This window comes from Sphingobium fluminis (genome assembly GCF_037723805.1).
Taxonomy (GTDB): domain Bacteria; phylum Pseudomonadota; class Alphaproteobacteria; order Sphingomonadales; family Sphingomonadaceae; genus Sphingobium.
Window position 1 is genome coordinate 224,504 of sequence record NZ_JBBJUK010000003.1, and the last position, 224,088, is coordinate 448,591.

General features: G+C 63.2%; 230 protein-coding genes, 4 tRNA genes and 1 pseudogene (2 of these 235 only partly in view). 133 read left to right on the top strand and 102 right to left on the bottom strand.

All coding sequences use genetic code 11. The annotated features are described in order from the left end of the window. The 4 genes in view from WG907_RS10340 to WG907_RS10355 are tightly spaced (at most 58 nt apart) and all read right to left on the bottom strand, a layout consistent with a single transcriptional unit that may run on beyond the window. Positions 1–356, bottom strand: the 5' portion of a protein-coding gene (locus tag WG907_RS10340) for a Fur family transcriptional regulator (RefSeq protein WP_340232694.1). The gene continues 106 nt to the left of window position 1, outside the view; 356 of the gene's 462 nt are visible here — the first part of the coding sequence; the start codon lies at positions 354–356; the stop codon falls past the left edge of the window. Between the two features lie 58 nt (positions 357–414). Continuing rightward, positions 415–753, bottom strand: a complete 339-nt coding sequence (locus WG907_RS10345) for a DUF423 domain-containing protein (protein ID WP_340232695.1) — start codon at positions 751–753, stop codon at positions 415–417. Continuing rightward, positions 750–2,552 carry a cation:proton antiporter domain-containing protein gene (locus WG907_RS10350; RefSeq protein WP_340232696.1) on the bottom strand — a complete coding sequence of 601 codons (1,803 nt, stop codon included), beginning with the start codon at positions 2,550–2,552 and terminating at the stop codon, positions 750–752. The genes WG907_RS10345 and WG907_RS10350 overlap by 4 nt, the downstream gene beginning before the upstream one ends. Next, positions 2,552–2,974, bottom strand: a complete 423-nt coding sequence (locus WG907_RS10355; protein ID WP_340232697.1) for an iron-sulfur cluster assembly scaffold protein — start codon at positions 2,972–2,974, stop codon at positions 2,552–2,554. Before WG907_RS10355 ends, WG907_RS10350 begins: the two co-directional genes overlap by 1 nt. 141 nt (positions 2,975–3,115) lie before the next feature. Between WG907_RS10355 and WG907_RS10360 the strand changes: the two genes are divergently transcribed. From WG907_RS10360 to WG907_RS10370, 3 genes are all read left to right on the top strand, one after another. After that, on the top strand, positions 3,116–3,565 hold the full coding sequence (locus WG907_RS10360; RefSeq protein ID WP_340232698.1) for a YaiI/YqxD family protein: 450 nt from the start codon (positions 3,116–3,118) through the stop codon (positions 3,563–3,565). After that, on the top strand, positions 3,565–4,743 hold the full coding sequence (locus WG907_RS10365) for a BaiN/RdsA family NAD(P)/FAD-dependent oxidoreductase (RefSeq protein ID WP_340232699.1): 1,179 nt from the start codon (positions 3,565–3,567) through the stop codon (positions 4,741–4,743). Before WG907_RS10360 ends, WG907_RS10365 begins: the two co-directional genes overlap by 1 nt. 88 nt (positions 4,744–4,831) lie before the next feature. Further along, positions 4,832–5,824, top strand: a complete 993-nt coding sequence (locus tag WG907_RS10370) for an aldo/keto reductase (RefSeq protein ID WP_340232700.1) — start codon at positions 4,832–4,834, stop codon at positions 5,822–5,824. A gap of 82 nt (positions 5,825–5,906) precedes the next feature. Here WG907_RS10370 and WG907_RS10375 read toward each other — a convergent pair whose 3' ends face one another. Next, positions 5,907–7,955: a transglycosylase domain-containing protein gene (locus WG907_RS10375; protein ID WP_340232701.1), complete on the bottom strand. Its 2,049-nt coding sequence runs from the start codon at positions 7,953–7,955 to the stop codon at positions 5,907–5,909. Positions 7,956–8,065: 110 nt separating this feature from the next. Between WG907_RS10375 and WG907_RS10380 the strand changes: the two genes are divergently transcribed. Then, positions 8,066–8,266 carry a hypothetical protein gene (locus WG907_RS10380; protein ID WP_340232702.1) on the top strand — a complete coding sequence of 67 codons (201 nt, stop codon included), beginning with the start codon at positions 8,066–8,068 and terminating at the stop codon, positions 8,264–8,266. On the opposite strand, the gene WG907_RS10385 is transcribed toward WG907_RS10380, so the two are convergent. Further along, a complete protein-coding gene (locus WG907_RS10385) occupies positions 8,256–9,569 on the bottom strand; it encodes an MFS transporter (RefSeq protein WP_340232703.1) in 1,314 nt (437 codons plus the stop codon). The two genes, WG907_RS10380 and WG907_RS10385, sit on opposite strands and share 11 nt — an antisense overlap. A gap of 143 nt (positions 9,570–9,712) precedes the next feature. On the opposite strand from WG907_RS10385, the gene pgsA reads away from it, so the two are divergent. From pgsA to WG907_RS10400, 3 genes are read left to right on the top strand one after another with little or no spacing between them, the layout of a single operon-like run. Next, complete coding sequence (gene pgsA / locus WG907_RS10390; RefSeq protein WP_340233035.1) at positions 9,713–10,276, top strand: CDP-diacylglycerol--glycerol-3-phosphate 3-phosphatidyltransferase; 564 nt, start codon at positions 9,713–9,715, stop codon at positions 10,274–10,276. A gap of 3 nt (positions 10,277–10,279) precedes the next feature. Beyond that, complete coding sequence (gene moaD / locus WG907_RS10395; protein ID WP_340232704.1) at positions 10,280–10,540, top strand: molybdopterin converting factor subunit 1; 261 nt, start codon at positions 10,280–10,282, stop codon at positions 10,538–10,540. Continuing rightward, entirely contained in the window at positions 10,537–10,980 is a 444-nt protein-coding gene (locus WG907_RS10400; RefSeq protein WP_340232705.1) for a molybdenum cofactor biosynthesis protein MoaE, read from the top strand. Before moaD ends, WG907_RS10400 begins: the two co-directional genes overlap by 4 nt. 3 nt (positions 10,981–10,983) lie before the next feature. Here WG907_RS10400 and WG907_RS10405 read toward each other — a convergent pair whose 3' ends face one another. Both WG907_RS10405 and WG907_RS10410 read right to left on the bottom strand, forming a co-directional pair. Next, complete coding sequence (locus WG907_RS10405) at positions 10,984–11,913, bottom strand: hydrogen peroxide-inducible genes activator (RefSeq protein WP_340232706.1); 930 nt, start codon at positions 11,911–11,913, stop codon at positions 10,984–10,986. A 50-nt stretch (positions 11,914–11,963) separates the two neighbouring features. Further along, the gene (locus WG907_RS10410; protein ID WP_340232707.1) at positions 11,964–12,725 is read right to left on the bottom strand and encodes a sulfite exporter TauE/SafE family protein; all 762 of its coding nucleotides are present in this window, start codon (positions 12,723–12,725) and stop codon (positions 11,964–11,966) included. Positions 12,726–12,887: 162 nt separating this feature from the next. Here WG907_RS10410 and epsC point away from each other — a divergent pair, with 162 nt between their 5' ends. Both epsC and WG907_RS10420 read left to right on the top strand, forming a co-directional pair. Continuing rightward, a complete protein-coding gene (gene epsC / locus WG907_RS10415; RefSeq protein ID WP_340232708.1) occupies positions 12,888–13,604 on the top strand; it encodes a serine O-acetyltransferase EpsC in 717 nt (238 codons plus the stop codon). Beyond that, positions 13,604–13,948 (top strand): DUF2794 domain-containing protein, encoded by a 345-nt coding sequence (locus WG907_RS10420; protein ID WP_340232709.1) that lies wholly within the window; start codon positions 13,604–13,606, stop codon positions 13,946–13,948. The genes epsC and WG907_RS10420 overlap by 1 nt, the downstream gene beginning before the upstream one ends. A gap of 3 nt (positions 13,949–13,951) precedes the next feature. On the opposite strand, the gene WG907_RS10425 is transcribed toward WG907_RS10420, so the two are convergent. Then, positions 13,952–15,010 (bottom strand): hypothetical protein, encoded by a 1,059-nt coding sequence (locus WG907_RS10425; protein ID WP_340232710.1) that lies wholly within the window; start codon positions 15,008–15,010, stop codon positions 13,952–13,954. 122 nt (positions 15,011–15,132) lie between these two features. Between WG907_RS10425 and WG907_RS10430 the strand changes: the two genes are divergently transcribed. Continuing rightward, a complete protein-coding gene (locus WG907_RS10430; RefSeq protein ID WP_340232711.1) occupies positions 15,133–16,086 on the top strand; it encodes an NAD(P)H-dependent flavin oxidoreductase in 954 nt (317 codons plus the stop codon). Here WG907_RS10430 and WG907_RS10435 read toward each other — a convergent pair. From WG907_RS10435 to cyoA, 10 genes are all read right to left on the bottom strand, one after another. After that, a complete protein-coding gene (locus tag WG907_RS10435; protein ID WP_340232712.1) occupies positions 16,069–16,941 on the bottom strand; it encodes an alpha/beta fold hydrolase in 873 nt (290 codons plus the stop codon). The two genes, WG907_RS10430 and WG907_RS10435, sit on opposite strands and share 18 nt — an antisense overlap. 95 nt (positions 16,942–17,036) lie before the next feature. Next, the gene (locus WG907_RS10440) at positions 17,037–18,998 is read right to left on the bottom strand and encodes a hybrid sensor histidine kinase/response regulator (protein WP_445326801.1); all 1,962 of its coding nucleotides are present in this window, start codon (positions 18,996–18,998) and stop codon (positions 17,037–17,039) included. A gap of 76 nt (positions 18,999–19,074) precedes the next feature. Then, a tRNA-Gly gene (locus WG907_RS10445) sits at positions 19,075–19,148 on the bottom strand. Between the two features lie 34 nt (positions 19,149–19,182). Next, on the bottom strand, positions 19,183–19,716 hold the full coding sequence (locus tag WG907_RS10450; RefSeq protein ID WP_340232714.1) for a response regulator transcription factor: 534 nt from the start codon (positions 19,714–19,716) through the stop codon (positions 19,183–19,185). After that, complete coding sequence (locus tag WG907_RS10455; RefSeq protein ID WP_340232715.1) at positions 19,706–21,019, bottom strand: ATP-binding protein; 1,314 nt, start codon at positions 21,017–21,019, stop codon at positions 19,706–19,708. Before WG907_RS10455 ends, WG907_RS10450 begins: the two co-directional genes overlap by 11 nt. Continuing rightward, positions 21,016–21,717 carry an SURF1 family protein gene (locus WG907_RS10460; RefSeq protein WP_340232716.1) on the bottom strand — a complete coding sequence of 234 codons (702 nt, stop codon included), beginning with the start codon at positions 21,715–21,717 and terminating at the stop codon, positions 21,016–21,018. The genes WG907_RS10455 and WG907_RS10460 overlap by 4 nt, the downstream gene beginning before the upstream one ends. Before the next feature lie 5 nt (positions 21,718–21,722). Beyond that, on the bottom strand, positions 21,723–22,112 hold the full coding sequence (gene cyoD / locus WG907_RS10465; protein ID WP_340232717.1) for a cytochrome o ubiquinol oxidase subunit IV: 390 nt from the start codon (positions 22,110–22,112) through the stop codon (positions 21,723–21,725). Continuing rightward, positions 22,109–22,753, bottom strand: coding sequence for a cytochrome o ubiquinol oxidase subunit III (gene cyoC / locus WG907_RS10470; protein ID WP_340232718.1), 645 nt, complete (start codon positions 22,751–22,753; stop codon positions 22,109–22,111). The genes cyoD and cyoC overlap by 4 nt, the downstream gene beginning before the upstream one ends. Before the next feature lie 6 nt (positions 22,754–22,759). Beyond that, positions 22,760–24,778 carry a cytochrome o ubiquinol oxidase subunit I gene (gene cyoB, locus WG907_RS10475; RefSeq protein ID WP_340232719.1) on the bottom strand — a complete coding sequence of 673 codons (2,019 nt, stop codon included), beginning with the start codon at positions 24,776–24,778 and terminating at the stop codon, positions 22,760–22,762. A 147-nt stretch (positions 24,779–24,925) separates the two neighbouring features. Then, entirely contained in the window at positions 24,926–26,065 is a 1,140-nt protein-coding gene (gene cyoA, locus WG907_RS10480; RefSeq protein ID WP_340232720.1) for a ubiquinol oxidase subunit II, read from the bottom strand. A 178-nt stretch (positions 26,066–26,243) separates the two neighbouring features. On the opposite strand from cyoA, the gene WG907_RS10485 reads away from it, so the two are divergent. Then, entirely contained in the window at positions 26,244–27,587 is a 1,344-nt protein-coding gene (locus WG907_RS10485; RefSeq protein WP_340232721.1) for an MFS transporter, read from the top strand. Here the strand turns inward: WG907_RS10485 and WG907_RS10490 are convergent, their stop codons facing one another. The 3 genes from WG907_RS10490 to WG907_RS10500 form a co-directional block, all read right to left on the bottom strand. Next, positions 27,588–28,439, bottom strand: coding sequence for a glycosyltransferase family 2 protein (locus WG907_RS10490; protein ID WP_340232722.1), 852 nt, complete (start codon positions 28,437–28,439; stop codon positions 27,588–27,590). A 6-nt stretch (positions 28,440–28,445) separates the two neighbouring features. Next, positions 28,446–29,720 (bottom strand): ammonium transporter, encoded by a 1,275-nt coding sequence (locus WG907_RS10495; RefSeq protein WP_340232723.1) that lies wholly within the window; start codon positions 29,718–29,720, stop codon positions 28,446–28,448. Positions 29,721–29,797: 77 nt separating this feature from the next. Continuing rightward, entirely contained in the window at positions 29,798–30,535 is a 738-nt protein-coding gene (locus WG907_RS10500; protein WP_445326805.1) for a GIN domain-containing protein, read from the bottom strand. A gap of 128 nt (positions 30,536–30,663) precedes the next feature. Between WG907_RS10500 and hemB the strand changes: the two genes are divergently transcribed. Together hemB and WG907_RS10510 are read left to right on the top strand one after the other, a co-directional pair. Further along, a complete protein-coding gene (gene hemB / locus WG907_RS10505; protein WP_340232724.1) occupies positions 30,664–31,659 on the top strand; it encodes a porphobilinogen synthase in 996 nt (331 codons plus the stop codon). Between the two features lie 5 nt (positions 31,660–31,664). After that, positions 31,665–32,243 (top strand): gamma carbonic anhydrase family protein, encoded by a 579-nt coding sequence (locus tag WG907_RS10510; RefSeq protein ID WP_340232725.1) that lies wholly within the window; start codon positions 31,665–31,667, stop codon positions 32,241–32,243. Between the two features lie 10 nt (positions 32,244–32,253). On the opposite strand, the gene WG907_RS10515 is transcribed toward WG907_RS10510, so the two are convergent. The 5 genes from WG907_RS10515 to zwf are packed head-to-tail and all read right to left on the bottom strand — an operon-like array spanning position 32,254 to position 37,670. Further along, positions 32,254–32,766 (bottom strand): hypothetical protein, encoded by a 513-nt coding sequence (locus WG907_RS10515; RefSeq protein WP_340232726.1) that lies wholly within the window; start codon positions 32,764–32,766, stop codon positions 32,254–32,256. Between the two features lie 43 nt (positions 32,767–32,809). Beyond that, complete coding sequence (gene eda, locus WG907_RS10520; RefSeq protein WP_340232727.1) at positions 32,810–33,427, bottom strand: bifunctional 4-hydroxy-2-oxoglutarate aldolase/2-dehydro-3-deoxy-phosphogluconate aldolase; 618 nt, start codon at positions 33,425–33,427, stop codon at positions 32,810–32,812. After that, on the bottom strand, positions 33,427–34,392 hold the full coding sequence (gene glk, locus WG907_RS10525; protein WP_340232728.1) for a glucokinase: 966 nt from the start codon (positions 34,390–34,392) through the stop codon (positions 33,427–33,429). The genes eda and glk overlap by 1 nt, the downstream gene beginning before the upstream one ends. Positions 34,393–34,396: 4 nt before the next feature. Beyond that, positions 34,397–36,223, bottom strand: a complete 1,827-nt coding sequence (gene edd / locus WG907_RS10530; RefSeq protein WP_340232729.1) for a phosphogluconate dehydratase — start codon at positions 36,221–36,223, stop codon at positions 34,397–34,399. Next, positions 36,216–37,670 (bottom strand): glucose-6-phosphate dehydrogenase, encoded by a 1,455-nt coding sequence (zwf, locus tag WG907_RS10535; protein WP_340232730.1) that lies wholly within the window; start codon positions 37,668–37,670, stop codon positions 36,216–36,218. Before zwf ends, edd begins: the two co-directional genes overlap by 8 nt. Positions 37,671–37,970: 300 nt before the next feature. Between zwf and WG907_RS10540 the strand changes: the two genes are divergently transcribed. From WG907_RS10540 to WG907_RS10550, 3 genes are all read left to right on the top strand, one after another. Beyond that, a complete protein-coding gene (locus tag WG907_RS10540; protein WP_340232731.1) occupies positions 37,971–38,792 on the top strand; it encodes an alpha/beta fold hydrolase in 822 nt (273 codons plus the stop codon). A 94-nt stretch (positions 38,793–38,886) separates the two neighbouring features. Beyond that, positions 38,887–38,971: transfer RNA gene (locus WG907_RS10545), tRNA-Leu, on the top strand. A gap of 337 nt (positions 38,972–39,308) precedes the next feature. Next, the gene (locus tag WG907_RS10550) at positions 39,309–39,512 is read left to right on the top strand and encodes a hypothetical protein (protein WP_340232732.1); all 204 of its coding nucleotides are present in this window, start codon (positions 39,309–39,311) and stop codon (positions 39,510–39,512) included. Between the two features lie 6 nt (positions 39,513–39,518). Here the strand turns inward: WG907_RS10550 and WG907_RS18215 are convergent. The 6 genes and pseudogenes from WG907_RS18215 to mobC form a co-directional block, all read right to left on the bottom strand. Then, positions 39,519–40,484, bottom strand: a pseudogene (locus tag WG907_RS18215) (recombinase family protein); the annotation flags it as partial. Further along, the gene (locus WG907_RS10560; RefSeq protein WP_340232734.1) at positions 40,481–40,750 is read right to left on the bottom strand and encodes a hypothetical protein; all 270 of its coding nucleotides are present in this window, start codon (positions 40,748–40,750) and stop codon (positions 40,481–40,483) included. The pseudogene WG907_RS18215 and the gene WG907_RS10560, both read right to left, overlap by 4 nt. A gap of 231 nt (positions 40,751–40,981) precedes the next feature. Next, a complete protein-coding gene (locus WG907_RS10565) occupies positions 40,982–41,242 on the bottom strand; it encodes a BrnA antitoxin family protein (protein ID WP_340232735.1) in 261 nt (86 codons plus the stop codon). Continuing rightward, on the bottom strand, positions 41,226–41,498 hold the full coding sequence (locus tag WG907_RS10570) for a BrnT family toxin (protein WP_340232736.1): 273 nt from the start codon (positions 41,496–41,498) through the stop codon (positions 41,226–41,228). The genes WG907_RS10565 and WG907_RS10570 overlap by 17 nt, the downstream gene beginning before the upstream one ends. 209 nt (positions 41,499–41,707) lie before the next feature. After that, on the bottom strand, positions 41,708–42,823 hold the full coding sequence (locus WG907_RS10575) for a relaxase/mobilization nuclease domain-containing protein (RefSeq protein ID WP_340232737.1): 1,116 nt from the start codon (positions 42,821–42,823) through the stop codon (positions 41,708–41,710). After that, positions 42,820–43,191 carry a plasmid mobilization relaxosome protein MobC gene (mobC, locus tag WG907_RS10580; RefSeq protein WP_340232738.1) on the bottom strand — a complete coding sequence of 124 codons (372 nt, stop codon included), beginning with the start codon at positions 43,189–43,191 and terminating at the stop codon, positions 42,820–42,822. Before mobC ends, WG907_RS10575 begins: the two co-directional genes overlap by 4 nt. 616 nt (positions 43,192–43,807) lie before the next feature. Between mobC and WG907_RS10585 the strand changes: the two genes are divergently transcribed. The 5 genes from WG907_RS10585 to WG907_RS10605 all read left to right on the top strand — a co-directional run bounded on the left by WG907_RS10585 (position 43,808) and on the right by WG907_RS10605 (position 46,837). Further along, complete coding sequence (locus WG907_RS10585; RefSeq protein WP_340232739.1) at positions 43,808–44,110, top strand: hypothetical protein; 303 nt, start codon at positions 43,808–43,810, stop codon at positions 44,108–44,110. Between the two features lie 84 nt (positions 44,111–44,194). Continuing rightward, positions 44,195–44,890, top strand: a complete 696-nt coding sequence (locus WG907_RS10590; RefSeq protein WP_445326802.1) for a hypothetical protein — start codon at positions 44,195–44,197, stop codon at positions 44,888–44,890. A gap of 30 nt (positions 44,891–44,920) precedes the next feature. Further along, on the top strand, positions 44,921–45,295 hold the full coding sequence (locus tag WG907_RS10595) for a Rap1a/Tai family immunity protein (RefSeq protein ID WP_340232740.1): 375 nt from the start codon (positions 44,921–44,923) through the stop codon (positions 45,293–45,295). An 82-nt stretch (positions 45,296–45,377) separates the two neighbouring features. Then, on the top strand, positions 45,378–46,130 hold the full coding sequence (locus WG907_RS10600; protein ID WP_340232741.1) for a YaaA family protein: 753 nt from the start codon (positions 45,378–45,380) through the stop codon (positions 46,128–46,130). Next, a complete protein-coding gene (locus WG907_RS10605; protein ID WP_340232742.1) occupies positions 46,127–46,837 on the top strand; it encodes an SDR family NAD(P)-dependent oxidoreductase in 711 nt (236 codons plus the stop codon). Before WG907_RS10600 ends, WG907_RS10605 begins: the two co-directional genes overlap by 4 nt. 170 nt (positions 46,838–47,007) lie before the next feature. Here WG907_RS10605 and WG907_RS10610 read toward each other — a convergent pair. Then, positions 47,008–47,082, bottom strand: a tRNA-Gln gene (locus WG907_RS10610). 130 nt (positions 47,083–47,212) lie between these two features. On the opposite strand from WG907_RS10610, the gene WG907_RS10615 reads away from it, so the two are divergent. The 3 genes from WG907_RS10615 to WG907_RS10625 all read left to right on the top strand — a co-directional run bounded on the left by WG907_RS10615 (position 47,213) and on the right by WG907_RS10625 (position 49,161). Beyond that, entirely contained in the window at positions 47,213–47,728 is a 516-nt protein-coding gene (locus WG907_RS10615) for a MarR family winged helix-turn-helix transcriptional regulator (protein ID WP_340232743.1), read from the top strand. Between the two features lie 71 nt (positions 47,729–47,799). After that, positions 47,800–48,114 carry a hypothetical protein gene (locus WG907_RS10620; protein ID WP_340232744.1) on the top strand — a complete coding sequence of 105 codons (315 nt, stop codon included), beginning with the start codon at positions 47,800–47,802 and terminating at the stop codon, positions 48,112–48,114. Positions 48,115–48,252: 138 nt separating this feature from the next. Continuing rightward, complete coding sequence (locus WG907_RS10625) at positions 48,253–49,161, top strand: DMT family transporter (protein ID WP_340232745.1); 909 nt, start codon at positions 48,253–48,255, stop codon at positions 49,159–49,161. Here WG907_RS10625 and WG907_RS10630 read toward each other — a convergent pair. Next, positions 49,148–49,921, bottom strand: coding sequence for an enoyl-CoA hydratase-related protein (locus WG907_RS10630; protein ID WP_445326806.1), 774 nt, complete (start codon positions 49,919–49,921; stop codon positions 49,148–49,150). The genes WG907_RS10625 and WG907_RS10630 overlap by 14 nt on opposite strands. A gap of 75 nt (positions 49,922–49,996) precedes the next feature. Between WG907_RS10630 and WG907_RS10635 the strand changes: the two genes are divergently transcribed. The 3 genes from WG907_RS10635 (at position 49,997) to WG907_RS10645 (ending at position 52,338) form a co-directional block, all read left to right on the top strand. Then, positions 49,997–50,986, top strand: coding sequence for a bile acid:sodium symporter family protein (locus WG907_RS10635; RefSeq protein ID WP_340232747.1), 990 nt, complete (start codon positions 49,997–49,999; stop codon positions 50,984–50,986). A 4-nt stretch (positions 50,987–50,990) separates the two neighbouring features. Beyond that, on the top strand, positions 50,991–51,458 hold the full coding sequence (locus WG907_RS10640) for a phosphoribosyltransferase (RefSeq protein ID WP_340232748.1): 468 nt from the start codon (positions 50,991–50,993) through the stop codon (positions 51,456–51,458). 199 nt (positions 51,459–51,657) lie between these two features. After that, positions 51,658–52,338, top strand: a complete 681-nt coding sequence (locus tag WG907_RS10645; RefSeq protein WP_340232749.1) for a winged helix-turn-helix domain-containing protein — start codon at positions 51,658–51,660, stop codon at positions 52,336–52,338. A 242-nt stretch (positions 52,339–52,580) separates the two neighbouring features. Here WG907_RS10645 and WG907_RS10650 read toward each other — a convergent pair whose 3' ends face one another. From WG907_RS10650 to WG907_RS10665, 4 genes are read right to left on the bottom strand one after another with little or no spacing between them, the layout of a single operon-like run. After that, complete coding sequence (locus tag WG907_RS10650; RefSeq protein WP_445326807.1) at positions 52,581–53,327, bottom strand: TIGR02186 family protein; 747 nt, start codon at positions 53,325–53,327, stop codon at positions 52,581–52,583. Between the two features lie 17 nt (positions 53,328–53,344). Continuing rightward, on the bottom strand, positions 53,345–54,259 hold the full coding sequence (locus WG907_RS10655; RefSeq protein ID WP_340232750.1) for a sulfite exporter TauE/SafE family protein: 915 nt from the start codon (positions 54,257–54,259) through the stop codon (positions 53,345–53,347). A 58-nt stretch (positions 54,260–54,317) separates the two neighbouring features. Then, positions 54,318–55,406, bottom strand: a complete 1,089-nt coding sequence (locus WG907_RS10660) for a hypothetical protein (protein WP_340232751.1) — start codon at positions 55,404–55,406, stop codon at positions 54,318–54,320. Further along, positions 55,403–56,800 carry a glycosyl transferase family protein gene (locus tag WG907_RS10665; protein ID WP_340232752.1) on the bottom strand — a complete coding sequence of 466 codons (1,398 nt, stop codon included), beginning with the start codon at positions 56,798–56,800 and terminating at the stop codon, positions 55,403–55,405. The genes WG907_RS10660 and WG907_RS10665 overlap by 4 nt, the downstream gene beginning before the upstream one ends. 270 nt (positions 56,801–57,070) lie before the next feature. On the opposite strand from WG907_RS10665, the gene WG907_RS10670 reads away from it, so the two are divergent. Continuing rightward, the gene (locus tag WG907_RS10670) at positions 57,071–57,244 is read left to right on the top strand and encodes a hypothetical protein (protein WP_340232753.1); all 174 of its coding nucleotides are present in this window, start codon (positions 57,071–57,073) and stop codon (positions 57,242–57,244) included. A gap of 10 nt (positions 57,245–57,254) precedes the next feature. Here WG907_RS10670 and WG907_RS10675 read toward each other — a convergent pair whose 3' ends face one another. Next, the gene (locus WG907_RS10675; protein WP_340232754.1) at positions 57,255–57,653 is read right to left on the bottom strand and encodes a low affinity iron permease family protein; all 399 of its coding nucleotides are present in this window, start codon (positions 57,651–57,653) and stop codon (positions 57,255–57,257) included. Between the two features lie 72 nt (positions 57,654–57,725). Between WG907_RS10675 and WG907_RS10680 the strand changes: the two genes are divergently transcribed. The 4 genes from WG907_RS10680 to WG907_RS10695 all read left to right on the top strand — a co-directional run bounded on the left by WG907_RS10680 (position 57,726) and on the right by WG907_RS10695 (position 61,175). Continuing rightward, on the top strand, positions 57,726–58,049 hold the full coding sequence (locus tag WG907_RS10680) for a hypothetical protein (RefSeq protein WP_340232755.1): 324 nt from the start codon (positions 57,726–57,728) through the stop codon (positions 58,047–58,049). A 143-nt stretch (positions 58,050–58,192) separates the two neighbouring features. Then, positions 58,193–59,392: an ADP-forming succinate--CoA ligase subunit beta gene (gene sucC, locus WG907_RS10685; RefSeq protein ID WP_340232756.1), complete on the top strand. Its 1,200-nt coding sequence runs from the start codon at positions 58,193–58,195 to the stop codon at positions 59,390–59,392. Between the two features lie 107 nt (positions 59,393–59,499). Further along, on the top strand, positions 59,500–60,249 hold the full coding sequence (locus WG907_RS10690; RefSeq protein WP_340232757.1) for an electron transfer flavoprotein subunit beta/FixA family protein: 750 nt from the start codon (positions 59,500–59,502) through the stop codon (positions 60,247–60,249). Beyond that, the gene (locus tag WG907_RS10695; RefSeq protein ID WP_340232758.1) at positions 60,246–61,175 is read left to right on the top strand and encodes an electron transfer flavoprotein subunit alpha/FixB family protein; all 930 of its coding nucleotides are present in this window, start codon (positions 60,246–60,248) and stop codon (positions 61,173–61,175) included. Before WG907_RS10690 ends, WG907_RS10695 begins: the two co-directional genes overlap by 4 nt. A gap of 137 nt (positions 61,176–61,312) precedes the next feature. Here WG907_RS10695 and WG907_RS10700 read toward each other — a convergent pair whose 3' ends face one another. From WG907_RS10700 to relB, 6 genes are all read right to left on the bottom strand, one after another. Then, complete coding sequence (locus tag WG907_RS10700; RefSeq protein ID WP_340232759.1) at positions 61,313–61,546, bottom strand: hypothetical protein; 234 nt, start codon at positions 61,544–61,546, stop codon at positions 61,313–61,315. Between the two features lie 82 nt (positions 61,547–61,628). Then, complete coding sequence (locus tag WG907_RS10705) at positions 61,629–61,844, bottom strand: hypothetical protein (protein WP_340232760.1); 216 nt, start codon at positions 61,842–61,844, stop codon at positions 61,629–61,631. Between the two features lie 79 nt (positions 61,845–61,923). After that, entirely contained in the window at positions 61,924–62,139 is a 216-nt protein-coding gene (locus tag WG907_RS10710) for a cold-shock protein (protein WP_340232761.1), read from the bottom strand. A 179-nt stretch (positions 62,140–62,318) separates the two neighbouring features. Then, complete coding sequence (locus tag WG907_RS10715; RefSeq protein WP_340232762.1) at positions 62,319–63,344, bottom strand: hypothetical protein; 1,026 nt, start codon at positions 63,342–63,344, stop codon at positions 62,319–62,321. 89 nt (positions 63,345–63,433) lie between these two features. Then, complete coding sequence (locus WG907_RS10720) at positions 63,434–63,715, bottom strand: type II toxin-antitoxin system RelE/ParE family toxin (RefSeq protein WP_340232763.1); 282 nt, start codon at positions 63,713–63,715, stop codon at positions 63,434–63,436. Next, entirely contained in the window at positions 63,708–63,902 is a 195-nt protein-coding gene (relB, locus tag WG907_RS10725) for a type II toxin-antitoxin system RelB family antitoxin (RefSeq protein ID WP_340232764.1), read from the bottom strand. Before relB ends, WG907_RS10720 begins: the two co-directional genes overlap by 8 nt. A gap of 143 nt (positions 63,903–64,045) precedes the next feature. Here relB and WG907_RS10730 point away from each other — a divergent pair, with 143 nt between their 5' ends. The 3 genes from WG907_RS10730 to WG907_RS10740 all read left to right on the top strand — a co-directional run bounded on the left by WG907_RS10730 (position 64,046) and on the right by WG907_RS10740 (position 65,449). After that, positions 64,046–64,336, top strand: coding sequence for a type II toxin-antitoxin system Phd/YefM family antitoxin (locus tag WG907_RS10730; RefSeq protein ID WP_340232765.1), 291 nt, complete (start codon positions 64,046–64,048; stop codon positions 64,334–64,336). Continuing rightward, positions 64,245–64,736, top strand: coding sequence for a hypothetical protein (locus tag WG907_RS10735; RefSeq protein ID WP_340232766.1), 492 nt, complete (start codon positions 64,245–64,247; stop codon positions 64,734–64,736). Before WG907_RS10730 ends, WG907_RS10735 begins: the two co-directional genes overlap by 92 nt. 119 nt (positions 64,737–64,855) lie before the next feature. Further along, positions 64,856–65,449: a hypothetical protein gene (locus WG907_RS10740; protein ID WP_340232767.1), complete on the top strand. Its 594-nt coding sequence runs from the start codon at positions 64,856–64,858 to the stop codon at positions 65,447–65,449. A 448-nt stretch (positions 65,450–65,897) separates the two neighbouring features. Here WG907_RS10740 and uvrA read toward each other — a convergent pair whose 3' ends face one another. Then, positions 65,898–68,819 (bottom strand): excinuclease ABC subunit UvrA, encoded by a 2,922-nt coding sequence (uvrA, locus tag WG907_RS10745; RefSeq protein WP_340232768.1) that lies wholly within the window; start codon positions 68,817–68,819, stop codon positions 65,898–65,900. A 194-nt stretch (positions 68,820–69,013) separates the two neighbouring features. Here uvrA and WG907_RS10750 point away from each other — a divergent pair, with 194 nt between their 5' ends. Beyond that, on the top strand, positions 69,014–69,856 hold the full coding sequence (locus tag WG907_RS10750; RefSeq protein ID WP_340232769.1) for a phosphotransferase family protein: 843 nt from the start codon (positions 69,014–69,016) through the stop codon (positions 69,854–69,856). A 569-nt stretch (positions 69,857–70,425) separates the two neighbouring features. Next, positions 70,426–70,788, top strand: a complete 363-nt coding sequence (locus tag WG907_RS10755; protein ID WP_340232770.1) for a UrcA family protein — start codon at positions 70,426–70,428, stop codon at positions 70,786–70,788. 236 nt (positions 70,789–71,024) lie between these two features. Here the strand turns inward: WG907_RS10755 and WG907_RS10760 are convergent, their stop codons facing one another. Together WG907_RS10760 and WG907_RS10765 are read right to left on the bottom strand one after the other, a co-directional pair. Beyond that, positions 71,025–71,759: a LytR/AlgR family response regulator transcription factor gene (locus WG907_RS10760; protein WP_340232771.1), complete on the bottom strand. Its 735-nt coding sequence runs from the start codon at positions 71,757–71,759 to the stop codon at positions 71,025–71,027. Positions 71,760–71,761: 2 nt separating this feature from the next. Further along, positions 71,762–72,877 (bottom strand): sensor histidine kinase, encoded by a 1,116-nt coding sequence (locus tag WG907_RS10765; RefSeq protein WP_340232772.1) that lies wholly within the window; start codon positions 72,875–72,877, stop codon positions 71,762–71,764. Positions 72,878–72,994: 117 nt separating this feature from the next. On the opposite strand from WG907_RS10765, the gene WG907_RS10770 reads away from it, so the two are divergent. The 5 genes from WG907_RS10770 (at position 72,995) to WG907_RS10790 (ending at position 77,346) form a co-directional block, all read left to right on the top strand. Then, on the top strand, positions 72,995–73,267 hold the full coding sequence (locus tag WG907_RS10770) for a hypothetical protein (RefSeq protein ID WP_340232773.1): 273 nt from the start codon (positions 72,995–72,997) through the stop codon (positions 73,265–73,267). 84 nt (positions 73,268–73,351) lie between these two features. Continuing rightward, positions 73,352–73,603, top strand: a complete 252-nt coding sequence (locus WG907_RS10775; protein ID WP_340232774.1) for a hypothetical protein — start codon at positions 73,352–73,354, stop codon at positions 73,601–73,603. 61 nt (positions 73,604–73,664) lie between these two features. Beyond that, positions 73,665–74,042, top strand: coding sequence for a winged helix-turn-helix domain-containing protein (locus tag WG907_RS10780; RefSeq protein ID WP_340232775.1), 378 nt, complete (start codon positions 73,665–73,667; stop codon positions 74,040–74,042). 119 nt (positions 74,043–74,161) lie between these two features. Next, positions 74,162–76,540 carry a TonB-dependent receptor gene (locus WG907_RS10785; protein WP_340232776.1) on the top strand — a complete coding sequence of 793 codons (2,379 nt, stop codon included), beginning with the start codon at positions 74,162–74,164 and terminating at the stop codon, positions 76,538–76,540. 257 nt (positions 76,541–76,797) lie between these two features. Further along, the gene (locus tag WG907_RS10790) at positions 76,798–77,346 is read left to right on the top strand and encodes a hypothetical protein (RefSeq protein ID WP_340232777.1); all 549 of its coding nucleotides are present in this window, start codon (positions 76,798–76,800) and stop codon (positions 77,344–77,346) included. 97 nt (positions 77,347–77,443) lie between these two features. Here WG907_RS10790 and WG907_RS10795 read toward each other — a convergent pair whose 3' ends face one another. After that, complete coding sequence (locus WG907_RS10795; protein WP_340232778.1) at positions 77,444–78,298, bottom strand: SDR family oxidoreductase; 855 nt, start codon at positions 78,296–78,298, stop codon at positions 77,444–77,446. 214 nt (positions 78,299–78,512) lie between these two features. Here WG907_RS10795 and WG907_RS10800 point away from each other — a divergent pair, with 214 nt between their 5' ends. From WG907_RS10800 to rnhB, 10 genes are all read left to right on the top strand, one after another. Next, positions 78,513–80,045, top strand: a complete 1,533-nt coding sequence (locus WG907_RS10800) for a right-handed parallel beta-helix repeat-containing protein (RefSeq protein ID WP_340232779.1) — start codon at positions 78,513–78,515, stop codon at positions 80,043–80,045. 17 nt (positions 80,046–80,062) lie between these two features. Then, entirely contained in the window at positions 80,063–80,833 is a 771-nt protein-coding gene (locus WG907_RS10805) for an NUDIX hydrolase (protein WP_340232780.1), read from the top strand. A 147-nt stretch (positions 80,834–80,980) separates the two neighbouring features. Further along, positions 80,981–82,027, top strand: a complete 1,047-nt coding sequence (locus WG907_RS10810) for a COX15/CtaA family protein (protein WP_340233042.1) — start codon at positions 80,981–80,983, stop codon at positions 82,025–82,027. A 131-nt stretch (positions 82,028–82,158) separates the two neighbouring features. Beyond that, positions 82,159–82,638 carry a 50S ribosomal protein L13 gene (gene rplM, locus WG907_RS10815; RefSeq protein ID WP_340232781.1) on the top strand — a complete coding sequence of 160 codons (480 nt, stop codon included), beginning with the start codon at positions 82,159–82,161 and terminating at the stop codon, positions 82,636–82,638. After that, positions 82,638–83,183 carry a 30S ribosomal protein S9 gene (gene rpsI, locus WG907_RS10820; RefSeq protein ID WP_340232782.1) on the top strand — a complete coding sequence of 182 codons (546 nt, stop codon included), beginning with the start codon at positions 82,638–82,640 and terminating at the stop codon, positions 83,181–83,183. Before rplM ends, rpsI begins: the two co-directional genes overlap by 1 nt. Before the next feature lie 164 nt (positions 83,184–83,347). Further along, positions 83,348–83,530, top strand: coding sequence for a CsbD family protein (locus tag WG907_RS10825; protein ID WP_340232783.1), 183 nt, complete (start codon positions 83,348–83,350; stop codon positions 83,528–83,530). Between the two features lie 194 nt (positions 83,531–83,724). Beyond that, positions 83,725–85,065: a phosphoglucosamine mutase gene (gene glmM, locus WG907_RS10830; protein ID WP_340232784.1), complete on the top strand. Its 1,341-nt coding sequence runs from the start codon at positions 83,725–83,727 to the stop codon at positions 85,063–85,065. After that, positions 85,065–85,289, top strand: a complete 225-nt coding sequence (locus WG907_RS10835; RefSeq protein ID WP_340232785.1) for a DUF1272 domain-containing protein — start codon at positions 85,065–85,067, stop codon at positions 85,287–85,289. Before glmM ends, WG907_RS10835 begins: the two co-directional genes overlap by 1 nt. Next, positions 85,286–86,068 carry a bifunctional hydroxymethylpyrimidine kinase/phosphomethylpyrimidine kinase gene (gene thiD, locus WG907_RS10840; protein ID WP_340232786.1) on the top strand — a complete coding sequence of 261 codons (783 nt, stop codon included), beginning with the start codon at positions 85,286–85,288 and terminating at the stop codon, positions 86,066–86,068. Before WG907_RS10835 ends, thiD begins: the two co-directional genes overlap by 4 nt. After that, positions 86,061–86,660, top strand: coding sequence for a ribonuclease HII (gene rnhB, locus WG907_RS10845; RefSeq protein WP_340232787.1), 600 nt, complete (start codon positions 86,061–86,063; stop codon positions 86,658–86,660). Before thiD ends, rnhB begins: the two co-directional genes overlap by 8 nt. 206 nt (positions 86,661–86,866) lie before the next feature. Here rnhB and WG907_RS10850 read toward each other — a convergent pair whose 3' ends face one another. Beyond that, the gene (locus tag WG907_RS10850) at positions 86,867–87,211 is read right to left on the bottom strand and encodes an ArsR/SmtB family transcription factor (RefSeq protein ID WP_340232788.1); all 345 of its coding nucleotides are present in this window, start codon (positions 87,209–87,211) and stop codon (positions 86,867–86,869) included. A 287-nt stretch (positions 87,212–87,498) separates the two neighbouring features. Between WG907_RS10850 and WG907_RS10855 the strand changes: the two genes are divergently transcribed. Both WG907_RS10855 and folP read left to right on the top strand, forming a co-directional pair. Continuing rightward, on the top strand, positions 87,499–88,647 hold the full coding sequence (locus WG907_RS10855) for a site-specific DNA-methyltransferase (RefSeq protein ID WP_340232789.1): 1,149 nt from the start codon (positions 87,499–87,501) through the stop codon (positions 88,645–88,647). A gap of 129 nt (positions 88,648–88,776) precedes the next feature. After that, on the top strand, positions 88,777–89,898 hold the full coding sequence (gene folP / locus WG907_RS10860; RefSeq protein ID WP_340232790.1) for a dihydropteroate synthase: 1,122 nt from the start codon (positions 88,777–88,779) through the stop codon (positions 89,896–89,898). A gap of 11 nt (positions 89,899–89,909) precedes the next feature. On the opposite strand, the gene WG907_RS10865 is transcribed toward folP, so the two are convergent. From WG907_RS10865 to WG907_RS10880, 4 genes are all read right to left on the bottom strand, one after another. Continuing rightward, positions 89,910–90,311 carry a GFA family protein gene (locus tag WG907_RS10865; RefSeq protein ID WP_340232791.1) on the bottom strand — a complete coding sequence of 134 codons (402 nt, stop codon included), beginning with the start codon at positions 90,309–90,311 and terminating at the stop codon, positions 89,910–89,912. A 296-nt stretch (positions 90,312–90,607) separates the two neighbouring features. After that, positions 90,608–91,282 (bottom strand): phosphoribosylformylglycinamidine synthase subunit PurQ, encoded by a 675-nt coding sequence (gene purQ / locus WG907_RS10870; protein ID WP_340232792.1) that lies wholly within the window; start codon positions 91,280–91,282, stop codon positions 90,608–90,610. A gap of 11 nt (positions 91,283–91,293) precedes the next feature. Continuing rightward, positions 91,294–91,527, bottom strand: a complete 234-nt coding sequence (purS, locus tag WG907_RS10875; protein WP_340232793.1) for a phosphoribosylformylglycinamidine synthase subunit PurS — start codon at positions 91,525–91,527, stop codon at positions 91,294–91,296. Positions 91,528–91,622: 95 nt separating this feature from the next. After that, the gene (locus WG907_RS10880) at positions 91,623–93,182 is read right to left on the bottom strand and encodes a hypothetical protein (RefSeq protein ID WP_340232794.1); all 1,560 of its coding nucleotides are present in this window, start codon (positions 93,180–93,182) and stop codon (positions 91,623–91,625) included. Between the two features lie 126 nt (positions 93,183–93,308). Here WG907_RS10880 and WG907_RS10885 point away from each other — a divergent pair, with 126 nt between their 5' ends. Then, positions 93,309–94,061: a sulfite exporter TauE/SafE family protein gene (locus WG907_RS10885; RefSeq protein ID WP_340232795.1), complete on the top strand. Its 753-nt coding sequence runs from the start codon at positions 93,309–93,311 to the stop codon at positions 94,059–94,061. Positions 94,062–94,079: 18 nt separating this feature from the next. Here the strand turns inward: WG907_RS10885 and purC are convergent, their stop codons facing one another. From purC to otsB, 6 genes are all read right to left on the bottom strand, one after another. Next, positions 94,080–94,862 (bottom strand): phosphoribosylaminoimidazolesuccinocarboxamide synthase, encoded by a 783-nt coding sequence (gene purC / locus WG907_RS10890; RefSeq protein WP_340232796.1) that lies wholly within the window; start codon positions 94,860–94,862, stop codon positions 94,080–94,082. 135 nt (positions 94,863–94,997) lie between these two features. Next, positions 94,998–96,287: an aminotransferase class V-fold PLP-dependent enzyme gene (locus WG907_RS10895; protein WP_340232797.1), complete on the bottom strand. Its 1,290-nt coding sequence runs from the start codon at positions 96,285–96,287 to the stop codon at positions 94,998–95,000. Between the two features lie 242 nt (positions 96,288–96,529). Further along, positions 96,530–96,664 (bottom strand): hypothetical protein, encoded by a 135-nt coding sequence (locus WG907_RS10900; protein ID WP_340232798.1) that lies wholly within the window; start codon positions 96,662–96,664, stop codon positions 96,530–96,532. 9 nt (positions 96,665–96,673) lie between these two features. Next, positions 96,674–98,080: an alpha,alpha-trehalose-phosphate synthase (UDP-forming) gene (gene otsA / locus WG907_RS10905; RefSeq protein WP_340232799.1), complete on the bottom strand. Its 1,407-nt coding sequence runs from the start codon at positions 98,078–98,080 to the stop codon at positions 96,674–96,676. Continuing rightward, entirely contained in the window at positions 98,077–99,840 is a 1,764-nt protein-coding gene (locus tag WG907_RS10910; protein ID WP_340233044.1) for a glycoside hydrolase family 15 protein, read from the bottom strand. The genes otsA and WG907_RS10910 overlap by 4 nt, the downstream gene beginning before the upstream one ends. Before the next feature lie 108 nt (positions 99,841–99,948). Then, positions 99,949–100,713, bottom strand: a complete 765-nt coding sequence (gene otsB, locus WG907_RS10915) for a trehalose-phosphatase (protein WP_340232800.1) — start codon at positions 100,711–100,713, stop codon at positions 99,949–99,951. Between the two features lie 277 nt (positions 100,714–100,990). Between otsB and WG907_RS10920 the strand changes: the two genes are divergently transcribed. The 3 genes from WG907_RS10920 to WG907_RS10930 are packed head-to-tail and all read left to right on the top strand — an operon-like array spanning position 100,991 to position 106,061. Continuing rightward, complete coding sequence (locus WG907_RS10920) at positions 100,991–101,914, top strand: LysR substrate-binding domain-containing protein (RefSeq protein WP_340232801.1); 924 nt, start codon at positions 100,991–100,993, stop codon at positions 101,912–101,914. Between the two features lie 51 nt (positions 101,915–101,965). After that, positions 101,966–104,254, top strand: a complete 2,289-nt coding sequence (gene parC, locus WG907_RS10925) for a DNA topoisomerase IV subunit A (protein ID WP_340232802.1) — start codon at positions 101,966–101,968, stop codon at positions 104,252–104,254. A gap of 52 nt (positions 104,255–104,306) precedes the next feature. After that, positions 104,307–106,061: a putative bifunctional diguanylate cyclase/phosphodiesterase gene (locus tag WG907_RS10930; RefSeq protein WP_340232803.1), complete on the top strand. Its 1,755-nt coding sequence runs from the start codon at positions 104,307–104,309 to the stop codon at positions 106,059–106,061. Here the strand turns inward: WG907_RS10930 and WG907_RS10935 are convergent. Genes WG907_RS10935 through WG907_RS10950 form a run of 4 tightly spaced genes read right to left on the bottom strand, consistent with a single transcriptional unit; the run spans position 106,025 to position 108,950 of the window. After that, the gene (locus WG907_RS10935) at positions 106,025–107,233 is read right to left on the bottom strand and encodes a CCA tRNA nucleotidyltransferase (RefSeq protein ID WP_340232804.1); all 1,209 of its coding nucleotides are present in this window, start codon (positions 107,231–107,233) and stop codon (positions 106,025–106,027) included. The genes WG907_RS10930 and WG907_RS10935 overlap by 37 nt on opposite strands. Further along, the gene (locus tag WG907_RS10940) at positions 107,214–107,825 is read right to left on the bottom strand and encodes a CoA pyrophosphatase (protein WP_340232805.1); all 612 of its coding nucleotides are present in this window, start codon (positions 107,823–107,825) and stop codon (positions 107,214–107,216) included. Before WG907_RS10940 ends, WG907_RS10935 begins: the two co-directional genes overlap by 20 nt. Further along, positions 107,822–108,388, bottom strand: a complete 567-nt coding sequence (locus WG907_RS10945) for a DUF1285 domain-containing protein (protein WP_340232806.1) — start codon at positions 108,386–108,388, stop codon at positions 107,822–107,824. The genes WG907_RS10940 and WG907_RS10945 overlap by 4 nt, the downstream gene beginning before the upstream one ends. Positions 108,389–108,431: 43 nt before the next feature. Continuing rightward, a complete protein-coding gene (locus WG907_RS10950) occupies positions 108,432–108,950 on the bottom strand; it encodes a GNAT family N-acetyltransferase (RefSeq protein ID WP_340232807.1) in 519 nt (172 codons plus the stop codon). 130 nt (positions 108,951–109,080) lie between these two features. Between WG907_RS10950 and WG907_RS10955 the strand changes: the two genes are divergently transcribed. After that, positions 109,081–109,464: a dihydroneopterin aldolase gene (locus WG907_RS10955; protein WP_340232808.1), complete on the top strand. Its 384-nt coding sequence runs from the start codon at positions 109,081–109,083 to the stop codon at positions 109,462–109,464. 7 nt (positions 109,465–109,471) lie between these two features. Here the strand turns inward: WG907_RS10955 and WG907_RS10960 are convergent, their stop codons facing one another. Further along, positions 109,472–110,419 (bottom strand): isopenicillin N synthase family dioxygenase, encoded by a 948-nt coding sequence (locus WG907_RS10960; protein ID WP_340232809.1) that lies wholly within the window; start codon positions 110,417–110,419, stop codon positions 109,472–109,474. Positions 110,420–110,494: 75 nt separating this feature from the next. Here WG907_RS10960 and WG907_RS10965 point away from each other — a divergent pair, with 75 nt between their 5' ends. Continuing rightward, on the top strand, positions 110,495–110,902 hold the full coding sequence (locus WG907_RS10965) for an EVE domain-containing protein (protein WP_340233046.1): 408 nt from the start codon (positions 110,495–110,497) through the stop codon (positions 110,900–110,902). A gap of 151 nt (positions 110,903–111,053) precedes the next feature. After that, entirely contained in the window at positions 111,054–111,329 is a 276-nt protein-coding gene (locus WG907_RS10970) for a hypothetical protein (RefSeq protein WP_340233047.1), read from the top strand. Between the two features lie 69 nt (positions 111,330–111,398). Here WG907_RS10970 and WG907_RS10975 read toward each other — a convergent pair whose 3' ends face one another. After that, entirely contained in the window at positions 111,399–111,707 is a 309-nt protein-coding gene (locus WG907_RS10975) for a glycine zipper 2TM domain-containing protein (protein ID WP_340232810.1), read from the bottom strand. A 128-nt stretch (positions 111,708–111,835) separates the two neighbouring features. Here WG907_RS10975 and WG907_RS10980 point away from each other — a divergent pair, with 128 nt between their 5' ends. Next, complete coding sequence (locus WG907_RS10980; RefSeq protein WP_340233049.1) at positions 111,836–112,267, top strand: cupin domain-containing protein; 432 nt, start codon at positions 111,836–111,838, stop codon at positions 112,265–112,267. A 560-nt stretch (positions 112,268–112,827) separates the two neighbouring features. On the opposite strand, the gene WG907_RS10985 is transcribed toward WG907_RS10980, so the two are convergent. Further along, complete coding sequence (locus WG907_RS10985) at positions 112,828–113,295, bottom strand: hypothetical protein (protein ID WP_340232811.1); 468 nt, start codon at positions 113,293–113,295, stop codon at positions 112,828–112,830. A gap of 134 nt (positions 113,296–113,429) precedes the next feature. Here WG907_RS10985 and betI point away from each other — a divergent pair, with 134 nt between their 5' ends. The 3 genes from betI to ahpF all read left to right on the top strand — a co-directional run bounded on the left by betI (position 113,430) and on the right by ahpF (position 116,436). Continuing rightward, positions 113,430–114,056: a transcriptional regulator BetI gene (gene betI, locus WG907_RS10990; protein WP_340233051.1), complete on the top strand. Its 627-nt coding sequence runs from the start codon at positions 113,430–113,432 to the stop codon at positions 114,054–114,056. A 111-nt stretch (positions 114,057–114,167) separates the two neighbouring features. Then, a complete protein-coding gene (gene ahpC / locus WG907_RS10995) occupies positions 114,168–114,731 on the top strand; it encodes an alkyl hydroperoxide reductase subunit C (RefSeq protein ID WP_340232812.1) in 564 nt (187 codons plus the stop codon). 124 nt (positions 114,732–114,855) lie between these two features. After that, entirely contained in the window at positions 114,856–116,436 is a 1,581-nt protein-coding gene (ahpF, locus tag WG907_RS11000) for an alkyl hydroperoxide reductase subunit F (RefSeq protein ID WP_340232813.1), read from the top strand. 214 nt (positions 116,437–116,650) lie between these two features. Here ahpF and WG907_RS11005 read toward each other — a convergent pair whose 3' ends face one another. After that, positions 116,651–117,874 carry a glycosyltransferase family 87 protein gene (locus WG907_RS11005; protein ID WP_340232814.1) on the bottom strand — a complete coding sequence of 408 codons (1,224 nt, stop codon included), beginning with the start codon at positions 117,872–117,874 and terminating at the stop codon, positions 116,651–116,653. Between the two features lie 189 nt (positions 117,875–118,063). On the opposite strand from WG907_RS11005, the gene WG907_RS11010 reads away from it, so the two are divergent. The 3 genes from WG907_RS11010 to mltG all read left to right on the top strand — a co-directional run bounded on the left by WG907_RS11010 (position 118,064) and on the right by mltG (position 120,763). Further along, positions 118,064–118,297 (top strand): acyl carrier protein, encoded by a 234-nt coding sequence (locus WG907_RS11010; protein WP_007689016.1) that lies wholly within the window; start codon positions 118,064–118,066, stop codon positions 118,295–118,297. Positions 118,298–118,491: 194 nt separating this feature from the next. Next, entirely contained in the window at positions 118,492–119,751 is a 1,260-nt protein-coding gene (gene fabF / locus WG907_RS11015) for a beta-ketoacyl-ACP synthase II (protein ID WP_340232815.1), read from the top strand. Positions 119,752–119,791: 40 nt separating this feature from the next. Continuing rightward, a complete protein-coding gene (gene mltG, locus WG907_RS11020; protein WP_340232816.1) occupies positions 119,792–120,763 on the top strand; it encodes an endolytic transglycosylase MltG in 972 nt (323 codons plus the stop codon). Positions 120,764–120,766: 3 nt separating this feature from the next. Here the strand turns inward: mltG and WG907_RS11025 are convergent, their stop codons facing one another. Then, positions 120,767–121,186: a sugar transporter gene (locus WG907_RS11025; protein ID WP_340232817.1), complete on the bottom strand. Its 420-nt coding sequence runs from the start codon at positions 121,184–121,186 to the stop codon at positions 120,767–120,769. Between the two features lie 108 nt (positions 121,187–121,294). Between WG907_RS11025 and WG907_RS11030 the strand changes: the two genes are divergently transcribed. Further along, on the top strand, positions 121,295–121,834 hold the full coding sequence (locus tag WG907_RS11030; protein ID WP_340232818.1) for a peroxiredoxin: 540 nt from the start codon (positions 121,295–121,297) through the stop codon (positions 121,832–121,834). 37 nt (positions 121,835–121,871) lie between these two features. After that, entirely contained in the window at positions 121,872–122,345 is a 474-nt protein-coding gene (locus WG907_RS11035) for a 2'-5' RNA ligase family protein (protein ID WP_340233053.1), read from the top strand. 117 nt (positions 122,346–122,462) lie between these two features. Here WG907_RS11035 and WG907_RS11040 read toward each other — a convergent pair whose 3' ends face one another. The 3 genes from WG907_RS11040 to WG907_RS11050 all read right to left on the bottom strand — a co-directional run bounded on the left by WG907_RS11040 (position 122,463) and on the right by WG907_RS11050 (position 125,183). Beyond that, complete coding sequence (locus WG907_RS11040; protein WP_340232819.1) at positions 122,463–123,689, bottom strand: NAD(P)/FAD-dependent oxidoreductase; 1,227 nt, start codon at positions 123,687–123,689, stop codon at positions 122,463–122,465. Between the two features lie 99 nt (positions 123,690–123,788). Further along, complete coding sequence (locus WG907_RS11045) at positions 123,789–124,937, bottom strand: epoxide hydrolase family protein (RefSeq protein WP_340232820.1); 1,149 nt, start codon at positions 124,935–124,937, stop codon at positions 123,789–123,791. A 169-nt stretch (positions 124,938–125,106) separates the two neighbouring features. Further along, positions 125,107–125,183: transfer RNA gene (locus WG907_RS11050), tRNA-Met, on the bottom strand. Between the two features lie 251 nt (positions 125,184–125,434). Here WG907_RS11050 and WG907_RS11055 point away from each other — a divergent pair. The 4 genes from WG907_RS11055 (at position 125,435) to WG907_RS11070 (ending at position 129,586) form a co-directional block, all read left to right on the top strand. Further along, positions 125,435–126,844, top strand: coding sequence for a circularly permuted type 2 ATP-grasp protein (locus WG907_RS11055; RefSeq protein ID WP_340232821.1), 1,410 nt, complete (start codon positions 125,435–125,437; stop codon positions 126,842–126,844). A 148-nt stretch (positions 126,845–126,992) separates the two neighbouring features. Next, entirely contained in the window at positions 126,993–127,925 is a 933-nt protein-coding gene (locus WG907_RS11060; RefSeq protein WP_340232822.1) for an alpha-E domain-containing protein, read from the top strand. A 21-nt stretch (positions 127,926–127,946) separates the two neighbouring features. Beyond that, on the top strand, positions 127,947–128,819 hold the full coding sequence (locus WG907_RS11065) for a transglutaminase family protein (RefSeq protein WP_340232823.1): 873 nt from the start codon (positions 127,947–127,949) through the stop codon (positions 128,817–128,819). Positions 128,820–128,848: 29 nt separating this feature from the next. Beyond that, a complete protein-coding gene (locus WG907_RS11070) occupies positions 128,849–129,586 on the top strand; it encodes a proteasome-type protease (RefSeq protein ID WP_340232824.1) in 738 nt (245 codons plus the stop codon). Between the two features lie 427 nt (positions 129,587–130,013). Here the strand turns inward: WG907_RS11070 and WG907_RS11075 are convergent, their stop codons facing one another. Beyond that, entirely contained in the window at positions 130,014–130,736 is a 723-nt protein-coding gene (locus WG907_RS11075; RefSeq protein ID WP_340232825.1) for a Crp/Fnr family transcriptional regulator, read from the bottom strand. 168 nt (positions 130,737–130,904) lie between these two features. Here WG907_RS11075 and WG907_RS11080 point away from each other — a divergent pair, with 168 nt between their 5' ends. From WG907_RS11080 to trxB, 3 genes are all read left to right on the top strand, one after another. Then, a complete protein-coding gene (locus tag WG907_RS11080) occupies positions 130,905–131,210 on the top strand; it encodes a hypothetical protein (RefSeq protein WP_340232826.1) in 306 nt (101 codons plus the stop codon). 102 nt (positions 131,211–131,312) lie between these two features. Next, entirely contained in the window at positions 131,313–131,516 is a 204-nt protein-coding gene (locus WG907_RS11085; RefSeq protein WP_340232827.1) for a hypothetical protein, read from the top strand. A gap of 329 nt (positions 131,517–131,845) precedes the next feature. Beyond that, positions 131,846–132,808: a thioredoxin-disulfide reductase gene (trxB, locus tag WG907_RS11090; protein WP_340232828.1), complete on the top strand. Its 963-nt coding sequence runs from the start codon at positions 131,846–131,848 to the stop codon at positions 132,806–132,808. A 19-nt stretch (positions 132,809–132,827) separates the two neighbouring features. Here trxB and WG907_RS11095 read toward each other — a convergent pair whose 3' ends face one another. Further along, positions 132,828–133,118, bottom strand: a complete 291-nt coding sequence (locus WG907_RS11095; RefSeq protein ID WP_340232829.1) for an acyl carrier protein — start codon at positions 133,116–133,118, stop codon at positions 132,828–132,830. 26 nt (positions 133,119–133,144) lie between these two features. Beyond that, positions 133,145–134,149 (bottom strand): GNAT family N-acetyltransferase, encoded by a 1,005-nt coding sequence (locus WG907_RS11100; protein ID WP_340232830.1) that lies wholly within the window; start codon positions 134,147–134,149, stop codon positions 133,145–133,147. Positions 134,150–134,199: 50 nt separating this feature from the next. On the opposite strand from WG907_RS11100, the gene WG907_RS11105 reads away from it, so the two are divergent. From WG907_RS11105 to WG907_RS11205, 21 genes are all read left to right on the top strand, one after another. Then, a complete protein-coding gene (locus tag WG907_RS11105; RefSeq protein ID WP_340232831.1) occupies positions 134,200–135,747 on the top strand; it encodes an acyl-CoA ligase (AMP-forming), exosortase A system-associated in 1,548 nt (515 codons plus the stop codon). Beyond that, positions 135,744–136,976 carry a pyridoxal-dependent decarboxylase, exosortase A system-associated gene (locus WG907_RS11110; protein ID WP_340232832.1) on the top strand — a complete coding sequence of 411 codons (1,233 nt, stop codon included), beginning with the start codon at positions 135,744–135,746 and terminating at the stop codon, positions 136,974–136,976. The genes WG907_RS11105 and WG907_RS11110 overlap by 4 nt, the downstream gene beginning before the upstream one ends. A gap of 132 nt (positions 136,977–137,108) precedes the next feature. Continuing rightward, positions 137,109–137,756: an XrtA/PEP-CTERM system exopolysaccharide export protein gene (locus WG907_RS11115; RefSeq protein WP_340232833.1), complete on the top strand. Its 648-nt coding sequence runs from the start codon at positions 137,109–137,111 to the stop codon at positions 137,754–137,756. Between the two features lie 2 nt (positions 137,757–137,758). Continuing rightward, positions 137,759–139,279, top strand: a complete 1,521-nt coding sequence (locus WG907_RS11120; protein ID WP_340232834.1) for an XrtA system polysaccharide chain length determinant — start codon at positions 137,759–137,761, stop codon at positions 139,277–139,279. 13 nt (positions 139,280–139,292) lie between these two features. After that, positions 139,293–140,228 (top strand): AAA family ATPase, encoded by a 936-nt coding sequence (locus WG907_RS11125; protein WP_340232835.1) that lies wholly within the window; start codon positions 139,293–139,295, stop codon positions 140,226–140,228. A 32-nt stretch (positions 140,229–140,260) separates the two neighbouring features. Beyond that, the gene (locus WG907_RS11130; protein WP_340232836.1) at positions 140,261–141,838 is read left to right on the top strand and encodes a hypothetical protein; all 1,578 of its coding nucleotides are present in this window, start codon (positions 140,261–140,263) and stop codon (positions 141,836–141,838) included. 59 nt (positions 141,839–141,897) lie between these two features. After that, positions 141,898–143,211: an XrtA/PEP-CTERM system-associated ATPase gene (locus tag WG907_RS11135; RefSeq protein WP_340232837.1), complete on the top strand. Its 1,314-nt coding sequence runs from the start codon at positions 141,898–141,900 to the stop codon at positions 143,209–143,211. A gap of 41 nt (positions 143,212–143,252) precedes the next feature. Next, the gene (locus WG907_RS11140) at positions 143,253–144,101 is read left to right on the top strand and encodes an XrtA system polysaccharide deacetylase (RefSeq protein ID WP_340232838.1); all 849 of its coding nucleotides are present in this window, start codon (positions 143,253–143,255) and stop codon (positions 144,099–144,101) included. Next, the gene (locus WG907_RS11145; protein WP_340232839.1) at positions 144,098–145,168 is read left to right on the top strand and encodes a FemAB family XrtA/PEP-CTERM system-associated protein; all 1,071 of its coding nucleotides are present in this window, start codon (positions 144,098–144,100) and stop codon (positions 145,166–145,168) included. The genes WG907_RS11140 and WG907_RS11145 overlap by 4 nt, the downstream gene beginning before the upstream one ends. A gap of 62 nt (positions 145,169–145,230) precedes the next feature. Next, complete coding sequence (locus tag WG907_RS11150; RefSeq protein WP_340232840.1) at positions 145,231–146,304, top strand: FemAB family XrtA/PEP-CTERM system-associated protein; 1,074 nt, start codon at positions 145,231–145,233, stop codon at positions 146,302–146,304. After that, positions 146,301–147,524: a TIGR03087 family PEP-CTERM/XrtA system glycosyltransferase gene (locus tag WG907_RS11155; RefSeq protein WP_340232841.1), complete on the top strand. Its 1,224-nt coding sequence runs from the start codon at positions 146,301–146,303 to the stop codon at positions 147,522–147,524. The genes WG907_RS11150 and WG907_RS11155 overlap by 4 nt, the downstream gene beginning before the upstream one ends. After that, positions 147,521–149,059, top strand: a complete 1,539-nt coding sequence (gene xrtA / locus WG907_RS11160; protein ID WP_340232842.1) for an exosortase A — start codon at positions 147,521–147,523, stop codon at positions 149,057–149,059. Before WG907_RS11155 ends, xrtA begins: the two co-directional genes overlap by 4 nt. A gap of 11 nt (positions 149,060–149,070) precedes the next feature. After that, positions 149,071–150,966 carry an XrtA/PEP-CTERM system amidotransferase gene (locus WG907_RS11165; RefSeq protein WP_340232843.1) on the top strand — a complete coding sequence of 632 codons (1,896 nt, stop codon included), beginning with the start codon at positions 149,071–149,073 and terminating at the stop codon, positions 150,964–150,966. A 409-nt stretch (positions 150,967–151,375) separates the two neighbouring features. Then, positions 151,376–151,498 (top strand): type II toxin-antitoxin system CcdA family antitoxin, encoded by a 123-nt coding sequence (locus tag WG907_RS11170; RefSeq protein ID WP_445326803.1) that lies wholly within the window; start codon positions 151,376–151,378, stop codon positions 151,496–151,498. Between the two features lie 108 nt (positions 151,499–151,606). Further along, positions 151,607–152,956 (top strand): sugar transferase, encoded by a 1,350-nt coding sequence (locus tag WG907_RS11175; RefSeq protein ID WP_340232845.1) that lies wholly within the window; start codon positions 151,607–151,609, stop codon positions 152,954–152,956. Next, positions 152,956–154,086: a glycosyltransferase gene (locus WG907_RS11180; RefSeq protein WP_340232846.1), complete on the top strand. Its 1,131-nt coding sequence runs from the start codon at positions 152,956–152,958 to the stop codon at positions 154,084–154,086. Before WG907_RS11175 ends, WG907_RS11180 begins: the two co-directional genes overlap by 1 nt. 64 nt (positions 154,087–154,150) lie before the next feature. Then, complete coding sequence (locus WG907_RS11185; protein WP_340232847.1) at positions 154,151–154,903, top strand: methyltransferase domain-containing protein; 753 nt, start codon at positions 154,151–154,153, stop codon at positions 154,901–154,903. Positions 154,904–154,935: 32 nt separating this feature from the next. After that, a complete protein-coding gene (locus WG907_RS11190; RefSeq protein ID WP_340233054.1) occupies positions 154,936–156,231 on the top strand; it encodes a hypothetical protein in 1,296 nt (431 codons plus the stop codon). Next, positions 156,228–157,373 (top strand): glycosyltransferase family 4 protein, encoded by a 1,146-nt coding sequence (locus WG907_RS11195; protein WP_340232848.1) that lies wholly within the window; start codon positions 156,228–156,230, stop codon positions 157,371–157,373. Before WG907_RS11190 ends, WG907_RS11195 begins: the two co-directional genes overlap by 4 nt. Beyond that, positions 157,370–158,122, top strand: coding sequence for an FkbM family methyltransferase (locus WG907_RS11200; protein WP_340232849.1), 753 nt, complete (start codon positions 157,370–157,372; stop codon positions 158,120–158,122). The genes WG907_RS11195 and WG907_RS11200 overlap by 4 nt, the downstream gene beginning before the upstream one ends. Further along, a complete protein-coding gene (locus WG907_RS11205) occupies positions 158,122–159,861 on the top strand; it encodes an MFS transporter (RefSeq protein WP_340232850.1) in 1,740 nt (579 codons plus the stop codon). Before WG907_RS11200 ends, WG907_RS11205 begins: the two co-directional genes overlap by 1 nt. Here the strand turns inward: WG907_RS11205 and WG907_RS11210 are convergent. From WG907_RS11210 to WG907_RS11220, 3 genes are all read right to left on the bottom strand, one after another. Then, positions 159,858–161,093: a dicarboxylate/amino acid:cation symporter gene (locus WG907_RS11210; protein ID WP_340232851.1), complete on the bottom strand. Its 1,236-nt coding sequence runs from the start codon at positions 161,091–161,093 to the stop codon at positions 159,858–159,860. The genes WG907_RS11205 and WG907_RS11210 overlap by 4 nt on opposite strands. A 100-nt stretch (positions 161,094–161,193) precedes the next feature. Continuing rightward, a complete protein-coding gene (locus WG907_RS11215; protein WP_340232852.1) occupies positions 161,194–162,243 on the bottom strand; it encodes an NADP(H)-dependent aldo-keto reductase in 1,050 nt (349 codons plus the stop codon). A 151-nt stretch (positions 162,244–162,394) separates the two neighbouring features. Next, on the bottom strand, positions 162,395–163,033 hold the full coding sequence (locus WG907_RS11220; RefSeq protein ID WP_340232853.1) for a Crp/Fnr family transcriptional regulator: 639 nt from the start codon (positions 163,031–163,033) through the stop codon (positions 162,395–162,397). A gap of 216 nt (positions 163,034–163,249) precedes the next feature. Between WG907_RS11220 and WG907_RS11225 the strand changes: the two genes are divergently transcribed. The 9 genes from WG907_RS11225 to WG907_RS11265 all read left to right on the top strand — a co-directional run bounded on the left by WG907_RS11225 (position 163,250) and on the right by WG907_RS11265 (position 169,543). Further along, positions 163,250–163,555 carry a hypothetical protein gene (locus WG907_RS11225; protein ID WP_340232854.1) on the top strand — a complete coding sequence of 102 codons (306 nt, stop codon included), beginning with the start codon at positions 163,250–163,252 and terminating at the stop codon, positions 163,553–163,555. Between the two features lie 69 nt (positions 163,556–163,624). Continuing rightward, on the top strand, positions 163,625–163,879 hold the full coding sequence (locus WG907_RS11230) for a DUF6894 family protein (RefSeq protein WP_340232855.1): 255 nt from the start codon (positions 163,625–163,627) through the stop codon (positions 163,877–163,879). Then, positions 163,876–164,595, top strand: a complete 720-nt coding sequence (locus WG907_RS11235) for a Crp/Fnr family transcriptional regulator (RefSeq protein WP_340232856.1) — start codon at positions 163,876–163,878, stop codon at positions 164,593–164,595. Before WG907_RS11230 ends, WG907_RS11235 begins: the two co-directional genes overlap by 4 nt. Before the next feature lie 257 nt (positions 164,596–164,852). Next, the gene (locus WG907_RS11240) at positions 164,853–165,809 is read left to right on the top strand and encodes a manganese catalase family protein (protein WP_340232857.1); all 957 of its coding nucleotides are present in this window, start codon (positions 164,853–164,855) and stop codon (positions 165,807–165,809) included. Between the two features lie 115 nt (positions 165,810–165,924). Then, the gene (locus tag WG907_RS11245; RefSeq protein WP_340232858.1) at positions 165,925–166,698 is read left to right on the top strand and encodes a ZIP family metal transporter; all 774 of its coding nucleotides are present in this window, start codon (positions 165,925–165,927) and stop codon (positions 166,696–166,698) included. Positions 166,699–166,824: 126 nt separating this feature from the next. Then, entirely contained in the window at positions 166,825–166,992 is a 168-nt protein-coding gene (locus WG907_RS11250; protein ID WP_340232859.1) for a hypothetical protein, read from the top strand. 193 nt (positions 166,993–167,185) lie between these two features. Beyond that, entirely contained in the window at positions 167,186–168,646 is a 1,461-nt protein-coding gene (locus tag WG907_RS11255) for a protein adenylyltransferase SelO (protein WP_340232860.1), read from the top strand. A 107-nt stretch (positions 168,647–168,753) separates the two neighbouring features. Then, positions 168,754–169,251 carry a hypothetical protein gene (locus WG907_RS11260; protein ID WP_340232861.1) on the top strand — a complete coding sequence of 166 codons (498 nt, stop codon included), beginning with the start codon at positions 168,754–168,756 and terminating at the stop codon, positions 169,249–169,251. Positions 169,252–169,258: 7 nt separating this feature from the next. Beyond that, the gene (locus WG907_RS11265) at positions 169,259–169,543 is read left to right on the top strand and encodes a hypothetical protein (RefSeq protein WP_340232862.1); all 285 of its coding nucleotides are present in this window, start codon (positions 169,259–169,261) and stop codon (positions 169,541–169,543) included. 14 nt (positions 169,544–169,557) lie between these two features. Here the strand turns inward: WG907_RS11265 and WG907_RS11270 are convergent, their stop codons facing one another. The 6 genes from WG907_RS11270 to glf all read right to left on the bottom strand — a co-directional run bounded on the left by WG907_RS11270 (position 169,558) and on the right by glf (position 178,429). Further along, the gene (locus WG907_RS11270) at positions 169,558–170,460 is read right to left on the bottom strand and encodes an iron-containing redox enzyme family protein (RefSeq protein WP_340232863.1); all 903 of its coding nucleotides are present in this window, start codon (positions 170,458–170,460) and stop codon (positions 169,558–169,560) included. A gap of 99 nt (positions 170,461–170,559) precedes the next feature. Further along, positions 170,560–171,549: a methyltransferase gene (locus WG907_RS11275; protein WP_340232864.1), complete on the bottom strand. Its 990-nt coding sequence runs from the start codon at positions 171,547–171,549 to the stop codon at positions 170,560–170,562. Then, positions 171,546–172,370, bottom strand: coding sequence for a cyanophycinase (locus WG907_RS11280; protein WP_340232865.1), 825 nt, complete (start codon positions 172,368–172,370; stop codon positions 171,546–171,548). Before WG907_RS11280 ends, WG907_RS11275 begins: the two co-directional genes overlap by 4 nt. Next, a complete protein-coding gene (locus tag WG907_RS11285; protein ID WP_340232866.1) occupies positions 172,367–173,248 on the bottom strand; it encodes an isoaspartyl peptidase/L-asparaginase in 882 nt (293 codons plus the stop codon). Before WG907_RS11285 ends, WG907_RS11280 begins: the two co-directional genes overlap by 4 nt. Then, complete coding sequence (gene cphA, locus WG907_RS11290; RefSeq protein WP_340232867.1) at positions 173,235–175,985, bottom strand: cyanophycin synthetase; 2,751 nt, start codon at positions 175,983–175,985, stop codon at positions 173,235–173,237. Before cphA ends, WG907_RS11285 begins: the two co-directional genes overlap by 14 nt. 206 nt (positions 175,986–176,191) lie before the next feature. Further along, complete coding sequence (glf, locus tag WG907_RS11295) at positions 176,192–178,429, bottom strand: UDP-galactopyranose mutase (RefSeq protein WP_340233056.1); 2,238 nt, start codon at positions 178,427–178,429, stop codon at positions 176,192–176,194. 293 nt (positions 178,430–178,722) lie between these two features. Between glf and WG907_RS11300 the strand changes: the two genes are divergently transcribed. Then, positions 178,723–180,918: an SDR family oxidoreductase gene (locus WG907_RS11300; RefSeq protein ID WP_340232868.1), complete on the top strand. Its 2,196-nt coding sequence runs from the start codon at positions 178,723–178,725 to the stop codon at positions 180,916–180,918. Positions 180,919–180,977: 59 nt separating this feature from the next. Then, positions 180,978–182,075: a patatin-like phospholipase family protein gene (locus tag WG907_RS11305; RefSeq protein WP_340233058.1), complete on the top strand. Its 1,098-nt coding sequence runs from the start codon at positions 180,978–180,980 to the stop codon at positions 182,073–182,075. A 50-nt stretch (positions 182,076–182,125) separates the two neighbouring features. Here WG907_RS11305 and WG907_RS11310 read toward each other — a convergent pair whose 3' ends face one another. Continuing rightward, positions 182,126–184,795, bottom strand: coding sequence for a coiled-coil domain-containing protein (locus WG907_RS11310; protein ID WP_340232869.1), 2,670 nt, complete (start codon positions 184,793–184,795; stop codon positions 182,126–182,128). 80 nt (positions 184,796–184,875) lie between these two features. Between WG907_RS11310 and WG907_RS11315 the strand changes: the two genes are divergently transcribed. The 6 genes from WG907_RS11315 to WG907_RS11340 all read left to right on the top strand — a co-directional run bounded on the left by WG907_RS11315 (position 184,876) and on the right by WG907_RS11340 (position 193,245). After that, complete coding sequence (locus tag WG907_RS11315; protein ID WP_340232870.1) at positions 184,876–185,178, top strand: Hpt domain-containing protein; 303 nt, start codon at positions 184,876–184,878, stop codon at positions 185,176–185,178. Between the two features lie 87 nt (positions 185,179–185,265). Further along, on the top strand, positions 185,266–186,432 hold the full coding sequence (locus tag WG907_RS11320) for a hypothetical protein (RefSeq protein WP_340232871.1): 1,167 nt from the start codon (positions 185,266–185,268) through the stop codon (positions 186,430–186,432). A 90-nt stretch (positions 186,433–186,522) separates the two neighbouring features. After that, positions 186,523–187,575 (top strand): DUF2336 domain-containing protein, encoded by a 1,053-nt coding sequence (locus WG907_RS11325; RefSeq protein ID WP_340232872.1) that lies wholly within the window; start codon positions 186,523–186,525, stop codon positions 187,573–187,575. Then, complete coding sequence (locus WG907_RS11330; protein ID WP_340232873.1) at positions 187,572–188,942, top strand: sensor histidine kinase; 1,371 nt, start codon at positions 187,572–187,574, stop codon at positions 188,940–188,942. The genes WG907_RS11325 and WG907_RS11330 overlap by 4 nt, the downstream gene beginning before the upstream one ends. A gap of 260 nt (positions 188,943–189,202) precedes the next feature. Next, entirely contained in the window at positions 189,203–192,334 is a 3,132-nt protein-coding gene (locus WG907_RS11335) for a DEAD/DEAH box helicase (RefSeq protein ID WP_340232874.1), read from the top strand. Positions 192,335–192,516: 182 nt separating this feature from the next. Beyond that, entirely contained in the window at positions 192,517–193,245 is a 729-nt protein-coding gene (locus tag WG907_RS11340; protein ID WP_340232875.1) for an energy transducer TonB, read from the top strand. 60 nt (positions 193,246–193,305) lie between these two features. Here WG907_RS11340 and WG907_RS11345 read toward each other — a convergent pair whose 3' ends face one another. After that, positions 193,306–193,617: a hypothetical protein gene (locus WG907_RS11345; protein ID WP_340232876.1), complete on the bottom strand. Its 312-nt coding sequence runs from the start codon at positions 193,615–193,617 to the stop codon at positions 193,306–193,308. A gap of 196 nt (positions 193,618–193,813) precedes the next feature. Here WG907_RS11345 and WG907_RS11350 point away from each other — a divergent pair, with 196 nt between their 5' ends. The 3 genes from WG907_RS11350 to WG907_RS11360 are packed head-to-tail and all read left to right on the top strand — an operon-like array spanning position 193,814 to position 196,271. Continuing rightward, on the top strand, positions 193,814–195,073 hold the full coding sequence (locus tag WG907_RS11350) for an MFS transporter (protein WP_340232877.1): 1,260 nt from the start codon (positions 193,814–193,816) through the stop codon (positions 195,071–195,073). A gap of 47 nt (positions 195,074–195,120) precedes the next feature. Further along, positions 195,121–195,966: an oxygenase MpaB family protein gene (locus WG907_RS11355; RefSeq protein ID WP_340232878.1), complete on the top strand. Its 846-nt coding sequence runs from the start codon at positions 195,121–195,123 to the stop codon at positions 195,964–195,966. Beyond that, a complete protein-coding gene (locus WG907_RS11360; protein WP_340232879.1) occupies positions 195,963–196,271 on the top strand; it encodes a UvrB/UvrC motif-containing protein in 309 nt (102 codons plus the stop codon). The genes WG907_RS11355 and WG907_RS11360 overlap by 4 nt, the downstream gene beginning before the upstream one ends. 63 nt (positions 196,272–196,334) lie before the next feature. Here the strand turns inward: WG907_RS11360 and WG907_RS11365 are convergent, their stop codons facing one another. Beyond that, positions 196,335–196,580, bottom strand: coding sequence for a hypothetical protein (locus tag WG907_RS11365; RefSeq protein ID WP_340232880.1), 246 nt, complete (start codon positions 196,578–196,580; stop codon positions 196,335–196,337). Between the two features lie 246 nt (positions 196,581–196,826). Between WG907_RS11365 and WG907_RS11370 the strand changes: the two genes are divergently transcribed. Next, the gene (locus WG907_RS11370; protein ID WP_340232881.1) at positions 196,827–197,192 is read left to right on the top strand and encodes a hypothetical protein; all 366 of its coding nucleotides are present in this window, start codon (positions 196,827–196,829) and stop codon (positions 197,190–197,192) included. A 26-nt stretch (positions 197,193–197,218) separates the two neighbouring features. On the opposite strand, the gene WG907_RS11375 is transcribed toward WG907_RS11370, so the two are convergent. Next, complete coding sequence (locus tag WG907_RS11375) at positions 197,219–198,436, bottom strand: cytochrome P450 (protein ID WP_340232882.1); 1,218 nt, start codon at positions 198,434–198,436, stop codon at positions 197,219–197,221. 192 nt (positions 198,437–198,628) lie between these two features. Here WG907_RS11375 and WG907_RS11380 point away from each other — a divergent pair, with 192 nt between their 5' ends. Further along, positions 198,629–199,237 carry a TetR/AcrR family transcriptional regulator gene (locus WG907_RS11380; protein ID WP_340232883.1) on the top strand — a complete coding sequence of 203 codons (609 nt, stop codon included), beginning with the start codon at positions 198,629–198,631 and terminating at the stop codon, positions 199,235–199,237. 76 nt (positions 199,238–199,313) lie between these two features. Here WG907_RS11380 and mtnA read toward each other — a convergent pair whose 3' ends face one another. The 5 genes from mtnA to WG907_RS11405 are packed head-to-tail and all read right to left on the bottom strand — an operon-like array spanning position 199,314 to position 203,470. Beyond that, on the bottom strand, positions 199,314–200,378 hold the full coding sequence (mtnA, locus tag WG907_RS11385; RefSeq protein WP_340232884.1) for an S-methyl-5-thioribose-1-phosphate isomerase: 1,065 nt from the start codon (positions 200,376–200,378) through the stop codon (positions 199,314–199,316). Next, complete coding sequence (gene mtnK, locus WG907_RS11390; RefSeq protein WP_340232885.1) at positions 200,375–201,616, bottom strand: S-methyl-5-thioribose kinase; 1,242 nt, start codon at positions 201,614–201,616, stop codon at positions 200,375–200,377. Before mtnK ends, mtnA begins: the two co-directional genes overlap by 4 nt. Beyond that, a complete protein-coding gene (mtnC, locus tag WG907_RS11395; protein WP_340232886.1) occupies positions 201,613–202,299 on the bottom strand; it encodes an acireductone synthase in 687 nt (228 codons plus the stop codon). Before mtnC ends, mtnK begins: the two co-directional genes overlap by 4 nt. Beyond that, positions 202,296–202,847 carry a 1,2-dihydroxy-3-keto-5-methylthiopentene dioxygenase gene (locus WG907_RS11400; protein WP_340232887.1) on the bottom strand — a complete coding sequence of 184 codons (552 nt, stop codon included), beginning with the start codon at positions 202,845–202,847 and terminating at the stop codon, positions 202,296–202,298. Before WG907_RS11400 ends, mtnC begins: the two co-directional genes overlap by 4 nt. Further along, on the bottom strand, positions 202,844–203,470 hold the full coding sequence (locus WG907_RS11405) for a methylthioribulose 1-phosphate dehydratase (RefSeq protein ID WP_340232888.1): 627 nt from the start codon (positions 203,468–203,470) through the stop codon (positions 202,844–202,846). The genes WG907_RS11400 and WG907_RS11405 overlap by 4 nt, the downstream gene beginning before the upstream one ends. A 261-nt stretch (positions 203,471–203,731) precedes the next feature. Between WG907_RS11405 and WG907_RS11410 the strand changes: the two genes are divergently transcribed. Both WG907_RS11410 and WG907_RS11415 read left to right on the top strand, forming a co-directional pair. Then, the gene (locus WG907_RS11410) at positions 203,732–203,914 is read left to right on the top strand and encodes a hypothetical protein (protein WP_340232889.1); all 183 of its coding nucleotides are present in this window, start codon (positions 203,732–203,734) and stop codon (positions 203,912–203,914) included. A gap of 239 nt (positions 203,915–204,153) precedes the next feature. Next, positions 204,154–204,486, top strand: a complete 333-nt coding sequence (locus tag WG907_RS11415) for a polyhydroxyalkanoic acid system family protein (protein WP_340232890.1) — start codon at positions 204,154–204,156, stop codon at positions 204,484–204,486. 262 nt (positions 204,487–204,748) lie between these two features. Here WG907_RS11415 and WG907_RS11420 read toward each other — a convergent pair whose 3' ends face one another. From WG907_RS11420 to WG907_RS11455, 8 genes are all read right to left on the bottom strand, one after another. Further along, complete coding sequence (locus WG907_RS11420) at positions 204,749–205,900, bottom strand: alpha-hydroxy acid oxidase (RefSeq protein ID WP_340232891.1); 1,152 nt, start codon at positions 205,898–205,900, stop codon at positions 204,749–204,751. Positions 205,901–205,930: 30 nt separating this feature from the next. Then, complete coding sequence (locus tag WG907_RS11425) at positions 205,931–206,140, bottom strand: hypothetical protein (protein ID WP_340232892.1); 210 nt, start codon at positions 206,138–206,140, stop codon at positions 205,931–205,933. 219 nt (positions 206,141–206,359) lie between these two features. Beyond that, positions 206,360–206,896 (bottom strand): LLM class flavin-dependent oxidoreductase, encoded by a 537-nt coding sequence (locus WG907_RS11430; RefSeq protein ID WP_445326804.1) that lies wholly within the window; start codon positions 206,894–206,896, stop codon positions 206,360–206,362. A 99-nt stretch (positions 206,897–206,995) separates the two neighbouring features. Then, positions 206,996–208,753: a fatty acyl-AMP ligase gene (locus WG907_RS11435; protein ID WP_340232894.1), complete on the bottom strand. Its 1,758-nt coding sequence runs from the start codon at positions 208,751–208,753 to the stop codon at positions 206,996–206,998. Positions 208,754–208,780: 27 nt separating this feature from the next. Beyond that, positions 208,781–209,647 carry a class I SAM-dependent methyltransferase gene (locus tag WG907_RS11440; RefSeq protein ID WP_340232895.1) on the bottom strand — a complete coding sequence of 289 codons (867 nt, stop codon included), beginning with the start codon at positions 209,645–209,647 and terminating at the stop codon, positions 208,781–208,783. Further along, positions 209,644–209,946 (bottom strand): acyl carrier protein, encoded by a 303-nt coding sequence (locus tag WG907_RS11445; protein WP_340232896.1) that lies wholly within the window; start codon positions 209,944–209,946, stop codon positions 209,644–209,646. The genes WG907_RS11440 and WG907_RS11445 overlap by 4 nt, the downstream gene beginning before the upstream one ends. Then, positions 209,943–210,734 carry an acyl-homoserine-lactone synthase gene (locus WG907_RS11450; protein WP_340232897.1) on the bottom strand — a complete coding sequence of 264 codons (792 nt, stop codon included), beginning with the start codon at positions 210,732–210,734 and terminating at the stop codon, positions 209,943–209,945. Before WG907_RS11450 ends, WG907_RS11445 begins: the two co-directional genes overlap by 4 nt. A 101-nt stretch (positions 210,735–210,835) precedes the next feature. Continuing rightward, positions 210,836–211,384 carry a helix-turn-helix transcriptional regulator gene (locus tag WG907_RS11455; RefSeq protein WP_340232898.1) on the bottom strand — a complete coding sequence of 183 codons (549 nt, stop codon included), beginning with the start codon at positions 211,382–211,384 and terminating at the stop codon, positions 210,836–210,838. Between the two features lie 201 nt (positions 211,385–211,585). Here WG907_RS11455 and WG907_RS11460 point away from each other — a divergent pair, with 201 nt between their 5' ends. From WG907_RS11460 to WG907_RS11510, 11 genes are all read left to right on the top strand, one after another. Beyond that, complete coding sequence (locus WG907_RS11460; protein WP_340232899.1) at positions 211,586–212,884, top strand: cytochrome P450; 1,299 nt, start codon at positions 211,586–211,588, stop codon at positions 212,882–212,884. Between the two features lie 116 nt (positions 212,885–213,000). Continuing rightward, the gene (locus tag WG907_RS11465; protein WP_340232900.1) at positions 213,001–215,160 is read left to right on the top strand and encodes a TonB-dependent receptor; all 2,160 of its coding nucleotides are present in this window, start codon (positions 213,001–213,003) and stop codon (positions 215,158–215,160) included. A gap of 179 nt (positions 215,161–215,339) precedes the next feature. Continuing rightward, the gene (locus tag WG907_RS11470) at positions 215,340–217,454 is read left to right on the top strand and encodes a putative bifunctional diguanylate cyclase/phosphodiesterase (RefSeq protein ID WP_340232901.1); all 2,115 of its coding nucleotides are present in this window, start codon (positions 215,340–215,342) and stop codon (positions 217,452–217,454) included. Between the two features lie 174 nt (positions 217,455–217,628). Then, a complete protein-coding gene (locus tag WG907_RS11475) occupies positions 217,629–218,213 on the top strand; it encodes a sulfotransferase family protein (RefSeq protein ID WP_340232902.1) in 585 nt (194 codons plus the stop codon). Positions 218,214–218,269: 56 nt separating this feature from the next. Beyond that, complete coding sequence (locus WG907_RS11480) at positions 218,270–218,824, top strand: TrbC/VirB2 family protein (RefSeq protein WP_340232903.1); 555 nt, start codon at positions 218,270–218,272, stop codon at positions 218,822–218,824. A 111-nt stretch (positions 218,825–218,935) separates the two neighbouring features. After that, complete coding sequence (locus WG907_RS11485; protein WP_340232904.1) at positions 218,936–219,256, top strand: TrbC/VirB2 family protein; 321 nt, start codon at positions 218,936–218,938, stop codon at positions 219,254–219,256. Positions 219,257–219,311: 55 nt separating this feature from the next. Beyond that, positions 219,312–219,545 carry a VirB3 family type IV secretion system protein gene (locus tag WG907_RS11490; protein WP_445326808.1) on the top strand — a complete coding sequence of 78 codons (234 nt, stop codon included), beginning with the start codon at positions 219,312–219,314 and terminating at the stop codon, positions 219,543–219,545. Beyond that, positions 219,524–221,926, top strand: coding sequence for a VirB4 family type IV secretion/conjugal transfer ATPase (locus WG907_RS11495; protein ID WP_340232906.1), 2,403 nt, complete (start codon positions 219,524–219,526; stop codon positions 221,924–221,926). The genes WG907_RS11490 and WG907_RS11495 overlap by 22 nt, the downstream gene beginning before the upstream one ends. Beyond that, positions 221,926–223,173, top strand: a complete 1,248-nt coding sequence (locus tag WG907_RS11500; protein ID WP_340233060.1) for a TrbL/VirB6 family protein — start codon at positions 221,926–221,928, stop codon at positions 223,171–223,173. The genes WG907_RS11495 and WG907_RS11500 overlap by 1 nt, the downstream gene beginning before the upstream one ends. Then, positions 223,170–224,054: a VirB8 family type IV secretion system protein gene (locus WG907_RS11505; RefSeq protein ID WP_340232907.1), complete on the top strand. Its 885-nt coding sequence runs from the start codon at positions 223,170–223,172 to the stop codon at positions 224,052–224,054. Before WG907_RS11500 ends, WG907_RS11505 begins: the two co-directional genes overlap by 4 nt. Then, a protein-coding gene (locus WG907_RS11510; protein ID WP_340232908.1) for a TrbG/VirB9 family P-type conjugative transfer protein crosses the window boundary here: on the top strand, positions 224,051–224,088 show its 5' end (the start). Its footprint extends 676 nt past the window's final position; only the first 38 of its 714 coding nucleotides appear in the window; the start codon lies at positions 224,051–224,053; the stop codon falls past the right edge of the window. Before WG907_RS11505 ends, WG907_RS11510 begins: the two co-directional genes overlap by 4 nt.

Consider the following 224,088-nt stretch of genomic DNA (forward strand, 5'->3'; position numbering starts at 1 on the left):
TCGTCGACATGGGTCGCCGCCTTGCAGTTGCGGCAGACGAGAAAAATGCAATCATGCTGGCAGCCCGGATGGGCGTTGGCGATATAGGCGTTGGCGCTTTCGACCCGCATCGCGATATTGTTCGTCACGAACAGGTCGAGGATACGGTAGACGCTGTTCGGCGCGACGCGCTTGCCGCGATTACGCGAGACGGTGTCGGCGATATCGTATGCGGACGCGGGCTTTTCTTCGGCGGAGAGCGCGTCGAAGATGGCGGCGCGCATCGGCGTCCATTGTTCGGCGCGCGCCTCCAGCGTCGCGCGGGCGGCATCGGCGAGCTTCGTGCCGGTCGGCTCCTGATGATGATGGTTGGCCATGGCTTAACTTATGCTTGGGCGAGCCTGAGGGCAAGGGCGGCGAAGCGAAGAGCGCTGTTCAGCCGCGCCGGACGAGCCATGCTACCCAGAGCCAGCCTCCGATCAGCATCAGTCCACCGATGGGCGTGACGGCTCCAAGCCAGCGCGGTGCGCCTAGCGCCATGGCGTAGAGCGTGCCGGCAAAAATCGCCGCACCGATGAGCAGGAGAGCCGCCGGCGTGCGGCCAGCCCCCGCGCCAAGGTTCAGGATCGCGATCGCGGCGACGGCGTGGATGAGCTGATAGGTCCCGCCCGTGCGCAGCCATTCGGCGGCTTGCGGGGTCGATGCGCCGTGCGCGCCGAACGCGCCCGCGCCGATCGCCAATGCGGCCGAGAGCGCGGCCCAGACCATGATCATGTCAATTTCCTGTCCCCTCGGGTCAGCAGTCGCATCCCCCGGCCTGGTCGGAACAGCAGATCCTTGGCTGCCATCAGACTGCCATGTTCGATCTGAAGGTCGAGCCGCTGACGGTCGTTTTCGCGATACTGCCGCTCCACTTCCTCGATTTCCGCCTGCGGCACACCGAGCGCGCTCATCGCCTGAACGCCCATGCAGATGGCTGATTCGAACACTTCACGCACCGTGCCGGCGATGTCGATATGCTCCAGCGCAAGCAATTGCTTGCGATCGAATACGCGCACGAGCAGCGCGGCCTGCGGGAAGGCTTCGGCGATCGGCTGAATGGCGTGCGAATCGAGATCGGGATCGTCGATGCAAAAGGCGATCAGGCTGGCCTCGTCTGCGCCGGCGCGAAAGAGCAGGTCGACACGCGTGCCGTCGCCATAATAGACTTTCGTATCGAAGCGGCTCGAATTTTCGATCTGGGCCGGTTTCTTGTCGATCAGGACTACGTCGAAGCCGTGGCCCATCAGCATCTGCGCGACGGTCTGGCCGAAACGGCCATAACCAACGATGATCGCGGTGCCGCGCGGCGCCTTGTCGGGACCGGGCAAGTCGCGCCCCGATTTGGGTGTCGCAAACTCCAGACGCCTGGCGAACAGCATCAGGAAGGGCGTGGTCGCCATCGAGACGGTGACGATCGCGCTGAACAAGCTAGCGGCCTCGGGAGCGACCAGATAGGCGTTCTGCGCCTGCGCGAAGAGGACGAAGCCGAATTCGCCGCCCTGGCTGAGCAACAGGCCGGCGCCGATCGCCTGTTTCATGTCCACCCCGAACAGTCGGGCGAGGCCTGTGATGATCGCCGCCTTGGTCGCAACCAGCAGCAGCGCCATGCCGATCACGAAAAGAGGGTTGGCCATGACCGCATGAAGATCGAGCACCATACCGACGGCGAGGAAGAACAGGCCGAGCAGGATCGAGCGGAACGGCTCCACGTCGGATTCGATCTCGTGCCGATAAGGGGAGTCCGCCAGCATTACCCCCGCGACGAAAGCGCCGAGCGCGGTCGAGAGGTGAAGGCTGTGCATCAGGGCGGCGGCAGCCAGAACCGTGAACAGCCCAACGGTCACGAACAGTTCGCGCTCGCCGAGGCGGCCGACCATCTGGAGCAAGGGGCGCAGGATGAAGCGCCCTGCCAGCACGAGGCCGGCGATGGCCGCGACCGTATAGGCAGCGAGGTGCCAGCCAGGCGGGCCGGCGGCGTCGGCGGGATTGCGCGACAGTGCTGCGATGATGGTGATGAGCGGGACGATCGAAAGATCCTGGAACAGCAGGATCGAAAAGACTTTTTCACCAAAGGGCGAGTTGATGCGTCCGCTGCTCTTGAGGCTTGGCAGTACCTGCGCGGTCGAAGAGAGCGCCAGCGGCAGGCCGAGCGCGATCGCCGCGCCCCAGGTGAAGCCGGTAAACAGGAAGATGATGCCGGTAAGCGCAAGCCCGCAAAGGACGACCTGCGCCAGTCCGAGCGCGAAGATGTCTCGTTTCAACCGCCACAGGCGCGAAGGATTGAGTTCGAGGCCGACGAGAAACAGCAGCAGGACGATACCGATTTCGGCGATGGCGAGCTTGGATTCGCCACCGCCGACGAGGCCAAGTCCCTGCGGTCCGACGAGCGCGCCGGCGACGAGATAGCCGAGCACCGCACCTAGCCCGAACCGGCGGAAGATGATGACGAACAACACCGCCGCGCCGAGCAGGATGACGCCGTCGGACAGCAGCATGTCGGTGGCGTTCGCCACGGGGGCATGAGCCGGCATCAAGCTTCGGCCGCGCGCGCGGCTTCCGCGATCGCTTCAAAACCAAGCCGGATCGAGGCGTGGCGCGCGGGGTAGCCGCGCGCGGGCGCGAGGACGGCAAGGCCGGGCCAGAAATCGAGGTCGTCCGCCTCGCCGCTCAGATAAGCGGCAAGCCGGTCGCGCGCCTGTCCCAGTTCGTCCGCGCTCAGGCCGATGGCATGGGCGGCCATGAGCGAAGCGGATGCCTGCCCCAGCGCGCAGGCCCGCACTTCAAGTCCCATGTCCGCGAGCCGGCCCTTGTCCATCCGCACGTCGGCCATCACCCGCGACCCACAGGTGGCCGACCGTTTCTCCACGCTCGCCTGCGGATCGGGCAGCCGGCGATGATGGGGGATGCTGGCGGCGAGCCGCAGGATGTCGGTGTTGTAGAGGGGGGCGGTCATGTCGCTTCATGTAGGCCAGGAACGCCGCTGCGAGAAGGCGAGGATCGGGTTAAATTCGGGAAAATGCCGATATGTCGGCCATTGTGCGCCGATGCGGGCGCGCCTATCGCCGCGTGAGCCTTAATCGGAGCCTTTCAACCTATGCGCATTTTCGTCGACGCCGATGCCTGCCCGGTGAAGGATGAGATCTACAAGGTCGCGTTCCGCCATGGCGTGCCGGTGACGATCGTCAGCAACAGCCCGATTCGCGTGCCCGCGCACGACCTGATCGACCGGGTTGTGGTGAGCGACGGGTTCGATGCGGCCGACGACTGGATCGCGGAACGGGCCGATGCGCGAACCGTGTGCATCACCGCCGACATCCTGCTGGCCGACCGGTGCCTGAAAGCCGGGGCGGCGGTGATCGGGTCTAACGGCAAGCCGTTCACCACCAGTTCGATTGGCAGCGCGATCGCGACGCGCGCGATCATGGCCGATCTGCGCGCGGGGGGCGACGCGATCGGCGGGCCGCCGCGTTTTTCGAAGACCGATCGCTCGCGCTTCCTGTCGGCGCTGGACGAGGCGCTGGTGCGCCTCAAGCGGTTGCCCTGATGGCCGGGCAGACTTACGACGCGATCATATTGGGCGCGGGGGCGGCGGGCATGATGTGCGCCGCGATCGCCGGCGCGCGCGGTCGACGCATATTGCTGGTCGATCATGCCGATGAACCGGGGAAGAAAATCCTCATTTCAGGCGGCGGGCGTTGCAATTTCACCAATATATACACCGCCGCCGACAGGTTCCTGTCGGCCAATCCGCATTTCGCCAAGTCGGCGTTGGGGCGGTATTCGCCGGAGGATTTCATCGCGCTGGTCGAGCGTCACGGCATCGCCTGGCATGAAAAGACGCTCGGGCAGCTATTCTGCGACGGGTCGGCCGCGCAGATCGTGGCGATGCTGGAAAAAGAATGTGCGAGCGTCGGCGTGACGATGGCGCTGGGCCGGCCGGTGACGAACGTGGCGCATGGCGACGGGCAATATCGGGTAACGATAACCGGGCAAGACTGTCATGCGCCCGCGCTGGTGCTGGCGACCGGTGGGCCTTCCATTCCCAAGATCGGCGCGAGCGGTTTCGCCTATGATGTCGCGCGGCAGTTCGGCCTGTCGATAGTGCAGCCGCGTCCGGCGCTCGTGCCGCTGACGCTGGGGCCGGATGATGCCCTGTTCGCCTCGCTCTCCGGCGTGTCGGCAGACGTCGAAGTGCGCTGGGGCAAAACGCGCTTTCGCGAGGCGGCCTTATTTACGCATCGGGGGCTCTCCGGCCCGGCGATGTTGCAGATTTCCTCCTATTGGCAGCATCGAACCTCGATCAGCGTCAATTTCTTGCCAGACCGTGATGGTGGATGGCTGGCAGACGAAAAGCAGGAGCGCCCGCGAGCGAGCGTGCGCCGGACGCTGGCCCAAGCATTGCCGGAGCGGCTGGCCGACGCTTTGCTGGAGCGGCTCGCGTTGCAGGGGGACCTGGCGAACCTCGCCGACAAGGCGCTGCGGCAGGCGGGGGCGCGGCTGGGCGACTGGGCGTTTATGCCGGACGGGACCGAGGGCTATGCCAAGGCGGAGGTGACAGCGGGCGGGATCTCGACTGCAGACCTCTCCTCACGCACCATGGAGGCGACTCGCATGCCGGGCCTCTATGCCATCGGCGAGGCGGTGGACGTGACGGGCTGGCTTGGCGGCTATAATTTTCAATGGGCCTGGGCAAGCGGATGGGCCGCCGGGCAGGCCATCTGACCGATTAAAAGACGATAACGGCGTTCATGGTCTAACGCCGGTCTCGCTCCTTCCTATCTATGGCAGCGGATGCGCAGGGAGATCAGTTATGGACAAGCGGCCACTGGGAAAAAGCGGGCTGGAGGTTTCGGCCATCGGTCTTGGCTGCATGGGGCTCAGTTCGGCCTATGGCATTGCGCCCGACAAGTCGGCGGGCGTCGACCTGATCCGCGCAGCAGCGGACCGGGGCGTCACCTTCTTCGACACAGCCGAGATTTACGGGCCTTTCATCAACGAGGAACTGGTCGGCGAGGCGCTGAGGCCGCTGCGCGATCAGGTGGTTATCGCGACGAAATTCGGGTTTCGGATCGGGAATGGCAATCAGGTTCCCGGACTCGACAGCCGGCCGGCGCATATTCGCGAGGTCGCCGAAGCGTCGCTCAGGCGTCTGGGTATCGAGACGATCGACCTGCTGTACCAGCATCGCGTCGACCCGGACGTGCCGATCGAGGACGTCGCAGGCGCGGTGGCGGACCTGATCGCGCAGGGCAAGGTCCGATATTTCGGGCTGTCCGAACCCGGCGCCGTGACAATCCGGCGCGCGCATGCCGTTCAGCCGGTCGCGGCGATCCAGAGCGAATATTCGCTGTGGACACGCGATCCCGAAAACAATGGCATTCTCGACATTTGCGAAGAACTCGGCATCGGCTTCGTGCCTTTCAGTCCGCTGGGTCGGGGCTTCCTGACCGGGGCGATGAGTGGGGCGACGATGTTCGAGGAGGGTGATATGCGCGCAGGCCTGCCACGCTTTACGCCGGATGCGATGGCGAAGAATCAGGCGCTGGTCGATGTGCTCGCCAGCACGGCGCAGGAAAAAGGCGCGACGACGGCGCAGATCGCGATCGCCTGGCTGCTGCACCAGCGTCCTTGGATCGTGCCGATTCCCGGAACGACCAAGCTGCACCGGCTGGAAGAAAATCTCGGCGCTGCCAATATTCCACTGAGCGAGACCGACCTGGCCGGGATAGGCGACGCGGCGGCGGCGATCGAGATTGTAGGCGCGCGCTACACTGAGGCAATGCAGGCGACGGTCGGACGATAGGACATCGGGTTACGGTTCCCTTGGCGGAGACCAGTTTCAGTTTCATCACCGACTGGCACCCGAGCTTTGTCGGCGACTTTGATCAGGGTTCGTCGCGATCCGTCTCTTCCTGCGTTGGCGCGATCCTGGGCGGGGGTGCGCCGGGCGCGGCGGGGATTTGATCGGTCGGCAGGCGAATCTGCGCCGGGCCGATATTGACCGTCATGCCGTCCTGATCGATGCCGAGCGACATATTGCCAATGCCGGTATCAATAGCGACATTGGCGATCGCGTTGACCAGATCGGGGTCCTGCGATTCCACCGGTGCCTGTTCGACCGGCTCGTTGATCGCGCCGGTCATGAAATTGCGCCAGATGCGTGCCGGCACGCCACCACCGGCCGCACCGCCCGGCAAGGGCGTGTTGTCGTCATTGCCGATCCACACCGCCGTCACGAGGCCGCCTGCATAGCCCACGAAAATGGCGTCGCGGCTGTCCTGCGTCGTGCCGGTCTTGCCGAAGGTGCTGGAGCGTAACGCCGCTGCGCTGCCCGTGCCGCGGTTGGCGGCCGAAGACAGGAGATCGCGGATCATGGCCAATTGATCCTGGCTGAAGGGGCGCTGGCGGTCGAGCAGGCGCGCGAACCAGCCCTGTTCTTCGGGCGGCAGGCCATGCGCGACGACCGGATAGGCGCCTGCCGCCACTGCGGCATAGGCTTCGACCAGTTCGACGAGCGGAATCTCCGAGGTACCGAGTGCAAGGCTCAGATCCTGCGTCAGCGGCGCGGTGATGCCCAGGTCACGGGCAACCTTGATAATCGCGTCGACGCCGAGCTTCTGGGTCAGCCGCACCGCCGCGACGTTGCTGGATGCGGCGAATGCCTGGCGCAGGGTGATGAGCCCGCGATATTTGCCACCATGGTTGGTCGGGCGATAACTGCCGATGGTGATCGGGGAGTCCTCGATCATGTCTTCGGGCGTCATGCCAGCGCGGAAGGCGGCGAGATAGACGAACAGCTTGAAGGTGGAGCCCGGCTGACGACGCGCCTGCGCCGCACGGTTGAAGCTGCTCTTGCGGTAGTCCTTGCCGCCCACCATGGCGACCACGCTGCCATCGGGCTTCATCGCGACGAGCGCGGCCTGCGCCTTGCCCAGCGGCGCGCGGCGGATCGCGTTTTCGGCGAGCCGCTGGATGCGGCGGTCGAGCGTGGTTTCGACCTCCTGCGCCCCATAGACAGAGCCGGCGCGGTCGCGCGCCTGCGGCAGCACCCAGTCGGCGAAATAGGTGCCACTGGTCGAATCGGGCGTTTCATGGACGTTGAGGCGAGCGGGGGCGAGCGCGTTGCGCTGCGCCTGCGTGATATAGCCCGCATCCACCATCGCCTGCGTCACGAGCGCCGCGCGCGCGCGCGCGCCGGCGGGGTTGCTGGTGGGGGCAAGCCGGGAGGGTGCCTTGAGCAGACCGGCCAGCATAGCCGCTTGCGGAATGCTAAGCCGTTCAGGCGCGCGATTGAAATAGTGAAGGGCGGCGGCGCGCAGGCCGTAGACATTGTCGCCGAAATAGACGTTCGACAGATAGCGTTCGAGGATCTGGTCCTTGGTCAGCCATGCTTCGAGCCAGAAGGCGATCAGCGCTTCCCGCGCCTTGCGCCCGACGGTGCGGTCGGCGGACAGGAACACACCCTTGGCAAGCTGCTGCGTGATCGTGCTGCCGCCCTGCGACGCGCCGTCCGAGCGGATATTATGCCATAGCGCACGGGCGATGCCGCGCGGGTCGACGCCCCAATGACTGTAGAAGCGGCGGTCCTCGATCGCCATGAACGCCTGGGGCACGTGGGCGGGCAGGTCGGCGATCGCGACCGGCTTGTCGATGATCGCGCCACGCCGGGCGATCAGGTGGCCGTCGCTGGACATCAGGCTGATGCTGGGCGGAGCGATTGGCTTTAGCGAGCGCGAGAGCGGCGCAGTGATAGCGAGCCAGGCGATGGCGACCATCAACAGCGCAAGCCCGGCGGCGACCGCCCATCCGGCAAGATGCAGACCCCGTCTCCATCGGGATGGCGGCGCGAACGCGCTCGGCGGGCCGGCACCGAACACCGCCGAAGGACTGGACAGATCGGCAGGGGAAGAAGGATCGATCATCGGTTCATTCATACTGTATTATGCGGATGATACGGTCAAGCCTGTCCCGCACCGGGACAGCGGCAAATTAACCATGATTCAGGCGTGGCAAAAATGGTAAATAATGCGTTAACCTACACATTATGCGAACTCGTCCTCTTGTCCTCACGACAGAATCCGCCCGTCATCCGTTTCGCCAGCGGCTGCCCCGTCATGTGTTGACCGTCGCTTCAGACGCGATCCCGCCGAAAAAGGGACGCGTTGCCTCGGACGACGACGATTGGAAGCTGTTCATGCTGAGTTTCTGCGCCTTCTTCACCGCTTTTTACAGCTTCATCGGCTGATAGGCGGCCCATCGCAGGCTTTGTGCAGGCGCCAGGCGAGCCATGCACAGGGCAGGCAGAGCGTGGCGACCAGCAGCAGCTGATTGACCACCGAAAGGCCGGCGGCGGTCAGAGCCAGCGCCAGCAGCGACCCCATCACCATAGCACCTGAATTGACGATGTTATTCGCGGCCACGGTGCGTGCTGCTTCGCATTTTTCGACCGTCGTGGTCAGGAACGCGTAGAGCGGCACGACGAACATGCCGCCGAAGGTCGCGACGCCGAGCAGGCAGACCGAAAGGGGGATCGCCAGCGGATGGGCGAGGAAGCCGGCGAAGGTCATGAGCTTACCCTCCGGCGCGGCGGGCCAGATGTCGCAGACGATGTGGAAGGCGACGATGCACAGGCCCATGCCGATCACCGACGCCGGGGCGTAGCGGGCCGACACATGGCCGCATAGCAGCCGGTTGACGGCGATCGAGCCGATGGCAATGCCGATCGAGAAAATGGCAAGGAAGAGGCTCGCGACCGATTTGTCCGCCCCTAGCACATTCTTCACCAGCGGCGGAAACTGGATGAACAGGACCGATCCGACCGCCCAAAAGAAACTGATCGCCATGATGGCCAGAAAAAGCCGCCGGATGTGCATCGTGCCGCGCACCAGGGTGACCGAAGAGCGGATGATGTGGAAATCGATCGGCGTCTTTTCGAGCAACGACGGCGCAGGCGGCACCGCGCGTCCGGCGAGGAAGCCGATGCAGGCGGTGATGACGATGCCGAAAGCCGCTATCTGGACGGGAATGACACCCGCCAGGATCGTGCCTGCGAGGATCGCGATATAGGTGCCGGCTTCCACGAGGCCGGTGCCGCCGAGCACTTCGTCCTCATGGAGATGCTGGGGCAGTATCGCATATTTGATCGGGCCGAAGAAGGTCGAATGGACCCCCATCGCGAACAGCGCGAAGAGCAACAGGGGGATGGCGAAACTATGGATGGCGACCCCGCCCCAGATGAGCGCCAGACCGATAGCGCCGACGGTCATGATCATGATTTCGGCGGCCTTCACCCATCGGATGATAAGCGCTTTGTCGCGCTGATCCGCCATCTGGCCCGATAGAGCCGACAGCAGGAAAAAGGGAATGATGAACACACCAGTCGCGAGCGCGCTGAACCAGGTTTCGGACTTTTCGTCATTATAGACCTGATACACCACGAACAGGACCATCGCGTTCTTGAACAGATTGTCGTTGAACGCGCCGAGGAGCTGGGTGATGAAGAGCGGCAGAAAACGCCGTTTGTTCAGGAGCCTGAGTGAGGCCTGCATGCGCGAATGGGTCTTCTTGCCTGTGGAGCCGGTGCGCGGTCTAGCGGCTGCCGGTCGTTGTGTCCAACCTTCCATTGGCCATCATCTGCGCACATCGTTGCGGCCGGCTTGTGCGCGCTCGCGGACTGTGGCAGTTCGCCGGGATGCTGACGCTGCCCAACCTGCTGACGCTTTCGCGCATCGTCACGGTGCCGTTGCTCGTGGCTTTATTGTGGCCTGCCGAAGTCGGCGCGCGCTGGACGACGGGCTATGCGCTGGCCTTCGCGCTCTATTGCCTGATGGGCATTACCGATTATTTCGACGGCTATCTGGCGCGCGCGCAGGGCGCAGTATCGAAGCTCGGTATATTTCTCGATCCCATCGCCGACAAGATCATGGTGGGCGCAGTCATATTGATGCTCGCCGCGACGCGCGACATTGCGGGCATTAACATCATCGCCGCCATGATCATTTTGCTGCGCGAGATCGCGGTGTCGGGGCTGCGCGAATTTCTCGCCGGGTTGCAAGTGTCTGTTCCGGTATCGCGCCTCGCCAAGTGGAAAACGACGTTTCAGATCGTGGCGCTGGGCGCGCTGATCCTGGCGGGCGCGGTGCCGCATTTCGCGTTCGTGCAGACCGTGGGCATCCTGACTTTGTGGGCAGCAGCGATGCTGACTTTGTTGACCGGGTGGGACTATCTACGCGTCGGCATCAGGCATATGGACTGAGCCATGCCGGACCTTTCCATCGTCTATTTCGCGTGGGTGCGTGAAGCGATCGGCACGGATGGCGAGACGATCGAACGGCCCGCGGAGGACGCGACAGTTGCCGACCTCGTAGCGGCGCTAGCCGCGCGGGGTGGCGGCTACGCGCAAGCGTTCGGCGACATGTCGAGATTGCGCGCGGCACTCGACCAGCGATTCGTGGCGATGAACTGCGTCATCGGCGATGCGCGCGAACTCGCGCTGTTTCCGCCGGTGACAGGCGGATGAGCCGGGTTTCGATCCAGACCGGAGATTTCGACGTCGGCGCTGAACTGGCCGCGCTGGAAGCGCTCGGTGGCGGCGGGGTGGCGAGCTTTACCGGGGTCGTGCGGGGCGAGGGCGGGCTGATCGCACTGGAGCTGGAGCAATATCCGGCGATGACGCGGGGTCAGGTCGAACGCATTGTCGAGCAAGCCATGGCGCGCTGGCCGCTGATCGGCGTGCGGGTCATCCATCGGCATGGCCGGCTCGAGCCGGGCGCGCGGATCGTGTTCGTAGGCACGGCGTCGCGACACCGCACGGCGGCGCTCGAAAGCTGCGCCTTCCTGATCGACTGGCTGAAATCGCATGCGCCCTTCTGGAAGAAGGAGCATTTTGCGGAAGGATCGCCCCGCTGGGTCGACGCGAAGGCGGAGGATGAGGCGAAAGCGGATAGCTGGCGCGACTGACGCTCAGGCCGCGTCCGCTTTCGGCCCCGACCCGTCGGCCGCATCGCGCAAAATGCCGGCAAGCAGATGAAATTCCTTTTCACGCGGGCTGTTCTTGCGCCACACGAGTGCGATCTCGCGGAAGGCGCGGTCCGACCGGAGCGGGCGCGCCGCGATATGCGTATTGTCGAGAATGCCGCCCGCGATCGCCATTTCGGGTAGCATGGTGAGGCCCAGGCCATTGTCGACCATCTGGACGAGCGTATGCAGCGACGTTCCCATCATCGTCGTGCTGGCGCGCAGTTCTGGCCGATTGCAAGCGGCAAGTGCATGATCTTTCAGGCAATGGCCGTCTTCCAGCAGCAGCAGCTTGCTTTCATCGATCATGTCCGGCCCGATCCATTCGGGCGGGTCGCGCGGATCGTCGCGCGGAAAGGCCACGAACAGCCGGTCGCGGAACAATATCTCGCTGTCCAGCTCGCCGGTCGCGAAGGGCAGCGCCAGCAGCACGCAGTCTACATTGCCGTGGCGAAGCGAATCGATTGACGCCTGCGTCGTTTCCTCGCGCAGGTAAAGTTTGAGTTCGGGCCGGTCGGCGCGCAGCCGGGGCAGCAGGCGCGGGAGGAGGAACGGCGCAATGGTCGGGATCACGCCCATGCGCAATTCGCCGGTCAGCGGCTTGCCGGACGCCTGGGCGATGGCGGCCAGCTCTTCAGCCTCACGCAGAACCCGATGCGCCTTTTCCACTATCCGGTCGCCAAGGGCCGTGAACCGCACGACCCGCCGCGTGCGCTCGACAAGCGTCACGCCGATCAGCGATTCCAGCTCTCGAATGCCCGCGGACAGCGTGGATTGCGTTACATAGCAACTGTCCGCCGCCTTGCCGAAATGCCCCTGCTCTTTGAGCGCAACCAGATATTGCATCTGCTTGAGCGTGGGCAGGTAGTTGGACATTGATCGGCTTCCTCGATTAGAAATCCCTATATAAGCGACCTATCCAATAATCAAAACCATTTGGAAATGCCGTAGAAAGAGGTCAGCGTGAGCACGATGCCGACCGATACTAGCAGGACCTTGGGTGCGACGTGACGGGCGAGCATCGCCCCGAACGGTGCCGCGACGACACCGCCGATCAGCAGGCCGACGGTGTAGGTCGTGAACGTCTCCCACCCCAGATGGAGCAGGAAGGTAAGGCTGATCGCGGTCGTCAGGATGAACTCAACGGTGTTGACCGTGCCGATGGTGTGACGCGGGCTCGATCCCTGGAGCAGCAGATTGGAGGTCACCACCGGCCCCCAGCCGCCGCCGCCGGTCGCGTCGAGAAAGCCGCCGAACAGACCGAGCGGCGTTACCCATTTGGGATCGCGCTTGTGCGGCGGGAAATGAAAGCCGCGCCAGATGAGATAGACGCCGATCGTGGCCAGATAGGCCTGGATGAACGGCTTGATGAATGTCCCGTCGATATGGGACAGGACATAAGCGCCCGTGACGCCGCCGATGACGCCGGGGATGATCAGCCTTGCGAACAGTTTCCAGTCGACATTTTTGTGCAGGATATGGCTGATCGCCGAGACGCCCGTCGTGAAGGTTTCGGCGGCGTGGACACTGGCGGACGCCCGGCTGGGCGGTACGCCCAGGGCAAGGAGCAGAGTGCTGGAAATGACGCCATAAGCCATGCCGAGTGCGCCATCGACCATCTGCGCACCGAACCCGATCAGGATGAAGGGCAGGATTTCACTGAAATGAGCGATGAACAGGTCAATCATGCCGTGGCCTTATCCTGATTGTCTATCTCAGCGATAGGTATAGCGGGGGTAGCGCGAAAATTTTCTGTTTCATCCCATAAAGCCGAAATATTCGGCGACTGGAAAATTCGTCGCTTTGCGATTATCTAAAGCGTTCGAGGTGCGGAATTTTTAGGGGCGCTTATGCTGCGCGACGTCATTGCCTATCTGGATTCGGTCAAGTCCCGCGATCCCGCGCCCCGGTCCCGCGCCGAGATATTGCTCTATCCCGGCGTCTGGTCGCTCCTGTTTCACCGCGTGGCGCATCGGCTCTATCGGGCGCGGCTGTATTTCCTGGCGCGGGCGGTCAACCATTTGTCGCGCTTCCTGACCGGGAATGACATCCACCCCGGCGCGCGGATCGGCAAGCGGTTCTTCATCGACCATGGTTTTACCGTGGTCGGCGAAACGGCCGAGATCGGGGACGATGTCACGCTCTATCAGAATGTGACGCTCGGGGGGACCGATCCAGCCAATGGCATTGCCGGCAAGCGGCATCCGACGCTGGGCAATGGCGTGATCGTGGGATCGGGCGCGCAGGTGCTGGGCCCCATCCATGTCGGTGCCAGGGCGCGGGTGGGCGCCAATGCCGTCGTCACCAAGAATGTGCCCGAAGGTGCGACGATGGTCGGTATTCCCGCGCGGCAGATGCTGGTCGACGTCACGGCCTATCAGCGCGAATTCCTGCCTTATGGCACGCCTTGTACCGACTGCTACGATCCCGAGATCCAGAAGCTGCAATCGCTTCAGAGCGAGGTTGAACAGTTACGCAAGCGGCTGATTCAATTGCTGGAGGAGCGCCAGCCGGCGGAGCCAGCCGAAAATAGTGGGCCCCTGATCGAGGAGCGTGGCCGCGCCTGATGTCCAATGTGACGCCGTTTCCTTCCTCGGCACGCCAAAGCGGACAGACCGGGTTCGACCGGCTGGAATTGCAACGGATCATGGATCTTTACGGCCGCATGGTGTCGGCCGGCCACTGGCGCGACTATGCGATCGATCTCGGGCACGAGGCGGCGATCTTTTCCGCGTTTCGCAGATCCGCCGAGCGGCCCGAATATCGGATCGAAAAGCGCCCCGCCTTGCGCCAGCGCCAGGGCATGTGGGCGCTGATCGGCGAGAACGGTGCGATCCTCAAGCGGGGGCAGGAATTGCAGGGCGTGCTCGCCCCGGTCGAGCGCAAATTGTTGCGGATCGTCGATCAGTAGCAGTCACGGCGCGGTGCGGTCGAGATAGGGCAGGCGTTCGGTGAGCGGGGCGGGAAGCAGGCGGAAGACCGCCGAACGCGCCCGGTGCCACAGCGCCGACAGCAGCAACAGCGACGATCCGATCACCAGCGCCGTGAAGGCGGCGGATAGTTCGACGGCCCCGGCTTGCCGGAAGAGGGCGTAGAGCGCGTAAAGCACATAAGCGAGGCTCGAAACGAGCAGCGCCCGTCGATCGATCGCGAGGGCGAGGAGGCCGAACGCGACGTATAGCGCGATCACCATCAGCGCTTTGGCAATGCCGATATCCTTGCCGTCGAATACGCCCAAAAGCTGAAACAGCGCGTGGGCGATCATCGGCGCGGCGGTGAGGTGAAGCCAGAAGGCGACGTCCGACCGGCGGGTCGTGCGGGCGCGATCCGACATGTCCCAGCGCATGGCGAATGCGAAGATCGCGACGCCGGCGGCGAGCAGCAGCAGGAAGGGATCGATGCTGCGATCGGACAAGGCGGCGAGGATTAGGCCGGCGAAGACGCTTGCGGCCGCTGCAGCGCCGGCAGCGACTGTGATCGGCACCATGAATCGCCGCCAATGGAGCAGCGCCGCGATCGCAGTGAGCAGTGCGACGCCCGACAGGATCAGCGATCCGCCGCGCTCTCCCGCATGGGGAAAGATCTGCGAAGACAGAGCGAACAGCGCGAAGGCGATGCCGCCGATAAAGCCGGCGAGCAGCAGGATGGACGGGAGCGCCATGCGGCGGCGGCGGGTAAAATATTCGGCGAGGCCCCAACTTGAGGCGGCGACGAGCAGGCCCGGCGCGATCGGCGGCAGGTTGTCGGACGCGCCGAATCGGATGCCGTTGCCAAGCCAGCCTACCGCCACCAGCAGGATGATCGATGCGATCGTCACGAAAATATCGTTGAAGCCGGTGAGCAGGCGGAAATGTTCTTCATCGACGGCAGGGCTCGTGCGGAGCGTTGCGATATGGTCGCGCAGTGCCTGAGCCGCTTGCGCTGAAATAGCGCCTGCCCTTACGGCATCCTGAAGATCGCCTTCGCTGTACATGATCTTGCTCCTGTCCAGCCCCCTCCGCCGACTGTATCAGCCGATCAATGCAGTCTGGTTTAGGCTTTTTCAAGGCCCCGGGGAATGTTAGCGCGCTTACTTCATTATCGATGGAGTGACCGATGACTTTGCCCGCATTGCTCGAAGGCCGGATGTCGCTGCCGTTGATCGGTTCGCCCATGTTCCTGATTTCTCATCCCGAACTGGTCATCGCCCAGTGCCGGGCAGGGATCGTCGGGGCATTTCCTTCGCTCAATGCGCGTCCGTCCGGCACGTTTGAAACCTGGCTTCAGGAGATTGGCGACGCACTGACATCGGCCGACGCGCCGTTCGCCGTCAATCTGATCGTGCACAAGAGCAATGCGCGGCTGGAGGAGGATCTGGCGCTGTGCGTCCGCCATAAAGTGCCGATCGTGATCACATCACTGGGCGCGCGCGAAGATGTGAATGCGGCCGTGCACAGCTATGGCGGCATCGTGATGCACGATGTCATCAACGATCGCTTCGCGCGCAAGGCGATCGCCAAGGGCGCGGACGGGCTGATCGCGGTAGCGGCCGGGGCCGGTGGTCATGCGGGGATATTGTCTCCTTTCGCCCTCATCCAGGAGATCCGCGCCTGGTTCGATGGTCCGCTGGCGCTATCGGGTGCGATCGCGACGGGACGATCGATTGCGGCCGCCCGAGCGATGGGTGCGGACCTCGCCTATATGGGATCGCCCTTCATCGCGACCGAGGAGGCGAATGCAGAGCCAGGCTATAAGCAGATGATCGTGGACAGTGGCGCCGCTGATATCATCTATTCCGATGCGTTTACGGGCGTTCATGGAAATTATCTACGGCCCAGCATCGTTGCTTCAGGGCTTGACCCAGATACGCTGCCGCGGGCCTCGGCCATGAACTTTACTACGCTCAGCGGCGGCGCGAAGGCCTGGCGCGATGTGTGGGGGGCGGGACAGGGGATCGGCGCGATCGACAAGGTCCAATCCGCCGCCGCCTTCATCGCACAATTGCGATTCGAATATCACGCCGCCATTGCGGCGCTGTGCTCCGACAACCGTTTAGAGAAAGGCGCGTAGCTCGGCGACGAAGCGATCGAACTGATCATGGTGCAGCCAGTGGCCGGCATCGGCGAACTCGACCAGCCTGGCGTCGGGAAAATGCGCCATCCGACCGTCCTTCGCCGGATTAGAGGCCCAGCTGTCGAGGCCAAGGCACAGTAATGTCGGGCAAATGATCCGTCGCCAGAAGTCGGGCAGGTTTTCCTCGACACCGCCGAAGGCGGGCTGGCCGTGAAAATAGGGATCGAATTTCCAGCTATAGCTGCCGTCTTCGTTCCGGTTTACGCCATGTACCGTCAGATGAAGCGCCTGTTCCAGCGAGAGATGGTCGTTGCGTTCGCGCATGCGGGCGACGGCCGCCTCAATCGTCGGATAGCGGCGGGGTAGCCGACGAGCGCTGGAGCGGCGACCCTCCAGCCACTCACGCCACTGGTCGGGCGCGGCGGTTTTTGCGTTTTCTTCCAGCCGCTTGGGCGAAAGGCCCAGCCCTTCGATCGCGGCGACTTTGGCAACTTGTTCGGGAAACAGCGCGGCATATCGCAATGCGACCGCCCCGCCGAACGAATGGCCGACGATCCGGGCGGGCGATCGGTCCATGAGTTCCACAAGCTGCGCCAGATCATAGACGGAATTGTGAACGGAATAGCCGCCATCGGTAGACCAGTCGCTGTCACCATGACCGCGTAGGTCCGGCGCGATTACGTGAAAATCTGCGGCGAAAGCGCGGGCCACCCTGTCCCAGCTATGTGCATGGTCGAATCCGCCATGCGCCAGAATCAGTGTCGGTGCCGAGGGATTGCCCCAGTCGAGATAATGAAGACGGGTCCGCAGGGACGTGAAGAAATGCGAGGTCGGCGTCGGCGCGGTGTCCATGCGGTGCTGCTGCTCGTCACGGGGGAAGTCGCCAACCCATTGGCTATGCGCGCTGTCCTTGCAAGGAAGAATTCCAGGAACTGCGCCAATGTGGCTCAGCCGGCACCGGGACCCGCAGGATTGAAGGGCGGCGACTCCACTTTGGCGGCGTTCATCGCTTTCGATAACATGGCCGACAGATCCGATTGTTTGAAAGGCTTGTCGAGCCGGAGCCGCTTGACGGCCTGGGGCGGTAGTTCGGCAAAGCCCGTAACTATTATGACTGGCATACCCGGCCATTTTTCCTCAATTATGTCGGCCAGCTGCGCGCCGGTCATGCCCGGCATCGCGTGATCGGTCACGACGACATCAAAATCGCCCTGATCGAGCATGCACAGGGCATGACCTGCCGATTCGGCCTGAAACACGGTATGCCCCAAATCCTCCAGCAGGCCGGCGGTATTCGTCAGCACCAGATCATCGTCGTCGACCGCCAGGATGACCAGCGGGCTGTCGCTTGGGTGGGACATCTTCATGAGCGTCGCGGCTTCCTGCGCGGCCGGTGCGGCTCCAACCGGCAGGCGAAGGGACACGGTCGTGCCCTCGCCCGGGGTGCTGGCAATGTGCAGCGCGCCACCGCATTGTTCGGCGAAGCCATGCACCATGGAGAGACCGAGTCCCGTGCCCTTGCCTATGCCCTTGGTGGTGAAAAACGGCTCGCGCGCCCGTGCCAGCGTGTCGGCGTCCATCCCCTCGCCACGGTCGGAGATGGAAAGTTGAACATAACGGCCCACCGGCAATTTCAGGCGAGGGCAGTCGTCGGGCGAGATTTCGACGCCCTCGATCATGATATGCCCGCCGTTCGGCATCGCATCGCGTGCGTTGACGGCGAGATTGAGCACCGCCAGTTCAAGCTGCGCCGGGTCTGCATAGGCGGGGCTGAGCGTCAGGGGAAAGCGCGTTTCGATCGCAACGCCCGCTCCCAGTGTCGCCTGAAGCAGATCGGCCATGTCCCGGACCAATGCGATGCAATCGACGCTCGTCAATTTGAGTTCCTGTTTGCGCGCGAAAGCGAGCATTCGCTGCGTCAGGGTCGCGCCCCGCTCCGCCGCCGCCATGGCATTGTTGAGATAGCGGGTGATGTCGGCGCCGGTCTCAAGCCTTTGCCGGGCGAGGTCGAGGCTGCCGACGATGACCGCGAGCAGATTGTTGAAGTCGTGCGCCACGCCGCCTGTCAGCTTGCCGATCGCATCCATCTTCTGCGCCTGGAAAATGGCCTCGCGCGCTTCTTCCAGCGCCTGCTGCGCCTCACGCCGTTCGCTCAGATCGCGGGTGACCTTTGCGAACCCGATCAGGTTTCCTTGCGGATCGCGAACGGGATCGATGACAACGTTCGCCCAGAAACGCGTCCCGTCCTTGCGGATGCGCCATCCCTCCGCCTCGAAGCGGCCCACGCGCTCGGCGGTTTCCAATGCGCGAGACGGGATGCCGGCAAGCCGGTCTTCCTCGGAATAGAAGCGGGAAAAATTCTGGCCCAGTATCTCTTCGGTCTTATACCCCTTGAACCGTTCCGCGCCGGCATTCCAGCTGGTGATCGTGCCAACCGGATCGAGCATGTAGATGGCATAATCCGTGACGCTCTGCACCAGCAGGCGGAAGCGTTCTTCGCTGCTGCGGAGCGCCTCCTCGGCTTCGCGCCTTTCGCTCAGATCCCGGGTAATCTTGGCAAAGCCGATCAGCGTGCCTTGGGAATCGCGAATGGGATCGATGACGACATTGGCCCAAAAGCGCGTGCCATCCTTGCGGACACGCCACCCTTCGGCCTCGAAGCGATTTTCGGTCTCCGCCGTCCGCAGGGCGATCGCGGGAATGCCCGCGGCGAGATCGTCAGGCGAATAGAAGCGGGAAAAATGCTGGCCGATGATTTCGTCGGCTTCATAGCCCTTGAACCGGCGCGCGCCCGCATTCCAGCTCACGACGATCCCGGTCGGATCGAGCATGTAAATGGCGTAGTCGGTTACGCTTTGCACCAGAAGTTCAAAGCGGTCGCTTGTCCGGCTTGACACCGCTTCTGTCATTAAAATCCCCGACCCTCGACGCATGTTTGCCAAAGGCAAACGCCATTACGCCACTATCGTTCCCGGGAGATCACAATGGAGCGGGTGAAGGGAATCGAACCCTCGTCACTTGCTTGGGAAGCAAAAGCTCTACCATTGAGCTACACCCGCCTGTCGCCGTCCATGGCAGACCGCAAAAGCCCGGTCAACCGACCTGCCGCTTGGCGAGTTTGCGCGCTAGCGTGCGGCGGTGCATGCCGAGCCTGCGGGCGGTTTCGGAAATGTTGAATCCGCTGTCGGCCAGAACCTCGTGAATATGCTCCCACTCGAGGGTCTTGATCGATGTCGGGCGCGGCGCAAGCGGTGTGGACGGGTCGCCGGCCGCGCGCGCGAACGCTGCTTCTATATCGTCGGTGTTGGACGGCTTGGCGAGATAATGCGCCGCGCCGAGTTTGATGGCCTCCACCGCCGTCGCGATGCTGGCAAAGCCAGTGAGTACGACGATCACCATCTCGGGATCATGGGCGTGGAGCGCCTGCACGCAGACCAGTCCCGATCCCGAGCCCAGTTTCAAGTCGACGACGGCGAAGGCCGGATCATGCTCGGCGAGCAATTGCACGAGTGCGTCGCGGCTATCGGCGGTCAGCACGCGGTAGTCGCGCCGTTCGAACGAGCGTTTGAGCGTGCGGGCGAAGGCTTCGTCATCCTCTACGATGACGAGCAGGCGATCAGGCGACATCGGCAGGGTCCTCCAGCGCAAGGATGGCGAGCGGCAGGCGCAGCAGGATCATTGCGCCGCCATCCGCGCCATTGCTGGCACTGACGCTGCCGCCAAGCTTGCGCACCACGTTGACGACCAGGAACAGGCCGAGCCCGCCACCCTGTCGCTCCTTGGTGCTGCGATAGGGCTTGCCGAAATCGGCGAGCATGTCGTCGCTGAAGCCCTGCCCATTGTCGCGGACCGCGACATTGAGCGAGGCGCTGTCGCGTCCGATCAGCAGATCGATGCGGGTCGCACCCGCCTCGCGCGCGTTGTCGAGCAGATTGCCGATCGCCTGACGGATCACCGGATCGGCAACGAGACGGGGATATTCGTGCGGGCCGAAATCGCAATGGAGCGGCGTTGCCGGGTTCGCCGAGCGCCAGTCCCTGACGATGCCGCTGATGAAATCCCCGACGTCCGTCACCTGCGGCGCTTCGCCGCGCGCTTCGCCCGAAGAAAGCAGGATGCCGGTGACGATCGCCTTGCAGCGGCGCACCTCTGCCTCCATCTCGCCAATCTCTTCGACCAGCGCCGGATGCGCCATGACTTCAGGCATACGCCGCCAGTCGCCCAGCACTACCGCCAGCGAGGAGAGGGGCGTGCCAAGCTCATGCGCGGCGCCGGAGGCGAGCAGGCCCATACGCACGATATGCTCCTCCTCCGCCGCTTGCTGCCGCAGGCTGGCGAGATAGGCGTCGCGCGCCTGAAGATTGCGGGTGACACGGGTCATGAACAGGACCAGCAGCACCGCGATCATCGTAAAGCAGATCCAAGCGCCCGCAATGTGAAGCTCGAACAGTCGCCCCTTCAGCGCTTCGCTCAGGCCGAGTGGGCGGTAGAAGCGTGCCAGCAGCCCCGCGCAAAAAGCTGAGACGCCGACGATGCCCCAGACGCTCCAGCGGTCGAGTAGCACCGCGCCGAGCGCGACCTGAAGCAAATAGAGCGAGACGAAGGGATTGGTTGCACCGCCGCTCATGTAAAGCTGCGCCGTTAGGGCGAGCACGTCGAACAGTAGGGCGAGGAAGATTTCGGCATGGGCGATGTCGGTTCGCCGCCGCAGGATGGTGAAGCTGGCAAGGTTTACGGCAATGGCGATGCACGGGACAACGAGCATCGCTAAAAGCGGCAGGCGGATCCCCATTGCGAAATGGACGAAGAAGATCGTCACGACTTGTCCCGCGATCGCGATCCAGCGCAGTTGGACCAGCAACGCCATATTTTTGCGGCCGGCCGCATCGGCGGGCCAGTGGCTGGGCAGCCAGTGGGTTCCGCCGATCATGGGTTGGGAGGGGTGCGGGCAGAGAACATCGCATATATGTAGGCGGCGAGCGTCATCGCGGCCAGCGCGAACCATGTGACCGCATAGACCAGGTGACTGTTGGGGAAAGTGACGATTGTGAGGCCGCCGATGGGCAGGGCGTCCTGCATTGCGTTCGCGTCGATAAAATAGGGGGCGACCGGTTCAGGGAGGTGGCGGGCGGTGGCGATGGCGGCGACATCGCGTGAGTACCAGCGGTTCGCGGCGGGATCGTTGGCGCGCAGAAAACCGCCAACCGGCTCGCTCAGGCGCACCAGGCCGGTGATGTGGACTTGGCCCATGGGTCTTGCATAGCTGCGCCGTGCCTCGGGCGAGACGAAGCCGCGATTGACGAGCAGCGTAAAGCCGGCATCCGTCACGAGCGGCGTCATCACCCAATAGCCGGCCCCGAGCGCGGTCGAGGCCTGCACGAGCGTGGCCTCGTCATGGCGAAAGCGGCCGCTGGCGGCGACGCGGCGATATTCGTCGGACGCGTTGGCGCTGCGAGGAGCGGGGACCGGCGCGGCATGGATGCGTGCGTCCACGCGGGCGATGAGGTCGCGCTTCCAGCTAAGGCGATGGACTTGCCAGACGCCCAGACTGGCGAAGCCCCCGATCAAAAGCGCGGCGATCAGGGTCAGGCCGGCAAGACCGCCCTGCGCCCCGCGCCGGGACTCCATTGAAATCACGGCATCCGGCTCATGTCGTGGATGGCCTGCGTATCGCCATGAGGCATCATATTATGATTGAGATGATACATGACCCACATCGATCCCGACAGGGTGATGACGACCAGTACCACTGTGAAGATCAGCGCCATCATCGTCCAGCCGCCCTGGCTGCGCGTGTTCATGTGCAGGAAGAAGATCATGTGGACAACGATCTGGACGAAGGCGAAGGCGAGGATCGCCATCGCCGTCAGTTCCGGGCTGCCCAACACGCCGCTCATCACCAGCCAGAAGGGAATAGCGGTGAGGAAAACCGACAGGCCAAAGCCGATCATATAGCTGCCCATCGAGCCGTGGCCGTGGGTTTCGCCGGCGTGGCCGTGCGCGCTATGGTCCTCGGCGCTCATCGCAGCATCCCCATGAGATAGACGAAGGTAAAGACGCCGATCCAGATGACGTCGAGGAAATGCCAGAACATGCTCAGGCACATCAGGCGGCGCTGGTTGGCGGGGATCAATCCCTTTTTCGCGACCTGCACCATCAGCGTCACCAGCCAGATCAGGCCGAAGGTGACGTGCAGGCCATGCGTGCCCACCAGCGTGAAGAAGGCCGACAGGAAGCCCGAACGCATCGGCGTCGCGCCCTCGACGATCAGGTGATGAAATTCATACAGTTCGATGCCGAGGAAGGTGAGACCGAACAGCCCGGTGACGGCGAGCCAGCCTTGCGTCGCGGCGTTGCGGTTCTTTTCCATCGCCAGCATGGCGAAGCCGTAGGTGATGGACGAGAAGAGCAGCATTGCGGTGTTGAGCGCGACCAGCGGCAGATCGAACAGATCCTTCGGCCCCGGCCCCGCCGCATAGCTGCTGCCCAGCACGGCGTAGGTCGCGAACAGGCAGGCGAAGATGAGGCAATCGCTCATCAGGTAGAGCCAGAAGCCCAGCATGGTGCTGGAGCCTTCGGGACGATGCGGCTCATGCGGGAGGTGGAAGAGCGGCCTGCCCTCCGCGTCAAGGAAAGCGGTATCGACGATGCTTGCGCTTGCCATGACCGATCAGCCCTGCGTTGCGAGGGCGTGGGTGCGCTCGCCCTCGATGCGCTCCACATCCGCCTTGGGGATGTGGAAGTCGCGCTTGTAATTGAAGGTGTGGCCAATGGCCGTGGCAAGGATTGCGACGAAGCTTAGGCCCGCGAGCCACCACATATACCAGATCATGCCGACCGCGAAGGCCATGGACAGGCCCGCAAGGACGATCCCGGTCCCGGTGTTGCTCGGCATATGGATGGCCGCGTAACCGGACAACGGACGCTGATAGCCGCGCTTCTTCATATCCGCCCAGGCGTCGCCGTCATGGATGACGGGGGTAAAGGCGAAATTATAATCGGGCGGGGGGGAGCTGGTCGCCCATTCGAGCGTGCGGCCGTTCCACGGGTCGCCGGTCACATCGCGCAGCGCTTCGCGGTTGCGGATGCTGACAAAGAACTGGATGAACATGCAGGCGATACCGGCGGCGATCATAAATGCACCCAGCGCCGCGATCTGGAACCAGATCTGCAAGCCCGGATCGTCGAACACGCGCATCCGGCGGGTGACGCCCATCAGGCCCAGCACATAGAGCGGCATGAAGGCGACCCAGAAGCCCACGACCCACAGCCAGAAGCTGCGCTTGCCCCAGACCGGATCGAGCCGGAAGCCGAACGCCTTGGGCCACCAATAGTTGATCGCCGCGAAGATACCGAACAGCACGCCGCCAATGATAACATTGTGGAAATGCGCGATCAGGAACAGCGAATTGTGCAGCACGAAGTCGGCGGGCGGCACCGCGAGCAGCACGCCGGTCATGCCGCCGACGACGAAGGTCAGCATGAAAGCGACCGTCCACATCATCGGCAGTTCAAAGCGGATGCGGCCCCGATACATGGTGAAGAGCCAATTGAAGATCTTTGCGCCGGTGGGGATCGAAATGACCATTGTCGTAATACCGAAGAAGCTGTTGACGCTGGCGCCCGATCCCATGGTGAAGAAATGGTGCAGCCACACGAGATAGGACAGGATCGTGATGACGACCGTCGCATAGACCATCGACGTGTAGCCAAAGAGCCGCTTGCCCGAGAAGGTCGAGGTGACTTCGGAATAGACGCCGAACAGCGGCAGGATGAGGATGTAGACTTCCGGGTGGCCCCAGATCCAGATCAGGTTCACATACATCATGGGGTTGCCGCCCATGTCGTTGGTGAAGAAGGCGGTGCCGACATAGCGATCGAGGCTGAGCAGCGCGAGCACGGCGGTCAGCACCGGAAAGGCCGCCACGATCAGGATGTTGGAGCAGAGCGAGGTCCAAACGAAGATCGGCAGCTTCATCATCGTCATGCCCGGCGCCCGCATCTTGACGATGGTCGCGATCAGGTTGACGCCCGATAGCAGCGTGCCGATGCCCGCTATCTGCAATCCCCAGATATAATAATCGACGCCCACGCCCGGCGAATAGGCGATGCCCGACAGCGGCGGATAGGCGAGCCAGCCGGTGCGCGCATATTCGCCAACGAACAGCGACATCATCGTGATGATCGCCCCCGCTGTCGTCATCCAGAAGCTGAAATTATTGAGAAAGGGAAAGCTAACGTCGCGCGCGCCGATCTGGAGCGGGACCATATAGTTCATCAGGCCCGTGATCATCGGCATAGCGACGAAGAAGATCATGATGACGCCATGCGCCGTGAAAATCTGGTCGTAATGATGGGCGTTGAGATAGCCTTCGGAGCCGTTGAACGCCATCGCCTGCTGCAACCGCATCATGATCGCATCGGCAAAGCCGCGTACGAACATGACGAGGCCAAGGATCATATACATGATGCCGATGCGCTTGTGGTCGACGGTCGTGAACCAGTCGCGCCACAGCCAGCCCCAGAGGCGATATTTGGTGATCGCCCCGAGCAGGATCACGCCGCCGATCGCGACCATGGCGAAGGTGCCGAGCAGGATCGGTTCGTGAAACGGAATGGCGCTCCAGTCGAGGCGACCGAAGATGAATTTCCAGATGCCGCTATTTTCGGAGGCGGGATGGGGAGACATGGGCGTCAGGGCCTCGGACGGTGGGAAGTGATGAAAAGGGGATCGGCCATAAGCCTGTTCTCCTGCGAAAGCAGGAGTCCAAGGTGGGCATGAGTGCCTCTGCACCCTGGCCTCCTGCTTTCGCAGGAGAACGGGATGGCGCCATGCTTACTCACCATTATGTCCTATATGCCCGTCGGCGTCCTTTTGGTGGGGCGCTTCATGGCCCTGCGCCGCTGGCGTGCGCTTTGCAGCCGGGGTCATGCCGGCGGGCTGGGCGATCTCGCCTTTCTTGCTGGGTTCGACCGCGTGAAAACCACCGATGTCGATCGTGCCGTCGTGGCGCAGGCCGCTGGTGTCGCGTGCGGAGTTCTTACCTGCGCCGCCACGCATGTCGGTCATCATGACGTCGTCCATGCAGCGCTTGCCGGGCTGAACACACATGTTGAGCGCAGCGTGGAAAAGGCCGGGTTCCGCCCGGCCAAACAGCATCGGCGGCACTTTTTCGCTCGGCTGTTCCAGCTTCACATAAGTCGCCCGGTCGAGCACGGCCTCGCTCGCGCGCGCCTTCGCTGTCCACCCATCGAATTCGGCCCGGTCCATCGCCTTGAAGCGGAAGCGCATATGCGAAAAGCCTGCGCCCGAATAATTGGCGGACAGGCCCTCGAAATCGCCCGGCTTGTTTGCGACGGCGTGGAGCACGGTCTGCATGCCTGGCATCGCGTAGATTTGCCCCGCGAGCGCAGGCACGAAGAAGCTGTTCATGATCGTGGAGGCGGTGATTTTGAATTCGATCGGCTGGTCGACAGGCGCGGCCAGCTCATTGACCGTCGCGAAACCGAGGTCGGGATAGATAAACAGCCATTTCCAGTCCATCGCGACGACCTCGACCCGCAGCGGCTTCGTCGTCGGGGTCACCTTGCGCTGCGCATCGAGCCGTTCGAGGGGGCGATAGGGATCGAGCAGGTGAGTGCTGCTCCAGGTGATGCCGCCAAGCGCGATAATGATCAGCAACGGAGCGGACCAGATCAGCAGTTCAAGGCTCGTGGAATGGTCCCAGTCCGGATCATAATCCTTCGCCTGCGCCTTTTCGCGGTATTTCCAGGCGAACCAGATCGTCAGCGCCATCACCGGCAGGATGATCAGCAGCATCAGCACGGTGGAGATGATGATGATGTCCCGTTGCTGCATGGCGACATCGCCGGCCGGGCTCATGACCACCCAGTTGCACGCGCCTAGCGGAAGCAGGGCCAGCGGCGCCAGATGGCGGAGGACTCGAAGGAGACGTGCAGGACGAGTGGTAGGCATGACGATTGCATAGTCAGAATGGCCAGATCTCGACATTGGACCTTTTGTCCTATCCCCGGGCATGCGCGTTATGGTGCATGTGGGATCGCCCATGGAAACGAGTCTTGCCCGCGCAACGAAGCGCGGCAATGTTCGTTCCCGCCAGACAGCTCAGCCAGAAAAGGCATCGAGGAAGCCCATGACCGCCGTCACGATAACGCCGAACGAGGGGCCATCCTCCACGTCGATGGAGCGCGACGCGCGCGCCGTCACCGCGCGAGAAAAGCGGATCGCGCCGGGCGAGATCGCGATCGGCGTGATCATCGGGCGCACCTCCGAATTTTTCGATTTCTTCGTTTATGCCATCGCGTCGGTCATCGTCTTTCCCGCGCATGTCTTTCCGACACTTACACCGCTCGCCGGTACGCTCTGGTCGTTTGCTATCTTCGCGCTGGCGTTCGTGGCTCGGCCGATCGGCTCGGTCATTTTTATGGCTGTCGACCGGCAGTTCGGACGCGGGGTCAAACTGACTATTGCCCTGTTCCTGCTGGGCGGATCGACCGCCGCCATCGCCTTTCTGCCCGGCTATGACACGATCGGCCACTGGTCGGCCGCGCTGCTCGTGCTGTTCCGCTGCGGTCAGGGCGTTGCGCTGGGGGGCACATGGGACGGACTGTCCTCGCTGCTGTCGCTGAACGCCCCGCGGCGTAGACGCGGCTGGTATGCGATGATGCCCCAGCTCGGCGCGCCGATCGCGCTGTTGGTGGCGAGCGGGCTTTTCGCCTATTTCCTGTCGATCCTGTCGCGCGCCGATTTCCTCGACTGGGGCTGGCGTTACCCCTTCTTCGTCGCCTTCGCGATCAACGTCGTCGCCCTGTTCGCGCGGCTGCGGATCGTCGTGACCCATGAGTTCGAGCGCCTGTTCGAATCGCGCGAACTGCAACCCTCGCCTGTCCTGCCAACGATTCGCAGCGAGGGGCGCAACATCGTCATCGGGGCGTTCGCGCCGCTCGCGAGCTTCGCGTTGTTCCATATGGTGACCGTGTTCCCGCTTTCGTGGATCGCACTCTATACCAACCAGCCGCTGGAACGATTTCTGGGGATCGAGATGGTGGGGGCGTGCGTGGGTATTCTCGCGATCATCGTGTCGGGCTTCGTCGCCGATCAAGTCGGGCGGCGTGCGCTGCTCGGCTATTCTGCGGCGGGCATCGCCCTGTTCAGCCTTGCCGCGCCGCTGCTGCTCAATGGCGGCGACCTGTCGGAAGTCGCGTTCATGGTGCTGGGTTTCATCCTGCTGGGCATGAGCTTTGGCCAGTCGTCGGGGGTGGTGGCGTCCAACTTCTCCACCGCTACCCGCTATACCGGATCGGCGCTGACGTCGGACCTTGCCTGGCTGGTGGGCGCAGGATTCGCGCCGCTGGTCGCGCTGGCGCTGTCGGCGACGTTCGGGGTGATGGCGTCGGGCGTATATTTGCTTTCGGGCGCGGTGGTGACGGGACTTGCATTATTTATCAATAAGGAACTGGCGGGGCGCGACCGCTGATCAGGGTGCGATTTGCGCCCTCATCCGGGCGAGCGCCTTGCGGTCGAACCATCCGGTGATGCCGGGGCGGGGCTTCCAGCGTGGCAGCCAGTCCGCGTAGAGGCTCGAGAGGCGCGGAGGAAGTCCGCCCGGGCCTTCGCGCGCCATGATATCGGATATGATCCGATTCTGGAAATAGCGGACCGAATAGTTGATCAGCCGCTTATACTGCATGCGCCAGGTCGAGGGGCGCGTGAGGCCGACCGGCTCGCAGGTAAAGCCGGCCATTTCGCAGGCGATGATCCGGTCAAGCCGCCAATGTTGGTCGGACTGAAGATCGGTATGCGCCCAGGCGGCGACCAGCCCATCGTCGCCGATCAGGTCGTCGGGCAGGCGCAGGCCACGCGCCCTGATGGCAGACAGGAATGGGCCTGACAGAGCATAGAGGTCACCGAACAGGCCGCGCTCGCGGCGCAGATTTTCCCTATATGTTTCGACTTCGCGGCCGTTGAGCGGCATGCCCGCAGCGGCGTTGGCGGAAGGGGTGGCGGCGAGATCCGCGACGAGCGCGTCGATGGAGCGGTTCAGGATTTCCGCATCACCATCCATGAAGATGACGGCGTGCTCATTCCCTGTGAGCAAGTGATGGACACAGTGATTCCAGGTCCGCGACTTGCCGCCGGCCGCGATGTCATGGACGGTGATGTTGGAGCGACCGCCCGCTGCGGCGCGGGCGCGTGCCGATGTCGCGTCGGTCGAACCGTTGACCAAAATGTGGAAGACGGTGTCGGGCCGGTCGAGTGGCAGCGATGCAAGGCACGCCTCGATCCGGCGCTCTTCCTGATGGGCGAAAATGGCGACGGCGACCGGCATGGGCGCTCAGCGAAAGTCCCAGCCCTGCTGCCCATGCTGGGCGGCGTCGAGGCCGTCGGCTTCGTCCTGCTCGCTGACACGCATGGGGATGACGACCGCGACGATCAGCGCCGCGATGGCTGTACCGACCATCGACCAGAGCGCGACGACGGCGATGCCGATAATCTGGTTGAGCAGGACCTGATCGAAGCCCACTCCCGCATCGAAGCCGACGCCGCCAAGCAACGTCAGGGTGAAGAGCGGCAGGAGCAGCATGCCGGTGACGCCGCCCAATCCGTGGATGACGACAATGCCGGCGGGATCGTCGATGCGGCCGTCCAGCAGCGCCGCGCCGAGGCGGCAGACGATCGCCGCTATGACGCCGATCAGCATCGCGCCGCCGACCCCGACCAGAGCTGCGGAGGGGGCAATGGCGACGAGGCCTGATAGCGCGCCGGACAGGACACCGATGGCGCTCACGCGGCTAGCGAGCAGGCGATCGAGCAGCGCACGGACCAGCGCGGCGGCACAGGCCGCGAAATGGCAGTTTAGGATTGCGCTTGCCGCATCGTCGCTCGCGCCGAGCGACCAGCCGCCGACCATGCCGAACCAGCCGACCCAGATCAGGCCGCCGCCTGCGAGCGTGAGGACGGGTGCGTGACCGGCCCCAGTGGCTTCACGCCGCCGTCCGATAATCAGCGCCAGCGCCAGCGCGGAAAAGCCGGCGCTGGCATGGATGACAAGGCCGCCTGCGAAATCGAGCACGCCAAGGTCTGCGGGCCAGCCGCCACCCCAGACCCAATGGGTGACCGGTGCATAGACGAGCAGCAGCCAGAGGGGGGCGAAGGCGACGATCCAGCCGAAGCGCGCCCGTTCCGCGACCGCGCCCGCAGACAAGCAGGCGGCGAAGATAGCGAGGCTCATCTGGTATAGGGCGAAAGCGGATTCTGGGACGGTCAGCCCCTCGCGGAGCGCGCCCAGATTGGCTAGCAGCAGATTGGCGCCGCCACCCAGCCAGCTGCCGCCCGGCGCAAAAGCGATACTGTAGCCGGCGATCGCCCAGACGAGCGAAACGATAGCGGCCACGGCGAGACCCTGCGTCGCGACCGACAGGGCATTGCGAACATTGACCAGCCCTGCATGACGCATTGACAGTCCCGGCAGGGCGGCGAGCAATACCAGTAGGGCGCAGACTATCATCCAGCCGGTGTCTCCGCTGTCGGCGACGGCTACCTGCGCTGCGGCAGGCAGCGGCAGAGCCAGGGCGGCGGCCATGAAGGGGGTCGAGAAAAAGCGGCGCATGGCAAAGTCCGTCTGGTTATGGCAGCCGTGCTAGCGTCGTGAAGTAAAGACTTCGATAAGCACGACTGGTCCTCGTGCTAATAGCGCTCGCCGCCGCACTGGATCGTCCCCGTTCCCCGGTTATCGACGGTGCAGGCTGCCTTGCCTGCCAAGGTCACGCTGCCGGAGCCGGACGCCGCGATCTTCGCGGACACATCGGCGGTCAGCGCGATGCTGCCCGGCCCGTCATTGCTGATCGTTGCCTGTCGCGTCCGCAGCGCCTCGCCGGCAAGCGCTCCGGGCCCGGTAACCCGGATCGACGCGGTATTGGCACGACCCGTCAGCGTCACGCGCCCGCTGCCGGTCAGGGCCAGCGTCAACTGATCGAGATCGACTGCGTCCACGCGGACATCGCCATTGCCGCCGAGCATGATTTCGGCGCGCTGACCCTTCATCCGGTTGATCGCCACCGATCCGCCGCCGGTCAGGATCACGCGGCCAAGATCGCCAGTCGACAGACGAAGCGTCGCGGTGCCGCTGCGGCGCTCGCCGCCCTTTTGCGCCGGCAGGGTAACGTTCAGAACGCGGCCCGACGCTTCGATGCGCAATCGGTCGAGCAAGTCCCGGTCGCCTTCCGCGCGACCTGATGCCCCCCCGCCGGTGGTAATGATGACGTTTATCGGCGCATCGACCCGGATCGCGTCGAAACTGGTGATCGCATAGCCCTGTGTCGCTGCCGATGCCGGCACGGCAAGGGTCAGTGAGGCGAGCGTTGTTGCGCCAATTCTGACCTGCGCGATCCAGGGCCGTTCGTCGGGCATTCGCAAGACTTTCATTTTCACGATCGGCAGCTTGATAGCGGGTGCGCCGGGCCGAGGCAAAGGCGATCGAGCGCTGTAAGCCTGGCGGGAGATGCTCGAGGTCCGCGCTTGATACTCTGCCTCCCCCATCCTAAACCCAGCCGATGACCAATGCCGCCTATCCTGCCCTTCGGCTGCGCCGCACTCGCGCTTCCGCCTGGAGCCGGGCGATGCACGCCGAAAACCGGCTGACGCCCAGCGATTTCCTGTGGCCACTGTTCGTGACGGAAGGGCAAGCGGTGGAGGAGCCGATCGCGGCGCTACCCGGCGTGTCGCGATGGTCGGTGGACTTGATCGTGGCGCGGGCTAGGGAAGCGCGCGACGCGGGCATCCCCTGTCTGGCGCTGTTCCCCAACACGCAAAGCGAGCGTCGCAGCGACGATGGCGTAGAGGCGCTTAATCCCGATAATCTGATGTGCCGCGCGATCCGCGCGATCAAGGATGCGGTGCCGCAGATCGGTATCCTGACCGATGTGGCGCTCGATCCCTATACCGCCCATGGGCAGGACGGGCTGCTGGACGAGACCGGCTATGTCCTCAACGATGCGACGATCGATGTGCTGATCGGCCAGTCGCTCAATCAGGCGGCGGCGGGCGCGGACATCATCGCGCCGAGCGACATGATGGACGGCCGTGTCGGCGCGATCCGGCAGGCGTTGGAATGCGAAGGCCATGCCAATGTCCAGATCATGGCCTATGCCGCCAAATATGCGAGCGCCTTTTACGGTCCGTTCCGCGACGCGGTCGGATCGCGCGGGTTGCTGAAGGGCGACAAAAAAAATTATCAGATGGACCCCGCTAATGGCGAGGAGGCGCTGCGCGAGGTCGCGCTGGATCTGGCCGAAGGCGCGGACAGCGTGATGGTAAAGCCCGGCCTGCCCTATCTCGACATTATCGCCCGCGTGAAAGACGCCTTCGCGGTGCCGGTATTCGCTTATCAGGTGTCGGGCGAATATGCGATGATCGAAGCGGCGGCGGCCGTGGGAGCGGGGGATCGCGATGCGCTGGTGCTCGAAACGCTGATGGCGTTCAAGCGGGCAGGCTGCACCGGCGTCCTTAGCTATCATGCGCTGCACGCGGCGCGGCTGCTGGGAGCCTAGAGCCGATGACCGATCATCCCGGCGTCACCATCCTGTCCTTCAACGGCATCCGACCGCGTATCCATCCCAGCGCCTTCGTTGCGCCGGGATGCCGCATCATCGGCGATGTCGAGATAGGGCCGGACGCCAGCATCTGGTATAATTGCGTGATCCGGGCTGACGTGAACCGCATCCGTATCGGTGCGCGCACGAATATCCAGGACGGGTCTGTCATCCATTGCGACAGCCCGGGCGATGGTAACGCCGCACCGATTGAAGGCTGGCCGACGATCATCGGCGACGATGTGCTGATCGGCCATATGGCGATGGTGCATGGCTGCGTGCTTGCCGACCGGTCCTTCGTCGGCCTTGGCGCTATCGTGATGAGCGGTTGTACGGTCGAGCATGACGCGATGCTGGCGGCGGGGGCGCTACTGTCGCCCGGCAAGACGGTGCCCCACCGACAATTATGGGCCGGGCGGCCTGCCAAATATATGCGCGATCTGCCGGACGCGGCGCTGATCGACATGCGCGAGGGCGTCGATCACTATGTCCATAATGCCAAGGCTCATAAGGGCGCTGTGCGGGCGGCGCAGGACGATTAAGAAGCCCAGTCTAAGGCTGCGACAAGCGGCCCTTGAGCGCGTCGACCCGGTCGTTTTGTGAATCGACGGCTGCAAGCGCGGCGGTGCGGGCGGCCTCGATGGCTTCGGTTCCGCCCTTCGCCTTGCCGTCGGCGATCGCATTGTTGCGCTCGACATAGAGAATATCGAGGCTGGCCAGCGCCGAAACGCTATCGTTGCGCGCGGCTTCGAGCGTGCTGATCGCCGCCTGCGCGGCAACCCAGGCGTCGCTCGACACTGCCGAACCGCTCGCTGCGCGGGCGGCTTTTTCGGCAGTGGGATAGGCTTTGTCGAACGCGGCGCGACCGGCGTCCGCCTGAGCGATCAGGCGGGCGAGATCAGCAGCCAGTGCCGGGTCTGCGGGTGCGGGCGGCGCGGGAGCGGCAGGCTTTGCCATCGGTGCGTCCTCGATCGGACGCCGGGCGAGCGAGGGATAGTTTTGCGGCGCGCCGGCGCAACCGGAGATCAGCAGGACGAGGGAGGGCAGTAGCCGGCGCAGGATCATGGGCATGCATCTAGGGCGGCGCGTGCGCGGGCGCAATGGGGGCTCAGCGAGGAAGGGCCGCTGCGCTTCGCGCCAGCGCTTCGATGGCCGCGACGTCGACCGGTCCTTTGGGCACGACCCAGCTGCCGCCGACGCACAGCACGAACGGTTCGGCGAGCCATGTCGTCGCGCTTTGCGCCGTGATTCCGCCGGTGGGGCAGAAGCGCGCAGCGTGGAGCGGCGCCGCGAGCGCCTTGAGCGCGGGCAGACCGCCGGAGGTTTCGGCCGGAAAGAATTTGAAGTGGGACAGGCCCATATCCATGCCGCGCATGATGTCGGCGGCTGTGGCCGTGCCAGGCAGGAAGGGAACACCCGCAGCGATCGCCGCCTTGCCGAGCGGCTCGGTGAGGCCGGGGCTGACGATGAATCGGGCGCCTGCTTCGAGCGCGGCGTCGAGCTGGGCCGGGTTTAGTACCGTGCCCGCGCCTACGATCGCGCCGTCGACCTGCGCCATTTCGCGCATCACCTCCAGCGCGACGGGGGTGCGCATCGTCACCTCCAGCGCGGGCAGGCCGCCCCTTACCAAAGCCTGCGCGATCGGGACGGCATCCTCCACCCGGTCGATGACCAGGACCGGGATCACGGGGGCAAGTTCCATCACCTGTTGCACGCTGAACGACATTATTTCTTCTCCCGGAAGGCAGCGGCGGCGCCGTAAAGTCCGATCTCGTCGTGCAAGGCGAGGCGGATGGGCACCGATTTCATCAGGCTTTCAAAGCGCCCTTTGGCGGTGAAGCGCGCGTGAAAACCGCTGGCGGGCAGAAGATCGCGCATCCGCTGGGTGAGGCCCCCCGCCAGCACCACGGCGTGCGGACCATGTGCGAGCGCCAGATCGCCGACGACCGAACCATAGCAGAGGCAGAAGCGGTCGAAGGCGGCACGGGCGAATGCATCGCTGCCGTCGAGAGCGGCCTGCCACAATGCGGCATCGTCCATCAGCATCACGCGATCATGGCCGATCGTCGCCATCGCCTTGTAGATATTGTTGAGGCCGGGGCCGGATACGACCCGCTCTGTCGATACGCGCAGGAATTTTTCGCGCAGATAGGCGAGGATTTTCTCCTCCAGCGGATCGAGCGGGGCGAAGTCGAGGTGCCCCCCTTCGGTCGCGATCACATGGGGAATGCCCTCGTCAAAGGCGATCATCGCCACGCCAAGGCCTGTGCCCGGCCCGACGACAGTGACGCCGCCATCGGCGGGGAAGGGGCGATCTTCGCCGAACAGCAGCGGCAGATTTTCAGGCGGGAGACGCGATACGGCATGGGCCACCGCCTCGAAATCATTGACCAGCTTCAACTGGGTAAGGCCGAGCTCCTTGTCCAGCGAGCCGGGCCGGATGACCCAACTGCTGTTGGTGAGCTTAACGACCTCCCGCCCGATTGCAGTGGCGAAGGCGATGGAGGCGGCGGTCGGAAGATTACCACCTTCATCCTGTGCGAAGGCCGCCCAGCAGGCTTGCAGGCTTGGATAATTGGCGACCTTATATTTGCGCACCATGCCCAGCGTCGGAACGCCCCTGTCGTCGAGCAAGGCGCGAGCGAAGCGGGCGTTCGTGCCGCCAATGTCGGCGGCGATGATCTCGGTCATAGGGTCAAATCTCGGCTTCCATCGCGGCGAGTATCGGCGACGCGCCGGCTTCGGCGAGGTCGCTATGATGGCGGAAAAGGGCGAATAGTTCGCGCCCCGTATCATAGGGCGGGGACGGGGCTTCGGCCAGGATGCGCGCATCCCAGTCGACTGGCTCGACCAGCGCCTCAATCACGCCTGTTGCGGCGCATACACGCACCCTGTCGCCGTCGCGCAGCCTCGCGATTGGCCCGCCGCCCAGCGCTTCGGGCGAAAGATGGATGGCGGCGGGCACCTTGCCGCTCGCGCCCGACATCCGGCCATCGGTGACCAGCGCCACGCGGAAGCCGCGATCCTGAAGCACGCCGAGCGCGGGGGTAAGCTTGTGCAGTTCGGGCATGCCATTGGCGCGCGGCCCCTGAAAACGGACGACGACGACGACATCGCGCTCCAGTTCGCCCGCCTTGAACGCGCGCAGCACATCGTCCTGGGTATGAAAAACGCGCGCGGGCGCTTCGATCGTCCAGCGGTCGGGGTCGACGGCGCTGACCTTCATGACGCAGCGACCGAGATTGCCCGAAAGCAGGCGCATGCCGCCATCGGCGCTGAACGGATCGGCGACCGGGCGCAGGATCGATGGATCGCGTGAGGCTGGTACATCGCGCCATTGCAGCGCCTCGTTTTCCAGCACCGGCTCCTTGCCATAATCGGTGAGGTCAGCGCGGGCCACCGTCATGATGTCGCGGTGGAGCAGGCCATTGTCGAGCAGCTCGCGGATAATCCACGCCATGCCGCCCGCCGCCTGAAAATTATTCACATCGCCCGATCCATTGGGATAGACGCGGGCGAGCAGGGGGATGACGTCGGAGAGTTCGGCGAAATCGGTCCAGTCGACGCTGATCCCCGCCGCCCGCGCGATGGCGGGGATGTGGATCGCGTGATTGGTCGATCCGCCGGTCGCCATCAGGCCGATGATCGCGTTCACGATCGCCTTTTCATCGACGCAGTGGCCGAGCGGCCGATAATCGTTTCCCGTCCATCCGATTGCCGCGACCCTATGCACCGCCGCGCGGGTCAGTTCGCCGCGCAGCTTCGTGCCCGGATTGATGAAGGCGGCATTGGGCATGTGCAGGCCCATCACCTCCATCATCATCTGGTTGCTGTTCGCGGTGCCGTAAAAGGTGCATGTGCCGGCGCCATGATAGCTCGCGCTTTCGGCTTCCAGCAGTTCAGCGGTGCCGACCTTGCCTTCCGCATAAAGCTGGCGGATGCGGACCTTTTCCTTGTTGGCGAGGCCTGATGGCATGGGGCCGCCGGGCACGAGGATGGCCGGCAGATGGCCGAAACGCAGCGCACCGATCAGCAGCCCCGGTACGATCTTGTCGCAGATACCGAGCAGCAGCGCGCCTTCGAACATGGCATGGGACAGGGCGACGGCGGTGGAAAGCGCGATCGTATCGCGCGAGAAGAGCGACAGATCCATCCCCGCCTGCCCCTGGGTTACACCGTCGCACATGGCGGGGACGCCGCCCGCTACCTGCGCCGTCGCGCCGACTTCTCGCGCCGCGATCTTGATGGCTTCGGGGTAGCGGCCATAGGGCTGATGCGCGGACAGCATGTCGTTATAGGAGGTGACGATGCCGATATTCATGGCATCGCCGGTGCGGATCGCCGGCTTGTCCTCGCCGCTGGCGGCAAAACCGTGGGCGAGGTTGCCGCAGGACAGCTGGTCGCGATTCGTCCCGGCGTCCCGGCCGCGCTCGATCAGATCGAGATACTGGCGGCGGCGGGGCGCGCTGCGCTTGACGATGCGGTCCGTGACCTTAGCAATCACGGGGTGAAGTTCAGTCATTCCAGCTCGCTCCGTCGCGTTCGATGAGGGCAATGGCCGAGGATGGTCCCCAGTTCCCCGACGGGTATGGAGCGGGCTTCACATTCGCCTCTTTCCAGCTGTCGATGATCGAATCGATCCACGCCCATTGCGCCTCCACCTCGTCGCGACGGACGAACAGGGTCGGGTCGCCTTCCAGCAAGTCGAGGATCAGCCGCTCATAAGCGATGCGCCGCCGCTGGCCGGCAAAGGCGGCGGTCAGCGAGACGTCGAGCGTAACCTCGTCCAGATGCACCTCGCGCTCGAGCCCCGGCCGCTTGGTCATGATGAGCAGGCGGATATATTCTTCGGGTTGCAGCCGGATGATGAGCGTGTTGGGATCGAGGTCGCCGTTACGACCAAATATGCTGTGGCGCACCGGCTTGAACTGGATCAGGATTTCCGACTGGCGGGTCGGCAGCCGCTTGCCGGTGCGCAGGTAGAAGGGCACGCCCTGCCACCGCCAATTGTCGATATGCGCCTTTAGCGCGACGAAGGTTTCGGTGTCCGACGGCTTGCCCAGTTCGTCGGCATAGCCGGTGACGATCTGCCCCTGTACCGCACCCGGTCCATATTGGCCGCGCACGCTGTTGGTTTTCGCCATTTCCGCCGTCATCGGGCGGAGCGATCGGAGAACCTTGACCTTCTCGTCGCGCACCGCTGTCGAATCCATGCGCGCGGGTGGTTCCATGGCGATGATCGACAGGATCTGGAGCATGTGGTTTTGCACCATGTCGCGTAGTGCGCCCACGCCGTCATAGTAGGACGAACGGCCTTCAAGCCCGACGGTTTCGCCGACTGTGATCTGCACATGGTCGATCGCACTCGCGTTCCACAGCGGCTCGAACAGCATATTGCCAAAGCGGAGCGCCAGCAAATTCTGCACCGTTTCCTTGCCGAGATAATGATCGACGCGGAAGATGCGGCTTTCATCGACGAGCGCATCGATCGCATCATTGACCTGCTTGGAGGAAGCGAGATCCTTACCAATCGGCTTTTCCATCGCGATCCGGGTGAGCGGCGTGATCAGACCCGCATCCGCGAGGCCCTGCGCTGTCGGCGCGAACAGCGAGGGCGGCGTGGAGAGATATACCGATATGCTGCGGTCCAGGCGCCCGTCCAGTCGCTTGCCCAGATTGACGAACTGCTCCGCGTTCCCCGCCTCGACCGCCTCGTAACAGATCATCGCACCCAGTTGCTGCGCGAAGGCGGGGTCGTACCGATCTGCGGAAAGGAACTTATGCAGCGCGCCGTCCACTTCGGCGCGGAACTCCTCGTCGCTAAAGGCGCTGCGGCCCGACGCGATGATGAGGAAGTCGCGCGGCAGCAGCCCGTCGGCCAGCAAATTGTACAGCGACGGAAAGATCATTCGGTGAGCCAGGTCGCCGGTGGCACCGAACAAAATGAATGTGGCAGACGGTTCGGTCAAAGGATGTCCTTTTCCGTTAAAATTATGTCTGCACGATGCCGCCACTATAGCCGACCGCGCCTGTTAGCAAGTCAGGCTATCGGCCAAGGCCCTCGGCTGCAACCGCAGCCATGCCCGGAAAGCTTGAAAAGACCTTGGAACTTCCCACGCGGCCAGGAGGTTAAGCCGACATGTGATAACCGTCGGTTATAATCTTCCAAAGCTGCAAGTCGTCCCCGGCCCTGGGTCCCGCCCCCTAGCTGCGAAGAGCCGATAACCGTAAAACGCGCCGCCCGGCGCACCACTTTCAGGAGAATGCCCATGGCTTCGATCGCAACACGCGACGGTGCGGCTCTGCATGTCAAGAAGATGGGCGATGGCCCACCTGTGGTCCTGATCCACGGCTGGCCGCTGACCGGGGATATGTGGGAATATCAGGCGCTGGCGCTGATCGAGGCGGGCTACAGCGTGATTACTTATGATCGGCGCGGCTTTGGCCATTCCAGCCATCCTGCAATCGGCTATACTTACGATATATTTGCCGACGATTTGGCGGACATACTGGATCATTATGATATTCACGGCGCAACGCTCGTTGGCTTTTCGATGGGTGGCGGCGAAATCGCCCGCTATCTGGCGCGCCACGGCGCAAGCAGGATCGCCCGCGTTGCGCTGATTTCCTCGGTCGTTCCCTATTTGCTGGAGGATGACAGCAATCCCGATGGCGTGAATATCGGCGTGTTCCAGGACATGAAGGATCAGGTTCGCAAGGATCGTTTCGCCTTTCTCCAGAGCTTCGCCAAGACCTTTTACGGCGTGGGCTGGGTCAGCAGCCCCGTCAGCCAGGGCGTGCTCGACTGGAGTTTCGCGCTCGCCATCATGGCCAGTCCGAAAGCGACGCTCGATTGTATCGACGCTTTCAGCGCGACGGATTTCCGGCCGGACCTCCCTGCCTTTACCGTGCCGACCCTGATCATCCATGGCACCGCGGACAAGACCGTGCCGATCGATTCGAGCGGCCGCGCCGCCGCCACTGGAATTCCTCACGCCACTTTCCTGGAATATGACGGTGAGCCGCACGGCCTTTTTGCGACCGCGCCGGACCGGCTGAACGCCGATCTTCTCGGATTCCTGGCAGGTTGACTGGCCCGGGGCGGCGGCGCGGCGCTAATTATGTCGCCCCAGGTCCATCAAAGCGGTTGGCGAACAGCGATTCGCCCATTAAGGAAGCCGCGCCGCCCCTGTGGTGAAACTGGTAGACGCGCCGCACTCAAAATGCGGTATCTTCGGATGTGTCGGTTCGAGTCCGACCGGGGGCACCATAACCTCACTACCCCCTTTCAAGTCTGACAAAATCTTGAAGGGTGCGGTAGTTAAGGCGGTTCTAAAACCTTCATTTCGCGTATAACTTAAGCGGTCGGCAAAGGTCAGTTTTAGCACCGCTCGCTTGTCGCTCAAGCGATCAGAAAGCCATAGTTTATGCGGGTTTCCGAGAAACTCCATGGCGGTTCTAAAACTCGCGTCGAAGCTCTTGAGGGGCGTGCCGCATTTCGCGATGTTTTCACGGATCGCGACTTTCTCTTCTTCCAAGGATTTGATGCGGGACTCATAAGCTGAAACCAGCGACGGAGAGTCAGCGACCATCACACGGTCGATGAATTGCTCGATGCCGCGCTCAACCTTTTGCAGTTCGAGTTTCAACGTCGCAGCACGAGATTTAGCGGACGCGATGCGTCCGTCCCACAGATCGCGAAACATCTCGTGGGCCATCTCGAACATTTCACGGCTCGGTTGCATCGCCGTGAGCAGCGTTTCAAACTGCGCTTCGATCACATCGCGCCGGATCGACTTGCCGTATTCTGAGCAATCGTCCTTCTTGTTCTGACAAAGATAATAAGGATGGCGGCTGCCATTGCGACTCGTTGACCAGCACCCCGATAGTGGCTTGCCGCATCCGCCGCACAGGATGAACTGACGCAACGGAAAGTCATGGTTCAGGTCTTTCCGAGCAGGCACGCTAGCCGCCGCGCCGATGCGCTCCTGAATCCGTCTATAGGTATCGAAGCTGATGAGCGGCTTGTGCTTGGCAGGGACGAGATTCAAATCCCATTTCGGTATCGTAATATATCCAGCATACAGAAGCTGGTTAAGTACCTCAGTGACCCGCGCGATGGTCAGATTGCGGCGGCGCTTCTCAGGGTATTCCGCCCTGCTGGCGAAATAACGCATGAGTTCGGCTTGCGTCTGGAAGCGACCGCTTGCGAAGCCTTTAAGCCCTTCCTGTATGAGCGACGCCAGTGGCTCGTCGCGCACCATCATGTCATTGCCATCGACCTTCTCGAATTTATAACCGAGGGGCGCACGAAAAAGCCAATAGCCGTCAGACGATCTGGCCTTCATCCGGTTTCGGGTTTGTTCGGCATTCTTCTCGCGTTGGTGCTGATAGGAACTGGCGAGGATATTTTCCTGAAAGCGTCCGTCAGGATCGTCACGGAACTCGTGACTCGGTGACGCCATAATAGCGCCTGTCGCACGGATGGTTTCGCGAAGCTGGTTATAGGCGATCACATCGCGGGCTAGCCGCGACAGGTCATCGATGATGACGAAATGCCGCTCTTTCTGTTTCTTAAGATAAAGCAACATCTGCCGCATCGCGGGCCGCTCCGCCGTCTGCCCCGTGAAGTCGTCGTGGAAAGCTTTTACGACATCATATTGCCGATACATTGCATAGTGACGGCAACGGATTTCCTGTGATTCAAGGCCGTGGCCCTCGGTCTTTTGCTTGGGGTCGGAAACCCGGCAATAGATGACGGCCTTGGGATAGGTTTCGGTCATGGGCGGCTCTTTCTCGCCGCATCCTCTTGAGCGGCGTCATTGAAGGTTGAATGGATGTGAAGGCCGGAGTCTAGCGTATCGGGAATCCCGGTTGTGATCCGATCACCATCTATCCCCAATAAAATCTGCTCGGGGCTTTCCCCAAAATCGCGATCCACGAAGCTTTCCATGATGGCCCACACCTGTTCCATAAAGCGAAGCTTCTCGGCTTCCGAAAGATCGGAAGCTGTCAGATGGCGGCTGTATTTGGCAGGGTCTAGCTGCATGGCGGACACACTTTCCCGACCGCGCAAGATGCCTCTTGCGCGGGTCGCATTGATGATTGAACGGTTTGGATTTCCTAAGCCGGGCGGCCATTCATCGCGGGGGGATAGAAATGGCGAAAGCCCGCCAAGGGGGTCGGCAGGCTTTCATAAAGGCACAATTCTTAGGTATTCGTTCCTATTATGTTCTCATTCCGAAACGAAGTCCAGCAAATCTTGCGGGCGTCATGCCGATTAATGGCGATGGGCTTCGTAAAAACTACGCAAAACAGCGTTCATCCGGGTCTGATAGCCACGGCCCTGAGACTTGAACCACTCCAGCATATCGCTATCGAACCGCACGGTTAGCGGCGTCTTGACGCGATCCGGCATCTGGACCTTGGCATTCTTCCAGAAGGCTTCATCCAGCGCAGGGATATCGCTGAAATCGATATCCTCGTCCGGCAAAGCTGCCAGTTCCTTGACGCTCAGTTCCTTATCATATTGCTTGCTCATACCGCTTCCTTTCCGCCCGGCTTGCCCGACGAGCTGAGATAATTCGTTGTTTTCCGTCCCGGCTTGTGTGGATCACCGCGAGGAACAAGATGCCCTCAACCGCTCCGATGCTATGCTCACGGACTTCGCCATAATCGGTGCGATCATCCGCCCAAGTTACAACAGGCCCATCAAAGATGCGGCTGGCGGTAGCAAAGCCGACGCCGTGCTTGGCAATGTTCGCCGCGTTCTTGGCTTCGTCCCACTCAAATTCCATGACTGATTGTATCTACAATTGTAACTACAGTCAAGATTTCGGCAGCGAACGCTCTGGGGCCGCATCGCGCCCGAACAATAGACGACCCGTATCACGAATGGCAGAAATCCGCCATTTTTACCCGGAATTAACCATAATCTCCGATAATATGGGCATGGATAGGGGCAACGAAGGCGACAGACCTTCTATCGACTTGCAGCGAGACAATATCAACGACACCGAGCGGCAAGTCGATGCGATTGCGAATGCAATCGCGGTTTCGCGTGTCTTTGGTGCCGTGGCACTTCTGTCTCGTTCTGCTTGACGGTAGCGGAGCGCTGCCCTGTGAAGCGATCCCAGAGGCCCGCGACCCCACCCCGTAAGCGTTCTGCGCGAACCTTGGCCTCTGATATGGCGCGAACACGCTGGCCCTCGTCCAGCTTTTGCCGTTCGGTCGTATGGAGTTCCTTCATAACCGTCCGCCGATCCAACAGCGGGGCCAGTTCCTTGGCCCGTGCCTTATCGGCAATGGCGATCAACTCTTTGAGCTTGGGCGCTATGACGTTGGCGATATGCTGTTTGGTATCGGCGACGTTCCGCATGTCGTCAGGCTTGCCGAGTTTGGCGATGATGTCTTTGGCTTTTATGCCGACCATGCGCGGGATGGACATCACTTCGCCCTCTATCGTTAGGGCGACATAGGCACGGGAATCGCCCTTGGCGAGATACAGCCCGCGCCCTTCGAGCGCCTTGGAAAACTCGGCGCGATTGCCCGATGAGACCCAGCATTCCTGTATCGTGGCCTTGATGATCTTGGGATCGTGCCCGGCCCGTTTCGCCTGCTGCCATTCGGCCAGCGTGAAGTTGCGAACGTCGCGCTCTTTGGAATCCATAAGCCCACGCGGCATCTGCCAGCCATGTTCCAGATATAAGCCTTTTGAGATTTCGCGTAGCTTCATCTTGAAGAACGGCAGGGGTTGGGCCGTCATGGTGTCAGCGTCAATGCGCGACCAGACGGCATGAGCATGACGGCGGCCCTCTTTCTCATGGAAGACGATCATGCGCGGCTGGCCTGTCAGGCCGTTCTTTTCCTCGATACGGTCTATGGCCGCTTCAAAGGCTTCGATAGACGGTGAGGCCATGTCGGGTGGATTGAGCGAAACGGAAAAAAGATACTGCTTACAGCGTGTGCCTTGCGCTACGGCTTGGGCCTCTTTCATGGCACCCAGCAAATTATCGGAGGCGAAGCCGCGTATCTCATGGATTTCTAGATGCTCGTTTTCCTCTTTCAGAAGATGAGCGCCCAACTGCATCCCGCCGCCGCGTTGTGAGGCCTTCAGGATCATCGAGACCCATCCGACAGGCCAAGCGCCTCGATCAGCAGATGACGAATGGAGGCGATATGTCTGGCGGCTTCGATCAGTTCGGCCTCAACCTCTGGGCTGACGACGATAACGCCCGTGTGGACGGCCCGGGCAATCTGGTTCAGGTTGTTGGCGATGTTGGATTTGCCCAGCGCGGCGAGCGCAGCCGACATTGCTGCATGATCTTTGACGGGTGCTTTGCCACGATGACGCGGCGGCGGGGTGTCAGGATCGAACAGCCGCCACTGAATATAACTCCCCAGCGACATGCCAACGGCATCCCGCTCCAGCCGCGCACGGTTCTCCGGCGACAGGCGCACGGAGAGCGGCGCAGGTCTGGGAGGTTTCATGGCGGTCATTCTAAAAACGGCGATAAACGACCGATCCCCATATCCGGGGGGATATGGGGAGGCCGTTAGGTTGATAGGAATTGAAATCGGAGGTTCAGGGCTGGGGCGGCTTGATCGACGTTGCCGCTAAAATCTGGTTCCAGTCCTCCAGATCACGAAAGATTTGGTTCGCAGTGTCGCCGGATAGGGGCACCATATCTTATTTCAGCGTTGAGTTCAGGCGCAGGCATTCGCCCGCCCGGCTATCCCTGATCGTCCTCGGAGCCGCTCCGCCGTGCAGACTTCATTTGGGGAACTGCCCAACATCCTCGACAGCCGTGACAAAGATAACGCCCGTCACTTCAGTCCTGCATTCTCGCTTTAGACGGCGCGGGACTACAGGAGTACCGGTTGGGCCGGGTAGTCAAGCAGCCTGTTCGGGGCGTTGACCAATATATATGCTTCGATCATCCGTGCCTATCTTGAAATAATGGTGACTAGGGACAGTGCGCCACTGGATGGAAGAGAAGCTGGCACTCCGTTCGACCGGGCCGATGCACAGTCAAACTGAAAGTCATTGCCTCATTCAAATGCCTGAGCTTGGGAAATCCGGGGGCAAAATGATGAGGAGAATTGAATGTCGCAGCCATTAGTTAAACTTGCCCCGGTGGCGCTTGTTCTGGTGTGTTCCCTGGGGTTGGGCGGCTGCGCCACAAAAGGGTTCGTGCGGGAACAGGTCGCAACCGTGAGCCAGCGCGTCGATGCGCTCGATGCACGCTTGCAGACCACCGATGGAACGGCAAAGCAAGCCCTCGCAGAGGCGCAGTCGGCGTCTGGCCAGGCCCAGAATAATGGACAGCGGCTCGACCAGCTCAACGCCCGGGTCGATGGTGTCGAGCAAAGATTGCAGGACAGCCGGCGCAAGCGCGCACGTAACTGAGATCAGAGCCTGGTCGTTGCCCTCGGGCGACGATTTTGATGCCGGCGCCCCTGTGGGTGCCGGCCTTTGCCGAGTGCACCCCACATGACAAAAGTCTTCATGGCGCTGGCCGGCTTCGCATTATGTTGTGCCGGGCCGGCGATGGCGACGAAGGCCAGAACGCCAAAAAAAGCCGCAGCGCCTGTGCCAGAGAGCGTTCGCGACCCTGGGGAGCCATCGAGGTCGGAAATGGCGGCGCGTGTCGCCGACTGGATCGCCGCCACCGGAGACAATCGATCATTGCCTTATGTCATCGTCGATAAGCGCGCCGCGCGCGCTTTTCTCTTCGACGCCAAACGGACATATCGCGCCGATGTGCCTATATTGATCGGCAGGGCTATCGGCGACGAGGCTTCGCCAGGAATTGGTAAAAAAAGCCTTGCGGAGATTGGTCCGGCTGAAAAGACCACGCCTGCGGGCCGCTTTCTGGCCAGGTTCGGATTCGCGGCCGGCAAACAGAGCGTGCTTTGGGTGGATTATGCGACGTCGGTCGCCCTGCACCCAATTCCGGCCGGCAATCCCAAAGAGCGGCGACGCGCGCGGATGCTTTCGCCTGGAATTGATGACAACCGCATAACATTCGGCTGCATCAACGTGCCGTTGGTATTTTACAACAAAAGCGTTCGACCGCTATTTCGTAAAAAGGGCGGCTATATTTATGTGCTGCCCGATACGAAATCTCCCGAAGAGGTGTTTCCACCGCTGCGCGTTCAACCCTATCTACAGAGTGGCGCGTCCTAGAGTCGCGATTATGACGGGAGGGGTCCGGGAATGAGGCTCAAGACGCTGGCTTATATGAGCGCACTTTGTGCTTCCGGATTTTTGTCCATCCCGGCTGAAGCTGGCTATTATTCCGGCAACGCGCTTATGGATGTCTGTACGACAGAACGGGCCGACCCGACCTATTTCGAAAAATCCTATGAATGCGTCGCCTATATCGGTGGCGCCGTCGACGCCTTCAATACGACGCGCGAGGCCAACAAGCTGAAATCCTGCATCCCCGCGCGCGTGACGCTCAGTCGGCTCAAGGATGTAACTGTTGCCTTTCTGCGCGCCAATCCGGGCAGCCGGGACCGCTCTGCATCCGCGCTCGTCTTTGCTGCGACCCGTGATGCATGGCCGTGCGACAGAAAAAAGCAAAAATGAAGTCATCCTGATAGTCGACCGGGCGTGGGAAACGCGGCGCCGGCGGTTTGACGCAAGCGCCTGCCGTCGCTACGCCGCCGCGATGATTGCCTTGTTGTCTCCAGCCAAAACGCTCGATTTCGAGCGTGCACTGCCGCCGCTCGACGTTTCGGCCCCGCACTTCGCCGAGGAAGCGCGCAGCCTTGCAAAATCGGCGGCGAACCTGACGCAGAAGCGGCTCGCAGACCTGATGCATATCTCGCCGCGTCTCGCCAAGCTGAATGCAGAGCGCTTTCGCGACTTCGCCGATCTGCCGGAACGACCGGCGCTGTTCGCCTTTGCGGGCGATGTCTATACGGGCTTTGAAGCGCTCTCTCTGGACAATGCGGGGATCGCTTTCGCGCAGGATCATGTGCGCATGTTGTCAGGGCTTTACGGCTTGCTCCGCCCCCTCGACGCGATTCGTCCCTATCGGCTAGAAATGGGCGCGCGCTGGGCTCCGCGCCCCAAGCGGCTGACCGACTGGTGGGGCGACCGGATCGCGGCGCTGTTGCTGGCGCAACTGGCGGATGAGGGATCGAACATCGTGCTCAATCTCGCCAGCCAGGAATATTTCGCGGCCGTCGCCGGCAGGCTGGCGGGCGTGCGGGTGATCGATGTCGAATTCCGCGAGCCGGGCCCGGATGGACCACGCTTCGTCAGCTTCAACGCCAAGCGTGCGCGGGGCATGATGGCGCGTTGGTTGTGCGAGCATCATGTCGCGGATGTGGACGCGATGCGCGGCTTCGACAGCGACGGATATCGCTTTGACGCCGACGGGAGCGACGGCGACCGCTGGCGGTTCAGCCGCATATGAGCGGCATCGGCGGGACGTCCGCCGTCATCATCGGCGCTTCCGGCGGGATTGGCGGCGCGTTCGAAGCAGCGCTGACCGAAGAAGGCGCGTTCGACGTCGTTCATGGTTTTGCCCGGTCGCGGGCCGGCGCGCAGTATCTCGATCTGCTGGACGAAGCGAGCATCGCCGCTGCCGCAGCCCATGTCGCCAACGGCCCGTCGCCGACCCTGGTGATCGTCGCAACCGGCCTGCTTCATGGTGATGGCCATGGTCCGGAAAAAGCGCTGCGCGACCTGGATTCGGACTGGCTGGCGAAAGTCTACGCGGTCAACGCGATCGGGCCAGCACTCGTGGCAAAACATTTCCTGCCGGTCATGCCCAAGAGCGGGCGCACGATTTTCGCGGCGCTGTCGGCGCGGGTCGGATCGATCGGCGACAACCGGATGGGCGGATGGCATGGCTATCGCGCGTCGAAGGCGGCGCTCAACATGCTCGTGCGCAATCTCGCCATCGAAGAACGCCGCCGCAACGACCGCGCGGTCGTCGTTTCGCTGCACCCAGGCACGGTCGATACCGCCCTGTCACGCCCGTTTCACGGCAATGTACAGGCCGGGCGGCTGTTCGATCCGGAGCGGGCTGCGCTGCAACTGCTCGACGTCATTGAAGCGCTCAACGTTTCGGACAGTGGCAAGCAGCTCGACTTCGAAGGCAATGAAGTGCCGTTTTGAAGCCCAAGCGTGGCGCTGTTCGTCAACGAGCGCCGCTGACAGTTCCCGACTTATGGCTCGGCAGTCTCATCGATGGTGGCAAACCAAATTGCACGGAGGCTGTTCGACGATCGAGCCGGCGCGGAAGGGGCTGACTGCCGCGTCAGCCACGGAGCTGAATAGGGATAGATTGGCTGGGGCGGCAGGATTCGAACCTGCGCATGGCGGCATCAAAAGCCGCTGCCTTACCGCTTGGCGACGCCCCAGCAGGCGACCGGCTGGACCGGCGCCGACGCCATATAACGCGTCGTACGTGAAAGGAAAGCCTAGTCATGATGGTTTCGGGGCGTCACTATGGCACCTTCCTGATCTTCCTTGCCCGGACCATAATCGGCCATGACCGCCCCCAGTTCGACCACCGCCACCCCAGCACAGATCGCCCCGGCTTCACCGCTGTTCCTGCGCGAAGATGAAATCCGGCGGGGGATCGAGATGCTGTATTTTGGCTATGCGGCGCTGACCCGGTCGATAGACGAGGGCCTCTCTGCCGAAGGTTTGGGCCGCGCGCATCATCGCGCGCTATATTTCATTTCGCGCCAGCCCGACCTGACGGTCAAGGACCTGCTGCGCCTGCTGGCGATCACCAAACAGTCGCTCGGTCGCGTGCTCAACGATCTGGTGGAGCGCGGCTATATCGAGACGCGGCCGGGACCGCAGGACCGGCGACAGAAGCTGCTGCGGCTCAGCCCATCCGGCGTGGCGATGGAAGCTGAATTGTTCCGTGCGTTGCGTGAGAAAATGGCGGCGGCCTATGCGAAGGCAGGGCAGGGCTCGGTCACCGGCTTCTGGCGCGTGCTCGAAGGGCTGATCCCGGACCAGGACAGGCCGATGGTCTCCGGGTTGCGCGGTTGACTCAAGTCCCAACGCAACCTTGCCGCGGTTCCGGCGCTTAACCAAATCCATGTGAAGAAAAAGGATTTATTATGCGCAAATCTCTTGTGGCCGTTCTCTCGCTACTGACCGCCGCAAGCCTGTCGGCCTGTTCCGAAAAGGCGTCCAACAATCTGGAAAATGCCGGGCAGGCGGTGGGCAGCGACGTGGACAATGCGCTCGACCATGCAGGCGATCGGATTGATGCGGGGCTTAATCATGCGGGGCGCGCGATCGACGAAGGTTCCAACCGGATCGGCGCAGCCACGGACAAGGCAGCGAGGGATGCGAGCCGCGAGGCCGACGACGCCAGGCGCGATTTGGGTGACAAAATGGAAAAGGCCGGAAGCGATCTCAAGAACGAGTGAAGTCGGTTGCTGCCCGCCTGTTGTGCCCAGATCCCTGCGCATGACAGGCCGGCGGCGAATGGTCGTGCGCTACGGTGCGGACCGCGTCCTCAACGCCTTGGCCTTGACGATGCGATATTTGCCGATAGCCAGTTTGGCATGTTGTCCAAGATTCCTGCCACGCCGGTTTTTGCCCGTACCATGATCGGGCGCGCCGAACTGGCGCTGATGGCTGTGACGTTTTTATGGGGCGGCACATTTCTGATCGTGCATCTGGCGATGCGGGAAAGCGGCCCGCTATTCTTCGTTGGCCTTCGGTTCGCCACGGCGGCCTTGTTCACCCTGCCGATTGCTTTGCCCGTCCTGCGAGGGCTTACGGCCCGTGAAGTGGTTGCGGGCGGCGCGATTGGCTTGAGCATATTTACAGGCTATTCGCTCCAGACGCTGGGCCTGCAAACAATCCCCAGCAGCATGTCTGCTTTCATCACGGCGGCTTATGTACCGCTGGTGCCGATCCTTCAATGGTTCGTCCTGCGCCGACGGCCCAGACTGGCGAGTTGGGTCGGGGTCGCGCTTGCCTTTGCCGGGCTGTTGCTGATGGCAGCACCGCGCGATGGGCTGTCGTTCGGGCGCGGCGAGGCATTGACGCTGGTCAGCACATTGGCGATCGCGCTGGAGATCATCCTTATCAGTTTTTGGGCGGGTCGGGTCGACGTGCTGCGCGTCACGGTGTTGCAACTTGCGGTGACGTCGGGTCTGGCGTTTGCCTGCATGATCCCGGCGGGCGAACATGTCCCGCCATTTTCATGGCCCGTTATTCTGGCGGCATGCGGGCTTGGCCTGATGACCGCGTTCATCCAACTCGTCATGAACTGGGCGCAACGCACGGTATCGCCCACCCGTGCGACACTGATCTACGCGGGCGAGCCGGTGTGGGCGGGGATTATCGGGAGCATCGCGGGAGAGCGGCTGCCGGCGATCGCCTTGCTGGGCGGCATGCTGGTCGTGGCCGCCGTACTGGTCAGCGAATGGAAATTCAGGCGGGCAGCGGGGGCTAGCTCCGCCTGAACACAGGCGCACGTTTTTCGAAGAAGGCGGCGAAGGCCTCCTGCGCTTCGGGCGACATGAGCCTTTCTTTGAAAAGTCGCGCCTCTTCGTCGATGCGGGCGATCAGAGCCGACTGATCGCCCTTGAACAGCCGACGGGTGGCCGCAAGCGCCTGCGGCGGCTTCGTCATCAGCAGATGCGCCTTGGCACGCGCATGGGCCAGCAGCGCGTCGCCCGCTATGATCGCAGTGACGAGCCCGGCGCTATCCGCCGCCTGCGCATCGAGCGGCTCGCCGAGCAGAAACATCGCGGCCGCCTTGGCGTGGCCCATAGTCGCCGGCGCAAGCAGGCTCGACCCCGCCTCCGGCACGAGGCCAAGATTTACGAATGGCATGATGAAGCGGGCGTCGGGGGCGGCATAAACCAGGTCGCAGTGAAAAAGCATTGTCGTGCCGATACCCACGGCAAGGCCCTGCACGGCGGCGACCAACGGCTTGTCGAAGGCGGCAAGGGCGCGAATGAAGGCGAATGCCGCCTCGCCCCCTTCGGGCCCCGCCATAAAATCCTTGAGGTCGTTGCCGGCGCAGAAGGCGTCGCCCTCGCCAGTGACCATGATCGCGCCGATTTCCGGCCGTCGCGAGGCATCCGCGAGCGTGGCCGTCATGATGCGGTACATGGACGCAGTCAGCGCGTTTTTCTTGCCCGGCCGGTCGAGGCGCATTTCGATGACTCCTTCGTTTTCCGCCAGCGTGATGCCCTCGCTCACTTGCTTCTCCTCCATGACGGCCGTGATATAGGGTTGCCGGGACGATGACGCCACGTCTACCGTCCCCGCTCCCCTGGACCAAGCCGCCTGATGAACCGCCTCCGACTGATCCTCGATCCATTCCTGATGCTGCTTGTGGGCACGGTCATCCTCGCGTCGATCCTGCCCGCGCGAGACGAGGGCGCCTATGTCGCGGATATTGTCACGGACATAGGAATCGTCCTCCTTTTTTTCCTGCATGGCGCGAAGCTGCCGAGGGAGGCAATCCTCAACGGCGCGAAGGCGTGGCGGCTGCACATTGCGACGCTGTGTACGACCTTCATCGCCTTTCCCTTGATCGGGCTCGCTGCGCAGCAAGTGACGACTATTCCGGGCGGAATGCGCGCCGGTCTGCTGTTCCTCACCCTGCTGCCGTCGACGGTGCAGTCCTCGATCGCTTTTACGGCCATCGCGCGCGGCAATGTCGCGGCGGCGGTGGTTGGCGCATCCTTTTCCAACCTGCTGGGCATATTTCTGACGCCGCTGCTGGTCGCGCTGCTGATGCGGAGCGGTGGTACAGGCGGCGCCGTATCGTTGCACGCGATCGAGGGAATCGTCCTGCAACTGCTGCTGCCATTCATCGTCGGGCATCTGCTGCGCCCATGGATCGGCGGCTTGATCGAGCGGCATCGATCGCTGGTCGGGCGCGTGGACCGAAGCACTATCCTGCTGGTCGTCTACGCAGCGTTCAGCGCCGCCGTGGTCGAGGGCCTGTGGCAAAAGGTTTCGCGCGGCGAACTGCTGCTGCTCGCTGGCCTGTGCGGAGCGATGTTGCTGATCATTTTGTCGTTCAGCTGGGCGCTTGGCCGCCTGTTGGGATTTTCGCGCGAGGACGCCATCGTCCTTCAATTTTGCGGGTCGAAGAAGAGCCTTGCGACGGGCGTGCCGATCGCCGGCGTCCTGTTCCCGGCCACCATGGTCGGGCCGGTCATCCTGCCGCTGATGCTGTTCCACCAGATTCAGCTCATCGCCTGTGCGTTGCTGGCGCGGCACTATGCAGCGCGGGCGCCGGATGTTTCGAATCCCGTCATAGCGACCTGATCCGATGGCCGACCCTGTCCTGACCGATATTCCGATGGAGCGGTTCCTCCTCCTCATCGATATGCTCGCCGATGACCTCGCGCAGGACGCGTGGCAGCCCGATTTCATCGTCGGCGTGGGCAGGGGTGGCCTCGCGCCTGCGACATGGCTGAGTCACCGGACCGGTGTCCCCATGCTCTCGGTCGACCTTTCGGCGGGCGTTGCCGCATTCGGCGAGGATTTGCTCGCGCTGCTCGCCGAGCGCACGGCCGGTGGAGAGCGACTGCTGTTCGTCGACGACATTAACGACAGCGGGCGGACTATCGCCGGGCTTCGTCGGGCTCTTCTCAAAGCAGGCGCGGACAATGCCCGTTTCGCCGTGCTCATCGACAACGTCACGTCCACGATGCAAGTCGACTATCGTGGCGAGTGGATCGACCGGACGGTGACGAGAGACTGGTTCGTCTTTCCATGGGAGGCGCGGCCCTTTTGACAGATAGGCAGCATTTCCCCGGTTCGCCCGCCTGACGCGCAGGCAGAACCGCTGCCGGTCGGTCGCGCATGAATATTTTGTCATCCGACGGTAAGCGCCGGAGCGGTCGCGATATGTCACGAGGCTCGGGAACCTTGCTCGCATTGTCATCGACGGCTTCGTCTCGTGACATGCGGTGCAGACCGGCGGCGGAGAAGGCATGAGCGGCAAGATCCTGCTGATCGAGGATGATCGGACCACAGCCGACTATATTCGCAAAGGCCTGGCGGAGCAGGGGCATGTCGTGGATCATTGCGATGACGGCAGGAGCGGTTTGTTCATGGCGACCGATGGTGGATATGATGCCATCATTCTCGACCGCATGTTACCTGGGCTCGATGGTCTGGGGGTTCTTGGCGCACTGCGCGCCGCCAATATCGCCACGCCGGTGCTCCTGCTATCCGCGCTCGGGTCGGTTGATGACCGGGTCACCGGCCTGACAGCGGGATCGGACGATTATCTGGTCAAGCCTTTCGCCTTCGCCGAATTGCTCGCCAGACTCGCCCTGCTGATGCGGCGGGGAAGTGGCGCAGCGGGGATCGACACCGTTCTGACATGCGGACCCTTGCGAATGGACCTGCTCAAGCGGGAAGTCAGGCGGGGCGGACGGGCCATCGATCTGCAACCGCGCGAATTCCGCCTGCTGGAATATCTGCTGCGCCACGCCGGGCAAGTCGTCACGCGGACGATGCTGCTCGAAGGCGTATGGGACTATCATTTCGATCCCGGAACCAACGTCATCGACGTGCATGTGAGCCGCTTGCGGCGCAAGATCGATCCCGAGGGAGAGGCATCCCTCATTCAGACGGTGCGGGGGGCTGGATACCGGCTGGGCGACTGACGGTCGATCCCGAATTTTGCCGTCATGCGGGTAGAGCCGGACCGGCGGGAGGAGGCCGTCGGCCCGGCTTGCGACCCATGCGCAGATCGCTCCTCGCTTATGGCGCCCTCCACCATGCCGCGATCTGGCCGCAAGATGAACTTTTCGACAGGCGTAAGAGCCTGTTTGAAAATGCGCCTAAGTGGACATTTTGAGGGCCGGTGCGGATGCGCCAACGGCGCATTTCAAACAGACGGTAAGGGCTAAAAGCGGCGCGCGATGGCGCCGGCTGCCCAGCCCATTCCGACCGCCAGCGCAATGGCGGCAAGTCCGTACAGGAAAGACCAGCGATCGGCGGCAACAGCCATGAAGCGTTCGAACCCGGACTTGCGGATAGTGATGTCGCGGACCGCCGCCGCGACGACGCGGCCATCCTGAACGAGGAAGGTTTCCGCCGTATAATCGCCGACGATAACGCGCGCCGACAAGGGAAGCCGCGCGCGATATAGGACGCCGTCGGTGATTTCGACGGTCCCTGGCCGCTCGACGAAGAGCGCGGTTTTGCGGCGCAGGTCGACCAGTCCCGCCTGAAACCGTTCCAGTTCGGCATTGTCGTTCAGCGAGGCGGGCGACAGCTGGAGCTTGTCGAGGCCCATTTCATAGATCGCCGCCGTGCGTTCATCGACGATCCTGGCGATCGGGCGCGACGAGGCCATGGCGTAGAAGCTGGGCGCGGAGCGGAATCGCGCGGAATCGGCATTGACCCATATGCCGGCCACCTTCTGCTTCTCGCGCATCATGATCGACTGATCGGGACCTTTCAGAACGACGACGATATCGGCCGCTTTGTCTGGGCGGCGCCCATCGGGATAGACGATCGCGCCGAACAACAGCAGGTCCGCGCCCGTGAAGCTGTACTGGATCTCGACTTCGCGCTGGGAAACATCGGGGACGAGCTTGGGCTCGTCCGCTGCCGTCACCATCAGGAGCAGTATGGGCATGACCGCCATGACGAGGGTGCGGCGGATCACCTGACCTCGACCGAATAGATTTCATCGGGGCGGAAGCCCAGGCCCAGCGCCATGCGAGCCGCGACGAGCAGCACGATCAGGGCCAGCAGGATGCGCAGATATTCCGGCCGTATCTTCATCGACAGGCGCGTGCCGATCTGCGCGCCGGTGACGCTGCCGATCAGCAGCAGCAGCGCCAGGACAAGGTCGACCGCCTTGGTCGTCATGGCGTGCATCATCGTAGTCGCCATCGTCACGAACAGGATCTGGAACAGCGATGTTCCGACCACCGACTGGGTCGTCATTCCCAGCAGATACAGCATGGCCGGCACGAGGATGAAGCCGCCGCCCACGCCGAGCAGCATGGTGAGGATACCCGTCGCCATGCCGAGCAGGAGCGGCGCAAACGGCGAGATATAGAGGCCCGATCGATAGAAGCGCCAGCGCATCGGCAAGGCAGCGACCAGGGGATGATGACGGCGCTTGCGGGCTTGAGCGCGCCGACCGGTCTTGAGCGCGATTACCGCCTGAATCGATTCCTTGGCCATCAGCGATCCGATCGATCCAAGCATCACCACATAGAGGATGCCGATGACCGTATCGATCTGGCCCAGCGTCTGCAGCAGATGGAACAGCAGGGAGCCGACCCCGGCGCCAAGGACGCCGCCGGCGATCAGGACGCCGCCCATGCGGAAATCCACCGTTCCGCGCGCCATATGCGTGACAACGCCCGAGACACTCGCTCCGGTGACCTGCGACGCGGCCGAAGCGGCCGCCACCATCGGGGGGATGCCGTAGAAGATCAGCAGCGGCGTCGTCAAAAAGCCTCCACCGACGCCGAACATGCCAGACAGCAGGCCGACTATGCCGCCCAGCGCGATGATGACTAACGCGTTGACCGACAAATTGGCTATGGGCAGATAGAGGTCCATGCCCTTGAAGGCGTAGAACCAATCGGCTGCGATATAAAGGCGCAGACGGCCCTTTCGCTCAAAAATCGGTGGCCAGGGTGATCGCGGGTCCCGATGGCGGGGCGGCATTGCCGATGACCCGCTCGCGCCATTCGATGCTGAGCCGCGCGCTGGCACTCGGCAGGGACAGGCGAAATTGTATTTCCGGGCCGATGTCGACACGGGAAACGTCCGGCTGAGCGCCACCGGAAATACTGATGCCGACATGGATGGCGGTGTGTCGCAGGGGCGTTAGCAGAGCGACCTTGCCGTCGATGAAACCATCTTTAGCACGGAACCCGACGATGCCCGTCTGTACATAGGCTTCGGCCGCAAGCGAGGGGCCGATCGGTTTGGGCCCGAACCCCCCGGCCGCGAACAGGGCATTGGCATTGCGCCCTCCCGGGCCGAGCGCGATCCGCCTTTCAACTGCGATGGTCAGCGGTATGCGCCGGGCAGGCTGATAGAAAAAGCCGACTGCGGCTTCGGGCGAGGCGGGGCGGCTCATCGCCGCGCTGACGCGTGCATAGCTCGCGACCCGGCCCGGTGCCGCTGGCGTGAAATCGAAATCAAGCCGCGCGCCGATTTGCGATCCGCCAAGGCGGCCATCGGTCGACGCGCGCGCCTGCCCGCCGCCCGCACGCCACAGGGCCCAACTTCCCAGATGCCAGCGGTCGGAGGGGGCATGCCGTCCTTGCTGGTCGAATAATGGCCCTGGTGGCGGGATCAGCGACACCCGCCCTTCGCCCGGCGCACCGCCGCCGTTCCGCGGGCCCGAAAACGCGTCGGCATTGCTGATGAACGCGCTGAGATCGACTGGACTGCCTGTCTCCCGCCTTCCGTCGATCGAAGGGTGGGCCATCGCTAACCGATATTGCGGCGCTGAGGGCGCGTGGCGGGCCCAGGGAACGCTTGCGGCTGGGCGCGGCGCTTGGGCGGCCGATGGTGCAGGTCTGGCCACGGCCGGCGTCGCGATGGGCAGCGCCTTGCGTGGCGGCAGGCCAGCGAGGTCCACCTCTTCCGATGCGGCCGAAGGCCACCCGGTCGTGCTGACAACACGAGTTGCGGTCCAGCCCACCATCAACAAAATGAAAAACCGAACCGGCCTCCCGCTGCCGCGATCCGTCACGGATCAGTCTGCAAGGTGGGAAAGTGATGTTGCGTCTTGTCCCAGGTCAGCGGCTTGCCGAGGAGCGACTTGGCATATTGAAAAACGGCGCGCCGGGCGGCAAGAATGACGATCAGATTGGCGATAAATGTGCGTGGAATGGCACCCAGGCCGTGACGCCAGCCATAGTTGCGGGTGGAAAACAGCGCCCGCATCGCCGTCCGCCAGAGCATCAGAGCGAAATTGATCCACAATAGCGCGCTCATGACGGCGGACACCGGTGCGGAAGGAACGGCGATGAAAAGTCCGGCTATCCGCAACATGCCCCATAGCAGCAGCGCTAGATAAGCTGCGAACAGTATGAAGGCGGCAATGGCGGCGCGGCGGTCGCGGATCCGCATCCACCATTCGGCTGGCCCGCCATGCCATCCCATACGATCCCAGCCAGCGAGGGAAATACCGACCATCCAGCGCGCTTTCTGGCGGACGGCACCGTTCAGGCTGTCGGGAAAATATTCCCGCGTCGCGACCAGTTCGCCGTGGCGATCGCGGATTCGGACGAAGACACCACGCCCGCCCCGGTTGCTGATGCGCAGCCCTGCTTCATAATCTTCCGTCAGCGACCCAGGGTCGAACGGCCCGCCTTTAGCGGGATCGGCCAGGCGGGCAAGCGCGCCGCGCTCGAACGCGCACGCAACGCCGGCCGAAGGGATGGATGCACCAAGGGCCTCACGCACCGTAAGCGCCTTGCCGTGGCTCTCCGCGAACTCGTCGCCATAATGATTGGAGATCGCGCGCGCGAGCCACGATCCTTCGCCGGGCAGAGGGAGCACCGGCAGCTGGACCAGCGCGAAGCGATCTATCATATGATCGAATAGCCGGATTTCGTCGGGATGAACGACATCCTCGGCATCGTGCAGGACGATGGCTTTAAAAGAGATGCCGGAGCGCGCCTCCTCACGCAGCATGGTGCGCCACAGCATGTTGAGGCAGTCTGCCTTGGTCGTAGGGCCGTTGCGCTCGTTGACGGCTGCAATGATCCGGGGCTGCCCGGTAGCCGGGACGCCGATGGCGTCGAGCGTTTCCGGGTCGTTGGGATAGGCACCGACGAAGATCCGATAATCTTCGTCGCCCCAGCAGCGCAACGCATGCGACAGCATGGCGCCGATGACAGTGGATTCCTGCCAAGCAGGAATGAAGATCGCGATCCGCCCGGGACGAGGTGAAGGCGGCAGCGTTGCCGTCGTCATACGCGGGTAGCGGGTGTAAATGGCGACATCGCGCCAGCATCGCCGGCAAAAGTACAACAGGTCGACCATCAGGTCATCGACGCCGCCAATAGTAAGCCCCACTACTGCAAATAGGAGTATTTCATGATGAAGAATCGCCAGTAGCGCGAGAAAATCAGTCCCCAAGGCTTCACCCCCGTTTCAAGCCGGGGCTAGAATGGCAGGACGAGGTGAAGCTTCCAAGTAATATGTTTAAATATTCTATATTATCATTGGCAGATCGGGAGGCGCCCGTTCATGATGGGCGTAACCGGCTTTTCGTCAGAATGGCGTCAACGGACGACAGGTTGATTGGCCTTGAAATGATATTGCTGGTACATTCTTCCTCGTCATACCGCCATGAGCGGTGGGCCGGCTTATCAATTTCCTCGAAAGATCCGAAGGAGGCGAACGAGCATGGAGATGGACATTAATGACCTGCTATATCGTCAGCAGATGTCGCTGATCAGGGCGTGGAACAGCCGCTCGGTGGAAGGCAAGGCTGCTTATGAAGGGCTGGCGCGTGGCTATGCCGATCGCGTCGACGCCTATCGCCAGGAAAATCAGCAACTGGTCAATCCGGTGCATTGAAGCCGGAAACTTAACGACGCTCTATCATGCGTTCGAGCGCCAGCCGGTGGGTTTCGTCGTCCCCACATTCCCTTTCGAGCGCCGCCTTGATCTGTTCAAGCTGGGCTTCGGTTAGATGTTCGATCCCGATAAAATCGTTACGGGCTGCGTCGACCGCGCGGATCAACTCGTCGAGCTTTGCCTGCATGGCCGATCCGTCGCGATTCTGTGCGTTTTGGATCACGAAGACCATAAGGAAGGTAACGATGGTCGTGCCGGTGTTGATAATCAGCTGCCAGGTGTCGGAATAATCGAACAGCGGTCCGGTTACGATCCATATTAGGATGACTGCGACCGCAAGGATGAAGGCCACGGGTTGACCAGCCGCGCTGGACACCCGATGCGAAAATGCCGCGAAAATTTTGTCCATCAGTCTCGATCTTTCGTTGTTCAGCCCCACATTTAGCTCTGGTTCAGCTATCTGTCGCCAAGGAACGCCGCTATGATCGCATTCTCACGCTTTTCGATTACTAGCGTCGCCGTTGTGCTCATCCTTGCAGGTTGCGCCAGTATCTCCCCCGCATCGCGCATACGCGCTGGTTTGATCGATGCCGGCCTATCGCCCCGCATGGCCGGCTGTATGGCGGATCGCATGGTCGATCGACTTAGCGTCGCACAGCTGAGGCGGTTGCAATCTCTGGGATCAATCCGCACGGCTGATCTGGGTGGAATGAGCATCGATGGCGTTCTTCACAAAATCCGTGCGCTGGACGATCCCGAGACATTCCTGGTCACCAGCAAGGCGGCGCTCGCCTGCGCCTTCTAAACTCCACTTCGCAATAAGCATCGCGAAGTCCCCTCCAAATCTTTGCAATTTTGCAAAATCACTTTGCAAAATGCACTGGCCTCGTCCGCCCCTCTGTGCTTAAGCGGCGCCATTGCCGTTATATCGAAAAGGACGGGTGCCCCATGAATATCCACGAATATCAGGCCAAAGAGCTTCTTGCGAAATATGGCGCGCCGATCGCTGCCGGCCATGCCGCTTTTTCCGTCGACGAAGCGGTCGAAGCCGCCAAGAAGCTGCCCGGGCCGCTCTATGTCGTGAAGTCGCAAATTCATGCGGGTGGTCGTGGCAAAGGCAAGTTCAAGGAACTCAGCCCTGAAGCCAAGGGTGGCGTTCGCCTCGCTTTCAACCTCGACGAGGTCAAGGCACACGCTACCGACATGCTGGGCAACACGTTGGTGACGATCCAGACTGGCGATGCGGGCAAGCAGGTCAATCGCCTGTACATCACCGACGGCGCCGACATCGCTAAGGAATTCTACCTGGCATTGCTGGTCGATCGCGCTTCGAGCCAGGTCGCTTTTGTCGTGTCGACCGAAGGCGGCATGGACATTGAGGAAGTGGCGCATTCGACGCCTGAGAAGATCCACAGCTTTTCGGTCGACCCCGCCACCGGGTTCCAGCCGCATCATGGCCGCACCGTCGCTGCCGCGCTGGGCCTGACCGGCGATCTTGCCAAGCAGGCGGCGAAGGTCGCTGAGTCGCTGTACAACGCGTTCCTGGCGACCGACGCCGAGCAGATCGAGATCAACCCGCTGGCGCTGACCGAGCAGGGCAATCTTCTGGTACTCGACGCCAAGGTGGGCTTCGACGGCAACGCGCTGTTCCGCCACAAGGATCTGCTGGCGCTGCGCGACGAGAGCGAGGAAGATCCGGCCGAGCTGGAAGCGTCCAAATATGACCTCGCCTACATTAAGCTGGATGGCGACATCGGCTGCATGGTGAACGGCGCCGGCCTCGCCATGGCGACGATGGACATCATCAAGCTCAACGGCATGTTCCCTGCCAACTTCCTCGACGTCGGTGGCGGCGCGAGCAAGGAGAAGGTGACGGCGGCGTTCAAGATCATTCTGAGCGATCCGGCGGTAAAGGGCATCCTCGTCAATATCTTCGGCGGCATCATGAAGTGCGATATCATCGCCGACGGCATCGTCGCTGCCGCCAAGGAAGTGAATCTGTCGGTTCCCCTCGTCGTTCGTCTCGAAGGCACCAATGTCCAGCAGGGCAAGGATATCCTTGCAGGGTCCGGCCTGGCGATCGTTCCCGCCGATGATTTGGGCGATGCCGCCCGCAAGATCGTAGCCGAGGTGAAGAAGGCGGCCTGACTCACCTCACCATAGATTAATCGCCATGGGACGTGGCGACCCGAGTTGGGTCGCCGCGTCCCTGTCGGCATATCGGCCGATAAACAGTCCAACCGGAGGATGTTGCAATGAAGATCCTTGTACCCGTAAAACGGGTGATCGATTATAATGTGAAGCCGCGCGTCAAGGCAGATGGCACCGGGGTCGACCTGGCCAACGTCAAGATGAGCATGAACCCGTTCGACGAAATCGCCGTCGAGGAAGCCATCCGCCTGAAGGAAAAGGGCGTGGCGACCGAGGTGATCGCGGTTTCGATCGGCGTCGCCAAGGCGCAGGAAACGCTGCGTACCGCTCTTGCCATGGGCGCGGACCGGGCGATTCTGATCCAGACCGACGATGAAGTCGAGCCGCTCGGCGTCGCAAAGCTGCTCGCCAAGGTACAGGAAGAGGAAGGCGCGGGCCTCATCATCCTGGGCAAGCAGGCGATTGACGACGACAGCAACCAGACCGGCCAGATGCTGGCCGCGCTGCTGGGTCTGCCGCAGGGCACCTTCGCCAGCAAGGTGGAGGTCGAGGGCGACAAGGTCAACGTCACCCGCGAGGTCGATGGTGGTCTCGAAACGGTGAAGCTCAACATTCCCGCGATCATCACGACCGATCTTCGTCTGAACGAGCCGCGCTACGCTTCGCTGCCCAACATCATGAAGGCGAAGTCCAAGCCGCTAGCGAACAAGACGCCTGCCGATTATGGCGTGGACATCGCGGCCCGGCTGGAAACGCTCAAGGTCGTTGAGCCCGCCAAGCGCGTTGCCGGCATCAAGGTTGCTGATGTCGATGAACTGGTTGCAAAGCTGAAAGCACTGGGAGTTGCCGCATGAAGACGCTTGTCTGGGTTGAACATGAGGGCGGCGCCGTCAAGGATGCTACCCTTTCCGCCGTCACCGCCGCTTCGAAGCTGGGTGAAGTGCATCTGCTGGTCGCCGGGTCGGGCGTCGATGGCGTGGCCGCCGCCGCTGCGAAGATCGCGGGCGTGGGCAAGGTCCATGTCGCCGACGATGCGGCTTTTGGCCATGCGTTGCCGGAAAACATCGCGCCGCTGATCGTCGAACTGATGGGGAATCATGACGCCTTCGTCGCGCCCGCCACCAGCAACGGCAAGAATATCGCGCCGCGTGTCGCGGCTCTGCTCGACGTGATGCAGATCAGCGATATCCTGTCGGTCGAGAGCCAGGACACGTTCACGCGTCCGATCTATGCCGGCAATGCCATCGCGACGGTCAAGTCAAAGGACGCCAAGAAGGTGATCACCGTGCGCGGCACCGCGTTCGAAAAGGCCGGCAGCGAGGGTGGGTCGGGTACGATCGAGGCCGTCGCTTCGACCGGTGACAAGGGTCTGGCGAGCTTCGTCGGCGCGGAAATCGCCAAGCTGGAGCGGCCCGAACTGACCTCTGCCAAGATCATCGTGTCGGGTGGTCGCGCGCTCAAGGACGGCGCGACGTTCGAGGAAGTGATCTTTCCGTTGGCGGACAAGCTCGGCGCTGCGGTCGGTGCGAGCCGTGCGGCGGTCGATGCGGGCTATGTGCCCAACGATTATCAGGTCGGCCAGACCGGCAAGATCGTCGCGCCCGAAGTCTATGTCGCCGTGGGCATTTCCGGCGCAATCCAGCATCTGGCCGGGATGAAGGACAGCAAGACCATCATCGCCATCAACAAGGACGAGGATGCGCCGATTTTCCAGGTCGCCGATATCGGCCTGGTCGGTGACTTGTTCAAGCTGGTGCCGGAGCTGACGTCGAAGCTCTGATCGTCGAGCACTGACAAATCAGGGCGCGATCCGACGAGGATCGCGCCCTTTTTTGCGCCCGACAGCAAATTTATCAGCCGCCTGCCGATCAGCCGCGAAGGGGGGAACGCGGAGGACCGGGGGGCGGAAACCCGAAGTCAGGCCACAGGAGCGGCGTTGAAGCTGGTCGCAGTCGAGGGAGTCGCGCCGATGTGACCGGAACCGCCAACCGAGGATGTGGACGGGGTGTCGTTTTTCTTGGCGGCGAGATCGGCCTTGGCCTGATCGTAGCGGGACACGATGTCGTCCTTGAACTCGGTCAGCTTGCCCTCGTCATAGAGTTTCTTGCCGACATAGCCGGCGATGGCGCCGAAAATCAGGGTACGGATCATGGGTTGGCTCCTTGGTTGGTCGATCGAAGGTTCGATGGACGTAACGGGTAGCCGGGGGATGGGTTCCGCGTCGCGGAAGGACCTATGCGCCTTCGGGCGGGAGCGGCAGGGCGTCGCGGCGGGTTTCGGCTTCGGCCTCGCGGCGGGCGCGGGCAGTGTCGACGCTGTCCTGGCGATTGGCCATGGCGAGCCAGGCGGATTCGGCGCGCAGGCAGCGGTCGCGGACATTGGTGAGGGTCGCGGCCTCGGCGTCGGCATGGGCCTGGGCGGCGAGGGTGCGGTAATCGGCAACGGCCATGAAAGTCTCCCGGAGAATGGGTGGTGGGCCGGGCGCGCAATCCTTCGTGAAAACGCGCGCCCGATCCGGCCGTGTCGAATTATTCGGCGTGCGAAATGTTCACAGCCGCCATCTTGCCGCGCTTGTCCTGCTCGAGATCATAGGACACGCGGTCCTTCTCGCGCAGGGTGGCGAGGCCCGAACGCTCGACGGCGCTGATGTGAACGAAGGCGTCATTGCCGCCCGTATCCGGCGCAATGAAGCCATAGCCCTTGTCGGCGTTGAAGAATTTGACGACGCCAGTGATGCTGCTCATGTGATATTCCTTCTTTCGTGCGGCGAACCCCGTGTGGACGCGCCGGGTTGCTATCGGGGCAGGGAAAGAAGGAAGTTGGTGCCGCAAAGCCCCGAAAACCGTCGATTTGCGACTGTAGCCACACCCATATAGGCCGATGCGGCGCGAATAGCAAATGCGGGGCCGGGACAGCCATCCGGTCACGGGACCGGCTCGTCACGGGCGGGCGCTTTGGCAAGGGCGTCGAAAAACATGTCCCGCGCGCGGGCGGCGGCGGCGAGATAGGGCGCGTGTTCCGCCTGCTGCCGGGCGAGGACCGCGGCTTCCTCCGCTTCGGTCAAGCCGCGCTCATATTCATCGATGACATAGTCCGGCGCGCTTTCTTCCCCGTCGAAACCCGGCGGCGGGGGATAGTCGGTGCGCCAGCCCTGCTGTTCATCGTCCCACCACAGGCCGCGCAGCCGGTCGGCGGCGTCCTCCGGCGGCAGGGTCATGAGGTCGACAGGGGCCGGAAGTTCACACCGTCCCTGAAGGGGGTGGAGCGGCGGCGGTTCGGCCCGCGCCAGCGCCATCCGCGCGGCGACGAACAGGGCGGCCGACGCGCCGGGCGAGAGGATGGCGGCGGCGCAGTCCGGCTCGGGCGGCGGCAGATCGGGCATCGACCCGTCGAGCAGCCGCGCATCCTCCATCAATCGCGCGGACGGCTCCGCGCCGGGGCAGGGCAGGCCTTCGCGCTCGCCCTCCGCCAGCGCTTCGTCCTGCGGGCAGAACAGGTCGCAATAGGCGGCGAAATCCTGGGCGACGACGCGGGCGAGCGCGGCGTCGCTGCCTTCGGGCGGGCAGTCGGCCATGCGATCGAGCCGCGCGAGCATCGACATGGCGAGCCGGTTGTCGTGGCGGTGGCGGACGATTTCGCGATTGTCGTCATCCTTGCGGATCACCTCTTCGCTGCCGGTGATGGCGCGGGCGAGCAGATCGTCGGCGAGCCGCGCGCGGGCGATGAGGATGGCCGCGTCCCACCCCAGACGAAAGGCCGCGCCGTCGCGGCGGATGCGCAGATTATAGGCGGAGCGCGGCGTGATGCGGCAGGCTTCGCAGGCGAGGCGGACGATGCCGGTGGCGGCGAGCGTTTCGACGAAGCGGCGCTGGCGCGCGGGCGACCAGCCATCGGCGCGGGTCTGTTCGGCGGCGGTAGGGACGTGCGGGGCGGGGGAGTGGAAGGACATGGGCGCGGGCCTCCGGGCAGGGGTTTGCCGGGAGGGTAGGCAGATTGGGGGCGAATAGGACAGAACGAAATGGGAACGGGTTTGGAGTGTCAGGGATATTGCTGGCGGGTGTGGATGAGAGCCAGGATCTGGATCGCGCCAGCGCGAACCCGATAAATGATGACATAGTTGGGATGGACAAGGGCCTCGCGTGTGCCCGCGACCCGGCCGGGCCGATACATGTAGGGGTGGTCGGGCAGGTGATCGGCGGTGTGGCGGATCGCAGCGCCGCTTCGTTTGGCGGCTGCCGGGTTGTGCGCTGTATATTGTCGATGATGGTTTCGAGTTTTCGGAGCGCAGTGGCGCGCCAGACTACGGGCAGCATCAGGCACTCTTGCGTGCGTCAGCGATCTTGCGTCTGTCGATGATGGCCTGCATCCGGGCCATCGCTTCGTCGTGCGGAACGTCAGGCTCGTCCGACGCCATCGCGGCCTCGATCTCGGCGCGGAACCATGCGTCATAGGCGTCAGCCTCCTCGGTCGTCGCGAATTCGGATTCGATGGGGGCTAGCTTGGTCATGTGCAATTTATGCCACGACTTATTGTTTAAGCCAACCTGCCTATCTTGAAATACCTCCAAAATAGATATAATATCGAAAATGGTCAGCCCCGACCACCTCGCCGGTAATTGGTCCGGGAGAAACGGCAAGGAGGCCGGTAAAAATGGGCAAAATGGACCCGAACCTGTTTGAGGTTTCGGCAAAGGAAGTGGCCGGCAGGCTCGGCTTCTACACGGACGAGGCGATGCTGCGTCCGGTGGGTATTCAAAAGCACGGGGTCACGCGGGTCGTGATGCTGTCGCTCAATGAATATGAGCGCCTCCTGCGCCGGGATCGTCAGGCTATGTTGACGAGAGAGCTTGATGACGAAACGCTCGACGCCATCCTCACCGCAGAGCCGGGGGAGCGATCTCAAGAAGCCGGGCGGCGGCTGGCCGATCCCGGCGCCGGGTGATGTCCTATGCTACGCCTATCTCTGGGCGCGTGAAGCGGCGCAGGGGCAGGAAGAAGGGCTGAAGGACAGGCCCGTCGTGGTAGTGCTGGCGGCGACGGATACAGGGTCCGGCATCCGGGTGACCGTCGCGCCGATCACGCATAGCGCGCCGGACGAGCCGGCCGATGCCGTGGAGGTGCCGGCGATCGTGAAGCGCGACTTGGGGCTGGACCGCGAGCGCAGCTGGATTGTCGTGACCGAGGTCAACAGCTTCCTGTGGAAAGGGCCGGACCTGCGGCCGCTGGCGGATGGCAGTCCCTATTATGGGGCGATCCCGGACTGGCTGTTTGTGCGGATGCGCGAGGGGATCGGGGTGCATGCCGGGCGGGGCAGGGTGAGGATTGTTGGGCGGACGGAGTGAGGTTCGGCCATTTAGCAAACTTCCATCTCACCCAAAAAGTGCTCCTAATCTCGAATGTCGAACCTTTTGAGTCACTTAACTGACGTTGACTAACCAACTGATTCTGTTATCTTTTCTTTATGGATCAAACATATAACCTCAACGGCGGGTTTAAGCCGACAGTCAAGCGCTTTGCCGATTTAGAAGGCCCTGATTTCTTTCCTACGCCCGCTTGGGCTACGCATGCACTGGTCGACAATGAGGATTTCCGAGGCGATATTTGGGAAAGTGCTTGCGGCGACGGCGCTATGTCGAAAGTGCTGGAACAGACAGGCAATAAGGTGATTAGTTCCGATCTTTTTGACCGGGGATATGGTGAGTCTGACCACGATTTCTTGGATACATGGAGGCACGCTCCAAATATAGTTACGAACCCTCCTTATAATGCGGCAGAAGGCTTTGTGCGGACCGGCATTGAAAAAGCAGGGAGTAAATTTGCGCTGCTGCTGCGGCTTGCGTTTCTTGAGGGGGCTAATCGACAACGAACCATCTTTACAGACTGCCCGCCTGCCCGCGTATGGGTATTCAGTGAACGTATCACTTTTTATCCTGCGGGCGCGATCCAAAAGGGCACAGGCACAACAGCCTATGCTTGGTTTGTCTGGGACAAAGACGCTTTGGGCGGTACGGAACTCAAGTGGCTTAAGCCGGGATATAAAGCTCTTTACGGCTGAAGATTTCCAGCAAAAACAAGACCTGCGGGAGTCAATGTAAGTCTTCTCGGCGAATGTTGCAGCCTTCCTTCATAGATAAAGTTTCCAGGGCTTCCGCGATGACTTACGATATTTCGAACCTGCTGCTCCCACATTTCCTCATTTGGTCTGGTATCTGAGTGAGTCCTATCCGCGGCAGACAGCTGAATATAATTCGGAAGAGACCGTTTTATTTGATATATTGTTGCTGAGTGTCCGTTGACGCTAGCAAGATATCGGACAACGGCAGTTGCAACTTGAGATTCTGTAACTCTAGGCATTCGACTCTCCTTCGATTGGAAGGTTGTGCCATAATCTACATTAGTCGCAAGAACTGATTGATCCGCTATAAGACGCCTTTCAATGCGGGAGAAAGTTAGGCGATAGCTTAAAGCTGGGCAGTAATCCCCACTGAATTCCCTACCAGTAATCACTCCGCCGCCACACTCTCCAACCCCAACAACGGCGCAAGATAATGCCCGGTGAATGACCGCGGCTCCTTCGCGACCTTCTCGGGCGTGCCTTCGGCCACAACCTCGCCCCCCTTGACCCCGCCCTCCGGCCCCATGTCGATGATCCAGTCCGCCGTCTTGATAACGTCGAGATTATGTTCGATCACGACCACGCTATTGCCCTGGTCGACCAGCGCGTGGAGGACTTCGAGGAGCTTTCGCACATCCTCGAAATGCAGGCCGGTGGTGGGCTCGTCCAATATATAGAGGGTCTGGCCGGTGGCGCGGCGGGCGAGTTCCTTGGCGAGTTTGACGCGCTGGGCTTCGCCGCCGGACAGGGTGGTGGCCTGCTGGCCGACCTTGACGTATCCGAGGCCCACTTCGGCGAGCATCGCCATGCGGTCGCGGATCGGCGGCACGGCCTTGAAGAATTCGACCGCGTCCTCGACCGTCATGTCGAGCACGTCGGCGATGCTCATCCCCTTGAACTTCACATCCAGCGTTTCGCGATTGTAGCGCGCGCCGTGGCACACGTCGCACTGCACGTAGACGTCGGGCAGGAAGTGCATCTCGATCTTGAGCAGGCCGTCGCCGGTGCAGGCTTCGCAGCGGCCGCCCTTGACGTTGAAGCTGAAGCGGCCGGGCTTGTAGCCGCGCGCGAGGCTTTCGGGGAGGCCGGCGAACCAGTCGCGGATGTTGGTGAAGGCGCCGGTATAGGTGGCCGGGTTGGAGCGCGGTGTGCGGCCGATGGGCGACTGGTCGATGTCGATCACCTTGTCGCAATGTTCAAGGCCGGTCACCTTGTCATGCGCGCCGGCGAGGATGCGCGCGCCGTTGAGGGCGCGGGCGGACGCGGCGTAGAGCGTGTCGATGGTGAAGCTCGACTTGCCCGAACCCGAGACGCCGGTGATGCAGGTGAAGGTGCCGAGCGGGATCGACGCGGTGACGCCGTTGAGGTTGTTGGCGCGGGCGTTGTGGACGGTGATCTTCTTGCCATTGCCCTTGCGGCGTTTGGGCGGGACTTCGATGCGGCGGGTGCCGTTCAGATAATCGGCGGTGAGCGAGTTTTTCGCCTTGAGGATCTGTTTGAGCGTGCCCTGCGCCACGATCTCGCCGCCATGGACGCCCGCGCCCGGCCCCATGTCGACGATATAGTCGGCGTGGCGGATCGCATCCTCGTCATGTTCCACGACGATGACGCTGTTGCCGAGGTCGCGCAGGCGCTTGAGGGTGACGAGCAGGCGGTCATTGTCGCGCTGGTGCAGGCCGATGCTGGGTTCGTCGAGGACGTAGAGGACGCCGGACAGGCCGCTGCCGATCTGGCTGGCGAGGCGGATGCGCTGGGACTCGCCGCCCGACAGGGTGCCGCTGGTGCGGTCGAGGTTCAGATAGTCGAGGCCGACATTGTTGAGGAAGCCGAGGCGCTCGACGATTTCCTTGAGGATGGCGCGGGCGATCTGGTTCTGCTGGTCGGTGAGGTGATCGGGCATCGCGGTGAAGAAGGCGAGCGCGTCCACCACCGAGCGGCGGGTGGAGAGGGAAATGTCCTCGCCCGCGATCTTGACGGCGAGCGCTTCGGGCTTGAGGCGGGCGCCGTGGCAGGTCTCGCAGGGCTGGGCGCGCTGATATTTGGACAGTTCCTCGCGCATCCAGGCGGATTCGGTTTGCAGGAGGCGGCGGTTGAGGTTGCCGATGACACCCTCGAACGCTTTCTTCACCTCGTAGGATTTGCGACCGTCCATGAATTTGAGCGTCACCGCCTTGCCGCCGGTGCCGTGGAGGATGATGTGCTGTGCTTCGGGCGGGAGGTCGGCCCAGGGGGTGTCGAGGGAGAAGGCGAACTCCTTCGCGAGGGAGCCGAGGACCTGCATATAATAGGGGCTTGGCGGGTTGGACTTGGCCCAGGGGACGACCGCGCCTTTCTTGAGGGAGAGGGCTTCGTTGGGGACGACCAGTTCGGGGTCGAACAATTGCTTTTCGCCGAGGCCGTCGCAGGCCGGGCAGGCGCCCATCGGGGCATTGAAGGAGAAGAGGCGCGGCTCGATCTCGGCGATGGTGAAGCCGCTGACCGGGCAGGCGAATTTTTCGGAAAAGACGATGCGGTTGGCGGGGATGCCGGCGCCTTTCATCTTCTTGTCGGGAGCGGCGGCCGCCTCGTCCTCGCGGCCGGGGACGACGCCGTCGGCGAGATCTACGAAGGCGAGGCCGTCCGCCAGCTTCAACGCCTGTTCGAAACTGTCGGCGAGGCGCGCGCCCATGTCCGGCGCGACGGCGAGGCGGTCGACCACGACTTCGATGTCATGCTTGTATTTCTTGTCGAGCGCGGGGGCGTCCTCGATATCGTACAATTCCCCGTCGATGCGGACGCGGGTGTAGCCGGCGCGCTGCCATTCGGCGAGTTCCTTGGCGTATGAGCCCTTGCGGCCGCGCACGACCGGGGCGAGCAGGTAGAAGCGCGTGCCTTGCGGCAACAGCAGGACGCGGTCGACCATCTGGCTGACCGTCTGCGCGCTGATCGGGAGACCGGTGGCGGGCGAATAGGGGATGCCGACGCGCGCCCAGAGCAGGCGCATATAGTCGTAGATTTCGGTGACGGTGGCGACGGTCGAGCGCGGATTGCGGCTGGTGGTCTTCTGCTCGATGCTGATTGCGGGGGACAGACCCTCGATATGCTCGACATCGGGCTTCTGCATCATTTCGAGGAACTGGCGCGCATAGGCGGAAAGCGATTCCACATAGCGACGCTGGCCCTCGGCATAGATGGTGTCGAAGGCGAGCGAGGATTTGCCCGAGCCCGACAGGCCGGTGATGACGATGAGGGAGTCGCGCGGCAGGTCGACGTCGACGCCCTTGAGATTATGCTCGCGCGCGCCGCGGACGGAAATGTGGGTGAGGCTCATATTGTCCGTTCTACAAATGTTCCGACTAGGAATCCAGTGGCGAAGATAGGATGTCGGAGCAGTGAATGCGAGGACCAGCTGCGGTCGAACGCATTTTGCGGAAAGTGGATTTTCTGCCGAAGGGTGACCCGTCAAGGCTGTACGTGCGCGAAAGCGCTGGCAAACCGCCGGTCGCTGCGGCACAGGCGCTTGGCATGAGCTTGCCTGATCCATCCACCTTCATTGCGCGGGGCGCGAGTGCGGAGGTGTTTCGGCTTGGCGGCGGGATGGTGCTCAAACTGTTTCATGAGGGCGTCGGCGGGCAGATCGTCGCGCGGGAATATGCGATCGCGCAGGTCGTGCAGGAGATGGACCTGCCGGTCGCGCGCGCGATCGAGTTGCGCCAGGAGGGTGGCCGGCAAGGCATCGTCTATACCGAGATCGAAGGCCCCAACCTGCTCCATTATATGCGCCGCCGGCCGGATCGGCTGGTCTGGGGCCTTGGCGAAATGGCGCGGCTGCATGCGCGCATCCATCGCCAGGCCGCGCCGGCCCTGCGCAGCCGCAAGGATGTGCTGGCCGAGGATATCGAATCGGCGCTGATCGACGACGACCGGCTGCGCGGCGCGGCGCTGGAGCGGCTGGAACAGCTGATCGAGCCGGACCGACTGTCGCATGGCGACCTGCATCCGGCCAACCTGATCGTGACGCCGGCTGGCCTCGCCGTGATCGACTGGTCGCGCGCGGGGCGCGCCGCGCCGGCCGCCGATGTGGTGCGGACGGAGATGGTCATGCGCTTTGGCCCCGGTGCGGGGCAAGGCGGATGGAAAGCCACCGCGCGTGACTGGGCCGCCACTCATTATATCGGGCGCTATCGCCGTCATGGCCGGATGGAACCGGAGTCGCTGGCCGCCTGGCGCGCGCTCGTCGCTCTCGCTTGGCTGCGCCATCGTGCGCCTTCGCGGGACAGCGCGTTCGAAGCCTATCTTGGCGAGGCGCTGGCGCAGGCCGGGCTGCCGCCCCTGACCAGCGAAATGTCGTTCGCCGATCCGCGCTGACGGTTTGTCGATGCCGCTTTACGCCGGACGCCCGGCGAGGGCGGATCGTCGAACATCGGATGGTCCGCGGCGAGGATGCTGGTAATTCCGGAGGGAGGCCAGGAGTGGCGACACGCATGACGGCTGGACCGTCGGCAACGCACCGATCCTGATGTCCCCCCGATCCCGGAGCGCCCGACTGCGTCCTGGATACGCCCCCGGCAGCTCCCTTGCGCCGGGGGCGTTTTTGCGTCGCGCGCCGTTGCCAATCACACCGCATTCCCCTACGGCACCGCCGGTGAGAGGGGGGCTATCGGGGGATGGGAACGTCAATTATCGCGCCGTTCGTCGGCGCCAGTCAGCCATTCATCGCCCCATGTGTCGTTGGCCGATCGATGCCGCCGTCGATCGAAGCGCGCAGGCGCGTCACACCGCCGCACCCTAAAAGGGGCGGGCAGAAGGCGCGGTCGGCATTCCCGTTTCATCCTTCCGCATCCGTCAGGCCGCCCGTTGGTGGGCAGCAGGCCGGTTATTCAAAAATCCCGGTCCGATAGATCCCGGTCATAACAATCGAAGTGAGGAGACCCATCATGTTCAGCCCCGTCAATAGCTTCATCAAGCCCATCGTCATCCTGGGCGCCTGTGCGCTGTTGCCGCTTTCCGCGGCCTCGGCCGCCGGCACGGATGCATTCGAATCCAATGGCAGGACCATGGACGTGCGCTATGGCGACCTCAATCTGGCCAGCAAGGCGGATCAGGCGACGCTGCGCAGCCGGCTCATCAAGGCAAGCTGGAAGGTTTGTTCGGGTGAGACCGCGCACGTCGTCGAGAAGTGCCGCTCCGCTGCCTTGGCCCATGTGCGCGCGCCGGTCGCCGCCGCGATCGCCAGCGCCGAGCGAGGCGACCAGCTTGCCCGCACGGGCGGTGAAACGAAGGTTGCAATCGCGCGCTGACAGGCGAGCGATCGCGACGAAGAGGGGATGGCGATGAGCCGTCCCCTTTTTCGTTCGCGGCCCTGTGATCGGGCATGGATGATGTCAGGTCGATCGTCTTCGTGCTGGGGGCTGGGCCTGGAGTCGCCGGGCGCAGTTCTTTGGGACTCCTGGTCCCCGGCTTGCGCCGGGGACCAACAGGTATGTTGAGGCCAAAGGCTTTGGCGCCGTAGCGAAGCTTTCCATTGAAAATGGCCCTAGCGGCCCGTCATCGCCCGCGCATTGGCGAGGAAGGTGCGGCCGATGCGGATTTCGCCGCCACCTTGGAGGCATGCGAACCATACGCCGCTGCCATCATGGCGCAGCCGGTCGATATGATCGCGCCGGACGATATGCGAACGATGCAGGCGCACGAACAGATGCGGGTCGAGCCGGGTTTCGAGCGCGCTGATCGTCTGGTGCAGCAAATAGCTGTGGCGACCGACATGGAGCCGCATATAATCGCGCTCCGCCTCTATCCGGTCGATCTGGCCGGCGGCGATGCGCACCAGTTCAGACCGGTGCGGCACCCAGAATTCCTCCGCCCACGCGGGTTCGGCCGTCGGCGCGCTCGCATGATCGACGCTGCGCAGGGCGGCTTCGGCCCGGTCGACGGCGCGCGCCAGTCGATCGTGGGAAACAGGCTTGAGCAGATAGTCCACCGCCGCCAGATCGAACGCCTCGACCGCGAAGCCTTCGAAGGCGGTGACGAAGATGATGGCCGGACGGATGCCCATCCGGCCGATCGCGCGGGCGACGCCGATGCCGTCGAGCAGCGGCATCGCGATATCGAGCAGCAGCAGGTCGGGGCGCAGCCCCTCGACCAGCCGCAGCGCGGCCTCGCCATCGCTCGCGGTGCCGGCCAGGGCGATGCGCGGTTCGCGGGCGCACAGCATCTGCAGGCGCTCGACGGCGAGCGGTTCGTCATCGACGATCATGGTGCGGATGGTCATGTTCAGCAGCCCCGGCGAATGATGGGCAGGGTCAGGCGCACGGCATAGCCGCCGCCGGGGCGCGGGCCATGGTCGATCAGGCCGGCCTCGCCAAAGCGCGCATGCAGGCGGTCGCGGACATTGGCGAGGCCGATGCCGCTGCCGCCATCGGCCACGCCGGGAGGCGGCTGGTCGCCATCGTCGGTGACGCTCAGATGCAGCAAACCATCCTCCTCGCGCGCCGCGATGGTGATGCGCACGGCGCTGGAGGTGCGCGAGACGCCATATTTGATCGCGTTTTCGACGAGCGGCTGAAGGATGAGGCCGGGCACGCAGGCGTCGAGCAACGCGTCGGGAATGTCGATGCGGGTGGTCAACCGATCGGGGAAGCGGACGCCTTCGATATCGAGATAGAGGGTCTGGAGATGAACCTCCTCCTCCAGTGGCACATCGTCGAGCGGGTCGCCGGTCAGGCTGGTGCGATAGAAATTGGAGAGCGAGAGGATCATCTGTTCGGCTTCGTCGCGCCGATCCTTCATCACGAGCGAGGACAGGGAGTTGAGCGTGTTGAACAGGAAATGCGGGTTCACCTGATAGCGCAGCGATCGCAGTTCGGCCTGTTGTGCCGCGCGCTCCAGCCTGGCGGCGCGGCGTTCGGTGCGCTGTGCTTCATGGGCGTAGGACAAAGCGAGATACAGGCCGGCCCAGGCGGACAGGAAGAAATAGCGGCCGATGGCGTCTTCGGCGATCTGCATCAGGGCGAACCCCTCTTCGCTCGCAGATTTCTTATAGTCCGCGTCGGGGAAGATGCCTGCCGGGTCGTAGATGTTGAAGATGGTGAAATTGGCGGCCGCCGTCGCGATCGCGAAAGGCGCAGCGAGCGAGAAGGCGGCGATAACCCGCACGATCAGCCGCTGACGATCGAAACGGCGCAGGGCGAGGTAGAATATCCAGGTGACGACGACGCCGATCGCAGTGACGATCGCGCGGCGGACCGCCATCTCCCCCTGTGCCCCAAAGCCCATCACGGCCGCGCGCAGGGTGATGAGGATGGCGTAGAAGAACCAGAAACCGAGGATCGAATAGAGCGCGACGGTGGGCGGGACGCCGCGTTCGTCGTCGGGAGAAAGGCTGGTCATGTCCCGCTTCTACGCGAGGGGGCGACCGGTGTCGCCCCTGTGCGGCAGGCGTCCGTCGAACCGGATCGTCCGTTGGTCGAGAGCGCGCGGGAACCGGCGCACAGGGACAGTCGTTGAATGATCGTCACGCTGCTGCACCAGTCAGTTTCAGCCAGTCAGTTTCAGGAGAGACTAATGACCGACAAAACCGAGATCAAGCCTAACTCCCGCGAGGAAGCCGCCGAGAGCGAACGCCCGACCGATGCGCAGGACCATGCGGTGACGACGGAAGAGAAGCTGGAAGAGGGATTGATGGATTCGATGGATGCGTCGGATCCGCCCTGCGCCACCGCGCCCGGCGACCATGGCGACCCGGTGCCTTCATCCGGTTTCAAAGAAGAGCATGAATAGCGTTGTTCCGGGAATCATGATATTTCAGGATAGGACGGGTGAGTATGGTCAATCCCATGCAGCCGCCAAGAAGGAGCCTGATATATGCCGACATCCGCCACGCCCGCGATCGAACGCATAGCCCGCGTTCTGGCTGGTCGCCAGTTGAGCCTCAATGGCGGCGGCAGTGATCCCCATGCGGCGGGCGCGGTCGACGCGGCCTGGCCTGCCCATGTCGACGACGCCTATGCGATATTGCATACTTTGCGCGAGCCCGATGCGGATATGGCGCAAGCGGGTGACGTGGCCGTGTGGCGCAGCATGATCGGCGCGGTGCTGGAGCGGCGCGCAGTCTGACCAGCCTGTTCTGGCGCGGGTCATGGTTGGCGCGTGCGCGGGACGATGGCATAGGTACGCGATGAGCGGCGGTCCGACGATCAAGATCAAGGTGCAGATATACTGTGGCGATCAGATCGCCATGGGACCGGGCAAAGCCGACCTTCTCGATGCTATCGCGCTGGAAGGGTCGATCTCCGCCGCCGGACGCAAGCTGCATATGAGCTATCGACGCTGCTGGTTGCTGGTCGATGTCATGAACCGCTGCTGGACCGGGCCACTGGTATCGACCAATAGCGCCGGCGCGCGGCTGACCGAGCTTGGGGTCGATATTTTGCGCCATTACAGGGCTTTGCAAGGCAGCGTCGGCGATGCCGCCACTGGTGGGAAAGCCATGCTGACGGCGGTGTTGCGCGAGGCCCCTTTGCCGGTCCAGAGCGAGGCGGCACATTCCATCTGAGAAATAGCCCCCTGTCGGTCAGCGAGAAGAAACATCCATCGCTATATCCGATTGTATATAGCGAATCTGACGGCATATCGCTATCGCGCCCCAAATCGGCTTTGGGGGGATTTATCATGATGAGCGGCGCTGCACTGCGGGCAGGCATGGTTTTCGGTTTCGTCGCGCTGTCCGCCCTTGCCCATGCCGCACCCGACGCGAGCGCGCCTGAGGGCAATGCCGGGCCGATCATCGTGACGGCGCGGTTACGGGCTGAGGATGCGCAAAAGGTGCCGGCGGCGCTGACCGTCATCGGCGCGGAGACGATCGAACGCACCTATACGGTCAATACCAATCAGTTGAGCCAGCTTGCGCCCGCGCTCAATTACTCGTCCGCCAATCCGCGCAACACCGCCTTCACCATAAGGGGGCTGGGATCGAGCGTGGTCGCGGTGAGCCAGGCCAATGACGGGCTTGAGCCGGGCGTGGGTTTTTATGTCGACGGCGTCTATCATGCGCGGCCCGCAACGGCGGCGTTCGACTTCACCGATATCGAGCGGATCGAAGTGCTGCGCGGGCCGCAGGGGACCTTGTTCGGCAAGAATACGACCGCAGGCGCGATCAATATTCTCAGCAAGGCCCCGCGCTTCGACTTCGCGGCGGACGCCGAGCTTTCCTATGGCAGCCGCGATTTGGTGCAGGCCAAGGCGTCGGTGAGCGGACCGATCGCGGGCGACGTGCTGGCGTTCCGGTTGTCTGGATCGGTGACGCGGCAGGATGGCACTATCGACAATATCCGCCGCGACGAGCGCCAGAATGACATCCACAACGACGCCTTGCGAGGACAGCTTCTCTATCAGCCGAGCAGCGATTTTTCACTGCGGCTGATCGGCGACTGGTCGAATTTCAGGAATGACTGTTGCGCGCAGATATTCGTGCGGGTCGCGCCGACGCTCAAGCCCGCCGTCCAGCGCTATGCGGCGCTGGCCGCCAATGCGCCGGGCGGGGCTTATACACCGCCGAGCCGCAATCCCTATGACCGGGTGACGGACAATGACGCGCCGCTCGGTGTGGACACGCAGGAGGGCGGCGCATCGGCGATGGCGCAGTGGCAGACGGGCGGCGTGGTGCTGACGTCCATCTCGGCGTGGCGCTTTTGGAAATGGGATGCGGCGAACGACCGCGACTATGCCGGGCTGCATATCCAGACGACGCAGCATATCCCTTCCCGGCAGGACCAATATAGTCAGGAGTTCCGCATCGCGTCGGCTGAACCTGGCAAGATCGATTATCTCGCGGGCCTTTATTATTTCCAGCAGAAGATCGTCGGCCATCCGATCAGCATCTATGGACCGCTCGCCACCTACTGGTTGCTGCCCGCCGGTCGCCCGGCCGGTCTGCTGGATGGCTATCAGACCAATGGCACGACCGATTTCCGGTCGACCAGCTATGGCATATTCGGCGAGGTGACCTGGCGACCGGCTCCGCGTCTCGCGATCACCGGCGGCATTCGCTACACCTATGAGGAGAAGGACGGGCGGTACGACGTGACCGCGTCCGGCGGACTGACCACGGGGCTGACCCCGTCGCTGATCGCCGACAAGGCCAGCATCCTGCGCAGCCAGTCCTATGCCGCGCATCTGGGCGATGGCAGCGCATCGGGCCGGGTCAATATCGCCTATGAGTCGACCGAGAATATCATGGCCTATGCCAGCGCGGCGAAGGGACAGAAATCGGGCGGCATCAACATGTCGGGCCTGCCGGTCTATCCTGCGGGCGTGCCCGGCCATGCCAATGGCGACCCGATCCTGAACACAGTGACGGTGCGGCCCGAAAAGAACATGACCTATGAGGCGGGTGTCAAGACGAGTTGGCTGGACGGCGCGCTGACGTTCAATGTCGACGCCTATTATACGCGAGTGAAGGATTTTCAGGCGAACGTCGTCGACAGCGCGGCGGTGGTCGCGTTGCGCAGCTATCTCGCCAATATTCCCAAGGTGACGGTCAAGGGCGTCGAGTTCGACGCGGCGGCGCGGGTCGGCGATTTTCTGACGCTGCGGGCGGCGGGCGCCTATGCGCGCGGCACCTATAGCGACTATCCCGCCGGGCCATGCCCGATCGAGCGGACCGGCGCTGGGACGGCAGCGTGCGACCTGACCGGGCAACGCACGCCGGGCCTGCCGCGCTGGGCTGGCTCTGCCGGGGGTGAGGTGCATGCGCCGCTCGCGATGGCCGGGGGTGGCCAGGCGTTCCTGCGCGCGGACGCGGTGACGCGGACGAAGACCGGGGACGCATCGGGATCGGCCTATATGATCATCAGGGGCTATACGCTGGTCAATGGCAGCATCGGCTATCGCACGCCGCGCTGGGAACTGGCGGTGTTCGCGCGCAACCTGTTCGACAAGGATTATATGCAGAACCTGACCGTTCAGGCGGGCAATAGCGGGCTGATCGTGGGCACGCCGAGCGACCCGCGCACGATCGGCGTGACGTTGCGGGCGAAGCTTGGAGTGGAGTGATTCATCATCCCATTGCGCTGGGCGGTGCGACATATCCTTCGATACGCCACTTCGACTTCGCTCAGCGGCTACTCAGGACGAACGGTGGTGGGTTTCCAACCTGCTAAACGCCTCGTCGCATTTCATAAAAGTTTCATGTTGCACTGCACAAAGAAATCTGTTCCCTTGTGAATGGCGGTGGAACAGGCGCTTAAGCTTTCCGTAACCATGTTGAGCGCATGTTGTGTCGATCGACTTACAGTCGGAGGAACCGAGCAATGGGCACGAGTGCAAAACCAGCGGACGGGCAAGTGACCCTGGCTGAGTTACGGGAGTTCGCCAGTTTTCCCGCTGCCACGCAGCGCTATATCCGCCGGTCGCTCGACATCGGCCTGCACCGGCGCGACGCGATGAAATTATGGTCCCGCGACATGGTGGAGGAAGCCAGCATCCGGGCGCAGGCGCGCATCTACGGTCGGCTGGACGACATCAAATTGCATGTGCCCGACGATAGCGGCCTGGAACAGGTGGAACCGTTCATGGTGCCGCTGGTCACGATCTCCGCCTTCGATCTGGGTCAGGACCGGCTGGGCAGTTTTTCGTCCTATCGCTTCCTGTACGAACGGCTGATCGGCGCGGGGGCGCGGCCATGGTTGCCGGGGGCATTCTGCGCGGCGGCGAGCCTGCCCCATCTCCATCCCGACAAGCGCCGGCTGCTGTTGCAGTCGATCAGCGAGGCGGCGGCGACGGCGGCAGGCTGGTCCAACCGCGAGCCGACCTTCTATCCCGAATGGGTGGAGAAGGTGGATCTGAGCAAGGCCAACTGAGCGTTTGAAGGGCGCGCCGTTCGGGGAGACGGGCGCTTTTCAATGTGAAGGGGCGTGGCGTCCCGCAAGACGCGCCACGCCCCTTTTTCTGTAGACCTCACCCGTTGACGATCGTGCCGCCATTGGGGTGGAGCACCTGTCCGGACATATAGCTCGCATCGTCGCAGGCGAGGAAGAGGAAGGCGGGGGCGACTTCATTGGGCTGGCCGGGCCGGCCCATCGGGGTCGATTCGCCGAAATGTTCGAGTTTTTCAGGTGACGCGCCGCCGAAGGGATTCAACGGCGTCCAGATCGGGCCGGGCGCGACGGCGTTGACGCGAATGCCGTCCTTGACGAGATTTTCCGACAGGCTGCGGGTGAAGGCGGTGATCGCGCCCTTCGTGCTCGAATAGTCAAGCAGTTCCGACGCGCCCTGATACATGGTGACCGAGGTGCAGTTGACGATCGCCGCGCCTTTTTTGAGGTGCGGACGCGCGGCCTGCGTCAGGAAAAACATGCCGAAGATATTGGTCTGGAAGGTCCGCCGAAGCTGGTCTTCGGTGATGTCGACAATATCCTTGTCGGGATGCTGCTCGCCTGCATTATTGACGAGGATGTCCAGCCGCCCGAAGCGATCGATGACCTGGGCCACGGCATCGTCGCAGAAGGATTTGACGCCGATGTCGCCGGCGATGGCGAGCGCCTGACGGCCTTCGCCCTCGACGATCTGCGCAGTTTTGCGGGCGTCGTCATGTTCGCACAGATAGAGGATCGCGATATCGGCGCCTTCGCGCGCGTAAAGCGCGGCGACCGCACGGCCGATGCCGCTGTCCGCGCCGGTGATGAGCGCCACCTTGCCGGCGAGCCGTCCCGATCCGGGAAAGCGGGGTTGCCATTCGGGCTTGGGTTCCAGCGCGGATTCATGGCCGGGCAGGGCGTCCTCGTGAATCATGTCCTCGTGACTGGCGGGCATTGATGATCTCCTTCACTCCCCCTAACGCGTCCTGGCGGCAGGGGTTCAGTGGCGAAGGCATATGGCTTCAGCGGTGGTTAACCTGCCTGTCCGCACTATAATGCAGGTTATCGAGCGGCCATTTATTGGTGGAAGAAGCAAGGTCCCCAGCATCAGGGTGTTTATGCAATTTAATTCGCTGTTGTTTTCCTTATTTCGGCTGTCGCGCCAAGTGATGTCGCCCCTGTTACTCGGTCTTGTCATGCTGTCCGCCGGCTTTTCCGCTGCGGCACTGGCGGAGACCTATTATGTCGATGCGAACAAGGGCGACGATGCGGGCAGCGGTACGTCGCCCGACCGGCCATGGCGATCGCTGGCGCGGGTGCGCGATTTTCCGCTGAGGCCCGGCGACCGCGTCCTGCTGACCGCCGGCTCGGTCTGGAAGGAGCCGCTGACGCTGACCCGTTCGGGTCGCGCGAACGCGCCCATCATCGTCGGCGCGACCGGCGCCGGGCCACGCCCCCGGATCGATGCCGGCGGCGTGTCACCCCATGCCGTCGGGCTATTCAACGCCGAATATGTCGCCATCAGCGGGCTGGAGGTGACCAATGACGGCCCGCCGGCGGGGCCGCGTTTCGGCGTGCTGGTTTCGGCGGAAAACAGGGGCGTGACGCGTGGTATAAGGGTGAGCGATTTCTATGTTCACGATGTGCGCGGAACCAATGACCGCAAGGATAATGGCGGGATCTTGTTTCGGGCGACGGGGCCAAAGCTTGCCACGCGCTTCCATGACCTCATCATCGAACGCAACATCATCTGGCGGGTCGACCGGTCGGGTATCGCCGGGATCAGCGACCGGGTTTCGGCCGCCAACTGGTTTCCGAGCGAAAAACTGGTGATCCGCGACAATTTTCTGGAGGATATCGGCGGCGACGGCATCGTGCCGCGCGGCACAGACGGCGCGCTGGTCGAACATAATATCGTGCGGCAGGCGGGCAGCCGCGCGCCCGGCTATAATGCGGGCATCTGGCAGTGGAGCACCGATAGCAGCCTGATCCAGCTCAATGAATCGGCTTTTACCCGGACGCGCTATGACGGGCAGGGGTTCGATTCCGACTTCAACAGCCGACGCACCACGATCATGTATAATTATAGCCATGACAATGCGGGCGGCTTCCTGCTGATCTGTTCGCCCCGCTATAATGAGAAGGACAATCTGGGGAATCGCGGCACGGTGGCGCGGTTCAACGTCAGCCGCAATGACGGTTCGCGCATATTCCAGCTGTCGGGCAATGTGTCGGATGCGCTGGTGGAAAAGAATGTCGTCCATGTCGGCAAGGCCAAGGATGTGCAGATGGTCGTCGCGACGGAGTGGGACGGATGGGCGCGCGACGTGCGGTTCCACGACAATGCGCTCAAGGTGGCCGGGACGGCGCGCTATGGTCATGAGATCGGGCGCAACGGGCCGGATTATCTCATCGCGGCAGGCTTCGCCCCGGCCGCCTATATCCGGTTCAAGGGCAACAGCTATCTTGGCCGTCACATCGATCTGCCCGAGGATAAGGACGGGCTGGTGGTGCCTGATTATAAGGAGGTCGTGACAGACTGGCAGGCGCCGGCTTTCGATCCGGCGCGCCCGGATGGATTTGCGGCGTTTCTGGGCCGGCATCGCGCATGGATGCTGATGATGTTGCAGCGCGAGCTGGGGGAAGTGGTGAAGCTGGCGCAGCCGCGCCGGGTGTCGATGTTCGAAGCGAGGCCGAGATGACGGGAATGGAAACGGACATGGAAACCTCCACGGATCAGGGGCGGCCGGCGGCGACGATCGTGATCGTGCGCGACCGGGCGGAGGGACCGGCCGAAATCCTGATGATGGAGCGCGCGGCGACCATGGTCTTTGCCGCCGGCGCGATCGTCTTTCCCGGCGGGGGCGTCGACGATAGCGACCGCGCGATGGCCGCGGCGTTTGCGGATGCCTATGAACTCGACGAGGCGGCGGCGCGGATCGCGGCCATTCGCGAAACGCTGGAGGAATGTGGGCTGGGCGTGGGGCTGACCGGGCCGGTCGATGCCGACTCGCTGGCGGAGATCCGCGCGGGGCTGGCGGCGGGTGGATCGCTGGGCGATCTGCTGGGCGCGCATGGTCTGGCTCTCGCGCTCGATCAGCTTGTGCCCTTCGCCCGCTGGCATCCGGCGAAGGGGGAGAAGATGATGCGCGTCTACGACGCCCGCTTCTACCTCGCTCGCGCGCCACAGGCGCAGGTGGCGAGCGCGGACACATCCGAGAATGTGGCGCTGTTCTGGTGCAGCGCCGCGGACATGCTGTCGCGCTTCGAGGCGGGGCTGCACCACATCATCTTCCCGACCCGGCGCAATCTGGAAAGGCTGGCGCAGTTCGACCGGTTCGAACAGATCGCCGCCCATGCGCAGGCGATTCCCGTGGAAAAGGTGCGGCCCTGGATCGAGGAGCGCGACGGCGAGCGGTTCCTGTGCATTCCGTCGCATCTGGGCTATCCCGTCATCACGGAGCCGCTGGAGGGGATCGCGCGCTTTTAGGCGGGCATTTCGGGCTCCATCCGACCAAAATCTTCTAAGCGGTCGTTTTTGCGGGTGAACCTCGATTGATCCCCGGTCTTGCGCATGGACGATTTGTCCATGGCTGCGGCTCTTGAATCGCTGGCGCAGGCGGCGCATGAGCCGGGCATGATCGCTGCCCTCCGTCGCCCCGCCAGCCGAGACACCCGGCCCGTCGCCATCGCCCGCTGGCTGCTCGTCGCGGCAGCCATGGTGTTCGCGATGGTCGTGGTAGGCGGCATCACCCGGCTGACAGAATCGGGCCTGTCGATCACGCAGTGGAAGCCGATCGCCGGCGCCATTCCCCCGCTGACCCATGCGCAGTGGATGGAGGCTTTCCAGGACTATCAGCACATTCCCGAATATCAGCAGATCAACCGGGGCATGAGCCTGTCCGATTTCCAGTTCATCTTTTTCTGGGAATGGCTGCACCGGCTGATCGGCCGGCTGATCGGCGTGGTGTTCGCGCTGCCGCTCATATGGTTCGCGTGGAAGCGGGCTATCCCCGTGGGCTATGGCCCGCGTCTTGTGGCGCTGCTCGCGCTCGGCGGATTGCAGGGTGCGATCGGCTGGTGGATGGTGAAATCGGGCCTGTCGATGCGCACCGATGTCAGCCATTACCGGCTGGCCGTGCATCTGCTGACCGCGCTGTTCATCATGGGCGGTCTGATCTGGACCGCGCTCGACCTGTTCGCGCTCGCGCGGGACCGGGGCGCGCGGCCGGCTAGGATGACCGCTTTCGCGCTCGCCGCCTTGCTCGTGCTGCTCGTGCAGCTGATGTTCGGCGCGTTCACCGCTGGGCTCGACGCAGGCTATGTGTCGAACACATGGCCGCTGATGAACGACCATCTGGTGCCAGATGGCATAGCGTGGGCCGGGTCGATGTGGGCGACGCTTTCGTCCGATCCCTATCTCGTCCACTTCATCCATCGTTGGTGGGCATGGGTCGCGGCGGCGATGCTGATCCTGCTTGCGCGTCGGGCGAAGCGCGTGGGCGCGCGCGGGCCGTCGATCGCCATCAACGCGGCGGTGGGCGGCCAGATCATTCTCGGCATCGCGACGGTACTGAGCGGCATCGCTTTGCCGCTGGCGGCGCTGCATCAGGCGGTCGGCGCGCTGGTGGTGGCGAGCGCCACCTGGGGCGCGCATGCGGTGGGAACCCACCGATCTCGGTGAGTGGTATTATTTTACCCGTCAGGAATCGCGCCGAATCTCTTGACTTGAGTGGCCTTGCCCGTCATTAGCCCCCATCTTCCGGTTGCCCATGAGGGTGTCCGGTTCATATTTCATTCTGGAGAATTGGCACCATGAAGGCGCTGATGAAGACCACGAAGTCGGCAAACCCGACGACCGTGGATAAGAAATGGGTGCTGATCGACGCGGAAGGCCTCGTCGTGGGCCGACTCGCTTCGACCGTTGCGAACATATTGCGCGGCAAGCACAAGACCAGCTTCACGCCCCATGTCGATTGCGGTGACAATGTCATCATCGTCAATGCGGGCAAGGTGAAGTTCACCGGCAAGAAGCTGACCGACAAGGTGTACTATAAGCACACCGGCTATGCCGGCGGCATCAAGGAAACGACGCCCGCCAAGATTTTGGAAGGCCGTTTCCCCGAGCGCGTTCTGGAAAAAGCCATCGAGCGCATGATTCCCCGTGGTCCGCTGGGCCGCCAGCAGATGCGCAACCTGCGCGTTTTCGCTGGGCCTGAGCATCCGCATGAAGCGCAGAGCCCCGAAGTCATCGACTTCGCGTCGCGCAACCGCAAGAACAAGGTGGGTGCATAATGTCCGATAACCGCCAGTCCCTGTCCGACCTCGCCAGCCTGACGAGCGAAGCCGCCGCCGCGCCTGTCGCAGCGCCTGCCGTCGCCGATGAAGTCTCCGCCGCGCCGATCGCGCCGCCGGTTTCGACCATGCCGCTGCGTCCGCAGGAAATCGATGGCCTCGGCCGCGCCTATGCCACCGGCCGCCGCAAGGACGCCGTGGCCCGCGTCTGGGTGAAGCCCGGCACCGGCAAGGTCACGGTCAATGGCCGCGATCAGGAAATCTATTTCGCCCGTCCGACGCTGCGACTGGTGCTGAACCAGCCCTTCACCGTCACCGAGCGGACCGGCCAGTATGACGTGATCGCCACCGTCAAGGGCGGCGGGCTTTCGGGCCAGGCCGGCGCGGTCAAGCATGGCATCGCCCAGGCGCTGACCAAATATGAGCCGGCGCTGCGCGGCGCGGTCAAGGCCGAAGGCTTCCTGACCCGCGACAGCCGCACGGTCGAGCGCAAGAAGTACGGCAAGGCGAAGGCGCGCAAGAGCTTCCAGTTCTCGAAGCGCTGATCCTTCTTTCATCGATATGCGAAAGGGGCCGGTTTTCCGGCCCCTTTTTCCTTGCGCTATCCAGGCTTACGGCAATTTAATCCGTTACGCCTTCGAACCGGTGGCAACCCTCTCGCCTCTGTCTCGTTTTTAACATGCGATAACGACGCGAAGGAGTTTAGATCATGGGTGAATTTACCGACAAGGTGAAGGCCGCCGGCAACAAGGCCGCAGGCGCCGTCAAGGACGCCATTGGCGAACACACCAACAATCCGGAACTTGAGGCAGAGGGCGAAGCCCAGAAGGCCAAGGGCACGGCCCAAGACGTCAAGGGTTCGGTCAAGGGCGCGCTCGGCGACAAGATCTGATCACGGCTCTCAGCCGGTATTGAAAGCCTCGCCATTCCCGGCGGGGCTTTTTTTGGCCGCACATTTGCCGGACCCTACAAAGAATCGTCTCATATGAAATTGCACGCCGGGACGGTGGCAAACCGGACCTATATCGCTATGGCCTGATCTTGGTTATCAGGGGCATTGTTGGTTCCCAGCGCGGCGAGGCAGAATTGAGCAGACGATATTTCGGCACGGACGGCATTCGCGGACGCACCAATGTATTGCCGATGACCGCCGATCTGGCGATGAAAGTCGGCATGGCGGCGGGCACGCATTTTCAGCGAGGCAAGCATCGCCACCGTGTCGTCATCGGCAAGGATACGCGGCTTTCGGGCTATATGGTGGAAAATGCGCTGGTGGCGGGCTTTACCGCCGTGGGCATGGACGTGGTGCAGTTCGGCCCGATTCCCACGCCGGCCGTCGCCCTGCTCGCCCATTCGATGCGCGCCGATCTGGGGGTCATGATCTCCGCGAGCCATAACCCCTATGAAGATAATGGCATCAAGCTGTTCGGGCCGGATGGCTATAAATTGTCCGACGAGGACGAGCTGAAGATCGAGGCGCTGCTCGATCAGGACATACCGCTCGCATCGTCGGCCGATATCGGCCGCGCCCGTCGGGTCGAGGATGCGCGCGGTCGCTATATTCACGCGGTCAAATCCAGCTTCCCCGCCGACCTGCGGCTCGATGGCCTTAAAATCGTGATCGATTGCGCCAATGGCGCCGCCTATCAGGTCGCGCCGTCCGCCTTGTGGGAACTGGGCGCAACCGTCGTCGCCGTGGGGGTCAACCCCAATGGCACGAACATCAACGATGGCTGCGGATCGACCGCGCCTGCGCTGTGCGCGGAAACGGTCGTCTCGTCGGGCGCGGACATCGGCATCGCCCTGGACGGCGATGCGGATCGGCTGATCGTCGTCGATGAGAAGGGCCAGATCGTCGATGGCGACCAGATCATGGCCTTGATCGCCGCGAATTTCGCGCGCGATGGCGTCTTGCGCGGCGGCGGGCTGGTCGCGACGGTGATGTCGAACTTGGGGCTCGAACGCTTTCTGGCGGGGCGCGGGATCGGCCTCGAACGCACCAAGGTCGGCGACCGCTATGTGCTGGAACGCATGCGCGAGGGCGGCTTCAACGTCGGTGGCGAGCAGTCCGGGCACATGATCCTGAGCGATTATGGCACGACCGGGGACGGCACGGTCGCCGCCTTGCAGGTGCTGGCCGCGCTGGTGCGATCGGGCAAGCCCGCGAGCGAGGTTCTGCACCAGTTCGATCCGGTGCCGCAATTGCTGAAAAATGTGCGCTTTGCCGGTGGCAAGCCGCTCGACCATGATGATGTGAAGCGCGTGATCGCGCAGGCCCAAGCGGAACTGGATGGCGTTGGCCGGCTCGTGATCCGGCCGTCCGGCACCGAGCCGGTGATCCGCGTGATGGCCGAGGGCGACCGCGAGGCGCAGGTGCGCGACGTGGTGGATCGCATCTGCGCGGCGGTCGAGAAGGCGGCGGCATAATGCTGGAAATGCGGCCCGATTGCGAGCGCTGTGGCGTAGACCTGCCCGCCGATGAGCCGGGCGCGTTCATCTGTTCGTTCGAATGCAGCTTCTGCGCGCCCTGCGCCGAGGCGCTGGACGACCGTTGCCCCAATTGCGGCGGCGAATTGATGGATCGGCCGACGCGCGTGGGTAAGGCGCTGGCGGACAATCCCGCATCGACGGTGCGCAAGTTTCAGGCATGACGCCGGCACGCATCCTCATCATTGCGGGATCGGACAGCGGCGGCGGCGCGGGTATTCAGGCGGACATCAAAACCGTCACGATGCTGGGCGGCCACGCCATGACCGCGATCACCGCGATCACCGCGGAAAATACGCTGGGCGTGCAGGCCGTCCATCCGGTGCCGACCGACATGGTGCTGGCGCAGATGGAAAGCTGTATCAGCGATATCGGCGTGGACGCGGTGAAGATCGGCATGATCGGCAGTGGGCAGACGGCGGCGGCTGTGGCGGCGTTTCTGTCGTCGGCCTTCCCGCGCGGGAAGGGCGGTTCTGAAGTGCCGATCGTTTTCGATCCGGTCATGGTGGCGACCAGTGGGTCGATACTGGCCGATGGGGAAACCATCGCGGCGTTCGAGGCGCTGATGGCGCTGGCCACGCTGGTGACGCCGAATATCCCAGAACTCGCGGCATTAGGCGGGGCGGATATCGCACGGCTCTTTTCGACTCTTATTCTCGCCAAGGGTGGCCATGGAGATGGCCCGATGCTCGCCGACCGGCTGATCGGCCCGGCGGGTGAAATCCGCGTCTGGTGCGATCCCCGGATCGATACGGTCCATAGCCATGGCACTGGCTGCACATTGGCGAGCGCGATCGCGACCGGGCTTGGTCAAGGGCTGGAGATCGAGGCGGCGATCGATCGCGCGCGGCTTTATGTACGCGAAGCATTGCGTCTCGCACCGGGACTAGGACAGGGTCATGGCCCGATGGGCGTGCCGCTGGGATTCGCCGCCAATGCCTGATTTCAAACATGAAAAGCGCCATCATCCGGGGCTCGTCGCCGGGGTGGACGAGGCGGGGCGGGGGCCGCTGGCCGGGCCGGTGGTCGCGGCGGCGGTGATCCTCAATCCGCGCACCGCGCCCAAGGGCCTGAACGACAGCAAGCAGTTGACCGCCGCGCGGCGCGCCGCACTGGAGCCGTTGATCAAGGCGAAGGCGGTGTGCTGGGGCGTCGGCGTTGCGAGCGTCGAGGAGATCGACCGGATCAACATCCTGTGGGCGACGATGCTGGCGATGACGCGGGCGATGGAATCGCTCAGCGCCGATTGCGCGCATGTGCTGGTCGACGGCAATCGGTGCCCGCAATGGCGCTGGGCCTCGACCGCGGTGGTGGAGGGCGACGCCAAATGCCTGTCGATCGCCGCTGCCTCGATCCTGGCCAAGGAAGAACGCGACCGGATGATGATCGCCGCGGCGGCAGATCATCCCCATTATGGCTGGGACACGAACAAGGGCTATGGCAGTGCGCGGCATCTGGCGGCGTTGCGAGAGCATGGGCCGACGCCGCTCCATCGCCGCAGTTTTGGTCCGGTGGCGCAACTGGTGCTGCTTTAGGATCTTCGCTGGTCGGCTTGATTGGCCTCCGCCATCGCTGGGATTTTAATTTTCGCGCGGAGGCGCAGAGGACGCGGAGATTGAGGTCTTCATGGTCGCCCATCGGTCGTTCTGGCGGTGATTTTTTCGAGAGGATCAAGTCCGCCTAGCTGCATTTGGGAAGCCATTCCCCGCGCCTCTGCGCGAACAAATCTTTGATAAAATGGTCAGGCCGGCTCGCCTAGTTCCTCCAGCGCAGTGAAACGCTGCGACCACAGCGCGCCGTACAGCGCCATCCAGCGCACGACCGGGGTCATGCCTTTGGCCCGCGCGGTATACCATGTCTCCCTGCCGATGCGGCGAACGGTGACGAGGTCGGCGCGGCGCAGCTTGGCCATGTGGCGCGACACCATCGGTTGCGACACGCCAGAAATGGCGGTCAGCGCATGCACGCTCTGTTCGCCCTCGCGCACCAGATATTCCAGCAGGCCCCGCCGCGTGCCGTCAGACAGAGCCTTGAAAATGGCGTCGCTGGATGCCGCCGATGCGCCTTGCGTTAACTCTGTTATCATGATGATTGCATAACCATCAGGTTATGCTTTGGTCAAGTCCGGCGTTCCAGGCGGCCCCTTCCTGCGCGTTAACCAAAAAAATCTTGCGCTGCCCGGCACGTGAGTCTTTACGGTCACACCACCTTATATGGAGTCCCGTGCCTGACCGCGACTCAATATGTCGTGGGTGCTCGCTTCGTTCTCGTGCGGTTAACCATTAACGCAAGCGTGCGCGCTAAGTCGCTGATCTTGACGGCGGACTCCCGAGGACTCATCGCTGGTACTCGACGACGAACGGGGGCTGGTTAATGGGTGTCATGGAACGCGTTGCGACGCGAAGGAAGAAGGCGGTAACGCTGGCCCCGGCGGAGGCGGCAAGGGCTGCAAATATCGCGACCGACTGTCTGCTGCGCGGCGACTGCATCGCGGAAATGGCGAAGCTGCCCGATGGCTGCATCGACATGATCTTCGCCGATCCGCCCTATAATCTCCAGCTTGGCGGCGACCTGTTCCGGCCCGAGGGCGGGCGCGTCGATGCGGTCGATAATGACTGGGACAAGTTCGACACCCTGGGCAGCTATGACCGCTTTACCAAGGCGTGGCTGACGCAGGCCCGCCGCATCCTCAAGCCCAACGGCACCATCTGGGTGATCGGCAGCTATCACAACATCTTCCGCGTCGGCACCGCGTTGCAGGATGAGGGGTTCTGGATCCTCAATGATATCATCTGGCGCAAGTCCAATCCCATGCCCAATTTCAAGGGCACGCGCTTTACCAACGCGCATGAGACGCTGATCTGGGCGAGCCAGGGTGAGGATGCCCGCTACACGTTCAATTATAAGGCGATGAAGACGCTCAACGACGAGTTGCAGATGCGGTCCGACTGGGTGCTGCCGATTTGCGGCGGGCAGGAACGGTTGAAGCGGGGCGGCACCAAGGCGCATCCGACGCAAAAGCCCGAAGCGCTGTTGTATCGCGTGATGCTGGCCAGCACGAAGCCGGGCGACGTGGTGCTCGATCCGTTTTTCGGCACCGGCACGACCGGCGCGGTGGCCAAGCGGCTGGGGCGCAAATGGATCGGCATCGAGCGGGAGGACGCCTATATCGAGGTCGCGATGGAGCGTATCGAGGCCGCGCTGCCGCTCGATGAATCCGCGCTCACCATCATGCAGACCGCGCGCCAGCAGCCCAAGGTCGCGTTCGGCACGCTGGTGGAAACGGGCTATCTCAACCCCGGCGCGGTGCTGACCGACATCAAGCGCCGCTGGAGCGCGACGGTGCGGGCGGACGGATCGCTATGCGTGGGCACGGATACGGGGTCGATCCACAAGATGGGCGCGATGCTACAAGGCGCGCCGAGCTGCAATGGCTGGACCTTTTGGCATCATGAGGTGGATGGGGCGCTCAAGCCCATCGATTCCCTGCGGCAGACCTATTTGCTGGCCAACGAGCCTTGAGGCACGACGTCCGTTCGCCCTGAGTAGGCCCTGAGCTTGTCGAAGGGGCGTATCGAAGGGTAGGGCGATGCTTCGATACGGGGCTTCGACTTCGCTCAGCCCCTACTCAGCACGAACGGAGTTTTAGCAGTGTTGCCGCCTCTTGCCCCCGATGCCCGGCTCTACCTTCGCCCCGTCTGGTTCGTGCCGTCGCCGTTCGGGCTGGCCGATGGCGCGGCGGCGCGGATGGGCAATGGGCTGATCTGGTTTCAGGGCTACGAACTGACGGCCTTGCGGGGCGGCGAGCGACTGGCGCGGGTGACGGTGCCGGTCGCGGACTTTGTGGCGGCGGTGGCGGGGTTGCCCGATCCGCTCGCCGAACGGGCGCTCCGGTTGGCGGCGAACATTTCCGCGACGCGCGCGCCGCTGGCGCTGGGGGACCGCATGATCCGCTTCGATGCGCCACAGGTCATGGGTATCCTCAATGTGACGCCCGACAGTTTTTCCGATGGCGGCAAGCATGTCGGCGATGCGCAGGGTGCGGCGGATGCGGGCTTTGCCATGGCGGCGGCGGGGGCGGCGCTGGTCGATGTCGGCGGCGAATCGACTCGTCCCCGTGCGGAAAAGGTGTGGGAGGGCGACGAGATCGCTCGCGTCGTGCCGGTGATCGAGCGGCTGGCGGCAGCCGGCGTGCCCGTGTCGGTCGACACGCGCAAGGCCGCGGTGATGGAGGCGGGACTTGCGGCGGGGGCGGCGGTCATCAACGATGTGAGCGCGTTGCGCCACGATCCGCGCAGTCTGGAGGTGGTGGCGGCGTCGGGTTGCCCCGTTATCCTTATGCATGCGCCGTCCGCCGGGGACGATCCGCACGAGAACCCGCAAGGCTATGGCGATGTCGTCGCGGACGTGTTCGACTTTCTGGAGGCGCGTGTCGCCGCCTGCGTCGCGGCCGGCATCGCGCGCGAGAGGATCATGGTCGATCCGGGGCTAGGGTTCGGCAAGTCGCTGGCCGATAATCTGGCGCTGGTAAATGGCCTCGCGACCTTTCAGGGGCTGGGCGTGCCGCTGCTGTTCGCGGGCAGCCGCAAGCGCCTGATCGGTGCGCTGTCGAACGAAGCGATGTCCGCCGACCGGCTCGGCGGATCGATCGCGCTGGCGTTCCGCGCGGCGGAGCAGGGCGCGCAGATGGTGCGGGTGCATGACGTGCGGGAAAGCATGCAGGCGCTGCATGTGTGGCGCGGGCTGGCGGATGCGGGGCTGAGCGCGGTTTAGGGGGGCTGGCGTTACGGGAATTGCGGCAAATCATCCTGAATTTCGTACCAGTCGGCCTTCGAGCCGACGAAATAATGCGCGGTCGGCGGCGCTGCCAGCGGCGTATCGAGCGTCCCCAGCCGCAAGCGCACGACGTCCGGCATGGCATCGCGGCGGCTGATGATCGGTGAACCGCAATTGGCGCAGAAGAAGCGATGAACGCCCGGCGAAGAATCAAATGCCTTCAGCGCGGATTCACCGTCGATGATGACAAAGTCATTGGTCGCGACGGCCGCATTGGTGGCGAATGCGGTAGCGCTTGCCTTTCGACAACGCGAGCAGTGGCAGTAGATCGCCGCGCCAATCTCCCCGCGAACTTCGTATTTCACCGTGCCACAGAGACAGCTGCCTTTGTACATGACAAATCCCATCATTGCTTCGCCATGGTGGCGCGTAATGTGCCCCAGGCTATCAAGAAATCAGGGGATCGGACAGGATGATCTGTTTGGCCCCGTTGCAAAAGATATTTGGGGGAAAATTGACGCCCGAGTTTGGCCATCGGGCCTTTTAGACGCCGAAATCGGGTTAGATCAGGTGCCCTTTCCCCTCGATGCCGCCGCCATACCGCCGCAATGGCGGCCTGGCCATCCGATAGCCTATGCCGCATCAGCGTCGCACAGATGGTGCTTATCGATGTGAACGGCAGCGCCGGCTTGTCCATCGCGCGGGATCAGGTGCGGGCCAGCAACCCTTCGACCAGTCCTTCGAACAGCCGTCTGCCGTCGGTGCCGCCATGGGCCGGTTCGATCACGCGTTCGGGGTGGGGCATGAGGCCGAGGACATTGCCGCCCTCGTTCAGAATGCCGGCAATGTCGCGGGCCGAGCCGTTGATGCCGTCGGCGTAGCGGAACGCCACGCGGCCTTCGCCTTCCAGCCGGTCGAGCGTGTCGGCGTCGGCGAAATAATTGCCGTCATGATGGGCGACGGGATAGGAAATGCGCTCGCCGGTCTCGTAACGGCTGGTGAACGCGCTTTGGGCGTTCTCCACGGTCAGCGTCACGTCGCGGCAGACGAAATGGCCGCGCGCATTGCGCAGCAGCGCGCCGGGCAGCAGGCCGCTTTCGGTCAGCACCTGAAAGCCGTTGCATATGCCGAGGACAAACGCACCGCGATCCGCCGCCTGCGCCACCGCCTGCATGATGGGCGATCGCGCCGCCATCGCGCCGGATCGCAAATAATCGCCATAGGAAAAGCCACCGGGCACGCCGATCAGGTCGATATCCTCGGGCAGTTGCGTGTCGCGATGCCACACCATGGCGGGTTTGCTGCCCGTCGCCGCCTCGAAAGCCACCGCGAGATCACGGTCGCAATTGCTACCCGGAAAGACGATGACGGCGCTCTTCATCATAGGGCTCCTTAGGCGACCTTCTCGATGCGGTAATTTTCGATCACGGTATTTGCGAGCAGCTTGCGGCACATGGCGTCGATATCCTCGTCGCTGGTGCCGTCGGCCAGGTCCAGCTCGATGAGCTTGCCCGCGCGCACGTCGTTGACGCCGGCAAAGCCCAGGCCGTCGAGCGCATGATGGATCGCGCGGCCCTGGGGGTCGAGGACTCCGCCCTTGAGGGTGACGAAGATGCGGGCTTTCATGAGGCTTCAAACTCCTTGGCGGCTCTCGCGCTCGCCCTAGGGATCATGCACCGCTCAGGCAAGAGTTTATGCTTTGCGCCGGGCGGCTCCGCGCGTCAGCGTTCGCGCCGCTCGACGCGCAGCGCCCGCCAGCGTTTGGGCTGGACGATGGTTTCGATCCAGCTTCGTTCCAGCGGCACCAGAGCGACGTCGCGATAGCCCGGAGACGGCGGCAGGCGGCCGCCCGCCCGTTCCACCGCTTTGCTGGTGATGCCGCTCAGCCGATAGCCGCCGGGCGGAGGATTGCCGGTGAGCGTCGGGGCGAGGCCAGCGACCTGGGAGCGATAAGACAGGCGAGCGGCCATGTTTTCGGGCGCTGCATAGGTGCCGGGATGGGCGCGCATGAACCCGACCGCCGCATTTTCGATGAGCCCCCCAGGGCGCGCCACGAGGATCGGGACCACGCCGCCGATCAGCACGAGCGCGAACAGGCCGATGGCGCGGCGCTTAAGGTCAGGGCGCGCCATCATCGCGCCGAGCGCTAGCGCCAGCCCGACCTGCGTCGCCGCGACGACGGGCAGATAATAGCGGGGCTGCGGCCGCAGCGTGAAGATCCAGGTGACCGTCAGATAACAGCCAAGCGCGATCGCGATGAGCAGCGGCACCGCATAGGGCCGCAGGTTCAGCCGTTGTCCACGGCGCAGGAAGGGCAGGGCGACCAGCCCGCAGGCTAAAGCCACGAACCCGAAATCGGGATCGATCAGGAAATCGCCGATCGGGTTGATCGGCCAGAAGATCTTCGTCGGGCCGGCGGGAATCCAGCGGCTCGCCAGGTCCGGGTTCAGGAACGGGCTGCCGCCGGTATAGACGCCCCCGCGCAGATGGGCGCTGAAGATGTGGATATGATTTTCGCCGACATGAAGCCGGTAGAGCGGATCGCCCGTCTGCCACCATAGCCAGCCGATATCGGCCGCGATGGGTAGCGCCAGCGCGCCGCCCAGCACAAGATAGTCGCGGCGCGGCATGCCGGGACGGACAATCGCCGCCCAGATATAGCCAAGCGCCAGAAAGCCGATGGTCTCGCGGGTGACGATTCCGACCCCGAGCGCGAGGCCCGATAGCGCGAGCAGGCCGAGCCGGTGGAGCGCGCGCGGTTCGCGCCGGGCGGCGATAAAGGCGACGAGCGAGAGCGTTCCCATCGACAGCTCGACGATTTCGGGAAAACAGCTGGTCGCCATTTTGTGCAGCACGGGCGAGACGATGACGAGCGCGAGCCAGATGCAGGCGGCCCTTCGCCCCGTCCAGCGTGCCATCGCGATGCTGCTGGCCATCACGAACAGCGCGTAGAAAAAGCGGGGCACGGCGAGCAACGCATCGAGGCCGGGGCCGGCGATGTGGAAGGAAAGGTCGATCGCGGCGATCAGGGGGACGCGCAGCGCCCAGTGGGTCGACCCGGCGCTGGGGCCATTGCGCCACCAGTCGAGCGCGATGTCGAGATAGCGCTGGTCGTCGCTTGGCCCGCCCATGAAGCCGATCGGGTGGATGAAAAGGCTCAATTGCGTCAGGACGAGCGCCGCCAGCCCGAAGCGGATCGCGAAGGACCGGCTTTCGAGCGCCCGATGGAAGGACGTGGCACGATCATCCGCACGCGCAGACCCAAACTCGCTTCCGTGCATCCCAACTCCCAAAGACTGTCGGGGTGAAGACGCCGCCGCGCCGCAGCGACCGTCACAAAGGCCCGGTTGCTGCCAGCGCGTATTTTCCGCTTGCGCCTCGCATGGTCGTCGGCCGATGCGGTCAGGATGGATCAGAGCCCCGCTTATTATCTGTGCGCGATCTTTGCGGTGGTCCTGTCCGGCCTCGCCAAGGGCGGTTTTTCGGGCGTCGGGGCGCTGGCCATGCCGGTGATGGCGCTGGCGATCGACCCGGTGCGCGGCGCGGCGATCCTGCTGCCGATCCTGATCGTTCAGGATGCGGTGGGCGTATGGGCCTTCCGCCGCTCATGGGACGGGCCTGTGCTCAAGGTGATGCTGCCCGGCATGGCGGTGGGGGTGGCGCTTGGCTATCTGTTCGCGGCGCAGGTGTCCGAACGCGGCGTGCTGGGCGCGGTCGGCGGGATTTCGCTGCTGTTCGGTCTGCACCGGCTCTGGACCGAGCGGGGCGGGGCGATCGTGCTGCCTTCGAGCGCGCCCGGCTGGACCGGCACATTGTTCGGGGTGATCAGCGGCTTCACCAGCCAGATCGCGCATGCCGGCGCGCCGCCCTTCCAGATGTGGGTGCTGCCAAGGCGGTTGCCGCGCGACATTTTCGTCGGCACCTCCGCGATCGCTTTCGCGGTGATGAACTGGATGAAGCTGCCCGCCTATGCGGCTTTGGGGCAATTCACCCGCGCCAACATGCTGGCGACGGCCATGCTGGTTCCGGTGGCGCTCGCATCGACGATCGCGGGCGTCATGCTGGTGCGCAAGGTCGATCCCGCGCGCTTCTATACGCTGATCTATCTGCTGATGGTGGTGCTGGGGTTCAAGCTGCTGGCCGACGCGCTGCTCTTTTGAGGAGCGCGTCGGGGCAGGTCAGTCCTTGCTGCGCTTCTTGCGGTGGGTGTCGAGGTCGAGCACGGTGGTGTCCAGCCCCTCGGGCAGCAGGCCGAGGCGACGGGCCACTTCCTGATAGGCCTCGACTTCGCCGCCCAGGTCGCGGCGGAAGCGATCCTTATCCAGCTTTTCGTTGGTCACGGCGTCCCACAGGCGGCAACCATCGGGGCTGATCTCGTCGGCCAGGATGATGCGGCTGTATTCGCCATCGAACAGGCGGCCGAATTCCAGCTTGAAGTCGATCAGGCGGATGCCGATGCCGGCGAACAGGCCGCACATGAAATCGTTGATGCGGATCGCCATGTCGGCGATGTCATGCATTTCTTCCTGCGTCGCCCAGCCGAAACAGGCGATATGCTCTTCGGACACGAGCGGGTCGCCCAGCGCATCGTCCTTGTAGCAATATTCGATCAGCGTGCGGGGCAACTGCGTGCCTTCCTCGATCCCCAGTTTCTTGCTGAGCGACCCGGCGGCGACGTTGCGCACGACAACCTCGATCGGCACGATCTCGACCTGCCGCACCAGCTGTTCGCGCATGTTGAGGCGGCGGATGAAGTGCGTGGGGATGCCGATCTGGCCGAGCAGGGTGAAGATATGCTCGGAAATCCGGTTGTTGAGCACGCCCTTGCCGGAAATCGTGCCCCTTTTCTGCGCGTTGAAGGCGGTCGCATCATCCTTGAAATATTGGATGATCGTGCCCGGCTCGGGCCCTTCATAAAGGATCTTTGCCTTGCCTTCGTAGATCTGGCGGCGACGGGCCATACGCGTTCCTGCCTCTTTACAAAACATTCGCCCCGGCAATCGCGAATCGGGAAGGATCAGCGGGTGCCGGGGCTGCTGGAACTGGCCCATAGAACAAAGCACCGGGGCGCGCAATTGCAGGGCGCTGGCCCCGTATCAGCTGATGCCGTTCATGCGGCGAAATTCGTCGTACAGGCCAAGGAAGCGATCGATATCCGCCTTCGACAGGAAATAGGGGGTGGCGAGGCGCAGCTTGCTGGGATTGCCGCCGCGCACGCGAACCTTGTGCGTTTTCCACAGCCAGTCCTGCAACGCCATGCGCTGTACCGGGGGCACGTTCACGGTCGCGATGGCGCAGCGCATCGCGGGATCGGGCGAGGTCCAGCTTTCCGCGCCGCGCTTCATCATTTCGGCGTGGATGTAATCGGCCAGCATGCGGTGGCGGCGCTCGATCCTGTCCATGCCGATCTGGTCGGCGAACGCGATGGCCGCGTTGAGGCCCATCAGGGTCGGGATGCAGGAAGAACCGATCTGCATATAGCGATCTGCCTTGCGCGTTGGATCATCATAGCCGCCGGTGACGACCGTGCTCCAGACCCGGTCCATGACGCCTTCGTCGCGCAGATAGAGGAAGCCCGTGCCCTTAGTCGCGAACAGCCATTTATGCATCGATCCGGTGTAGATGTCGCAGCCGATGTCCGCGAGGTCGACCTTCATCATGCCGGGCGCATGCGCGCCGTCGAAGGCGGAAATGATCCCCTTCGACCGGGCGAGCGCGGCGATCTCCTTGGCGGGCAGAACGACGCCGGTCGCGGTGCTGATATGGCTGACGAAGATGATCTTCGTTCGCGGCGTGATCGCATCGTTGATGCGGTTGAGGATTGCGGCGGCGTTCTTCGCGGGCTTGGGCATCGCGAATTTCTTGACGACCACGCCGTAACGGCGCGAACGGAGCATCCAGGGCATTTCGCCTGACCCATGCTCCTCGTCGCTGATCAGCACCTCATCGCCCGCCTTCATATCGAAGCCGTTGGCGACATAGGAGTTGGCTTCGGTGCAGTTGCGCAGGATCGCCATCTGGTCGACCTGCGCCACCATGAAATCGGCGAAGGGTTTGCGATACTGCTCCCACGCGCCATAGCCCCAGATCGGATAATCCTCCGACCCGGCCTGCGTCATCTGCTCGGTGGATTCAAAGCCGTCGAAGATCGCCCTGAGCACCGGGCGCGGCGAGGAACCGACGGTGCCGACATTGAGGTTCACGACATCGGCGGGGATCAGGAACTGCTTGCGCAGCGCCGCCCAATAGGCGTCCTCATTCTTGCCGTAGAGATCGGTGGCGGGAAGCGCGACCGGCTTGAGCGCCTGCGCCAGCAACGGTTCGCCGAGCGAAGCGAAACCCCCGGTGAGCGCGGCGGAACCGAGGAAGGAGCGGCGGTCGAACATGGACACCTCGCATCAGCCCGGCCGCCCGCGCCGGACGAGACGTAGGGATGCCGTATCGAGGAGAACGAGGGAGCGGGGCGAAATCCGCAATAAGCGGGAGGCGAAACTGGAAGGGGAACCCGGCGTTCGCTGTATGACGCGGATGGGTGGTTAGGGGACTGGCGGCTTTTAGCCCTCTCTCGCTTTCGCGGGAGAGGGCTCGAAATATGTCAACAAATACTCTTCATCAGACCCGACCGATCCTACAGCACATCGCCGAACATCGCCCACACCATGACGACCCACGCCACCAGCCCGACCACGCCGATGATGACGCCTGATCGCGCGCGGATGGCGGGCCACAGGCCGCGCGGCTCATTGTCGTCCTCTTGGTCCATGGCGGGGGACTAACCCGCCGCCGGTTCCGGTTCAACCGTCGGCGCGTCGCGGCGGACGGCGGAGAGGCGCGAGGTGAAGCTGCTGCGCCACCAGCTGATGTCCTGCGTTTCCACGCTGTCCATCATCGCGCGCCAGCGTTTCTTGCGTTCGTCCAGCGGCATGGCGAGTGCGCGCAGGATCGCGTCCGACATTTCCTCGGGGCTGTAGGGGTTGATCAGCAGCGCGTCCTTGAGCTGCATCGCCGCGCCCGCGAAGCGAGAGAGGATGAGGACGCCGGGGTCTTCGGGGTCCTGCGCCGCGACATATTCCTTGGCGACGAGGTTCATGCCGTCACGCAATGGCGTCACGAGGCCGATCTTCGCACTCCGGTAAATGCCCGCCAGCTTGTCGCGGGGGTAGCCCTGGTTGACGTAGCGGATCGGCGTCCAGTCGACATCGCTATATTCGCCGTTGATGCGGCCTGCGAGCGAATCGAGCGTGGCGCGGATCTTCTGATAGCTTTCCACATCCTCGCGGGAGGGCGGGGCGACCTGGGTCAGCACGACCTTGCGATGATATTCGGGATGATCCTTGAGGAAGCGGGCATAGCCGCCGAACCGCTCTTCGAGGCCCTTGCTGTAGTCGAGCCGGTCGACACCGACGATCATCGCCCGGTCCTGAAGCGAGCGGCTGACGGTTTCGAACATATATTTCGCATCGTCGCTGACGGCGGCATCGGCGAACTCCTTGGCGTTGATGCCGATCGGGCAGGCTACCGCCTGGATCGTGCGGTCGCCCAGCGTCACAAAGTCTCCGGCGACGGTTCCGCCCATTTCCCGCTCGACATAATGGCGGAAGGATTCGAGCCATTCCTCGGTGTGAAAGCCCACGACGTCATAGGCGAACAGCGCCTGCACCAGCTTGGTATGATGGGGCAGCGAGACGAGCAGGCGCGTGGGCGGCCACGGGATATGGAGGAAGAAGCCCATCCGGTTGTCGAGCCCGCGATCGCGCAGCATCTGGCCGAGCGGGATCATATGATAGTCATGGACCCATATGATGTCGTCCGGCTCGATCAGCGGGCTGACAGTCTCGGCGAAGCGACGGTTGACGCGGTTGTAGCCGCCCTCGAAATCGCGGGCATATTCGGCCAGGTCGATGCGAAAATGAAACAGCGGCCACAGTGTCTTGTTGGCATAGCCATTATAATATTCGTCGACATCCTGCTCTTCCAGATCGATCGTCGCGGTCTTGACGCCCTGATCCTCCGAAAAGCCGATATGGCCGGTGAAATGATCGGTCACCTCGCCCGACCAGCCGACCCAGATGCCCCGGCTCTCACGCAAGGCTTGCGACAGGGCGACGGCGAGGCCGCCCTGATTGCCCGATTTACCGGGCCGGCTGACGCGGTTGGAAATGACGATAAGGCGGCTCATCGCATGGCGCTCCAGGGTTTGCTCAACAAAACGGCGCAGTTGATGATGCCGACCAACGAGTAGGTCTGGGGATAATTCCCCCATAATTCGCCGGTTGCCGGGTCGATATCTTCGGATAACAGCCCAGCGGCGGTGCGGCGCGACAGCATCTCCTCGAACAGGGCGCGCGCTTCTTCGCCGCGGCCCGTGCGGTGCAGCGCCTCGATCAACCAGAAGGTGCAGACGTTGAAGGCGGTGACCGGCTCGCCGAAATCGTCGGGCGCGCTGTAGCGCAACATGTCGTTGCCGCGCCGCAGATCGGCTTCCAGCGCGGCGAGCGTACCAGTGAACTTTGGATCATCGGCGGTCAGGAAACGCAGGTCCAGCAGCTGGAGGAGCGAGGCGTCGCGGGCGTCATCCTCGAAATTGGCGGAGATGGCGCTGCTTTCGGGACGCCAGGCGGCGTCGAGAATGCGAGCCTTCATAATCCGTGCTCGCTCGTTCCAGTGCGCCTCACGCTCAGTCAGGCCGAGCGCGCAGGCGGCGTGCGCAAGCCGGTCGGCGGCGGCCCAGCACATGACCGCGCTATAGCTGTGCACATGGGTGCGGGTGCGCAACTCCCACAGGCCGGCGTCGGGCGAATCATAGACCTGCCAGGCGCGTTCGCCGACGGCTTCCAACGATTCGAAGTCGGCTATGCTTGCCATGCGCAACAGTCGCTGGTCGATGAATCCCTGCACTGCGGACAGGACGATCTGGCCATAGGCGTCGTGCTGGATCTGCGAGTAGGCGGCGTTGCCCACGCGCACCGGCCCCATGCCGCGATAGCCGGGCAGCTTGTCGGCTTCCCACTCGTTGAGCTTCGCATTGCCGCGCACATCGTAAAGCGGCTGAATATGCCCACCGCGCGCGCCATCGACGATATTGCGCAGGTACAGAAGATAGGTTTCGAGCACGTCGAGCGCGCCTAGCCGGTTGAGCGCCTCGACCGTATAATAGGCGTCGCGCACCCAGCAATAGCGATAGTCCCAGTTGCGTCCCGAATCGGCATGTTCGGGAATGCTCGTCGTCAGCGCCGCGACGATCGCGCCCGTTTCTTCATGCTGGCATAGTTTGAGCGTAATGGCAGCGCGGATCACCGCTTCCTGCCATTCGGCCGGAATGGCGAGGCCGCGCACCCATAGCTGCCATTCGAGGATGGTATCGTCGAGCATCCGCTCGATTTCCGGGCGCAGCGCGTCGGAAAAACTCTCGTCGGGGCCAAGGAAGAAATGCAGGTCATGTTCCAGCCGGAACCAGCTTTCCTGCGCGATCAGGCCGATCGGCGCATCGGTCGACAGGCGCATCGCCATATGGGTAAGGACCAGCCGGATATGATTGGAGCCGTAGGTGATCGGCACATCTTCCGCGTTCCAGGCGGTGGTCGGGCGCAGGCGCACGCGCACGCGCGGGCTGCCCGATACGGGGCGCGCGATACGGGCAAAGGCTACCGGACGATAGATGCGGCCCTTGCGCCGGTGGCGGGGACAAAAATCATAGACATCGATCGCATTGCCCTGCGCATCGGTCTGGCGCGTCACCAATATGGGGGTGTTGCGGATGTAATGCTGCGTGATCTCGACGCAGTTTTCCAGCTCGATCGCCCAATAGCCCTTGGCCTCGTTCCAGTCTTTATCGTCGAGTAAGGCGGAGAAGAGCGGATCGCCATCGACGCGGGGCACGCAGGCCCAGATCATGCGCCCTGCGCGATCGACAAGCGCCGACGCCTGGCAATTGCCGATGGGCCATAGATCGAGCGAGCGGTCTGCTCCGGTATTTAGGCTGTCGCTGGCGCTGTTGATCGTCGGCCCCCTTTGCTGTCATCTGGCCGGGGCGACGTTCATCGACCGTCAGGTCAGGCCGGTCGCTCCCTTAGTCAGATAATGCCTGACGGCCCCGACCTGTTCCAACGACCAGGACGCATGGGTCGATCTTTGCGGTCCAACCAATATGCCGCCACCGCCCAACTGTGTCGCGGCGGCGAATCCTTCCTCGTCCGTCACGTCGTCGCCGATGAAGAGGGGAACGCCGCCCTTCATCGGATCGCGCGCCATGAGGGCATGCACCGCGCTGCCCTTGTCGGCCCCGCCGGGGCGCAGTTCGAACAGCATCTTGCCGGTCTGAACCACGAGCCCATGCGCGACCGCGATCGCGTGGGCGAGATCGCCGGCGGCCTCGCCCCATTGCGGCGCGCCGCGAAAATGAAGGCCGACGCTCAGGGGTTTGCGTTCGACCAGCATGCCGGGCTTGTCGCGGCAAAATGCCTCGAACAACTGTGTGGCGTCATCGATGGCCGGCAAGCGACCTCCCGCCTCGATCTCGCCGCCGGGCTGCGCAAATTCGAGGCCATGGGTGCCGGCCAGCAGGAAGTCGCCAAAGCCGAGCGCGCGCAAGGTCACGATTGCGCGACCGCTGACGATCGCGAGCCGCCCGGCCAAGCCGTTACGAAGGCGCAACAGCACGTCTATCAGCCCGGCATCGACCACGACCGCATCGGGGGTCTCGGCGATCGGCGCGAGCGTGCCGTCGAAGTCCAGGAACAGCGCCGCCCCGCTCAGCAGGGCGAGCGGTGGCGGCGGCAGGTCGGGAAGAGCGGAGACGCGGGATTCGGGCACGGCGGCACAGTGGCGCGCGCGGCTGATTTGGCAAGTCCCGCCCCGGCTTTTTCGGCGTCTTTTATCAGCGGCATCGCGCCTCGGCCTTCCACGGCGCCGACCAGGCGACGCGGTGCAGGACGCAGAAAGCCTGCATGATCTTACGGAGCATGATAATGTCCTTCCGGGTAACAAAGCAGCGAAACGAAGATGTTTCGCCCGCGTTCTTTGGTCGCTTTCCGTAGGGTTGGCCAACAAAAGGCTGGACAGGTCAAATAAGCTCTCCTTATCTATCGCGATGTCGTCCCTGCCGCCCCTCTCCGCCGTCCGCGTGTTCGAAGCCGCCGCCCGGCTGGAGAATTTCACCGCCGCCGCGCGGGAATTGGGCATGACCCAGGCGGCGGTCAGCTATCAGGTGAAGCTGCTGGAAGAACGGCTTGGCCTCAGCCTGTTCCAGCGGGCAGGGCGCAAGGTCGTGTTGACCGACAAGGGGCGGGAGATCGCGCCGGTCGTCATCCGCGCCTTTGACCAGATGCGGCAGGGCTTCGCGGCGCTCGCGCAGGATCATGCTTCGGTGCTGACCATCAGTTGCACCAACAGCTTCGCCCATCTGTGGCTCGCGCCCCGGATCGGGGCGTTCCAGATGACCCATGCCGATCTGGCGGTGCGGATCCAGGCCGACGATGCGGTGGTCGATCTGGCCCGCGACGGCGTCGACATCGCCATTCGCGGGGGCAGGGGCGACTGGCCGGGGCTGGAGGCAAGGCTGTTGACCCACAACCGGATCGCGCCGCTATGCAGTCCCGGCTGGCTGGCGCGCCATGGGCCGGTCGCGGACGCGGCGGCGCTGCACGCGATGCCGCGCCTGTCGCCCGACGATATGTGGTGGCATGAATGGTTCGCGGCCATGGGCGTGGAAGCCGACCCCGGCGACGTGCGCGCCGCCATCGCGCTCGACAGTCAGGTGATGGAGGGGCGGGCCGCGATGGCGGGGCAGGGGGTGGCGATCGTCAACCTGTTCCTGTGGAAAGCGGAAGTCGAAGCGGGCCTGCTGGTCGAGGCTGTGCCATCCTATGTGCGCGAACGGGCGAGCTATTGGGCGGTCTATCCGCCCCACGCCCGCAACGTGCCCAAAGTGAAGGCGTTTCGCGACTGGATAAGCGCGCAATTCGCGGCCGAGATCGCGGCGGACCCGGATGGGCGCTATCTGCCGCGACAATAGGATTGGTCTGACCCCTTTGCCATTGACCGCCGCCCTGCTATCCCGCCCGTAATGACCGATTTTCGCGACCCGTTCGACAGCATCAAGGACCATCCTTTCGACGCCGCGCTGTCGCAACGCTATCTCGTCTACGCTCTCTCCACGATCACCGCGCGCTCGCTGCCCGATTTGCGCGACGGGCTGAAGCCGGTGCATCGGCGGCTGTTGTGGGCGATGCGGCTGTTGCGGATGGAGCCGGGCGGGGCCAGCCCCGACATCCTCGTCGCCAATCCGGCGCGCAACACCACCGGCTACAAGAAATGCGCGCGGGTGGTCGGCGACGTCATCGGTAAATATCACCCCCATGGCGACCAGTCGGTCTATGACGCCATGGTGCGGCTGGCGCAGGATTTCTCGCTGCGCACGCCACTGGTCGACGGGCAAGGCAATTTCGGCAATATCGACGGCGATAATGCAGCGGCGATGCGCTATACCGAAGCGCGGCTGACGCAGGCGGCGGCCGACCTGATGGCCGGGCTGGACGAAGGCACGGTCGATTATCGACCGACCTATAATGGCGAGGATGAGGAGCCGGAGGTTTTCCCCGGCCTGTTCCCCAATCTGCTGGCCAATGGCGCGACCGGCATCGCGGTGGGCATGGCGACCAGCATCCCGCCGCACAATGTCAGCGAACTGATCGACGCCGCGACGCTGCTGATCGACGATCCTGATGCCGATCATGCGGCGCTGATGGCCATCGTCAAAGGGCCCGACTTCCCCACAGGCGGCGTATTGGTAGACAGTGCGGCGGCGATTTCGGAAAGCTACGCCACCGGGCGCGGCGCGTTCCGTACCCGCGCGCGCTGGCACAAGGAAGAAGGCGGGCGTGGCACCTGGGTCGCGATCGTCACCGAAATTCCGTTTCAGGTCCAGAAATCCAAGCTGATCGAACAGATCGCCGCGCTCATCAACGATCGCAAGCTGCCGATCCTCGCGGACGTGCGCGACGAGAGCGATGCCGAGATTCGAATCGTCATCGAACCGCGCGCGCGCAATGTCGATCCCGACATGCTGATGGACAGCCTGTTTCGCCTCACCGATCTGGAGAACCGTTTCCCGCTCAATCTGAACGTGCTCGATGCGACGCATACGCCGCGCGTGCTGGGCCTGCGCGCGGTGCTGGTCGAATGGCTGCGGCATCAGATCGACGTGCTGGTGCGGCGGGCGGAGCATCGGCTGGAAAAGATCGCCGGACGGCTCGATCTGCTCGACGGCTATATCATCGCCTATCTCAATCTCGACCGGGTGATCGAAATCATCCGCACCGAAGATGAGCCCAAGATGGTGATGATGGAGGAATTCCAGCTCAACGACCGGCAGGTCGAGGCGATCCTCAACATGCGGCTGCGCAGCTTGCGCAAGCTGGAGGAGATGGAACTGCGGCGCGAGCATGCGGAACTGGTCAAGGAGCGCGACGAGCTGTTGAAGCTGGTCGGCGATCCCAAATTGCAGAAGCGCAGGCTGAAACGCGACCTTGCGGACCTGCGCAAGCGCTACGGGCCGGACACCGCGCTCGGGCGACGGCGGTCGCTGGTCGAGGAGGCGGGGCCCACGCGGGAAATCCCGCTGGAGGCGATGATCGAACGCGAGCCGATCACGGTCATCCTGTCCGAACGCGGCTGGATCAGGGCGATGAGCGGGCATCGCGACCTGGCGGCTGCCGATACGCTCAAATTCAAGGAGGGCGACGGGCCGCAATATGCGTTCCATGCGCAGACGACCGACAAGCTGCTGCTGGCGACGTCGACGGGACGCATCTTCACGCTGGGCGCGGACAAGCTGCCCGGCGGACGCGGTTTCGGCGATCCGGTGCGGATGATGGTCGACATGGACGATCAGGGCGCCATCGTCGCGCTGTTGCCGGCCAGGCCAGGCGGTCAACTGCTGCTGGCGGCATCGGACGGTCGGGGCTTCGTCGCCGACATGGCCGACCTGATCGCCGAGACGCGCAAGGGCAAGCAGGTCGTGAATGTGCGGGCCGGGGCCAGGCTGAGCGTCGTCCACCCTATCGCTTCGCAGGCCGACAGCGTTGCCGTCATCGGCGAGAATCGCAAGCTGCTGGTCTTTTCGCTGGAGGAAATGCCCCGCATGGCGCGCGGGCAGGGGGTGCAGTTGCAGCGTTATGGCGGCGGCGGCCTGTCCGATGCGATTGCGTTCCGGATGGCGGACGGGCTTAGCTGGGCCATGGGCGGGGACAGCGGCCGGACGCGGACCGAGGCGGATATGACGCCCTGGCGCGTCGCGCGTGGCGCCGCCGGGCGCATGCCGCCGACCGGTTTCCCGCGCGACAATCGATTTTAATGTCCGAAGTTATGTTTCCTGAAAATTTACTTACGCCCGGTAGGACGACCGCATGGAATCCATGTCGGTTCGAGACGGGCCAGCCGAACGAGAGAGCTGTGACCCCCAAACAGGGATCGATGAACCGCGTCCCTCGCTCATGCACGGCGCGGTCGACTGGCTGGCCGCTCTGTCACAGGCTGCGGCGATCTTAAGCTATGAAAACAACGATATAATCGTTCGCCAGGTCAATGAGGCGTTTCTGCGCCGGTTCGAGGCGGATATCGCCAATAATAATGTGCTGCTGACCTCGGGGCCGGACTGGCGCAAGCGGCTGGAGGCATTCGTTGCCACGGACAGCGATTCGGTGAGCTTCGAATCCCGCCGTGATGGAAAATTGGGGCCTGAATTTTTTCTCTGCACCATCGGCCGCCTGCGCGCCTCAGCCGATCAGTCCGAACAATATCTGGTAACGGCGGTCGACCGGACGAGCGAGCGCACGATCGAGAAGAATCTCCGGCGCGAACTTTTGTCCGACGGCCTCACGGCCTTGCCCAACCGGACCGGCTTTGGTGAAGAGATTGACGATCGCCTCGCCAATTCGTCCTGGCCCGAAAATGCCCGCTTCGGGATCATCGCGATCGATCTGAGCCGGTTCAGCCGGGTCAATGAATCGCTGGGGCCGATGGCCGGCGACGAACTGCTGATCACCGTCGCCAAGCGGCTCAAGTCCAGTCTGCGGCAGGGTGACGTGCTCGCGCGCATCGGCGGCAATGACTTCGCGATTTTTGCTCGTCTGAACAATGGCTTGTCTGATGCTCTTCATATCGTCCAGCGGATCAAGGACGCGCTGGACCAGCCCATCCGCCTCAGCGATCTGCAAATCCGGGTCGACTGCGCGATCGGCTGCGCCTTGTCGACGAGCCTGGGTGACGATCCGGACGATGTCGTGCGCAAGGCGCAGGCGGCGGTTAAAATCGCCAAACATAGCGGCAAGGTCGAAATCTATCGCAATGGCGTGCTCAAGGAGGCGCAGCGGCGTTTTTCGATCGAAAGCCGGCTGCGCGACGCGCTGTCGCAGGGTCATTTGACGCTGGCCTATCAGCCGCTCATCCATCTCCAGTCGGGCGAAGTCACGGGCTTCGAGGCGCTGGCGCGCTGGGACGACCCGGATCTGGGCAAGGTGCCACCCGTCGAATTCATCGCGGTCGCCGAAGAAAGCGGTCTCATCACGTCGCTCGGGCGCTGGGCCGCCTATGAAGCGGCGCAGGCGCTTAGCCGCTGGGATTTGAAATTCGGCCAGCCGCTGCCGGTCGGCGTCAATGTGAACCTGTCGCCCATCCAGATGGCGCGCGACGATGTCGCATCAATGTTCGAGGAAGCACTGCGCTATTCGGGGATCGCGGGCAAAAGGCTGACGGCCGAAATCACCGAGAGCGCGATCATCGCCGACCCCGACAAGGCGCGTAAATTGCTGAACGCTCTCAAGGATTTGCAGATGCCGATCGCGATGGACGATTTCGGGACCGGCTTTTCCAACCTCGCGAGCCTGCACAGCCTGCCGATCGACATATTGAAGATCGACCGCAGTTTCGTATCGTCGATGCTTGAGGATCGCGACAAGGCGGTGATCGTCCGCACCATATTGTCGCTCGCCGAATCGCTGGGTCTGCACGTCACCGCCGAAGGAATCGAGACTCAGCAACTGGCGCATGCGTTGCAAAGCATGGGTTGCTGGCAGGGGCAGGGCTATTATTTCGCCAAGCCGATGAGCGAGGCCAAGGCGTTTGATTACTGGCGCGCGCGCTGGAATTTCGAAACGATCTGATCGGCGATCCTGGCAACCCGGCTTTCGTCCGGAAAGCCTTCTGCGATCCAGATGTCCTGCACCTGCCCAAGCGCCTTCGCCACGTCCGGGCCGGGCGGCAATCCGCGCGCGATGAGCGCGCCACCGCTGATCGGGAAGGCAGGCGGGGTCCAGCCCTGCAAGTCCGCAAGCGCCGCTTCGTCGGTCGCCGACAGGAGCAGGCGGTCGGTCGCCCCCTCGACGCCGATGCGATAGGCGAGCGCCCGGATCGGCTCCGGCCCCGGCGGATCGGCGAGCGCCAGCGCCAGTCGTTTGCGCGCCTTGTTCGACAGCTTCAGGCGCGCGCCGACCTGTTCGGCGATGCGCGGATCGGGCGGCAGCAGGGCGGCGAGGCGACGGAGCGGGACGGAGGAGACGCCCGCTTCGGCCTCGCGGGTCATAAGCTGTGCGAGCCGCTCCCAGCCCGTCTCGTCGATCTCCGGCAGTACCGGCTTGAGGATGCCGCCCTCGATCATCAGGCGCAGCGCCGCAAGCGGGGAAGGCACGGCGAGCAGTTTGAGCAATTCGTCCGCGATCCGTTCGCGCGACAGCGTCATCAGGCTGCCGGCTGCGGCGCGGCATGCGGTGAACGCCATTTCGTCGGGAATGTCGTCGCCATAGCGGGCGAGGAAGCGGAAATAGCGAAGAATGCGCAGATGATCCTCGGCGATGCGGGCGTGGGCGTCGCCGATGAAGCGCACCAGATGATCGCGTAGGTCGGCGACCCCGCCGAAATAATCGGTGATCGCGCCGGTCGCGGGATCGGCGTAGAGCGCGTTGATCGTGAAGTCGCGGCGGGCGGCATCCTCGCGCCAGTCGTCCGTATAGGCGATCGTCGCGCGCCGGCCATCGGTCGCGACATCGCGGCGCAGGGTGGTGATCTCCACCGGCCAGCCTGAAATCACCGCCGTCACGGTGCCGTGCGCGATGCCGGTCGGCACGGCCTTGATGCCCGCCGCCTCCAGCCGCTCGATGATCGCCTGCGGTTCCAATACGGTCGCGATGTCGAGATCGTTGACGGGCAGGCCGAGCAGCCCGTCGCGCACCGCGCCGCCGACAAACCGTGCCAGCCCCGCCCGCGCGCCGATCGCGTCGAGCAGGGCGTCCAGCCCCGGCCGTTGCCGCCAGGGCGCTTCAGGCAAGCAGTCGATCATGACCCAGGCGGCGCGAAAGATTGGCGAGGATGGCGGCGGTCACGCCCCAGATGCGGCGATCGCGCCATTGAATATCGTAATAATGACGGACGATCCCGTCCACGACAGCGCTGCGCTGCACCCGATTTGCCGGGTCGAGGGCAAAGGCAAGCGGCACTTCGAACCAGTCGGCGACCTCGCTTTCCTGCGGCACCAGCGGCAGATCGGGTGGAATGACGCCCAGCACCGGCACGATGTCGAAGCCGGTGAAGGTGTGATAGCGATCGGACGTGCCGATGATGTCGACGACATGCGGCGGCAGGCCGATTTCCTCCTGCGCTTCCCTTAAGGCGCCCGCGATCTCGTCGGCGTCGCCGGCATCGACCCGGCCGCCGGGAAAGGCGACCTGTCCGGCATGTTTGCGCAGCGCCGCCGACCTTTGGGTCAGGATGAGGCCGGGTTCGGCGCGATCGGTGATCGCGACCAGCACGGCCGCCGGGGCGAGCGGCGAATCGTCGACGATGCGCGGGTCGCGCACTTCGCTCGGCACCAGTGTCTCTTCGCGCCGATGGCCTTCGATCAACGCGGCGCGCAGCCGCTCGGCCAGCGTCACGCCGACCCGTCCAGCGGGAAGAATGTCCCGTGGCTCCACAGGCCAACCGGCTCTGTACCCTGGTCGAGCGCCAGGTTCATCATTTCATAATAGACGCTGCGCGCGACCAGCGCCTCCAGCCCCTTGCGGACATGAAGATAGGGATGGGGGCCGTCCGCGCCTTCGCGGATGCTGAGCGCATTCTCCGCCCCCGCCGGCACGATGTCGCCGGTGTTCAGGCGGAAAGCGAGCGTGCGATTACGGCCTTCGCCCTCGCTCTTGAGTTCGACCGCGACGAAGGGGGCATCCTCGACCTCGATCGACAATTTCTCGACCGGCGTGACCAGGACGAACCCGCCATCCTCTTCCCGCCGCAATATGGTGGAAAACAGGCGCACCATCGCCTCGCGCCCGATCGGCGAACCCTGATGAAACCAGGTGCCGTCGCGGGCGATCCGCATCTCGCTGTCGCCGCAATGGGCCGGGTTCCATTTTTCCACCGGCGGCAGGCGCTTTTCAGAGACGAGGCGCGCGATGTCGGCCAGCGATAGGGTGGCAAGGTCGGGAATGGGGTCCATCGGCATGGAGCGGAGATAGGATCGCTCGCGCCCGAAGGCAAAAGGGAATTCAGGCCGAGGCGGTTATTCGGGGGCCAAGCATGCCGGCGCCGCCGATCGGGCGACCATCGACCGACAAGGCGAGCAGGCGGCGCGGCTCGAACGGCCCCGGCGCTGCCCACTGGCCGGTGCCTTCGGCAGAAAAGCCCCAGAAGCGGCCATAATATTCGGGGTCGCCGATCATCATCAGCGGGTCGCTCGCCTCGCGGCGCGCGGCGGCGACCACCGCGTCCATCAACGCCCGGCCATGGCCACCGCGCTGGAGCGCCGGCGCGACCGCCACCGGCCCGACCATGATGAGCGGCAACGGTCCGCCCTCGGTTGGATGGAGCGCGACGGGCCAGCTTTGCAGCGAAGCGACCAGCGCTCCATCCTCTGCCACGATGCCGAAGGATAAAGCCGGTAGCCAGGCCATGCCGGCGCGAATCAGATAGGCGGTACGGCCATGCCGGTCGGCCCCGAACGCGGCGTCGAGCAGATGTTCGATCGCCTGTTCCGGCTGGGAATCGAGGGGCACAATCACTGACACGTCTTGCCGATCCGCCTTCAAAGGCGCATGGACCGCGCCGGAAGCGGCGGGCTGTAGCGCCTGACCCACGAAATGAAAACAGGTTCCGGCCGCTCGTTCGAGCCAAGGAGCGGCTCGGCATGGCGGATCGATGGACAGCAGACTGGACGATTTTCTCAACCTGGAGGTCAAGGATCTGCATGTCGACGTGCTGACCGGCATCTATTCGGAGGAAACGCATCTTCCGCAGCCGCTGCGCATCTCGATCAGCGCCCGGCTCAGGATCGCGGATCATTATGATCCCGAAACGCCGCTGTCCCGATCCAAAAATTATATGGACCTCAAACATGCCGCGACCACAGCCCTGCCAGAAGGCCGGCATTTTACGCTGATCGAGGCGGTCGCGGATCACATCATCGACACCATCTTCCTTCAGGACGACAAGGTGCTTCAGGTCGAGGTGAAGATCGTCAAGCTGGCGCTGAGCGAGCGGGGTGAGGACATCGGCATAACCATGGGGCGGTGGCGGAAATAGGGTCGGCCTATGTCTTGTCGACAAGCCCGATCTGCGTCAGCCTTTCCATCAGATAATCATGCGCCCTGATCGGCGGATCGCGGCGCGGATGTCGGGCGTCCCCGCATTGCGGCAGCGCGTCGATCACGAAATCGGGTCGCAGGTGCAGGAAGAAGGGCATGGAATAGCGCGCAAATCCGCGTCTTTCGGGCGGGGGGTTGACGACGCGGTGACTGGTGGATGGCAGGCGGTAATTGGTCAGGCGCTGGAGCATGTCGCCCACATTGATCGCGAGCGCGCCCGGCGGCGGCACCACAGGCAGCCAGTCGCCGTTGCGGTCCTTCAGTTCCAGCCCGCCTTCCTCGGCGCCCAGCAACAGGGTGATGAGGTTGATATCCTCATGCGCCCCGGCGCGGACGCCGGGGGCCTGCGCCGAGACCGGGGAATAGTGGAGCAGGCGCAGGATCGAATTGCCGTTATGAGTGGGCCCGTCGAACCATAGTTCGTCCAGCCCGAGATACAGCGCGATCGCCGATAGCAGCCTTGCGCCGACGCGGTCGAATTCGGCGAACAGCCGGGTGAAAACGGGCCGGAATGCCGGCAGCGCGTCCGGCCAGATGTTGGGCAGCATCGTCGCTCGCAGCGGATCGCCAGTCGGCAGGTCGCGCCCGATATGCCAGAATTCCTTGAGGTCGTTTTCCCGCGCGCCCTTGGCGATTTCCCGTCCGAAGGCGGTATAGCCACGCTGCCCGCCATTGCCGGCCGCATCATGGAGCTGTTTTACTTCTTCGGGCAGGGCGAAGAAGCGCCGGGCAAGCGCCCAGCCATCATCGACCAGCCGCTGATCCATGCCATGGTCGCGCACCATGGCGAAGCCGAACCGTTCGAAGGAGCCGCCCAGCGCGGCGGCGAACGCTGCCTTTGGCATGTCCGCCATGGACAGGACGGGAACCTCATCCAGCACCGACTGCGACATGTCCTATCTCCGATGACGACAACTGGCCGGCTGCGCATCCTTGATCGGCCCGTGCTGCTGATGCAAGACGTGCCGATGAACTACTGGCTGATGAAATCGGAACCCGATGTCTTTTCCTATGACGATCTGGTCAAAAAGGGGAAGGCCGAGTGGGACGGGGTGCGCAGCCACGCCGCCCAACAGCATATGAAGGCGATGCGCAAGGGCGACCTCGCCTTTTTCTACCACAGCAATATCGGTCTTGAGGCCGTCGGCATCATGGAAATCGTGGAGGAAGCGGAGCAGGACAGCACCGACGATTCCGGCAAATGGATATCGGTTCATGTTGCGCCGCATGAAAAACTGGACAAGCCTGTCACGCTCAAGGCCATGAAAGCTGATCCCGCGCTGGCCGGGATGATCATGCTGCGACAATCGCGCCTGTCGGTAGCTCCGCTTACGGAAGCGGAATTCAAGCATATCGTCAGCAAATCAAAGGGTTGAAGCGGTCAGCGCGGCTGGTTGCGCAAACTGCAATCGCTCGACCGTGTTTTGCGATTGTCGTTCTGCCGCGCCGCAGCATAGACGGACTGCAACAGAAGAAAATCGCTACAGAGGTGTTTGATCGGCATTCACAAGGAGAAAACCCATGCGAATGCTGTCTAAGTTCATTGTTGCCGGCGCTCTGAGCGCCATCGCCGCCATCACGCCCGCCCATGCCGAAGATGCCGCCAAGCAGCGCTTCTCGCACGAAGGCTACACCTATGTGTATCAGGTGAAGGACACCAAGACCGGTCAGGTGATTTCGGGCCGTCGCTATCCCGACGCGGTCGCTTTCAACCTCTCGGTCAAGAATGGCAGGGTTGCCGGCAATTCGGGTGGCAAGCCGGTTGCATTCAATGTCGAGGAAGCGCGCGGCGCTGCCCAATAATCGTTTTGACGAGCCATGAAAAAGGGCGGTCCTCGCAGGAGGGCCGCCCTTTTTCGTCATCGCCTGTCTTTAGCGGCAGCGACGGCTACCGCCGCGGTCGATCTCGCGGCCCAGCAAAGCGCCGCCAGCCGCGCCCAGGATCGTGCCCGTAGCGCGGTCGCCGCGCGTATCGATCGCCCGGCCGGCGAGCGCGCCGCCAACGCCACCGATGATCAGCCCCGTGGTGCCGTTCGAGCGCCGGCAATAGGTGCGGCCGTCATTCCCGCGCCATTCCTTGTACCGATGATGTTTGCGCGCCTGCGCCCCTTCGATCGGCACCGCCATCGATGCGGGAACGGCCAGCGAGATGGCCACGAGGGCCAGAATGGATTTACGCATGATTATCTCCTCAGACAGCGTAGCAAGCGGTTGAACACTCCCTATTTGATCGAAGTTGCATGAACCTGAGACAACAGGGTAAATGACTGGAAAATGAGCGTTATTTTTAAGGGAATTTGGCGATGACGATGAACGGCCAGGATGCTCGGGCGGTGATCGAGGCGCTGGCCTTGTCGCCTCATCCCGAAGGCGGCTGGTTCAGGGAGACATGGCGCGCCGACCCCGGCGAGGGCGGACGGGCGCGGGGCACGGCCATTTTGTTCCTGCTTGAAGCGAATCAGCGATCGCACTGGCATCGCGTCGACGGCGACGAATATTGGTTCTGGCATGGCGGTGCGCCGTTGGCTCTCTCGGTCGCGGTGGAAGGTGCCATGACCCGCCATATTCGTCTCGGCATGGACATCGCCGCCGGCGAGCGGCCGCAGGCGCTGGTGCCCGCTCATGCGTGGCAGGCTGCATCGCCCGTCAACGGGTGGACGCTGGTCGGCTGCACCGTCGTTCCGGGCTTCGAATTTGCCGGGTTCGACCTGGCGCCGGCCGGTTGGTCGCCGCCGCGATGACGGCATAGGCCGCGACCATGTCGCTCGCTGAAAAGTTATCCACAGATTTGATGCATCGCTGTCTTGGAAACGTCCGATTTCGCTTTGCGCGACTCGCAGATGGTGAGACCATCAATCTATCGGAAAGACAGGCGGCGGAGTGATCCAAAGCCAGAAAAATCAAAGAGAAATCAGAGGTTTGGACGTCTTTTCGAGGTTCGGTCAGTAACACCGCCTGCAAGGGCGAGGAAGCTGCCGGATCGCCCTCTTGAAGAGGATGCCGGGTACGCGCGAAAGTGAACGTCGGGCTTTCAGTTCAAGAGTCGGCAACGGGCACGAAGGCCATGCGCCAACGACCCGAAGCCAGCGTGATGCAGCGACCTTTCGGGCCATGCATTCGCCACGCCGGACAGGATGATCGCGTACCCAAAAGGAACGCGGATCGAAGTCCGACGGAAGTGGGGACCGGCAGCAATGCCGGCCCCCATTTTGCTTTCTGCGATCGTCCGAAGGACGGTGGGCCAACCCAGTCACGCGCGACGGCCTCGGTATGGGCAGCATCAGGGCAGCGGCGCGATCCCTCAGCGGCAATAGCCCTCCTGACCCGGCACGATAATCAGGCAGTCGCTTTTCCCGGCCAGATATTTGAACCCGGTTTCCGCGCCGCTGCCCGGACGGATGGTCATATCCTTGCCGTCGCGCATGAAGCGGATCGTTGTGCCCTGGGCGACGCCGCTATAATCGCCCTGCCGATCCAGTGTATCCTTGTTGATCAACGCATAATGACCGGCTTTCCCGTTCGGCGCGGGCCGAATGTCGAGGAACAGCCCTTCCGGCCCGGTCCAGCGACCGACCCATGAACCGGTCGGCGGCACTGGCGCATCCATGCCGGCGTTGCCCGGCGACCTGTTGTCCTCGACAGGTTCGCTGCTGGGCGTCTGGACCGCTATATTCTCGGCGCTCCGCTGATCATCCGGTCTGCCGCACCCCACGATGCCGGAACACAGCATTGCACTCAGGATCAGGGTCATGGGTCGGGTTCGCGTCATATGTTTGGCTCCTGCCGTTGCAGGAGACGAACGGACAGCGGCGCAGCTTCGATCCGTCGACGCCCGCCACGCTTGCCAGCCGCGTCGCCGCCTCGCATGATGCGGCGCTACAGGAGAGGCAGCGGACGGCGGAAGTGAGAACAAGATTTGTACGGGAAACCGCCGATGTGCGTCGGCAGGCGCTGATCGACGCGACGGCGCGCTGCCTTGCCGAAAAGGGTGTGGGCGGCACGACGGTGCGGGCGATCTGCGGCGCGGCGGGCGTCTCTTCGGGGCTGTTGACGCATTATTTCGATGGTCTCGACGCAATCATCCTCGCAACCTATCGCGACGTCGGCTTGCGGGTTTCGCGGGCGATGGATCAGGCAGTCGCCGCCGCCGGGCCGGACCCGCGCGACCGGTTGCGCGCGCTGCTGATGGCGAATTTCCAGCCGCCGGTGCTCGACCCGGATCTGCTGGCGACATGGATTTGTTTCTGGAGCCTGGTCAAAAGCAGCGAAAATATCGCCACCGCCCACGCCGAAATCTACGCCGCGTCGCGCGCGCAGATGGAAGCATTGCTGCACGAAGCCGCACCGACGTTGAAAAAAGGTGAAGTCAGGCTGGCGGCCATTTCGCTTACCGCGCTGGTCGATGGCCTGTGGCTGGAGCTATGCCTCGACCCTTCATCCTTCGGCGCGCCGGCTGCCCAGGCGATGGTGGATCATTGGATGTTGCAGGTGATCGGGACGGCCGGGGTGACGGCATCGACCAGTGCCTGATGGCCTGATCGATTTTCTCACTCTGTAAATGCCAGAAAACCAATTTCCCCTGTGACGATCCCATCCCTAGATAGACGCTTCAACAGCAGCCACTCAAGGATCGCAAAGCCCATGGCCATCATCAACACGCCGCTCAAACCCTTCAAGGCGACCGCGTTCAAGGAAGGCAAGTTTGTCGACGTCACCGATGCCGACGTGAAGGGAAAGTGGGCGGTTTTCTTCTTTTACCCCGCCGATTTCACTTTCGTCTGCCCGACCGAGCTTGAAGATCTGGCCGATATCTATCCTACCCTTCAGGGTCTGGGCGTAGAGGTCTATTCGGTCTCGACCGACACGCATTTCAGCCACAAGGCCTGGCATGACACGTCGCCTGCGATCAGCAAGATCAACTATTATATGCTGGGCGACCAGAATCACGACATCTCCAACCAGTTCGGCGTCCTGCGCGAAGGCGTCGGCCTCGCCGACCGCGGCACCTTCGTTCTCGATCCGCAAGGCGTGATCCAGCTCGTTGAAATCACGCCGGAAGGTGTCGGCCGCAACGCCGCCGAACTGCTGCGCAAGATCAAGGCGCTGCAATATTGGACGAGCCATCCGGGCGAAGTTTGCCCGGCGAAGTGGGAAGAGGGCGAAGCCACGCTCGCGCCTTCGCTCGACCTCGTCGGCAAGATCTAAACCGTTCTACTAGCGGGTCGCAAAGTGGCTCGGGGTGGAACTGACTCCGCCCCGGGCCATATTTGTATCTACAGCTTTTGATTGTCGCGATTTCCGAGTGAAATCGCTTTGAGGACTTTCTCCCATGCTCGACGCCAATCTGACGCAGCAGCTCAAGGCCTATCTGGTCAACATCCGCGAGCCGATCGAACTGGTCGCCGCGCTGGGTGATGACGTAAAATCGAAGGAACTGGGCGGGCTGCTCGACGAGATCGCCGCCCTGTCGGACAAGGTTTCAGTCGTTCCCGGCCATGACAGGCGCACCCCAAGCTTCATGATCCGCCGCGCCGGCACCGATATCGGCGTGCGGTTCGCAGGGTTGCCCATGGGGCATGAATTCACGTCGCTTGTGCTCGCCCTGCTGCAAGTGGGCGGTCATCCGTCCAAGGCCGCGCAGGAACTGATCGAGCAGATCAAGGGGCTGGACGGCGATTTCGCCTTCGAAACCTATTTCTCGCTGTCGTGCCAGAATTGCCCGGATGTCGTGCAGGCGCTCAACCTGATGAGCGTGCTCAACCCCCGCATCAGCCACGTCGCGATCGACGGCGCCCTGTTCAAGGACGAGGTCGACGCGCGCAAGGTCATGGCGGTGCCGACCATCTTCCTGAACGGCGAACCTTTCGGCCAGGGCCGCATGGAACTGGAACAGATCGTCGCCAAAATCGACAGCGGCGCGGAAGCGCGCGCGGCGGAAAAGATCAAGGGCCAGGACCCGTTCGAGGTGCTGGTGATCGGCGGCGGTCCCGCCGGCGCGGCGTCGGCCATTTACGCGGCGCGCAAGGGCATCCGTACCGGCGTCGCGGCCGAACGCTTCGGCGGACAGGTGCTCGACACGATGGATATCGAGAATTTCGTCTCCGTGAGCCGCACCGAAGGCCCCAAACTGGCGTCCGCGCTCGAAGCCCATGTCCGCGACTATGATGTCGAGATCATGAACCTGCAAAAGGCGGCGACGCTGATCCCTGCCAAGAGCGAGGGCGGCTATCATGAAGTCGTGCTGGAAAATGGTGCGTCGCTTAAAGGGCGCACCGTGATCCTGTCCACCGGCGCGCGCTGGCGGCAGATGGGCGTCCCCGGCGAAGACGAATATCGCAACAAGGGCGTCGCCTATTGCCCGCATTGCGACGGCCCGCTGTTCAAGGGCAAGCGCGTCGCGGTGATCGGCGGCGGCAATAGCGGCGTCGAGGCGGCGATCGATCTCGCCGGCATCGTCGCCCATGTGACGCTGATCGAATTCGACAGCCAGTTGCGTGCCGACGCGGTGCTCCAGCGCAAGCTCGCCAGCCTGCCCAATGTGCGCATCATCACCTCGGCGCTGACGACGAAGGTCGAGGGCGATGGCGAGCGGGTCACGAGTCTGTCCTACAAGGATCGCAATCACGGGACCGAGCATGATGTCGAACTGGAAGGGATTTTCGTTCAGATCGGCCTCGTGCCCAACACCGAATGGCTCAAGGATGCGGTCGCCCTGTCGCCGCGCGGCGAGATCGAGATCGACGCGCGCGGCGAAACCAGCCAGCCCGGCATCTTCGCGGCGGGCGACTGCACGATCGTGCCCTATAAGCAGATCGTCATCGCGATGGGCGCTGGATCGACGGCGGCGCTGTCCGCCTTCGATTATCTGATCCGCCTGCCGGTGAGCGACGAGGCGGCGCAGGCGGCGTAAGGATTCGGACGATCGATCGACCCACTGAACTCATGCCCCTGCATCGTCGTCCCCGCGCAGGCGGGGACCCATGTGGCCGCTGGGCGCTGTCGTCTTAGGACCGACGCACGCTGTGCCCGAGGCAAGTTGGGTCCCCGCCTGCGCGGGGATGACGAATGCTTTTATCGCACACAGGCTGCCGCGCGCATCGCCAAATGGCCGCCGGCGCATTCGCTCAGGCGGGGATCAACCGCCTGATCGCCGGATAGTCGAAGGCACGGTCGAACAATCCCGCCCGCCGCGCCGCGAGCGCCAGCACCGCGATCGCGGCGATCAGGTTCACGGGAACATGAATGAGCGCCGACAATGCGCGCCCGAACAGCGGGGCCATCCAGGCATAGGCAAGCCAACTGGCCTCCCACCGCAGCGCGCCGCGCCTGGCGATATCCGCCGCCATGAAGGCGATCGCAATGCCGAGCAGCACGAAATCATAGTCGAGCACATAGGGGGTGCAGAGCAGGGCGGCGGCCAGCGCTGCCGCGCCGCGTACCTCCATCGATCCGCGCCGCGCGACCAGTCCGGCCGCGATGACCGTCAGCGCCGTCACCGCCGACTGGGCGGCGTAGGCGGCGGGGATCGATCCGCCCCACTGGCGGATCGCCGCGAACGGGCTCTGGATCTTTTCCCAGCCCGTCGCGCCATTTTCGATGATGATATGCTTGGTCAGCGGCAACGAATCGAAAAAGGCCTGCCAAACCGGCCAGCCCCAGATGGCGAGCGTAACGAGGCAAAGCGCCGCCACGGTGAGTCCGGCGGACAGAAAGGCGCGGCCATTACCGCGCGCCGCGATCACGACCGGGATCAGCACCGCGAATTGCGGTTTGTAGACGAGCGCGCCCAGCAGCATCCCCGCGATCCACGGCCGCCGGTCCAGCAGCAACATGCCGCCGCCCAGCAGGCTGGCGGTCATGAACGCATTCTGCCCATGGCCAAGGCACACCAGCACCACCGGCGCGCCCAGCGCCACCAGCACAGCGTCCCGATCGTTCGGCAGGATGGTCCGTACCAGCGCCAGCGCCAGCGCCAGCGTCAGCCCCTGCCAGATCAGCAGCGCGACGACATAGGGAAATTGCGCGAGCAGGGTCGCGATGATCAGGAAAGGCGGCGGATAATGCCAGCCATAAAAGGGAATGGCGCGGTCGTGATGGATCGCCTTTTGCACCTCATGCTGCGCCGGCCAGTCCCATGCCAGCGTGGCCCGGCCATGATCGGCCATCCATCCGGCGGTCCAGACGTTGGAAAAATCGGTGCCGAGCGGCCGGCCAAGCGAATCCACCGTGCCATGGGCCATGGCGAACAGGGTCAGCAGGCCGATCACCGTCGCCGCCAGCACCAGCGCGGCGGTCAGGCGGATGCGGGCGCGGGTGAGGAAGCGATCGGGGAACGGAAGCGATGTCATCGCGCTTTATTGCCCGCTGATGCTGAAATTTCGGTAAAGCCGCCCTCGGGACGCCTTGCGCATCGGCGTTTTGGCCTCGAATGAAGGGGCTTGGCTGCCTTGCCTCTTGCCTCTATCGGGGCTTGGCACTAGGGCTTTGCCTTAACAGCTATTCATACCAACCACGATACCCAAGAAAAAGGACCACTCATGAGTGAGACCGCGGATCGCGTTAAGAAAATCGTCGTCGAGCATCTGGGCGTCGAAGCCGAAAAGGTGACGGAGGATGCAAGCTTCATCGACGATCTGGGCGCGGACAGCCTCGACATCGTCGAGCTCGTGATGGCCTTCGAAGAGGAATTCGGCGTCGAAATTCCTGACGATGCGGCGGAAAAGATCGCGACCGTCAAGGATGCGATCGACTATATCGACAGCAAGCAGTAAGGCGTTTGGCGGCCCGCCCGGCCAGGCGCGGGCCGCAGACTGCCCAAGTGAATCGGCTCTCCTGATCCGGCCCGTCCGGACGCAAGGGGAGCTTTTTCGTATCTGGCGCGCGGCCAGTCTGCCTGTCGTTTCGACAAGAGCGTCGGAAGACGTTAAGGCACGGCGCGAGCCAATTGATAGTTCGGAGCAAGGATATGCGTCGCGTCGTCGTAACCGGCCTTGGCATGGTGAGCCCGCTGGGCGGGGATGTCGAAACCACATGGAAGAACATCATCGCGTCGAAATCCGGCGCGGCGACGATTACGCGGTTCGATCCCACCGACTATAAATGCCGCATCGCCTGCGAAGTGAAGCCGGCCACCCATGAATATGGCTTCGATCCCAATCTTGAGGTCGACCATAAAGTCCAGCGCCAGGTCGACCTGTTCATCGTGTTCGGCATCGCGGCGGCGAGCGAGGCGCTGCGGGACGCAGGCCTGCTCGACATGACCGAGGAAGAGCGGCTGCGCGCCGGCTGTTCGATCGGGTCGGGCATCGGCGGCCTGCCGGGCATCGAAAGCGAATCGCTGGTGCTGGCCAATAAGGGCCCGAGCCGCGTTTCGCCGCATTTCGTCCACGGCCGGCTGATCAACCTGATTTCGGGTCAGGTCTCGATCAAATATGGCCTGATGGGGCCGAACCACGCCGTCGTCACTGCCTGTTCGACCGGCGCGCATTCGATCGGCGACGCCGCGCGGATGATCGCGATGGACGATGCCGACGTCATGCTGGCGGGCGGCGCGGAAAGCGCGATCTGCCCGATCGGCATCGCCGGCTTCTCGCAGGCGCGTGCGCTGTCGACCAATTTCAACGATTCGCCCGAACGCGCGAGCCGCCCCTATGATACCGCGCGCGACGGCTTCGTCATGGGTGAGGGCGCGGGCGTCGTCGTGCTGGAGGAATATGAGCGGGCCAAGGCGCGCGGCGCGAAAATCTATGCCGAGGTGCTGGGCTATGGCCTGTCCGGCGACGCCTATCACGTCACCGCGCCCCATCCCGAAGGATCGGGCGCGTTCCGCTCGATGCAGATGGCGCTCAAGAAATCGGGCCTCGCGCTTGAGGATATCGACTATGTGAACGCCCACGGCACCTCGACGCCGCTCGGCGACGAGCTGGAGCTGGGCGCGGTGCGGCGGCTGTTCGGGGACCAGCTCGGCAATATGTCGATGAGCTCGACCAAATCGGCGATCGGCCATTTGCTGGGTGGCGCTGGCGCGGTGGAGAGCATCTTCTGCATCCTCGCGATGCGCGACAGCATCGTGCCGCCAACGCTCAACCTCGACAATCCGAGCGAGAGCTGCCTGGGCGTCGATCTCGTCCCGCACGTCGCCAAGGAGCGCAAGGTGCGCGCGGTGCTGAACAACAGCTTCGGCTTCGGCGGCACCAACGCCTCCCTCATCATGCGCGCGATCTGAAGGTGGGGCGCTCGATCCCAGGGAAACTGATCTAGCCTCCATGCGCCGGACCGGCCTCATCATCCTGGCGCTCGGCCTCGCCGTCATGGCCTTTATCGGCTTCCGCTTCGTTCATGGCTGGACCGAAGCGGGACCTGCCCCGCGCGAAATTACGCTGGTGGTGCCCGAAGGATCGACGCTGAGCGACGCCGCCGTGCTGCTCAAGCGTTCCGGCGCAGTCCGTTCCGCCGACGCCTTCCTGACCCGCGCGAAATTTCTCGGGTCGGGCACCTCGATCAAGGCCGGCGAGTTCGTCATTCCCAAGGGTGCGAGCAACCGCGACATTCTGGTCATTCTTCAGGGCGGCAGGACGCTGTCCCGCCTCGTCACCATCCCCGAGGGCATGCCGTCGATCCTCGTCTACGAGCGGCTGATGGCGAATGATGAACTGACCGGCGACATTGCGGTGCCCGAGGAAGGCAGTGTGCTGCCCGACAGCTATGCCTTCGACAAGGGCGAAAAGCGCGCCGCCGTGCTCGGGCGCATGCAGGCCGCGATGACGAAGCTGCTGGCGCGGATGTGGGCCGAACGCGCGCCCGACACGGTCGCCAAAACCCCGCGCGAGGCGATCATCCTCGCCAGCATCGTCGAAAAGGAAACCGCGCTCGGCAAGGAGCGGCCGATGGTCGCTGGCGTCTATGGCAACCGGCTGCGGACCAATATGATGCTTCAGGCGGACCCGACGATCATCTATCCGATCACGCGCGGCAAGCCGCTCGGCCGGCGAATCCGCAAATCGGAGATCGCAGCCGTCAACGATTATAACACCTATGCAATGGTCGGCCTGCCCAAGGGGCCGATCGCCAATCCCGGCAGCCTGTCGATCCTCGCTGTGCTGCACCCGGCGCCCACGAAAGCGCTCTACTTCGTCGCCGACGGCAAGGGCGGCCACATCTTCGCCGACACCTATCAGCAGCATAATGAAAATGTGCGCAAATGGTTCGAAATCAGGCGCGCGCGCGGGGAATTATAATCCCTATCGCAACACCCGCCGGATCACCATCGACCGCGCATACAGCCATTGCACGACCGCCATCAGAATGATGAAGGCGGGAAAGATCGCGACCGACCATCCCTTGGCGGCAAGCAGGTCGGTGCCGAGGAACGTATGGCCGAACTGGACGAGGACGGCGATAACCGACAGCAGGAACAGCGACGCCGCGACCGCCTTGCGCATCAACAGCGCGACCGCGCCCAAAGTGCCGGCGCTCACCGCGATGGCATAGGCGCCCCATGCCCATTTGGGCATCGTGGCGAAGGCGTGCGCCGTATCGGGATCGGTCTTCGCCAGCTGACCAGGGTCAGCGCCATATTGCATGACGAAGGCGGCGACGCCCATCAGGTTCCATATAAGCAGTATAATGCCGATGACGATGAAGGATCGAGTGACCCGCATTGATCGTTCCCCTCCGCAAGCGTCCCGTTGCGGGTGCGCTCCATGCCGACCATATACAGTTTGACCGCCGCGCGGAAGTGGCGCGGCGAAGCCCCCAAGGAGACCGTAATGCAGGGACGTTCCGTACCCGATGTGACGCTCAAGACCCGCGTGAGGGACGACAGCATCGAAGGCCCCAATCCGTTCCGCTGGCAGGATGTCCAGACCGGCGACCTGTTCCGCGGCAAGCGCGTGGTGATATTCTCGCTGCCGGGCGCTTTCACGCCGACCTGTTCGACCGAACAATGCCCCGCGTTCGAGCGCTTCTACGATGATTTCAGGGCGCTCGGCGTCGACGACGTCTATTGCATCGCCGTCAACGACGCGTTCGTCATGTATCAATGGGGCAAGCATCTGGGCGTCAAGAACGTGAAATTGCTCCCCGATGGATCGGGTGACTTCACCCGGCGCATGGGCATGCTGATCAAGAAGGATCATCTGGGTTTCGGCGACCGCAGCTGGCGCTATGCGATGGTGGTCGACGACGGCAAGGTCGCGGCCTGGTTCGAGGAACCGGGAATCAACGATGTCGGCGAGGATGACGACCCCTATGGCGAAACGCGGCCCGAGCCGGTGCTCGAATGGCTGAAGGCGCAGTCGGCTGGCTGACCGCCCCACCCCCGCGCCCATCATCGTGACCGCATTGATGGGCGCGGGGGACTTCGCCTGGGCGGACGGATTGCGCCGCGCGCATTTTCCGCCCGAACGCAATAGGCTGCCCGCGCACATCACCCTGTTCCACCATCTGCCGCCGTCGGTGCTGGATGAGGTGACGCAGCGGCTCAGCTCGATCTGCGCTGGCCCGCCGCCGCCCGCCCGGCTGGCCGAGATCATGCTGCTGGGGCGGGGCGTCGCCTACCGGATCGAAAGCGCGGCGCTGATGGCGATGCGCGATGATCTCGCTCACGCTTTCACCGGCATGCTCACGCCGCAGGACCAGGCCCGGCCGCGCCTTCATGTGACGGTACAGAACAAGGTATCGCCGCAAGAGGCCAAAGCGCTCGCGGCGCGGCTGAACGCGGATTTTTCTCCCCGGCCGTTCGCCATAGCCGGGCTAGCCGCCTGGCACTATCGCGCCGGGCCGTGGGAGTTGGCGGGCAAGGGGATGTTCAGGGGCTGATGCCTTCAGACAAATGCGTCGGTGATAGCGATAATTAGCCGTCACGCCTGCTAAAGCCGATATCCCTTTCTCACCGTCGTCCCCGCCTCCGCAGGGACGACATGAAGGGTCAGCGCCTCAGGCCAGCCCGACTTCCTTCAGCGGCACCGACGCATCGGCCAGCTGCCCCTGATCCAGCGCCGCGCCCGAGATCACATGCGCGCGGCCCTGAACATAATCCTTCACCGCGTTGACGCAGTCGAGCGCGAGCAGCTTGCCACCGCGCAGATAGATGACCGAAAAGCTGCGCGTCGCCGGATCGCCGCGCACGATCGTCTGATCGAAGCCGGTCGAAAGGCCGACGGTCTGGAGCTTGAGATCATATTGGTTCGACCAGAACCAGGGCACGGCATGATAGGCGTCTTCCTTGCCCATGATGTGCGCCACGGCGGTCTTGGCCTGATCATTGGCGTTCTGCACTGATTCGAGCCGCATGCGCGCGCCACGGGCGAAGTGATTTTCATGCGCCGCGCAATCGCCCACGGCATAGATGTCGGGCAAGGATGTGCGGCAATATTCGTCCACGTCGACGCCATTGCCGCCGACCGCCCCCGCCGCGATCAGCGGGCCGGTTTCGGGAATGATGCCGATGCCGACGATCACCATGTCGGTTTCTATGCGCTCGCCATCCTGCATCAGCACCGCGGTCGCCTGGCCATCCGTCACCTCGATGCAATCCATCTTGGCGTCGGTGCGCAGGTCGACGCCATGGGCGCGATGCTCCGCCTCGTAAAAGCGCGACAGCGGTTCCCCCGCGACCCGCGCCAGCACCCGGTCGAGCGCTTCGAGCAGCACGACCTTCTTGCCGAATTTCGACAGCACCGCCGCCGCCTCCAGCCCGATATAGCCGCCGCCGATCACGGTCACATGGTGGATACTGTCGATCTTGGCCATCATCGCGTCGACATCGTCGCGGCGGCGCACGCCGTGGACATTGGGCGCGTCCGCGCCGTTGCATGTCAGCATGCGCGGATTGCCGCCGGTGCACCAGATCAGCTTGCCATAGCCGATTTCCCGGTCGCCCACCGTCACAAAATGGCCTTCGGAATCTACGCTTCTGACCCGCTGGCCGAGCAGCATGTCGATCTTGCGCTCTTCCCAGAAGGACGCCGGGCGAATGAGGATGCGGTCGAAGCTCTTGTCGCCGGCGAAATATTCCTTCGACAAGGGCGGGCGCTCATAGGGCGGGTCCTTTTCGTCGCCGATCATCGCGACCGATCCTTCGAACCCCGACTGGCGCAGCGAAATCGCCGCCTGCGCGCCGGCATGGCCCGCGCCCACGATCACAACGTCATAATAGCTCATCCGCTTGCCCTGCTCCCATTTTCAGGGGCGTGATTGGCGCGGTTTGGCGAAGCTTGCAAGTGGGGGAAAGAATTCAGCTGCCCTGTTTGAACGCCGTTATCATAGATATTCCCTGAAAAAGGCCTGGATGTCGGCCACCAGAAGATCGGGTTGCTCCATCGCCGCGAAGTGCCCGCCTCGCGGCATTTCCGTCCAGCGGCGGATATCATATTGCCGTTCGGCCCAGCTACGCGGCGGTCGGCCGGGGATCAGTTCGCGCGGGAATATTGCCAGTCCCGTCGGGACATCGGTCTTGTGGAAAGGGCGGTAAATCCCGCCAAGCTCGCGACCAAAGCCTTCATAGAAGCGGATCGACGTGTCGATGGTGTCCGTGAAGGCATAGAGCGAAACATTCGCGCACAGCTGGTCGAGGGTGAAAGCGTCGAGAATGTCGCCGTCATTGTCGCTCCACACCTGGAATTTCTCGAGGATCCAGGCGGCGGTGCCCAGCGGATTGTCTGCCAGGGCAAAAGCCACCGTGTTGGGCTTGATGGCATGCAAATTCATATACCCAAATTCCCTCGCGGCGAACGCGCCGCATTGCTCGGCATAAGCGGCTTCCTCGGCGCTCAGCTGGTCTTGCGGACCCATGGCGACGGGAAAGAGATTGAGATGCATGGCGACGACATGCGCCGGAAAGCGCTCAGCCATCTGAATGTTCACGATGGCGCCGAAATCGCCGCCCTGCACGCCGAACCGTTCATAACCCAGGATATCGACCATCAGCGTTCGCCAGAGATCGGCGGTCATGACGGGTCCCATCGCCTGACCATCGGGAAATTCCGACGCGGCGAAACCGGGTGCGGACGGAATGACGACGGTGAAGGCGTCGCTGACGTTGCCGCCATATCGCGACGGATGCGTCAGGGCATCGATCATCGGCAGAAATTCGAGGACCGAGCCGGGCCAGCCATGGGTCAAAAGCAGGGGGCGGGGCGTGTCGCCTTCGCCGCGGACGTGGTAGAAATGGATCTTGCAATCGCCGATGTCCGCGCGGAATTGCGGCCAGCGGTTCAGCTCCGCCTCGGTCTTGCGCCAGTCATAGTCGTTGGTCCAATAATCGACGAAGCGACGCATGAAATCATGACTGACGCCAAAGCCCCATCCACCGTCGCCCAGGCGGCGCGGCCAGCGCGACCGTCTAACCCGGTCGAGAACGTCCTGAATGACGTCATCCGCGATATGAAAGCTGAATTCTTCGACTGCCATGACCGCTCCACGGATTGCTACCGCATCCGGAGCGTTTTGGCAGGCGGAATGGCATCGCGATAGCTATCATCGCTGAATCGGAAAATGGAGTAAGGCCCGCTGCTTTGGCATGTCCAGCATTCAGAACATGAATTGCAGGATATTCGCTTAGGTCAAAGCCTTTATTCGATGGTAGCGGAGGAGGGACTTGAACCCCCGACATCAGGATTATGATTCCCGCGCTCTAACCAGCTGAGCTACTCCGCCCCATGGGCAACCACGGGCGCTTACGCCCTGCGGTGAGGGCGCGCTATAGGCAGACGGGGCAGGCGGGTCAACGGGGTTGGCGGCAAGATTTGATAAATAGGCGCAGCCCGATATGCTCGCAGCCTGCCTCCTGCAGCAGATACATCCGAAGTCCTTGCGCGACCCGTGTTTTTAGTCTTGCATTCCCGATCGCAGCGCGCACTAATGTTGCGATGCACAACCGGCCGTCCTGGCCGAGGGAGGATTGACGCTTGCCCTTCCACGAGATGTTTGAGCCTGATGGTTCGATACGGGCCTGTTATGCCGAAGTGCAGGACTGGGTGGACCGCACCGGCATCGCCGGGCTCAACCGTCGGCTGGACGAGGCGGAAGCGATTTTCCGGCGCATCGGCATCACCTTCGCCGTCTATGGCGAGGGCGGCGACCCGGAGCGGCTGATCCCTTTCGACCTGTTGCCGCGCATCTTCACGGCGCAGGAATGGCGCGTACTGGACAAGGGCATCCGCCAGCGGGCGCGGGCGCTCAACGCCTTTCTGCACGACGTCTATCATCGCGGCGAAATCGTGAAGGCGGGCATCATGCCGGCCGACATCATCTATCAGAATAGCGCCTATCTTGCTGAAATGGTGGACTTCACGCCGCCGGGCAAGGTCTACAGCCATATCGTGGGCATCGACATCGTGCGCACCGGCCCCGGCAGCTTCGAAGTGCTGGAGGATAATTGCCGCACCCCTTCGGGCGTGTCCTACATGCTGGAAAATCGCGAGATCATGACCCGCATGTTTCCCGAACTGTTCGCCGCCGGCGTGGTCGCGCCGGTCGATGACTATCCCGCCGAACTGCTCAAAAGCCTCAAGGAAGTCGCGCCGCCCGCCTGCAAGGGCGATCCGGTCGTCGTCGTGCTGACCCCCGGCTCCCTCAACAGCGCCTATTATGAGCACAGCTTCCTTGCCGACCTGATGGGCGTCGAGCTGGTCGAGCCCGCCGATCTTTTCGTCGACGAGGACCGGGTATGGATGAAAACCACGCTCGGCCCCAAGGCGGTCGACGTCATCTATCGCCGCATCGACGATGAATATCTCGATCCGCTCGTGTTCCGCGCCGACAGCCTGCTCGGCGTGCCCGGCATTTTCGATGTCTATCGCAATGGCGGCGTGACGCTGGCGTCCGCGCCGGGCTCGGGCATCGCCGACGACAAGGCGGTCTATGTCTATGTGCCCGAGATGATCCGCTTCTATCTGGGCGAACAGCCGATCCTCGACAATATCCGCACCTGGCAATGTTCCAAGCCCGACGAATGCGCCTATGTGCTCGAAAATCTCCACGATCTCGTCGCCAAGGAAGTGCATGGATCGGGCGGCTACGGCATGCTGATCGGTCCCAAGTCCACCAGGGACGAGGTCGAGGCCTATGCCGCGCGCATTCGCGCCAACCCGTCCGAATTCATCGCCCAGCCGACTCTCGACCTGTCGACCGTGCCGACGCTCGGCCCCGCGAGCGTCGTTGGCCGCCATGCCGATTTCCGCCCCTATTGCCTGGTCGGCAAGCAGATCCGCCTCGTCCCCGGCGGCCTCACCCGCGTCGCGCTGACCGAAGGGTCGCTGGTGGTCAATTCGAGCCAGGGCGGCGGGGTCAAGGACACATGGGTCATGCAGGACTGATGGGGATGTCGTGCGGACCCATCCATCCTCCGTTCGGGCTGAGCTTGTCGAAACCCACCACCCAACGCAGCGAGGGTCCTGCACCCTCGGCTTCGCCCGGGCGCGCCCTTCGACCTCGCTCGGGGCGAACGGAATTAGAGGTTGACCCATGCTGAGCCGGACCGCCGAAAATCTCTACTGGATGGCGCGTTACATGGAGCGCGCCGAATCCACCGCCCGCCTGCTGACAATGGGCCAGCGGATGGCGATCCTGCCCGGCGCGCATCATCGCGACGAGTGGCGATCGGTGGTGCGCGCGACGGGGGCGGAGGCGAAATTCCCCGAGGGCAAGCAGGTGACGGAGAGCGATGTCGTCTCCTATCTGATGCTCGATCTCGACAATCCCTCGTCCATCCGCTCCTGCCTGCTCAAAGCCCGGTCGAACGCCAAGTCCGCCCGCACCATGTTGACGCAGGATATGTGGGAGGCGCTGAACGAGGGCTGGCGCAAGCTCGACAGCCTTGATGTCGCGGAGGCACGGCAGCAGCTGCCCTCGCTGATCGACTGGGTCAAGACGCGGGTGATGACGTTTCGCGGCGCGGCGGATTCGGGCCAGTTGCGCAACGAGGGCCATGATTTCCTGCGCGCGGGCAGCGCGTTGGAACGGGCGCAGATGACGCTGCGGCTGCTCGACGTCAAATATTATGTCCTTCTGCCCGAAACCGAAGTGATCGGCGGCAATCGCGACCATTATCAATGGACGTCGGTGCTGCACGCGCTGTCGGGCAGCCGCGCCTATCACCATGTCTATGGGGGCACCTATACGCCCTGGCAGATCACCGATTTCCTGATGCTCAACCGCCTGTTTCCGCGCAGCGTCGCCTTTTGCTACGACCAGCTCGCCTACCGGCTCAACCGGCTCGCCGGCTGGCACGACGCGCGCAGTCCCGCGCATGAGACGGTGCGCGAAATGGTGGCCGCGCTCGAACAGCTCGACAGCGGCGAAATCTTCCGCTTCGGTCTGCATGAAACGGTGCAAAGCGGGCTTAGAATGACCAACCGGCTGGGCGCGGAAATCGCGCAGGCCTATCATTTCGGCTGAAGGCGCGAAGGGGGCGGGGCCATGAAACTGATCGTCCGCCACCAGACAATCTATCGCTATGCCAACTCGGCGGGCCGCGTTGCGATGCTGCTGCGGCTCATGCCGGTCAGCACGCCCGCGCAAACGGTGATCGACTGGCATGTCAGCGTCAACGACGCGCCGGTGACCGGATTCCGCGCCAACGGCCATGGCGAGATGCAGGCCGTGTGGACGCAGCGCGACGGGCTGGACCGTGCCGTCATCGTCGCACAGGGGCTCGTCGAAACGCACGCCACGAACGGCGTCCTCGGCATGCCCGCCAGCCGCATAGACCCCCGCTATTTCCTGCGCGAATCGCCGCTGACGCAGGCGTCGGACGCGATCCGCGCGGCCGCGCTCGCCGTTCCGGCCGGGGGTGGCGCACTGGCGCGGCTGCACGCCTGGTCGGCGGCGGTCAGTGACGCCGTCCGTTATCGCACCGGCGTCACCAGCGTCTCGACCACGGCGGCGCAGGCCTTCGCGCTCGGGGCCGGCGTGTGCCAGGATCATGCCCAGATCTTCATCGCCGGCGCGCGGGCGATGGGGCTGCCGGCGCGCTATGTGTCCGGCTATCTGCTCGCCGACGAGGATAATGAACTGCACGAAACCCATGGCTGGGCCGAAGCGCTGGTGCCGGGGCTCGGCTGGGTCGGCTTCGATCCGTCCAACCGGGTCTGCGTCACCGAACGCTATCTGCGCCTCGCCTGCGGGATCGATGCCGATGAAGCAGCGCCGATCCGCGGTTCGGTGACCGCGGCAGGCGACATCAGCATTGACGCGGACGTTCGGATCGCGCAGGCGCAGGAAGGGATTCAGGAACGGCAGCTGCAACGGCAGCAACAACAATTGGCCCCGCCGTCCTTGCCAATGGGTTGAACCGCGATGTTTTCGGGAGCCGGTGGGCGATGACTTATTGTGTAGCGGTGCGCGTGAACCAGGGGCTGGTCATGCTGTCCGACACCCGCACCAATGCGGGCATGGATAATATCGCGCGCTTCCGCAAAAGCTTCACCTATCAGGTGCCGGGCGAACGGGCGATGACGCTGATGTGCTCGGGCAATCTGTCGATCACCCAGGGGGTGAAGGCGGCGCTCAGCCGGAAGATCAAGGATTCGCAGCTCGATCCCGATATCGAGACCATCCTCAATTGCGATACGATGCACCGCGCCGCCGAACTGGTGGGCGGCGAAATGCGCGCGATGCAGGGCCGCTATCGCGAGAGTATCGAGATGGACGGATCAGGCGCCAGCGCGTCGATCATGATCGCGGGCCAGCGCAAGGGCGGCAAGCCGCGCCTGTACCTGATCTACTCCGCCGGCAACTTTATCGAAGCGACCGCCGAAACGCCCTTCTTCCAGATCGGCGAGCATAAATATGGCAAGCCGATCCTCGACCGGATTATCCGCCCCGAAACCACACTGGAGGACGCGACCAAGGCGGTGCTGGTGTCGATGGACTCGACCCTGCGGTCCAACCTGTCGGTCGGCATGCCGCTGGACCTCACCGTCATCGGACGCGACCAGTTCGACTTCCGCGTCCGCACCCGGATCGAGGCCGATAATGAAGAATTCGCGATGATCTCCCAAAGCTGGAGCGCCGCGCTCCGTAAGGGGTTCGAGGATCTGCCCAACGTACTGGATTGAAGCGGGCAGGGGCTTAGGGCATCGCGCCTCAAATCGGGATCGCCTCTCCTCCGTTCGGGCTGAGCCCTTCGACTGCCTGCTTGCAGCAGGCGCTCAGGATAAACTTCACTAAAAAGTGAAGTCGAAGCCTTCCACTGACCCCGGACTTGATCCGGGGGAAGTGAGCTTCGCCTCCGCTCAGCAGGGCCCCCTTCGACTTCGCTCAGGGCGAACGGCTCACATTTTACACACTAACCTCTAGCGACAGATGGCGGCCCGCTTCGTTAAACGCCACTGTTCCCCGGCGAACGCCGGGGCCCAGGGCCGGATGAAGGGCCCTCCGACTCGTCCGCACCCTCACGGACCACGGAACGTGCCCATCGCAATCCAACACCCGATACATCCAACACAGCGCGCGCCTGACACCAGCCTAGGCTATCCGCCCCGGTCAACTCGCCACGCGCAGCCTGCGGTGGAGATAATTTTCGTCGAATCCGGCGATCTGTATGAGCTTGGCGGGGTCGGTGATCAGCAGGCTGCCTCGCTCCAGTGTCATCGTTCCGCTCAGCCTCAACGCCTTGAGCACCCGGTTGAGGTGAACGGGCGTCATGCCCAGCGCATCGGCCAGCAATAGCTGCGACAGGGGCAGGGCGAATTGCGATTCGGTGGTCAGGCCGATATTGCGCGCCCTAAGATACAGTTCGCACATAAGATGGGCGACGCGCTCGATGCTCTGCCGCCGGCCCATGCTGGTGATCCAGGCGCGCATAATGCCCTCGTCGACAAGTTGCGACATGTACATCGCCTTCGCCACGGCGCGGCGCTCGTCGAGAATCGCATCCATATCCTGTCGTTCGATGGTGGCGACGAGCGCCGGGGTGATCGTCTGGATACTATGATCCATCTCGGCGAGCAGCGCGATGTGGAGATCGCAGCAATCGCCCGGCATCATGAACGCCAGGACCTGCCGGGCGCCGCTCGGCAGAATTTTATATCGGCACGCCCAGCCTTCGAGGATGACGAACACCGGCCCCGGCCGGTCCCCCTCGCGAATCAGGTCGCGCCGTGCCGCGAATTTTCGTGGCGTCGAAGTCGCTGCGGCAAGGCACTCTATATCGTCGGCGCCTAACGGCGCGAAGCGCTCAATCTTGTCGATGAAACGGTTGGCCATGGGACCACCTTCCCATGAGACAGAATATATAAACATTGCTCAATGTTATAGTCGAATGTTGATATAAATGATGGTTGTTTCGGACGATCCTTCTAAAGATGGGCATTGGTCGGCGCGTGATCAGGCTCCGCTGGCTGGAGACGATCCGCCTGACCCGGAGTTGCTGCGATGGTCGATCCGACCTTTAACGATAATGACGTTTCCGGGGTCAATGGACATTGGGTGGGGGCGGACGCTCATGGTCACGCGGCCCTGCTGCTCGTGGAAAGCCTCATCCACGCGCTGCTCGCGCGCTCGGTCATCAGCGTCGAGGATGCGGTGGAGATCGTAGCGGTCGCGGCCGAGGTCAAGGAAGCGATCCAGGATGAAGCCGGTGCCTCGCCGGCTACCACGGAAAGGTCGCTCCGGATATTACGGGAAATCCGTGCCAGCCTCGCTATTGACCTTCCCGAAGACCTGTCGCCCTTTAATTAAACAGCGGCAATAATAGAGATCTACCCAAAAGCATGATCCATGTTGCACATCCTCTATGGCGTTTGCGATATCCTGATCGCGGTATAGGGGAGGGCAATCAGCGTGACCGATCTCAATTCGATTACCGATTATATCTCTCGCGAAAAGCGCGCGCGCGAGCTTGCGGAGTCCGCAAAAACCCCGGAAATCGCGGCGATCCACCTCGAAATGGCAGCGCGTTATGCCGGATTGATCGCGGCGCCGACGAAAAACCTGTTCAGCCCGAAAAATAACGCCCAGGTGAACCAGTCGTCGCAACGGCCCTGAGTTTTTTCGCGCTTCCCTGCCGATGCATATCGGCGCAAGCGTTGCCGCTTTCCGATATTGCCCTGTCCTACACACTGCCTGTCGTGCGATACCCGCTCACGCCGGCTCTTTTTCCTCGTCCGCCAATTTTCATCCACTTTCCGATAATTTCACCGCCAAGCAATAAATGGGCGAAATGTGCGGGAATAGTGAGAAGTTAAGCCGGCTTCGGCCCGTGCACCCCTCCTTGATGGCGCACCTTCACAGCCACCAAGCAAATCCTTCGCTTGGCGCGCGCGGTCGCGCCACCTATCTCCCCCTCATCACGAATCGCCCTCAAGAAAGCTGCCATGACCGCCACTCATTCGACCCGCATGCTGATCCTGGGGTCCGGCCCCGCCGGCCTTTCCGCCGCCATCTACGGCGCGCGCGCGGGCCTCGCGCCGATCGTGGTGCAGGGGATGCAGCCGGGCGGCCAGCTCACCATCACCACCGATGTCGAAAATTACCCGGGTTTCCGCGACGTCATCCAGGGACCCTGGCTGATGGAACAGATGCAGGCGCAGGCCGAACATGTCGGCGCGCAGATGCTGTACGATCAGATCGTCGATGTCGACCTGTCCGAACGGCCCTTCCGTATCAAGGGCGACAGCGGCAAGCTCTATATCGCCGATACGCTGGTCATCTGCACCGGGGCGCAGGCCAAGTGGCTCGGGATCGAGGGGGAGCAACTGCTCCAGGGCAAGGGCGTTTCCGCCTGCGCCACGTGCGACGGCTTCTTCTATCGCGGCAAGAAGGTCGTCGTCATCGGCGGCGGCAATACCGCCGTGGAAGAGGCGCTCTACCTCACCAACCACAGCCATGACGTGACGCTGATCCACCGCCGCGATTCGCTGCGCGCGGAAAAAATCCTGCAACAGCGTCTGTTCGCCCATCCCAACGTCAAGGTCCTATGGAATCAGGCGGTGGAGCGCTTCGTCGGCGGCGGCGATCCGGTGGGGCTGGTCGGCGTCGACCTGGTCGACACGGTGACCGGCAAGTCGTCCCACATCGAAACCGACGGCGCGTTCGTCGCGATCGGCCACTCGCCTGCGACCGAATTGTTCGTCGGCAAGCTGCCCACCGAGGATGGCTATCTGCTCGTCGACAAAGGCACCAGCCACACGGCGATACCCGGCGTTTTTGCGGCCGGCGACGTCACCGACAAAATCTATCGTCAGGCGGTGACGGCAGCTGGGATGGGTTGCATGGCGGCGCTCGACGTCGAAAAATTCCTGGCCGAAGCGGATTTCGAGGCGATCGCGGCGGAATAATCCGCCTTAGGCCAAGGACTTACGCCCCAACCTTGATGCGAGCGAAGTCGGCCAGCGACCCGAATGTCTCGAACGTATCGCCGTCGATATCGTCATCGTCGATCAGGATGCCGAAGCGATCCTCCATCTCGGTGAGCAGGCCCGCCACCGCCATGGAGTCGAGTTCCGGCAGCGCTCCGAACAGCGGCGTCGCCGCCTCGAACGCGTCGACCCGATCCTGCGGGATCGCGAGCACGTCGCGCAACAACCCGCGCAATCTGGTTTCGATATCGTCCGTCCGGTCGACCGGCTGAGTGATGTGCGCCCGCATGATTGCGCTGATTAATCACTCAATGCTCAACCTACAAGCGCGGAAATCGCGGTGCGCGCCGCCGGAATCCAGCTCGACGCGAAGCGCGGATTGAAACAGTCGACCCGATGGAGCGTCTGCCGCGTTTCCATCCAGTCCGTCTTGTAGGGGTTGTCGCCGGTGCCATAATCGATGGTCGCGACCTGATCGACGTCGATCGCGTGGCGGAACATCGCGTGGCTGAGCAGGGTGCCAGGGGACCCGTCGTCATGGGCGCGGTCGTGCGAAAGCTTGTGGATGAGCGCTACGCCGTTTTCGACCGTCCACAACTGCGTCGCCACGGCCCGCCCTTCGCGCCGGGCGAATCCCAGTCGAAGCGATCCGGCCTTGCTTTCCCGCGCCGCCAGCCCGCGCAGGAAAGCAAGGCCGGGCTCCGGCTCTTTCCAGCTGCGGGCATGGACATTTTCATAATCGCGCCACAGCGCGTCGGTCACCCGGTCGGTGATGCTGATGTCGAGGCTCTGGCCCTTTCCCTTGCGCCTGACGATATTGCGCAGCCTGCCCGGCCGGGTCGCCCAATAGGCCGCGAAATCCCGTCCGTGCAGATGAAGCAGATATCGGCCGCCGAGCGGACGTTGCACCGAGAACCAGCCGGCGCGGCGGAACGGCGCCGATAATGACGCTGGCAGGGCGACGGGATAAAAATCGATCTGGGCGCAATCGCGAGCGAGACCGCGCGCCAGGATTTCGAGCAAGCGATCCTGCGCCGCCGGATCGGGTGCGTCGAGGAATATCGGCCGCCAGGCGAAGCTGTACCAGTTGGCGAGCGCCGAGAGCCGTCTGCCGGGCTGCTCAGTAAGAAACATCCACGCTTCCGCCCCGCCGTCCGCGACCTGGACAATCCTTAATGGCCGATCCGCCAGACAATCAGCATGCAGCGCCGCATACCATTCCAGCCGGTCGAACAGGCAAATGGCGCGCGCGCGATCGAGCCGACCGGCCAATGCCGAGCGCGTCTCGTCGATGCTGCGATATTCCCTTGTGACCGGCAAGCCACTATCTCCCCGAACGGATGGTTCGCGCATAAGGGAAAAGTCTGGATATGGCGTTAAGCGGACCTGAGCGTTCCGGGGCGGCGACGATCGATGGTGCAGTGGTGCGTCCGATCGACCACATCCTGCTGAGAGAGGATAGCTGGCGACCGGCGCTGGACGGGCGGTCGGGCAGCAAGGACTTTGCCGGGCTGGAAGAGATGCTGGGCCGGCTGGCCGGCTGGCTGGCCGGCTTTGGCTTGGAGCGTGGCGCTCGCGTCGCCAGCTGGATCGCCAAGGGGCCGGTCGCCGCGCTGATGCCCCTCGCCGCCCCGCGAGCGGGGCTGGTCCATGTGCCGGTCAATCCGCTCCTCAAACATGGTCAGGTCGCGCATATTTTGGCGGATAGCGGCGCTGTGCTGCTGATCGGGACCGCAAGTCGCCTGGCGACCCTTGCTCCGCAGGACGTGCCGGCCGCTTGCCGGCTGCTCCGCGAGGATGACGCCGCCTGTGCCATGAGCGGCGGAACGGCGCTTGCCCCGTCCAGCGCGAGTCCCGAAGATCTCGCGGCGATCCTCTACACCAGCGGATCGACCGGCCGGCCCAAGGGCGTGATGCTGAGCCACGCCAATCTGTGGCTCGGCGCGGTCGCGGTCGCCGATTATCTGGGCATGACGCCGGACGACAGGACGCTATGTGTGTTGCCATTCAGCTTCGACTATGGCCAGAATCAGCTATTGTGCACGTGGATCGCAGGAGGATGCGTTTACCCGCTCGATTATCTGACGCCACGCGACGTCATGAAGCTTGTGGACCGGCGGGACATCACGACGCTGGCGGGCGTGCCGCCGCTGTGGGTGCAACTGACCGAACTCGACTGGCCTGCGGAAATCGCGATGAAGCTCAGGCGGCTCACCAATAGCGGGGGCGCGCTGACCCGACCGCTGATTGCGAAATTGCGCGCGCTGTTTCCCCAGGCAGACCTCTATCCGATGTACGGGCTGACCGAAGCCTTCCGGTCCACCTATCTGCCGCCTGCTCTGGTCGAAACTCATCCCGACAGCATGGGGTCCGCCATTCCCTTTGCGGAAATCCTGGTCGTGCGGCCCGATGGCAGCCTGGCGGCTGACGATGAGCCGGGCGAACTGGTGCATTGCGGCCCGCTGGTGGCGCAGGGCTATTGGCGCGACGCGGCGCGCACCGCCGAGCGATTTCGGCCAGCGCCGCCCGCGTCGCGCTATGGCGGGACGGCGGTCTGGTCGGGCGATACGGTGCGGCGCGATGCCGACGGTCTGTTGTATTTCGTCGGGCGCGATGACGCGATGATCAAGTCGGCGGGCAACCGGATCAGTCCGACCGAGATCGAGGAAGCGGCGGTGACCGTCGAGGGGGTAGCGGAGGCTGTGGCGCTGGGCATTAAGGACGAGCGACTGGGGCAGGCCGTCCTGCTGCTCGTGCGCGGGCCAGACCCCGATGTCGCCCCGGCGGTCGAAGCACGGCTGAAAGCCGACCTGCCCAACTTCATGCAGCCGCGCCGGACGGTTGTGCTTGCCGAATTTCCGCGCAACCCCAATGGCAAGATCGATCGAGTCGCGCTGGCCAGGGAGTATGCGCCATGAAACCCATGGGACCCATTCCTCCCGCGTTCGTATCGGAAGAAGGGATGCTGCTGATCGGCGGTTGCGGCGCGGCCAGTCTGGTGGACGAGGCGGGGGATACGCCCCTGTTCGTCTATGACATGGATATCGTCGCGGCGCAGGCCCGCCATTGGCGCGCAGCGATGCCGGACGCGCTTGACCTTCACTACGCCATCAAAGCCAATCCCTACGGGCCGCTGCTAACCCGGATGACCGATCTGGTGGACGGATTCGATATCGCGTCGGGCGGCGAGCTTCAAATGGCGCTCGACGCCGGCATGGCGCCGGACCGGATCAGTTTTGCCGGGCCGGGAAAGCGCGATGATGAACTGAGCGCCGCTATCTTTGCCGGGGTTACGATCAATCTCGAATCGGAAGGCGAGGGGCGGCGGGCGCTGGCCATTGCGGAAAAGCTCGGCAAGACGCCGCGCCTCGCCGTGCGGGTCAATCCCGACTTCGAGTTGAAGGGGTCTGGCATGCGCATGGGCGGCGGGGCCAAGCCGTTCGGCGTCGACGCCGAACGGGCGGCCGGTTTGGCCCGCGACATAATCGCAGGCGGTGCCGACTGGCGCGGCTGGCACATTTTCGCCGGGTCCCAGACGCTCGACCCGCTCGCGATCATCGAGGCGCAGGCGGCGACGATCGGACTTGCGGCCCGCTTGTCCGATGCGGTCGGGGCTACACCGCCGCTGGTCAATCTGGGCGGTGGCTTTGGCCTTGCCTATTTTCCTGGCGACGTGCCGCTGGAGATAAGCCAGATCGGGGAGGCGCTCGACAAGGCGCTGGAATCACGGCCCGACAGCCTGAAGGAAAGCCGTTTCGCCATGGAGCTGGGCCGATGGCTGGTTGGCGAATCCGGGGTTTATCTGACGCGCGTGATCGACGTGAAGACGAGCCAGGGCGAGACCTTCGTCGTGGTCGACGGTGGTTTGCATCACCAGTTGGCGGCAAGCGGCAATTTCGGCACAGTGGTTCGCCGCAACTACCCGATCGCGGTCGCCAACCGCTTCGGTGCCGCCCCGGCGGATGACGCCGTAACCGTCGTCGGGTGCCTGTGCACCCCAATCGACCGGCTTGGCGACAGGGTAGCGCTGCCCCCGGTACAACCCGGCGACCTGATCGCCATTTTCCTTGCCGGGGCCTATGGCGCTTCGGCCAGTCCGGCCGCTTTTCTTGGTCATCCAAGTCCTCGCGAACTTTTACTTGGCTGATTTGCCGGGAACTTAACTCCTAACGGTATCTTTACCCTTTGGCGGCATGAAGAGGCCTGAAGCCATGTGCTCCGGGTCTGCCTCGCCTCTTGCGCGGCCCTTTGCGCATGGCGGCACTAAGAGGTGAAGATCATGCGTTTCTTGACGGTTTCCAGGCTATTGATCGGCGCGTCCATGCCTGCGGTGGCGCTTTCGGGCTGTGCCTCGTCAGGGGGCACGGGTCCGCAATTGCCACCGGCATCCTTCGTTTCGACACAGGAGGGGCCGGGCGAGGAATATATCATCGGCCCGCTCGATGATCTCACCATTTTCGTTTGGCGCAATCCCGAGCTGGGCGCGAAGGTTCAGGTCCGCCCCGATGGCCGGATCACCACGCCGCTGATCACCGACATGCCGGCCGTCAACAAGACGCCAAAAATGCTGGCCGACGACATCAAGATCGCGCTGTCGCAATATATCGAAAACCCGCTGGTATCGGTCATCGTCAACAATTTTTCGGGCACGTTCAGCCAGCAGGTGCGGATCGTCGGCGCGACCGAAAAGCCAGCTTCCATTCCCTATCGCGCCAACATGACGCTGCTCGATGCGATGATCTCGGTCGGCGGTCTGTCGCAATATGCGGCCGGCAACCGGGCGCGGCTGGTGCGCTTCAACAGAGCGACGGGCAAGCAGACGGAATATCAGGTGCGCCTCGGCGACCTGCTCAAAAAGGGCGACAGCAAGGCGAATGTCCTGCTCCAGCCCGGCGACGTCATCATCATTCCAGAAAGCATGTTCTGATCATGGCGGGACTATACGACGAAGCGATGCTGGTCCTTCACGGCATCTGGAGCCGGCGTTGGATCGCGCTGGCCGTGGCGTGGGGCCTGTGCATGCTGGGCTGGCTCGGCGTCGCGCTCATCCCCAACAGCTATGAATCCAAGGCGCGGGTCTATGTGAACACCCAGTCGCTGTTGCAGGACAAGGTGGGCATCACCCAGGTCCAGTCGCAGCAAGACCTCGATCGCGTGCGCCAGACTTTGGCGAGCGCGGAAAATCTGGAAAAGGTGGTGCGCGACACCGACCTGTCGCAGACGGTATCGGGTCCGCGCGACATCGCCGCCAAGATCACCAAGCTGCGCGAGAATATCACCGTGATGGCGCAGGCCGATCCCAGCATGATCGACATCAGTGCCAAGTCCGCCGACAGCGGCCTGTCCGATGGCGCGAATGCCAAGATCGCGCAGCAGATCGTCCAGAAACTGATCGACATCTTTCAGGAAGAAAATCTGTCGGGCGACCGCAACGAAACCAAGCAGAGCCTGGCTTTCCTCGACCAGCAGATCGCGGTGCGCAGCCGTCAGCTCGCCGCCGCCGACCAGCGCCGCGTAGATTTCGCGCAACGTTATGTCGGCCTGTTGCCCGGCGCGGGCTCCATCAGCCAGCGCATGGACGCGGCCCGCACGGAGATCGCCAGCATCGATTCACAACTCGTTCAGGCGCAAAGCGCGCTTTCGGCGATGAACGGCCAGCTTGCCGGCACGCCCGCGACCCTGCCCGGCGTCAGCGTCGGCGGCGGGGCCTCGCCTTTGGCGCAGGCGCAGGCCGATCTTGCCGGCATGCGCTCGCGCGGCTGGACCAGCAGCCACCCCGATGTGATCGCGGCGCAGCGCCAGGTCGATGCCCTTCGCAAGCTGGGGGGCGGCGGCGGTGGCGGCGCGGGCTCGACGCCCAACCCCGCTTTCCTGTCGATCAAGTCGATGCAGGCCGATCGCGCCGCGACCGTGCAGGCGTTGCAGACGCGCAAGGCGCAGCTACAATCCGACCTCAATGTCATGACGTCGAAGCAAGTCTCCGAACCGGGCATCGTGTCGGAGCAAGCCAAGCTCGACAATGATTATGACGTCCTCAAGACCCAATATGACAAGCTGGCATCGGACCGCGAGGACCTGCGTCTGCGTGGCGAGGTGAAGACCGAAACCGGTTCGGTCCAGTTTCGTGTCATCCTGCCACCCAGCGTTCCAACCGCGCCGGCCGCACCGAATCGCCCTCTGTTGTTGCTGGGTGTCCTGATACTGGGCATCGGCGCTGGCGTCGGCGTGGCTTTCGCGATCGGCCAGCTCAAAGGGACCTTCCCTACCGCCGCGCGGCTCGAACGGGCGGTTGGCGTACCGGTGATCGGCGCGATCAGCCAGACGCTGAACGCGGGCCAGCAGGCGATCGAAAAGCAACGCATGAAATGGTTCGCAGGCGCGAGCGCGGGTCTGGCGGCGGTGTGCCTGCTGCTGATCGGCATCGAATTCATCCAGCGCGGCATGGCCTGAGGAAACCGATAGCATGACCAAGCACAGCTCCATCTCCAAGGGATCGCTGCTCGAAAGAGCGACGCAGCTCTATGATTTCAACGCCGCGCTGCGGGGGCGCGCGGCTCCGACGGTCGAGGTGCCGGCCGATGCGCCGCCACCGGTTCCAGATTATGCGCCACCCGCTGCTTTCATTCCCCTGCCGGAAGCTACGCCCTATGCCCCCCGTGCGTCTGACTGGACCGGACGGATGCAGCTCATCGATCGCGATAAGCTGGCCGAGGGCGGCTTCATCCTGCCCGATGGCGCGGTCACGGCGCTCAGCGAAGAGTTCCGCCTGATCAAGCGCGACCTGCTCGCACTGCTCGCGGGACAGGAGCGTGGCAACCGCATCCTCCTATGTTCGCCTCATAGCGGCGAGGGCAAGACCTTCTGCGCGATCAATCTCGCACTCAGCCTTGCCGCCGAAAAGGATCGCGAGATTTTGCTGGTCGACGCCGACCTCGGCAAGCCGGGCATTCCCGAAGCTCTGGGCCTTATACCGGGACCCGGGCTGATGGATGCGCTCGCCGATCCCGCGATCGCGATCGAGGACTGCGTGCTGCGGACCGACATTCCTTCGCTGTCCGTGCTGCCTGCCGGGCAAAGGAGCAACAGCGATACGGAACTGCTGGCCTCGTCGCGCACGCAGGCGCTGCTTAGCCGGCTGACCGAGGGACGGCCCGATCGGATCATCCTGTTCGATTCGCCACCCTTGCTCGCGGCATCGGCTGCCGCCGTGCTCGCCGCCAATGTGGCGATTGCGCTGCTGGTGGTGCGCGCCGACCGGACCGCCGAGAGCGCGCTGCGTGACGCCGCCGGAATGCTGAAGGGCGGGGCGCAGGTTCAGCTGTTGCTGAACGGAGTCACCTTCTCGTCCAGCGACCGCCGATTCGGCACCTATTATTCCAAAGGGGATATCCAGTCATGAACGTCCGGCATCTTAAGCCGCGGGCGTCGATAATGACGCTCGCCACGCTCATTCTCGCGGCTGGGACCGTGCCCGCCCACGCGCGGTCGGACGACGACAAGCGCCTGGAGGTCACGCCCTATATCGGCATCGATCAGGTCGTCATGGCCCCACTGAAAGGCGGCGGCGATGTCCTGACCTACACTAACCTGAGCGCCGGCGTGAATATGGAAGTGCAGAACCGCCGGGTCGAGGCCGCCGTGGATGTCGAATATAATCACAGCTTCGGCTGGGGCAGGCAGGCGACCGATCAGGACGTGATCAGCGGCGTCGGCCATGCGCAGTTCAATGTCGCCCGGGGTCTTTCGATCCAGACCGGCGCGCTCGCGACGCGAGTCCGCACCGATGGCCTGTCGGGTGCAAGTCCGCGCAACGACAGTTTCACCAGCCAGGTCTATAGCGGTTATATCGGCCCGTCCTATACGACCAAGGTCGGCGACATCGATGTCAACGCATCCTACCGCCTGGGCTATGCCAGGGTGGAAGATGATTATAACGCCAACGCCCCGGGCGTGCCCGCCGGTGGCTCCTTCGCCGACAGCTGGTCGCATGCTCTGACGGGCTCCGTCGGTTTTGGGCCGGGCACGATCCTGCCGGTCGGGCTGGTCGCAAGCGCCGGCTATGCGCGCGAAGATGCGAGCGAGCTCGACCAGCGGTTCGAGGACAAATGGGGCCGCGTCGATGCGACCCTGCCGGTGTCGCATACGGTCGCGCTCGTCGGCGGTGTCGGCTATGAGGAAATCCAGATCAGCCAGCGCTCGCCGCGCCTCGATGTCAGCGGCGCGCCGCTGATTTCCAACGGTCGCTACGTGACCGACAAAAGCTCGCCGCGAACGCTCATCTATGATGATGACGGCATCATCTGGGATGCGGGTGTGCTCTGGCGGCCGAGCCACAGGACATCGTTGGAGGCGCGGGTCGGCGAACGCTATGGCTCGATGACCTATTCGGGCAGCTTCATCTGGCAGGGGCAGAACAGCTCGGTCGGGATCATGGTCTTCGACGGGATCGACAGCTTCGGCCGCCTCATCACCTCCAATGTCGCCGCGCTGTCGGGCAGCAGCTTCAATGTCGCGCGCAATCCCTTTACCGGCGACATGACCGGCTGCGCTTTCTCCGTCAGCGGCGGCGGCCAGTGCTTCAACGACGCGCTGAGCGGCATTACCGACGCCAATTTCCGCTACCGGGGCGTGGCCGCGCAATATTCCGCGCGGCATGGGCCGTGGGGCTGGGGTGTTGGCGCCGGCTATTCGCAGCGCAAGTTCATCACGCCATCCGGGCAGGTAGTGTTCATCCGCGGATCGAAGGATCAGAACTGGTACGGCAACGGGTCGGTCACCTATACGATCAACGATAGATCGAGCATCGATACGGTCATTTACGGCAATTATTTCGACGCCAGCGGTGATCGTCCGGACGTGCTGAACGCGGGCACGTTCACCAGCTACAATACCGGCCTGACCCGTCGACTATCGGCTTCGGCCTCGGTTGGTGTCGATGGCACCAAGGCGGACGATTTCGATACGATCATCAGCGCGATGGGCCAGGTCGGCCTGCGTTACAGCTTCTAAGCATTGCCGCGCCAGGTCCGCCTCTTGGAGGGGTGGGCCAGCCGGGTGGAGACGACGAGATGTACGATCAGTTCTACGGATTGCAGGGTCGCCCTTTCCAGCTTACCCCCGACCCGCATTTCTATTTCGAGAGCGCGACGCATCGCAAGGCTCTGTCCTATCTGGGCTATGGCCTGGCCCAGGGCGAGGGCTTCATCGTCATCACCGGCGATGTCGGCGCCGGCAAGACGACGCTGGTCGGGCACCTGATGGAAACGATCGATCCGGCGCGGCTGACCGCCGTCAAGATCGTGTCGACGCAGGTTGAGGGCGATGACATGCTGCGCCTTGCCGCCCAGCATTTCGGCCTTGCCGTGGACGGCATGCCCAAGGCGCAGATATTGCATCGGATCGAGGGCTATCTTCATGCGCAGGCGCGCGCGGGACGGCGCACCCTGCTGATCGTGGACGAAGGGCAAAATCTGCCCGTATCGGCGATCGAGGAATTGCGCATGCTCAGCAACTTCCAGCTGGGCGGCCAGTCGCTGCTCCAGATATTCCTGCTTGGCCAGCCCGAGTTTCGCGATTTGCTGAAGTCGCCCCAGCTTGAACAGTTGCGCCAGCGCGTGATCGCCACCCATCATCTCGATCCGATGATGGCGCATGAGATCGAGCCCTATATCCTGCACCGCCTGTCTTTGGTCGGCTGGGCCGGCAATCCCGGTTTCACCCCGCAAGCCTTCGCCGCGATCTATGCCGCCACGGCCGGCGTACCGCGTCGCGTCAACGCGCTGGCAAGCCGGGTCCTGTTGATGGGCGCTATAGATCAGCTGTCGGAAATCGATGACGAAGTCGTTGCGGCGGTGGTCGCCGATATGGGCATCGATAGTGACGCCCGGCCCGATCCGGTCGCGCCCTCGATGCTCGATTCGGTCGGGGAGCCCGAACCCATGTCTGCCGGACCGGCTGGGTTCGCCGAACCGCAGCCGGAGCAGGATAGGCCTCAAGCGCTGCGCGTGGTCCATTCCGGGGATCGCGCACCGTTCGACATAATCGCCGATCCTGTCTCGAGGCCGGTCGATATGTCCGAGCCAGCCTCGTTGGATGCCCCCAGCTCGCAAGTCACGCCGCCGGAAGTTCTGGAGGAACTCGCTGCGCTGCGGACGGAACTCGCGGAAATACGCGCGCAGGCAAGCCAGCCTCCGATCGTGGCTACCCCGGATATTGATATCGATGCTTTACAAGATCATCTCTCCACGATGGAGGAGCGGCTTGGCGGCATCGAATTGCGCGCGCGGGAACAGGATGCGGCGCTGCGTCGGGTGCTGACCCTGCTTGTCGACTGGGTGGAACGCGAAGAGCGCATGGTCGACGGACGTCAGCACGCCGCCTGACGTCGGTTGCGGGCTCGCCCGCGCGCGGCAATGCTGAGGATATGATGCTGAACGCTCTGTCGGTCGATGTCGAGGACTGGTTCCAGGTCGGCGCTTTCGAGCGCACGATTCGCCGTGGCGACTGGGATGGCCTGACCCATCGGGTCGAGCGCAATACCGATGCGGTGCTCGCGCTGTTCGCGGAAGCCGACGTCAAGGCGACCTTCTTCACGCTGGGTTGGGTGGCGGAGCGCTATCCCGCGCTGATGCAGCGCATCGCCTCTGCCGGGCATGAGATCGCGAGCCATGGCTACGACCATGCCCGTGTCTTTACCTTTACCCCGGACCAGTTTCGCGCCGACCTCCGCAAGGCGCGCGCCATCCTTGAGGATGCAAGCGGGCTCGCGGTCACCGGCTATCGCGCGCCGAGTTTTTCGATCGACGCGCGCACGCCATGGGCGCATCTGATCCTCGCGGAAGAGGGCTATCGCTATTCGAGCAGCGTCGCACCGATCCGGCACGATCATTATGGCTGGCCTGAATCGCCACGCTTTGCGTGGAAGCCGGTCGAGGGCGCCGCGCTGGTCGAACTGCCGGTTACGACGGCAAAGTTTGGCAGCAGGACGCTGGCGGCCGGGGGAGGGGGCTTTTTCCGCCTGTTGCCCTACGCCTTTTCCCGTTGGGCGATCCGGCAGGTGAATGAAGAGGCGCAGCGCCCGGCGATCATCTACTTCCACCCGTGGGAAATAGACCCCGGTCAGCCGCGCGTCGCGGATGCGCCATTGCGGTCTCGGCTGCGGCACTACAGCAATCTGTCGGTCATGGCGGCAAAGCTGCGCCGTTTGGCGGAGGATTTCGAATGGACGCGCGTGGATGCGCTGGCCGATCAGGAAGCGGACCGGGCACCATGAGGATGGGCAATCATGCGGCCCTTTCTACAGTCATGCTCAATCTCGATGACGATGATCAGGCCGAAGCGGTGGACGCGTTCGTCCTAGCCCATCCGCAGGGCACGCCCTTTCATCGGTCGGCGTGGATGATCGCGGTAGAGCGCGCAACCGGCAACCGCTCGCATATGCTCGCCGCTGTCGGCCCTTCGGGCAGCATTCGTGGCGTCCTGCCATGTCATCATGTCCAAAGCCGCTTATTCGGGCAGGCGCTGGTTTCCAGCGCCTTTGCCGTGGGTGGTGGCATCCTGGCGAATGATCCGGCTGCCGTCGCCGCGCTCGCATCGGCGGCGCAGGATCTGGCGCGGGCTAATGGCGATTTGCCCGTCGAACTGCGCGGTGGGCCTTCGCCGGCCGCCCCATGGACGACGCGCGTCGGCGAGCATGTCGGCTTCTGCCGTCAGCTGGCTGCGGATGACGAGGCTGAACTGTTGGCCGTGCCCCGCAAACATCGCGCTGAGTTACGCAAGGCGCTGGCCAACCCGGCGCTAAGGGTCGAACATGGCCGCAGCGCGCGTAATCTGCGCGATCATTATCGCGTCTATGGAGAAAGCGTCCGCCACCTGGGCACGCCGGTTTTTCCCAGAAGACTTTTTCAGGAGGTATTGCTCCGATTCGGCGAGGATGCGGACATCACTCTGGTATATGATCGGGATAAGCCGGTTTCCGCAGTACTCACACTGTATCATCAGGGCCGCGTCATGCCCTTCTGGGGTGGCGGCGTCGGCGATGCACGCCGACTGAGATCGAACGAATTGATGTACTACCGGCTGATGGCGCATGGTCGCTCCCGGGGCATGACGCAGTTCGATTTCGGTCGATCCAAGGCGGGTAGCGGTCAGGCGGCCTGGAAAAAGAGCTTTGGCTTCACCGCGGAGCCGCTCGCCTATCACGACTGGTCGCCGTCAGGCGCAACGCGCGACATCAGCCCGCACAGTGCGCGATATCAATGGCGGATCGCTTTGTGGAAACGCTTGCCGCTGCCGCTCGCCAATCTTTTCGGCCCGCTGATATCGCGCGGCCTAGGGTGAAACGGATACCATATCTTCAGCCCTTGCGCTCTATGTCGTGACGGGTGTGCAAGGAACCTGACATGAATGCCGTTGCCGACCTGTCGATCATCATCGAAGAGGCGCGACTGGATGACGCACAGGCCGTCGCGCAACTCGACGCCTGGGTCTGCGCCCATCCGGCCTCGACGCCCTTTCATCGGCCGGGATGGATCAGGGGCGTAGAGGCCGGTACGGGCCAGAAGGCGCATCTGCTGGTCGCGCGCCGGACGTTCGGCGAGATCGTGGGCGTGCTGCCGCTGACGTTCATCCGGTCGGCCCTGTTCGGGCGGGCGCTGGTGGGCAGCGGCTTTGCCGTGGACGGGGGTATCCTCACGACCCATCACCGGGCGGCGACCGCGCTGGCCGAGGCGGCATGGACGCTGGCGTCGCGGCTGCGATGCTCGACTTTGGAACTGCGCGGCGGCGACGCGCCCGAGGGGGCGGCGTGGGAGAATAAGGCCGACGCCTATCTCGGCTTCTCTCGACCGCTCGCCGCCGATGACGAGGCGGAACTCAAGGCCGTGCCGAAGCGCCATCGTGCGGAAATCCGCAAGGGTCTGGAAAAGGGCCTGACGTTCGAGAGCGGCCGGACAAAGAGGCTCCGCGACATTCACTACCGGCTCTACGCGCACAGCGTCCATAATCTGGGCACACCGGTATTTCCGCGCGCTTTGTTTGACCGGATGATGGACCAGTTTGGCGACGATGCGGATATTGCGCTCGTGTCGGAGGATGGCACGCCCCTGTCGGCGGTGATCAGCTTTTATCACAATGGCGCGTGCATGCCCTATTGGCATGGCGCGGCCGAGGGCGCCCGGGCGATTCGGTCCAATGAGGTGCTGTATTTCCTGCTGATGCGGCAGGCGCGCGAACGCGGCCTCACCATTTTCGACTTCGGCCGGTCTAAGGTCGGGACGGGGCCGGCCGCCTGGAAAAAGACATGGGGCTTTGCCGGCGAGCCGCTCGGCTATCATCTGCGCACCGCGCCGGGCCATGAAACGCGCGACGTCAATCCCCTGTCGCCGCAATATCGGCGCAAGGTCGAGCTGTGGAAAAAAATGCCGGAATCGCTGGCGACGCTGATCGGGCCCTATATCGCGCGGGGCCTTGGATGACGGGCGAGATCCTCTTCCTCTGCCATCGCATCCCGTTCCCGCCGGATCGTGGCGACAAGATCCGGTCGTTCCATCTCTTGCAACGGCTCGCTGAGATCGCCCCGGTCCATGTCGGCTGTTTTGCCGACGACTCGCGCGACATGGGCTTTGCCGACGAGATGGCCACGCTTACCGCCAGCCAGTCGGTCCTGATGCGCGACCGTTCGCGCATCGTCGCAGGCCTGAGCGGGCTCATGCGGCAGCAGCCGCTGCTGGTGGCGCTGTTCGATCATCCCGCACTGCATGCGTGGGTCGTGAAAACGCTGGCGGAGCGGCCCATCGCCGCAGTCGTCGCCTATTCGGCGCAAATGGCCCATTTCGTGCCGATGCTGCCCCCCGATATATGTTTTCTCATGGATTTCGTCGATTTCGATTCCGCCAAATACGCCACCTATGGCAAGCAGGGGTCCGGCCCGATGGGTTGGATCAACCGCCGCGAGGGCCGGGTCCTGCTCGACTTCGAGCGCGCCGTGGCCGCGCGCGCGAATGTCTGCACTTTCGTGAGCGAAGCCGAAGCCGCGATGTTTCGCGCGGCGACGGACGAAGGTGCGGAAAAGATCGTCGCGATTAGCAATGGCGTTGCGCTCGACTATTTCGATCCGGCCGCGTCCTTCCCCGCCATCGACCATGGCCAGGGTCCCTTGCTCGTCTTCACGGGACAGATGGATTATCGGCCCAATATCGAGGCTGTCGAGAGTTTCGCACGAGAGACATTACCGGCGATCCGCGCGGTGCATCCCGATGCGTGGTTCGCGATCGTCGGGCGCAGTCCCACTAGGGCGGTGCAGGCGCTAGGGCGACTGCCGGGCGTGATCGTGACCGGCGGCGTACCCGATGTGCGGGGTTGGCTGGCGGCCGCTGATGTCGTCGTCGCACCGCTGCGGATCGCGCGCGGCATCCAGAACAAGGTGCTTGAGGCGATGGCGATGGCGCGGCCCGTCGTGGCTTCGCCCGAAGCAGCCGAAGGGATCGACGCGATCGACGACATGCATCTCCTGATTGCGGCCGATCCGCCAGAGGAAGCGCGCAAAATCTGCGCCCTGCTCGCAGATCCACAGCGCGCTGGCGCGCTGGGGCGCGCGGCGCGGCTGCGCGTCGAGGAACGCTATCGCTGGTCGACGACGCTGCGCGCGCTGCCCGATCTGCTGTTCGGAGCGTCAGCTGGCAGCCGCGCGGCATGATCGGCAGCGCGCTTGCCCGGAGCCGTTTAACCGTCGCGCGGGATCTTGACGGGTGGCGCGGGCACCTGACGGCGCTTGGCATCGTCGCCTTCGCTATCCTTGCCCTGTTCTTTGCCGATCTGCGCGACATGATGTCGATCTGGTGGAATGCGTCCACCTTTGGCCACTGCCTGTTCGTGCCCCTGCTGATCGCATGGCTGGTGCAACAACGCCTGCCGGGCCTTCGTCAGCTTGAGCCGGTCGCGTGGACGCCCGGCCTCCTCTGGCTCGGCCTTGGCGCACTGGCCTGGCTGGTCGGCGCGGCAGCCGGAGTCGCTATGGTGCGGCAAGGTGCGCTGGTGGTGATGCTGCAAGGCGCGACGATCGCACTGCTCGGCCCAGCCGTGGCGCGCGCGCTGACGTTTCCGCTATTCTACGCCTTCTTCATGGTGCCTGGCGGTGACGAGATCGTACACTATCTCCAGTTGCTGACGGCCAAGCTCGCCATGGTCTTCCTCGCGCTCGCCGGCGTGCCCGCGCATATCGAGGGCATCTTCATCACTACGCCGACCGGCTATTTCGAGGTGGCGGAGGCCTGTTCCGGCGCGAAGTTCGTGATCGCGATGACGGCCTATGGCGTGCTGGTGTGCAATGTCTGCTTTCGTTCATGGCGGCGTCGCATCCTGTTCATGGCCGGGGCGCTGGCGCTGTCGGTCCTCGCCAACGGAATGCGCGCCTTTGCAACGATCTTGGTCGCGCATCTGACGACTGTGGATGCGGCGGTCGGCTTCGATCATGTCGTCTATGGCTGGGTATTTTTCGCGATCGTCATGATCGTCGTCATGGCGGCAGCCTGGCCGTTTTTCGACCGCAAGCCGGGCGATCCCTGGTTCGACCCTCGCCGGCTACAGGGCACAGCGAGGCGCGGCGCGCACCCGGGCACGGTTGCGGGAGTGGCGCTGGCGCTGGTCATCGCCGCGCCGCTCTGGCTGGGCGCGAGCGCCGCGGCGAGCGACCCACTGCCGCCGAGTCTTGCGCTCCCGGCCATCGGGGGATGGACGCGCACCGCAGAACCGTCAGCCTATCCGTGGAAGCCCCGTTTCGACGGAGCCGATCATTTCGTCATGGGCCGGTATCGCAATGCGCGGGGGCAGATCGTCGACCTCGCTATCGCCACCTATGACCGGCAGGAGGACAAGCGCGAAATCGTCGGCTTCGCACAAGGCGCGACCGATCCCGACAGCGAATGGACATGGTCCTCGCCCGCGCCCGCGCCCGATTTTGCGCGGGGGGAGCAGATCACGGCGCCGGGGCCCGTCGTCCGCCATGTGGTGAGCTTCTACATCGTGGGGCAGGGCGAGCCCACGGGGAGCAAGCCCACGGTCAAGATCGAGACGATGAAGGCCCGCCTGCTCGGTCGCGACCAGCGCGCCGTCGCCCTGCTGGTCTCCGCCGAAGAGCGCGAGGGGCGCCCGTCCGACGCGGCGATCGCCGCTTTCCTCGCCGATCTGGGCGATGTGAAGGAATTGGCTGACCGCAGCGCGGGCATCCGCTAGAGCCTGATGCCATGTGCGGGATAGCGGGCATTTTCCACCTTGAGACGGCCAAGCCGGTCGATCCCGCGCGCGTGCGGGCGATGCTGGACGTCATGCCGCATCGCGGGCCGGACGGCAGCGGCATATGGACGGCGCCGGGCGTCGGCCTTGGCCATTTGCGGCTCTCGATCATTGACCTTGCGACCGGTGCGCAGCCGATGTTGACGCCCGACGACAGCCTCGCCGTCACCTTCAACGGTGAGATCTATAATTTCGCGGACGTCCGCGCCGAACTGGAAGCCAAGGGCCACGTCTTTCGCACCAACAGCGATACCGAAGTCATTCTCCACGGCTATCGCCAGTGGGGCGAGGAATGCGTGCAGCGCTTCACCGGCATGTTCGCCTTCGCCCTGTTCGACGCGCGGGCGCAGTCGCTCTGGCTGGTGCGCGACCGGCTCGGGGTGAAGCCGCTCCATTATGCGCCACTATCGGATGGCAGCGTGATCTTCGGATCGGAACTCAAGGCGCTGCTCGCCCATCCGCTGCTGCGCCGCGCGCCGGACCTGACCGCCGTCGAGGATTATATGGCCTATGGCTATGTCCCCGACGATGCCTGCCTGGTAGCGGGTGTAAGGAAGCTCGGCGCGGGCGAGACATTGCGCCTGGTGCGCGGCCGTCCGCTGGGCGTGCCGCAGCGCTATTGGGACGTCAGCTTCGCCGACCGGACCAAGGCGTCGCCACAGGCGCTGGAGGAGGAACTGATCGCCCTGATGCGCGACGCCGTGCGATCGCGTATGGTGTCGGACGTGCCGCTCGGCGCGTTCCTCTCGGGCGGTGTGGACAGCAGCAGTGTGGTTGCGCTGATGGCGGAGGCGTCGAACCAGGCGGTCAAGACCTGTACGATCGGATTCGATGTCGCCGCGCTGGACGAGAGCGCCTTTGCCGACCGCATCGCCCGGCGGTTTGCGACCGACCACCGCTCGCGCATCGTGTCGCCCGACGATTATGGCCTGATCGATCGCCTCGCCTTTCACTTTGACGAACCCTTTGCCGACGCCTCCGCGCTACCCACATTTCGCGTGTGCGAGCTCGCGCGCGAGCAGGTGACGGTCGCCCTGTCGGGGGACGGCGCGGACGAGGCGTTCGCGGGATATCGCCGCCATCGGTTCCAGATGCAGGGCGAGCGCTTCCGCGCGCTGGTCCCGGCCTCGATCCGCCAGCCTTTGTTCGGCACGCTGGGCAAATATTATCCCAAGGCCGACTGGGCGCCCCGCGCGCTGCGAGCCAAATCCACTTTCCTCGAATTGGCAGGCGAAGGAGGCGAAGCCTATGCCGCTTCCGTCGGCATCACACCCTTCGCCCTGCGCCAACGCCTGTTCACTACGGACATGCGCGCAGGATTGCAGGGCCATCGGGCCGAGGACCGCTATGTGAAGACGATGGCCAATGCGCCGGCGCGCGACGCGCTCGACCGCGCGCAATATGCCGACATCCGTCATTGGCTGCCCGGCGATATCCTTACCAAGACCGACAGGATGAGCATGGCCGTCAGTCTGGAAGCACGCGAGCCGCTGCTCGACCATCGGCTGGTGGAATTCGCAGCGCGATTACCCGTCAACCAGCGCATTCGCGGCAACAGCGGCAAATATCTGCTGAAAAAGGCGATGGAGCCCTATCTGCCGCAGGATATTCTCTATCGCCAGAAAATGGGCTTCGTGACCCCGATCAGCGCCTGGTTTCGCGGCGCGCTGGCGGGGGAGGCGGCGGCGGTCGCCGGCGGATCGACGCTGGCGAAGACCGGCTGGTTCGACACGAAGCTGCTGGGAAAGCTGGCGACTGAACACAAGTCCGGGGTCGCGGATCACGGGCGGCTGTTGTGGCAGCTAGTCATGCTCGACAAGTCGCTGGGGCGGCTGTTCGGATCGTAGGAGTGCCATGATTGACCATCGATTGTTTCTGCTCCGAATGTTGCGTCACATTATAGCTGGAGGCGATATCTCCAACCAAGAACTGGATGCCGCAATCACCGACCCCGCCGCATTGGGCGGCGACGAGCGGAAAGCATGGTCGGCGCTAAGCCATTGGGCGGACGATGAGGATATCCGAGCCACCAAAGCGAGCTATGGGGGGATGCGCCGGGAGCAAATGGCCAGTTTGTTGAGTGCAATGGAGGCAGGGTCGGATTAGCCCTGTTTGCTTACAATCCATGCCCGTGCGCTACACATGATGGTGAGGTCCGAATGACGAAGGCAGGCATATCAAGCCAGCAGACAAATATGTCGCCGGACATCCTTGACCGCGCGCACGCTCGATACTTGCCCAACAGGCGAGAGGCGCTTGACGGAACAGTTTGCAGAAACAAGTGCCGCAAGCTGGCGGGCCGAAAACGCCGATGCCATCGCCTCGTCCAATGCCTATGTTGAACGCCGTGGCCTGCCGCTCCGCCGCCCCACCAAATAATCCTCTCTTGATATGGGAGCGCCATGATCCACACGCCACTTGCGCTCCGCCCTTGCCGGTGCCAACGCAAGGTCCAAATATGGGCGCGCCAGTGACACTCCACCTGCCATGACAGTCTCAAAAGAAATCGTCCGGCTACGGCTTTATCTGCTGTGCCTGACCGGGGACATGGCGGGGCTGTTTCTGTCCTTCCTTGCGGCCAATTATCTGGTGCTGGGCGCGCTGTGGGGGGAGCCGGGCAAGCCCCATGGCCTTATCATGTTCGCCATGCTCGCGCCGCTCTACGCCATTCTGGGTGTGCAGGGTGGCGCGTACGGAATCCATAGTTTCGAGAATAGCCGGCGAGGCATCGTCCGCGCGTTGCTGGCGCTGGCGCAGGCCGCGCTGCTGATGTTGCTCATCATCTATTTCGGCAAGATCGCGGAGAAGCTGTCGCGCCTCACTCTGTTGATGGGGCTTGGCTTGTCCGCCGTCGCCATCACATTGGTGCGTTTCGCCATCGCGCGGCTTGGTGTGACGCTGCTGGGCGAAGTCCCACATCTGACCGCCGTCATCCTGGATGGCGTGGCGATATCCACCGCGCCGCATATGACCGTGATCGAGGCGAAGGCTGCCGATCTGCACCCCGAACGCCACGACGCCGCCATGGCCGAACGTCTCGCCGCCGCCGTCGGCATGGCCGAGCGAGTGATAGTCGCCTGTCCGCTCGACCGGATGGACGACTGGTCGATCGCGCTCAAATCGCTCGCGGCGCGGGGCGAGATCGTCGTTCCCGAGCTGCTGCGCTTCGCGCCGGCGCGGATCGACGAAATGGATGGTCAGCCGACCATAGTCGTGGCGGGCGGGCCGTTCCAGTTTCGCGATCGCATCATCAAGCGTCTGTTCGATATCACGGTCGCGGGAGCGGCCAGCATCCTGCTGTCGCCGGTGCTGATCGCCGCCGCGCTCGCGGTGAAGCTGACGAGCCCCGGCCCGATACTGTTCCGCCAGCCGCGCATCGGCCGCGATGCGCGCGCTTTTTCGATTCTTAAGTTCCGTTCGATGCGCAGCGACGTCACCGACCTGAAGGCCGACCGGCTGACCGCGCGCGACGATGATCGCCTCACTCCGGTGGGTCGATTCCTGCGCAGGACCAGTATCGACGAGTTGCCACAGCTCTTCAACGTGCTGATCGGCGATATGAGCATCGTCGGCCCGCGTCCGCACGCCGCCGCGGCGAAAGCGGGCGACAGTCTTTATTGGGAAGTCGACGCCCGCTATTGGGAGCGTCATTGCATCAAGCCGGGCATGACAGGGCTTGCGCAGGTAAGGGGCCACCGGGGCGCGACCGACCATCATCAGGATCTGATCGACAGGCTCCAGTCGGATCTCGAATATGTGACCCGCTGGTCGATTCTGCGCGACATCCGCATTATCGTGGCGACCATCGGTGTCCTCGTCCACCACAAGGCGTATTGATGGACCGGGTCGACATCCTTCTTGGCCTGATTCTGTTCGTCTCGCTGATCGCCGTGGCCTGGCCTTTCCTCATCTATCCGCTGGTCCTGCGCCGCCTGCCGACCCGGCCGGAACATCCGGCATCCGGGCAAGCGTTATCGGCATCGCTGCTTTTTTGCGCCTATAATGAAGCCTCGGCGATGCCGGAAAAGCTTGCCAATCTGGTGATGCTGAAAGCGCGCCACCCGGCGCTTGAAATTCTCGCTTTCGACGATGGATCGAGCGACGATACCGCCGTGCAGATCGGTGCGATCGGGGATGTCATGCTGGTGCGGGGGCCGGGGCGCAGCGGCAAGGCCCATGGCATGAAGCAGCTCGTGGCGCGCGCGACCGGCGACATCCTCATCTTCACCGACGCCAACGTGCTGCTGGATGCGAGCGCGATCGACAATCTGCTGGCGCGCTATGCCGATCCCGGCATTGGCGGCGTGCTTGGCTCGCTTCACTATATGGGGCAGGACGAATCCGCGACGGCGAAGGTAGGTTCGCTCTACTGGCGGATCGAGGAGCGGCTGAAGGATGAAGAATCGCGCACCGGCAATGTGCTGGGCGCCGACGGCTCGATCTTCTCGATCCGCCGCCCGCTTTATCCGGCCTTTCCCGACGATGTGCTCGATGACCTCACCGTGTCCATGGCGGTCATTTTCGCGGGGTATCGGCTGGTGAAGGCAAAGGATGTGATCGCGCGCGAGCGGCTCGTCACGGCGCGAAAGGACGAATATCGCCGCAAGGTGCGGATAGCGGCGCGCGCCTGGCATACCCACCGGCATTTGCGGCCGCAACTGGCGCGCATGGGCCGGCTCGACCGCTTCAAATATGCCTCGCGCAAGATCGTGCGCTGGTTTGGCGGGCTATTCATTCTCAGCGGCACGATCGCGGCCGGCGCGCTGGCGATGCGGGTCTCGCCGATGCTCTATATGGGTGGCGGGCTGGCGCTGGTGTTGGTCATCTGGCTCGGGTTACGGCGCAGGGGCGGGCCTTTTGCGGCGCTTGTCGATATATTGATCGCTTATGCAGCGACCTTGCAAGGCGTGGCGCAGGCGATGACGGGCCGCACCTTTACCGTGTGGAATCCAGCGAAGTCGCGCTGATCCCCTCTCGTCAAAGTCCCGCCATATTGTATAGGGCATTGCCAGTTCCTCAGCGGAGAATGGCGTGATTACCTTTCAGCGGGTGGCCAAGGCTGCCGGCAAGCATCTGACGAAGCTTGTCCTCGCCCTGCGCAAGGTGGCCGGCGCGCGTCCGGGGCGTGGATGCCCGGCCTGCGGCGCAACCGTGATCGGCTTCTTCCGCTACGGCGACAATGGCGAATGGGGCTGCCCGGCCTGCGGTGCCTCCCCGCGCGAACGGCTGATGAATTATCTGATCACGGGGGGCACGCTGGGCGTGCCGACCGACGGCGCGATCCTGCATATGGCACCCAATGAAGCGAGCCTCGTCCGTCGCTTCTCGGCCGCCGCCGATTATGTCCCGGCCGATCTCGATCCCACCCGCTATGTCGTGCCCCTGATGCGCCGGGTCGATTTGATGAAGCTGACTGACGAGTCTCGTTTCGACCTGTTCTACGCCAGTCATGTGATGGAGCATGTGCCCGATGACCATGCGGTTCTCCGCAACATCTGGCGCGCACTCAAGCCCGGTGGCGAGGCCTGGCTGATCGTGCCATTATGGGACAAGCCCACCGAGGATGGCAGCTTCGCCATCCCCCCGCGCGAGCGCGAACGGCGATTTGGCCAGTGGGACCATGTCCGCCAATATGGCCCGGACTTCGCGGACCGGATCCGCGCCGCCGGTTTCGATCTGGAAGAGATCGACGCCGCGTCCATCGATCCCGATATCCGCCATTATTATGCGCTCGACGATCGGCTGTTCCGCGCGCGCAAGCCCGACGCGGCGCGGCCGCGGTGAGCCCAGCCGGGGCAGGATCGCTGCTCGCGCGCATCGAGGGCTCGGCGCGCATTCTCGCGCTGGTCAAGCTCGCCAATGTCGGGCTCGTCCTGATCTGGGGCTTTGCAGTCACCTATGTTTTCGTCCGCATCCTGCCGCTGCGCGAATTTCAGGCATTTCTGCTGCTCGTCGCGTTCGGCAATTTCACGATTTCGGCCGAGTTCGGCCTCACGAGCATCATCTATGCGCGGCTGCGCCGCCACTGGCTGGGCAATAGGGAGGAAAGCGAAGCAGGCGGCTTTCGTCTGGAGGAAATGGGCGTCCTGTTCCTGTTCCTGGGGCTGCTGATCGCGATCGGCGTAACGATCATCCTGATCGCCTTTTTGGCAGGCTGGCTGCATACGGCTATGCCGCTGCTATTCCTTCTCTTTTTCCTCTCTGCCTGCCTCAATCTGCCCGCTTTGCTGGCCAAGCGAGCGCTAGCCGCGATCGAGGGCAATTTCCTGTGGGAAGCGCTGGATTGTCTGCGTCGGGTCGTGACGATCGTGCTGCTGTTGTCGATCCTGAGCGGGCTCGATCCGCGCCTGTCGGTGGCGCTGCAACTGGCGGCCAGCATGGCCGTCATCGGCTATGCGATCGGACTGGTGCATCGCAGGCTGGGCATGACGCGCGCGCACTGGTTCGCGTTTCGCGCCGGCGGCGGCCATGTGCGAACCCATTATTTGCGCGACGTCGGGTCGTCCGCCGCTTTCACGATTTCCGATATCGTCGCCTATAACGCGCCCTATTTCACGATCGCGCTGGCGACGCACGATGCGCGGCCCATGCTGTTGTTCGATTTCTTCTTCAAAATGGCGCGAGCGCTTTCCATGCTGGTACGCGCGACCGTGGAAGCCGCCTTGCCCCGGATCACCCGTGCCTATCATGCCAAGGATGCCGCGCGCTTGAAGCAACTTATCATGCGTGCGCTGATAGTCGCCTTGCTCTTTGCCATTATCGGAACAGGCCTGCTGCTGCTTACGGGGCAATGGCTGTTCGCGCGGCTGTTCGACCGGCGCGCCGCCATCGATATGGCGGATCTGCTGCTCATCGGCCTGGCCCTGCTCGCGCTCTCGGTCATCTGCGTTTCGGTCTATGTGCAGGGTGCGCTCGGCCGCTTTGGTCATCTGCTCGGCCGCTCTCTGCCCCTGTTCGCGGGAACATTACTCAGCGTTCCGCTCGCGCAGTTGCTGCTGCCCGCGCGTTTTGATTTCGGCTTCCTGCTATTCTACGCCGCCACTTTCCTGTGCGCGGCGGTCTTGCATGGCATGTCCCTGCGCCGCCTGATCGACATCGGACACGCGTCGTGAAGGTCGCGATGGTCGATCCTTCGCTCTTCACCGGCCGCTATGACGACAGTCTTTGCGCGGCGCTGAGCGCTGCGGGGGCGGAGGTGACGCTGCTCGGGCGGCCCATGCGTCCGACCGACGCGATCAGCCCCGTAGCCTATGATTATACGCAGCGCTTCTTCCGCCACAGCGAAGCGCTGCGCGCCCGAATCGGCGAGGGGCCAGCATTCAGGATATTGAAGGCCGCCGAATATGGTGTGACTTGCGCGCTGGGTGACCTGGGCCCGCTGCTGGCGGCCGATATCGTGCATGTCCAGTGGCTGCCGCTGGCGCCGGCTGATCGGATGTTGCTGCGCCGGCTCCGCGGGCGCACGGCGCTCGTCCACACCGTCCATAATGCCGATGCGTACCATGCGGACGCCGGGGTGCAGGGGCGGGGTTACCGGGCGCTGCTCGACCGGTTCGATGCGCTGATCGTCCATGGCGAAACGACGCGCGCCGCGCTGATCGCGCAGGGCGTAGGCATCGATCGCATCCATATGGCGCCGCATCCGCCGATGCGTCTGGCGGCGGCCACACCGGCCGACCTGTCCGAAGTGCCCGATCCTGCCGTGCCCCGACTGCTCTTCTTCGGGACGATCCGGCCGTATAAGGGCGTCGACCTGCTGGTCGAGGCCTGTCTTTCATTGTGGCGAGCGGGGCATCGTTTCGAGCTGGCGCTCGCTGGCAAGCCGTTCATGGATGTCACGCCGATGATTGCGCAGATCGAACAAGCGGGGTTTGGCGATCGCCTGATCATCGATCTGGGCTTCCTGCGGGAACAGCGGCTCGATGCGCATTTGGCAAAGGCGAATATCCTCCTTTTCCCCTATCGCCAGATCGATTCCAGCGGCGCATTTCTCTCGGCGCTGCATCATGGCAAGGCGATGGTTACTTCGGACGCCGGGATGTTCGCCACCTTGCCCGAGGATGTCTTCGCACGGGTGCCCGCAGGAAATGCGCCCGCATTGGCCCAAGCCCTCTTGCCGCTGATCGAAAGCGCGGCCATCAGGCGGACGGCGGGCGCGCGCGCGCGCGCCTTTGGTGAGGAACTGGGTGACTGGAACGAGATGGCCGTGCGGACGATCGACATTTATCGCGCCACGCTCGCAGCGCGCATATGAGCCGCTATATCCGCGAGCTTTCGGATCGATGGCTGGCGCTGCGGCTGGCGGTAAGCGGGCGCGCGCATCAATATCCTGAAATCCTGGCGCTGCGCCGGTTTCTCACCGCTTTCGAGGTCGATTGCGTGTTCGATGTCGGCGCCAATCGCGGCCAATATGCGACGAGCCTGCGGATCGATGCGCGCTTCGCCGGTACGATCCTGTCATTCGAGCCGAACCCTGAAATCTTCGCCCAGCTCACTCGCCGGGCGGCCCGCGATCCAAGCTGGCATGTGTTCAACCTCGCGTTGTCGGATTTCGATGGAATGGCGAGCTTCAACATCATGGCCGCCGACCAGTTCAGCTCGCTCGAACACCCTGCGACGGGACAGGATGCGATCTTCGCCGAGCGCAACATGGTCGCGCGGACGGTAGAGATGCAGTGCCGGCGGATGGACGGGCTATTGCCTGAATTGCGTGGGGTTCATGGCTTTGCCCGGCCTTTCCTCAAGATGGACACGCAGGGCCATGATCTGTCCGTGTGCCAAGGCGCAGGCGAAGTTTTGCAGGAAATGTGCGGCGTGCAGACGGAGCTTGGCGTGCGCCCCATTTATGAGGGCAGCATCGACTATCGAGCGATGATCGCCTGGCTCGACGAGCGGGACTTCTCGCCGTCCGCCTTTTTCGCCAATAATAAAGGGCACTTCCCCCGGCTCATCGAGATGGACGGCATCTTCGTCAATCGGGCCTTGCTGCCGACGGAAGCGTGATGAGCGGGACGGGCCGCATCGTCGACGCGCGCCGGTTGTTCCTGGGCGGCGCGGTCGGCCTCGCCCTGTGGCTGGGCGCGACATTCCTTTGGCATGTAACCTACCGCCAAGGGATCAGCCTGCCGGTGATCCTGTTTCTCGATCAGGATTTCCCGGCCCTGCTGATCGCTTTGCTGCTGCTCGCGCTGGCGGCGCCTCTTGCCGAAGGTGCGGGATGGCATATGCCGCAGCCGCGCGCCAGGGTGATCGTGCCGCTGGTCGTGCTGTTCGGGCTTGTCGCCTGGGCGGGCCATTATGCGCTGTTCCAAAATTATGCCGTGTCTCGCGACGAAGAAGTCGCTCGTTTCGCTGCCGCCTATATGCGCGAGGGACTGTTCGCGCGGCCGATTCCCGTGCAGTGGGAACCCTATCGGCGAGCGATCATGCCGGAATTTTTCTCGCCCTTCGGCGCAGCGGATTATTGGGCCGCGGCCTATCTGCCGGTGAACAGTGCGATCCAGGCTGTGTTCTGGCGGCTGGGCGATCCCAATCTTGCCGGACCAGCCTTGCTCATGGCGGGGCTGCTGGCCTTGTGGCGCGTTGCGTTGCGCCTGTTTCCCGATCGCCCGGATGCGGTGTGGGTGACGATGCTGCTGGCATTATCGTCGACCCAGCTCTGGGTGACGGCGATGACGCCCTATGCGATGACGGGTCATTTTGCGCTCAACATGATCTGGCTGGCGCTGATATTGCGGGGTGGCTGGCTGGGGCACATTACCGCGGGCATCGTGGCACTCGCGGCGGCCGGGCTTCATCAATGGCATTTTCCGCCCATCTTCATCGGCCCGTTCATCCTGTGGATGTTGCTGAACCGCCGCTGGGGCGTCGCTGCCTTTCATGCCCTGACCCTGGTGCTGATCGTTTTTGTCTGGGCGAAATGGTGGCCCGGCTTTCTGCTGCACGCGCTGGGGCCGCCGATGGATGTCCGCCCGTCAGCCGGCGTTACAGAAAAAGTCGGCAGTCTGTTCGATCGGCTGGGCGACCGATGGCAGCCGCTGGTCAATCTCACGCGGCTGTTTGCCTGGAACAATGTGCTGATGGTGCCGCTTGCCATGCTCAGCGTAGCGGCCATGCGCTGGAAAAGCGCTCTGCAGGGTCATGAGATCGGGTTGCCGCTGGCGCTCGGATGTCTGACGGGATGCGCGCTGGCATTGGCGCAGGGCTATGGCTGGGGCTATCGCTACGCCCATGGCTTTATCGGCCCCTTCTGTCTGCTCGCCGGGCTTGGCTGGGCGCGACTGCGGCCGGTGGCGATGCGTCCCATCTTCATCGGCATGGCGATCACGCTGCTGAGCGCGGCCTATCTGATCTGGCGCACGCATATGTTCGTCGCCCCCTATGCGGCGAGTCACCGGATGATCGACGCATCAGATGCGGATGTCGTCCTGATCGATCCTCGCGGGGGGTTGTTCGTGACCGACCTGGTGCGAGGGCGCGAGGGCATGCCGGGCCGGCCGATGGTAATGAATCTCGGCATGTTGACCCTCGATCAGGTCGACAGATTGTGCGAGGACTATGTGGTCGAATTGTTCGACCGTGCCGAATTCCGGCCGCTGGGCGTGCCGCTCGCGCGCTGGGGCATCGGCAGTATGGACGCGCTGCGCCGGCACATGGCGAAGGTGGGCTGCGACAAGCCGGTAGAGCCGCCACTGCCCGAGACCGAGGAAGACGCTTTCATCGCTGCGGGCAATGCGTTTTAGGTGATTTCCACCGGCGTCCGCTTCGCGACCCCGATGGTGACCGCAATGTCCATCGTCACATTGCCCACCGTGCGGAAAATGTCCGGGATGGTTTCGACCGCGATCAACAGGCCCAGCGCCTCGATCGGCACACCCATGGCCAGCGCAACGGGCGCGACGGAGGCGATGAAACTGATCGTGCCGGGCAGGCTGATCGAACCCATGGTGGTGATCGCCGCCGTGCAAACGCCCGCGATGATCTGCGCGGGTCCGATCGGCACGTTCACAAGATGGGCGACATAGAGCGCGACCGCCAGGTTCATCGCCGGGCTGGTCGCTCGAAAGACCGCGACCGCGATCGGCAGCACGATTCCTGCCGTCGCCGGGCGCGCGCCCAGTCTCGCCGAAGCTTCGAGCATCGCGGGGAGCGAGGCGAGAGAGGATTGGGTACTGATCGCGACCGCCTGAGCAGGGGCGGCGGCGCGGGCGAAGCGCAGCACCGAAACGCGCCCGGCGACGGCCCCCACCATATAGCCGGCCAGCAGCACGACGATGCCGACCGACGAGACGATTATGATATAATGGATGAGCGCACCGAAAGCCGATGCCCCCGTTCTTGCACCGACGCCATAGGCAAGCGCGGAGACCCCGATCGGCGCCAGTTTCAGCACCCAGCCGATGATGATGAGCATGGCGTCGGTCAGCGCCTGAAACAGTGCCGTCAGCCGGTCACGCTGATCGGCGGGCAAGTTGGCGACTGCGAATGCGAAGGTCAACCCGAAGACGGTCAGTGGCAGAAAGGCGTCGCCGGACGCCGCCGCGACGATATTTTGCGGAACGATGCTGTCGAAGAAGGCGGCAATCGACGGAACATTGCCGACGGCCGCGTTGCCGGTAAGGCCGGTCCGGATCGCCTGCGCCCATGCGGCGGGCAGGGGCCACAGATCCAGCAAAACTGGGACGAGCAATGCCGACATGACCGTCACCGTCCATAATATAGCGATGAAGGCGATCATCGAGCGCAGCGCGATTGCCCCGGCGCGGGCAGCATTGGCGGCGGCCGCCACCCCGGTGACGAGCAGCCCGATGATCAGCGGTACGATGACCATTTGCAGTCCGTGCAGCCAGGCCGATCCGATCGGCTGGGTGATCATGGTGGCGTCGAGCGCGAGCTTTGGACTGACAAGGCTCGCGAGGATACCGATCAGCAAACCCGCAACCAGCGCGACCAGAATCCGTGTTGCCTGTGACATTATGCCCCCGTTCGCCCGTTCTCGCCGGAACGGCCAGGGACATAGTGAAAGCCCCGGCGGCTGGTGGCAAGTCCGCGGGCGTTGTGAGAGCGAGCGTCCGTCAGGGGCAGGGGTCGGGAATGTCGCGATGGACCGCCTCGATCGCCGCCAGCACATCGTTATCGAGTGCGACATCGACGCTGGCGATGTCGATCCGTAGCTGCTCCATCGAGGTCGCACCGATAATGGTCGCCGTTACGAAAGGTCGACTGTTCACATAGGCGAGCGCGAGTTGCGAGGGATCGAGGCCATGGGCAGCTGCGATCGCGACATAGCGTGCGCTGGCGGGCGCTTGTCCAGGCAAGTCGTAGCGCACGAACTGTTTGGCGACGTCGCGCCGCGAGCCCGGCGGCACGACGCCGCCCAGATATTTACCCGACAAGTTGCCGCCCGCCAGCGGCGAATAGGCCAGCAGGCCAACATCCTCGCGCAACGAGAATTCAGACAGTCCAAGTTCGAACGTGCGGTTGAGCAAGTTATAGGCGTTCTGGATCGCGGCGATGCGCGGCAACCTCTTGTCGCTCGAAAATCTCAGATATTCCGACACGCCCCACGGTGTGTCGTTCGATACGCCGATATGGCGCACCTTGCCCGCCTTTACGAGATCGGCGAGTGCGTCCAGCGTCTCTTCGATCGGCACGGTTTCCGGCCGGTCGCTTATAGGGCTGAGACCGCGCGTGCCGAAGGAAGGCACCGGCCGGTCCGGCCAGTGGATTTGGTACAGATCGATATAGTCGGTTTGCAGGCGCCGGAGGCTGTCGTCGACCGCCTGCTCGATGTTGCGGCGATCCAGCCGGTTATTGCCCCCGCGAAACTCGCGCACCGGGTCTCGCGAGGGGCCTGCCACTTTCGTCGCCAGGATGATGTCGTCGCGTCGCTTCCGCCCGGCGATCCAGCTACCGATATACTCTTCCGTCTTACCCTGCGTTTCGCGACTGACGGGCGTGACCGGATAGGCTTCGGCCGTGTCGATGAAGTTCACGCCCTGATCGACCGCATAATTTAGCTGCGCATGCGCTTCCGCCTCACTGTTCTGCGACCCCCAGGTCATCGTCCCAAGGCAGATCAGGCTGACCTTGAGGTCCGTGCGGCCGAGCGTGCGATAGTCCATGAATGAAGCTTTCCTCTCGATAATGACCGCTTCCTATCGTGAAACGAGGGAATGCAAAGCTATTGATCGTTCGATTGAGAAAGTTTCATCTATTGGTGGGAAAGGCTCGGGCATTGCCCACTTGTACGTTCGCGGGTGGGGTCGGGTACGTTCAGGCGAAAGTCTCGACAGTGCCCAGAGCGGCCAGTTCCCGCAAGGCGGCGAGATCGGGAATGCGGAGCCATTTGGATTGCAACTCCACCAGACCTTTCGCGCGCATCGCCTGCAAGGTGCGGTTGACATGAACCGGCGTCAGGCCCGTCATATCGGCAATATCCAGTTGGGTCAGCGGGAGGGCGCATTGCTGCCCATAGGCGAGGCCCGATTGCCGCATCCGCTCGAACAGTTCGAGCAGGAGATGGGCCAGCCGCTCCATCGCTGTCTTGCGGCCCAATGTGACGAGCCAGTTGGACTGGCGCTCGCAGCTGTCGGCGAAGCTTTTCCAGAAACCGTGCGGGCTGTCGAGGGACGCGCCCAGGGGGAGGCGGCAGGGGGATTTGAGCGCGCGCACGATGGTCAATGCCACGACCGGTTGGGACGGCGGGCGGCCGAGTGCCCATTGCGGTTCGCAATAGTCGCCGGGCAGGTACAGCGCTGTTATCTGCCGACGACCATCGGCAAGCATTCTGTACCGGCAGGCCCATCCTTCCTGAATCTGGAAGAGGCTGTCCGCCATGATATTTTCCCGGGCGAGAAATTCGTGCGGTCGGAAGAAGACGAGATTTGTGTTCGGCGCGATCTGGCTCAACATGGGCGTTCCCTGTTACCCCCACCCGCGCTCATCTTATCGACCGCGCCGTGAAATAAATTCACCTATGTTCATTTCCAAAAAAATCTTGGCCGGTGATCGAGATAGTCGAGGCACGCGGCCCTTGCGGCGTGGAGGCGCCCCTAGTCGGCGTTCGGAACGAAGGTGGGGTTCGGGCGCTTCAAGATGCGAACCGCTAGCCGGAGAGGAGCCAGTCAGATGATCCGTACATTGCTGCTTTTTGGAGGGGCCGCTTTTATTGGAGGAAAATTGCAGAAGGGGTCAAAAGGCCATTCCGTCGCGCTTAACGACAAGTCGACGGGTGCATCTGATCACTCCGCGCCCGATAAAGTCAGCCAGCAGGGCCATGTCCCGGTGGATTTGCTGGTCGACGAGCATCCCGACGGAAAGGCACGGGCCGACGAGCATTTCCGCCCGGATCCGACCGGGGCGATAGCGCCCGAAGATAGAGAGGCTTTCCGCCCGGTGACTGCACCCGCACCGCACGATCCACCGGGCCGATAATGCGTGACACAGCGCCTTTGAGAGCCGTCTATTTCTCATAGCCCCTTATTTGTCCGGGACATTTCATCGATGACGCGCTTTTATCTGCATTTGCACAATCGGATCGGCTTTGTACGCGACTACGAAGGAACGGAGTTGCCGGATCTGGAGTCGGCGACGCGGCTGGCCATCGACTCCATCCGCGACGTTCTGAGCGAAGAGGTCAGGGCGGGGCATATGGACCTGCGCGGCCATATCGATATCGTCGACGACGTGCAGACAATTCTGGCCGTCATATCTTTTTCCAGCGCGATAGAATTGCATCTGGCGAAGGGAAATTCATGATCGACCGGCATCTTATGAAGTTGCGCGCGCGCGATGACGTAAGTGCGCAGGAAGAACAGGCCATCGCCTCCGCCATATCGGTCGTGAAAGATTATCCCGCCGACCTGACAGTCATCAGGCGCTGCGAAGAACTGATCCATTCCACGCTTTTGCTGGATGGACTGATGTGCCGATACAAGGATTTGCGGAACGGCGAACGGCAGATCTGCGAGATTCACGTCCCGGGCGACTTTGTTGATCTTCACAGCTTCACGCTGAAGCATCTCGATCATAATATCATGACATTGACACCATGCCGGGTGGCACTGGTCCCCCATGAGCGGTTGCGCGCGATAACGGAGGAATTTCCGCATCTCACCCGCGTCTATTGGTTTGGCACCAATCTCGACGCCGCCATTCATCGCGAGTGGGAATTGTCGCTTGGACGGCGATCCGCCCTATCGCGCACCGCGAACTTTTTTTGCGAACTCCACGTCCGCCTGGGGCTGGTGGGCCTCGCCGACGATTCCGGCTATGATTTTCCGGTTACCCAGATCGAAATGGCCGAGTGCCTGGGGCTGACGTCCGTCCACGTGAACCGGACGCTCAAGGAACTGCGTGAACAAAATGCCGTGGATTTCCGCCGGGGCAGGGTGAAACTGCTTGATCTGGCAATATTGCGGCGCATCGCCGAATTTGATCCGGCCTATCTTTATCTGGGTCGTCGGCAACGCTGAGTGGAGTGCCTACACGTTCGACAGACAATCTGCCGGCGTGCTCGAAGCTTTGCGTCAGGTGGATAACCGCTCCGGCTCTTACATCAGTGACGAAGCCCTAAGCTAGGTTAGTGGCAAGACGCAATCGCGGGAACGCCAGGGGCTGTCGGGCCTTCCTCACATATCCACTGGCGAGGTCGCGACCTCCATGGATGGACAAACCGCCAAATCCTCCTCGCCCATCAAACCGATCATCTTGCTAGAAAGGCGACATGACCATGTTCATGCATAATAAGCGACTGCAATATACTGTACGTGTGTCGGAACCCAATCCAGCTCTGGCGTCTCTGCTCCTCGAACAATTTGGCGGACCCGACGGGGAACTCGCTGCGGCCATGCGCTATTTTACGCAGGGCCTTGGTGAGGCTGATCCGGGCCGCAAGGATATGCTGTTGGACATCGCGACCGAGGAATTGAGCCATCTCGAAGTGATCGGTTCGATCGTCGCCATGCTCAACAAGGGTGCCAAGAGCGCGTTAACCGAAGCGACGATGGAGGAAGCGGACCTCTATATGTCGATCAATGCGGGCGGCAACAGCCATACGCAGGCGATCCTGTACGGGGGCGGCCCTGCGCTGACCAACAGTTCCGGGGTTCCATGGACGGCCGCTTATGTCGATACCCGCGGCGACCCCGTGTGCGATCTGCGTTCGAACATCGCTGCCGAAAGCCGAGCCAAGATCGTGTACGAACGCCTGATCAACATTACCGATGATCCAGGCATCAAGGATGCCCTCGGTTTTCTCATGACGCGCGAAGTGGCGCATCAGAAGAGCTTCGAAAAAGCACTTTATTCGATCAAGGACAATTTTCCGCCCGGCAAGTTGCCTGGTCTTGCGGCCTACGCCAATCTTTATGTCAATACGTCGCAGGGCGAGGGTGACACGACTGGTCCTTGGAACGAGGGCGACCAGTGGGAGCGTCTCGACGATATCGAGGGTAATCTGCCGCTCGATGGTGGAGACGGCGACGCCACGGTTACCTTGAGCAAGGCGGAGGTGAAGGACTATGCCGCTATGGCCAAGCGGCTGGCGTCCGATCCTAAAGCCACGCCGGTGACGGGTGCGGATCTTGGCGGCGGGCCCGGTGCCGGCAAGTTGAGTGACGAGGATATGGGTGGCGCGGCAGATATGCCCGAAGCCAAAAAAATGGCCCTGGCGCAAACGAAAGCCTAAACTGCATCATGGACGATGATAGCGTTGCCCCGTTGGTCACCCTTCCCGGAACCATGCTGCTGCATGGGGTCGGGGAGGGTCCGACCACGGGAAGCCGTGGTGAGCGGTCAAGCCATTGAGCCTGTCCTGGACACCGGCGCTCGCCGGATCGCTTGGGAGTCTTCTGGCGGGTCTGGCAACGGCGGTGGGCGCTTTGCCGATCCTGGGCATCGGCCGGTCGGCGCAACGTTATCAGGGCATAATGCTGGGATTCGCGGCGGGCGTCATGCTCGCCGCGTCTTTTTTTTCGCTCATCATTCCAGCGCTGGCGCATCTGCATCAGCATGGCGCGGATAAATGGCATGCAGCGTTGGTGGTCGCTGGGTCCGTCATCCTCGGCGCGGTGATGATCATAATGCTCAGCCGCCTTTTGCCTCAGCCCGACGCGATCGCGTCGCCGGATCGAAATCCCTTCGATCGACGTCTCTGGCTGTTCGTGTTGGCCATCACGCTGCACAATTTACCCGAAGGGCTCGCCGTTGGCGTAAGCTTCGCCGAGGGCGCATATACCGAGGGGACCGCCACCGCGTTCGGGATCGGCATTCAGAATATACCGGAAGGCTTTGCGGTCGGGGGCGCGCTCGCCTTGCGCTATCCGCCGGGGGTAGCGTTTCTGGGTGCGCTGCTTTCGGGACTGGTGGAACCGATAGCCGGAACTGCTGGTGCGCTTCTCGTCGCGCATTTTACGCCTCTGCTTCCATGGGCGCTGTGCATCGCTGCGGGCGCGATGATCAGCGTCATTGTGACGCAGATCATACCCGACCTCGGAGACGATCCGTCCAGCGGTCCGCATATCGGCCTGATCGCCGGGCTATGTCTGATGATGATCCTGGATATTGCGCTGACCTGAGCCAAAGAAAAAAGCGCGGCGGCTAAACATAAGTAAGTTGCTGCGCCTGGCGCTTAACATTTTTTGGGGAAAATCACGCCAGCCCTGGTCACATTGTCATGTAAGCGATGATGGGGTCCGCAGGCCATGCGACAGCAAGAGGATGCCAGTTATTTCGCCAGTCGGGCGCAGCAGGAGACGGCCAAGGTCAAGGCCGCTATCGCGAGGGGCGCGCATCCTGCGGCGGTAGCCGCTCATGGCGAAATGGCGGCGCGCTATCAGGCGAGTGCGTTCGTTTTGCAAACGATGGACTGACACCGGCACAGGGCGCAGGCCAATCCTGCGCGCCGGGCGGTCATGATGTTTCGATCGTCGGACGCCACGCCGCATCGTGAATGGTGTCGAGCGTGGCCGAACGCGTTTTCCGACATTGCCACCCATAGCTGTTGCCGACGGTGCAAGGCTGGGCAATGAGGGAAACTTGCGGCTTCCCGACGGTTGGAGACTGATGCTTTCCTTTGACAACAGCTATGCGCGACTGCCGGCGCGCTTTTACGAACCTGTTCTGCCAGCCCGCTTTCCCGCGCCGGCGCTGATCCGGCTTAACCATCAGCTCGCAAGCGAGATGGGGCTTGATCTCGACTGGCTCCAAAGTCCGGCAGGCATCGGCTTCCTATCGGGCCAGCACATCGCCGAAGGGTCGGAGCCTGTCGCGCTTGCCTATGCCGGGCATCAGTTCGGCAATTTCGTGCCACAACTCGGCGACGGCCGCGCGGTTCTGCTGGGCGAGATCATCGCCCCGGACGGACAACGGCGCGATATTCAACTCAAGGGCGCGGGCCGAACGCCCTTTTCGCGTGGCGGCGATGGTCGCGCGGCGCTCGGACCCGTCTTGCGCGAATATCTGGTCAGCGAAGCCATGGCCGCACTTGGCATTTCTACCACCCGCGCGCTCGCTGCACTGCTTACCGGCGACTCGATCAGGCGTGAGACCATGCTGCCCGGAGCCGCGATATTGCGCGTTGCATCCAGCCATATCCGCGTGGGCACGTTTCAGTTCTTCGCTGCGCGGGGCGACGTGGACGCAATCCGCCTGCTGGCCGATCATGTGATCGCCCGGCATTATCCCGCGGCAGCCGGTGCGCAGCGGCCCTATCGCGCGTTGCTCGACCAAGTAATCGCCGCGCAGGCCGATCTGGTCGCGGGCTGGTTGCTCGTCGGGTTCATCCACGGCGTGATGAACACCGACAATATGTCCGTCGCCGGGGAGACTATCGATTACGGCCCGTGCGCGTTCATGGACATATATGATCCGGCGACGGTGTTCAGCTCGATCGACGAGAATGGGCGTTACGCTTATGGCAACCAGCCGACGATTGCGCAGTGGAACCTGACACGCCTCGCCGAGACGCTGTTGCCCCTGCTCGCCGAAGACGAGGATGCAGCGATAGACGAGGCGCAGGAAGCGCTCGCCGCTTTCGGGCCGCGTTTCGAGCAGGCCTATCATGGCGGACTCGCGCGCAAACTGGGTCTAGACGATGTTCTGCCCGGCGACGTGGATCTCGTCAGTACGATCCTCAAGGCGATGACCGCCAATCAGGTCGACTTCACGCTCTTCTTCCGCAAACTCTGTCTCGCGGCCGAGGGCGAAGATGAGCCGGTGCGATCATTGTTCATCGATCCCACTATGTTTGACGCATGGGCGGTGCGCTGGCGGGAGCGGCTGACGGATGCGCAGCGCCCTGCCGCCCGCCGCGCTGCCATGGAGGCGGTGAACCCCGCCTTCATCCCGCGCAACCATCGGGTCGAAGCGATGATCCGGGCGGCGGTGGACGACCAGGATTTCGGGCCGTTCGAGGAAATGCTGGAATTGCTTGCTCGCCCCTATGATGACCAACCCGCATTGGCGCATTATGCGCAGCCGCCCCGGCCGAACGAACGCGTCATGGCCACCTATTGCGGGACGTAGGCTGTAACCCTGGTTAGGCGATCGGCCTTTTATCGGAACAGGCGATCCGCCGATCGCTTCCTCTCCTGTGATCCATAGCCTGCTGGCTGTCGCAAAGGAGTGAACCCATGAACGACCAGAACGCATTTTTGCAGGGGCAAGGCTCCCCGATAAAAGACAATGAGCCGCCTCCAACTCAGGGCTGGCGTGGCGAGAAGGCGGCGGATGAAAGTCCGGCGGGAGACCAGCAGCGCCGCCCACTGCCGGGGACGGATGCACAAGTCGAACTAGTGTCAGGCACCGCTTTCGTGGACTCTCGTGGGCCTGATGTAGGGCGCGGCCAGCCTGCCGTGGACCAAACCGTCCCTCCGCCCACGCCCAATGTCTCGAAGGCTAGCAGGCCCGACGGTGTCAGCAATCTTCACATGGGTGCCGACAGTCCGGGCGGGGAAAGCGCCGGCGCGCCCTATCCCAACCATTATGATGAAAACACGCCCAAGGATCGCGATGGTTTTCTGGGGCATGGCGGTCAGACCGGCATGGCCTATCATGGCACTGGCCATCTAGGCGAAAAAAAGGTCGGGGACGACGACAACCGCAATGGCGTGGCTCAGTCCGATGACTGAGCGACGCTTGATTCATAGGTCCAATGACGAAGATCCCGCTCCGCCTCAGGCCGGTAGCGCGGGGCCGGCATCAGCGGATCAGACCAGCCTTGGCCAGCGTGCTCGTCCCGGCAGCGGCCCTGTTCACGGGAGCGGTGCCGACGCGGGCGGGACGACGACGGGTGACGAGGATTATGATTCAGATGCCGTGGGCGGGGGCGGCGCACCGCCGACCGGCGTCGAGGCTAGCCAGTTCGAAAGCCACGGCTCGGGCGAAGATATCATCCCGCCACCGCGATCGGGTGCTTTTTAAGCATCCGATTGGTCTTACGCGCCATCCCAAAGGGCGCCGCGATAGCGAGCAAAGCAGCGTTGGCCGCACAGCAGCCGCATCAGTGCTCCTTCGGCAATGGCTGTGGCGCGACGTGGGTCTTCCGCGACCAGAGGGCGCAGTGCTTCCCGGTTCCAGTCCGCGCTATGTTTGACGTCCAGCACGGCATGCAGGTCGAAATAGCGACGTTCCCGAACGCTTAGGCCGATGCGTCGCAAGCCCTTTGCGACCAGCGCCGATCGGCCAGGCGCGGTCAGTTCGATCACGCCCAGCGCGCCCACCGAATGCCAGGCGTAGCGCCGGCTCGTCGCCATGGCGGTCATCGCGTTGGCCAGTGCGAGGCTTTCCCAGACGGTGTTTTCGATCACGGGGTTAACAGCAAGCGTTTCAACCAGATCATCCAGCATCGGGCCGTGCATGCCCTTGCTGTTCCCTCGGCCCATCTCGTCCCAATAATTGCGCGCCAACTCCAGCTTGGCAGCGGGGGGCAGCTTTACCTGCGTATAGGCGACGAGGTCGTCGAAGCCGGCTTCGCCCGCCGCTTCCTGCTCGAAAAACCAGCGCAGTTCGTCGCGCGACGCCTCCTCGGACAGCCAGGGAAACAAGGGGTCTCCCTGGCCCGGACCGTCCTGCTTGAGCTGTTCGAACCATAGGATGAAAGCGTCGGGGTCGGTCGGCGCTTCGGCGGCGCGAGACACTATCTCGGCGCGCAATTCCTCGACAAACCCGCCTTCAAGCCGTAACATCCGGCCATCCCGTTCCAGCGTGGGCCGCCAGTCATCGTCCGGAAATTGCGGCGCAAGCCGTTCGCGGTTCCAGTGCGCGAGACCTCGCTGAAAGCTATCGGTCAGGAACTGGGAGCCTTGCCCGCGTTGATCGAAGGCCGGGTGGGTGATCATGCGATCCTCTCTGTGCTGCATGCCGGTAAAACGGATGGATCGTGAGGGCGGTTCCTCACTATCATATTGATCGCCATCAACTTTCGGCCGTTTGCCGGATCATGCTGAGGGCTTCGTCATGATGGCGGCCACGACCGCGATCCTGTCGACGTCCTGATAGTCGGGATTTTCGAGTTCTTCGCCAAAGACGTCGGGATCCAGTTCGTCATAGCGCAGGCGGCAGTCCAGCTCGATCGCGAGATCAACGAGCGCTGCTTTCAAAAGATCGGCGCCATTGACGATCGCGCTGCCAGTGTAAAGAATGCACTGCCCACCGGGCTTGAGCGCGCTCAACGCCGAACGCGTCATTTCCAGCGAGATCTGCCCGCCTTTTTGCTCGCCCCCATCCCGATAGGCACGCCGCGCGGGATCGATGACATAGGGCGGATTTGCGATGGCGAGGTCGACCAGTCCATCAAATCCGTCCAGATTGCGCCCCTCACGCGCGGTTATGGCAAGGCCAGCAGCCTGCGCATTGACCTGCGCCAGTTCGAGGGCGCGGCTGTTTATGTCGGTCATGAAGACCTCGGCCGCCGGCGTCATGTCGGCCGCAACGATCGCCCCAACGCCTGAGCCGGTGCCGATGTCGACGATCCTCGCTGCCGGGGCGAGCGGGGTTCGCGCCAGTTCGCGGCTGACAAGATCGGCGAAACGATAGCTGTCTGGCCCAAGGAAGACGGCGTCTTCGGCATCCGTCGGATAGGCCGAATGCAGGAACAGCCTGTGGTGAACGGCCGAAACCCGCACGCGTGACCGGTACATCCCCGAACCCGCCTCATCCAGTGCGCCGGCGTTGCGAAGCAGGCTTTCGACCTGCGGATCGATCGTGCCCGGCCCAAATGGCATGCTCCAGCCCAGCACGTCGTGCAGGCTATGGCCAGGCTGCCCGACGCGCCTTGCCAGCACACGCCGATGGCTGGCGGGGCTGATGGTCACGAAACGATACTCGATCGCATAGAGGTAGCGAAGGAGACTGAGCAGCGCGGACGACCGCTCATGGCCGGCCTTATCGTATGGCACCGTTGGGCCGTCGAGCAGGCGCTGGATCATGATTGTTCATCCGCCCGGTCGGTGTCGGACAGCGGGCCGGGCCTGCGTCGGCCAATGTCGAACATATCCCCGGCGCTCAACACATGCAGGCGAACGTCGTGCATGGATAAAGTCCTTTCGGGTCGCGCTTCCGATATGTTCGACCGGGTGACGCCCGAGCCATCGACGACATAGGCGGCTCCCGCCCCGATCACAGTGAAACTCTGGTCGGTCACGATGATCGCCGTATCCTCGTCTATCCCGACGCCGATCACGCGCGGATTCTGCGCGACTGCGCCGAGCAGACGCCCGATCCTGCCGCGCTCGGCAAAATGCTGATCGATGATCGCGCCGGAAACGAGGCCCAGCCCGGGCGCCATGTGCAGATCGCCGATCCGGTGAGTCTCGCCGCTCGCTCCCTTGACCAACATGATCTCGCTCATCGCCGCCGCACCGGCCGACGTGCCGGCGACAAGGCCGCCGCGCGCGTGCAGATCGCGCACCATCGCCTCGATCGGCGTATCGCCAATCTGGCTGGATATGCGCAACTGGTCGCCGCCGGTGAAGAAAATGCCGCCCGCATCCTGGAACGCGTCGCGGACTCGATCGTCATGGCTTTCCGCGCGATCATGAATGTAAAGTTCGACCATTTCCCCAACCCCAAGATCGGCAAATGCGGTATGGTAAGTCTCGAAATATCCCTCGGGCTTATGGCTTGCGATGGTGGCGATGATCAGCTTCTTGCCTTTGACGGCGGCGGCGATCGCCTTGAGTATGACGCGCTGGCCCTCCTTTGCCTCATGACCCCCGATGATAATGAGTGGGCCGCATGTAGCCGTCATGAATAATATTCCTTCAGCTCATCCGCATGCGTTCCCGCCCGGACGCCGTCGATCCAGTGCGCCGCCACCGCGATCGAAAAACATTCGCTATTATGGGCGACGCCAAAGCCGCCTGCCGGGTCGACGACGATGACGCCGGCCTCGCCCCCGGTCCGTGACAACTTTCCGATGGCAAGGCCGGCGGCGGCGGTCGGCCCGCCATTTTGCAGCGCGAACATGGCGTGCGCCGCGAGCATTCCTCGCGAAATATGTTCGCCATCCCCGGACAATGCGGCTGCACCCTGATGGTCGTCGGCATAAAGGCCGCAGCCGGGAAGGGGGGTGTCGCCGACGCGGCCCACCATCTTGCCCTCCAGGCCACCGGTCGAACCCGCTACTGCGACATGGCCGCGCTGGTCGCGCGTGACGCATCCCACCGTATCGCAGCCGCCCGAATTCGCCGATGCGGGAGACGCTGGACAATCGAGCGCTGCCTCCGCGCCAAGCCGATCGGCAAATCGACGTGCCCCGTCGCCGACGAGCAGCGTGGGGACTTCATCGAGTAGCGCTCGCGCCACGCTCACAGGATGGCGCACACCGCGAAGCGCGGCGACCCCACCTATGGCAAGAGTCTCGCCATCCATGATCACCGCATCCATTTCGACGTCGCCTTCGCAATTGCAGACCGAGCCGGTGCCGGCGTTGAACTGGGGCAAATTCTCCAATACACGCACGGCCGCTTCGGCGGCGTCCAGAGCAGTGCTTCCTGCCGCGAGCAATTGACCGCCTGCCGCTGCCGCCTCACGGCATCCGTCGGCGAACAGGGCGCGATCCTCGTACGGGATCGCGCGCGCCCCGCCATGGACGAGGATCGTCCATGCGCCATCATGCGTCGACATCAAGCGTCTCCCTTTTTCCAGCATCGGCAGGCCTGAATGTTTTCACCTGGCTGTAGGTTTCATCGATCCGGGTCGGAAAAAGCACCACAAGATCGCCTGGAGCCGCCATGGCGAGGCAGGCCTGCACCGCGTCATGCTCCTCCAGCACGAAGTCGATCCGGCCGGGCTCAGCGCCCGCCTTCAACGCCCCCCGTTCCAGCAGCCGCAAGACGTCGCCACGTGGCCGGCCCCGACCATCAGGGCCCTCACGGAACACGATCCGGTCGAACATCGGCGCCGCGACCGCGCCCATATCGACGATATCCTCGTCCCGCCGATCGCCCGGCATGCTGACCATGCCGATGGTTTTTCCTTCGTCGCCCTTCAACTGCGTGAGACAATCGCCGAGCGCCCGCATGCTGGCGACATTATGGGCATAATCGATGATGACCATGAACGGATGATCGTCCAGCACGTTGAAGCGGCCGGGATTGTCCGCGAAGTCGGACGTGAAGCCCCGCAGCGCGGACGATATCGCGGCGGGCGCCACGCCCAATGCTATCGCGATGGCACTGGCGGCAAGCGCATTTTCGACATTGAAGGCGGCGGCTCCGCCGAGCGTCGCGGGAATTTCATGCGCCGCGAGAATGAAGGTCGAACGCTCCTCTTGGCGAAGACACAGCCGCGCCTCACCGTCACTGCTGTCGAGCAGGAGGGCGCGGCCGCCACCCCGAAGATGAGCGGCGAGCGTCGGATGGTCCTGCGAGGCTTTGGTGCTGAACCAGATGATCCGGCCACGGCTCCGCCGTGCAAGCGCGCGCGTGCGGCGATCGTCGAAGTTCAGGACCGCCGCTCCCCGTTTGGCGACGCTGCGAATGACGACGGATTTGACCGCTGCCAGATCATCGAGCGTATCGACGCCGCCGATACCCAAATGGTCCTCGCTGATGTTCAGGATCGCACCGACTGAGCAATAATCGAACCCGAGCCCCTCGCGCAGAATGCCGCCGCGCGCGGTTTCGAGAACAGCGACATCCACTGCAGGATTTTGCAGCAGCATCCTCGCGCTTTTGGGTCCGCTGGCGTCGCCGGCCCTGATCAGCAAGTCATTTATGTAAACGCCGCTGGTCGTGGTCAATCCGACGGTAGGATATTGCGATCGGAGGATCGTTGCGACCATACGGGCGGTGGTGGATTTGCCATTGCTGCCGGTGATCGCCACGATCGGTATCCGCGAGGGTGCGACCTTTGGAAACAGCATCGCCAGGACGGGCGCGGCGACGTCGCGCCCCACGCCCTGCGACGGCGCAAGATGCATGCGGAAACCGGGAGCGGCGTTGACTTCCACGATGCCGCCCCCGGTTTCCTGCACCGATCGGGTGATGTCGGGAGACAGGAAGTCGATGCCGGCGACATCGAGCCCGATTGCCGCCGCCGCCAGTTGCGCCACCATCGCGTTGTCGGGATGAATATTGTCAGTTCGGTCGATCGCCGTACCGCCGCTCGAAAGATTGGCTGTGCCGCGCAGGAACACGGTTTTTTGCGCCACCGGAACGTGGGACAGACGATATCCTTGCTTTTTCAGCATGTCTTCGACGGCAGTATCGACCCTGATCCGGGTCAGGTTGCTCTCATGGCCGACGCCGCGCCGGGGATCGCGGTTGATCTGGTCGATCAGCGCCTCGATGGAATGGATGCCGTCGCCTGTCACATGGGCGGGAACCCGCTCCGCGACGGCGACGACTTTCCCGCCCACCACAAGGATTCGGTGGTCATTCCCCGGCAATTGCTGCTCGACGATGACCCGGGCACTAATGCACGCCGCGATGTCGAAGGCGTCGCCTATTTCCTCTGCCGACTGCAGACCGGTACTGACACCGCGGCCATGATTGCCATCGAGCGGCTTGACGACAAGCGTGCCGCCTATTTTTCGGGCGGCGGCCTGTGCCTCTTCGCGGGATCGGACGATGACTCCGGCAGGTACAGGCAGGCCAGCGGCGGCGAGCAGGCCTTTGGTGGCGTCCTTGTTAGCGGCCAGCATAACCCCGATCTGAGACGTCCGTCCGGTGATGCTGGCCCTGATCCTCTGCTGCCGGCTGCCGAACCCGAAGAGGATGAGGCCATGCTGATCGAGGCGCGTCACCGGGATCATCCGCCTGCGCGCGGCCTCGACCAGGGCAGCGGTGCTTGGCCCGAGATCGGACGCCTTACGCAACGCCACGAGACCGTTCGTGACGGCGTCCAGATCCAGCGGTTGATCGGCGAAGGCCGTGGGTAAAAGCTTGGCGCCATCCCATTTGTCGAAAGGCGTCGGGAGCAAGGCCGTAACCAGATCGATCGCCGCGCGGGCGGCGGCAAGGCCGATTTTCTCGTTCCCGTATGTAAACAGGATATTGTAGACGCCCGGACGGCCGGCAACCGACCGGGTCTTGCCGCGCGTGACCGGACTGCCCGCCAAACTCTGCAATTCCAGCGCGACATGTTCGATCACATGGCCGATCCAGGTGCCGTCCCGCAGCCGTCGGGGGAAGCCGCCCAGCCCGCGACAACTGCAACCATGCTCGGCCAGCCCAGGAAGTGTGGCCAGCAGCCTGTCCGTGAAGTCAGGCAGCCGGTCCGTCGGCAAATCCTCCAGCCCGCCGAGATCGACGAGCAACCTGATCATCGGCAGGCGGCTGAACAGATTTGGTCCGCGATAGATGTTTCGCGACAACAGGCGCAAGGGTTCAGCCAGCAGGAAAGGACCATCAACTGTCATTATGGATCGCTTTTCGATTAAGGACCAAAACGCCTTACCGAACGGGCGCGTTCCAGCCGGACAGGGCAGGAGCGGCCTAATCATGCTAACCTGGGTAAAGTTCCTCCGGACGGGTTATCCTAAACGATCCGATCGCCAGCGCGGCACGCGGGCGCATCCCTACAGCCTGACATCCGGCACGGACTATTCGTGCCGGATGCAGAAGTTCAGGCTGCCTTGACCGCCGCAGCGTTGGTGCCTCGATTGTCGGCTTCCAAATTGCGGGTTGAAAACCGCCGGTAGGTTGCCAGTGCCTGACCCACGACCTGGTCCATATTATAATATTTATACGTCGCGAGCCGTCCGACGAAGCTGACGTCCGGCTGAGCCAGGGCCAACGCCTCATAGCGTTTGAAGAGCATCTGGTTTTCGGCGCGAGGTATGGGATAATAGGGGTCGCCCTCGGCGCTCGGATATTCGTAGGTGATGCTCGTCCTGCTGCATTCCTGGCCGGTCAGATGCTTATACTCGGTGACGCGAGTATAAGGAACGGCGGTCGACGGATAGTTTACGACCGCTACCGCCTGATATTGCTCCTGATCGAAACTCTCATGCTGGAATTGCAGCGATCGATAGGGCAGCTTGCCGTAACAAAAGCCGAAATATTCGTCGATCGGGCCGGTAAAGACGAGATGCGCATGGGGATAAGCCTCGCGCGCTTCGCAGAAATCGACGCCGAGCAGCAGGTCGATATTGGGATGGTCGAGCATGCGCTCGAACATGCGCGTATAGCCTTCGTTCGGCATCGCCTGGAAGCGATCGGTAAAGTAGCGATCATCGTCGTTGGTGCGGGTCGGCACGCGCGCGGTGACGGCCTTGTCGAGTTCCGACGGGTCCATGCCCCATTGCTTGCGGGTATAGCCCTGAAAGAACGTCTCGTAGAGTTCCCGGCCTACAGCCGCGATAACAACATCCTCGGACGTGCGAACCACATCGACCGGCTCAGCCCGGCTCGCCAAAAATGCCGCGGCATCCTCCTCGGTCCGCAGGTCCAGCCCGTACAGTAGGTTGAGCGTCGTTCGATTGATCGGCATCGGCACCAGCTTGTCGCCGACCGAAGCCAGCACCCGATGTTCATATTGCCGCCATTCGGTGAAGCGTGACAGATAATCGAACACGTCGGCCGAATTGGTGTGAAAGATATGCGGTCCATATTGGTGGATCAGAACGCCCGCATCATCCAGCCGGTCATAGGCATTGCCCCCGATATGGGGACGGCGGTCGACCACAAGCACGCGCTTGCCGCCATCGGCCGCAAGGCGTTCGGCCATGACCGCGCCGGCAAAGCCCGCGCCGACGACCATCACATCATAGGATTGTGGCCGGTCACCCGACGAGCCAGTGGGTGAAACCACCGGATGGACATGGCGGCTGCGCGCGACAGAATCCTCGATCAGCGTCGCCATGGAGTCCTGAACCCGATCCCAACTGTTCGACCCAAGCGCGTCGTCGACCGGAGCCAGCCACCCCCGCTGCCTGGAAAGAGCGAGTGCTGCATCGCACGCTTCCACGAAGCCATCGGGCGTTCCCGCGATGCCGACAGCCTCCATCTCGCCATAGTGGCGCACCACATCGGCGATTGGCGTCGACACGACGGGACAGCCGGCGGCGAGATATTCCGGCGTCTTGGTCGGGCTGATGAATCGGGTCGCGTCATTGATGGCGAACGGCATCAGCGCGACATCCCAACCACGCATATAATCGGGTAGCTGGTCGTAGGACCGGCCGCCAAGATAGTGAAGGTTGGATCTGCGGGGCAGATCGCCTTCGCTGATCTTCACCACGGGGCCCACGACCACGATCTGCCAGTCGGGCCGGGCGTCGGCGAGATGAGCGAGGAGGTCGAGGTCCATGCGTTCGTCAACGACACCGCAAAAGCCAAGCCGGGGGCCGATGGCGTGCGGCTGGTCGGCCGGATCGGCACCCGCGTCGCGCGCCTTGCCGAAATGCTTTACATCGACGCTCGATGGAAAGGCGTGAACGCTGCCATGGCGATTGCGCTTTACCTCGTAAAGGCTATAGCCTCCGGTAAAGACAAGGTCTGCCTGATGAAAAAGCCGCTCTTCCAGCGGCAGCAATTCGGGTGGTGCGCCGTGGAAATTGGCGAGCTCGTCCATACAGTCATACACGACGCAATCCGCGGCGATATGTTCGGAAAACGGCAGCATCATCGGCGTGTAATACCAGCGAAGCAGCTTTTCTTCCGGGGCTTGCGCAACCACCTCGTCCAGCATCGCCTTCAACATTCCGCACTCGGTGATAGTGTCCAAGCCGGCCGGCAGATGTGGTGTGACTATGGTCACGCCCGTTTTGGCGCAAAGATCGATGGCGAGATGCGGCTCGGCCGATCCGTAATTCGGCTCTTCCCAAAATAATATCCGCCAATCACGGCCGAAGCGACTCATCAAATGCTGCGGCCTTTGAAAGACAAAATTCCAACGAAGATGGCTAAAGCAAAGTAATAAACCTCGACTGGCCTTTACGTCGTTCGACAATAAGATTGACGTGCGAAGGTCAAGCTTGGCCATGGGTTACCTTTCTGGTGGATTAACGCGAGCATAACTCCCGCGATCTCGTGGAAGTTCCGGCAATTTTACGCCATTTATATTGATATGATCCATGTTATATTTTGATCATTTCGGGGGTAAACCTCAGTTAAGAGGTGTAAGGTCGCCGCGCGCACGCAGGGAGACGCACGATGAAGCCAACGGACATTGAGCTGTGGGGCGGACCGGAATGTACGGTCAACCGCGTGGGCGAAGCCTTTATCGATCAGTTCGATCGCTGTGGCCATGCGGCTCGGCCCAATGATCTGGCGCTCTTCGCCGATCTGGGCATAAAAGCGATCCGCTATCCGGTGCTATGGGAACATATGGCCGAAGGCGCGCGCGGTTGGGCATGGATGGACACCCAGCTGAACGCGCTGCGTCATCAGGGTATCCGGGTCATCGCGGGCCTCGTCCATCATGGCAGCGGGCCTGCGCATACCCACCTGCTGGATGATGAGGGTTTTGCAACGGGTCTTGCCGGACATGCCCGGCTGGCAGCGGAGCGCTATCCGTGGATCGGGGATTGGACGCCGGTCAACGAACCGCTCACCACCGCGCGTTTCTCCGCCCTGTACGGACATTGGTATCCGCATCATCGCGACGAGCGCTCCTTCTGGCGCGCGTTTCTCAACCAGATCGACGGCGTGCGCCTGTCGATGGGCGCGATCCGTGCCGTCAATCCTGCGGCGAAGCTCATCCAGACCGAGGATCTGGGGCGGACCTTCGCCACGGTGGCCGTTCGCGAACAGGCGGCGTTCGATAATCTGCGGCGATGGGCGACGTGGGACCTGCTTTGCGGCCGGGTCACGCCCGACCACCCGTTGTGGCGGAATATCGCGCGTCATGGGCTGAAGGATCGGCTGCGCGCGATCGCCGATGCCCCGTGCCCGCCGGACATGATCGGGATCAACCACTATCTCACCAGCGATCGCTTTCTCGACCATCGGCTACAGCGCTATCCCGGACATGTTCATGGCGGCAACGGCCGGCAACTCTATGCCGATGTCGAAGCGATACGGGTGCTGGAGCCACCACCAGCGGGACTGGCCGGAGTCGTGCAGGAAGCGTGGGATCGATACGGCATCCCGATCGCGATTACCGAAGTGCATAATGGCTGCACGCGTGAGGAACAATTGCGATGGCTCGCGGACGCGTGGGACTCAGCCGTTCATCTGCGCCAGTGCGGCGTGGACATTCGGGCAGTGACGGCATGGTCGCTATTGGGAAGTTGCGGCTGGAACACGTTGCTGACCGAACCTGGCGTCTACGAGCCGGGCGTGTTCGACGTCAGCGGGCCCAGCCCGCGGCCAACCGCGCTCGCCCCGCTCATGCGAGCGCTCGCCTCCGGCACCGCGCGGCATCCGCTGTCGACGGTTGCCGGCTGGTGGCGGCGTCCGACGCGGCTTGTCCACCCGGTCGTCCACCGCCCGGCTCGACTGCAGGATCATCAGGCGGCTCGCTCGACCGGTACGACGCCTGACGTTCGCCCCCTATTGATCTGTGGCGCTACCGGAACGCTGGGTCGCGCCTTCGCCCGCATATGCGACCAGCGAAACATTCCGTTCGTGCTTACGGATCGCCGCGCGCTCGATATCGAGGATGAGAGGCGCGTGGAAGCGGCGCTTGACCGGCATCAGCCATGGGCGCTGGTCAATGCGGCGGGGTGGGTGCGCGTCGACGAGGCGGAGGATGCGGTCGACGCCTGCCATGCCGCCAATATGACTGCGGCTATCGGCCTTAGCCGCGCGGCCGCCCGACGCGGGATAGCGACGCTCAACTTCTCGAGCGATCTGGTCTTCGACGGTCTGAAATCGACGCCCTATGTCGAAAGCGACTCGACGACGCCCCTCAACGTCTATGGCCGAAGCAAAGCCGGGATGGAGGAGGGAGTCCTCGCCCTGCCGGGTTCCCATCTGATCGTCAGGACGGCCGCTTTCTTCTCGCCGGACGACGCGTATAATTTCGCCCATGCTGTGGCCCAAACCCTGTCCAAAGGGCACCCATTTCTCGCCGCATCCGATCTCGTCATTACGCCAACCTATGTGCCGCACCTCGTCCATGCAGCGCTGGACCTGCTGATCGACTCGGAAAGCGGTCTCTGGCACCTGAGCAATGCCGAGCCCCTGTCCTGGGCCGCCTTTGCAACGCGGATCGCGGCGCAGCTTTCGCTGTCGCCCGATCTGGTGCGAGCGATGCCTGCGGCGGTACTGGATTATCGCGCCCCGCGCCCCGGCTATGTGCCGCTCACTTCCGAGCGGGCAACGATCCTACCTTCGCTCGACCGAGCCCTGCAGGAGTTCGCCAATTATTACGATCCGCGATCGCAGGAACGGAAGGCCGCCTAGGCCGACCGATCAGCGCGGATAAAGCCGCGATTCACGAAAGGACAGTTTATTTGGTCGAAATGAACAAGCCGCAGCAGGGACAAAAACCCGCCTCCACGAGTGCATCCGTCATATTGGGAGGCGGCGTTGGATTGGGGGCGTTCGAAGCAGGTGCGCTGGAGCATTTGCTGGCACGGCCCGATATAGCGATCCGCTCCATTTCCGGCGCTTCGATCGGAGCGATCAACGGCGCGATCGTGGCCGGCAACGCGCCAGCCGATCGCGTTCCGCAACTGCGCGCTTTCTGGGATGCCGTATCCGTCGAAACTTTTCCCAGCGCGTGGATCGATCCATTTGGGCTGGCGGCGAGCGGCCCCGTGCGAAATGCGCGAAACTGGGCCAATGCCTGCACGACCGCCTTAATAGGGGTCCCGTCGCTATTTTCCCTGCGCAGCATTTTGTCCGGGCGCGGCAAGGGGAAAAGCATCTACGACAATAGCTTAGCGACCAGAACGCTTGACCGGTGGATCGATTTCGATCGGCTGAATCGGGGCGACATCAGATTTTGTGCGGCGACGACCGACATCGAAAGGGGCGAGGCGGTCTTTTTCGACACGGCCAAAGGCGACCGGATCGGAGTGGAGCATATTCTGGCGAGCGCCAGCCTTTTGACTGCGTTCGAACCCGTGCGCATCGGCGATCGGCTGCTCGCCGATGGGGGATTGTGCTGCAACGTTCCGTTCGAAGCCGAAATCGGTCCGGCGCGTGATGGCGCCCCGGAGCCCCTTTGTCTTGCGATCGATCTCTTCACGCCGGGCGGGCCGGCGCCTACGGCGCTCAACAGGGTGGTGGAGCGTTCGCTCGACCTGATGTTCGGTATGCAGACCCGAATGCGTCTCGCGGCGCTGGAGCGCGAATGGGAGTGGCGGTCGCGGATATCCGGCGGCGCTGTGGTGGGGGAAGCGGGGGCAGGGGTCGACCTGCTTTACCTGCACTATCGTGCCGGACGGGAGGAGGCGGGCTTTGCCAAGCCATTCGATTTTTCGCCAGACACCCTTGCCGACCGGTGGCGTACCGGGCGACGATCGGCGGAAGACGCGCTCACCCTCTTGCCTTCCTTAGGGCAGTCAGGGCTGCGCGTGCATCGCCATGAGAGCGTCGGCCGGACGACGCTCTGAGTCCGCGCGGTCTTACCGGGGTTCGATCGGCATCGGGCGGCGTTGACGGCCTATTGGCGCAGCCGTTCGATGGCCTGTGCCAGCGCGACATACAGCTTGCCCATGTCGGAAGAGAGAATAGCGACACCCAGCGCATTGCCGTCGCGCGCCGACAGGATCACCCGCAACATTGATTCGAAGTCGTGAATATACCGGTTCACATGATCACGAAATTCCGCGTCCTCGTCATAATGAAGAACGATCTCGCGCGACTCCCCCGCGTCCAGAAGCTTCACCGCGCGGCGCGTGAAGACACCACGATCACCCTTCAGATAGGCTGACCAGCTGGAATCGGTGACGTCGTTGGACAGAATCTTCGCCACGTCGATGGCCGTACTGTTCAGCGATTCGATCAACAGCGCGGCGCGCCGCGAGAAATGGTCGCGATCCCGATTTTCCGCTGCCCGTTCGGCCTCTTCGATACGCTTGTCCACGGTTGCGCTGGTATCGGCGATGGTCAGCAACTGACGCATCAAACGGTCCGACGCCTGATGTGCCGCCTTTACCGCTTCCTCGGCAACATCCGCCAGTCGGGCGATCTGGGCAGTGACCCGCTCGTCGACCGCGTTGCGCATTGCTTCCTCGCTTGCGTCCGCCAGTGCTTGCGCTGCGTCCGGGATGGCCCGGCCCAGAGCCTGCCGCGCGCGTTCGGCCGCCTGATCCGCCGTATCCTTCACGCGCAGCAGCGCAGTGATGAGCAGGGGGCCGGCGCTTTCGGTGATGCGGGTCGCCCCCTGATGCGCGTGATCGAGCGCGGCGCGCAGATTTTCGACCTGCGCGCGATTGGCTTCAAGACCGCCCTGCGTGCTTTCGAGCCATTCGGTCAGGCGACGTCCCTGGCCGCGCAGCAGTTCCTCGGCCTCCTGCGTGCGGCCGACGAGGGCCTCGGAGATCGCCTCCAGCCGCTCCATTTCCGGCGCTGCACTCCCCAGCAGGACCCGGCTTGTCTCCAGCCGCGCATCGAACCGTTCGAGCGCCGCAGGGTAGGTTTCGTCCAGTTCGCGGACGCTCGAATCCAGCGCCATCAGCAATGTTTCGGCACAGCCGATCAGCCGCTCCGCCGTGACGCCGCCCCCTGTCAGCGCATTATCGATTCGCTGGGTTTCGGCAGTTAGATGCGCCAGCGCCTGGGTCAGCCGCTCGGTGCGCCCAAGCGCCGATGCCTCCATGGCGGCAAAGCGCCCTTCGGCGATATCCGCTGTGCTGGTCAGGCTTTCCTGAAGACCCGAAGCGAGTATCCGTTGGCCCTCCATGAGGTCGTTGAGGTGATGCAGGCGGCTTTCGACTTCGCCGATATTGTCGGTCAGCGCTGCCACGGTATCCACGCCGATCGCCGCGATACTGCTACGCGACCGGTCGACCAGCGAATCGAGCGCCGACGCCTGTTCGATCAAGCCCTCGCTCGTTTCCGCCAGGGCTGCGCGCGCATCCGCGAGCGTGGAGTCGAGCCGACGTTGCACGTCATTTTCCGCCGCCGCTGCATCGCGGGCGAAGCTGGCGGCGGCAGCCTCGCTGGCTGCCGCAATGCTGTTGTTCGAGCGTTCGATGAGCGCATCAAGTGTCGATGCCTGATTCGAAAGGCCATCGCCCGTTTCCGCCAGTATGACGCGGGCGCGTTCGAGCGTGACGTCGAGCTGCTGTCGCAGCACCGCTTCGACGGCGGATGCGTCCTGCTTGAATCCGGCAAGGGCGGCGCCGCTCGCCGCCGCGATACCGGTCTGCGTCCGTCCGACCAGCGATTCGAGCGCTTCGCCTTGTTCTTGGAGATCGGTCCGCGTCAGGTTCATCGCCGAGCGTGCGCTCTGGATGGTCGCGTCGATCCGGTTCGCGGCGATATCCGCCATGCCCGTGACTTCCTCGGTCGCCGAACGGGTCGACTCCTGAAGCTGATTAAGCTGGCTCGACAAGCTTTTCGTCGCCGCGAGGGTGCGTGCGCGGGCATCGTCCGACAATTCGGTGAGTGCCTGAAGGCGCGCCTCAAGCGTGTCGATTCGCTCGGACAGCGCGTGTCCGTTGTCCATCAGGCCGGCTGTCATCCGCGCTGCGCGCTCTTCCAGTTCCGGCATGGTCTCGATCAGCGAATCCATCCGCGCGACGAGCTGTGCGCCAGCGCGCTCCGCCGATGCGGCCTGGTCGGCCGTGCTTTGCGCCCGACCGGCGAGCAGTTCGGCCGACGCTTCCATATTACTGCTGGCGGCGGCACCATAATTGTCCAGCAGGGCAGCCTGATCCTGCATGCTTTGCCGCGCGGTCTCCAACTGGTCAGCAAGTCGGCCGAGCCGCAGTTCGAGAAGGTCCGCTTCGGTGCGAAGCGCGCGCGCGGTGTCGAGATAGCGACGCGCTTCCGTCCGGCTGTTGCGAGCGAGCAGCAGATAGCCGACGCCCAGCATAATGAGTGGCACGAGCAGGGTCGCGACAAGCGCCGGCCAGACCGCCGGGCCGCCGCGCCACTGACCGGATGCGACCGCGGCCCAGCAGGCAAAGCCCAGCCATGCCAGGCCCGCAAGCAGGATCGCGACGCGGCTTCGCTGCGCCGTGCGATCCGCAATGCCGACGGGCTCGTCCTCGTCAATGTCCAGAACAGCTTGTTTCAGCAGCAAAATTTCGTCCGCTTGTGATCCGTCATCTGCCGCGTCGTCGTCGCTGCGCCAAAATTCCACGATTGTGCTGCCCCCAGTCATGCCGACTATCCTAACATGTTTTCCGGGCGCGCAAATGGGCTTGTTACCAAAACTTAACTGGTGGTCGATAGCGTGAGGCCATGTCCTATGATCCTGGCGCTCTGGACGCGGCTCTGGCCGCTGCGGTTGGCGACGATGGCGCGCTGATTGCGGACCTGCGCGTCGCGTTTCTGGAAAGCGCGGCGCGGCACATCGATTTGCTCGGGCGGGCCCGATGCGACGCCAATTGGGCATTGTCGGCTTGGCGGATAAAGGGGCTCGCGGCCAGCTTCGGCCTGACCGGCCTGATGGCGCTGGCGGATGAGGCCGCGCAGTCCGCGCCCGGCGACCCCCAGATATTGCGCCGGCTGCGCATCGCTCTGGCGGCGCTCGAACAGGCCTGATTCTCCCTGTGGCGCGGCTTTGCTTGCGCGATCGGCCGCGACTTGCGAAAAGACGGGCTTCACAATGATCGGGCCGTTTCGCGAACCATGACTTTCGCCGCCATATTGAGCGCAACCCGGCCATCGGGCGATTCTCCCGCCATGCTGAGGGGGGCGCTGCACTTCGCCGGGCAGACGCTGGTCGAATATCAGGCGCGGCAGGCGGCGCGCGCGGGTGCGGATCGCATCATGATCGTCGTCAGCGTCATCACCCCGGCGCTGTCGCAGGCGGTTGATCGGCTGAGCAGCGATGGCATCGCCGTCGCTCTGATCCGGGACATGGTGTCGATGGTGCGTGACGCGCCGCGCGATCTCGACACGATCATGGTCGCCGACGGCGTAGTGGTGGCACAGACGCATTTCGAGGCGATGGCGCTGATGGAAGGCAATGCGCTGCTGGTCACGGACGACTCTCGCGCCAGTGCGCCGTTCGAGCGAATCGACGCAGGGCAGCGCTGGGCGGGCCTCGCCCGCGTTTCGCCGGCGCTGCTGTTCGGGACGCTGGACATGATCGGCGATTGGGACCTCGCGCTCACGCTCGTGCGGGCGGCCGTGCAAAATGGTGCGCGCCGAATCACCGTATCGCAGGAGGATTTGCTCGAGGGGCGGGTTGCGCTCGTCGAAGGGCAGCAACAGGCCGATCTTGTGGCGCAGGCGGTGACCTCGGCCTGCGCGAAAATGGGACGTCGACGCGGCGGGATCGAGCAATATCTGTTGGGTTCGGTAGCGCGCGTCGCGAGCCCGCCGCTCATGCGGATGCAGGTGCCGGCCATCCAGTTGCGGATTGCGTCTATGGCTGTCGGCGCCATCGCATTGCTCCCGATCGAACTTTCATGGCCTGGTACGGGACTGTGCCTGCTTCTCTTCGCATTATTGCTCGGCGGGATCGCGGATCGGCTGGATGAAATGGCGCTTCGACCGCCGCCGCTTGGCTGGACGGGATTTGTCGCGCCGGGCTTCGCGCTGGCCGGCATTGCCCTGGCCGGCGGTACGATAGCGGCGATTCATCTCGCTCTGCTGCTGGCAGTGGTTCAAATCGCGGATCGGTGGGGCCGGACCGGTCAGGCGGCGCCCTGGATGATTTTCACCCCCGGCACCGCGTTGCTGACGCTGGCCCTCGCCAATCTTTTCAGCCGTTTTTCTGTGGGCTTGGATGTCGCGATGATCGCAGCCATCGCATCGCTCGGGATCATGATTTTGCGGCGTCGCGACTGACCGAATTTTTACCCTTCAGGGTTTAGTGCATTTTAAGGACGCCGGCTTATTGTCGCCGGTATGACCGCCTACCTCCTCAACGGATCGACCATGGCTGACGGTTCGCCGTTTGCCCATAGCATGGCAGGATCGGCGGCCGTGCCGATTGGCCACGCCATCGCTCTGGCACAGCTTTTCCCCGGCGAGGGACGGGCGCATGATGCTTTGGTCGTTGAGACCCGGCGGCATCTGGGGGGCTGTATCACGGCGGTAGAAACCGCGTTGCGCCTGGCTGTCGCTTCGGATTCGCCAACGGGGGCAGGACTCGCCCATCATCCCGGAGCGCAGTGCTGGCCGATGGTTCGCGCTCATCCCGGACTGATCGGCCCGGCGCTGCTCGCGCATATGCAGATGCGCGGAGGCGTCAGCCTCATGCTGCGTCAATTCGGTCGGCCCGATGGCGAGCGCCCGGACGCGGCGGAGGCGGCGGAACTTTTGCCCGAAGGCGATCCTGGGCTTGCGGATGCCATGACGAAGCTGACTTTGGCGGAAGCGCGCTGGTCGGCCAATGGCGCGGATGACGAGCCGCTCATACTCGACCTGCCAGCCGAATATTTCACCGAATTATTGTGGACCGCCGTTGCCTGTCTGACGACGGTGCTGGTTCGATCGACCCTCACGAGCGAGCATGCTGCCATCATGTCCCTCGACCAGGCGGCACAGTCGCTGCTCGTCCGGCATGATGAGGCATCGAGCCCGGTGGCGGCCGCGGATGCGCTCATGCTGCGGCTGGGCGCGCAGGCGGAAGAGCCGACCCTGCTGGGTCGGGCGCTGGCACAGCGGCGCTTCATCCTGTTCGCCGCGCTGGCGGGCCGCCATGCCCGGCTGGCGACCGAGCGGGTCATCGATATACTCCTTTCGGGGGCGATGGAGCATGTCGCCGCACTGTGCCGGTCGCTCGGTGGATCGAGCGGGGACTATCGGCATTTGCTGCTCGCATTGCGCCCGGTTCGGCCGGCGCTGACAGACGGAAGGGTTCTGGCCGAGGCGGACTGTTATGATTCACTGAGCGAGCCGCAGGCCGAGCAAGTGCTTGGCATATTGAGAGCCCCGGCCGCATTGCGCGCCCAGCTCGACCATCTGCGCCGGGCCAGCGCGCCATGAACATTCCCCTGCACGCGTCGATCATCAGGGCGGTGGTAACGCCCGAGGGCAGATTGCTGAGCGCGGACGAACCCCTGCTGGCGCTTCAGCGGGAAGCCGGCGGCGATCTGGCGGGCCCGATCCTCATTCCTCAACTGGCCATCATCGCGCGGCTGGTCACGCGCCTGCGCGTTCCCATCTCTCGCCCGATCGTCGCGGCGGCGGCGCGCGGCGATATCGACATGTGGGTACGCGCGGCGCCCGATGACGCCGGCGCGCAGCTGTCGATCGTCGAATGGCACGAACGCCCCGCCGCCGCGGGCAGTGGCGACTTCGCCGCGCGTGATGCCGATCTCGCCGCGCTGGCGGAAGGGTGGATCTGGCAGATCGACACGCAGATGCAATTCCAGCTGGCTTTGGATGGACAGGGGGAGGCCGGTCGCCTCCCGGCACAACCGCCCCTGCCGGGCGGCCGCTTTTCCAGCTATTTTCGCCTGCAACCCGACGAGGATGGCGATATGGCGATTTTGCGCGGCTTTGCCCAGCGCCGCGCCTTTCGCGGTCAGGCAGCGAGCCTCGCTGTCGATGAAAGCAGGATGTTCACTCTTTCCGGCTTTCCACTGTTCGATGTCGCCGGACAGCTAATCGCCTATCGCGGCAAAGCGCTGAGCGACCCGGAGGCGACGGCGGCCGCGCGTGAGGTGGTGACCTTATATCCGGCGGAATTCGGGCGGCGGCTAGATCGGTCGCTTCGTCAGCCTCTGGGGCGGATCATCGCCAATGCCGATACGATCAGCGCCCAGCTGGAAGGTCCGCTGCGTCAGGACTATGCCGAATATGCCACCGATATTGCCGCTGCCGGGCGACACCTCATGGCGCTGGTGGACGATCTGGCTGATCTTCAGGCGGTGGACCGGCCTGATTTCACGGTTATCGCCGAAGATGTCGACCTGGCCGATCTGGGGCGCCGCGCCGCGGGCCTGCTGTCGGTCAAGGCGCTGGACCGGCAAATCCATGTGGTCGCACCCGACCTGTCAATCAGTATGCCTGCAACAGGCGAATTCCGCCGCGTATTGCAAATATTGGTGAACCTGATCGGCAACGCCATCCGCTATTCGCCCGAAGGATCCACGGTCAGGGTTATCACCGAAGGCGATGGACGGGAAGCGCGGATCGTCGTGACCGACGAGGGCGGCGGCGTCCCTGTGGACAGCCGGGAACGGATTTTCGAGAAATTCGAGCGCCTTGGTCGCGACGATCCGGGCGGCAGCGGCCTTGGCCTTTATATTTCGCGGCGGCTGGCCCGCGCGATGGGCGGCGATATCAGGATCGGCGGTGAAGCCGGGCAGGGTGCGCGATTCATTCTTTCGCTGCCTGCGACCGGCTGAAGCGTTCGTAACTCGGTCTATCGCGCTTCCTTATTCGCTCCGGAAGCAGGGCACAGCCATACCCCAAAGATAATTTGCAGTGGACGCCTCGCGAGCGGGACCATGTTGCGCGAACGGCGTTGTCGTCGGCGTAAGCATAGGGAACGAGAGGAAATTGCCCTGCGAGACATTTTCATTTGGCTGGCCCCGGTCATGGCCGCAATAGCCGGCGGGTTGATATCCTGTTGCGCGGACGCATCACCTTTCGACGCGGCAGCCTGATGAGCGAACCGCATAGCATGGGCGAAACGGCGCTGATGATCTGGGCCGCCCTGCAAAAAAGTGACGTAATATATCTGGCCGATGACGATCAGCAGGCGGAAGCGCTGGCGCAAGCGCTTGGCGCGCTCGCCGCAGGACATCCCGTCACCTTCGTTCCATCCAGCGATGCGCTGCCGGGCGATCATGCACCGGCTTCGCCTGCCAATATCGGCAGACGGATCGCCGCATTGCGCGACCTGCGCCGGATAAATCATCAGCATGATCGTGCCGCCAGCGCCTGTATCATAAGCGGCGAGGCGGCCGCCCGGATTTACCCCGAGCCCCTAGCGTTCGACGCCGCACCACCGACGCTGCATATCGGCGACCCGATCGACGCTTCGTCCTTTACGGAAGACATGAAGCAGATCGGTTATATCTTCGATGACCGGGTCGACGAACCGGGCGAAGTCGCGGTGCTCGGCGACGTCGTCGATATCTTTCCCGCCGATGCAGGCATGCCCGCCCGGATCGAGATCGCAGATGGCCGGATCGCCAGCATCCGCAGCTTCGATCCGCTTAGCCAACTCAGCGTCGAGCGTCGAAATGGGCTGGAGATCGGCCGGGCGAGAGAGCCCGAGGCGGACGTCGGCGTGGGCATATTGGCGCACCTCGACCCCGGCATCGTGATGATGTCGGCCAAGGCGGATCAGCGCCGGCGTCGCTTCACTGCACTGGCGACCGAAGTTGCGCACAAGGATGCGAGCCGGGTCGATGCGCTGACGGATGACGCATGGGCCGAGGCGCTGAAAGACTGGTCGGTTGTCGCGGGTGACCATGATCTGGCGGCGACCCCGCGTTTTGCGGAAACGCGCTCGCCGCTTGCGAGCATGGCGCGTTTCGTAAAGCCATTGCTGGCCGACAGGCACGCCCTGCTGCTTGTCGGCAGCGAGCGCGACATTAGGTTTCTTCGGCCGAGGATCGAGAAGAAGCTGAAGGTCGCATGTCCCACGGTCGAAGGGCTTGGGGACGCGGTAAAGCTGGCGGCGGGAAGCGCTGCTGCCATCGTCGCGCCGGTCGATCGTGGCGCTATGAGTGACCGGCTGGTCATGATCGCCGCCGCCGACCTGTTGGGCAGCCGGGCCATCATGGGCGACCCCTATGGACCGGCTGCCCAGCCGATCGGGCGCGGCGGCGAGGATATTCGCAGTGGCGATGTGGTGGTGCACGAGGATCATGGCGTCGGTCGGGTCGTCGGGCTGGAGCCCGCGCCAGGCGATGACCAGACCGAGTTGATCGCGCTGGAATATGCGGGCGGTGCGCGACGTCTGGTGCAGGTTGCGGAGGCTGGACGCATCTGGCGCTATGGCGCGGACGCCGATGCGGTCAAGCTCGACCGGCTCGATGGATCGAGCTGGCAAAAGCGCCGTGGCGATATCGACGAGGCGGTGGCGCAGAGCGCGGCGGCATTGCTGGCGCTGGCCGGGGAGCGGGCGCGACTGGAAGCGCCGGTCCTTGAGCCCGATCCCGCCAGCTATGAGCGGTTCGTCAGCGGATTTCCCTTTAACGAAACCGCCGATCAGGCCCGCGCGATCCAGATGGTGCGCGACGACCTGGCGAGCGGACGGCCGATGGACAGACTCGTCATCGGGGATGTCGGCTATGGCAAGACGGAGGTCGCGCTGCGCGCCGCCGCCCTAGCTGCGCTGGCGGGCTTTCAGGTCATCGTCGCCGCGCCGACGACCGTGCTGGTGCGCCAGCATCTCCAGACGTTCGAGCGCCGCTTCGCCGGGACCGGCATCGCCGTGGCGGGCCTGTCGCGCTTGTCGAGCACGGCGGAAAAGAAGGCGGTAAAGGCCGGACTTGCCGATGGTTCGATTCATATCGTCATCGGCACGGGCGCGGTCATCGCCAAGGATGTTCGATATGCGAAACTGGGCCTCGTCATCATCGATGAGGAACAGCGTTTCGGCGCAGCGGACAAGACGAAGCTGCGCGGGCAGGCGGACGTCCATCTGCTGACGCTGAGCGCAACGCCCATCCCGCGCACGTTGCACCGGGCAATGATCGGTCTGCAGCAAATCTCGATCATCGCCACGCCGCCGGCGCGTCGCCAACCCATCAGGACCAGCCTTGCGGCGCCCGATGACGGGCGCATCCGCACCGCCTTGTTGCGCGAGCGTGAGCGCGGCGGGCAGAGCTTCGTCGTCGTGCCCCGGATCGAGGATCTGGCCCCTCTGTCGGACAGGCTCCGCCGCATCCTGCCCGATCTGCGGCTGGTCGAGGCCCATGGCAAGATGCCGGCGGCGCAGATCGACGCGGCGATGGTCGGGTTCGCCGAGGGGGAGGGCGATATTCTGCTCGCCACGAATATCATCGAAGCGGGGCTGGACGTGCCGCGCGCGAACACGATGATCGTCTGGCGCGCCGACCACTTCGGGCTGGCCCAGCTCCACCAGTTGCGCGGCCGGGTCGGTCGGGGAAACCGGCGCGGACAGGTCATGCTGCTCACCGAAGGCGAAGACATAGCCCCTCGCACGATGAAGCGGCTGCGGACGCTGGCAACCTATGATCGGCTCGGGGCGGGGTTCGCCATCAGCGCGGAGGATCTGGACCAGCGGGGCGGCGGCGACCTGTTGAGCGATACGCAGGCCGGTCACATGAAGCTGATCGGCGTGGACCTTTATCAGCGCCTGTTCGAGGCCGCGCTGAAGCAGGCGCGCGGCGAGGATGCGGGCCTGTGGGTGCCCGACATCAGGATCGGTCCGGCAGGCGCCCTGCCGGCGGACTGGATACCGGAGCCGGATGTGCGCTTGTCTCTTTACGTCAGGCTGGCACGCATCGCCGACGAGGCGACGCTCGACGCATTCGAGGAGGAACTGGTGGATCGGTTCGGGTCATTGCCCCCTGCGGCCTGCGATCTGGTGACGGCAGCCCGCATCGCCATGCTCGCCCGGGTTTTGCACATCAGCCGGGTGGATGCCGGGCCAGCCGCGATCGCGCTGACGCCGCGTCAGGGCTGTCCCGTCAAAGCGAAGGAGGCGGGACTGGAAGAAAAGGATGGCCGGCTGTTGCTCAGGGAAGCGAGCGCTGCGGAGGGCAGGCCAGCCCGCGTCACCGAACTGCTCGAAACGATCAGCGCCGCCGCATCGTGACCCGCGCATCTGCGAGGAAAATGCAGCGTCGACTCAGTGCCGTCCACGAGCGATAACGGCTATGCGTCGGGGGGCGGCTGGCCGTGCGTCCGTTGAAAATGGCCGACTGGTCCGTGCCGGAGGGAAAGCAGTTCCCGTCCGCGCGTTATCCGTCAGAGCGCGGATGAGAACAGGAGGCCTCGATGCATGCTTCCTCCCCTGGTGAAAAGATCGTCACGGGTATCGGCTCGGTTGCCGTCGTCGCCGTGATCGGCTGGTTGTTAGTCACCGGTTTGGCCGTGTCGGTTTACCGGCGTGCCGAAACTTCGACCACGGTCATGACGCTGACGTCGCCCAAGGTCCGTCCTGAAAGGATAAGGCCGATCAAGCCGAAGCAGGCAAATAGCGCGAAGCCGGGAGGCGCCCCCGGCGGGACATCAGCGGCGACAATCCCGAAGATCGCTCCTGCCGCCCCACTTGCCGTGCCTGTCCCGGTTATCGTGCTGCCGCTATCGCGTCCTGCACCGGTAGAGGAAGGCGGCGGTTCGGACGGCGCCGGATCGGGTCAGGGCAATGGCAGCGGGAAGGGGGACGGTGATGGGAACGAGGATGGCCCGGGCGACGGGGGTAGCGCCCCGCATTTGCTGAAAGGGCGGCTTCGTTTTGAAGACATGCCCGCCCCGCTCCGCGCCGGAGGCGAGCGGGTGGTCGCTGTCCGCTATGCGGTGGATGTCAACGGACATGTCGCTGATTGTGTCGTGACCGACACCAGCGGAAGCGCGGACCTCGATGAAATTACCTGTCGGCTGATCGAAAAGCGGTTCCGCTTCCGTCCTTCGAGGGATGAAAATGGCGAGCCGGTCCGGTCGATCATCGTCGAGCGGCACCGCTGGCGCGTAAGGCACGATGATGACGGCAACGGTGGCGGCTAAACGAAAAACGCCCCGGCACAGGAAATCCGGCCGGGGCGTCCATCGTCGATGCCAGGGCGGTTAGCAGCCCTTGCGGCGATTCGATGCGCGGGTGCTGCGCTTGTCGATATGCTTGCCGAGCAGGGCGCCACCGACGCCGCCGGCCACAGTGCCGAGCAAACCGCCGCCCAGGACGTTGCCTGCCACAGCGCCACCGACGCCGCCCGCGATCAGGCCGGTCTTGCCATCGGTGCGGTGACAGCGGGTTTCGTAGCGGCGATCGTCGCCCCGATAGACGCGCCCATTGCGATCGCGCGCGGACGCGACTTCGGGAACGAGAGCGGGAACCGCCACGGCGAGGGCCAGCGCCCCGAACAGGATTGTTTTCTTCATGTGAATATCCTTTGATACCGATCCTGCGAGCTTAACGTTTGAACGGCCCAATGGTTCTCGCTCTTCGCGCACGCATCAAACAATCCTGGTCGACTTCGACGCGGCGAGGCATTTGGACCAGCGTTCGGCTGAGGAAAGCTGGCAGATGCGAACTAAGCCCGATTGTCGCAATGCTGTCTGACGATTAGGATTGCGTATGACCGCTTCAATCCCGCTGGATCGCCGCTCTCTTGCCCTCGCGGCGGTTTCCACCGTGGTTGAATGGTATGATTTCACGCTTTTTCTCTATTTCTCGACCATAATAGCCCGGCTTTTCTTCACTGGCGAGAATGTGCTGCTGACCGCGCTCGCCGGGTTTGCCGTCGCTTATCTGATGCGGCCGATCGGCGCGATGGTGTTCGGCCACTTCGGCGACCGGCATGGGAGACGAGCCACGCTGCTGGCGTCGATGGCGCTGATGTCGGTCGCCATGGCGCTTATCGCGATGCTGCCGACCGTGGCGCAGATCGGGCCGGTTGCTGGGGTGCTGTTGCTCCTGTTGCGCTGCGTGATGGGCTTTGCCGTGGGCGGGGAATATACCGGTGTCGTCGCCTATCTGCTCGAAGGGGCCGCCCCGCACCGGCGCGGCCTCATCACGTCCATGGCAGCGGCCACCAGCGAGGTGGGCGGTCTGCTGGCTGCGGGCGTATCCGCCCTCACGGTCAGCCTGATCCCCGCGCCAGCGCTGGACAGCTGGGGCTGGCGCTTGCCCTTCCTGTTCGGCGCAATTCTGGCCGGCGCGGTGTTCATCGCGCGCGCAAGCATGCGCGAATCTCCTGAATTCGAGTCCAGCCGCGCCGCCGGGACGCTCGTTCGCAAGCCCTTGCGCCACGCATTGGCTCGATATCGAGCAGGTATCGCCCGGGGCTTTGCCATCTCTGCGCTCGGGTCGATCACTTATTATATCGGCATAACCTATTTGCCGATCCATCTGGTGTCGGCCGGCAGGCTGACCGAAGCGCAGGCGCTTCAGCTTGCGACGGTGGCGGCGGTCGCGGTGATCGTCGCGACGCCGTTCGTCGGCCTGCTGTCCGATCGGGTGGGCCGCAGGCCGGTGCTGATCGGCCTCGCAATCCTTGCCGCCATTCTGCCCATCCTGTTGTTTCGCATGCTCACCGGGGCAGCGCCTTTGTCGGTGATCCTGGGGGCGGTGTTGCTTGCTGCGCTGGCCGGCGGAGTCAGCGCGGTTGGCGCGGTCGCGACCGCAGAACTCATCCCGGCCGAGGGGCGGCTGAGCGGACTGGCACTGGGCGCGACGAGTGCAACGGCATTGTTCGGTGGGCTGACGCCCTGGCTTGCACAATTGCTGACCGACCGAAGCGGCTCGACCATCGCGCCCGGCATCATGATAGCGCTCGTGTCGGTTGCCGTCCTTCCGATAGTGTTCGCGCTGCCTGAAACACGACCTCGATCCTAGCTCGATCACCTCGGGGACCGATCCATGGCGTTGGTCGTTGTGAGCGCATGGACCCATCCCGATCCCCGTCGAACGGCATCAGGCAGTCGATCCGCCGTCAGGTCGTCGGGCTGTTCAACGATCCCGCGCAAGGCGAAGTCCCCATAGTGCGGAGCGATGACGCGCTGTTCGACCGCGAGTCGATCGCCTGGCAAGTGCATGGCGACGTTGCGTCGATGATGGTGGGCGGCATCACCAGCCTGTTGATGCAGATGCTTCATCCCGCCGTGCTTGCCGGCGTATGGGATCATTCCAATTTCCGGGAAGACATGCACGGGCGTCTCCGCCGCACCGCGCGGTTCATCGCGACCACGACCTACGGAGAGCGGGCGCTGGCGGAACGCCTGATCCAGCGGGTGCGCACCATCCACGATCATGTGACGGGCGAATTGCCGGATGGGACGCCGTACCGGGCGAATGATCCGGCGCTGTTGGCCTGGGTTCATGTCACGGAGACGACCAGCTTCCTCGCTGCCTGGGTCCGTTATGGCCAGCCCTTGATGTCGGCTGCCGATCAGGATCGCTATTTCGCCGAAATGGCCGTGATCGCTGTCGCGCTGGGGGCGTGGCCGGTTCCACGGTCGCGATCGGAAGCCGAGGCGATCATCATGCAGATGCGTCCCCAATTGCAGGCGGATGCGAGAAGCGCCGAAGTGGCGCGGCTGATCCTGCAAGGGGGTAGGAGGACCATATTGGCTGACTTGCCCAGGAAATTGGCGGTCCAGGCGGCGACCGACCTGCTTCCAAGCTGGGCGAGGCGATTGCATGGTCTGACGCTGCCGCCCTTTCAACGCCCGGTGATCCGTGCGGGCGCCCTCGGCGTGGCGCAGACGTTACGCTGGGCCTTTCGATGACAGATAGACTGGACCGCGACATCGAATCGTTGCGGCGCGCCATGGAAGAAGCGGCCGGGACCGGTGATTATGAAAAAGCCGCGATCCTGCGCGATCGCATCAGCCTGTTGCGAAGTGCGCCAGAGGGACCGTCGTCGGCCGATTTCGATCCGACCGGACTGGTCCGCCAGCAACCGGGCGCGATGGGTCTCGGCACAAGCCGGCAACGCGTCACCCCCCCGCCCGGATGGACGCCGCCGGACAAGCCCGACCCGATGACATCTGGTCGTTCGCGGCGGGGTAGAAAGGCGAAGGCCGGTCGATAATAGCCCGGACGGCTTACGCGCTGATTTTCGTTGGTTTTCCGCGCGAGCCGATTTCAGACTGCTTTAATGAGCATATTGAGACAATGTCTTTCCGCCCAATGCCATTCGGGCCGCGTCGCGGATCATCCTGAAGGAGTCGGACGATGGCGACAGGTCTTGCCACTGCTGGCCCGTGGACACGGCAAAAGCATCCTGCCAAATCTTGCGGGCCACGATGTTCAATTCCGGGTCGGTGGGATCACGCTGTTCGGCGAGGCAGGCCCGAAACAGGGCGTGAAAAACGTCGCCGTCGGTTCCGGGCAGCATCATGGGCATCCTCTCTTGCGGCGATTTTTTCACCTGCATTTGCGCAGTAGCAGCCGAAGACGGCGGGTCAACGGTAAAAGTCGCCAGTAGCTAATCTGGATTTGCCGATCACCTAAATAGTCGTCGATGACGCTGGCGATAGATCTGTTGCGTCATCGTAATGAATATCTCCGTTACCATTTCCCTTCATCGAATCTGCCGGATTGATCGCGGAAGATCGCCTTACCCGGGGGTACACAGGGAGTGAATATGGAGAGCATGTCTGCGCGGCTGATGCCCGACCGGCGTCAGGACAGCCGCCACAGCATCGACGTTCCGGGCGTGATCATGTGGGATGGCCTTGCCGAGGCGATGACGATCACGAACATTTCCATCTATGGCGCTCAACTGGAAGGACATGTCTTTCCAAAGGTGGGCACGCGATCGACCATCATTGTCGAAGGACTGGAAATCTGCGCGACCGTCATCTGGGTGGGTCCGCACAAATGCGGCGTTCTGCTCGAACATGAGATCGAACCTGCCGATTTCATCCGCGACAATGCCATCCGAATCCTCGCCGATCACGTGCCGGCGCCGGTCACGGTCACCAGGATTTCCTATGATCGCCTGATTTGACCGTGCCGGCCGGATGACGATTTTCTTCAGCGTCGATCGAATGACATCCAGAGCTGCTGCAAGCCATAAGGCGTGTAACCTTCCAATGGCTTGCAGCTGGCGTCTCCGCGACTGAAGCGGAAATTGGCTAGACGCTGGGTGAGCGCCTGAAAGGCCAGACGCAATTCGCCCCGCGCAAGCTGATTGCCGATGCACAGGTGAATGCCCGCACCGAATGCGAGATGGCTGTTTGCGTTTTTCCGCTGGAGATCGACGTCCGCAGGACAGCCGAATTGTGCCGGGTCGCGATTGGCGGCGCCGAAACGCACCTCGACGATGGAGCCGGCCGGAATCGTCACGCCACCAAATTGTACGTCCACCAGCGCGGTGCGCCATAGACATTGCAAGGGCGTGGCCGTGCGCAGAGCCTCTTCGCCCAGCGCCTTGGCAAGCGAGGGATCAGCATGGACCGCCTCGGCAAGTTCGGGGCGCTCTATCATCAGCCGCATGCCCGAAGCGAGCGTCGTCGTCGTCGTTTCATTGCCCGCCACGAGGATCTGGAAGACGATGCTTTGAAGTTCCTGATCGTTGAGGCGACGCCCGTCGGTTTCCAGATTAGCCAGCCGGCTGATCAGCATGTCGTCGGGGGTGGTGCGGACGCGCTCGATCTGGACCGCCATATATTGTTGCAGTTCGATGAGAACGCGCGCTAGTTCCAGCTGACGTTCGGGCGTGAGAGGGCCCGTCGTTTCGACCGCCACGTTCGACCAGTGTTTGAATTTCACCCGATCTTCACGCCGAACGCCCAGCTGGTCGGCGATGACGAACATCGGCAAGGGGATGGCGAAGTCTTCGAGAAAATCGATTTCGTCACGATCTATGATAGCATCGATCAGTTCCACGATTATCTCGTTGATCGCCGGTTCCAGGCCGATGACCTTTGCCGGGGTGAAGACCTTGTCGACCAGCGTGCGATAGGTGCGATGTTCGGGCAAGTCGTTAGAGACTAGCGTGTCCATCGGCAGCCACCCGTCTTTTTCGAACATCGCATTGGCTTCCGGGGACCAGCGGTCGCCGAGGAAAGGGGTCTTGTTGCTCAGAACGGAATGGCTGACCAGCGCTTTGCGGACGTCTTCATACCGCGTGAGCACATAATGTCCGGTTTCCGGATCATGGAATACCGGCTGCTCTTCGCGCAGCTTGTCGTAAAATGGAAACGGACATTTCTGGATTTCCGGGTCGGCAAAGCTGGGCTGCGACGTCATGCGATACTCTCCTGATCGGCTTCACAGCAGATTGAATCAGCCATCCACCATGAGCGTGTCCCGTCGGTGCTCCCGATTGAGAGTGAAGTCAATACAAAAGAATGATTGATCATTCTTGCTTTAGTGAGCCAGATGGGTTTCGGCGCGTATATGGGTGTCGTGTGCAGCGGCTGGCGATGCGGAAAGGTGAAGATGGTTCGATCGGCAGAAGCAGTTTCGCGGCGGGAACAGCGGGCGGAACGGCGACAACTCCAGATTCTGGATGCGGCCCGAGCCTGTGTGCGGGTCGAAGGGATCCACGGTGCGAGCATGAGCCGCATCGCTACCGAGGCGGGGATGAGCGTCGGCCATATCTATCAATATTTCGAAAATAAGGAGGCGATCATGCTCGCGTTGTGCGAGCGCGATTTCGACGACTTCATGTTGCACATCAATCATATAGGCGAGGACGCCGGCGCCGATACCGACACCATCGTCAAGACGTTCGCCCATGAGATCATCTGGCTCCTCGACAATGATCGCGCGGCGCTCACGCTTGAAGTCATGGCCGAAGCTGCGCGCAATCCGCGTTTTTCGGACCTTGTACTAGGCGTCGACCACCGGCTTCGCAGTGCCCTCCACAACATTATCGAACCTGTGCTGAAAGGCCATGCACAGTCGGATATAGATATGCGGATCGAAACGCTGCTGGTGATGACCCGCTGTCTGACGGTTCATGCGGCGACCCGGCCGATCGCCGACCGGCGGGTCCTTGCTTCGGGCTTCGAGCTGGCCTTTCGGGGTCTTATTTCACCGTCGTAGAACGGGCGGAATCGAGGATCAGGCAATGACCTGCGTGTCGCTGCAACCCGAACGCGGCTTCATCGCGCCTGTCTGCCTAAGCCAGTTGGGTCAGCTGTCCGGCGGTGGCGATGAGCCCGACATTGGTGATATAGGCACTCACCAGCGCCGCTGGCGTTACGTCGAACGCCGGATTGCAGGCCGGTGAAGCGGTCAGCGCGATCGTTGCCTGATCGCCTGCCAGGGTCCTGCCGGTCGTGAAGGCGATTTCATCGGGCGATCGCTTCTCTATCTCAACATCGGCACCGGTCGCCGTTTCGGGATCATAGGTGCCGGCCGGCAAAGCGACGACGAAGGGTATGTCGTGTGCCTTGGCGGCGAGCGCCTTCAGATAGGTGCCGATCTTGTTGCAGACGTCGCCATTGGCCGTGACGCGGTCCGTGCCCACGATCACCATGTCGACACGGCCCTGTTGCATCAGCAGGCCGCCGGCATTGTCCGCGATATAGGTATGGGGCACGCCATGTTCGGCCAGTTCGAGCGCCGTCAGTGCGCCCTGATTGCGCGGCCGCGTTTCGTCGACCCAGATGTGGAGGGGCAGGCCGGCGTCATGCGCGAGATAGAGCGGGGCGGTCGCCGTGCCCCAGTCGACCGTCGCCAGCCAGCCGGCATTGCAATGAGTCAGGATATTGACGGGCGCGCCGCCCTTGCGAGCGGCAATCGCTTCGATCAGCGGCAGCCCCGCCACCCCGATCGCACGGTTCATCGCGACATCCTCGTCGCACAGGCGCGCGGCTTCGGCATAGGCGTGGGCCACTCGCAGGGCTGGGGCCAATGGCATGACCTGCCGGCGCATGCGATCGAGCGCCCAGCGGAGATTGACTGCGGTCGGTCGGGTCGCCAGCAGGCGGTCATAGGTAATGGCCAGCGCCTCATCGCCGGGGTCCGCGCGCAAGCCCAGCGCGAGGCCGTACGCCGCCACCGCGCCGATCAGTGGCGCGCCGCGCGTCGCCATGTCCGCGATCGCGACGGCGGCGTCTTCGACACTTCGCAACACCAGCCGCTCGATCGCCCAGGGCAGGCGCCGCTGATCGAAGATGCCGACGCTCCAGCCATCCGGCTCCACCCAGATCGAGCGTGTGGATGCACCACCTATCTTCATGGCGCAACACACGCCGGGTCGAGCAACCGATGGACCGGACCAATGTCGGTAAGTGCGTCTCGCCGGACGAGGATATCGCGCGCGAACAGCAGCGCCTGCCGTTCGCACCCCGCCCGCCGCTCGACATCGGCGATGCTCTCGAAATCGGCGACATGGGCCAGGCCCAGAATGCGGCGGATGATCTCGCAGCCGGCAAAGCCGAGCGCATCGCGCCAGATCTGGTCGAGCCGGGTGGTAATCGCCGCCTCCAGCAAGGCGGAATCGCGTCGCGCCAGCGCGTGAAGCGACCCGCTTTCGATCTTCGGATCAAGACCGCGCCAATGCGCCGCGAACCGATCGGCAAAGCCGGCCCATAGCCTGTCGGCCTGCGCCAGCAGCCAGCCGTCCGATGGCCCGTCCGGGCGCAGACCCGGCTCCGCAAGGGCAGCGATCCACAGATTTCCCAGGATCATGCCGACATCGAACCCGATCGGACCGTAAAAGGCGAATTCGGGATCGATGACCTTGCTGTCATGCGCGGTCACCATCACCGATCCTGTATGCAGGTCACCATGCAACAACGCTTCGGGCGCGGCGAGGAAACGCGCCTTCATGCCCTGAGCGGCGAGCCGAAGCGGAATGTCAGACCGGAAAGCGGCGACAATGTCGTCGAGCCCCACCGAATGGGCATTCATCGGCGCGTCGAAATAAGGCTCGTCGAAGATCAGATCCTCGGTGATCCGGCACATGGCGACATTGCCGAGATAGGCGGCGATCCGCGCCTTCTTGGTGGCGACCGGCACGGCGAGGTCGGACGTGCGGAACAGTGTGTCAGCGAGAAATTGCGCCAGATGGTCGGCCAGATGCGGATAGCGCAGGCCCTCGACCAGCGCGCCGCGCAGCGTCCGGTGCGGTGTCAAGAATTCCATGATGGTCAGTGCCATATCGTCGTCATGATGGAGCAGGGCGGGTACGCGGTCGGGGGCGAGGCGCGCCTGATCGGCGAGCGCCAGCCTTTCATAATAGGCGCGCGAGAGCGGCAGGGGCCAGCTTTCGCCGACCAGCCGGACATAGGGCAGGGCCTGTTTGGCGGCGACGCCGCCCTCTGGACCGCTCACAAGAAATACGAGGTTGAGATTGCCGTCGCCGACCTCGCGGACGGTCCAGTCCGCAGGCGTCCCGCCCAGCACCGCGCCGATGACGGGAATGGTTGCAAGATGGGCGGCAGCCGTCGCCTCGGTCAGGGGATAATAGGTCATGCAGGCTGGACTTCCGGCAGGATCGAGTCGAAGTCCGCAGCAGCGGGGAAGCCGGCCTCTCGCAGCGGCCCCTCCCGTACCAGCAGGGTCACGGCAAAGCCGGCTTCCTGCGCCGCCGCAAGTTCCGCCTCGATGTCGGAAAGGAACAGGATGTCCGCCGGAGGAATGCCGATCTGCGCAGCGATTGCGCGATAGGCGCCTGCCTCTTTCTTGCCGCCGATCGCCGTGTCGAAATGGCCGGTGAACAGCGGCGTCAGGTCACCCTGTTCCGTGTGACCAAACAGCAATTTCTGCGCCTCGATGGACCCGGAAGAGTAGATATAGAGCGCAATGCCGCGTGCATGCCAGCGTCGCAGCCCATCCACCGCATCCGCATAGACATGGCCTTTCAACACGCCGCTTTCGAAACCCGTTTTCCAGATCAGCCCTTGTAGCGTCTTGAGCGATCCGATCTTGCGATCGGCGTCATGCCATTCCAGCATTCGCGCGATGCAGCCGTCGCTGTCCATCGACGGATCGCCCGCTTCCTGCCGCACCGCGTCCAGGATCGGCCCGACGTCTTGGGCATGTGCCGCCACATAGTTGGCAAGCCGCGCGCGCGAATAGGGAAACAATATGTCGTGAACGAAGGACAGGCTTGAAGTCGTGCCTTCGATATCGGTAACGATGGCGCGCGGCGTCATGATGCGGGCTCGTAAAGCGGGATGGCCTGCGCGATCGGATCGCCGGTGAAGCGGGCGACCCAGCCTTCGGGCGTCGTGAACAGGCGGATCGCGGTGAAACGGGGCCGTTCGCCCGTATCGAACCAGTGGACCGTTCCGGCGGGCAAGATGATCAGGTCGCCCGCCGTACATTCGAGCGCATGGACCGTGCCGCCATGGCGGATGTAGAACAGGCCCGAACCCTCGACGAAGAAGCGCACTTCGTCATCGTCATGCACATGTTCGGCAAGGAATTTGGCGCGCAGGGCTACCCGGTCGGGATGATCCGGCGTCACCCGGATAACATCGTGCGACGCATAGCCACCCGATGCTTCAAGACGCTGGATTTCCAGGGCGTAGGCGGCGAGCACTTCGGCATCGTCTGCATTCGCCGGCAGCGCATCTCTGATTGCCCACCGCTCCAGCCGGACGCCCGTAGGGGCCAGCGCCGCGCTGATGGCGATCTCGTCCCGCATCGTGTCCAACAGCCTGTGCGGCGCTGAATCGGCGTAAAGCGCAAGCGCGGTCATGGCCTTCCTCCCGAAAGCTTATATTCTTCCCAGGCGCAGGCGAGCAGGAACTCGGCTGCTTCGGTCACATATTCGGCAGCCGCGATCGATGGCCCCCAGGCATAAAGACCATGGCCACGAATATAGAAAGCGGGAAGCAAGGGCGACTGCTCCGTCAGTATAGGACGCAATGCCTCGGCCAGCGCCGCCATGTCCTGGCTGTTGTCGATCAGTGGAAGGACGACCGCGACATCATGGGTGGCGATGCCGGGAAAGATTTTCAGCATTTCATAGCCGTCCAGAAGGATGCCATGCTTCCGCGCCAGCGCTCGGCTGAGCACGGTCCCCGCGACGCTATGGGTGTGGAGCACCGCTTGCGCGCCGGGGTCGATGTCGTAGACCAGGCAGTGCAGCAAGGTTTCGGCGGATGGCTTCTTGGCGTCCAGCGGTGCGCCGCTCGGGGAAACGCGCATCATGTCTTGCGCTGTCAGGCGGCCCTTATGCGAACCCGATATAGTGATCGCGATACTGCCGTCTTCGAGGCGCGCGGAATAATTGCCCGCCGTCGCGGGGGCCAGGCCGCGTTCGTCGAGCCGCCGACCGATGGCGATGATTGCATCCCTGATTGTATCCGAACTGCTCATCCCAATCCCGTCACCCTCACGCGTCGACGCCGATCAATGGCCTCTAGCGTCGCTGCATTTCGCTTCGGCGACAAAAGGCGAAGGGGCCTGTCCATCATTGGGCTCAATAGAGGCACGGCTCGGGGATTTCCAGATGCGTTCACATTCGCGCGAGCGTCCGCAGACGCGCCGGCTGATCGCGCCGGGCAAAGAATTTCCTTTCGAAGGCGGAATCCTTGGCACCCAACCGATCATCGTCGGTTGGGAAAACAGGAGGCGGCGATGAACGAGCGGATAATTGCGGTGGGCCTGCTGAGCCAGCGAGACCTCGAAGTCCTGGGCCGCAACTTTACGCGGCATTTCCCGCTTCAGGAGAATGACGACCTGTTCGCCGATCTGCTGGCAAAACTCGATCCCATTCCATTCCCCGCAAACTCCTCCAAGCGGCGACCTCGCGAGGCCTGAACCCGATGCCGGAACCCAAGCCAGGATTTCTATCGAAGCTGCTTTTACTGTTCATAATATTGGCGGCGATCGCATTGGTGGCGACGATCGGCTTCACGAGTCTGGACGCCCCGGATCCGGCGGCCCGCAGGCCCGTGGGCGCAACGCCACCCCAAGGGGAGCCGATGAAACCGACGGCAGGCATTTCCTAGCCTCCCCCGCCGCTGGAACCATCCAGCCGACCTGCGCGTCCCGTCTTCATGACTGTAGCCAGACGGATCGATATACCCCATTCGCTCGGGCGGGAGGAAGCAAAGCGACGGATGGCCGCCGGTGTCGGCAAGCTGGTGTCGCGCATTCCCGGTGGCGCGGCAACCGTCACGCATGATTGGCCGTCCGCCGACCGGTTGGCGTTGACCGTGTCCACGATGGGCGTCGAGGTGCCGTGTACGGTCGACGCGGAGGACGCGATGCTGCGCGTCACCCTCCATCTACCCGGCATGCTCAGCCTGATGGCAGGGCCCATTGCGGCCGTCGTCCAGCAACAGGGCGAGCGGCTGATGATCGAGGACCGGTCCAGCACCGAAGTGTAGGGCGTTAATCCATCGAGCCCGATCGGACCCCAAGAGATTAGGTGAGATCGTCTGACCGGAAATATTGCAGCGTCGAGGAGGAACACTCAGCCTTGATCGTCGATACGATTGTCTTAAACGCAATCGCTCGTCTCGCTTTCGCATTTGCCCACTGCGTGCGCGTCGGACAGAAGGGGCGTGCCTTTCAGGCATCCTCTCCTAAACTTATCGGGCTGGTCTTCGGATCGGCCCTTTTTTTATCCGCGCTACCTTCAATGGTGCGTCAGTCGCGCCAGCGGAGATGGCTGCGATCGAGCTGATCGAGGCTCTTTACGCCCAGCAGATGCATGCCGCGCTCGATCTCGTCCTTGAGCAGCCCGATCGCGCGTTCGACGCCCGCTTGGCCCGCCGCCGCGAGCGCGTAGAGGTAAAAGCGTCCGCCCGAAGCGCAGTCGGCCCCGGCTGCCAGTGCCTTCAAGACATGGGTGCCCCGCCGGATACCGCCGTCGCAGATGATCTCGATCTGCCCGCCTACGGCGTCGACGATCTCGGGCAGATGGTCGAAAGGCGCGCGACTGCCATCCAGCTGTCGGCCGCCATGGTTGGACAGCATGATCGCGTCCGCCCCGATTTCGACGGCCCGTCGCGCGTCGGCGACGCTCATAATGCCTTTGAGGCAGAATGTGCCGCCCCAGTCCTCGCGAAGCTGCTGCGCCATCTTCCAGTCGATGGACGGGTCGAGCATGCCATTGATATAATCGGCAACCGATACGGCCTTATCCGTGCCTTCCCGTACATGGGTGTCGAGATTGGGCAGCGCGAACGAATCCCTGAACAGATAATCCAGCGCCCAGCGCGGCTTGATCGCGTAAGACAGCGCGGAAGAAAGGGTGAAACGCGGTGGAGACGTGAAGCCGCTCCGGGCGCAGCGTTCTCGCTTGCCGGACACGATCGTATCGACGGTCAGCGCGATCGCATCGAACTTCGCGGCCTTGCATCGCTCGATCATCGATCGGTTCAGGCCGCGATCCTTATGATAATAAAATTGAAACAGCTTGGGGCCGGACACGATCGCCGCAATGTCCTCGATGCTGACGGTGGACAGGCTCGAAATGCCGAACCACAGGCCGAATGCGTCCGCCGCCCTGGCGACCGCGCGCTCCCCCTGCCAATGGAAGATGCGTTGCAGCGCGGTCGGCGACAGGATGAGGGGCAGGGCGCTCCTACGACCAAGAATCGTGACGGAGCTGTCGATGTCGGCCATGCCCGCCAGCACGTTGGGCACCAGATCGCAGTCGGCATAGGCGGCGGTGTTGCGTGCCTTCGTGATTTCGTCGTCGGCGCCGCCATCGATATAATCGAATACCGGCCATGGCAGCCGCCACTTCGCGAGACGGCGGAAATCCTCGACATTGTGACAATCATTGAGCCGCATAGGAGCGTCTTAACGACAGACCCGCCGCAGCTACAACGGGTTTAGCGCATCAGCCGCGTCCCGCGCCAGCTCGGGAATGATCCGGCTTGCCATGAGTTCAAGGCTTTCCCATGAAAAGGACGGGTCGATGCCCGCTATCAGTGGCGTCATCACCACGTGACGGCCAAGGTGGCGCTGCTCGCGGCAATAGGCCAAACCCTCTTCCGGCGTGAAAATCCGGTACGTGCCCGATCTGCGCAAGGCATCTGCGGACTCGGCGGGCTTCTGGTGAAGGGTCTGGCCGGTCCTGGCGGCATTGGCCGCGTAGGAATTTGTTTCATGAAGGGTGAAGGGCGCGAGTGTGGCCCAGGCTTATCGGGATCATGTCCGATATGGATCACCGTCGAGCCGTCGCCGTTCATGACCCGCCCCGGAGTTTTGCCGAGCGCGGCACAGGTGCGACGATATTCTTCGACGAAATCATCGCGATACATCATGGGATAATAGCCGTCGCCGAACTGCGCCGCGCGGTGCGCGGTGGCCAGACGCCTCCGCCGATGATGAGCTTTGGACCGCCTTTCTGTACGGGCGCGGGCGTGACCCGGATCGTGCGACCTTCATATTCGAATGTCTCGCCCCTGAAGGCGCGGCGGAGAACGTCGAGCTTGCTGTCATGAGGCGGCCGCGATCCTTCAGCGATGCCCCGAACATCTCGAACTCGTCCGGCATATAACCCGGTCCCAGAACGACATCGAGCCGCCCGTTGCTGACGATGTCCACCATGATGCAATCTTCCGCGATCCGGATCGGGTCGTGCAGCGGCAGGATGATTGCGGACGGCTGCAATCGGATATGGGATGAGCGGCTGGCCATCGCCGCAGCGAGGATGAGCGGCGATGGATTGACGTTGTCGGGCGTACCGTGATGCTCGGTCAATTCGACGCGCTGAAAACCGTGTCTGTGGCCCATTCCACCTGTTCGATGTTGGCGCGCCAGTTCTGCCGAGGGAAGCCCCATTGACGGACTTCGCAAATCATAGCGCAGCCAAAAGTTCGAACATCATGCATCCTCTTTTCAGACCGCCGGTTCAGGCGTCGTCCACTCTATTTTTTCTCGTTAGGAAAGAGCAGGGTTCTGCTCGTCATTCCAGTGCGCGAGCGGTCCCGCGATACCGACGATGCTCAATTCACGGTTCATCACCATGTCGGCAGTCCTCCGGCGCTGCACCTTGCCGCTCGTCGTTCTGGGAATCGAGCCGGCCGGAACCATGACAAGATCGGTGAGGCTCAGTTCCAGCTGTTCCATGGCACGGGCGCGCAATTTCCCGGCCAGCCCTTGCAACCATTCAGGGGTGATCTCGCGCGCCTCGGTGCGGCTGACCTCGACCACCAGGGCGACATGCTGTTCGTCCCCGACATCGATCTGCACCGCTGCGGCTATCGCCTGACCGACCGTGCCTGACATTTCCATCCAGATATGCTCGACGTCGCTAGGCGCATAATTGCGGCCACGAACGATGATGGCGTCCTTGAGGCGGCCGACGATGTAGAACCCATCGGCCGTGGAAAAGCCAAGGTCCCCGGTCCGCAAATAGGGCTCGCCATCGTCGAGCCGGCCGTGGAAGGTCGCCTCGGTCGCCTCGCGATTGTCGATATAGCCTTTGGCGATATGCGGCCCGCGCACCCAGATTTCGCCGACCGGCCCGTTGCCCAGAACAGCGCCGGTGACCGGATCGACGATCTGCGCCTCGCTTCCCTCCATCGCCGGGCCGCAGCAGGTCAGTTGCAGGCTCGCGCCATCGTCGGCGCTTTCTTCGGCTCGCCCGGCTGCAAGGACCCGGCTGTCATAGGCTTTGACAAGCGGTGCGGTCGCCGGCGGCATCGCGATCGTCACCAGCGTCGATTCCGCCAGCCCGTAGCATGGAAGGAAAGCGCGTTCATCGAAGCCGACCTTTGCAAACAGGTCCGAGAACCGCTTCAGCGTCTGCGGCCGGACCCGCTCGGCTCCGTTGAACGCCACGCGCCAGCAGGACAGGTCGACATCGGGCATTCCGCGCCGCTCGGCATAATCGGCGCACAGATCAAAGCCGAAATTCGGGCCGCCGCTGGTATGGGCGCGATAGCGCGAGATCAGGTGCAGCCAGCTCATCGGCTTGTTGATGAAGGCGGCAGGCGAAGTGATGACGCAGGTCGATCCGAGGAACAGTGGTTGCAGGATGTTCCCGAACAGGCCCTGGTCATGATAATGCGGCACCCAGCCGACGAAATGGGAATCTTGGGCATGGCCAAAGGCCGCCTGGATCATGCTTTCATTGGCGATGATGTTGCCGTGCGTGATCATCACCCCCTTGGGGCGGGATGTCGTGCCCGACGTGAACTGGAGCAGCGCCAGCTGATCGGGTAACAGCCGCGAGGGCTCGATAGGCTCTGCATCATGCATCAGGGCGCCGAACGTCAGATAACGCCTACCCCCAACCGCAGCGGAAAGGTCCGCCCCGAATTGCGCGGCCATGACATCGTCGACCAATATGCAGTCCGGCCTGATCTCGTCGAGCAGACTGAGAATATTCTGCAACCTGGCCTTTCTCCGGCCCATCGGTGCGATCGGCACCGCGACGCTGCCGACCGCGAAGCAGGCGAGCAGGGCGCGCGCAAATTCGGTGCTGGCGGTAAATAACAGGGCGATCCGGCGGCCGGCCAGCCCCTGCGCGACAAGCGCGCCCGCCAGACGCCGGATATCCTGCCCAAGTTCGGCATAGGTCAGGCTGGCGATGGGGCCGTCCCCAAGGTCGAAGACGAGGGCGGGACGATCGGGAACTTGATTTTCATGACCGACGATGACGTCGATGATCGATCGGCTAAAGTCTATCTGCATAGGCTGGTCGAACTCGGTGCGAGTGGCTCAATAAGCCGCAAAGGCGATGCGCAGCAGAGCGATTTTCCGCATGCGGAAGCCAGCCGCCGACATGCGAAGATAGCGCGAATATTTGTCCACGGGATGCGCTTCGGGATCGAGCAGGCCGCTCCTGACCGCCTGGCGCAGCTTGTTGCTCCACAGCTCGCAGGTACGCGCATAATCGAGGCCGTCGTCGCGTAATAGCTCGATCCGGAACAGGCCGTTGGAGGCGACGACGATATCCTCCAGCGTCGGCAATTCGGCGGCGGGGAAAATCTCGTTGGAGATAAAGGGATTGGCGTCTTCCGGGGCCATTTTGCCATAGGCGATCGTCTGGAGCGAGAGCCGGCCTTTGCCGGCTGTCCATTCGCGGCAGGCCGCAAAAAATTGCCGGTACACGTCGCGGCGTTCGCTTACATTCTGCTGTGGATGCGCGAAATGTTCGAAAGCGCCGACCGAGATGATGCCGTCGAACGGCCGGTCGGGGCGATAATCATGCCAGTTGGAAATCGTCGCGCTGATGCCCGGAATGCCGAGTTGGCCGATATAGGCGTGCTGTTCTTCGCTGAGGGTCAGTCCCACGGCTTCGGCGACGCCATAGTCGCGCAGCAGCGTGCGCATCATGCCGCCCCAGCCACAGCCGACATCGAGTATCCGCATGCCGGGGCCGGCACCGACCGAGTCCGCATGATAGGCGAGCTTGCGCTGCTGCGCCTCCTCCAGCGGGGCGTCCTGGGGCAGGCCGTTCCACATTGCGCTCGAATAGGTCATGGTCGGGTCGAGCCATGCGGAATAGAAATCGTTGCCGACGTCATAATGGTGACGGATGGCGGCGGCCGAACCGCCGAATTCAAGTTGCCCTGCGTCGGTCATTTGGCGCCTGCGGCCTGGCTGGCGACCATGGCCCTGGAGGCGGCCGCGATATTTTCCGCAGCCTGGCCGATCGAACCGGCTTCGAACAGCAGTTCCAGCGGCAATTCGTCCGGCAAATCCAGCCAGTTTTCCAGATCGACGATCAGGGCGATCGCTTTTGCGGAATCGATGCCGAAGCTCTCGAAATCCGCCTCCGGCGACACGGTGTCCGCCGGCACATTGACCAGTTCGGCGATGCGCCCGACGATCCAGCTTTCGATTTCCACTGGCGATGCGATCTTGATATTATCGTTGCTCATCCATGTCTTTCTGCGTCCGAACCACCAAATTCATTATAATATTTCTCGGCCTTCGTGCCCGCCGGGCCATCGGTCCCGGTGAGTTCCGCCACCGGCTGCGCCGCGATCTTGGCGAGCTCGGGATGATCCTGAATCAGCCGCTCGGCCGCATGATGCACATTACGGTCGTCGGGCGAAAGCCCGGAAAGTGTAATATGAGAAGGTTTTGGCAGACCCCACATTTGCCGCATATCCTCGATCGCGGATCGCGACACATCGACTTCATAGGCCACGGCGTCGCCCTGACCATAGGAAACCGCCGAGCCGAGCAGATTGAGCTTCCAGCCGACGCCATAGCAAAAACTCAGCATCCTGACATCAGTAAAGCCGACGCAGCGGTCGATACCGGCCTCATAGGCCAGTTCCAGCGGGGCGATCATGCACGCGGCCTTCCGCCTCAGATGATGGCGGCGAACGCCGCGTTCGATGCAAAAGCCCCGGCTCAATTCCCATGTGCGCGCGTCATTGATCGGCCGAATGCCGGCGGGCAATACGTGGGAAAAATGGTCCACCAGCATCGAACGGTCATCGGTAGGGCGAAAACGCAGCCCCATGACGACCCGGTCGTCCGCCGCGAAACCAATGACGTTGCTCGCACGGGAATCATCATATTCGTCCCGTTCCATACCGTCCGTGACGGTCAGGTCCCAGCCGAGCTGATCCACGAACACCCCGGCGCGGGCGCGGTATAAATCCCTGATCTCGTCATTATATAGAAACCTGTTCTCGCCCGTAACCAGATGCAACAAGCCAGCCTCCCGCCTCTGGCGAAGCGGGTATCATGTTATATTGTCGAGGTCATGGGAAACTTGTCCGCTACGGCAGAGCAGGCTTCGCCGTGCTTCAAATGTCAGGCTTCCTGCTTCAGCTTCGCCCGCTGAAGGTGGATTCGCACGGCATGGACCGACCGGTCGAGCGCTTCGGCGATGTCCAGATCGCACAGCCCGGCCCGCCGCTGAGCGAGGCAGAATCGTTCGTTCGCGGTCAGGGCGGAACCCATCGGTTCATCCCGGGCGTCGATCAGGGCAATGCCCCGGCAGAGATAGAGCACCGCCATGCTGTGCAGATTGGCGCGCTCTTCCGGCGTGGCCGCCGTACCGAACAGAGCGATCTCCACCTCATAGTCGCGTTCATCCCATCCGGTGACCGGAAAGCGCAGCAGGGGAAGCGTCTCGGGTCGTGCGATCAGGCCGCCCCAGCCCGTTTCGCCGAACAGTCGACGTCGCTCTCCACCCTCTAGCGCAAAACAGGCGTGACTGGCGCCGGCAGGCCCCAGCGCCTGGCTGAAATGCGCCACCAGGCTTTCCAGCGTGACGGCCAGGTCGACATGCGCAATGAAGTCGGCAGCGACCGTCGAGCTTCCGGCCCGAAGCTGCGCGCTGGGTACATATTCGCTCATATTCAATCTCACGCGAGAGGTGCCCACCCCTGATAATGGAAAGTCCTTAACAGGTTTTTACCTTCGGCGTTCCGGGCGGCCTCAAATTCCCTGGTCGTTATCGAGGACGGAGGGGCAGGGTCCGCCTGCGCCGCTTGACATCGTCCTTCCGTCCGGGAAAGCCCGGCTTTGCCTCATGATCACGGGAAGACGGGACCAGACATGCAACCGACGCCAATCTATCGCACTGCCCCCACCGCCGATCAGGCCGTCGATCAGTGGCTGGCGTCGCATGGCGAGGCCGAAAGCGACACCCCACATCCCGACGATACCAGCCGTGCCGAACTCTATTCGCAGGCAAGGTGGGAGCCGGTCTTCCAGCGGCTGCGCGAAACCGCGCCGGTAAGCCGGGTGACCGGCACCGCCTATGGCGATTACTGGAATATCTCCAGTCACGCGATGGTCGCGGAGGTCGAGGGAAAGCCCGACCTGTTTTCATCCTCGTGGCGCTATGGCGGGATCACCATCGGCGATCCCGCGCCGGGGGAGGAGTTCCAGTTGCCGATGTTCATCGCCATGGACGAGCCCGAGCACAGCGCCCAACGCAAGACGGTCGCTCCGGCCTTCACCCCCGGCCACATCACCGAACTCGCCGTCGAGCTGCGCGCGCACGCGGCAGAGATCATCGATACGTTGCCGGTGGGCGGCACGTTCGACTGGGTCGGCAATGTGTCGACCGAACTGGCGACGCGCATGCTCGCAACCATATTGGGCTTTCCGGCGGAAGACCGGCACCTGCTGACCTTCTGGTCCGACTGGGCGGGCAATATGGAAGCGGCGCGGATCGCCGACCTGTTTCAGGTCCGGCGCGAGGTGCTGACCGAGATGGCGACCTACTTCCATCTTCTGTGGCAGCAGCGGCTGGCCAATCCGGGCGGCGGCGACCTGCTGGGCATGATGATGCAGAGCGAGAGCATGTCCCAAATGGGCGAGATGGAGTTTATCGGCAATCTCGCCTTGCTGATCGTCGGTGGCAACGACACCACCCGGACGAGCATGTCTGCGGCCGTGCTGGGCCTTGACCAGTTTCCCGATCAGCGCGCGAAGTTGCAGGCGGACGAATCGCTCCTGCCCAATGCCGTGCAGGAAATCATCCGCTGGCACACGCCCATTTCCCATATGCGGCGCACGGCCACGGCGGACTGTGAACTCAACGGCCAGCAGATCGCCAAGGGGGACAAGCTCGCGCTCTGGTATATCTCGGCCAACCGGGACGAAGCGGTGTTCGCTGACGCGGATCGGCTGGACATCGAACGCGGAAATGCGCGCCGCCATCTTTCGTTCGGTCACGGCATTCATCGCTGCGTCGGTGCGCGGCTTGCGGAATTGCAGATCCGCGTCCTGCTGGAAGAATTGCTCCGGCGACGTCTTCAGGTCAATGTGGTGGGGGATGTCCGCCGCGTCCATGCGAATTTCATCAACGGCTTCCGCCATATCGACGTGGAACTGACCCGTTATTGATCAGCGGGCTGGCCTGCCGATGAGCCGACGCTGAACGATAAAATTTAACCGATAGTTTACCACACCGCCATTAAAAAGGAGACGGGTCCAACAAAATATAACGGGCAGTGGGTAGCATGATCAATGTAACGGCGGGACATTTCTGGCGGCGGGCGCTGCTCGCTTCGGTGGCGGCTAGCAGCTTTCCGGCGGGTGTCGCCTCGGCTCAGGTCAGCGATGCCGACATCACGATCACCGCGCGAAAAGTGCCTGAGTCCCTGCTCAAGGCGCCGCTGTCGGTGACGAGCATCTCGGGCGACACCGTCCTGGCCGCCGGTTTGCGATCGATCACCGATCTGACCCGGCTGGCGCCCAATGTCGATATCAGCGGCGGCATCGCCGGCCAGTTGCAGGGACAGATATCCATTCGCGGCATTTCCACGCTGGTTCGCAATATCGGACTGGAAACGGGCATCGGCATATTTGTGGACGACGTCTATGTCGGCCGGCCGGAAAATTTCGCGCAGGCGCTGCTGGACGTGGACCGGGTCGAAATCGCGCGCGGGCCGCAATCGACCGAATATGGCAAGAACACCATTGCCGGCGTCATCAATGTTCAGACCCGGCAGCCTGGTGGCGATCCGGAGGCATCGGTTAGCCTCGATGTGGGCAGCTATGACTATCGCCGGGCCGAAGCCGCAATCGGCGCGCCCCTGAACGACAAGCTGTCGGTGCGGGGCGCTGTGTCCTACACCCGGCAGGACGGCTTCTACAAACATCTGTCGGGCGGCAAGGATGCCGGCTCCACCGATCTCCTGACCTGGCGGCTGTCCGCCAAGTTCACCCCCACCGACGCGCTTTCCTTCCTTGTCCGCTGGGACGGTTTGCGCGATCGCGGCACGCCGGCCTTTTTCCAGGCGGATAGTCTGGCAGGCTATCCTGCCGATTTCCCGTCCAGAAAGCCGCTGCATATCAACAATAACCGGCCCAACCGGCTGTCGCGTGACGGGCAGGGCGTTTCGCTGAAGGTTGAATGGGAAGCCGACGCGCTGACTGTGACGTCGATCACCGCCTATCGCAAATCCTCCTATGATGCGTCGCTGGACGACGATCAGGAGCAGGTCGATTTCGTCGCCGCCGACGATTTCAGCGACAAATCGCATTTCTTCAGCCAGGAATTGCGCCTGACCGGCCAGACCGGAAAACTGCGCTATCTCGTGGGCGCTTTCTATTTCGACCAGATGGTCCGCACCGATCGGGCGCTCGGCCTGGGTGCCGACCTGGGCGTCCCCGGTCAGCCGACACTGACGACCAGGGGCCATGTGTCGACCGAAAGCGCGGCACTGTTCGCACGGCTCGATTATCAGCTGACCGATCGTCTCGCGCTGTCGGCGGGCGTGCGCTACACCAGAGAAAAGAAGCGGACTCATTTCGAACAGGGTGACGTAACGGGCATATTCCCGTTCCTTGGCTTTCCCGACCTGATGTTCGACGGCCGATCGAATGACGATGATTTCTCGCCGAGCGCGTCACTATCATACGAGATCGCGCCGGGCGCCAATGTCTACGCCCGCTTCGCGCGGGGGTTCAAAAGCGCCGCTTATAATGTCGACATCGCGTCCTCGCTGGCCGCGCTGACGGCACAGCCCGAACAGGCGACCAGCTATGAAGCAGGCTTCAAGGCGCTCGCGCTGGCCAACAGATTGCGCGTCAACCTCGCGGCCTTCCGCACCGATTACGACCGGTTGCAGGTGTCGCAGGTGCTGGGCAACGGCCTGGGGCTGAGCAACGCCGGCAAGGCCGTGAGCAAGGGTCTTGAAGGCGAGTTTTCGCTGCAACTGACGCCGCGGTTGCGGGTCGAGGGCAATGCGGCCGTGCTCGACGCCCATTATAAGCGGTTCGACAATTGCGGCGTACCGCTCTCCGTCGGCGGAGGCAGCACAGACTGCGCCGGCAACGATCTCGTCCTGGCCCCGCATTTCACCGGTTACGGCGCTGTTCAATATGAAGTGCCCGTGTCCATCGGCACACTCTTCGCGCGCGGCGATGTCGATTACAGGTCCACCGTCTTTTTCGAGCCGACCAACGCCGATGCGTTCAGGGCCGGGCCGCGGACGCTGGTCAATCTCCGCTTCGGGCTGCGCCGGGATAATTGGAGCATCACCGGCTGGATCGATAATCTTACCGATACGATCTACAAAACCTATGCCGACGATCGATCGGGCATTGGTATCTACAGGACCGCCGCCTATGGCGCCCCCCGCACCTATGGCATTGGTCTGGCACTGAAATTCTGAGGCATTGCCACTGGTCTGCTCACATATCCCGCATTTCGTAGCGCAGGGATTAACCGAACCTTATCGAGTGGATGGTAAATTCCTGGGGAATCCTAGTTGCGGCCGTCGGCGGGAGTGGAATGAACGACCGAATTTCATCGCGGCCGGCTTGCGAAGGATCGCAGGACAGGCAAGGCCCGATGGTCTTTAGTCAGGACGCGATGATACTCGCCGGGGTGGCCCGGTTCGAAATCGATGATCACGGGATATGCGACTGCGACAGCGGCGCCGCCCAGCTCATCGGTCTGCACAGGTCCGATCTGTTTTTTCGTTGGATCAGGGCTCTCCGGGCAGATCTCCGCAAACCGCTATTCGCTCTGGCGCGTGCAACATTCAGGGACGGCCGGGCCGATGCTCCGGTGACGCTGGACGACCGCACCGGCGCGACGAGGCATTTCAGGACGGTGACTCGACTGTTGGGCGATCGTGCCGGGACGTTCCGGATCGAGGTGGTGATGGTCGACATCACCCATGAACAGACGGAAATCGACATCCTCAAGCAGAGCGAGGAAAATCTCCGGCTGATCGTCGAATATAACCCCCAGCTTCCCTGGATCGCCGATGCGCAGGGTCGCATCATCGATTTCACCGACCGCTGGCTGGAAAATTCGGGTCTGGAACGGGATGAGGCCTCCGACGCGGGCTGGCTGACGGCGACGCATCCCGACGATATTGAACCTGTCGGCCAGGCCATCGCCACTGCGCATTCGACCGGCGAGCCTTTCGACGTTCGCGTGCGCCTGCTGGTCAATGATCAATATCGCTGGATGCGCGCGCAGGCCTATCCGCGCCGCAACGACGATGGCGATATCGTTCGCTGGTACGGTTATACCGAAGACATTCACGAAAGCGTCCTGATCGAGGATCAGATACGCTGGAATGCCGAACATGACTCGCTGACCGAATTGCCCAACCGCGCCCTGTTCAACGCATGTCTCGACAAGGCGTTGAGCCGCGCCATGACGAATTTCAAGAAGCTCGGCATCCTGTTGCTGGACGTCGATAACTTCAAGGACGTCAACGACCTGATGGGGCATCATGCCGGCGACGAATTGCTGAAGAATTTCGCCTCGCGCCTGATGGGGATATTCAAGGGCCGCGCCCTGGTCGCGCGCCTCGGCGGTGACGAATTCGCCATCCTGATCGAGGACGTCAAAACGAAGAAGCAGCTCGTCGATCTGGCCGGCGACGTGCTCAACATCCGCGAGACCTTCTTCGCTGCGGGGCGATCGATCGAATGCCGGGTCAGCATGGGCATCTCCACCTTCCCCAATGACGGCCGGGTCGCGACCGAATTGATGCGCCACGCCGATCTGGCGCTTTATCGCGCCAAATCCCTGGGGCGCGGGCAAATGCAGATGTTCGAACGATCCCTGCTCGAAGACGTGCAGGAACGGGTCGCCATGATCAATCGCGCCCGCACCGCCGTGCGCGACGGCACCATCCTCGCTTATTATCAGCCCAAGGTCTCGCTACAGACCCGGGAACTCGTCGGCTTCGAGGCGTTGCTGCGGTGGCGCGACAATCGCGGCGCGATCCGTTCACCAGCGGAAATCTACGCCGCGTTCGAAGATCATGATGTGGCGGACATGATCGGGCAGACGATGATCAACCAGGCCTTTAACGACATGGCGGCATGGAAGGCGAAAGGGCTTGCCTATGGCCATGTGGCCATCAACGTATCGTCCGCCGAACTGCGGCGTGAACAATATGTGTCGCGTTTCATCGAAAATATGAACCGATTTTCGATCGACGCCAACCATGTCGAAATCGAAATCACCGAAGGCGTGGTTCTGGGCGCCGGCTCCGACGTCGTCCGCAAGGCAATCGATGAGCTGCACCGGTGCAATATTCCGCTGGCGCTCGACGATTTCGGCACCGGCTTTGCGTCCCTGTCCCACCTCCGGTCCCTGCCGGTCAGCACGTTGAAAATCGATCGCTCGTTCGTCAGCGGGATCACCGAACGCGAAGCCGATGGTGCGATCGTATCCGCCCTCGTCACCATGGGGCGCGCGCTGAACATGAAAGTCGTGGCCGAAGGCGTGGAGGAAGAGGAACAGGCCGCGAAGCTGAGGCAGCTGGGTTGCGATTATGCCCAAGGCTTTTTTTTCGGCAGGCCGGCACCGGCAGAAGATATTCCCGCACTGATCGAAAGCTGGACTGAAAAGAACGGCGTCATCACGCGCGACGACCCTAACAGCCAGCAGCAGCCGGAGGAGGCAAGGCCGGTAACCGTGGGAGAACGCAGGCCTTGAACGGCGCCCGTGCGTATCAGGGGCATCGATATAACGTCCGCCGCACGATGCTGCACAGTCGTATTGCGCCTGATATTTCAGATATGCGGGGTGCCGGGGCGCTGACTCTTGCCCAGGTGGGCGACGTAAATTATTGCGGTCAATATGGTCGTTCTGTCATTCAAACACTCCTTCTTGTTCGTGAAGACCCGCAAGACGGCCGGGACATCGCTCGAAGTCCATCTGGGCGCATATTGCGGGCGCGATGATATCGTAACACCAATTACGCCGGCTCGGCCAGGGCATCGGCCGCGCAACCATGATGGCTATTATAACCATATGGCGTCATATGAAATCAGGGAACGGCAACCGGATTTCTTCGGACGCGCCTTCAAATTCGCCTTTGAGCGGCATCCCGTGGACAAGTGCCTGTCCTATTTTGCGATGCTGCGCCATTCTTTGGATCATAAGGCGCGCGGAAACCCCACGGAATGGCCGGATTTTGTTGATATCGGCGTTTTTCCGGTCGACACGGGTCTCTATGCCGGCCCTGACGGCACGCTGATGGTCGACCAGCTTTACCGGTATGAGGAAATGGATGCCGCGCTGAGCGATATCGTTGCGCGTACGGGGATTCCGAATGGTCCGCTCGTCGTTCGCGAAAAATCGGGGTTCAGAAAAAATGACATTCCCACCTTCGAAGCCGTCATGCGTGATCCGTGGGCACGCGACAGGATCATGGATGCCTTTGCTTGCACGCTCCGCCACATAGCCTACTGATCGGGCATGTCTTCGGCTCAGCCCCCTATTTGCCCCTGTCTTGTTAGTGACAAGCAATGAACGGCAGTTCCTCCATCGTCGCAGCAACCGATTGGATCAGCGACCTTCTCACCGGAAGCATGGCCGCCAGTGTCGCTGTCGTGGCGGTCGCGGCATGTGGTTTCGCCATGATGAGGGGGCAGCTTAACTGGACCACCGCAGCCAAGGTCATACTCGGCTGCACGATTATTTTCGGCGCATCCCAGATCGCCCAGGGCCTGATGGCCTTTGCAACTGTCGGGCGGCCGCCGCCTGCGCGGTTGGTCACGGGCGTCGATCCCCTGCCCATAAGTCGAGGAGTTACGCGTAAATTGGCGGCGGATGCTACTGCTCTCGCCCAAAACTATGCCCTGATCCACTCAGCGGTTGCGGCACGATTTCCAGACGCCCGTGGCATTATCCGTCTGCGGGTCGCGACGGGGGATGAAGGAGAGATGATCCGGGTGGATGTCGATGGCGACGGCGTAAACGAGGAAATAAAGGCGGTTGTTGCCCGCATCATCGCGGAGAGTGGCCTGTATTTCACTGAAAGGAACAGCATCCTTTCTTTGCCCGACGTCCAATTGCAGTAATTCCAACGTCGCTATTGATCTGTTTCGCCGAGTCATGCGAGACATCTCACTTGGCTCGAAAGCGCTCTTCTGGCGGCTGACATTGCCGAGCCGATCTCGGGTGGGGATGGAATGGACATTCGCGTGTTTGGGGCAGCCATTAGTGCGATTTACGCGATCGGGGGAGCACGGGCATCGGCACAGTCGGCGAATTTCGATCCGGCGGGTTCCGGTCCTATCGTCAATGCGGTTCACTGGCTCGAAGGAACGCTTCTGGGAACCGTAGCCACCGTGGTGGCTGTCATGGCGGTGGCGTCCGTCGGCTTTCTGATGCTGACGGGGCGGATGAACTGGCGCTATGGTGCCACGGTCATCCTTGGCTGCTTCATCCTGTTTGGTGCAGCTAGTATCGTCGCAGGCATTCAAAGCGCAGCCACGATTGGGGGCAATTAAGGTGAGCGCGGCGCTGGCGCGGGACGCGGTATTTGTGGCTCTCACGCGCCCCCAGATGTTCGCTGGAGTGACCTACACTTTTTTCATTCTGAACGGGATTGTGTCTACCGAGCTTTTTCTGATCTTTAAATCGATCTGGGCAGTTCCCGCCGCGCTCCTTATTCACCTGGTCGGGGCAGCAGCATGCCTTCGTGATCCGCGGATATTCGATATTTGGATCGTGCGTGTGACGCGCTGTCCCCGCATTCGCAACTATCGGTTCTGGCGATGCAATTCCTATCGAGCCTAGGATCGGCACGAGACCGACAGCGTCCCAGCTTCGAAAAGGAGGAAAGCGCCGGAAGCCGCTTGCCCTACGCCCGCCATTTCAACGACAGCATCATAGAGTTGCGCAACGGCAATCTCATGCAGGTGATCAGGCTGGACGGGCTGCTGTTCGAGACCGCCGACAGCGCCGAACTAAATTACCGCAAGACGCTGCGAGACGCGTTGCTGCGGTCGATCGGGAATTCCCGGTTCGCGCTCTATCATCATATCATGCGGCGCAAAACCCGGCTGGCCGACTCGGCCGGATTTCCCGACGCCTTCAGCGCTTCGCTCGATCACGCCTGGCACGACCGTCTTTCGGCGAGACATCTTTACGCGAATGAGCTGTTTCTGACCGTAATGAGGCGACCGGCAGCAGCCGGCAGCGGCGTGATCGATGCTACGCTCGATTTCTTCGGTCTGTCGACAAAGGCACGGGACGAAGCTGCGTTGATCGCTGCGGAAGCCAATGCTCTCGAAGCCGCCACGGATCAGATCATAACGTCCTTGTCGACCTATCGGCCCCGCCTTCTGACCATCTACGACACGCCATACGGACCTTGTTCGGAGCCTCTGGAATTTCTGTCGGCGCTTTACAACGCATCCTTGCGGCCCGTGCGGCTGCCATTTGGTGATGCCGGCCATTATATTCCCTACCGGCGCATCAGTTTTGGCCAGCGGGACATTGAACTCGGCTCCACCCAGGATGAGGGCAAGACCTTTGCCGCCATCATATCGGTCAAGGACTATCCCGGGCAGACCACGCCGGGCATGCTCGACGACATTCTTCGCATTCCCGCCGAAATGATGCTGACGCAGAGCTTTGCTTTCGTCGATCGCCAGGCCGGACTGGGACGGATGAACCTCGCGCTGCGGCGCATGCGGGCATCGGATGACGAAGCCATAAGCCTGCGGGGTGAACTCGGACAGGCGAAGGATGATTTCGCGGCGGGAAGGGCCGCCTTTGGCGAGCACCATCTGACAATCATGGTCAAGGGAGACAGCATCGCGCATGTTGATGCCGGTGTTGCCGAAGTGCAGTCGGCCCTGGCCGACCTGGGCATCGTCGCGGTCCGCGAGGATGTCGGGCTGGAGGCTGCGTTTTGGGCGCAATTTCCCGGAAATTTCAAATATATTGCGCGCCGGGCCCTGATCTCGTCGGCTAATTTCGCCAGCTTTGCCAGCAATCATAATTTCCCATCCGGCAAGGCATCGGGAAACATCTGGGGCGACTATATCACGGTGTTTGAAACGACGTCGGCGGGGCCCTATTATTTCAATTTCCATCAGGGCGACCTGGGCAATTTCACCATCATCGGTCCTTCAGGATCGGGCAAGACGGTCATTCTCAATTTCGTGCTGGCCCAGGCTTTGAAGCACCGTCCGCGTCTAGCCTTTTTTGACAAGGACAGGGGCGCAGAATTGTTCATTCGCGCCATTGGGGGCGAATATGACGTGCTTCGGCCCGGTATCCCCAGCGTTTTCAATCCGCTCCAACTAACCGACAGCGCCGAAAATCGAAATTTTATCGCCACATGGCTTGGTCTGCTGGCTTCGGCAGGGGGTGAGCCGTTGACGCCTGAAGACCGGCAGCAGATTGTCGAAGCGATCGCCGCCAACTACGCCGCGCCGCGACATTTGCGGCGCCTTCGTTCGCTTGCCCAACTGTTCCGTGGGGATCGCAGGCCACATGCGCGCGACCTGTTCGCCCGGCTGCAGCCCTGGTGGGGGGAAGGCGCGCATGCTTGGCTATTCGACAATGTGGATGATCGCGTCGATCTGAGCCAGTCGATCGTGGGCTTCGACATGACCCAGATTCTGGATAGCCCGATCTTGCGAACCCCCGTCATGCTTTATCTGTTTCACCGGATTGACGAACGGATGGACGGCCAGCCTACGATGATCGTGATCGACGAAGGGTGGAAAGCGCTTGATGACGAGATATTTGTCGATCGCATCAGGGACTGGGAAAAAACGATCCGCAAGAGAAACGGCATTGTGGGCTTTGTCACCCAAAATGCCGAAGACGCGCTTGCGAGCCGGATTGGCAGCACGATCATCGAACAATCTGCAACGCAGATATTCACGCCCAACCCCAAGGCGCGGACCGAAGATTATGTCGGCGGTTTCGGCCTCACTCAGCACGAGCTGGATATTGTTCGGGGGCTGCCCGACAACAGCCACTCCTTCCTCATCAAACATGGTAACGACAGCGTCGTAGCTCGCCTCAATCTCGAAGGGGAAAGGGGGCATCTCCTGATATTATCGGGGCGTGAGAGCACAGTGCGCAGGCTTGACGAGATCCGCAGCCGCGTGGGCGACGATCCTGCGCAGTGGATGCCCGAACTTTTGAAAGGTTCGTGATGGAATATTGCGCGCCCTTTGATCCGACATCCTCCTACGCCGTGACCTTATTGCTACATTTGTCCTGCCAGACCCAGGCTTTGGCCGAACTGGGCTACAGAGCGTTGGGCTCGGGCGCGCCGTTCGGACGAATGTTGGTCGGCCTGCTGACGATCTATTTCGCGGTGATCGGTTATCGCTGTCTGATCGGCGGACGGATCGGCGCTGATGTTATCATCTTTGCCGCGCTGCGCGTGGGATTCGTCATCATGCTGGCGACGCAATGGCCGGCTTATCAGCCACTGGTTTTCAACCTCGCCACACGCGGCCCCGAGGAGGTCGCGACCCAGATTTTAGGTGCGGCGCAATCTGGGGACAGTTCGACCGCTGCAATTTCCAGTCGAATAGACGCTGTGAGCGCCTCGATAGCTGAGGTCGCGAAAGTTCATGATATGGCTGACAGTTCGCCCGATACGGCTGATGGCGTTAGGGACGAAGTTGCCACACCATCTGGCCGAGTACTCAGGTCGGGGCCCAGTAGCGAATCCAGAAAGGCGCTCAGGTCAGCGAACCGGATAATGCTTGCATCCCTTGTCGGCGCTTTCGCTTCGGTCCGTATTGCCATGGCCATCATGCTGGCCTTGGGGCCGATATTCGTGGCTCTCGCTCTATTCAATGTCGGCACCGGGTTATTTGCGGGCTGGGTGCGGGTGATCGTTGCCACGATGCTGGGGGCGGTCGTCGTGCCTGTGGTGACGTTGATCGAACTGTCCGTGCTGGAGCCCGAAACGAACGCACTGACGCTGGCATTCCAGGCGAACAGCCCGGTCGACAGCTTTGCGGAACATCTCTTCATCACGACCGCCTCCTTTGCCGTGGTTGGCGTCCTCGTGCTTTTTGCGGTAGCGCGTGCAGCCATGGCTCTGCGTCTACCCCCGTTTCCGCGTCAGGCGGCCGCAAGGACGCAACCCACGGTCCAGACGGTCCACCACTCCGAATGGCGTGGGCACTCGGCGGCTTCATCCGCCAGCAATATCGAACGAATCAGCCGCGCCCAACTGTTGACGCGGAATATCGAGACGGAAATTCGTCGGGAAAGTGCCGATGGCGAGGGTAGAAGGGTGGCCGGAACGAAGGGCCGGGATGGGAGATCGGTCGATGATGGTCGCGCAGAGCCGTTCGTGACAGCGACGCGGTTGGGGCAGTCAGGCAGACGAGCGGTCGCGCGACAGTCATTGGCCCAATTTCAGCGGGACGCTGCCAGATGACGGAGCCTGCGGACATTCCAGAAGCGACATCGCGCGGACAATATTTCGCGCGCGCCGAAAACTGGGCCCGGGATCGGCGCGAAGCATCAAGGCGATCGCGCCGCATCGCCTGGAGCATCGCTGTCGTCGCCTGCGCCATAGCGGTCCTCGAAGCTTTCGCTCTGATCGGCATGGCGCCGCTGAAAACTGTGGTGCCCTATACCGTGCTGGTGGACCGTTCGACCGGATATGTGGAGGTTCTAAAAGGGATCGAGCCAAGAGTCATAAAGCCGGACTCGGCGTTGACGCAATCGCTTCTCGCCCAATATGTCCTCGCGCGCGAAAGCTTCGACATTCATCAGTTGAACGACCGATATCGCAAGGTCACTCTATGGTCGGCGCAAACGGCGCGTTCCGGCTATCTGGCGCAGATGCCGTCGAGCAACCCCGAAAGCCCGCTCAACATCTATTCCCGGTCGACCCTGGTCGATGCCCGGATCGAAAGCGTGTCATCGCTCGAAAAGGGGCGGGCGCTCGTTCGTTTCTCTACGGGGCGATATGATGGCGACAGGGCGATGGCGCCGGCTCAGCGGGATCATTGGGTTGCCGTGATCACCTTCCGTTTCGTCGGGGAGCCGATGTCAATCGAGGACCGGCTCGCCAATCCGCTCGGCTTTCAGGTGACTCGTTATCATCGGGATGCAGAGGTGCCGCCGCAGCCTGATCCGGCGTCGGCGCTGGTGGCGCCTCTTGCGGACTTGCGGGCGGCCGATGGAAACCGGCCCGGTCTGGCCCGGTCCGTAATCGCAACTGACGAAAGGACGTCGCGGTCAGATCGAAATCCCGGCGGAGCCGCGCGAGACGATCCGGCGACGGTACGGCAAAGTGGGGACGGTCTGTGATACGGACGGGGCCTGTTCTCGCTGCCTTCGCTTC

Coding starts and splice junctions, on each gene's coding strand:
- WG907_RS10345 (WP_340232695.1), bottom strand. CDS start 753: ATGATCATGGTCTGGGCCGCGCTCTCGGCCGCATTGGCGATCGGCGCG.
- WG907_RS10350 (WP_340232696.1), bottom strand. CDS start 2,552: ATGCCGGCTCATGCCCCCGTGGCGAACGCCACCGACATGCTGCTGTCC.
- WG907_RS10355 (WP_340232697.1), bottom strand. CDS start 2,974: ATGACCGCCCCCCTCTACAACACCGACATCCTGCGGCTCGCCGCCAGC.
- WG907_RS10360 (WP_340232698.1), top strand. CDS start 3,116: ATGCGCATTTTCGTCGACGCCGATGCCTGCCCGGTGAAGGATGAGATC.
- WG907_RS10365 (WP_340232699.1), top strand. CDS start 3,565: ATGGCCGGGCAGACTTACGACGCGATCATATTGGGCGCGGGGGCGGCG.
- WG907_RS10370 (WP_340232700.1), top strand. CDS start 4,832: ATGGACAAGCGGCCACTGGGAAAAAGCGGGCTGGAGGTTTCGGCCATC.
- WG907_RS10375 (WP_340232701.1), bottom strand. CDS start 7,955: ATGAATGAACCGATGATCGATCCTTCTTCCCCTGCCGATCTGTCCAGT.
- WG907_RS10380 (WP_340232702.1), top strand. CDS start 8,066: ATGCGAACTCGTCCTCTTGTCCTCACGACAGAATCCGCCCGTCATCCG.
- WG907_RS10385 (WP_340232703.1), bottom strand. CDS start 9,569: ATGCAGGCCTCACTCAGGCTCCTGAACAAACGGCGTTTTCTGCCGCTC.
- pgsA (WP_340233035.1), top strand. CDS start 9,713: ATGCTGACGCTGCCCAACCTGCTGACGCTTTCGCGCATCGTCACGGTG.
- moaD (WP_340232704.1), top strand. CDS start 10,280: ATGCCGGACCTTTCCATCGTCTATTTCGCGTGGGTGCGTGAAGCGATC.
- WG907_RS10400 (WP_340232705.1), top strand. CDS start 10,537: ATGAGCCGGGTTTCGATCCAGACCGGAGATTTCGACGTCGGCGCTGAA.
- WG907_RS10405 (WP_340232706.1), bottom strand. CDS start 11,913: ATGTCCAACTACCTGCCCACGCTCAAGCAGATGCAATATCTGGTTGCG.
- WG907_RS10410 (WP_340232707.1), bottom strand. CDS start 12,725: ATGATTGACCTGTTCATCGCTCATTTCAGTGAAATCCTGCCCTTCATC.
- epsC (WP_340232708.1), top strand. CDS start 12,888: ATGCTGCGCGACGTCATTGCCTATCTGGATTCGGTCAAGTCCCGCGAT.
- WG907_RS10420 (WP_340232709.1), top strand. CDS start 13,604: ATGTCCAATGTGACGCCGTTTCCTTCCTCGGCACGCCAAAGCGGACAG.
- WG907_RS10425 (WP_340232710.1), bottom strand. CDS start 15,010: ATGTACAGCGAAGGCGATCTTCAGGATGCCGTAAGGGCAGGCGCTATT.
- WG907_RS10430 (WP_340232711.1), top strand. CDS start 15,133: ATGACTTTGCCCGCATTGCTCGAAGGCCGGATGTCGCTGCCGTTGATC.
- WG907_RS10435 (WP_340232712.1), bottom strand. CDS start 16,941: ATGGACACCGCGCCGACGCCGACCTCGCATTTCTTCACGTCCCTGCGG.
- WG907_RS10440 (WP_445326801.1), bottom strand. CDS start 18,998: ATGACAGAAGCGGTGTCAAGCCGGACAAGCGACCGCTTTGAACTTCTG.
- WG907_RS10450 (WP_340232714.1), bottom strand. CDS start 19,716: ATGTCGCCTGATCGCCTGCTCGTCATCGTAGAGGATGACGAAGCCTTC.
- WG907_RS10455 (WP_340232715.1), bottom strand. CDS start 21,019: ATGATCGGCGGAACCCACTGGCTGCCCAGCCACTGGCCCGCCGATGCG.
- WG907_RS10460 (WP_340232716.1), bottom strand. CDS start 21,717: ATGGAGTCCCGGCGCGGGGCGCAGGGCGGTCTTGCCGGCCTGACCCTG.
- cyoD (WP_340232717.1), bottom strand. CDS start 22,112: ATGAGCGCCGAGGACCATAGCGCGCACGGCCACGCCGGCGAAACCCAC.
- cyoC (WP_340232718.1), bottom strand. CDS start 22,753: ATGGCAAGCGCAAGCATCGTCGATACCGCTTTCCTTGACGCGGAGGGC.
- cyoB (WP_340232719.1), bottom strand. CDS start 24,778: ATGTCTCCCCATCCCGCCTCCGAAAATAGCGGCATCTGGAAATTCATC.
- cyoA (WP_340232720.1), bottom strand. CDS start 26,065: ATGCCTACCACTCGTCCTGCACGTCTCCTTCGAGTCCTCCGCCATCTG.
- WG907_RS10485 (WP_340232721.1), top strand. CDS start 26,244: ATGACCGCCGTCACGATAACGCCGAACGAGGGGCCATCCTCCACGTCG.
- WG907_RS10490 (WP_340232722.1), bottom strand. CDS start 28,439: ATGCCGGTCGCCGTCGCCATTTTCGCCCATCAGGAAGAGCGCCGGATC.
- WG907_RS10495 (WP_340232723.1), bottom strand. CDS start 29,720: ATGCGCCGCTTTTTCTCGACCCCCTTCATGGCCGCCGCCCTGGCTCTG.
- WG907_RS10500 (WP_445326805.1), bottom strand. CDS start 30,535: ATGAAAGTCTTGCGAATGCCCGACGAACGGCCCTGGATCGCGCAGGTC.
- hemB (WP_340232724.1), top strand. CDS start 30,664: ATGACCAATGCCGCCTATCCTGCCCTTCGGCTGCGCCGCACTCGCGCT.
- WG907_RS10510 (WP_340232725.1), top strand. CDS start 31,665: ATGACCGATCATCCCGGCGTCACCATCCTGTCCTTCAACGGCATCCGA.
- WG907_RS10515 (WP_340232726.1), bottom strand. CDS start 32,766: ATGATCCTGCGCCGGCTACTGCCCTCCCTCGTCCTGCTGATCTCCGGT.
- eda (WP_340232727.1), bottom strand. CDS start 33,427: ATGTCGTTCAGCGTGCAACAGGTGATGGAACTTGCCCCCGTGATCCCG.
- glk (WP_340232728.1), bottom strand. CDS start 34,392: ATGACCGAGATCATCGCCGCCGACATTGGCGGCACGAACGCCCGCTTC.
- edd (WP_340232729.1), bottom strand. CDS start 36,223: ATGACTGAACTTCACCCCGTGATTGCTAAGGTCACGGACCGCATCGTC.
- WG907_RS10540 (WP_340232731.1), top strand. CDS start 37,971: ATGGCTTCGATCGCAACACGCGACGGTGCGGCTCTGCATGTCAAGAAG.
- WG907_RS10560 (WP_340232734.1), bottom strand. CDS start 40,750: ATGCAGCTAGACCCTGCCAAATACAGCCGCCATCTGACAGCTTCCGAT.
- WG907_RS10565 (WP_340232735.1), bottom strand. CDS start 41,242: ATGAGCAAGCAATATGATAAGGAACTGAGCGTCAAGGAACTGGCAGCT.
- WG907_RS10570 (WP_340232736.1), bottom strand. CDS start 41,498: ATGGAATTTGAGTGGGACGAAGCCAAGAACGCGGCGAACATTGCCAAG.
- WG907_RS10575 (WP_340232737.1), bottom strand. CDS start 42,823: ATGATCCTGAAGGCCTCACAACGCGGCGGCGGGATGCAGTTGGGCGCT.
- mobC (WP_340232738.1), bottom strand. CDS start 43,191: ATGAAACCTCCCAGACCTGCGCCGCTCTCCGTGCGCCTGTCGCCGGAG.
- WG907_RS10585 (WP_340232739.1), top strand. CDS start 43,808: ATGTCGCAGCCATTAGTTAAACTTGCCCCGGTGGCGCTTGTTCTGGTG.
- WG907_RS10590 (WP_445326802.1), top strand. CDS start 44,195: ATGACAAAAGTCTTCATGGCGCTGGCCGGCTTCGCATTATGTTGTGCC.
- WG907_RS10595 (WP_340232740.1), top strand. CDS start 44,921: ATGAGGCTCAAGACGCTGGCTTATATGAGCGCACTTTGTGCTTCCGGA.
- WG907_RS10600 (WP_340232741.1), top strand. CDS start 45,378: ATGATTGCCTTGTTGTCTCCAGCCAAAACGCTCGATTTCGAGCGTGCA.
- WG907_RS10605 (WP_340232742.1), top strand. CDS start 46,127: ATGAGCGGCATCGGCGGGACGTCCGCCGTCATCATCGGCGCTTCCGGC.
- WG907_RS10615 (WP_340232743.1), top strand. CDS start 47,213: ATGACCGCCCCCAGTTCGACCACCGCCACCCCAGCACAGATCGCCCCG.
- WG907_RS10620 (WP_340232744.1), top strand. CDS start 47,800: ATGCGCAAATCTCTTGTGGCCGTTCTCTCGCTACTGACCGCCGCAAGC.
- WG907_RS10625 (WP_340232745.1), top strand. CDS start 48,253: ATGTTGTCCAAGATTCCTGCCACGCCGGTTTTTGCCCGTACCATGATC.
- WG907_RS10630 (WP_445326806.1), bottom strand. CDS start 49,921: ATGGAGGAGAAGCAAGTGAGCGAGGGCATCACGCTGGCGGAAAACGAA.
- WG907_RS10635 (WP_340232747.1), top strand. CDS start 49,997: ATGAACCGCCTCCGACTGATCCTCGATCCATTCCTGATGCTGCTTGTG.
- WG907_RS10640 (WP_340232748.1), top strand. CDS start 50,991: ATGGCCGACCCTGTCCTGACCGATATTCCGATGGAGCGGTTCCTCCTC.
- WG907_RS10645 (WP_340232749.1), top strand. CDS start 51,658: ATGAGCGGCAAGATCCTGCTGATCGAGGATGATCGGACCACAGCCGAC.
- WG907_RS10650 (WP_445326807.1), bottom strand. CDS start 53,327: ATGGCGGTCATGCCCATACTGCTCCTGATGGTGACGGCAGCGGACGAG.
- WG907_RS10655 (WP_340232750.1), bottom strand. CDS start 54,259: ATGGACCTCTATCTGCCCATAGCCAATTTGTCGGTCAACGCGTTAGTC.
- WG907_RS10670 (WP_340232753.1), top strand. CDS start 57,071: ATGGAGATGGACATTAATGACCTGCTATATCGTCAGCAGATGTCGCTG.
- WG907_RS10675 (WP_340232754.1), bottom strand. CDS start 57,653: ATGGACAAAATTTTCGCGGCATTTTCGCATCGGGTGTCCAGCGCGGCT.
- WG907_RS10680 (WP_340232755.1), top strand. CDS start 57,726: ATGATCGCATTCTCACGCTTTTCGATTACTAGCGTCGCCGTTGTGCTC.
- sucC (WP_340232756.1), top strand. CDS start 58,193: ATGAATATCCACGAATATCAGGCCAAAGAGCTTCTTGCGAAATATGGC.
- WG907_RS10690 (WP_340232757.1), top strand. CDS start 59,500: ATGAAGATCCTTGTACCCGTAAAACGGGTGATCGATTATAATGTGAAG.
- WG907_RS10695 (WP_340232758.1), top strand. CDS start 60,246: ATGAAGACGCTTGTCTGGGTTGAACATGAGGGCGGCGCCGTCAAGGAT.
- WG907_RS10700 (WP_340232759.1), bottom strand. CDS start 61,546: ATGATCCGTACCCTGATTTTCGGCGCCATCGCCGGCTATGTCGGCAAG.
- WG907_RS10705 (WP_340232760.1), bottom strand. CDS start 61,844: ATGGCCGTTGCCGATTACCGCACCCTCGCCGCCCAGGCCCATGCCGAC.
- WG907_RS10710 (WP_340232761.1), bottom strand. CDS start 62,139: ATGAGCAGCATCACTGGCGTCGTCAAATTCTTCAACGCCGACAAGGGC.
- WG907_RS10715 (WP_340232762.1), bottom strand. CDS start 63,344: ATGTCCTTCCACTCCCCCGCCCCGCACGTCCCTACCGCCGCCGAACAG.
- relB (WP_340232764.1), bottom strand. CDS start 63,902: ATGACCAAGCTAGCCCCCATCGAATCCGAATTCGCGACGACCGAGGAG.
- WG907_RS10730 (WP_340232765.1), top strand. CDS start 64,046: ATGGGCAAAATGGACCCGAACCTGTTTGAGGTTTCGGCAAAGGAAGTG.
- WG907_RS10735 (WP_340232766.1), top strand. CDS start 64,245: ATGACGAAACGCTCGACGCCATCCTCACCGCAGAGCCGGGGGAGCGAT.
- WG907_RS10740 (WP_340232767.1), top strand. CDS start 64,856: ATGGATCAAACATATAACCTCAACGGCGGGTTTAAGCCGACAGTCAAG.
- uvrA (WP_340232768.1), bottom strand. CDS start 68,819: ATGAGCCTCACCCACATTTCCGTCCGCGGCGCGCGCGAGCATAATCTC.
- WG907_RS10750 (WP_340232769.1), top strand. CDS start 69,014: ATGAGCTTGCCTGATCCATCCACCTTCATTGCGCGGGGCGCGAGTGCG.
- WG907_RS10755 (WP_340232770.1), top strand. CDS start 70,426: ATGTTCAGCCCCGTCAATAGCTTCATCAAGCCCATCGTCATCCTGGGC.
- WG907_RS10760 (WP_340232771.1), bottom strand. CDS start 71,759: ATGACCATCCGCACCATGATCGTCGATGACGAACCGCTCGCCGTCGAG.
- WG907_RS10765 (WP_340232772.1), bottom strand. CDS start 72,877: ATGACCAGCCTTTCTCCCGACGACGAACGCGGCGTCCCGCCCACCGTC.
- WG907_RS10770 (WP_340232773.1), top strand. CDS start 72,995: ATGATCGTCACGCTGCTGCACCAGTCAGTTTCAGCCAGTCAGTTTCAG.
- WG907_RS10775 (WP_340232774.1), top strand. CDS start 73,352: ATGCCGACATCCGCCACGCCCGCGATCGAACGCATAGCCCGCGTTCTG.
- WG907_RS10780 (WP_340232775.1), top strand. CDS start 73,665: ATGAGCGGCGGTCCGACGATCAAGATCAAGGTGCAGATATACTGTGGC.
- WG907_RS10785 (WP_340232776.1), top strand. CDS start 74,162: ATGAGCGGCGCTGCACTGCGGGCAGGCATGGTTTTCGGTTTCGTCGCG.
- WG907_RS10790 (WP_340232777.1), top strand. CDS start 76,798: ATGGGCACGAGTGCAAAACCAGCGGACGGGCAAGTGACCCTGGCTGAG.
- WG907_RS10795 (WP_340232778.1), bottom strand. CDS start 78,298: ATGCCCGCCAGTCACGAGGACATGATTCACGAGGACGCCCTGCCCGGC.
- WG907_RS10800 (WP_340232779.1), top strand. CDS start 78,513: ATGTCGCCCCTGTTACTCGGTCTTGTCATGCTGTCCGCCGGCTTTTCC.
- WG907_RS10805 (WP_340232780.1), top strand. CDS start 80,063: ATGGAAACCTCCACGGATCAGGGGCGGCCGGCGGCGACGATCGTGATC.
- WG907_RS10810 (WP_340233042.1), top strand. CDS start 80,981: ATGATCGCTGCCCTCCGTCGCCCCGCCAGCCGAGACACCCGGCCCGTC.
- rplM (WP_340232781.1), top strand. CDS start 82,159: ATGAAGGCGCTGATGAAGACCACGAAGTCGGCAAACCCGACGACCGTG.
- rpsI (WP_340232782.1), top strand. CDS start 82,638: ATGTCCGATAACCGCCAGTCCCTGTCCGACCTCGCCAGCCTGACGAGC.
- WG907_RS10825 (WP_340232783.1), top strand. CDS start 83,348: ATGGGTGAATTTACCGACAAGGTGAAGGCCGCCGGCAACAAGGCCGCA.
- WG907_RS10835 (WP_340232785.1), top strand. CDS start 85,065: ATGCTGGAAATGCGGCCCGATTGCGAGCGCTGTGGCGTAGACCTGCCC.
- thiD (WP_340232786.1), top strand. CDS start 85,286: ATGACGCCGGCACGCATCCTCATCATTGCGGGATCGGACAGCGGCGGC.
- rnhB (WP_340232787.1), top strand. CDS start 86,061: ATGCCTGATTTCAAACATGAAAAGCGCCATCATCCGGGGCTCGTCGCC.
- WG907_RS10850 (WP_340232788.1), bottom strand. CDS start 87,211: ATGATAACAGAGTTAACGCAAGGCGCATCGGCGGCATCCAGCGACGCC.
- WG907_RS10855 (WP_340232789.1), top strand. CDS start 87,499: ATGGGTGTCATGGAACGCGTTGCGACGCGAAGGAAGAAGGCGGTAACG.
- WG907_RS10865 (WP_340232791.1), bottom strand. CDS start 90,311: ATGATGGGATTTGTCATGTACAAAGGCAGCTGTCTCTGTGGCACGGTG.
- purQ (WP_340232792.1), bottom strand. CDS start 91,282: ATGAAGAGCGCCGTCATCGTCTTTCCGGGTAGCAATTGCGACCGTGAT.
- purS (WP_340232793.1), bottom strand. CDS start 91,527: ATGAAAGCCCGCATCTTCGTCACCCTCAAGGGCGGAGTCCTCGACCCC.
- WG907_RS10880 (WP_340232794.1), bottom strand. CDS start 93,182: ATGCACGGAAGCGAGTTTGGGTCTGCGCGTGCGGATGATCGTGCCACG.
- WG907_RS10885 (WP_340232795.1), top strand. CDS start 93,309: ATGGATCAGAGCCCCGCTTATTATCTGTGCGCGATCTTTGCGGTGGTC.
- purC (WP_340232796.1), bottom strand. CDS start 94,862: ATGGCCCGTCGCCGCCAGATCTACGAAGGCAAGGCAAAGATCCTTTAT.
- WG907_RS10895 (WP_340232797.1), bottom strand. CDS start 96,287: ATGTTCGACCGCCGCTCCTTCCTCGGTTCCGCCGCGCTCACCGGGGGT.
- WG907_RS10900 (WP_340232798.1), bottom strand. CDS start 96,664: ATGGACCAAGAGGACGACAATGAGCCGCGCGGCCTGTGGCCCGCCATC.
- otsA (WP_340232799.1), bottom strand. CDS start 98,080: ATGAGCCGCCTTATCGTCATTTCCAACCGCGTCAGCCGGCCCGGTAAA.
- WG907_RS10920 (WP_340232801.1), top strand. CDS start 100,991: ATGTCGTCCCTGCCGCCCCTCTCCGCCGTCCGCGTGTTCGAAGCCGCC.
- parC (WP_340232802.1), top strand. CDS start 101,966: ATGACCGATTTTCGCGACCCGTTCGACAGCATCAAGGACCATCCTTTC.
- WG907_RS10930 (WP_340232803.1), top strand. CDS start 104,307: ATGGAATCCATGTCGGTTCGAGACGGGCCAGCCGAACGAGAGAGCTGT.
- WG907_RS10935 (WP_340232804.1), bottom strand. CDS start 107,233: ATGATCGACTGCTTGCCTGAAGCGCCCTGGCGGCAACGGCCGGGGCTG.
- WG907_RS10945 (WP_340232806.1), bottom strand. CDS start 108,388: ATGCCGATGGACCCCATTCCCGACCTTGCCACCCTATCGCTGGCCGAC.
- WG907_RS10955 (WP_340232808.1), top strand. CDS start 109,081: ATGGACAGCAGACTGGACGATTTTCTCAACCTGGAGGTCAAGGATCTG.
- WG907_RS10960 (WP_340232809.1), bottom strand. CDS start 110,419: ATGTCGCAGTCGGTGCTGGATGAGGTTCCCGTCCTGTCCATGGCGGAC.
- WG907_RS10965 (WP_340233046.1), top strand. CDS start 110,495: ATGAACTACTGGCTGATGAAATCGGAACCCGATGTCTTTTCCTATGAC.
- WG907_RS10970 (WP_340233047.1), top strand. CDS start 111,054: ATGCTGTCTAAGTTCATTGTTGCCGGCGCTCTGAGCGCCATCGCCGCC.
- WG907_RS10975 (WP_340232810.1), bottom strand. CDS start 111,707: ATGCGTAAATCCATTCTGGCCCTCGTGGCCATCTCGCTGGCCGTTCCC.
- WG907_RS10980 (WP_340233049.1), top strand. CDS start 111,836: ATGAACGGCCAGGATGCTCGGGCGGTGATCGAGGCGCTGGCCTTGTCG.
- WG907_RS10985 (WP_340232811.1), bottom strand. CDS start 113,295: ATGACGCGAACCCGACCCATGACCCTGATCCTGAGTGCAATGCTGTGT.
- ahpC (WP_340232812.1), top strand. CDS start 114,168: ATGGCCATCATCAACACGCCGCTCAAACCCTTCAAGGCGACCGCGTTC.
- ahpF (WP_340232813.1), top strand. CDS start 114,856: ATGCTCGACGCCAATCTGACGCAGCAGCTCAAGGCCTATCTGGTCAAC.
- WG907_RS11005 (WP_340232814.1), bottom strand. CDS start 117,874: ATGACATCGCTTCCGTTCCCCGATCGCTTCCTCACCCGCGCCCGCATC.
- WG907_RS11010 (WP_007689016.1), top strand. CDS start 118,064: ATGAGTGAGACCGCGGATCGCGTTAAGAAAATCGTCGTCGAGCATCTG.
- fabF (WP_340232815.1), top strand. CDS start 118,492: ATGCGTCGCGTCGTCGTAACCGGCCTTGGCATGGTGAGCCCGCTGGGC.
- mltG (WP_340232816.1), top strand. CDS start 119,792: ATGCGCCGGACCGGCCTCATCATCCTGGCGCTCGGCCTCGCCGTCATG.
- WG907_RS11025 (WP_340232817.1), bottom strand. CDS start 121,186: ATGCGGGTCACTCGATCCTTCATCGTCATCGGCATTATACTGCTTATA.
- WG907_RS11030 (WP_340232818.1), top strand. CDS start 121,295: ATGCAGGGACGTTCCGTACCCGATGTGACGCTCAAGACCCGCGTGAGG.
- WG907_RS11035 (WP_340233053.1), top strand. CDS start 121,872: ATGGGCGCGGGGGACTTCGCCTGGGCGGACGGATTGCGCCGCGCGCAT.
- WG907_RS11040 (WP_340232819.1), bottom strand. CDS start 123,689: ATGAGCTATTATGACGTTGTGATCGTGGGCGCGGGCCATGCCGGCGCG.
- WG907_RS11045 (WP_340232820.1), bottom strand. CDS start 124,937: ATGGCAGTCGAAGAATTCAGCTTTCATATCGCGGATGACGTCATTCAG.
- WG907_RS11060 (WP_340232822.1), top strand. CDS start 126,993: ATGCTGAGCCGGACCGCCGAAAATCTCTACTGGATGGCGCGTTACATG.
- WG907_RS11065 (WP_340232823.1), top strand. CDS start 127,947: ATGAAACTGATCGTCCGCCACCAGACAATCTATCGCTATGCCAACTCG.
- WG907_RS11070 (WP_340232824.1), top strand. CDS start 128,849: ATGACTTATTGTGTAGCGGTGCGCGTGAACCAGGGGCTGGTCATGCTG.
- WG907_RS11075 (WP_340232825.1), bottom strand. CDS start 130,736: ATGGCCAACCGTTTCATCGACAAGATTGAGCGCTTCGCGCCGTTAGGC.
- WG907_RS11080 (WP_340232826.1), top strand. CDS start 130,905: ATGGTCGATCCGACCTTTAACGATAATGACGTTTCCGGGGTCAATGGA.
- trxB (WP_340232828.1), top strand. CDS start 131,846: ATGACCGCCACTCATTCGACCCGCATGCTGATCCTGGGGTCCGGCCCC.
- WG907_RS11095 (WP_340232829.1), bottom strand. CDS start 133,118: ATGCGGGCGCACATCACTCAGCCGGTCGACCGGACGGACGATATCGAA.
- WG907_RS11105 (WP_340232831.1), top strand. CDS start 134,200: ATGGCGTTAAGCGGACCTGAGCGTTCCGGGGCGGCGACGATCGATGGT.
- WG907_RS11110 (WP_340232832.1), top strand. CDS start 135,744: ATGAAACCCATGGGACCCATTCCTCCCGCGTTCGTATCGGAAGAAGGG.
- WG907_RS11115 (WP_340232833.1), top strand. CDS start 137,109: ATGCGTTTCTTGACGGTTTCCAGGCTATTGATCGGCGCGTCCATGCCT.
- WG907_RS11120 (WP_340232834.1), top strand. CDS start 137,759: ATGGCGGGACTATACGACGAAGCGATGCTGGTCCTTCACGGCATCTGG.
- WG907_RS11125 (WP_340232835.1), top strand. CDS start 139,293: ATGACCAAGCACAGCTCCATCTCCAAGGGATCGCTGCTCGAAAGAGCG.
- WG907_RS11130 (WP_340232836.1), top strand. CDS start 140,261: ATGACGCTCGCCACGCTCATTCTCGCGGCTGGGACCGTGCCCGCCCAC.
- WG907_RS11135 (WP_340232837.1), top strand. CDS start 141,898: ATGTACGATCAGTTCTACGGATTGCAGGGTCGCCCTTTCCAGCTTACC.
- WG907_RS11140 (WP_340232838.1), top strand. CDS start 143,253: ATGATGCTGAACGCTCTGTCGGTCGATGTCGAGGACTGGTTCCAGGTC.
- WG907_RS11145 (WP_340232839.1), top strand. CDS start 144,098: ATGAGGATGGGCAATCATGCGGCCCTTTCTACAGTCATGCTCAATCTC.
- WG907_RS11150 (WP_340232840.1), top strand. CDS start 145,231: ATGAATGCCGTTGCCGACCTGTCGATCATCATCGAAGAGGCGCGACTG.
- WG907_RS11155 (WP_340232841.1), top strand. CDS start 146,301: ATGACGGGCGAGATCCTCTTCCTCTGCCATCGCATCCCGTTCCCGCCG.
- xrtA (WP_340232842.1), top strand. CDS start 147,521: ATGATCGGCAGCGCGCTTGCCCGGAGCCGTTTAACCGTCGCGCGGGAT.
- WG907_RS11165 (WP_340232843.1), top strand. CDS start 149,071: ATGTGCGGGATAGCGGGCATTTTCCACCTTGAGACGGCCAAGCCGGTC.
- WG907_RS11175 (WP_340232845.1), top strand. CDS start 151,607: ATGACAGTCTCAAAAGAAATCGTCCGGCTACGGCTTTATCTGCTGTGC.
- WG907_RS11180 (WP_340232846.1), top strand. CDS start 152,956: ATGGACCGGGTCGACATCCTTCTTGGCCTGATTCTGTTCGTCTCGCTG.
- WG907_RS11200 (WP_340232849.1), top strand. CDS start 157,370: ATGAGCCGCTATATCCGCGAGCTTTCGGATCGATGGCTGGCGCTGCGG.
- WG907_RS11205 (WP_340232850.1), top strand. CDS start 158,122: ATGAGCGGGACGGGCCGCATCGTCGACGCGCGCCGGTTGTTCCTGGGC.
- WG907_RS11210 (WP_340232851.1), bottom strand. CDS start 161,093: ATGTCACAGGCAACACGGATTCTGGTCGCGCTGGTTGCGGGTTTGCTG.
- WG907_RS11215 (WP_340232852.1), bottom strand. CDS start 162,243: ATGGACTATCGCACGCTCGGCCGCACGGACCTCAAGGTCAGCCTGATC.
- WG907_RS11220 (WP_340232853.1), bottom strand. CDS start 163,033: ATGTTGAGCCAGATCGCGCCGAACACAAATCTCGTCTTCTTCCGACCG.
- WG907_RS11225 (WP_340232854.1), top strand. CDS start 163,250: ATGATCCGTACATTGCTGCTTTTTGGAGGGGCCGCTTTTATTGGAGGA.
- WG907_RS11230 (WP_340232855.1), top strand. CDS start 163,625: ATGACGCGCTTTTATCTGCATTTGCACAATCGGATCGGCTTTGTACGC.
- WG907_RS11235 (WP_340232856.1), top strand. CDS start 163,876: ATGATCGACCGGCATCTTATGAAGTTGCGCGCGCGCGATGACGTAAGT.
- WG907_RS11240 (WP_340232857.1), top strand. CDS start 164,853: ATGTTCATGCATAATAAGCGACTGCAATATACTGTACGTGTGTCGGAA.
- WG907_RS11250 (WP_340232859.1), top strand. CDS start 166,825: ATGCGACAGCAAGAGGATGCCAGTTATTTCGCCAGTCGGGCGCAGCAG.
- WG907_RS11255 (WP_340232860.1), top strand. CDS start 167,186: ATGCTTTCCTTTGACAACAGCTATGCGCGACTGCCGGCGCGCTTTTAC.
- WG907_RS11260 (WP_340232861.1), top strand. CDS start 168,754: ATGAACGACCAGAACGCATTTTTGCAGGGGCAAGGCTCCCCGATAAAA.
- WG907_RS11270 (WP_340232863.1), bottom strand. CDS start 170,460: ATGATCACCCACCCGGCCTTCGATCAACGCGGGCAAGGCTCCCAGTTC.
- WG907_RS11275 (WP_340232864.1), bottom strand. CDS start 171,549: ATGATCCAGCGCCTGCTCGACGGCCCAACGGTGCCATACGATAAGGCC.
- WG907_RS11280 (WP_340232865.1), bottom strand. CDS start 172,370: ATGACGGCTACATGCGGCCCACTCATTATCATCGGGGGTCATGAGGCA.
- WG907_RS11285 (WP_340232866.1), bottom strand. CDS start 173,248: ATGTCGACGCATGATGGCGCATGGACGATCCTCGTCCATGGCGGGGCG.
- cphA (WP_340232867.1), bottom strand. CDS start 175,985: ATGACAGTTGATGGTCCTTTCCTGCTGGCTGAACCCTTGCGCCTGTTG.
- glf (WP_340233056.1), bottom strand. CDS start 178,429: ATGAGTCGCTTCGGCCGTGATTGGCGGATATTATTTTGGGAAGAGCCG.
- WG907_RS11300 (WP_340232868.1), top strand. CDS start 178,723: ATGAAGCCAACGGACATTGAGCTGTGGGGCGGACCGGAATGTACGGTC.
- WG907_RS11305 (WP_340233058.1), top strand. CDS start 180,978: ATGAACAAGCCGCAGCAGGGACAAAAACCCGCCTCCACGAGTGCATCC.
- WG907_RS11310 (WP_340232869.1), bottom strand. CDS start 184,795: ATGACTGGGGGCAGCACAATCGTGGAATTTTGGCGCAGCGACGACGAC.
- WG907_RS11315 (WP_340232870.1), top strand. CDS start 184,876: ATGTCCTATGATCCTGGCGCTCTGGACGCGGCTCTGGCCGCTGCGGTT.
- WG907_RS11320 (WP_340232871.1), top strand. CDS start 185,266: ATGACTTTCGCCGCCATATTGAGCGCAACCCGGCCATCGGGCGATTCT.
- WG907_RS11325 (WP_340232872.1), top strand. CDS start 186,523: ATGGCTGACGGTTCGCCGTTTGCCCATAGCATGGCAGGATCGGCGGCC.
- WG907_RS11330 (WP_340232873.1), top strand. CDS start 187,572: ATGAACATTCCCCTGCACGCGTCGATCATCAGGGCGGTGGTAACGCCC.
- WG907_RS11335 (WP_340232874.1), top strand. CDS start 189,203: ATGAGCGAACCGCATAGCATGGGCGAAACGGCGCTGATGATCTGGGCC.
- WG907_RS11340 (WP_340232875.1), top strand. CDS start 192,517: ATGCATGCTTCCTCCCCTGGTGAAAAGATCGTCACGGGTATCGGCTCG.
- WG907_RS11345 (WP_340232876.1), bottom strand. CDS start 193,617: ATGAAGAAAACAATCCTGTTCGGGGCGCTGGCCCTCGCCGTGGCGGTT.
- WG907_RS11350 (WP_340232877.1), top strand. CDS start 193,814: ATGACCGCTTCAATCCCGCTGGATCGCCGCTCTCTTGCCCTCGCGGCG.
- WG907_RS11355 (WP_340232878.1), top strand. CDS start 195,121: ATGGACCCATCCCGATCCCCGTCGAACGGCATCAGGCAGTCGATCCGC.
- WG907_RS11360 (WP_340232879.1), top strand. CDS start 195,963: ATGACAGATAGACTGGACCGCGACATCGAATCGTTGCGGCGCGCCATG.
- WG907_RS11365 (WP_340232880.1), bottom strand. CDS start 196,580: ATGATGCTGCCCGGAACCGACGGCGACGTTTTTCACGCCCTGTTTCGG.
- WG907_RS11370 (WP_340232881.1), top strand. CDS start 196,827: ATGGAGAGCATGTCTGCGCGGCTGATGCCCGACCGGCGTCAGGACAGC.
- WG907_RS11375 (WP_340232882.1), bottom strand. CDS start 198,436: ATGACGTCGCAGCCCAGCTTTGCCGACCCGGAAATCCAGAAATGTCCG.
- WG907_RS11380 (WP_340232883.1), top strand. CDS start 198,629: ATGGTTCGATCGGCAGAAGCAGTTTCGCGGCGGGAACAGCGGGCGGAA.
- mtnA (WP_340232884.1), bottom strand. CDS start 200,378: ATGAAGATAGGTGGTGCATCCACACGCTCGATCTGGGTGGAGCCGGAT.
- mtnK (WP_340232885.1), bottom strand. CDS start 201,616: ATGACCTATTATCCCCTGACCGAGGCGACGGCTGCCGCCCATCTTGCA.
- mtnC (WP_340232886.1), bottom strand. CDS start 202,299: ATGACGCCGCGCGCCATCGTTACCGATATCGAAGGCACGACTTCAAGC.
- WG907_RS11400 (WP_340232887.1), bottom strand. CDS start 202,847: ATGACCGCGCTTGCGCTTTACGCCGATTCAGCGCCGCACAGGCTGTTG.
- WG907_RS11405 (WP_340232888.1), bottom strand. CDS start 203,470: ATGAGCAGTTCGGATACAATCAGGGATGCAATCATCGCCATCGGTCGG.
- WG907_RS11410 (WP_340232889.1), top strand. CDS start 203,732: ATGAACGAGCGGATAATTGCGGTGGGCCTGCTGAGCCAGCGAGACCTC.
- WG907_RS11415 (WP_340232890.1), top strand. CDS start 204,154: ATGACTGTAGCCAGACGGATCGATATACCCCATTCGCTCGGGCGGGAG.
- WG907_RS11420 (WP_340232891.1), bottom strand. CDS start 205,900: ATGCGGCTCAATGATTGTCACAATGTCGAGGATTTCCGCCGTCTCGCG.
- WG907_RS11430 (WP_445326804.1), bottom strand. CDS start 206,896: ATGGGGCTTCCCTCGGCAGAACTGGCGCGCCAACATCGAACAGGTGGA.
- WG907_RS11435 (WP_340232894.1), bottom strand. CDS start 208,753: ATGCAGATAGACTTTAGCCGATCGATCATCGACGTCATCGTCGGTCAT.
- WG907_RS11440 (WP_340232895.1), bottom strand. CDS start 209,647: ATGACCGACGCAGGGCAACTTGAATTCGGCGGTTCGGCCGCCGCCATC.
- WG907_RS11445 (WP_340232896.1), bottom strand. CDS start 209,946: ATGAGCAACGATAATATCAAGATCGCATCGCCAGTGGAAATCGAAAGC.
- WG907_RS11455 (WP_340232898.1), bottom strand. CDS start 211,384: ATGAGCGAATATGTACCCAGCGCGCAGCTTCGGGCCGGAAGCTCGACG.
- WG907_RS11460 (WP_340232899.1), top strand. CDS start 211,586: ATGCAACCGACGCCAATCTATCGCACTGCCCCCACCGCCGATCAGGCC.
- WG907_RS11465 (WP_340232900.1), top strand. CDS start 213,001: ATGATCAATGTAACGGCGGGACATTTCTGGCGGCGGGCGCTGCTCGCT.
- WG907_RS11470 (WP_340232901.1), top strand. CDS start 215,340: ATGGTCTTTAGTCAGGACGCGATGATACTCGCCGGGGTGGCCCGGTTC.
- WG907_RS11480 (WP_340232903.1), top strand. CDS start 218,270: ATGAACGGCAGTTCCTCCATCGTCGCAGCAACCGATTGGATCAGCGAC.
- WG907_RS11485 (WP_340232904.1), top strand. CDS start 218,936: ATGGACATTCGCGTGTTTGGGGCAGCCATTAGTGCGATTTACGCGATC.
- WG907_RS11490 (WP_445326808.1), top strand. CDS start 219,312: ATGTTCGCTGGAGTGACCTACACTTTTTTCATTCTGAACGGGATTGTG.
- WG907_RS11495 (WP_340232906.1), top strand. CDS start 219,524: ATGCAATTCCTATCGAGCCTAGGATCGGCACGAGACCGACAGCGTCCC.
- WG907_RS11500 (WP_340233060.1), top strand. CDS start 221,926: ATGGAATATTGCGCGCCCTTTGATCCGACATCCTCCTACGCCGTGACC.
- WG907_RS11505 (WP_340232907.1), top strand. CDS start 223,170: ATGACGGAGCCTGCGGACATTCCAGAAGCGACATCGCGCGGACAATAT.